Annotated in this window: 196 protein-coding genes, 19 tRNA genes, 6 pseudogenes and 1 riboswitch (1 of these 222 running past the window's edge); of the genes and pseudogenes, 133 read left to right on the top strand and 88 right to left on the bottom strand. The window is 45.1% G+C overall.

Annotation, left to right across the window (positions count from 1 at the left end; genetic code table 11):
• The first annotated feature begins 15 nt into the window (after window positions 1-15).
• The 3 genes from MJO46_RS18420 to cydX are packed head-to-tail and all read left to right on the top strand — an operon-like array spanning window position 16 to window position 2,887.
• On the top strand, window positions 16-1,578 hold the full coding sequence (locus MJO46_RS18420; protein ID WP_253990576.1) for a cytochrome ubiquinol oxidase subunit I: 1,563 nt from the start codon (window positions 16-18) through the stop codon (window positions 1,576-1,578).
• A gap of 23 nt (window positions 1,579-1,601) precedes the next feature.
• Complete coding sequence (cydB, locus tag MJO46_RS18425; protein WP_253990577.1) at window positions 1,602-2,741, top strand: cytochrome d ubiquinol oxidase subunit II; 1,140 nt, start codon at window positions 1,602-1,604, stop codon at window positions 2,739-2,741.
• Window positions 2,742-2,770: 29 nt separating this feature from the next.
• The gene (gene cydX / locus MJO46_RS18430) at window positions 2,771-2,887 is read left to right on the top strand and encodes a cytochrome bd-I oxidase subunit CydX (RefSeq protein ID WP_006082469.1); all 117 of its coding nucleotides are present in this window, start codon (window positions 2,771-2,773) and stop codon (window positions 2,885-2,887) included.
• Between the two features lie 89 nt (window positions 2,888-2,976).
• Here the strand turns inward: cydX and MJO46_RS18435 are convergent, their stop codons facing one another.
• Window positions 2,977-4,980 carry a methyl-accepting chemotaxis protein gene (locus MJO46_RS18435; protein WP_253990578.1) on the bottom strand — a complete coding sequence of 668 codons (2,004 nt, stop codon included), beginning with the start codon at window positions 4,978-4,980 and terminating at the stop codon, window positions 2,977-2,979.
• A gap of 235 nt (window positions 4,981-5,215) precedes the next feature.
• On the opposite strand from MJO46_RS18435, the gene MJO46_RS18440 reads away from it, so the two are divergent.
• On the top strand, window positions 5,216-5,461 hold the full coding sequence (locus MJO46_RS18440) for a YdcH family protein (protein WP_253990579.1): 246 nt from the start codon (window positions 5,216-5,218) through the stop codon (window positions 5,459-5,461).
• Here the strand turns inward: MJO46_RS18440 and MJO46_RS18445 are convergent.
• Together MJO46_RS18445 and MJO46_RS18450 are read right to left on the bottom strand one after the other, a co-directional pair.
• A complete protein-coding gene (locus MJO46_RS18445) occupies window positions 5,446-8,526 on the bottom strand; it encodes an efflux RND transporter permease subunit (protein ID WP_253990580.1) in 3,081 nt (1,026 codons plus the stop codon). The genes MJO46_RS18440 and MJO46_RS18445 overlap by 16 nt on opposite strands.
• A 2-nt stretch (window positions 8,527-8,528) precedes the next feature.
• Window positions 8,529-9,638, bottom strand: coding sequence for an efflux RND transporter periplasmic adaptor subunit (locus MJO46_RS18450; protein WP_253990581.1), 1,110 nt, complete (start codon window positions 9,636-9,638; stop codon window positions 8,529-8,531).
• A 138-nt stretch (window positions 9,639-9,776) separates the two neighbouring features.
• On the opposite strand from MJO46_RS18450, the gene MJO46_RS18455 reads away from it, so the two are divergent.
• The gene (locus MJO46_RS18455) at window positions 9,777-10,403 is read left to right on the top strand and encodes a TetR/AcrR family transcriptional regulator (RefSeq protein WP_253990582.1); all 627 of its coding nucleotides are present in this window, start codon (window positions 9,777-9,779) and stop codon (window positions 10,401-10,403) included.
• 136 nt (window positions 10,404-10,539) lie between these two features.
• Window positions 10,540-11,442 (top strand): DUF6268 family outer membrane beta-barrel protein, encoded by a 903-nt coding sequence (locus tag MJO46_RS18460; protein ID WP_253990583.1) that lies wholly within the window; start codon window positions 10,540-10,542, stop codon window positions 11,440-11,442.
• Window positions 11,443-11,454: 12 nt separating this feature from the next.
• Here the strand turns inward: MJO46_RS18460 and MJO46_RS18465 are convergent, their stop codons facing one another.
• The 17 genes from MJO46_RS18465 to MJO46_RS18545 form a co-directional block, all read right to left on the bottom strand.
• Window positions 11,455-12,015, bottom strand: coding sequence for a chalcone isomerase family protein (locus tag MJO46_RS18465; RefSeq protein ID WP_253990584.1), 561 nt, complete (start codon window positions 12,013-12,015; stop codon window positions 11,455-11,457).
• A 186-nt stretch (window positions 12,016-12,201) separates the two neighbouring features.
• Entirely contained in the window at window positions 12,202-12,681 is a 480-nt protein-coding gene (locus MJO46_RS18470) for a DUF2947 domain-containing protein (protein ID WP_253990585.1), read from the bottom strand.
• A gap of 145 nt (window positions 12,682-12,826) precedes the next feature.
• A complete protein-coding gene (locus tag MJO46_RS18475; protein ID WP_253990586.1) occupies window positions 12,827-15,250 on the bottom strand; it encodes a 6-hydroxymethylpterin diphosphokinase MptE-like protein in 2,424 nt (807 codons plus the stop codon).
• A gap of 193 nt (window positions 15,251-15,443) precedes the next feature.
• The gene (locus MJO46_RS18480) at window positions 15,444-15,983 is read right to left on the bottom strand and encodes a DapH/DapD/GlmU-related protein (protein WP_253990587.1); all 540 of its coding nucleotides are present in this window, start codon (window positions 15,981-15,983) and stop codon (window positions 15,444-15,446) included.
• Window positions 15,984-15,986: 3 nt separating this feature from the next.
• Window positions 15,987-16,745, bottom strand: a complete 759-nt coding sequence (locus MJO46_RS18485) for an oxidoreductase (RefSeq protein WP_253990588.1) — start codon at window positions 16,743-16,745, stop codon at window positions 15,987-15,989.
• The gene (locus tag MJO46_RS18490; RefSeq protein WP_253990589.1) at window positions 16,739-17,437 is read right to left on the bottom strand and encodes an acylneuraminate cytidylyltransferase family protein; all 699 of its coding nucleotides are present in this window, start codon (window positions 17,435-17,437) and stop codon (window positions 16,739-16,741) included. The genes MJO46_RS18485 and MJO46_RS18490 overlap by 7 nt, the downstream gene beginning before the upstream one ends.
• Window positions 17,434-18,414 carry a Gfo/Idh/MocA family protein gene (locus tag MJO46_RS18495; protein ID WP_253990590.1) on the bottom strand — a complete coding sequence of 327 codons (981 nt, stop codon included), beginning with the start codon at window positions 18,412-18,414 and terminating at the stop codon, window positions 17,434-17,436. The genes MJO46_RS18490 and MJO46_RS18495 overlap by 4 nt, the downstream gene beginning before the upstream one ends.
• Complete coding sequence (locus MJO46_RS18500; protein WP_253990591.1) at window positions 18,411-19,469, bottom strand: nucleotidyltransferase family protein; 1,059 nt, start codon at window positions 19,467-19,469, stop codon at window positions 18,411-18,413. Before MJO46_RS18500 ends, MJO46_RS18495 begins: the two co-directional genes overlap by 4 nt.
• A 1-nt stretch (window position 19,470) precedes the next feature.
• Window positions 19,471-20,109, bottom strand: a complete 639-nt coding sequence (locus tag MJO46_RS18505) for an acetyltransferase (RefSeq protein ID WP_253990592.1) — start codon at window positions 20,107-20,109, stop codon at window positions 19,471-19,473.
• Entirely contained in the window at window positions 20,102-21,175 is a 1,074-nt protein-coding gene (gene neuB / locus MJO46_RS18510) for an N-acetylneuraminate synthase (RefSeq protein ID WP_253990593.1), read from the bottom strand. The genes MJO46_RS18505 and neuB overlap by 8 nt, the downstream gene beginning before the upstream one ends.
• A 7-nt stretch (window positions 21,176-21,182) precedes the next feature.
• Entirely contained in the window at window positions 21,183-22,340 is a 1,158-nt protein-coding gene (gene neuC / locus MJO46_RS18515; protein WP_253990594.1) for a UDP-N-acetylglucosamine 2-epimerase, read from the bottom strand.
• Complete coding sequence (locus MJO46_RS18520) at window positions 22,333-23,490, bottom strand: LegC family aminotransferase (protein WP_253990595.1); 1,158 nt, start codon at window positions 23,488-23,490, stop codon at window positions 22,333-22,335. The genes neuC and MJO46_RS18520 overlap by 8 nt, the downstream gene beginning before the upstream one ends.
• Window positions 23,491-23,519: 29 nt before the next feature.
• Complete coding sequence (locus MJO46_RS18525; protein WP_253990596.1) at window positions 23,520-24,710, bottom strand: UDP-N-acetylglucosamine 4,6-dehydratase; 1,191 nt, start codon at window positions 24,708-24,710, stop codon at window positions 23,520-23,522.
• 173 nt (window positions 24,711-24,883) lie between these two features.
• Window positions 24,884-25,153, bottom strand: a complete 270-nt coding sequence (locus MJO46_RS18530; RefSeq protein ID WP_253990597.1) for a hypothetical protein — start codon at window positions 25,151-25,153, stop codon at window positions 24,884-24,886.
• Window positions 25,150-26,448, bottom strand: a complete 1,299-nt coding sequence (locus MJO46_RS18535) for a motility associated factor glycosyltransferase family protein (RefSeq protein WP_253990598.1) — start codon at window positions 26,446-26,448, stop codon at window positions 25,150-25,152. Before MJO46_RS18535 ends, MJO46_RS18530 begins: the two co-directional genes overlap by 4 nt.
• 50 nt (window positions 26,449-26,498) lie before the next feature.
• Window positions 26,499-26,574 (bottom strand) — tRNA-Arg (locus MJO46_RS18540).
• A gap of 55 nt (window positions 26,575-26,629) precedes the next feature.
• The gene (locus tag MJO46_RS18545; protein WP_253990599.1) at window positions 26,630-27,796 is read right to left on the bottom strand and encodes a flagellar assembly protein FlgT; all 1,167 of its coding nucleotides are present in this window, start codon (window positions 27,794-27,796) and stop codon (window positions 26,630-26,632) included.
• A 286-nt stretch (window positions 27,797-28,082) separates the two neighbouring features.
• Between MJO46_RS18545 and MJO46_RS18550 the strand changes: the two genes are divergently transcribed.
• Both MJO46_RS18550 and MJO46_RS18555 read left to right on the top strand, forming a co-directional pair.
• Entirely contained in the window at window positions 28,083-28,715 is a 633-nt protein-coding gene (locus tag MJO46_RS18550; RefSeq protein ID WP_253990751.1) for a FlgO family outer membrane protein, read from the top strand.
• A complete protein-coding gene (locus tag MJO46_RS18555) occupies window positions 28,712-29,161 on the top strand; it encodes an LPP20 family lipoprotein (RefSeq protein WP_253990600.1) in 450 nt (149 codons plus the stop codon). Before MJO46_RS18550 ends, MJO46_RS18555 begins: the two co-directional genes overlap by 4 nt.
• Before the next feature lie 154 nt (window positions 29,162-29,315).
• Here MJO46_RS18555 and MJO46_RS18560 read toward each other — a convergent pair whose 3' ends face one another.
• The 3 genes from MJO46_RS18560 to flgA form a co-directional block, all read right to left on the bottom strand.
• Window positions 29,316-29,741: a flagella synthesis protein FlgN gene (locus MJO46_RS18560; protein ID WP_198780543.1), complete on the bottom strand. Its 426-nt coding sequence runs from the start codon at window positions 29,739-29,741 to the stop codon at window positions 29,316-29,318.
• A 2-nt stretch (window positions 29,742-29,743) separates the two neighbouring features.
• The gene (gene flgM, locus MJO46_RS18565; protein WP_198780542.1) at window positions 29,744-30,067 is read right to left on the bottom strand and encodes a flagellar biosynthesis anti-sigma factor FlgM; all 324 of its coding nucleotides are present in this window, start codon (window positions 30,065-30,067) and stop codon (window positions 29,744-29,746) included.
• Between the two features lie 75 nt (window positions 30,068-30,142).
• Window positions 30,143-30,850, bottom strand: a complete 708-nt coding sequence (flgA, locus tag MJO46_RS18570; protein WP_253990601.1) for a flagellar basal body P-ring formation chaperone FlgA — start codon at window positions 30,848-30,850, stop codon at window positions 30,143-30,145.
• Window positions 30,851-31,055: 205 nt separating this feature from the next.
• On the opposite strand from flgA, the gene MJO46_RS18575 reads away from it, so the two are divergent.
• The 50 genes from MJO46_RS18575 to MJO46_RS18820 all read left to right on the top strand — a co-directional run bounded on the left by MJO46_RS18575 (window position 31,056) and on the right by MJO46_RS18820 (window position 79,805).
• The gene (locus MJO46_RS18575; protein WP_253990602.1) at window positions 31,056-31,976 is read left to right on the top strand and encodes a chemotaxis protein CheV; all 921 of its coding nucleotides are present in this window, start codon (window positions 31,056-31,058) and stop codon (window positions 31,974-31,976) included.
• 105 nt (window positions 31,977-32,081) lie between these two features.
• Window positions 32,082-32,921, top strand: coding sequence for a protein-glutamate O-methyltransferase CheR (locus MJO46_RS18580; RefSeq protein ID WP_253990603.1), 840 nt, complete (start codon window positions 32,082-32,084; stop codon window positions 32,919-32,921).
• Window positions 32,922-33,065: 144 nt separating this feature from the next.
• Window positions 33,066-33,470: a flagellar basal body rod protein FlgB gene (gene flgB / locus MJO46_RS18585; protein WP_253990604.1), complete on the top strand. Its 405-nt coding sequence runs from the start codon at window positions 33,066-33,068 to the stop codon at window positions 33,468-33,470.
• Window positions 33,471-33,472: 2 nt separating this feature from the next.
• Window positions 33,473-33,889 (top strand): flagellar basal body rod protein FlgC, encoded by a 417-nt coding sequence (flgC, locus tag MJO46_RS18590; protein WP_253990605.1) that lies wholly within the window; start codon window positions 33,473-33,475, stop codon window positions 33,887-33,889.
• A gap of 24 nt (window positions 33,890-33,913) precedes the next feature.
• Window positions 33,914-34,678, top strand: coding sequence for a flagellar hook assembly protein FlgD (gene flgD, locus MJO46_RS18595; RefSeq protein WP_198780537.1), 765 nt, complete (start codon window positions 33,914-33,916; stop codon window positions 34,676-34,678).
• 67 nt (window positions 34,679-34,745) lie between these two features.
• A complete protein-coding gene (gene flgE, locus MJO46_RS18600) occupies window positions 34,746-36,107 on the top strand; it encodes a flagellar hook protein FlgE (RefSeq protein ID WP_253990606.1) in 1,362 nt (453 codons plus the stop codon).
• A 171-nt stretch (window positions 36,108-36,278) separates the two neighbouring features.
• A complete protein-coding gene (gene flgF, locus MJO46_RS18605) occupies window positions 36,279-37,022 on the top strand; it encodes a flagellar basal-body rod protein FlgF (protein ID WP_253990607.1) in 744 nt (247 codons plus the stop codon).
• 10 nt (window positions 37,023-37,032) lie between these two features.
• Window positions 37,033-37,821 carry a flagellar basal-body rod protein FlgG gene (gene flgG / locus MJO46_RS18610; RefSeq protein WP_198780534.1) on the top strand — a complete coding sequence of 263 codons (789 nt, stop codon included), beginning with the start codon at window positions 37,033-37,035 and terminating at the stop codon, window positions 37,819-37,821.
• Between the two features lie 11 nt (window positions 37,822-37,832).
• On the top strand, window positions 37,833-38,507 hold the full coding sequence (gene flgH, locus MJO46_RS18615; protein WP_198780533.1) for a flagellar basal body L-ring protein FlgH: 675 nt from the start codon (window positions 37,833-37,835) through the stop codon (window positions 38,505-38,507).
• A gap of 11 nt (window positions 38,508-38,518) precedes the next feature.
• The gene (locus MJO46_RS18620; protein ID WP_253990608.1) at window positions 38,519-39,610 is read left to right on the top strand and encodes a flagellar basal body P-ring protein FlgI; all 1,092 of its coding nucleotides are present in this window, start codon (window positions 38,519-38,521) and stop codon (window positions 39,608-39,610) included.
• Between the two features lie 17 nt (window positions 39,611-39,627).
• Window positions 39,628-40,782 (top strand): flagellar assembly peptidoglycan hydrolase FlgJ, encoded by a 1,155-nt coding sequence (gene flgJ, locus MJO46_RS18625; protein WP_253990609.1) that lies wholly within the window; start codon window positions 39,628-39,630, stop codon window positions 40,780-40,782.
• Window positions 40,783-40,822: 40 nt separating this feature from the next.
• Complete coding sequence (gene flgK / locus MJO46_RS18630) at window positions 40,823-42,748, top strand: flagellar hook-associated protein FlgK (RefSeq protein ID WP_253990610.1); 1,926 nt, start codon at window positions 40,823-40,825, stop codon at window positions 42,746-42,748.
• An 11-nt stretch (window positions 42,749-42,759) separates the two neighbouring features.
• Window positions 42,760-43,971 (top strand): flagellar hook-associated protein FlgL, encoded by a 1,212-nt coding sequence (gene flgL, locus MJO46_RS18635; protein ID WP_253990611.1) that lies wholly within the window; start codon window positions 42,760-42,762, stop codon window positions 43,969-43,971.
• Between the two features lie 102 nt (window positions 43,972-44,073).
• The gene (locus tag MJO46_RS18640) at window positions 44,074-44,895 is read left to right on the top strand and encodes a flagellin (RefSeq protein ID WP_253990612.1); all 822 of its coding nucleotides are present in this window, start codon (window positions 44,074-44,076) and stop codon (window positions 44,893-44,895) included.
• Between the two features lie 257 nt (window positions 44,896-45,152).
• Window positions 45,153-45,971, top strand: coding sequence for a flagellin (locus tag MJO46_RS18645; RefSeq protein ID WP_253990613.1), 819 nt, complete (start codon window positions 45,153-45,155; stop codon window positions 45,969-45,971).
• Window positions 45,972-46,110: 139 nt separating this feature from the next.
• Complete coding sequence (locus MJO46_RS18650) at window positions 46,111-46,497, top strand: flagellar protein FlaG (protein WP_253990614.1); 387 nt, start codon at window positions 46,111-46,113, stop codon at window positions 46,495-46,497.
• Between the two features lie 42 nt (window positions 46,498-46,539).
• Complete coding sequence (fliD, locus tag MJO46_RS18655; RefSeq protein WP_253990615.1) at window positions 46,540-47,910, top strand: flagellar filament capping protein FliD; 1,371 nt, start codon at window positions 46,540-46,542, stop codon at window positions 47,908-47,910.
• A 29-nt stretch (window positions 47,911-47,939) separates the two neighbouring features.
• Complete coding sequence (locus MJO46_RS18660) at window positions 47,940-48,260, top strand: flagella biosynthesis chaperone for FliD, FliT (protein ID WP_253990616.1); 321 nt, start codon at window positions 47,940-47,942, stop codon at window positions 48,258-48,260.
• Window positions 48,261-48,266: 6 nt separating this feature from the next.
• Entirely contained in the window at window positions 48,267-48,677 is a 411-nt protein-coding gene (gene fliS, locus MJO46_RS18665) for a flagellar export chaperone FliS (RefSeq protein WP_198780523.1), read from the top strand.
• 286 nt (window positions 48,678-48,963) lie between these two features.
• On the top strand, window positions 48,964-50,397 hold the full coding sequence (locus MJO46_RS18670) for a sigma-54-dependent Fis family transcriptional regulator (protein ID WP_253990617.1): 1,434 nt from the start codon (window positions 48,964-48,966) through the stop codon (window positions 50,395-50,397).
• Between the two features lie 111 nt (window positions 50,398-50,508).
• On the top strand, window positions 50,509-51,591 hold the full coding sequence (locus MJO46_RS18675; RefSeq protein WP_253990618.1) for a PAS domain-containing sensor histidine kinase: 1,083 nt from the start codon (window positions 50,509-50,511) through the stop codon (window positions 51,589-51,591).
• Entirely contained in the window at window positions 51,584-52,924 is a 1,341-nt protein-coding gene (locus MJO46_RS18680) for a sigma-54 dependent transcriptional regulator (protein ID WP_253990619.1), read from the top strand. Before MJO46_RS18675 ends, MJO46_RS18680 begins: the two co-directional genes overlap by 8 nt.
• A 215-nt stretch (window positions 52,925-53,139) precedes the next feature.
• Window positions 53,140-53,475: a flagellar hook-basal body complex protein FliE gene (gene fliE, locus MJO46_RS18685; RefSeq protein WP_007649711.1), complete on the top strand. Its 336-nt coding sequence runs from the start codon at window positions 53,140-53,142 to the stop codon at window positions 53,473-53,475.
• A gap of 45 nt (window positions 53,476-53,520) precedes the next feature.
• A complete protein-coding gene (fliF, locus tag MJO46_RS18690) occupies window positions 53,521-55,212 on the top strand; it encodes a flagellar basal-body MS-ring/collar protein FliF (protein ID WP_253990752.1) in 1,692 nt (563 codons plus the stop codon).
• Window positions 55,205-56,251 carry a flagellar motor switch protein FliG gene (fliG, locus tag MJO46_RS18695; protein WP_253990620.1) on the top strand — a complete coding sequence of 349 codons (1,047 nt, stop codon included), beginning with the start codon at window positions 55,205-55,207 and terminating at the stop codon, window positions 56,249-56,251. The genes fliF and fliG overlap by 8 nt, the downstream gene beginning before the upstream one ends.
• Window positions 56,238-57,194, top strand: coding sequence for a flagellar assembly protein FliH (gene fliH / locus MJO46_RS18700; protein ID WP_253990621.1), 957 nt, complete (start codon window positions 56,238-56,240; stop codon window positions 57,192-57,194). Before fliG ends, fliH begins: the two co-directional genes overlap by 14 nt.
• Window positions 57,163-58,500: a flagellar protein export ATPase FliI gene (gene fliI, locus MJO46_RS18705; protein ID WP_253990622.1), complete on the top strand. Its 1,338-nt coding sequence runs from the start codon at window positions 57,163-57,165 to the stop codon at window positions 58,498-58,500. Before fliH ends, fliI begins: the two co-directional genes overlap by 32 nt.
• A gap of 11 nt (window positions 58,501-58,511) precedes the next feature.
• Complete coding sequence (gene fliJ, locus MJO46_RS18710) at window positions 58,512-58,961, top strand: flagellar export protein FliJ (protein ID WP_253990623.1); 450 nt, start codon at window positions 58,512-58,514, stop codon at window positions 58,959-58,961.
• 412 nt (window positions 58,962-59,373) lie between these two features.
• Complete coding sequence (locus MJO46_RS18715; RefSeq protein ID WP_253990624.1) at window positions 59,374-61,215, top strand: flagellar hook-length control protein FliK; 1,842 nt, start codon at window positions 59,374-59,376, stop codon at window positions 61,213-61,215.
• 87 nt (window positions 61,216-61,302) lie between these two features.
• Window positions 61,303-61,827, top strand: a complete 525-nt coding sequence (gene fliL / locus MJO46_RS18720; protein WP_253990625.1) for a flagellar basal body-associated protein FliL — start codon at window positions 61,303-61,305, stop codon at window positions 61,825-61,827.
• A gap of 39 nt (window positions 61,828-61,866) precedes the next feature.
• Window positions 61,867-62,898: a flagellar motor switch protein FliM gene (fliM, locus tag MJO46_RS18725; protein ID WP_253990626.1), complete on the top strand. Its 1,032-nt coding sequence runs from the start codon at window positions 61,867-61,869 to the stop codon at window positions 62,896-62,898.
• An 11-nt stretch (window positions 62,899-62,909) separates the two neighbouring features.
• The gene (gene fliN / locus MJO46_RS18730; RefSeq protein ID WP_007649682.1) at window positions 62,910-63,293 is read left to right on the top strand and encodes a flagellar motor switch protein FliN; all 384 of its coding nucleotides are present in this window, start codon (window positions 62,910-62,912) and stop codon (window positions 63,291-63,293) included.
• 27 nt (window positions 63,294-63,320) lie between these two features.
• Window positions 63,321-63,740 carry a flagellar biosynthetic protein FliO gene (gene fliO / locus MJO46_RS18735; protein WP_253990627.1) on the top strand — a complete coding sequence of 140 codons (420 nt, stop codon included), beginning with the start codon at window positions 63,321-63,323 and terminating at the stop codon, window positions 63,738-63,740.
• Entirely contained in the window at window positions 63,737-64,483 is a 747-nt protein-coding gene (gene fliP / locus MJO46_RS18740) for a flagellar type III secretion system pore protein FliP (RefSeq protein WP_198780511.1), read from the top strand. Before fliO ends, fliP begins: the two co-directional genes overlap by 4 nt.
• Window positions 64,484-64,501: 18 nt before the next feature.
• On the top strand, window positions 64,502-64,771 hold the full coding sequence (gene fliQ, locus MJO46_RS18745) for a flagellar biosynthesis protein FliQ (protein WP_198780510.1): 270 nt from the start codon (window positions 64,502-64,504) through the stop codon (window positions 64,769-64,771).
• 4 nt (window positions 64,772-64,775) lie between these two features.
• Window positions 64,776-65,573 (top strand): flagellar biosynthetic protein FliR, encoded by a 798-nt coding sequence (gene fliR / locus MJO46_RS18750; RefSeq protein ID WP_253990628.1) that lies wholly within the window; start codon window positions 64,776-64,778, stop codon window positions 65,571-65,573.
• A gap of 17 nt (window positions 65,574-65,590) precedes the next feature.
• Window positions 65,591-66,721 carry a flagellar biosynthesis protein FlhB gene (flhB, locus tag MJO46_RS18755; protein ID WP_253990629.1) on the top strand — a complete coding sequence of 377 codons (1,131 nt, stop codon included), beginning with the start codon at window positions 65,591-65,593 and terminating at the stop codon, window positions 66,719-66,721.
• Between the two features lie 77 nt (window positions 66,722-66,798).
• On the top strand, window positions 66,799-68,898 hold the full coding sequence (gene flhA, locus MJO46_RS18760) for a flagellar biosynthesis protein FlhA (RefSeq protein ID WP_253990630.1): 2,100 nt from the start codon (window positions 66,799-66,801) through the stop codon (window positions 68,896-68,898).
• Between the two features lie 11 nt (window positions 68,899-68,909).
• A complete protein-coding gene (flhF, locus tag MJO46_RS18765; RefSeq protein WP_253990631.1) occupies window positions 68,910-70,292 on the top strand; it encodes a flagellar biosynthesis protein FlhF in 1,383 nt (460 codons plus the stop codon).
• A gap of 4 nt (window positions 70,293-70,296) precedes the next feature.
• Window positions 70,297-71,178, top strand: a complete 882-nt coding sequence (locus MJO46_RS18770; protein WP_011919601.1) for a MinD/ParA family protein — start codon at window positions 70,297-70,299, stop codon at window positions 71,176-71,178.
• Window positions 71,171-71,884 carry an RNA polymerase sigma factor FliA gene (locus tag MJO46_RS18775; protein WP_253990632.1) on the top strand — a complete coding sequence of 238 codons (714 nt, stop codon included), beginning with the start codon at window positions 71,171-71,173 and terminating at the stop codon, window positions 71,882-71,884. Before MJO46_RS18770 ends, MJO46_RS18775 begins: the two co-directional genes overlap by 8 nt.
• A 47-nt stretch (window positions 71,885-71,931) precedes the next feature.
• Window positions 71,932-72,315: a chemotaxis response regulator CheY gene (gene cheY / locus MJO46_RS18780; protein WP_007649667.1), complete on the top strand. Its 384-nt coding sequence runs from the start codon at window positions 71,932-71,934 to the stop codon at window positions 72,313-72,315.
• A gap of 13 nt (window positions 72,316-72,328) precedes the next feature.
• On the top strand, window positions 72,329-73,066 hold the full coding sequence (locus MJO46_RS18785; protein ID WP_253990633.1) for a protein phosphatase CheZ: 738 nt from the start codon (window positions 72,329-72,331) through the stop codon (window positions 73,064-73,066).
• Window positions 73,067-73,081: 15 nt separating this feature from the next.
• Complete coding sequence (locus MJO46_RS18790; protein ID WP_253990634.1) at window positions 73,082-75,289, top strand: chemotaxis protein CheA; 2,208 nt, start codon at window positions 73,082-73,084, stop codon at window positions 75,287-75,289.
• A gap of 20 nt (window positions 75,290-75,309) precedes the next feature.
• Complete coding sequence (locus MJO46_RS18795; RefSeq protein ID WP_253990635.1) at window positions 75,310-76,437, top strand: chemotaxis response regulator protein-glutamate methylesterase; 1,128 nt, start codon at window positions 75,310-75,312, stop codon at window positions 76,435-76,437.
• 13 nt (window positions 76,438-76,450) lie between these two features.
• Window positions 76,451-76,936, top strand: coding sequence for a membrane anchored protein in chemotaxis locus (locus MJO46_RS18800; protein WP_253990753.1), 486 nt, complete (start codon window positions 76,451-76,453; stop codon window positions 76,934-76,936).
• Between the two features lie 61 nt (window positions 76,937-76,997).
• Window positions 76,998-77,789 carry a ParA family protein gene (locus MJO46_RS18805; RefSeq protein WP_253990636.1) on the top strand — a complete coding sequence of 264 codons (792 nt, stop codon included), beginning with the start codon at window positions 76,998-77,000 and terminating at the stop codon, window positions 77,787-77,789.
• A complete protein-coding gene (locus tag MJO46_RS18810) occupies window positions 77,773-78,744 on the top strand; it encodes a chemotaxis protein CheW (protein WP_253990637.1) in 972 nt (323 codons plus the stop codon). Before MJO46_RS18805 ends, MJO46_RS18810 begins: the two co-directional genes overlap by 17 nt.
• A 7-nt stretch (window positions 78,745-78,751) precedes the next feature.
• Window positions 78,752-79,246 carry a chemotaxis protein CheW gene (locus MJO46_RS18815; protein WP_198780501.1) on the top strand — a complete coding sequence of 165 codons (495 nt, stop codon included), beginning with the start codon at window positions 78,752-78,754 and terminating at the stop codon, window positions 79,244-79,246.
• Window positions 79,247-79,406: 160 nt separating this feature from the next.
• Entirely contained in the window at window positions 79,407-79,805 is a 399-nt protein-coding gene (locus tag MJO46_RS18820) for a DUF2802 domain-containing protein (protein WP_198780500.1), read from the top strand.
• Window positions 79,806-79,960: 155 nt separating this feature from the next.
• Here the strand turns inward: MJO46_RS18820 and MJO46_RS18825 are convergent, their stop codons facing one another.
• Together MJO46_RS18825 and MJO46_RS18830 are read right to left on the bottom strand one after the other, a co-directional pair.
• Entirely contained in the window at window positions 79,961-80,269 is a 309-nt protein-coding gene (locus MJO46_RS18825) for an EscU/YscU/HrcU family type III secretion system export apparatus switch protein (protein ID WP_253990638.1), read from the bottom strand.
• Window positions 80,270-80,308: 39 nt separating this feature from the next.
• Window positions 80,309-82,495 (bottom strand): flagellar hook-length control protein FliK, encoded by a 2,187-nt coding sequence (locus tag MJO46_RS18830; RefSeq protein ID WP_253990639.1) that lies wholly within the window; start codon window positions 82,493-82,495, stop codon window positions 80,309-80,311.
• Between the two features lie 222 nt (window positions 82,496-82,717).
• On the opposite strand from MJO46_RS18830, the gene MJO46_RS18835 reads away from it, so the two are divergent.
• A complete protein-coding gene (locus MJO46_RS18835) occupies window positions 82,718-83,500 on the top strand; it encodes a VacJ family lipoprotein (protein WP_253990640.1) in 783 nt (260 codons plus the stop codon).
• Window positions 83,501-83,621: 121 nt separating this feature from the next.
• Window positions 83,622-84,725: a response regulator gene (locus MJO46_RS18840; RefSeq protein WP_253990641.1), complete on the top strand. Its 1,104-nt coding sequence runs from the start codon at window positions 83,622-83,624 to the stop codon at window positions 84,723-84,725.
• Window positions 84,726-85,358: 633 nt separating this feature from the next.
• On the opposite strand, the gene MJO46_RS18845 is transcribed toward MJO46_RS18840, so the two are convergent.
• Window positions 85,359-86,828, bottom strand: a complete 1,470-nt coding sequence (locus tag MJO46_RS18845) for a peptide MFS transporter (RefSeq protein WP_253990642.1) — start codon at window positions 86,826-86,828, stop codon at window positions 85,359-85,361.
• A 472-nt stretch (window positions 86,829-87,300) separates the two neighbouring features.
• Between MJO46_RS18845 and rfaH the strand changes: the two genes are divergently transcribed.
• The 21 genes and pseudogenes from rfaH to MJO46_RS18950 all read left to right on the top strand — a co-directional run.
• A complete protein-coding gene (gene rfaH / locus MJO46_RS18850) occupies window positions 87,301-87,801 on the top strand; it encodes a transcription/translation regulatory transformer protein RfaH (protein WP_253990643.1) in 501 nt (166 codons plus the stop codon).
• A gap of 1,372 nt (window positions 87,802-89,173) precedes the next feature.
• A complete protein-coding gene (locus MJO46_RS18855) occupies window positions 89,174-91,933 on the top strand; it encodes an SLBB domain-containing protein (RefSeq protein ID WP_253990644.1) in 2,760 nt (919 codons plus the stop codon).
• Window positions 91,934-92,236: 303 nt separating this feature from the next.
• A complete protein-coding gene (locus MJO46_RS18860) occupies window positions 92,237-93,205 on the top strand; it encodes a Wzz/FepE/Etk N-terminal domain-containing protein (protein ID WP_253990645.1) in 969 nt (322 codons plus the stop codon).
• Window positions 93,206-93,463: 258 nt separating this feature from the next.
• Complete coding sequence (gene wecB, locus MJO46_RS18865) at window positions 93,464-94,588, top strand: non-hydrolyzing UDP-N-acetylglucosamine 2-epimerase (RefSeq protein WP_253990646.1); 1,125 nt, start codon at window positions 93,464-93,466, stop codon at window positions 94,586-94,588.
• A gap of 9 nt (window positions 94,589-94,597) precedes the next feature.
• Window positions 94,598-95,845 (top strand): O-antigen translocase, encoded by a 1,248-nt coding sequence (locus MJO46_RS18870; protein WP_301542047.1) that lies wholly within the window; start codon window positions 94,598-94,600, stop codon window positions 95,843-95,845.
• The gene (locus MJO46_RS18875; RefSeq protein WP_253990754.1) at window positions 95,842-96,972 is read left to right on the top strand and encodes a dTDP-glucose 4,6-dehydratase; all 1,131 of its coding nucleotides are present in this window, start codon (window positions 95,842-95,844) and stop codon (window positions 96,970-96,972) included. The genes MJO46_RS18870 and MJO46_RS18875 overlap by 4 nt, the downstream gene beginning before the upstream one ends.
• Before the next feature lie 73 nt (window positions 96,973-97,045).
• A complete protein-coding gene (locus MJO46_RS18880) occupies window positions 97,046-97,255 on the top strand; it encodes a four helix bundle protein (protein ID WP_253990648.1) in 210 nt (69 codons plus the stop codon).
• Window positions 97,256-97,414: 159 nt separating this feature from the next.
• The gene (rfbA, locus tag MJO46_RS18885) at window positions 97,415-98,332 is read left to right on the top strand and encodes a glucose-1-phosphate thymidylyltransferase RfbA (RefSeq protein ID WP_253990649.1); all 918 of its coding nucleotides are present in this window, start codon (window positions 97,415-97,417) and stop codon (window positions 98,330-98,332) included.
• 1 nt (window position 98,333) lies between these two features.
• On the top strand, window positions 98,334-98,747 hold the full coding sequence (locus MJO46_RS18890; RefSeq protein ID WP_253990650.1) for an FdtA/QdtA family cupin domain-containing protein: 414 nt from the start codon (window positions 98,334-98,336) through the stop codon (window positions 98,745-98,747).
• Window positions 98,734-99,663: a hypothetical protein gene (locus MJO46_RS18895; RefSeq protein WP_253990651.1), complete on the top strand. Its 930-nt coding sequence runs from the start codon at window positions 98,734-98,736 to the stop codon at window positions 99,661-99,663. The genes MJO46_RS18890 and MJO46_RS18895 overlap by 14 nt, the downstream gene beginning before the upstream one ends.
• Window positions 99,660-100,142 (top strand): DapH/DapD/GlmU-related protein, encoded by a 483-nt coding sequence (locus MJO46_RS18900; RefSeq protein WP_253990652.1) that lies wholly within the window; start codon window positions 99,660-99,662, stop codon window positions 100,140-100,142. Before MJO46_RS18895 ends, MJO46_RS18900 begins: the two co-directional genes overlap by 4 nt.
• Window positions 100,132-101,058: a hypothetical protein gene (locus MJO46_RS18905; protein WP_253990653.1), complete on the top strand. Its 927-nt coding sequence runs from the start codon at window positions 100,132-100,134 to the stop codon at window positions 101,056-101,058. Before MJO46_RS18900 ends, MJO46_RS18905 begins: the two co-directional genes overlap by 11 nt.
• Window positions 101,055-102,155: a DegT/DnrJ/EryC1/StrS aminotransferase family protein gene (locus tag MJO46_RS18910; RefSeq protein ID WP_253990654.1), complete on the top strand. Its 1,101-nt coding sequence runs from the start codon at window positions 101,055-101,057 to the stop codon at window positions 102,153-102,155. Before MJO46_RS18905 ends, MJO46_RS18910 begins: the two co-directional genes overlap by 4 nt.
• Window positions 102,148-103,392, top strand: a complete 1,245-nt coding sequence (locus MJO46_RS18915; protein WP_253990655.1) for a hypothetical protein — start codon at window positions 102,148-102,150, stop codon at window positions 103,390-103,392. The genes MJO46_RS18910 and MJO46_RS18915 overlap by 8 nt, the downstream gene beginning before the upstream one ends.
• Window positions 103,376-104,584 carry an O-antigen polymerase gene (locus tag MJO46_RS18920; protein WP_253990656.1) on the top strand — a complete coding sequence of 403 codons (1,209 nt, stop codon included), beginning with the start codon at window positions 103,376-103,378 and terminating at the stop codon, window positions 104,582-104,584. Before MJO46_RS18915 ends, MJO46_RS18920 begins: the two co-directional genes overlap by 17 nt.
• Window positions 104,577-105,443 carry a hypothetical protein gene (locus MJO46_RS18925; RefSeq protein ID WP_253990657.1) on the top strand — a complete coding sequence of 289 codons (867 nt, stop codon included), beginning with the start codon at window positions 104,577-104,579 and terminating at the stop codon, window positions 105,441-105,443. The genes MJO46_RS18920 and MJO46_RS18925 overlap by 8 nt, the downstream gene beginning before the upstream one ends.
• A 63-nt stretch (window positions 105,444-105,506) precedes the next feature.
• A complete protein-coding gene (tnpA, locus tag MJO46_RS18930) occupies window positions 105,507-105,944 on the top strand; it encodes an IS200/IS605 family transposase (protein WP_253990658.1) in 438 nt (145 codons plus the stop codon).
• 90 nt (window positions 105,945-106,034) lie between these two features.
• Window positions 106,035-107,987: a methyl-accepting chemotaxis protein gene (locus MJO46_RS20030; protein WP_253990659.1), complete on the top strand. Its 1,953-nt coding sequence runs from the start codon at window positions 106,035-106,037 to the stop codon at window positions 107,985-107,987.
• Between the two features lie 387 nt (window positions 107,988-108,374).
• Entirely contained in the window at window positions 108,375-109,037 is a 663-nt protein-coding gene (locus MJO46_RS18940; RefSeq protein ID WP_253990660.1) for a PAS domain S-box protein, read from the top strand.
• Between the two features lie 71 nt (window positions 109,038-109,108).
• The gene (tnpA, locus tag MJO46_RS18945; RefSeq protein WP_253990382.1) at window positions 109,109-109,546 is read left to right on the top strand and encodes an IS200/IS605 family transposase; all 438 of its coding nucleotides are present in this window, start codon (window positions 109,109-109,111) and stop codon (window positions 109,544-109,546) included.
• 62 nt (window positions 109,547-109,608) lie between these two features.
• Window positions 109,609-110,106, top strand: a pseudogene (locus MJO46_RS18950) (PAS domain-containing protein); the annotation flags it as partial.
• Window positions 110,107-110,146: 40 nt separating this feature from the next.
• Here the strand turns inward: MJO46_RS18950 and MJO46_RS18955 are convergent.
• Window positions 110,147-111,070, bottom strand: coding sequence for an IS5-like element ISSpu11 family transposase (locus MJO46_RS18955; RefSeq protein ID WP_069455305.1), 924 nt, complete (start codon window positions 111,068-111,070; stop codon window positions 110,147-110,149).
• Between the two features lie 5 nt (window positions 111,071-111,075).
• Between MJO46_RS18955 and MJO46_RS18960 the strand changes: the two genes are divergently transcribed.
• The 3 genes from MJO46_RS18960 (at window position 111,076) to MJO46_RS18970 (ending at window position 116,024) form a co-directional block, all read left to right on the top strand.
• On the top strand, window positions 111,076-113,076 hold the full coding sequence (locus MJO46_RS18960; RefSeq protein ID WP_253990662.1) for a GGDEF domain-containing phosphodiesterase: 2,001 nt from the start codon (window positions 111,076-111,078) through the stop codon (window positions 113,074-113,076).
• Window positions 113,077-113,419: 343 nt separating this feature from the next.
• Window positions 113,420-114,631, top strand: a complete 1,212-nt coding sequence (locus MJO46_RS18965; protein ID WP_253990663.1) for an NnrS family protein — start codon at window positions 113,420-113,422, stop codon at window positions 114,629-114,631.
• Entirely contained in the window at window positions 114,615-116,024 is a 1,410-nt protein-coding gene (locus tag MJO46_RS18970; protein ID WP_253990755.1) for an ammonia-forming cytochrome c nitrite reductase subunit c552, read from the top strand. The genes MJO46_RS18965 and MJO46_RS18970 overlap by 17 nt, the downstream gene beginning before the upstream one ends.
• A 159-nt stretch (window positions 116,025-116,183) precedes the next feature.
• Here MJO46_RS18970 and MJO46_RS18975 read toward each other — a convergent pair.
• Window positions 116,184-117,187, bottom strand: a pseudogene (locus MJO46_RS18975) (transposase).
• A gap of 24 nt (window positions 117,188-117,211) precedes the next feature.
• Between MJO46_RS18975 and MJO46_RS20035 the strand changes: the two are divergent.
• Window positions 117,212-117,475, top strand: a pseudogene (locus tag MJO46_RS20035) (NAD-dependent epimerase/dehydratase family protein); the annotation flags it as partial.
• 27 nt (window positions 117,476-117,502) lie between these two features.
• Window positions 117,503-117,724: a GIY-YIG nuclease family protein gene (locus MJO46_RS20040; protein ID WP_367880943.1), complete on the top strand. Its 222-nt coding sequence runs from the start codon at window positions 117,503-117,505 to the stop codon at window positions 117,722-117,724.
• Between the two features lie 296 nt (window positions 117,725-118,020).
• On the opposite strand, the gene MJO46_RS18985 is transcribed toward MJO46_RS20040, so the two are convergent.
• Entirely contained in the window at window positions 118,021-118,653 is a 633-nt protein-coding gene (locus tag MJO46_RS18985; RefSeq protein ID WP_253990664.1) for a HutD family protein, read from the bottom strand.
• A gap of 8 nt (window positions 118,654-118,661) precedes the next feature.
• Window positions 118,662-119,102 (bottom strand): copper resistance protein NlpE, encoded by a 441-nt coding sequence (locus MJO46_RS18990; protein ID WP_253990665.1) that lies wholly within the window; start codon window positions 119,100-119,102, stop codon window positions 118,662-118,664.
• 417 nt (window positions 119,103-119,519) lie between these two features.
• Between MJO46_RS18990 and MJO46_RS18995 the strand changes: the two genes are divergently transcribed.
• From MJO46_RS18995 to MJO46_RS19010, 4 genes and pseudogenes are all read left to right on the top strand, one after another.
• Complete coding sequence (locus MJO46_RS18995) at window positions 119,520-120,881, top strand: sensor histidine kinase (RefSeq protein ID WP_253990666.1); 1,362 nt, start codon at window positions 119,520-119,522, stop codon at window positions 120,879-120,881.
• A gap of 336 nt (window positions 120,882-121,217) precedes the next feature.
• Window positions 121,218-121,759 (top strand): annotated as a pseudogene (locus MJO46_RS19000) (sugar nucleotidyltransferase).
• Window positions 121,746-122,285 (top strand): dTDP-4-dehydrorhamnose 3,5-epimerase, encoded by a 540-nt coding sequence (gene rfbC, locus MJO46_RS19005; RefSeq protein ID WP_253990667.1) that lies wholly within the window; start codon window positions 121,746-121,748, stop codon window positions 122,283-122,285. The pseudogene MJO46_RS19000 and the gene rfbC overlap by 14 nt, the downstream one beginning before the upstream one ends.
• Before the next feature lie 33 nt (window positions 122,286-122,318).
• Window positions 122,319-123,413, top strand: coding sequence for an NADH:flavin oxidoreductase/NADH oxidase (locus tag MJO46_RS19010; RefSeq protein WP_253990668.1), 1,095 nt, complete (start codon window positions 122,319-122,321; stop codon window positions 123,411-123,413).
• Between the two features lie 118 nt (window positions 123,414-123,531).
• Here the strand turns inward: MJO46_RS19010 and MJO46_RS19015 are convergent, their stop codons facing one another.
• From MJO46_RS19015 to MJO46_RS19070, 12 genes are all read right to left on the bottom strand, one after another.
• On the bottom strand, window positions 123,532-125,901 hold the full coding sequence (locus tag MJO46_RS19015) for a YjbH domain-containing protein (RefSeq protein WP_253990669.1): 2,370 nt from the start codon (window positions 125,899-125,901) through the stop codon (window positions 123,532-123,534).
• The gene (locus MJO46_RS19020) at window positions 125,901-126,686 is read right to left on the bottom strand and encodes a capsule biosynthesis GfcC family protein (protein WP_253990670.1); all 786 of its coding nucleotides are present in this window, start codon (window positions 126,684-126,686) and stop codon (window positions 125,901-125,903) included. Before MJO46_RS19020 ends, MJO46_RS19015 begins: the two co-directional genes overlap by 1 nt.
• Window positions 126,687-126,696: 10 nt before the next feature.
• The gene (locus tag MJO46_RS19025; RefSeq protein ID WP_253990671.1) at window positions 126,697-127,407 is read right to left on the bottom strand and encodes a YjbF family lipoprotein; all 711 of its coding nucleotides are present in this window, start codon (window positions 127,405-127,407) and stop codon (window positions 126,697-126,699) included.
• A 148-nt stretch (window positions 127,408-127,555) separates the two neighbouring features.
• A complete protein-coding gene (locus MJO46_RS19030; RefSeq protein ID WP_253990672.1) occupies window positions 127,556-127,807 on the bottom strand; it encodes a hypothetical protein in 252 nt (83 codons plus the stop codon).
• A gap of 282 nt (window positions 127,808-128,089) precedes the next feature.
• Window positions 128,090-129,214, bottom strand: coding sequence for a patatin-like phospholipase family protein (locus MJO46_RS19035; protein WP_253990673.1), 1,125 nt, complete (start codon window positions 129,212-129,214; stop codon window positions 128,090-128,092).
• Between the two features lie 271 nt (window positions 129,215-129,485).
• On the bottom strand, window positions 129,486-131,201 hold the full coding sequence (locus MJO46_RS19040) for a proline--tRNA ligase (protein WP_253990674.1): 1,716 nt from the start codon (window positions 131,199-131,201) through the stop codon (window positions 129,486-129,488).
• Between the two features lie 248 nt (window positions 131,202-131,449).
• Window positions 131,450-132,091, bottom strand: a complete 642-nt coding sequence (locus tag MJO46_RS19045; RefSeq protein ID WP_253990675.1) for a DapH/DapD/GlmU-related protein — start codon at window positions 132,089-132,091, stop codon at window positions 131,450-131,452.
• Window positions 132,092-132,826, bottom strand: coding sequence for a tRNA (N6-threonylcarbamoyladenosine(37)-N6)-methyltransferase TrmO (gene tsaA / locus MJO46_RS19050; RefSeq protein ID WP_253990676.1), 735 nt, complete (start codon window positions 132,824-132,826; stop codon window positions 132,092-132,094). It abuts the gene before it with no gap.
• A gap of 116 nt (window positions 132,827-132,942) precedes the next feature.
• Window positions 132,943-133,323: an Rcs stress response system protein RcsF gene (gene rcsF / locus MJO46_RS19055; RefSeq protein WP_253990677.1), complete on the bottom strand. Its 381-nt coding sequence runs from the start codon at window positions 133,321-133,323 to the stop codon at window positions 132,943-132,945.
• A 77-nt stretch (window positions 133,324-133,400) separates the two neighbouring features.
• A complete protein-coding gene (locus MJO46_RS19060) occupies window positions 133,401-134,711 on the bottom strand; it encodes an amidohydrolase family protein (RefSeq protein ID WP_253990678.1) in 1,311 nt (436 codons plus the stop codon).
• Window positions 134,711-137,785, bottom strand: coding sequence for an amidohydrolase family protein (locus tag MJO46_RS19065; RefSeq protein WP_253990679.1), 3,075 nt, complete (start codon window positions 137,783-137,785; stop codon window positions 134,711-134,713). The genes MJO46_RS19060 and MJO46_RS19065 overlap by 1 nt, the downstream gene beginning before the upstream one ends.
• A gap of 218 nt (window positions 137,786-138,003) precedes the next feature.
• Window positions 138,004-138,396 (bottom strand): H-NS family nucleoid-associated regulatory protein, encoded by a 393-nt coding sequence (locus MJO46_RS19070; RefSeq protein WP_007649501.1) that lies wholly within the window; start codon window positions 138,394-138,396, stop codon window positions 138,004-138,006.
• A 311-nt stretch (window positions 138,397-138,707) separates the two neighbouring features.
• Here MJO46_RS19070 and MJO46_RS19075 point away from each other — a divergent pair, with 311 nt between their 5' ends.
• The 3 genes from MJO46_RS19075 to MJO46_RS19085 all read left to right on the top strand — a co-directional run bounded on the left by MJO46_RS19075 (window position 138,708) and on the right by MJO46_RS19085 (window position 142,326).
• On the top strand, window positions 138,708-139,457 hold the full coding sequence (locus MJO46_RS19075; RefSeq protein WP_253990680.1) for an electron transfer flavoprotein subunit beta/FixA family protein: 750 nt from the start codon (window positions 138,708-138,710) through the stop codon (window positions 139,455-139,457).
• The gene (locus MJO46_RS19080) at window positions 139,458-140,384 is read left to right on the top strand and encodes an electron transfer flavoprotein subunit alpha/FixB family protein (protein ID WP_253990681.1); all 927 of its coding nucleotides are present in this window, start codon (window positions 139,458-139,460) and stop codon (window positions 140,382-140,384) included.
• Window positions 140,385-140,479: 95 nt separating this feature from the next.
• A riboswitch (Lysine riboswitch) is annotated at window positions 140,480-140,676 on the top strand.
• An 81-nt stretch (window positions 140,677-140,757) separates the two neighbouring features.
• Window positions 140,758-142,326, top strand: a complete 1,569-nt coding sequence (locus tag MJO46_RS19085; protein WP_253990682.1) for a Na+/H+ antiporter NhaC family protein — start codon at window positions 140,758-140,760, stop codon at window positions 142,324-142,326.
• A gap of 77 nt (window positions 142,327-142,403) precedes the next feature.
• Here MJO46_RS19085 and MJO46_RS19090 read toward each other — a convergent pair whose 3' ends face one another.
• On the bottom strand, window positions 142,404-144,554 hold the full coding sequence (locus MJO46_RS19090) for a M3 family metallopeptidase (protein WP_253990683.1): 2,151 nt from the start codon (window positions 144,552-144,554) through the stop codon (window positions 142,404-142,406).
• A 222-nt stretch (window positions 144,555-144,776) separates the two neighbouring features.
• The gene (locus tag MJO46_RS19095; RefSeq protein ID WP_253990756.1) at window positions 144,777-146,876 is read right to left on the bottom strand and encodes a cytochrome C; all 2,100 of its coding nucleotides are present in this window, start codon (window positions 146,874-146,876) and stop codon (window positions 144,777-144,779) included.
• Between the two features lie 536 nt (window positions 146,877-147,412).
• Between MJO46_RS19095 and MJO46_RS19100 the strand changes: the two genes are divergently transcribed.
• Window positions 147,413-148,006 carry a thymidine kinase gene (locus MJO46_RS19100; RefSeq protein WP_253990684.1) on the top strand — a complete coding sequence of 198 codons (594 nt, stop codon included), beginning with the start codon at window positions 147,413-147,415 and terminating at the stop codon, window positions 148,004-148,006.
• Window positions 148,007-148,285: 279 nt separating this feature from the next.
• Window positions 148,286-151,369, top strand: coding sequence for a transglycosylase domain-containing protein (locus MJO46_RS19105; protein WP_253990685.1), 3,084 nt, complete (start codon window positions 148,286-148,288; stop codon window positions 151,367-151,369).
• Window positions 151,370-151,477: 108 nt separating this feature from the next.
• On the opposite strand, the gene MJO46_RS19110 is transcribed toward MJO46_RS19105, so the two are convergent.
• The 15 genes from MJO46_RS19110 to MJO46_RS19180 all read right to left on the bottom strand — a co-directional run bounded on the left by MJO46_RS19110 (window position 151,478) and on the right by MJO46_RS19180 (window position 159,681).
• Window positions 151,478-152,857, bottom strand: coding sequence for a sigma-54 dependent transcriptional regulator (locus MJO46_RS19110; protein ID WP_253990686.1), 1,380 nt, complete (start codon window positions 152,855-152,857; stop codon window positions 151,478-151,480).
• The gene (locus tag MJO46_RS19115; protein ID WP_253990687.1) at window positions 152,854-154,665 is read right to left on the bottom strand and encodes an ATP-binding protein; all 1,812 of its coding nucleotides are present in this window, start codon (window positions 154,663-154,665) and stop codon (window positions 152,854-152,856) included. The genes MJO46_RS19110 and MJO46_RS19115 overlap by 4 nt, the downstream gene beginning before the upstream one ends.
• 101 nt (window positions 154,666-154,766) lie before the next feature.
• Window positions 154,767-156,164, bottom strand: coding sequence for a TRAP transporter large permease (locus tag MJO46_RS19120; protein WP_253990688.1), 1,398 nt, complete (start codon window positions 156,162-156,164; stop codon window positions 154,767-154,769).
• On the bottom strand, window positions 156,164-156,820 hold the full coding sequence (locus MJO46_RS19125) for a TRAP transporter small permease (protein ID WP_253990689.1): 657 nt from the start codon (window positions 156,818-156,820) through the stop codon (window positions 156,164-156,166). The genes MJO46_RS19120 and MJO46_RS19125 overlap by 1 nt, the downstream gene beginning before the upstream one ends.
• 61 nt (window positions 156,821-156,881) lie before the next feature.
• Window positions 156,882-157,904 (bottom strand): TRAP transporter substrate-binding protein, encoded by a 1,023-nt coding sequence (locus MJO46_RS19130; RefSeq protein ID WP_253990690.1) that lies wholly within the window; start codon window positions 157,902-157,904, stop codon window positions 156,882-156,884.
• 437 nt (window positions 157,905-158,341) lie between these two features.
• Window positions 158,342-158,572, bottom strand: a complete 231-nt coding sequence (locus MJO46_RS19135; protein ID WP_198783566.1) for a hypothetical protein — start codon at window positions 158,570-158,572, stop codon at window positions 158,342-158,344.
• A gap of 169 nt (window positions 158,573-158,741) precedes the next feature.
• A tRNA-Val gene (locus MJO46_RS19140) sits at window positions 158,742-158,817 on the bottom strand.
• Window positions 158,818-158,843: 26 nt separating this feature from the next.
• Window positions 158,844-158,919: transfer RNA gene (locus MJO46_RS19145), tRNA-Val, on the bottom strand.
• A gap of 26 nt (window positions 158,920-158,945) precedes the next feature.
• Window positions 158,946-159,021 (bottom strand) — tRNA-Val (locus MJO46_RS19150).
• A 26-nt stretch (window positions 159,022-159,047) separates the two neighbouring features.
• Window positions 159,048-159,123, bottom strand: a tRNA-Val gene (locus tag MJO46_RS19155).
• A gap of 26 nt (window positions 159,124-159,149) precedes the next feature.
• Window positions 159,150-159,225 (bottom strand) — tRNA-Val (locus tag MJO46_RS19160).
• A gap of 26 nt (window positions 159,226-159,251) precedes the next feature.
• A tRNA-Val gene (locus MJO46_RS19165) sits at window positions 159,252-159,327 on the bottom strand.
• Window positions 159,328-159,374: 47 nt separating this feature from the next.
• A tRNA-Val gene (locus tag MJO46_RS19170) sits at window positions 159,375-159,450 on the bottom strand.
• Between the two features lie 31 nt (window positions 159,451-159,481).
• Window positions 159,482-159,557 (bottom strand) — tRNA-Val (locus MJO46_RS19175).
• 48 nt (window positions 159,558-159,605) lie between these two features.
• Window positions 159,606-159,681 (bottom strand) — tRNA-Val (locus tag MJO46_RS19180).
• 436 nt (window positions 159,682-160,117) lie between these two features.
• Here MJO46_RS19180 and gltX point away from each other — a divergent pair.
• The 10 genes from gltX (at window position 160,118) to MJO46_RS19230 (ending at window position 163,185) form a co-directional block, all read left to right on the top strand.
• The gene (gene gltX, locus MJO46_RS19185; RefSeq protein ID WP_253990691.1) at window positions 160,118-161,542 is read left to right on the top strand and encodes a glutamate--tRNA ligase; all 1,425 of its coding nucleotides are present in this window, start codon (window positions 160,118-160,120) and stop codon (window positions 161,540-161,542) included.
• Between the two features lie 104 nt (window positions 161,543-161,646).
• A tRNA-Ala gene (locus tag MJO46_RS19190) sits at window positions 161,647-161,722 on the top strand.
• A gap of 61 nt (window positions 161,723-161,783) precedes the next feature.
• Window positions 161,784-161,859: transfer RNA gene (locus MJO46_RS19195), tRNA-Glu, on the top strand.
• A 108-nt stretch (window positions 161,860-161,967) separates the two neighbouring features.
• Window positions 161,968-162,043, top strand: a tRNA-Ala gene (locus MJO46_RS19200).
• Between the two features lie 59 nt (window positions 162,044-162,102).
• Window positions 162,103-162,178 (top strand) — tRNA-Glu (locus tag MJO46_RS19205).
• A gap of 176 nt (window positions 162,179-162,354) precedes the next feature.
• A tRNA-Glu gene (locus tag MJO46_RS19210) sits at window positions 162,355-162,430 on the top strand.
• A 98-nt stretch (window positions 162,431-162,528) separates the two neighbouring features.
• Window positions 162,529-162,604, top strand: a tRNA-Glu gene (locus tag MJO46_RS19215).
• Window positions 162,605-162,781: 177 nt separating this feature from the next.
• Window positions 162,782-162,857: transfer RNA gene (locus tag MJO46_RS19220), tRNA-Glu, on the top strand.
• A 78-nt stretch (window positions 162,858-162,935) separates the two neighbouring features.
• Window positions 162,936-163,011, top strand: a tRNA-Glu gene (locus tag MJO46_RS19225).
• 98 nt (window positions 163,012-163,109) lie between these two features.
• A tRNA-Glu gene (locus MJO46_RS19230) sits at window positions 163,110-163,185 on the top strand.
• Between the two features lie 487 nt (window positions 163,186-163,672).
• Here MJO46_RS19230 and MJO46_RS19235 read toward each other — a convergent pair.
• On the bottom strand, window positions 163,673-165,502 hold the full coding sequence (locus MJO46_RS19235) for an ABC transporter ATP-binding protein (protein ID WP_253990692.1): 1,830 nt from the start codon (window positions 165,500-165,502) through the stop codon (window positions 163,673-163,675).
• A gap of 171 nt (window positions 165,503-165,673) precedes the next feature.
• Here MJO46_RS19235 and MJO46_RS19240 point away from each other — a divergent pair, with 171 nt between their 5' ends.
• The 7 genes from MJO46_RS19240 (at window position 165,674) to MJO46_RS19270 (ending at window position 172,867) form a co-directional block, all read left to right on the top strand.
• Window positions 165,674-167,350: a DNA-3-methyladenine glycosylase 2 family protein gene (locus MJO46_RS19240; RefSeq protein ID WP_253990693.1), complete on the top strand. Its 1,677-nt coding sequence runs from the start codon at window positions 165,674-165,676 to the stop codon at window positions 167,348-167,350.
• Between the two features lie 31 nt (window positions 167,351-167,381).
• Window positions 167,382-167,948, top strand: a complete 567-nt coding sequence (locus tag MJO46_RS19245; protein ID WP_253990694.1) for a methylated-DNA--[protein]-cysteine S-methyltransferase — start codon at window positions 167,382-167,384, stop codon at window positions 167,946-167,948.
• 37 nt (window positions 167,949-167,985) lie between these two features.
• Entirely contained in the window at window positions 167,986-169,269 is a 1,284-nt protein-coding gene (locus tag MJO46_RS19250; protein ID WP_253990695.1) for a DEAD/DEAH box helicase, read from the top strand.
• 66 nt (window positions 169,270-169,335) lie between these two features.
• On the top strand, window positions 169,336-169,806 hold the full coding sequence (locus MJO46_RS19255; RefSeq protein WP_253990696.1) for a dual specificity protein phosphatase family protein: 471 nt from the start codon (window positions 169,336-169,338) through the stop codon (window positions 169,804-169,806).
• Between the two features lie 165 nt (window positions 169,807-169,971).
• Window positions 169,972-170,871, top strand: a complete 900-nt coding sequence (locus MJO46_RS19260) for a chemotaxis protein CheV (protein WP_253990697.1) — start codon at window positions 169,972-169,974, stop codon at window positions 170,869-170,871.
• Between the two features lie 161 nt (window positions 170,872-171,032).
• Window positions 171,033-172,259, top strand: coding sequence for a serine/threonine transporter SstT (gene sstT, locus MJO46_RS19265; RefSeq protein ID WP_253990698.1), 1,227 nt, complete (start codon window positions 171,033-171,035; stop codon window positions 172,257-172,259).
• Window positions 172,260-172,336: 77 nt separating this feature from the next.
• Window positions 172,337-172,867 (top strand): CIA30 family protein, encoded by a 531-nt coding sequence (locus MJO46_RS19270; protein WP_253990699.1) that lies wholly within the window; start codon window positions 172,337-172,339, stop codon window positions 172,865-172,867.
• A 50-nt stretch (window positions 172,868-172,917) separates the two neighbouring features.
• Here the strand turns inward: MJO46_RS19270 and MJO46_RS19275 are convergent, their stop codons facing one another.
• A complete protein-coding gene (locus MJO46_RS19275; RefSeq protein ID WP_253990700.1) occupies window positions 172,918-174,297 on the bottom strand; it encodes a Gfo/Idh/MocA family oxidoreductase in 1,380 nt (459 codons plus the stop codon).
• A 315-nt stretch (window positions 174,298-174,612) separates the two neighbouring features.
• On the opposite strand from MJO46_RS19275, the gene MJO46_RS19280 reads away from it, so the two are divergent.
• Window positions 174,613-175,047 (top strand): hypothetical protein, encoded by a 435-nt coding sequence (locus MJO46_RS19280; protein WP_253990701.1) that lies wholly within the window; start codon window positions 174,613-174,615, stop codon window positions 175,045-175,047.
• A 56-nt stretch (window positions 175,048-175,103) separates the two neighbouring features.
• Here the strand turns inward: MJO46_RS19280 and MJO46_RS19285 are convergent, their stop codons facing one another.
• The 3 genes from MJO46_RS19285 to MJO46_RS19295 all read right to left on the bottom strand — a co-directional run bounded on the left by MJO46_RS19285 (window position 175,104) and on the right by MJO46_RS19295 (window position 177,182).
• Window positions 175,104-175,820 carry an RluA family pseudouridine synthase gene (locus tag MJO46_RS19285; RefSeq protein WP_367880940.1) on the bottom strand — a complete coding sequence of 239 codons (717 nt, stop codon included), beginning with the start codon at window positions 175,818-175,820 and terminating at the stop codon, window positions 175,104-175,106.
• 37 nt (window positions 175,821-175,857) lie between these two features.
• The gene (locus MJO46_RS19290; RefSeq protein WP_253990703.1) at window positions 175,858-176,412 is read right to left on the bottom strand and encodes a protein disulfide oxidoreductase; all 555 of its coding nucleotides are present in this window, start codon (window positions 176,410-176,412) and stop codon (window positions 175,858-175,860) included.
• 140 nt (window positions 176,413-176,552) lie between these two features.
• A complete protein-coding gene (locus MJO46_RS19295) occupies window positions 176,553-177,182 on the bottom strand; it encodes an acyl carrier protein phosphodiesterase (RefSeq protein ID WP_253990704.1) in 630 nt (209 codons plus the stop codon).
• A 199-nt stretch (window positions 177,183-177,381) separates the two neighbouring features.
• Between MJO46_RS19295 and MJO46_RS19300 the strand changes: the two genes are divergently transcribed.
• From MJO46_RS19300 to MJO46_RS19340, 9 genes are all read left to right on the top strand, one after another.
• Window positions 177,382-177,591, top strand: a complete 210-nt coding sequence (locus MJO46_RS19300; protein ID WP_253990705.1) for a hypothetical protein — start codon at window positions 177,382-177,384, stop codon at window positions 177,589-177,591.
• 64 nt (window positions 177,592-177,655) lie between these two features.
• Window positions 177,656-178,693 (top strand): tRNA preQ1(34) S-adenosylmethionine ribosyltransferase-isomerase QueA, encoded by a 1,038-nt coding sequence (gene queA, locus MJO46_RS19305; RefSeq protein ID WP_253990706.1) that lies wholly within the window; start codon window positions 177,656-177,658, stop codon window positions 178,691-178,693.
• Between the two features lie 160 nt (window positions 178,694-178,853).
• Window positions 178,854-179,978, top strand: a complete 1,125-nt coding sequence (gene tgt / locus MJO46_RS19310) for a tRNA guanosine(34) transglycosylase Tgt (RefSeq protein WP_253990707.1) — start codon at window positions 178,854-178,856, stop codon at window positions 179,976-179,978.
• Between the two features lie 26 nt (window positions 179,979-180,004).
• Window positions 180,005-180,337 (top strand): preprotein translocase subunit YajC, encoded by a 333-nt coding sequence (gene yajC / locus MJO46_RS19315; protein ID WP_007649452.1) that lies wholly within the window; start codon window positions 180,005-180,007, stop codon window positions 180,335-180,337.
• 17 nt (window positions 180,338-180,354) lie between these two features.
• Window positions 180,355-182,205, top strand: a complete 1,851-nt coding sequence (gene secD / locus MJO46_RS19320; protein ID WP_253990708.1) for a protein translocase subunit SecD — start codon at window positions 180,355-180,357, stop codon at window positions 182,203-182,205.
• Window positions 182,206-182,218: 13 nt separating this feature from the next.
• Entirely contained in the window at window positions 182,219-183,166 is a 948-nt protein-coding gene (secF, locus tag MJO46_RS19325) for a protein translocase subunit SecF (protein WP_253990709.1), read from the top strand.
• A 236-nt stretch (window positions 183,167-183,402) separates the two neighbouring features.
• Window positions 183,403-183,720, top strand: a complete 318-nt coding sequence (locus MJO46_RS19330) for a DUF2007 domain-containing protein (RefSeq protein WP_253990710.1) — start codon at window positions 183,403-183,405, stop codon at window positions 183,718-183,720.
• Between the two features lie 196 nt (window positions 183,721-183,916).
• Window positions 183,917-184,828: a bifunctional precorrin-2 dehydrogenase/sirohydrochlorin ferrochelatase gene (locus tag MJO46_RS19335; protein ID WP_253990711.1), complete on the top strand. Its 912-nt coding sequence runs from the start codon at window positions 183,917-183,919 to the stop codon at window positions 184,826-184,828.
• A gap of 104 nt (window positions 184,829-184,932) precedes the next feature.
• Window positions 184,933-185,478 (top strand): YaeQ family protein, encoded by a 546-nt coding sequence (locus MJO46_RS19340; RefSeq protein WP_198780426.1) that lies wholly within the window; start codon window positions 184,933-184,935, stop codon window positions 185,476-185,478.
• A 55-nt stretch (window positions 185,479-185,533) separates the two neighbouring features.
• Here the strand turns inward: MJO46_RS19340 and MJO46_RS19345 are convergent, their stop codons facing one another.
• The 17 genes from MJO46_RS19345 to MJO46_RS19425 all read right to left on the bottom strand — a co-directional run bounded on the left by MJO46_RS19345 (window position 185,534) and on the right by MJO46_RS19425 (window position 207,041).
• Window positions 185,534-187,978: a S8 family serine peptidase gene (locus MJO46_RS19345; RefSeq protein ID WP_253990712.1), complete on the bottom strand. Its 2,445-nt coding sequence runs from the start codon at window positions 187,976-187,978 to the stop codon at window positions 185,534-185,536.
• A 739-nt stretch (window positions 187,979-188,717) separates the two neighbouring features.
• Window positions 188,718-189,131 carry a rhodanese-like domain-containing protein gene (locus tag MJO46_RS19350; protein WP_253990713.1) on the bottom strand — a complete coding sequence of 138 codons (414 nt, stop codon included), beginning with the start codon at window positions 189,129-189,131 and terminating at the stop codon, window positions 188,718-188,720.
• Window positions 189,132-189,150: 19 nt separating this feature from the next.
• Complete coding sequence (locus tag MJO46_RS19355) at window positions 189,151-189,363, bottom strand: DUF2892 domain-containing protein (protein ID WP_007649432.1); 213 nt, start codon at window positions 189,361-189,363, stop codon at window positions 189,151-189,153.
• Window positions 189,364-189,405: 42 nt separating this feature from the next.
• Window positions 189,406-192,639 carry an efflux RND transporter permease subunit gene (locus MJO46_RS19360; RefSeq protein WP_253990714.1) on the bottom strand — a complete coding sequence of 1,078 codons (3,234 nt, stop codon included), beginning with the start codon at window positions 192,637-192,639 and terminating at the stop codon, window positions 189,406-189,408.
• Between the two features lie 36 nt (window positions 192,640-192,675).
• Window positions 192,676-193,689: an efflux RND transporter periplasmic adaptor subunit gene (locus MJO46_RS19365; RefSeq protein WP_253990715.1), complete on the bottom strand. Its 1,014-nt coding sequence runs from the start codon at window positions 193,687-193,689 to the stop codon at window positions 192,676-192,678.
• A gap of 164 nt (window positions 193,690-193,853) precedes the next feature.
• Window positions 193,854-194,570 (bottom strand): SIMPL domain-containing protein, encoded by a 717-nt coding sequence (locus tag MJO46_RS19370; RefSeq protein WP_113940700.1) that lies wholly within the window; start codon window positions 194,568-194,570, stop codon window positions 193,854-193,856.
• A 130-nt stretch (window positions 194,571-194,700) separates the two neighbouring features.
• The gene (locus MJO46_RS19375) at window positions 194,701-195,087 is read right to left on the bottom strand and encodes a VOC family protein (protein WP_253990716.1); all 387 of its coding nucleotides are present in this window, start codon (window positions 195,085-195,087) and stop codon (window positions 194,701-194,703) included.
• A gap of 101 nt (window positions 195,088-195,188) precedes the next feature.
• Window positions 195,189-196,484 carry an OmpP1/FadL family transporter gene (locus MJO46_RS19380; protein ID WP_253990717.1) on the bottom strand — a complete coding sequence of 432 codons (1,296 nt, stop codon included), beginning with the start codon at window positions 196,482-196,484 and terminating at the stop codon, window positions 195,189-195,191.
• 348 nt (window positions 196,485-196,832) lie between these two features.
• Window positions 196,833-198,284: a sodium/proline symporter PutP gene (gene putP / locus MJO46_RS19385; RefSeq protein WP_253990718.1), complete on the bottom strand. Its 1,452-nt coding sequence runs from the start codon at window positions 198,282-198,284 to the stop codon at window positions 196,833-196,835.
• A 157-nt stretch (window positions 198,285-198,441) separates the two neighbouring features.
• Window positions 198,442-199,146, bottom strand: coding sequence for a DUF3379 domain-containing protein (locus tag MJO46_RS19390; protein WP_253990719.1), 705 nt, complete (start codon window positions 199,144-199,146; stop codon window positions 198,442-198,444).
• Window positions 199,139-199,702, bottom strand: a complete 564-nt coding sequence (locus tag MJO46_RS19395; protein ID WP_253990720.1) for a sigma-70 family RNA polymerase sigma factor — start codon at window positions 199,700-199,702, stop codon at window positions 199,139-199,141. The genes MJO46_RS19390 and MJO46_RS19395 overlap by 8 nt, the downstream gene beginning before the upstream one ends.
• 72 nt (window positions 199,703-199,774) lie before the next feature.
• Entirely contained in the window at window positions 199,775-201,463 is a 1,689-nt protein-coding gene (locus tag MJO46_RS19400) for a BatD family protein (protein WP_253990721.1), read from the bottom strand.
• Window positions 201,457-203,499 (bottom strand): VWA domain-containing protein, encoded by a 2,043-nt coding sequence (locus MJO46_RS19405; RefSeq protein ID WP_253990722.1) that lies wholly within the window; start codon window positions 203,497-203,499, stop codon window positions 201,457-201,459. Before MJO46_RS19405 ends, MJO46_RS19400 begins: the two co-directional genes overlap by 7 nt.
• Entirely contained in the window at window positions 203,499-204,512 is a 1,014-nt protein-coding gene (locus MJO46_RS19410; RefSeq protein WP_253990723.1) for a VWA domain-containing protein, read from the bottom strand. Before MJO46_RS19410 ends, MJO46_RS19405 begins: the two co-directional genes overlap by 1 nt.
• Complete coding sequence (locus tag MJO46_RS19415) at window positions 204,506-205,117, bottom strand: DUF4381 domain-containing protein (protein ID WP_253990724.1); 612 nt, start codon at window positions 205,115-205,117, stop codon at window positions 204,506-204,508. Before MJO46_RS19415 ends, MJO46_RS19410 begins: the two co-directional genes overlap by 7 nt.
• 2 nt (window positions 205,118-205,119) lie before the next feature.
• Window positions 205,120-206,061, bottom strand: coding sequence for a DUF58 domain-containing protein (locus MJO46_RS19420; RefSeq protein WP_253990725.1), 942 nt, complete (start codon window positions 206,059-206,061; stop codon window positions 205,120-205,122).
• 23 nt (window positions 206,062-206,084) lie between these two features.
• On the bottom strand, window positions 206,085-207,041 hold the full coding sequence (locus MJO46_RS19425; RefSeq protein WP_253990726.1) for a MoxR family ATPase: 957 nt from the start codon (window positions 207,039-207,041) through the stop codon (window positions 206,085-206,087).
• A gap of 262 nt (window positions 207,042-207,303) precedes the next feature.
• Here MJO46_RS19425 and fadI point away from each other — a divergent pair, with 262 nt between their 5' ends.
• The 3 genes from fadI to MJO46_RS19440 all read left to right on the top strand — a co-directional run bounded on the left by fadI (window position 207,304) and on the right by MJO46_RS19440 (window position 211,284).
• On the top strand, window positions 207,304-208,614 hold the full coding sequence (fadI, locus tag MJO46_RS19430; RefSeq protein ID WP_253990727.1) for an acetyl-CoA C-acyltransferase FadI: 1,311 nt from the start codon (window positions 207,304-207,306) through the stop codon (window positions 208,612-208,614).
• A 5-nt stretch (window positions 208,615-208,619) separates the two neighbouring features.
• Window positions 208,620-210,740 (top strand): fatty acid oxidation complex subunit alpha FadJ, encoded by a 2,121-nt coding sequence (gene fadJ / locus MJO46_RS19435; RefSeq protein WP_253990728.1) that lies wholly within the window; start codon window positions 208,620-208,622, stop codon window positions 210,738-210,740.
• Between the two features lie 343 nt (window positions 210,741-211,083).
• On the top strand, window positions 211,084-211,284 hold the full coding sequence (locus tag MJO46_RS19440) for a hypothetical protein (RefSeq protein WP_233095514.1): 201 nt from the start codon (window positions 211,084-211,086) through the stop codon (window positions 211,282-211,284).
• A 292-nt stretch (window positions 211,285-211,576) separates the two neighbouring features.
• On the opposite strand, the gene MJO46_RS19445 is transcribed toward MJO46_RS19440, so the two are convergent.
• The 5 genes and pseudogenes from MJO46_RS19445 to MJO46_RS19465 form a co-directional block, all read right to left on the bottom strand.
• Window positions 211,577-212,041 (bottom strand): hypothetical protein, encoded by a 465-nt coding sequence (locus MJO46_RS19445; RefSeq protein WP_253990729.1) that lies wholly within the window; start codon window positions 212,039-212,041, stop codon window positions 211,577-211,579.
• Between the two features lie 108 nt (window positions 212,042-212,149).
• Window positions 212,150-216,409, bottom strand: coding sequence for an EAL domain-containing protein (locus MJO46_RS19450; RefSeq protein ID WP_253990730.1), 4,260 nt, complete (start codon window positions 216,407-216,409; stop codon window positions 212,150-212,152).
• Between the two features lie 282 nt (window positions 216,410-216,691).
• A pseudogene (locus tag MJO46_RS19455) lies at window positions 216,692-218,326 on the bottom strand (insulinase family protein); the annotation flags it as partial.
• Window positions 218,327-218,581: 255 nt separating this feature from the next.
• Window positions 218,582-219,616 carry an IS110 family transposase gene (locus tag MJO46_RS19460; RefSeq protein WP_253988375.1) on the bottom strand — a complete coding sequence of 345 codons (1,035 nt, stop codon included), beginning with the start codon at window positions 219,614-219,616 and terminating at the stop codon, window positions 218,582-218,584.
• A gap of 78 nt (window positions 219,617-219,694) precedes the next feature.
• Window positions 219,695-220,921 (bottom strand): annotated as a pseudogene (locus MJO46_RS19465) (insulinase family protein); the annotation flags it as partial.
• A gap of 169 nt (window positions 220,922-221,090) precedes the next feature.
• Here MJO46_RS19465 and sixA point away from each other — a divergent pair.
• Window positions 221,091-221,561, top strand: a complete 471-nt coding sequence (gene sixA, locus MJO46_RS19470; RefSeq protein ID WP_253990731.1) for a phosphohistidine phosphatase SixA — start codon at window positions 221,091-221,093, stop codon at window positions 221,559-221,561.
• Between the two features lie 128 nt (window positions 221,562-221,689).
• Here sixA and smrB read toward each other — a convergent pair whose 3' ends face one another.
• Window positions 221,690-222,220: an endonuclease SmrB gene (gene smrB / locus MJO46_RS19475; RefSeq protein WP_253990732.1), complete on the bottom strand. Its 531-nt coding sequence runs from the start codon at window positions 222,218-222,220 to the stop codon at window positions 221,690-221,692.
• Window positions 222,221-222,302: 82 nt separating this feature from the next.
• Here smrB and prmB point away from each other — a divergent pair, with 82 nt between their 5' ends.
• The 6 genes from prmB (at window position 222,303) to MJO46_RS19505 (ending at window position 227,874) form a co-directional block, all read left to right on the top strand.
• Window positions 222,303-223,247, top strand: coding sequence for a 50S ribosomal protein L3 N(5)-glutamine methyltransferase (gene prmB / locus MJO46_RS19480; RefSeq protein WP_253990733.1), 945 nt, complete (start codon window positions 222,303-222,305; stop codon window positions 223,245-223,247).
• Window positions 223,248-223,371: 124 nt separating this feature from the next.
• Window positions 223,372-224,466, top strand: a complete 1,095-nt coding sequence (gene aroC, locus MJO46_RS19485) for a chorismate synthase (protein WP_253990734.1) — start codon at window positions 223,372-223,374, stop codon at window positions 224,464-224,466.
• 66 nt (window positions 224,467-224,532) lie between these two features.
• Window positions 224,533-225,708 carry an MFS transporter gene (locus MJO46_RS19490; RefSeq protein WP_253990735.1) on the top strand — a complete coding sequence of 392 codons (1,176 nt, stop codon included), beginning with the start codon at window positions 224,533-224,535 and terminating at the stop codon, window positions 225,706-225,708.
• 92 nt (window positions 225,709-225,800) lie between these two features.
• On the top strand, window positions 225,801-226,967 hold the full coding sequence (locus MJO46_RS19495; RefSeq protein ID WP_253990736.1) for an ATP-NAD kinase family protein: 1,167 nt from the start codon (window positions 225,801-225,803) through the stop codon (window positions 226,965-226,967).
• Window positions 226,968-226,984: 17 nt separating this feature from the next.
• On the top strand, window positions 226,985-227,269 hold the full coding sequence (locus MJO46_RS19500) for a YfcL family protein (RefSeq protein WP_253990737.1): 285 nt from the start codon (window positions 226,985-226,987) through the stop codon (window positions 227,267-227,269).
• A 5-nt stretch (window positions 227,270-227,274) separates the two neighbouring features.
• Window positions 227,275-227,874, top strand: a complete 600-nt coding sequence (locus MJO46_RS19505) for an RNA methyltransferase (RefSeq protein ID WP_253990738.1) — start codon at window positions 227,275-227,277, stop codon at window positions 227,872-227,874.
• On the opposite strand, the gene mnmC is transcribed toward MJO46_RS19505, so the two are convergent.
• On the bottom strand, window positions 227,855-229,912 hold the full coding sequence (mnmC, locus tag MJO46_RS19510) for an FAD-dependent 5-carboxymethylaminomethyl-2-thiouridine(34) oxidoreductase MnmC (protein WP_253990739.1): 2,058 nt from the start codon (window positions 229,910-229,912) through the stop codon (window positions 227,855-227,857). The two genes, MJO46_RS19505 and mnmC, sit on opposite strands and share 20 nt — an antisense overlap.
• A 137-nt stretch (window positions 229,913-230,049) precedes the next feature.
• Here mnmC and fabB point away from each other — a divergent pair, with 137 nt between their 5' ends.
• A protein-coding gene (gene fabB, locus MJO46_RS19515) for a beta-ketoacyl-ACP synthase I (RefSeq protein ID WP_253990740.1) crosses the window boundary here: on the top strand, window positions 230,050-230,686 show its 5' portion. The gene runs 575 nt beyond the window's last position; 637 of the gene's 1,212 nt are visible here — the first part of the coding sequence; the start codon lies at window positions 230,050-230,052; its stop codon lies beyond the right edge, outside the window.

Below are 230,686 nucleotides of genomic sequence, written 5' to 3' on the forward strand. Positions count from 1 at the left end.
CGTAAGGAGTCACCGATGATTGTTGAAGAGGTTGTTGAGCTATCGCGGCTGCAGTTTGCGCTGACAGCCATGTATCACTTCCTGTTTGTTCCCTTGACATTGGGGTTGGCATTTTTGCTGGCTATCATGGAATCACTGTATGTGATGACAGATAAACAAATTTATAAAGATATGACTAAGTTCTGGGGTAAGTTATTTGGTATTAACTTCGCCTTAGGTGTTTCAACGGGTTTAGCGATGGAGTTCCAGTTTGGTACTAACTGGTCTTATTATTCGCATTATGTGGGTGACATTTTTGGTGCACCACTGGCCATTGAAGGTTTAATGGCATTCTTCTTGGAATCTACCTTTGTGGGTATGTTCTTCTTCGGTTGGGATCGTTTCACTAAGCGTCAACATTTAGCTGTGACCTGGTTAGTCGCCTTTGGTTCTAACTTCTCAGCCCTGTGGATCTTAGTGGCAAACGGTTGGATGCAAAACCCTGTGGGGTCAGTATTCAATTACGAAACCATGCGCATGGAAATGACCAGTTTCGCCGAAGTGGTATTTAACCCTGTGGCTCAGGTGAAGTTTGTTCACACTGTCGCGTCGGGTTATGTGGCGGGGGCTATGTTCGTGCTTGCCGTCAGTGCTTACTACATCCTTAAGAAGCGTGACTTACCCTTTGCCCGCCGTTCATTTGCGATTGCCGCCAGTTTTGGTATGGCATCAATCCTGTCGGTTATCGTCTTAGGTGACGAATCAGGCTATAAAGTGGGTGAAGCACAGCGTGTTAAGTTAGCGGCAATCGAAGCCGAGTGGCACACTGAGCCTGCGCCTGCAGCCTTTACTGCCGTGGGTTTCCCAAATCAAGAAACCATGCACACCGATTATGCGATCAAAATTCCTTATGCTATGGGCATAGTGGCAACACGCTCATTGGATGAAGAAGTAACCGGTATTCGTGACTTAATTACCGAGCACGAAGTGCGTATCCGTAACGGTATGAAAGCTTATGAGATGCTCGTCAAACTGCGTGCCGGTGAAGATACACCTGAACTGCGTGCAGCCTTTGAAGAGGCAAAAGTCGACCTCGGTTACGGGTTATTACTCAAGCGTTATACCGATAACATAGTCGATGCGACCGAAGAGCAAATTCAAGCCGCGGCTAAGGATTCTATCCCGAATGTGGCGCCCATTTTCTGGAGCTTCCGGATCATGGTGGGATTAGGTTTCTTCATGCTTCTGGTGTTTGCTGCAGCGTTCTGGCAAAGCACACGTCACCAAATCGAAGAGAAAAAATGGGTACTTAAGGCTGCGCTTTTCAGCTTGCCATTACCTTGGATTGCGATTGAGTGTGGTTGGTTTGTGGCCGAGTATGGTCGTCAACCTTGGACCATTTCTGAGGTATTGCCGACCTTTATGTCTGCATCGAGTTTAACGACCGGTGACTTATGGTTCAGTATTCTTTCTATCACCCTGTTCTACACAGTGCTGTTGGTGATTGAGATATTCTTGATGCTTAAGTTTGCCCGCCTTGGACCTAGCAGTTTAAAGACCGGCCGTTATCACTTCGAGACTAATGCTTCGCAAAATTAGAAGCCTAAGCAGAGGATTTCATTATGTTTGATTATGAAATATTGAGAGTTATCTGGTGGGCTCTGATCGGCGTGCTGTTCATCGGATTTGCGATTACTGACGGTTTTGACATGGGTGTCGGTGCGTTACTGCCCATCATAGGCAAAGACGATACCGAGCGCCGTATTATGGTCAACACCATCGCCCCCCATTGGGATGGTAACCAAGTGTGGTTAATTACGGCGGGTGGTGCGTTATTTGCCGCTTGGCCTATGGTGTATGCAGTGTCTTTCTCTGGCTTCTATGTGGCCATGATGATAGTGCTGTTTGCCTTGTATACCCGTCCTGTTGGGTTTGATTACCGCTCTAAGATTGAAAATCCAAAATGGCGTAAGTCATGGGATTGGGCCTTATTCTGTGGTGGTTTTGTGCCTCCGCTGATCATAGGCGTGGCCTTTGGTAACTTATTGCAAGGTGTTCCATTTAACTTTGATGAGTTCCTGCGGGCAACTTACCACGGTGGTTTGTTCGGACTGTTGAATCCATTCGGTTTACTGGCAGGTCTTGTCAGCGTAAGCATGTTTATGATGCAAGGTGCTGCTTGGTTACAAATGAAGACCGACAGTGAGCTGAGGGTGCGTGCGGCGAAAGCAACACAATTCTTCGCATTGCTAGTGGCGGTGTTATTTGCTGCGGCAGGTGTGTGGTTGGCTAATGGCATCGATGGTTATGTCGTGACGTCGACCTTGGATCACAGCGCCGTTTCTAACCCTACGATGAAGACTGTGGCCGTTGAAGCTGGCGCTTGGTTAGCTAACTATGACAAGTACCCTGTGACTATGCTGTTCCCTATTTTGGGGGTGGTATTGCCGCTGTTAGTGATCCTTGTGAGTCGCTTTAATCGCTCAGGTTTTGCGTTCCTATTCAGCTCACTGACTGTGGCTATGGTGATTTTGACCTGTGGCGCGGCTATGTTCCCATTCGTCATGCCATCATCACTGGACCCTAATGTGAGCTTGACCATGTGGGATGCGACTGCCAGTGAAATGACATTAACGGTAATGACTTGGGCGGCGATTATCTTCGTTCCAATCGTGTTAAGTTACACTGTATGGACTTACTTCAAGATGTTTGGTCGTTTAAACCGCAAACATATTGAAGATAACAAAGCCTCACTCTATTAATGTTTACGAAGAATTAAGGAGCACCTGCTATGTGGTATTTCACGTGGATATTAGGGGTTTTGTTGGCCTGTTCTTTCGGAATTATCAATGCCCTGTGGCTTGAGAATACGGAGAACATGGACAGATCGGCAGATGATGCCGAGTAACGCCTAAGCTTGATTAAAAAACCCCGCGGATGCGGGGTTTTTTATTGACCGTTTTCGAGAATCTAGATTCTAGCGTCTAACGCCTAGAACTAGGCTTTAAATTGGCTTATTTGTCGTTTTAACGCCACGGCTAAGGAGGATAACTCATCGGCCGACTGGACTGCCTGCACAGCGCGTTGCTCACCTTCGTTGGCTAATTCACTGATCTGATGCAGGTTATGGGTGATCTCCTCTGCCACACTGCTCTGTTGCTCGGTTGCCGAGGCAATATTACGTGAGCTGATGGCCAGTTCACCGATACGCTGGGTGATTTCCTTCAGTTGCTCGACCGTCGCTTCACCTTGGGTTGCCGATGCCATGCCTAGCTGATGACTTTGGGCCATTTGTTCTGTGGTGCTTTTCACTTGAGTTTGCAATTTATTGATAGTTTGTCCTATTTCTAGGATAGAAGCTTGGGTGCGCTGGGCTAAGGTTCTCACCTCATCGGCAACGACCGCAAAGCCTCTACCTTGATCGCCTGCCCGCGCCGCTTCAATCGCCGCGTTGAGTGCCAGTAAGTTTGTTTGCTCCGCAATACTGTTAATCACTTCGGTGACTTTACTGATGGCTTCACTTTCTTGGCTGACTTTCTCAACGGATTGGTGGCTGTTATTCAGTTGTTGGCTGAGTTTTAGCAGATCTTGCACTACTTTAGCCTGTTGGTTTTGGCCTGCTTTCGCGGCTAAGTCTACCTGTTGACTCTGATTGGCCCCATCCTGTGCATGGTTAGCAACGTCGCGGATTGAGGTCGACATTTCTTCGATGGCCGTGGCGATTTGATCGGTTTGTAACATTAAGGCCTGGGCTTCTTCGCCATTTTGTTTGGCGATGCTCTGTGCCTTGGCGGCCTGTTGCTCTAGGCTAGTTACAGAACCCTGCAATGCGATCATCAGTTGCCTTAACTCCGAAGACATGGTCGATACACTAGTGGTGATTTTATCGACTTCATTTTGACTCTGTGGTACCGATGGCGGCAACGGGCGGCTAAAATCCCCTCGTCCTAAGGTTTCCATATGCACTTGCAGGGCATGCAGAGGTTTGAGTGAACGCACTAACACTAGTGACAATAATACGGTTATCAGTGCTATGCCTGTGATGGCGACAATGGCGTTGATCGTGAGTAAGTGCAGGCTTTCTTCGTTGAGTTCTTTGGCTTTGACTTGGCCTACCATCATCCAATTCCAGCCTCTGACCATTTGGGTATAGGCAAACATGGGTTCATTTTTGCTGTTGCTATAACGCCAATCTGTATCAGCCTGCATGGCTTGGGTTAGGCTCAAGCCATCGAGCATAGATTCAGTGACGGGCTCATTGGCCGTAAACTGCGGGTGTGCGATAAGGACTTGGTCTACGTTGCGCATGAGCAGAAAGTTGCCACTCTCTTCTAAGGTGAGTTTGTTCACGGCTTGTTGCAATTGCAGCAGGGAGTTAGTGATCTCAAACCCAACGTACAAGATCCCAATGACTTGGCCCTGTGTGTCCTTCACGGGGCGATAGATTGTCATATAGTCTTTACCGAAGAGTTTGGCGTAACCTTCGTATTCATTACCGCCGAGAAGGACTTGATAGCCTGGATGGGTTTTACCTAGGTAAGTCCCTAGTGCGCGGCTACCATCGGCTTTTTTAACCGAGGTTGAAACCCGCATAAAATCATCGCCATCACGCACGAAGACGGTGGCATTGCCACCTGTCAGATTAGCAAAACGATCGACCTTACTTTTTGAGGAGTTAATGTGTTCTTGTTCGTGCATGAGGATAGGGGAATTCACCCCCATAATGCTGACGCTTTGGTCCGATTTACTGAACTGTCCAGGATACATTTCCTTAAAGACATCGGCGTTACGTCTTGCCAGTTGCAGAAGACTGTCATATTGCAGTTCTAACATATCGGATACGGCGTGCATTTCGGCCTTCATCGCACTGATGCCTTTATCTTCGAGTACATTCGAAGCCGCTTGGTAGGACAGGGTACTGAGTATGCTAAAAATGATCAGGGTAAGAAAAAAGGCAAGGGCACCAATCTGTTTTGCAATCGGCCAATTGTTATAGTTCATTATGCGCTCCTAAAATATACAGGTTAACGCTAATGTAATCTAAGTTGTACCTAATGGTCTTGATATGAGTCTAAGATTTCCTATCTTTATAACGAGTTCGGCGCCTTTTCGTGGAAAACACCAATATTAATGGCATGTTTGCGTGGCATACGAATTGGCATAGTCAGCCAAGGGTAGACTAAGCTGCTTAGGGATGTGCAATTTACTGAATTTTAACATTAACAGGAGTGTCACTATGCTGGGCGAGAATCACGCATTAATCTATGAGTTTCCTGATTTTTCCGATCAAATTAAGCATCTAAAAAGCAATAATGCCACCTTTGCGACTATGGCGGGTCGTTACCATGAATTAGACCATAAGATTCGGGCATTGGAACTCACCAAAGTGCCCACCGCCGATGAGCACTTTTTGGCATTAAAATTAGAGCGTTTAAACCTCAAAGATAAGCTGTATCAGTACCTAGTTCAGGATGCTATCTGAGATTGGAGCACCGAAGGGTGACACTTTTCTCGCTTCTTCATCAGTAGTAGATACATAGTCGGTACCCATACTAGAGATAACAGAGTCGTTAGTAGTGTGCCGCCAGCGATAGCAATCGCAAATGGCGGCCAAAACCCACCCCCCGCGATGATAAGCGGAATAAACCCGCCCACGGTTGTAATGGTTGTCGAGCTAATATGGCGGCCGCAACTGCTGACTGTGCTGATTATGGTTTCTTTGTCGCCGAGTCTGGCGCTGGGGATATCTTCAAGTTCGGCCAAGATCACTATGGCGGCATTGATAGCAAGTCCCATTAATCCTAGTAATCCAATGATCACAGGAAAGCCAAAGGGATAACCGAATACAAAGACCGCGAGTAAACCCAGTCCCGCAGACTGCAGCGCGCTGAATAAAATGATGGCGGTCAACCTAAAGGAGTTGAAGGACAGTACAACAGTCGCCAGCAGCAAGGTCACAACCAGCATGACGTTGGATAGCAAGTTACCGACAGCTTCGTTGCGCTTTGCACTTTCGCCTCCAATTTCAATTCGATAGCCGGAGGGCAGAGGTAACTGGCTCATGGCGTCTTTTACATCATTGAGTACTTGGGCGGGTAATACTCCACTGACGATATAGGCTTCTATGGTATTGACCCTTTGGCCGTTGCGCCGCGGAATAGCGCCACGACTGACTTGCACTTCACTGTGGGCGAGGGCAGAGAGTGCGACCGCTTCACCCGAAGGTGTCACTAATTGAATTTCTGAAAGTTTGCTCGCCTGCTCACGACTGCCATCCCCGAGCCTGACTCTAACGGGTAGGGATTCTGTTTGTTCCAACACGCTGCCGCCTATGACTCCTGTGGTCGACATTTGGATTTGCTTGGCAATATCGCTCAAGCTCAGGCCACTCATTAAACTCGCATCTTCATTAACCTGCAGCCACACCTTAGGGGCCCCTGCACTGAGGGTCGCACGGGTATGGATCACATCGGGCGTTGCGGCAAGGATATTGCGAACTTCATCCCCTAGGGAGCGCAATGTGTCGAGGTTAGGGCCGAAGATCATCAGTTCTACTGGAGCATTAAAAGGAGGGCCCTGCTCTAATTTGCGCACTAGGACCTGCGCTTCGGGGAATTGACTATCCAGTTGCCGTTGTAATTGGGGAATAAGCGCATTGGCGCGTTCAAAATCAGTCACTTTTACCATGGCTTGGGCGTAGTTTGTCGCGCCTTGCTGCCGCTGGGTTAGGTTGTAATAGAATGAGGGCGTGTTGCCACCGACGACCCAATCGACTTGTGTGATACCTTCCACCTTATGCAGCAGTTTATCCATTAAATCGACTTGATTTAAGGTGTTTTCTAGGCTGACATGGGGAGCGAGATACACTTCGACTTGGAACATGTCCCTGTCCGAGGGCGGAAAAAACTGTTCAGTCATTTTGCCCGAGGCATAGAACCCCAATGCCGGAATAATGCCTATTACGACCGCGCTCAATATGGGGCGTTTTAGTGCGGCCCTTAGGCTGGCTTGAAAGTAGCCACTGATAAAGGGAACATTGATCCCATGTTGATACCAAACATCGTTTTTGCCTTCATGGCTAAACCGTCCCGCCAGCCCTGCAATTAAGGTGTGGGAAATCAAGTACGAACCTAGTAGTGCAAACATCACCGACATGGCGATACCACCGACAAATTCCCCCGCGGCGCCGGGCATGAGCACTATAGGCGCAAAGGCCAAAATCGTCGTAATAGTGGAGCCCGCTAGCGGCAGCCACAGGTGATGTAGGGTCTCGCTCACTGCGGCTAATCGGCCCATACCCTGTTGGCGGCGCTGGGCGATGGCATCGACGATCACAATGGCATTATCCACCATGATCCCAAGGGCAACGACCAGACCTGTGACCGACATTTGATGTATCGGCAGTCCAATATATTTCATACAGGCCAAGGTAAATAACGCGGTCAAAGGCAAAGAGATGGCCACTATTACGGCATTCCTTAGGCCGAGGGTCAGCAGGAGCACCAATAAAATGATCACAAAACCTTGGATTAGATTCACGACTAATCCGCCGAGGCGCTCACTGGTATAGCTGTTTTGTTCGAACAACCATTGGATTTTGATATTGGCTGGGATATCACGATTGAGTTCTTCAACGACCTTGTTAACTTGTAACTGCCAGAGATCGACGCGGGTATTATTCAGCATACGGGCGGCAACAAATACGCCCTGTTCACCATCGACTAGGGCTAGGCTGTCCGCTGGGGTTTTAGGTTGACGGGAAATGCTGGCAATATCCCCAAGACGGATAATTTGCCCTTGGGTATCGACCTTTAATGGTACTTGGCGAATGCGGGTTTGTGAGTCTAGCTCACCCGAAACCTCGACTAAGGCTCGAAATGCTTGGTTGTTGATCTCACCCGCGGCAATTTTACTATCGGCGCCATTGAGTATTTGGGCGATAGCGGCAGGGGTGAGCTGTAATTGGCTCATTTTATTGCCATCGAGCTGAACTAAGATTTCCTCCGTTGGTGCGCCGTAGAGTTTAACAAAGTCTGTGCCGGATAGTAGCCTTAGGCGGCTCTGTAACTCCTTGGCATAGCGGTTAAGCATGTCCACTCGAACGGGCGTGTTGGCGTTCCACACTAGGCTTAAAATGGCAGTATAGGCATAGCCGATTTGATCATCTAAGGTTGGCGTTTGAGTGCCGTCTGGCAGTGCGTTTTTGGCATCGGCGAGTAAATCCCTCGCCCTCGACCATACGGGATCTGTCTCCATAACCGTGTCTTTTAGCTCCAATTGGATAACCGAGATACCGGGTCTGGATGTGGATTGGATCAGTTTGATTTCTTCTAGGCGGCGCAGTTGATTTTCTAAAACTTCAGTCACTAAGGCCTCAACCCTTTCGGCCGAAGCCCCGGGATAAGGTGTAATGACCGAGGCGAAGCGGTTGGTTATATGGGGGTCTTCGGTGCGGGGGAGGCTAGAAATAGCACCAAATCCAGCAACGAGCAGTAGGGCAATAACGAGGCTGACTAAACGGCCATTTTCAACGAAGGCTTTGATCATTATTACCTCGTCGATGCAATGGTAGTGGGGGTGACCACTTGGCCAACGACTAATTTATGCAGCCCCTGGCTGACATAATTCTCGTTCGCCTGTATGGCCCCTTGGATAAAAGCCCTATCTTGGGTGGTATAGAGGATCTCCACATCACGGCGTTCGATTTTCGCCTCATCTGAGTTTGTGGTGACAAGGTATAAATTCCACAGGCCGCGAATACCATCGGTGAGGGCGGAGATGGGCACCCAGTAACCCGCTTGTGCCACTGTTTGCTTTTGATGCAAATAGGCTATTTCACCATTAATGACCCGCGCATCCTTAGGTAGACTAATGCGTAGTTGCAGGGTGCGACTAATGGGATTCACCTCGGCACTTATTCCGGCAATCTGCGCGATAAATGTTTGATCTTGAACGCTGATATTCACATCTTGTCCCGGGGTAAATTGGTTGGCTATGGCCACGGGAACACCGATATAGGCTTCTGGATTAACATTGCCAACCAAGGTAAATACAGGGCTGCCAGCGGTAACGACTTCACCTAAGTTATGCTGACGTTGGCTGATAGTGCCATCAAAAGGTGCGAGTAATTTGGATTTATCGAGTTTGAGTTGATTGGCATGTTGCGAGGCCTGTAAACGCTGTTTAGCCGCTTCTAGACTCATTAATTGGCCGCGGTTCTCATCGAGCAATTGCTCGGACACATAACCCGATTTTTTGAGCTCGAGGTTACGTTTTAAGGTGCTGGTGGCAAGATCGACATCGGCTTGAGTTTGCAACAGACTCGCTTGTATTTCCTGATGTTCGGCATCCAGCAGTCGAGTGTCTAATCTTGCTAGCACTTGCCCCTGAACCACTTTAGTCCCGCTGTTGACTAAGAGCTCGCTCAATTTACCCGAGAGCTCGAATCCGACACCTGTGGTATTGCCGGCTCGGATCGTGCCTGTATAGGTTTGCTCACGCTCGTAGCTAGTCGATAACTGTAGCGGTGCAGTGACCACAGTTTGTAATGCAGCGGTATTAGCGTGTTCGGTCACTTCCTTTTGGCAGGCTGTTAAGGCCGATATAGCCAATAAGCAAGCGCTAATGGTACGCCAAGAACGTCGGGCTATGTGGTCCATTGCAATTCTTCCGTTGTGAGCTTTAGGTTAAATTTATGTAACTAGACTTGTTAGTCTAGTTGCGCAAAACTGGACTGTCTAGTCTATTTTGTGCTTAACTAATACCAATTTATTATGTCTATCTATTCGAGAGTTGATATGACACATTCCGCTGAAAGGCCATTACCCATGAGCCGTAGTGAGCAGAAAAGACAGCAAGTTCTTGTTGCTGCAATTGATTTATTTTGCCGTCAAGGTTTTCCCCATACCAGCATGGATGAAGTCGCAAGACTCGCTGGGGTTTCTAAGCAAACTGTGTATTCCCATTACGGCAGTAAAGATGAGCTCTTTGTGGCGGCGATTGAATCGAAATGTGTTGGCCACAATCTGAATGATGATTTGTTAAAGGATCCCGCTCAACCCGAGTCAACCCTCACACAATTTGCCCTACAGTTCGGCGACGTGATTGTCAGCCCTGAGGCTATCACCGTCTTTAAAGCCTGTGTCGCCCAGTCCGACAGCCATCCCGAAGTGTCGCGGTTATTTTTTGAGGCTGGCCCTAAACATATGGTCGCTATGTTGTCTGGCTATTTAGCTTCGGTAGAAGCTTTAGGTCAATATCGGTTTGGTAATGCCCATCACTGCGCCGTAAGGTTGTGTTTAATGCTCTTTGGTGAGTTGAAACTCAGGTTAGAACTCGGACTGGATGTTGAAGGGTTAATGCAAGAGCGCGAAACTTATATCCGCGGCTGCGCTGAGATGTTTTTAAAGGCTTATCGTGTTTAAGTGCATCATTTACATTTAAAGATTGAACCTTTCCCCTATTGTCAGCGTATTATCCACAACAATACATTTACTCTTTAAAGTACAAGGATCTGGCGTGATAAATCATCATTCTACACTCAGCAATATAAGTCCGCTTATGTTAAAAACTAGCCTATTGCTGGTGGTTGTTTTTAGTAGTGTAACTATCGCGGCTGAAAAACCAGCGACTGAAAATAAGCGTTTTAAGCTCAGTGTGTCGCAGATAAGCACGCAGAGCACCGCGGTTGCTAATGGCGATACTGAGCTCCAAAGGGACAGTTTGCTGTTAAATGCGGGGATGAATATCCCATTGAATCGACAATGGTCCCTTGGGTTACGGGGAGGCTATGACAGACTCGATTACGATTGGCGTCAAATTACCCTCAACGGTGCCAACAATGTGTCAAGCCTCTTCGGTGCGACAGGGCAAAGTTGGGATCATATTGACCGATATCGCGCCAGTGTTTCTTTAAACTATCGCATGGATAAACATTGGGCCTTCTTTTTAGCACCACAGATCCAATATGCCTATGCCGATACGGCTTCGGCCAGCAATGCCCAGAGTTACGGCGTCGTCGCTTCGGCTATGTATGCCTTTGATTCGGGCAATATGATTGGTTTTGGTGTCGCTTATCTTAATGATATTGATGAAGTTCGCACAGTTCCCTACCTTGCGATGCGCTGGCAGATAAATGAACATTGGACACTGGCCAACCCCTTCCAAGCCGGGTTTAGCGGTCCCGCAGGATTGGAGCTGAGTTACCAATTTAATCCTGATTGGAATATTGGCTTAGGTAGCGCACGGCGAACGGAGCGATTCCTGATAGAGGACGATGATACTGCAGTCGAAACCAATGAGTGGGTGGGCTATATTCGTGGTGGCTGGCTGGCAACACCTGCTCTATCGGTAAATCTTTACGCCGGATACTATTTCAATGGTGAGTTAGAAGTGACGCGCCAAGCTGCACTCGAGATGGATAACCAAGGCGCAGCGGCCTTGGATATCGAATTTAAATTCTAATTTTAATGTTAGTTATTTGCCCAGCATCGCCTCTTTAAGGCTTTTCTGGGCAGGTTTATCGCCTAGCCAAATCTTTAACAGCGCTTGACGGAACATCTCACCTTCGATGGTGGCTTGTTCTTGGCCATTCTTAAAAGCGGTCACACCGTGAGCCTTGCTGGTCGCGAGGGTGAACTGATCGCCTTGTTTAATTTCCTCATTAAACAGCGCCATAAAAGCATCAATTTGCGGTTGAATATCGGTGGTGTTATCTGCCGTCGCTTGCTCAAAACCTTCGGTGATCGCATCGCGCATTTTTTCAGCGGTGATCATGTCAGAGGTAATGTTAAGACGGATAGCGGCAACCGGAGCCTCTAAAACAGCAATAGTGCTGCTGAGCTGTGATGGTACATAGAGGCTGCCCACGTACAAATCCATAAAAAATTTACTGCGAACCCCAGCGCCATTTAGCTGTAAGGATTGGTTTTCAAGCATTATAGTGTCGGCGACTTCTATGCCAGAGATAGACTTTGCATAGGAAATATTAGGTAATAATAGCGCTGTAGCTAAGGTTAGTGTTGAGAGTAACTTCATAATACACCTCATATCATATTGTTTTAGTTATATTTGTGCGGTTCATTCCATTAGCAATCCGAGGATACAATGCTGTGAACGCGAACCTGATACTAATCGAAAGGAAGGGGGAGTGATAGCCTAATCAATGCTTAGTTACCACTCACTTTTGGCATTTAACGCTTAAAAACGCGATTTTATGCAGGATTAACCGCGAATACCTAACTTGTACTGACCATTCTGCTCAAACATAACAGCTTGTTTTTGTTTAGGAGAAATAAGAATTGGGCCATCGTCGAAAAATAAAAAGCACTTCCAGTTGCGGACAAACACATCCCAGCGTGTCTCGATAATTTGGTATTTCTCATAGCAAAAATACACTGGTGTTTCGTCTGGCCACTGGATAAATTCGGCCAACATTTCGGGTAGGTTGCTATCTTCGCTATCCCAAGCACTCTGCCAATGATCCATTTTTGTCCAAGCATTGGCTTTCGCTGCCCAATCCCCCTTCGTAAATTGCTCGGCACGACTACTCTTATTGCTGATCCATTGATTCCAGATTTCCATCGATGATTTCTCTGTCAGAGGTTTAATCGAGAGTTTATCTTCATCGGTTACAGGTAAATCTTTATGGTTAAAAATCCATTTACGTTTGTAATGTTCGAGAGAGACGTACGTAAGCAACAATCGAATTCTCCTGCTGGTGATATAATGGTGGAAGCTGATTTTCAGCAGTTGTTATGGACGCTGTATTATACTCAATAGGTTATTTTTGTGAATAAAAAGCCAGAGTAAATCTGGCTTTTTAGCAAAATGCTCTCTATTTCAATGCTTAAATATGAGATTGCAACCAGTTGATATACTCGTGTGCAACCCGATTGTCAGGATCGGCTTGTAACACTTGATTAAATGCGGTTTCAGCATTAGCGAATTGATTAATATCAATCATAAATAATCCGAACTTAATCCATGTGGAGATATCGTTAGGGTATTTTTCTAAATAATCTAAATATAAATTAATAGAATCTTGATGTTTCCCTTGCAGCTTTAATATGTGGGCATATTGAGGAATGTATTCATCAATATTTTCAGCTAATTTCGCTATCGCATACTCAGCAATATCTATTTTCCCTTGTCTTAATGCGAGTAGACTGATCTGTTTTAACTCAATTTCGGATTGTAATTTTTCATCTAATTCGAGTAAAACTAGCAGTGCTTCATTTTCTTTCTGCTCTAAAAGTAGCTGATGACTATATGCAAGATGATAAAGACGCTTAGCGGCTTCATCTTTTTTAGCTAATTCTCTTAGATTTAATGTCATCTTGACCAAGCCAGTATGATCATTGTCTCTAATAAGCACAATAATTTTTTCGAAGACATTATCCATCGAGGCCGACTCTTTGACGTTCTCTATGTATTCCTCAGGTATGACAGTGAGTTGTTCTTGGTATTCATCGCGAACTGATTGTATAAGATGGCGATATTCTTCTAATAATTGAGCATTCTGCTTAAATTTTTGATGCTCTTGCCAATTTGGATGATTTTCTAACCATATATTGATGCGACCATGTTGTTTTTCAGTACGCCAAAATTGTACTAGAGGTTTTAGATCAGCATCTTGAGATAATTCATTAATTCTATTAGTTAATCTTGTCTGACTATCATGAGCTAATTGTATTAATTTCTCTGCGATACTGATAAATGCTTTATAGTAGTTTTCGGTCATCTCTAACACATGTAAAGTATCCCATTCCTCGGTCTTTTTGGTTGTTAGAAAGGCGGAAAACTCTGAAAAACCATAGGTTTTGATTAATTTAACTATGCCAGAGTGACTTTTATTTATTTTTTTATCAATAAAATCAATCTTGTTGAATATTTTCTGTACTGCATTAGGTGATTTTGTTTGATCTTTAAGTTGTTGGCTTAAATCTAAAATATCCTTAGATAAAGTGACAATATTACTAAGTGTAGTGATTAGTCCGTTTATTTCTTTTTTAGAAATAAGATTATCTTGCTTTTTATCTTCCAAACTAAAATAAGGGACCCAGTCAAGTAACTCAAAGGGAGAGGGTTCTTCGGTCTGTAGGTTTATATGTTCTGTATTTATATATTTCATGCCTTTCACTTTAGCGGCATTCAGTGACAGATTGATAAACTCAATTTCAGGATTTATATTAGCTTCTACAGCTAAAGCTTCAATAGCCAATTTTAGTTGGGTAACAGTTTCAGCTTTTTCTCCTCCATAGGTATCTATCCATTCACCCATGATCCCCAAATTAGGTCCAAGGGCTGATTCAACAGAATCTTTGGTATGTGTAAAACCTGTGTTGGTAAAACATAAATCAACTCCCGTGAGTAAAATACTTGAAAAACCCATCTTAGTTGCCAGATGAACGGCAGCATTAGTTACTGTTGGTCCTATTGTTTCAATATTTTCTTTATCTTCCAGTTGCCAAGGATATTTATTATCCATGAAAAGGTTTTTCCCTTGCCATTGGCCTAGGAGCCTGGAATTCACATGAAAAGAGTTTACAAATAAACTGGAATTTGCAAGGGGCATCATATCTCTATTGACTTCAAAACTAAAATCATAGGGATCTACTGATACGATAATATGAGGCGTGATCCCAGCTTTATATAATTTACCTGCTATACGTGATACCGCAATGATAAAGAGATATTTAGAGTGAGATCGTATCCAGTCTATGTGATCATCTAATGAAGGACCACCTGCAACGATAAGACAAGTATGCCCGGTGAATCTATTTGCTAATAGGGATGCTGGGAGCACATTTTCAGAAATATTTTTAAATTGTTCTTCAAAGTATTTTTGTTGGGATGAATTTACTCTTTGCTCTAAGTAGCCAGCCTCTAAAATTTTGACAATTTGAGTATTAAGAATACTGTATTCTGGAAGGTGGCTTGATGTCGCGCCTAAGCTTCGATAATGCTTAAAGTGATTTTTAAGTATATAGACTCCATATGTATCAGAGGAGAAATTTTCTTGGAAGTCTTCATAATTATAAATAAATAATTGATTTTCTATTTCTTTGGGGATATCAATGTTGAGGAGATTGAGCACCTCATCTAATTCAACAAAAATAAAAATACTGCCCTTAGGTATGCCTTGTTCAAGAAGGTAGTTTACCAGCAAACCAGAGTCTAATCCGGTAACGACTTGTAACATATCTTCTTTGGCGAAGTCATTTTTGAATTTTTTATTGTATTGAGTTTTTGAATCAATCGATTCAAACATACTCCGATTCACACTTGGGAGATAATACTCATTAAATCGACTGATAGAGAAAGTGTTTTGTATATTGGATTTATGTAAACTCATCAGTTCCTCGTTAAAATCGATTTTTCTATGAAAATTAATATAGTGATAAAATAATATTCTATACTTTTTAGCGACTTAAACAGCCTAATTAATCACTACACTTAACTAATTACTTAATATTTTTAATTATTTTTGCTGGTTGCCCTGCAACAACGACATAGGGCGGCACGTCTTTGGTGACCACAGAGCCCGCTCCTACTACACTATTTGCACCGATTGTTACCCCAGGTAAAATAATAGCATTGGCCCCAATCCATGCACCTCGACAGATAAGTACGGGTTCTACAGGCTTATGTCCCTGAAAGAATATGGCTTGATTCGGATCGGCAAATTCATGGTTAGAGGTATAAATATGTACACCAGAACCAATCAGGACAAAATCTTCGATAGTGATGTTGACTGAGTTACCGCCGTGTTCGGAGCCAAAAAGCATAGTTCCTGGTCTAAGTACGACTTCATCGCCAATACTAATATGATCACAGCAGATAGCATAACTGCCTGGTCTCATTGCACTGTTATGGCCAAATTTTGCAAATTTATTTTGACACAACCATCTACCAAGGCGCTTAGAGTGTAAAAGCAAATGAGTCAGAGGTATATCTGGCCCAATGCGTTTTACTTTTAACCAATAGCAAAGTTTTTTTAGCATAATTTATAATGTGAACCCATCATCAATAGTGATGTTTTGCCCAGTAATATATTGAGATTGTTGTGACAGTAAAAATGTTATTGAACCAACAATATCACTCGGGGCTAGCATTCCATGGCCATTTGTTGAGTCTTGATATGCCTTTAGAAATGGAGCCGGTTGGTTATCAAAAATACCTCCAGGGCTGATACTGTTGATCCTAAAGCGACTATCCTTAATAAATGCCACTACGTATTTACTTAGGTGTAGTAGGGCAGATTTGATAGCGGCATATTCAACTGGCATAGTCATTGGGGTGCCTTCATATAACGAAAATTTTGGTGCTACAACACCATAAATTGATGAAATATTGACTACCGACATGGGGGATTGTTGCCTGACAAATAGGGCTGCACATTGTTGCATAAATAGAAATGAAGAACCTAAATGTAGTGATAGATTCTCATTAAAGCTATCTAGGCTGACCTCTAAAAATGATGTGCCATACTGTGTATTTCGAGGATAGGCACAATTAACCGCGCCAGAAAGTTCATTAAGGCCTGAAAAAAACTGTTTCACCGCGACTTCATCAGTAATGTCTAGTTCAACTAAGGTTAACGAATTATCATAATTCTGAATGAGATCTTGAAACTTATGTCTCATTGCTGAATTTGAACGATCAACCGCTATTACTTTTGCGCCTTGGGCGAGTATAGATGCCGTTACTTGGGAGCCGAGCAAACCTGCGGCACCTGTGATAAGTATTGTTTTTCCAGTTAGCATAACTGTCCTTTGCTGCTTAAAATGGCTTCAGCCAGCTTAAAATCATAAATATCATCGATATCTACTGCTCTCTCTTTAGGCACGATAATATGCGCGACATTACCTGCAAAAAGATTGTTGACTCTCTGAATGTAGCTTGGTTTTGCCACATAAACAACAGTAGTAATATCATAAACTTGTGGGGCATCTTGCCGCCGATATACTTCAGTTGAAGGCGCATTGACCAATTCCACATTACCGGATGCTGTTTCTTTTACCATATTAAAGTATGGGCTACGATTTGCCGGAGTGGTGGAGATACAAATATCAGCCTTACAACTATTAAGCTTATTCATCGCAGATTCGACATCTTCCACACTTCGTAATGGACTTGTTGCGGGTAAACTGATGAATTGCTCAAATTCGCCATATTTATGGTTTACCCAGTCGATTGCGTGCTGCCAAGAAAGCCATTCTGGTGACTTGTCTGTGGCTAAATGTGCCGGTCTGGGTATGATCTCCGCCCCTGCGGCTAAACCAATAGTCGCAATTTGCTCATTGTCGGTTGAGACAAAAACTTTATCAATTTTCGCTGTTTGCAGTGCGGTTTCAATGGAATAAACAATAAGGGGTTTACCGAGTAAGTCTTTAATGTTTTTTCCTGGAAGTCCTTTTGAGCCCCCGCGGGCGAAAATAAAGGCGTATCGTGTCATTGAGTGACTCCCCACTCTGCCTGTTGCTTAATTTTTGCGATTAGGCGAATTGTTTGATGTGCGTCTATTAGAGAAGTATTTGCATGTTGTTTATGCTGAATATGGGATACAAATTCTGTCACCATATTGAGGTACATTTGGTTTTTGTTCCATTCAGGTTGTGAATATAGAACCTGAGTACCGTCTGAACTGTAGTGGCGGATTGTATTGGCGACTAAATCCCAATGTAATCTGCCTTTAGATCCGATAAAAGTGCACTCTCGTTGAGCTTGTTTCTGAATGAAATCCATATGGATGTAGCAAACAGTGCCCTGCTGACTGGTTAAAATGAGATCTGCAATTTCTTCCACTTCCAATGTGAGCTCATTTGTCGTTCTTAGCTGTGCGTAGTTGAGTTTTAATGGACCTAATAACCAATGCAAATAATCCAACTCATGACTTAATTCTAATAGGGCACCGCCACCAAGGGATTTTTGGGCAGAGACTGACTCAGAATAATGTTTATTCGGGCGCCAGTCCGGCAAATATTGTCCTACAACTGCGGAGCAGTTATATACTTTGCCAATAATCTCTTCAAATAATAGTTGTTTGATAACGATTGCAGAACTGAGATATCGCAGACAATACCCCACCATAACTAGACTGTTGTGACTTTGAGCAAGGGTTAAAATACGCTCCGCACTTTCTGGTTCTGCGGCTAATGGCTTTTCTATCAATACGGGAATATTGTATGTCATTAACGTCGTGGCATGGATTTCATGCAACGAAGCCGGGGAGGCGACAATCACCAGTTCTGGTTTGTAGTCGATTAGCTCGTTTATATTAGAGAGTACAAGATCAGCAAATTCTATTGGCTGATTTGCGACTCTGCCACTTGCAGAAAGCGCAATAATATTCGCTTGTGGGTACAGTGTTTTTAGGTTTTGTCTATGACGTTTGGCTATGTTACCCAGTCCAATCACAGCGAGTGTATTCATTGTTCAAAACCGATAGCACAAATATCAATTTGGGCTTGTTTGAAGTCATCCATACGCCCTATATCGAGCCAATACTCATGGATAGGAAACATAAGAACTTGTCCACCATCTGCGATTTTTTGTTCTAGCAGTGTTGGCATATCAATATGAGTGTTAGCGGGGACGCTTTTTATAATATCTTGGTTTATAACATAAATGCCGGCATTAACAAAAAATCGTTGCACGGGTTTCTCAACCATTTCTGTAATACGATTTCCTGTGCCACTAATCACACCATAGGGGATTTGGTAGTCATATTCTCGAACACACATAGTTGCATCGGCATTATTGTCGTCATGAAATTTAAGTAAGTGTTGAAAATCGACTTTAGTTAAAATATCACCGTTCATTACAATGGTGGGTAATGGTGAAAGGTCTTTTGGAAGCAGGCCGACGGCTCCACCTGTGCCTAATGGTGTCGTTTCATGGACGTAGTTGATGTTTACATTCCACCGACTACCATCTCCAAAGTAGGATGCAATTTGTTCTGGCATATAGTGGGTAGAAATATAAAAATTAGTAAAACCAGCTTGAATAAAATTAAAGAGCGCAATCTCTAGCAAGGGGCGATTGCCAACCTTAAGCATAGGCTTGGGGCATTTATCAGTTAAGGGCTTTAGACGTGTTCCAAAGCCTCCCGCCATGATAAGCACTGGATTTTCATAATGCGCTTTTTGTTGTGCACTTTTTAAGGTCTCTAATCCTACAAGAATATGATCTTTAACGAGCGGAATAGATAGAACACTGTACTGTTGCATTAATTGCAGCAGTTTCTTTTTTGAGGTGCTAGGGGAAGCGGTCTTAGGATTGGTGTTCATCACTTCAGTCACAAGGGCGTCAAGTGATAGGTTATTGAGTAAACCTCTTCGAATATCACCGTCGGTGATGATGCCTAATAAACGTTCATTTTCATCAGTCACTAATGCAACTTGAAGCGCTTGTGAGTTAATCAGTTGTAAGGCATCACGAAGTGTTTTGTCAGGTGATATTGTCACTTTACTCAATATTGGGTTCATATTATGACCTTTCCTTTATATTACTGCGGTATCCATAAGTTATCGAATTATCGGGCATATCTTTAGTCACTGTGGCTCCTGCCGCGATAATGCAATTTTTACCTATTGAGATACCTTGTATCACATTGGCACCCGTAGCAATATGAGTGCGTTCGCCTATATGAACTCCGCCACAAATAATTGCACCTGGGGCGATATGGCAGTCATTGTCAATATCACAATCGTGTTCAATGATTGCGCCTGAATTAATTATTGTACCTCTGCCAATGCTTGCACCCGTTTGTATGATAGACCCAGTTAAAATTTGTGCGCCAGCGCCAATAGTGGCATATGACGATAACATCGCATGCTTAGATATTACGGATTCAAATTCATAATTAAGCTGAGTAAAGTGAGCAAATAGTTTATGGCGTAAATGTTGCCCTGGTAAGGAGCCTAAACCATTGACTAATCTAACCTTATCACAAGGGAATTGCAAAATATCATCATCAGAATCAAAGTGTTGTATATCGCTAAAGAGCGGACTACGGCCTTTGCTAGGGCTAATCACAGCTAACAAAGTGTAACCTTGTTGCAGTAAGATTTCTGTTAGTACACTGGCATGTCCGCCAGAGCCAAGCATTATGATAGGTTTAGTCATGGATCACCTCACCTGACTGGTAATCTCGCTCTGCACATGTGTTAAGTTTTTGCCAATATTTGTATGGGCTTGTGCCCGTTCCTGGGCGTTTGACCGCAAGATTGTTGACTGAAAATTGCTCGCCCTTTTTTATGTTTGTCGTAGTCACTAAGCTTTTTCTTGCAAGGGTTAGATTTGTCAGTTCGGCGGGCTGAGGCGTTTTTATACCATTACCCATTGCCCGCTCAACGGTGCGAATCGCAGTCACCATCTCCTTAAGCTCATGGGGTTCTAGTGAGGCCTTATGATCTGGACCTGGTAATTCCTTATCTAACGTAAAGTGTTTTTCAATAATGCACGCGCCCCGTGCTGCGGCCGCAATAGGAATAGTGATCCCTTGACTATGGTCTGAATACCCGACAGGTAAAGAGAAGGCCGAAGCTAAAGTGTCCATAGCCTTAAGATTGATTTGATCAAAGGGAGCCGGATACTCAGTTGTGCAATGCAGTAAGGTTAACTTTGCTTGTAATGCCTGCTGACCTTGGGGCGAGGCATAGGCGGCTTGGAAAGCTTGGAGATCCGGGGGCGTGTTGAGGGGGGATGTTAGGCCAAACGCAATGACCCCCAATGCCGCTTCAACTTCAGCTAAGGTTGACATGCCCGTGGATAAAATAAGATCACAGCCAGTACGGGCATGCTCAAGTAAAAAAGGGGCATTGGTGATTTCTCCCGATGCTATTTTGAGCGTCTTGAGTTGCAGAGTATCGACAAGAAATGCCAAGCTTTCAGAATCAAATGCGGTAGATAAAAACTGGATCCCCAGTTTTTGACAATAGCGGATCAAATGCTGATGAGTTTCAAAACTCAGCTCTAAGCGACTTAACATCGCAAGTTGCGGCTCTATTTTTTGGGTATTCGCGACCTGATAAGCGGCTTGTTGTGCGCTTTCGGTCACTAAGTTTTTAGCATTAAACGTTTGAAATTTTACTGCATCAGCCCCTGCTTTATGGGCAGCATCAATCAGCTCAATTGCTAATGCTTCGTTACCATTATGATTGACTCCCGCCTCAGCAATAATTAGCGTCATAATATTTTTATACCTTAAGATCATAAAAAGATTTGGTGGGTTTTAGGGGCGTAGTTGTCAATAGCTTAACAATGAATTGGCTCGCCTGGCCCTGTCCATATGGGTTAGCAACTGGGGTCAATTGCAGTTGTGGTAAGAGTAAAATAGCCTTATTTATCGCCGTTGTAATAGATAATGAGTCGGGTTGACAATGAATAACGCTTTGGGCTGCAAGGCGGCCTTGTTGTCTGGTACCAATATTGACGGTCGGGACATTAAATGAGGGGACCTCAATAATGCCGCTTGAAGAGTTTCCTATCACTGCGGTGGCATATTTCACACAGCTTAAATATCTGACTTGACCTAAAGACGCTATTGCTAACACTTTCCCCTTAGATTGCCGTGCATAGTCCTGAATCAAGCTGATTATCTCCCTGCTGCCATTGTCGGAATTGGGATAGGTGATAATCACATTATGCTGGGGAAACTGTTCTAGGCTCGTTAGTAGGGCATTGAATGTCTCAATAGCGGGTTCATCAGCCAGCGTAACTGGATGATAAGTGACTAAAAAATATGGATGGTTTAAATCAAAATTCAAATCGGATGATAATTGTTCAGGCGTCATTAATGTACTGCGACGAATGTGATCTAAGCCAATAGCGCCAACATTGTAGACACTGTTTGGCATTTCACCCATCTGGATAACGCGTTGCTTGTAGGTTTCTGTTGCCGTGCAGTGGATATGGCTGAGTTTGGTTATTGCATGTCGAAACGCATCATCATAGGCACCTTCTGTGATCTCGCCACCGTGTATGTGCAATAGGGGGATTTTTAGGATTGCTGCAGTTTGGGCGATGGCAAGCGCTTCAGATCTGTCACCTAGTATCACCAACACATCGGGTTTGAGCCTATCGAGAGCCTCGGCGTAGCCAATAATTCCAAGTCCTACACTTTTGGCTATGCCCACCGCTGAATTGGATGACAACAACATTTCGACTTTTTCATCAATGGAAAATCCATCTCTTTCAATTTGCTCAAAGGTATTGCCAAATTCTGGCGATAAGTGGCTACCAGAGACGATTAGTTGTAGAGTCAGCGTTGGATTATCTTGGATATCTTTAAGTAGCCAATATAGGAGTCCGTAATCTGCTCTGGTTCCGGTGAACACCGCAATTTTTTTATGCATGATGAGACCCTAACGCAATTGGAGTACTTGGAAGATTAATGAGACGGGATTCAAGCATTTCAGCATTGTCCATTGGGCCACGCATTGCATCTTTAAACATCGGCAGTTTATGCATTAATTTCCATACTGGTCGGGTCATCACACCCGCATCATTAGTCGCCTTTAATATTTCATCACGACGGCGTAAATCTGGGCAAATAATTGCGTTAAGCCAATAATTAGACTTGGCATAATCGGGTTCATTCACAAATTGCCATTCGGTGTTGCTAAAGAAATCTTGGTAGTGTTGTGCCAGTGCTCGTTTTTGCTCAATAAAGAGAGGTAAGCTTTCCATTTGGGCGCAGCCAAGGGCCGCATTTAGATTGGGCATTCGATAATTGAACCCCGCCTCATCATGGTAAAACTCATATGGGTGGGGCACCTTCGCGGTTGTTGTAATGTGTTTTGCTCGCTCGCCACTGATTTTATTGCGGGCTAATAACATACCTCCGCCGCCAGTGGTGATGATTTTATTGCCATTAAAACTCAGGGCGCCAAAATCCCCCATAGTACCTGTGTGTGTTCCCTTATAGTAAGAGCCTAAACTTTCTGCCGCATCTTCAATTAAGACCAGATTCCACTGTTGGCAAATCTGAAGTAATTCATCCAGTTGTGCTGGATGGCCAAAAGTATGCATCGGCAATAGCGCTTTTATTGTTTGGCCAGTTTTTTTATGGATGCATTTTCCGTGTTCATCGATAATGCCATTTTCGGCTAAATAAACGGCGACAGCTTGAGGGCATAGACTGAGACTCGTTGTTGAAATATCGATAAAAATGGGTTCAGCACCTAGATGGTATAAGGTATTACAGGTCGCCACAAAAGTGAGCGCTTGTGTGATAACGAGATCGCCGCGCTTCACATTAGCCATGTACAGGGCCGTATGCAAAGCACTCGTACCACTAGAGGTCGCAACCGCTTTAGGTGATTTGGTAAAGGTTTCGATTTTGCGCTCGAAATCGTTTACGAATCGGCCAACGCTAGACACAAAAGTGCTAGTAATAGTCTCTGCCACATAAGCTTGCTCATTCCCTGGAAAAGTTGGCGCATGTAAGGGAATAAACTCATTGGTTTGATAAGTGTCGCGAATAAACTCAATCAATGACCACATTAGGTTGCTACCTTTAGAATCTAGCGAATTTACATTTTTTCATCGAGAGACTTTCCCGTTTCCCTATGGGCGAAATCGGGTAACATTAACAAAAAAAGATCCAATAACTGTTTTTTAGTCCATGATTTTTCTAAAAGCATAGCTTGAATACGCTGCTCGAAAAACGCGATTAACTTGGCATCGTACTGGAGCTCATTTTTGATAATGCCCAATTCAGCAAAGCTATCCATGTCCAGAGTCTCTTTTTCAGTGAAAAACTCCTCAAAATCCTTTTCACCTGAGGTATCAGTAACACTGAAATAGCACGGCCATAAGCCTTTGGCTGGTAAAGTAAATGAGAGTTCTCTTGCCTCATCTTCACTGTTACAAATATAGGCTTTATAACCACGAGTTAACAGGTAGCGGGTTGCGATATCGGCAAAGGAGATAAGGTGTTGTGACTCATCGAGCTTGGGAAAGTAAATGTCTCTATTTTCACCGAAAATACATGACATCAAACAAAGCTCCCCAGACTCCTGAGGCGTCAAAAAATAGCGTTTTACATCTGTTGGCGCAACTATGGGTTGTTGTTTCAACATTCGTTGGTTAAAGCTATGCAGTAAAGAACCATCGGAAAAGGCAACATTGGCAAACCGTGCAGTAGAAATAGCCAACTGTTCACTGCCGCGCATCAAAAACATTTCCATGATACGTTTTGATGCCCCCATCATATTCACAGGGTTCGCCGCTTTATCGGTAGAAACACAAAAATATTTTTTAACACCATTGGCAATCGATTGCTTAATCGTTTTGTCAGTATTAAGAATATTGACGTTAATCATGCGCATCAAGGTGAAGGGGTCTTTCTCGCTTCTCACATGCTTAAGTGCAGAGAGATTAAGGACATAATCATACTGGCCATCGCTAGCGATGAAAGCTTCGTATTCAATGGAGTCGACATCAAGGGCAAACGTTTGAAAGTCACCCGCAATATAGCCAAAGGAGCTACGTATATCCCTGACCAGCTCGGCTAAGTTATTCTCACTGAGATCGACAACATGCAACTTGAGCGGAGAGCGTTTAAAGATTTCTTTAACAACCGCTTGACCAATAGAGCCAGCGCCACCGATAACGAGAAAACGTGAGCGATTGACCTCTTGATTTAACAAGGGATTATGATGGCTGATGTCTGATACGAAAAGTGCGCTCTCCCTTCCTATCAATTTCAAAATGTCCGTCATTGGGGATCCTATTGGTGTTGGATATGCTTATGCCACATTGAGCCAGAAAATCTAAGTTACTATACAAAGAACTAAATTTTATCTTATTTTTGTATTCAGATGATGAATCTAGTTCGACTTACGGCATAAAATAAATGCAAAAAATGGACCAGATTACTATAAGTGCGGTGTGATTATTGTTTAAAAGACGCTTTTAAAAGCAGAGGTAAGTCATATTCAAGACTGTCAGCCAAAGCAAGCCAGTCGTGGCGTTCTTGTTCTGCAAGCATCTCACGAAATAATTGTGCAACAGCCACTGCATTTGTTAGTTCCGGCAGCAGGGGGGTAAGCTGGTCTATACAATGAGCAAAATCATGTGAACCATCGGCTTCATAGCCTAATCGAAACTTACTAGCAGTAGATATTAATTTCATGGTGAGTATGTCAATTGGTTTATTATTCATGACTTACACTCCTGATATGGAGCGCCATTAATGGTGGCGCCATCTAAGCTTGCATTATAAAATTTCACATGTGGTTTAGAATAAATATAATTTTCTAATGCTAGTAAATATCCACGAAAACTAAGATCAGTTGCAACTTTTTCCCCATAACCATTCATTACCCAGTGTTTTTTTGCATGGGCTATAGATATGCCCAACTCACCGTCTTGCCAGAAGGCGTGAGTCTTATTATGCGGATAACTAAAATCGCAACCGAATAAGATAATAGTTTGACTTTTTAGGTGTACCGCTAAATCTATGGCAGGGTGAATTACGCTGCCATTAGTAAATAAGCGTAATTTAGGAGCTAGTTGGTATAACTCATCATAGACTTGACTCAGCGAATAGGCGGCAAAACGTTGTCCAGGCCACCATTGCAATACATCCTGTCGTGACTTGGGGAAATAGACTAGTTTCACACTGGTGGGGATGTTGTCTGGTAATAGCTGTCGTGATATATGTTGATCTAGACTAACAACAATATCAGGGATAATATTTTCATTGAGTAACGCTTTTAATGCGGTGTCAACACTAATCATTAGTGGCCTAGTCGACTCTGGTAACGCCCGTTGCACCCTCAGATAAGTGTAATGTTGCTCTAATGTTGGGCCTGTAGCTATAACTAAGGTCTTATTAGGCTGGTAGTAGGAACTTAAATCGGCAGCATCACTGTCTTTTTTTATTGTAGCAAGATTTTCTATCATCCGTTGCTTAAGCTTAGCATCAACATTGTTATGCTTTTTATTGGCATAGGTAATGTTATTATTAAATGCGAGTAAGTCACGCAGCCTAGCATTTTCATCACTGCTCAGTAATAATTCAGGTGTAATCGCGATATAGTGTTGCGGTAATCGGTTTTGTTGAGGCTGATATTCCAGTTCTAGGCGTTGATCGCTTAACCATTCTCTTTGATCGGTGTAAGTCAATAATAGGGCAAACAGATTCACGTTAAGCAGACATATGTTAATGCGTTTTATAGTAGAGTTTTGTACGAGAATTGTGGGTACATCACCCATACCGACGCCATAAACCGTGGCCCTGCTATAATTTCTTGGCAATTGACCAATTAAAAGCTGTGCTTCTGCAATACGGTTATGACGACTACTTAACTGGATACCATTAACGCTAATGGTTTGCTCACGACCTTGCACTAAATGGGCATTTAAATCTGAGACTGAAGCAGTTTTGAGTATCTGACTTAGTAATGGCCAACGTCTGTGTATAACTTCTAAATTGTCATCAAAAAGTACAGTCATTAACGGTATCCTTGAAAGTATTTTTAAATTATCAAGAGAAGCCTGCGAACTGGTCTCTCCACAGGGACTCGAACCCCGATCGGCCGCTTAGGAGGCGGCTGCTCTATCCTGTTGAGCTATGAAGAGACGATAGTGATTATACTGGTTTTATCTCTGATTAAAAGGCTTATGATTTAATTGGTTAAATCTTAAGCGCGATGTCGTTTATCTGTACATTATAAGCCGCATTTTGGTCTACGAGTACGGCGGTGGCGCTTTCTTCGCTCACTTGTTCAATTTTTACTGTAGCGCGGCTTTTTGTTGCTATGGCGCGCATTTCATTGAGCCTGTCGGGTAAATTTTGCTGTAAAACGATCTGGAACTTATCCCCGACACGAATACCGTGTTTGCGGCCTAAGTTTATGATGATCCTATCGGCTTGGTGGCTGACAACTTGACCGAGTAGCGGTCGGCAATTGAGTGTGTTGTCTAGATCTCGAGTTGTCTCTTGCATTAACTGGTTGATATTCCTACCATAGGCCGAGCGCCAGAATTTATCGCTGTTAGGGGAGACTATGGCTTGCTCTTCAAATTCCCAGGGGGCCGAAGTGCTATAGGTTTTGCTCCAGACAGTTTCTCCACTGATCCCGTGGTAGAGGGCGAGTTTAAATTGGAACTGCCTCTGCGGGACTTCATCCCACCATCCCATAAAGGTCGATTTTACTGACTCTGTTGAAATATCAATAACTTGTGGCAATAAAATATATTGGCTGTCGGTGATCTCACTCAACCAGCTTGGTAGTCGATAACCGCGGACGTCGGTTAATTCTTGGTCGATATCGAGTCTTTCTGTGGCATGCAAGTGGGTAAAACTGGTGGAGGAATAGCCATCGATGCTATTGGCGAGTTTTTCGGAGATAGCTTCTTCAAATCCTGACAGTTGCCCATATCTTAGCTGTGCTCGATCTTTCATTTGCGCCTGCGGGATGAGGATTGCCGCCTTGAGTTGCCCTGCCGGGCATTGCTGAGACGGATCATCATTTAAATCGAGCCTGAGTGAGACATAGATTTTGTTGCCTTGGATGCGTTCGCTCACTAGCTGAATACTGATGGCCTGTGCATTGCGGTTTATTGCGAAGTTATTCTGTGTCAGGTTACCGTTCGAGGTTTGCTGCTGACTGGAAATTTGAATACCCGTGCTGAGGGTGGCATAGCTTATCGCTTGGTTAATGGCTTCTTCCCTTGCTTGGGCGATATTGCTATTGGTGATTAAGGCTTCGCCACTGGCTTCAACCCATTCTGCTTTTGCAGGCATAGCGAGCAATGCAAGGCTCCACATAATGTACGAAGCGGATCTTAATATGTGCATCGATGAGTCCTTAACGCTGTGTTGCTGTCAATTTTTAGGAAGTCGGTTTACTGACATTTCCTCTTATCTACCGCTAAAAGCAAATTCTGTGCCTTATTCGATGGGAACTTTAGATAAAGTTTTCGCTGTTTTTGTCGATAAAGTGCGTATACATCGACTATTTCAGTGCAATGTTTAGCTTAATGTTCAGATCAACTCTTAGCTTTGGTCTGAAATTTGCAGTTTTTTATGGCATAAACCTGTGAGTCATACCATTGTCGGTATTTTTATAAATGAGGTAGACCCAATGCTAAAGCAAGTGATCATTCCCCTGACATTATTGATGTTAGGTGGATGCGTAACTCAGCCCGTTGCGCCACCGAAACCTAGCTTAGTGGATGGCAATGGTTTACCGCCAACGGCGATGATCAATCATTTATCCCAACGAATAGTTACTGAATTGGTTAAGCAAAATGATGCATTGCGTTCGGATCAGCCCATAGTCGTCGCGACTCCCGTGTTAGTGGGGGATATGAGCAGCACTAATGCTCTGGCGCAGCAGCTACAACAGGGGCTGATGACATCCTTACATCAGTTTCAATTCAATGTGGTGGATTTGAATTTAGGTGATGGACTGCGGGTGACTGCGGATGGGGACTTTATTTTGACGCGGGACTGGCAAAAACTGTCGTCAAATCTTCCCGTGGAGCATCTTCTGGTGTCTACCATGAGCCTCACAACGAATGGCATGGCAATTAATGCGCGTATTGTGAATGTGAGTAATAACCGTGTGGTTTCAACTTCACAGACTTTTGTGACACAAAAAGAACTTGGCAATTATATGCAGCTATCGGAGCAAGTGATCTCGCAGGATGGCATCTTATATCGTCAGGCGAGCCCTGGTATGAATGAAGTGCGTGTGTTAGGAGATGGAAAATGAAACGCTACCTATTACTGGTGATGGTGCTGTTAATCGGCGGCTGTGCAACCCAAGATAAATATGTACAGTGGGAAGATGTTCCGCCGCCCAGTTTCCCTAAGTTGACTGCTATTGGTTATGCGCCATTAGCGACCCAACCTGCGAAGGAACAGTCACAAAAAGTGCTGATGGCGATGCAAGCCTCTAAAATTGTCGCTTATCGTGAATTAGCCGAACAAGTCTACGGTCAAAACATTACTGCCAACAGCAGTGTGAGTGATTGGATGTTGACTGACGATAATGTTAAAGCGTCGGTTTCTGGGCTGATCCGTGGTGCGCGAGTCGTAAAGAGCTATCCGGCAGGTGAGCATTATGTTACTGAATTAGAACTTGATTTTGCTAAGGTATGGCAGTTGTATCAACAACAGAGCCGTCCACAGCGGATTAAAGAAGTGACTTACTTTTAGCAAAACGGTAACGACAGGACGTTAACACTAGCAGGACGTTAACACTAGTACGGTAAATCGAATTCGATAACCAAAGAAAAGCCGCACATCTGTGCGGCTTTTCTTTGGCATTGCCATGGGAATATTTCAAAAAAGCTGGAAAGAAGGGGGCTTATCACGCCTTTAAGTCATTGCCTAAACTCGAAATGGTCGAGGTTTTGCCTTTATCGTTATAGGTGAGGCTAGTGGCATTTCGGCTGGCTTGTAGCGCTTGGGCGAAACGATTTAGGCTCGCTAAATTCATTTCTATCAGACTGGCATTCTGGGCGTTTAATTCTTTGCATTCAGCTAAGGCTTCTTTAATCGCCGCCATTTTATGGGTCAGTTCCCTCTGCTGAGTCAGCAGGGGTTTATCGCTATGTTGGGCGATAAGGTTATCGTTTGCTTGAAGGTCTTTAAGGCAGTTGGATTTTTCAGTGGCAAGCGACAATAGCAAATCGGCGTTTTGGTCAACCAAAGCGCCTTTTTCCTTGAGTATTATTTGCTTAAGAACAGCCAAATGGGCTTGTTGTAAATCAACCAGTTTAGCTATTTCAGTCATAGTTACTCTTTATTAAGGTCATTTAACTCAGCTTCAAAGCTGGCGATATTAGCGGCTAATTTTTCGGGATCGATTTTATAGCGGCCCTCGGCAATGGCTTGTTTAATTTCGGCCACTTTCTTTTGGTCGACTTCAGGTAAGCTTGCCATTTTAGTTTGAGCTCCTTGTAATTGCTGAGCTTGAGCTGTAATGACAACTGAGTCGCTTCTTTGTGGTGGCGAAGATTTAGCTGCCACCTGCGCAGACTGTTCGCTGCTTGTCTTTGTTGTACCTGAACGTACTTGCGAAGTGGTTCCGGTGTTGAGTTTGCTAATATCAATTGCCATGTTAGGCTCCAGCGTCGGGTATACGGGATTTCTTAACTGGGGTATCGGCAGCTTACAGAAAAGCTTTAGCGTATTTTACATTCTAACTTCAACTTCGCCAATGCCTATGACTATAGCATCTAATTCTTTGTTTGAACTGCTATTTTTAACTCTTATTTGGTCACCTTTATTGCCATCCTGCAGGGCTTCGCCCATTGTTTTTAATACTAAAGAACTAGAGCGTGCATAAATAGAGACGGCATCATTCTTACAGACAAAGCAAAGATTATTGGCAAAGATAGGAGAGTTTTTGGCAACTCGGCGCTTAACGCGCACTCCAGAAAGTTGGCTAGGATCATCAAATTGCATTCCACGTAAACTATTTTGATCTACATATTGCACTTCAATTTGACTTGGGTTGATAAGCTCCCCTGGTGCCAAGGTTTGTGTTGCAACGACGACTGGAAATAAAATATCCACGCGAACCGAGATAAATATTTGCCAAGGATAGGCAAGATCCGGCGTATCACAACTGACTTTGACTGTGTTGTTCCGGTTGATTTCACGTTCCGTCGCCATTTCGACTTTAATGGGGGTGTTGCAGACTGACGGCAACATTCGTTCATCAATCGCTTGGGGGGCGATATTCACTTTTGCATTGTCGGGTGGCGATATTTTTTCACGAATAAGGACTTTAGCTAATTCGGATATCGCCGATATGGTAGGCACAGTGGGCTCTGCCGAAGCGGTTATTGGCATTAACGTGGCGATAAGACTCAAAAAACAGACTAAATTTACTTTCATAATGAAGAGACTAGCTTGTAACGCCAGAATGCACCTATACTTTTACCAAGTTCGAAGCTGATGATACCTGTTTAACCTAGGGATCGGTGTCAGAAGTTTGACTCAGGTTCGACCGTATTTATCGATAATAAGATGTAAGCAATTAATATGCCTATACTCAAACGAGTCTTAGGGACGTACATAAACAGAGCAACAAGGCAGAGTTATGTCGAGTATTCTTGATTCAGTCAATAAACGAACCCAGCTCGTTGGTCAAAACCGTTTAGAACTTTTGTTATTTAAGTTGAATGGCCGTCAACGGTTCGGAATTAACGTGTTTAAGGTGAAAGAAGTCTTGCAGTGCCCGCCACTGACCGCTTTGCCTAAACTTAACCCCTATGTTAAAGGCGTCGCTCACATCCGTGGAACCACCATTTCAGTGATCGATTTGAGTGCTGCCACCGGTGGCCGTCCACTCGCCAATACGGAAAATTGTTTTATTATTATTTCGGAATATAACCGCAGTGTTCAGGGTTTTTTGGTCAGTTCGGTTGAGCGCATCATCAACATGAACTGGGAGGCCATCATGCCGCCGCCCCAAGGTGCGGGTCGTTACTCTTATCTAACCGCAGTGACTGAGATAGAGGGCGAACTTGTTGAAATCCTTGATGTAGAAAAGATATTAGATGAAATTTCGCCAGTCAAAACGGCGATCAGTGAGGAATTGAACGAGCAGTTAACCTTAGATAGAACACAACACTATCACATTATGGTTATCGATGATTCGGCTGTTGCCCGTAAGCAAATTATCCGTTCGCTGGAGTCATTGAATCTACAAATCGATACGGCAAAAGATGGCCGCGAAGCTTTGGACAAGTTAAAAGCCATCGCCAGTGAAATGAATAATGTGGCGGATGAGATCCCGCTGATTATTTCAGATATTGAAATGCCCGAAATGGACGGTTACACCTTAACCGCCGAAATTCGAGACGATCCTAAGCTCAAAAATATTAAAGTGGTGCTACATACCTCTTTAAGTGGGGTGTTCAACCAAGCAATGGTGCAGAAAGTGGGTGCCAATGACTTTATTGCAAAATTTAACCCCGATGAGTTAGCTGCGGCAGTGAACAAACACCTAAGTTTGTAAGTGATTGAGTATGGGTTAGTGTGTAGTTGAGCTTTACGCTATAATCTAGCCCTTATAACATGATGGTTTTGCACTGATTTTGGTGCTTGCTATAGGATCTAGGACGTGAATGTGCCAAATAAATCACTCGCTGAGGCTGAATATAATCAATTTAGGTTGTTCCTAGAACAACACAGCGGCATTGTACTGGGTGAAAATAAGCAATACCTAGTGCGCAGTCGTCTTGCTCCTTTGATGGGAAAATATAATCTTCCCTCTTTGTCTGATGTGGTGAAGCATTCAATGAAGCCAACGGAGCGCGCATTGAGGGCTGAGGTCATAGATGCAATGACAACCAACGAAACCCTATGGTTTCGTGACCGTTATCCTTTCGAATTGCTCAATAATGTGTTGTTGCCCGAATACAGTCGTTTAGGTCGCCCGCTAAAAATCTGGTCCGCAGCTTGCTCATCTGGACAAGAACCTTATTCGTTGGCTATGACGATTTTGGAATACCAGCAAAAAAAACCAGGGGCACTTGCCGGCGGCGCTACAATTCAAGCAACCGATTTATCTCCTTCTATGCTCGAGCGTTGTAAGAATGCGGAATATGATAGTCTCGCCTTAGCCCGTGGATTATCAGAGGAACGTAAGCGGCAGTTTTTTGATCCCTTGCCCTCTGGCAATATGAAGCTCAAAGACAATGTTAAGCGTTTAGTTAATTTCAGGGCCCATAACTTACTTGAAAGCTATACCTTACTGGGCAAGTTTGACATTATTTTTTGCCGCAATGTGCTGATCTACTTTGCGCCAGAGGCAAAAGCAAAAATTTTGCGGCAATTTGCTGCCGCTTTAAACCCTAAAGGGATCCTCTTCTTGGGGGCTTCGGAGTCGATTGCTGGATTAACGGACGAATTTGATATGGTCCGCTGTAATCCGGGAATTTATTATCAGAAGAAAACCTAACCTATCAATTTAATTAAAAAATTACCGACATTTGTCGGTAATTTTTTATGCCGCAGTTCACCATTATCACCATTCCCCTTGATTTTTGTTCTTTTGGCACATGAATTGCTTTGTTTCCATGAGTGACACGATGGAGGCAATTTTATGGCGATCAACTTTGACAAGGCACTGGGTGTGCATCAATTCACTTTAGGTATACGTGCAGAACGTGCCGAAGTGATTTCAAGTAATATCGCAAATGCTGATACGCCACATTATAAAGCCCGCGATGTCGATTTTTCTGCGGCAATGCAAGTCGCCCGTAGCCAACAGCAGCAGCGAAATAGCCTAGAAATTACACCGAGCGAGCAGCACTTTGGCCTCGCTGAATTGACCGGGCAGTATGTTAAGTTTCGTGTTCCTAATCAACCCGATACCGGTGATGGCAATACTGTGGATATTCAGCAAGAGCAGTCGGCATTTATGCAAAATGCCCTCGAATATCAAATGTCATTGGGTTTTCTAGACAGCAAATTTAGCGGCATGAAAAAGGCGCTGAGAGGGGATTAATCATGAGTTTATTTAGCATTTTTGATGTCGCAGGCTCTGGTATGTCGGCACAATCGGTCCGACTGAATACCACGGCGAGTAATATCGCGAACGCCGATGCCGTCTCGAGCAGCGTCGATAAAACCTACCGTTCCCGTCATCCCATTTTTGAAGCGGAAATGGCCAAAGCGCAAAGCCAACAACAATCCTCCCAAGGTGTTGCGGTAAAAGGCATTGTTGAGAGTGATAAACCCCTATTAAAAGAGTATTCGCCGGATCACCCAATGGCGGATGCCGATGGCTTTATTTATAAGCCGAATGTGAATGTCATGGAAGAAATGGCAGATATGATATCTGCTTCGCGCTCATATCAAATGAATGTTCAAGTCGCTGAAGCAGCAAAATCCATGCTGCAACAAACACTTGGGATGGGTAAATAATATGCGTTTTTTAGGAGGTAAGCTGTGAGCCTCATTAACCAACTTAACCAAGCGCCGACGACTCAAACTAAGAGTCAGTCGAATACTGTGACGCCAAATACGACGACCAGTTCAACGGGTAATCCATTTTTGGATGGCATTCGTTTACCTAAAGAATCGATTGTCCCAGAGGCGAAAAGCCAGCAATTAAGCCAAGATGATTTCTTCTCGTTACTCAGTCAGCAATTGTCTATGCAGGATCCTTTCAAGCCCGTAGACAATGACCAGATGATTGCGCAAATGGCCTCTTTCTCCACTGTGGACGGTATTTCGAAATTAAATGATGAAATTGTCAATTTAAACAGTGTGATGACATCTAGCCAAGCTTTGCAGGCCTCAGGACTTGTGGGACGTAAAGTACTGATCCCAACGGATACTGGCAATATTTCAGCTGAGAGCCCAACGTTGAAAGGTGTGATCAGTACTCCCGATAAAATTCCGGTGATCAACGTCCGCGTTGAGGATGAAAAAGGGCAGGTTGTTAGCACCTTTACTGTGGATGGCAGTGAAGGCGGTAACGTGGCGGTGAATTGGGATGGATTAGATAAAAATGGTCAGCCTGTCGCGGCGGGGAATTACTCGATTAAAGCCAGTGGCTTAGTCGACGGAGAATCACAGGATTTAGCGGTTTCGACATACGCCCATGTGACCAGTGTTTCCCTTGGTACCGCTAGCACAGGGGCGATTTTAAACCTGAGGGGCGGTATGGGGATCAAGTTGTCTGATGTGTTAGCCGTGTCTGAAACTTAAAATCGTCAGAATTTGAATTGGGCGTTAGTCGTCCGCAATTGAATTGAGTCAAATGTAGAGGTGAATTATGTCGTTTAACATTGCATTGAGTGGCATTTCCGCCGCGCAGAAAGATTTAAACACTACGGCGAACAACATTGCCAACGCGAATACCATTGGCTTTAAGGAGTCACGCGCTGAATTTGCGGATGTTTACGCTAATTCGATTTTTTCCAACTCAAAGACGGCTGTCGGTGGCGGTGTGGCGACGAGCCAAGTCGCGCAGCAATTCCATCAAGGTAGTCTGCAGTTGACCAATAACTCCTTAGATTTGGCGATCAAAGGAGGCGGTTTTTTCGTGACAGCGTCTGAGATCGGTACATTGGATCACCAGTTTACTCGTGCCGGTGCTTTCAAAGTCGATAAAAATAATTATATGGTTGATTCAGCAGGTAATTTTTTGCAGACGTTCCCTGTTGATAAAGAGGGTAACTCAACCTCTGTCAGCTTAACCACGGCTAAACCGGTACAGATCCCTGATACTGCGGGTAGTCCTGTAAAGACTGAAAACGTCAGCTTGCAGATGAATTTGAATGCCAAAGAAAGTGCGCTCGACCCCGCCGCATTTGATCCACTCGATCCCAAAACCTACAACAACGTTACCTCGATGACGATTTATGACTCACTCGGTGAGCCGCATGTCATGACGACCTACTTTGTTAAGCCTACTAATGGTTCATATAACGGTGAAAGTAACTGGGTTGCCTACTATGCCGTTGATGGTAAACAAGTGGACCTCGCGGGACCTGCCGGAACTTATCAAACGGATACTACGGGTGATGGTAACCCAGATGCAACGAGTTCGGCTCAAACTGCGGGTGGTTGGAAAGGCTCAGTCTTAAAGTTCAACTCAGTGGGGGTGTACACAGGTAGCGATCCCGCTGCGATCACCACAGAAACCTTAGGCATTGGTGGTGCAGGTGTGCTGGGAGCGGGAGCCGATGGCACTCAAACCTTAACGGTTAAGTTTAATGCACCGACTCAATACGCAGCTCCCTTTGCCGCAACTGAGCTGACTCAGGATGGTACCACAGTGGGGCGTTTAACGAATGTTGAGATTGGTGAAGATGGTCTTATCACCGCCAGTTATTCTAACGGATCTACAGTGCCTTTAGCTCGAGTGGCATTAGTGCGCTTTGCTAACGAGCAAGGTTTGACCCAAGTGGGTAATACTTCGTGGAAGGCGAGTTTAGAGTCGGGCCCAGCATTAGCGGGTCAGGCCAATAGCGGTACATTCGGTAGCATTAGTTCGTCGGCATTGGAACAATCGAATATCGATTTAACCACTGAGCTGGTGGATCTTATCTCCGCGCAGCGTAACTTCCAAGCGAACTCTCGAACGCTAGAAGTCAATAACACCCTGCAACAGACAGTTCTGCAAATCCGTTAATTCTATCTTGGTTGTACTAAGTGTTGCCGCAGGCGGCAACACTTAGCCTCTTTTGGGCTTCCCCTGGTTTTTCCTTTCTATTTATCTAATTTATCAATCGATTAGCTGCTGATTTTGTTGGCATGATGCTTGCTTTGTTATGGTCAGGTAGAAAATTTGACGGAGCAGTCTGTGGACAAATTCCTGTATATATCCATGAGTGGTGCTAAGCAAAATATGAATGAGTTGGCGCTGCGTGCCAACAACTTAGCTAACGCAAATACCGATGGATTTAAAGCGGATATGGCTCAAGCTAGAACGATGCAAGCCTTTGGTGAAGGGTTGCCATCCCGGGTGTTTGCCATGGTCGAAACACCGTCGGCTAATTTTCGTTCTGGCCCGATTAAAACCACAGGACGGGATCTTGACGTTGCCATTAAGGGCGATGGTTGGTTTGCGGTGCAGGCCCAAGATGGCGGTGAGGCCTATACCCGTTCCGGTAGCTTAAGTTTTGATTCAACAGGTTTATTGCATAACGACAGGGGAAACCCTGTGATGGGAGATGCGGGGCCAATTGTGTTGCCGCTGCCGATTGACAAAGTGTCAATCTCCCAAGATGGCATTATTTCCGTTCGTCCCCAAGGTGCCACTGCGGATGTGGTGGAGGAAGTGGGCAGATTAAAACTCGTCAATCCTGGTAATGCGCAAATGATGCGTGGCGAAGACGGGTTATTCCGCCTTGTATCGGGTGACGATGCCCCAGCCGATCCCAGTGTCTATGTTGAGAGCGGTGCGGTGGAGGGGAGTAACGTTAATCCGGTAGATGAAATGGTGTCTTTGATTGACCTACAGCGCCAGTTTGAATTGCAAGTCAAGATGATGAAAACCGCGGAAGAAAACGATCGCGCTTCATCTTCATTAATGCGTATTAGTTAGGAGATAGATTATGCATCCGGCGTTATGGATTAGTAAAACTGGCTTAGACGCACAGCAAACTGACATTGCGGTGATTTCAAACAACGTCGCCAACGCCAGCACCGTGGGCTACAAAAAGAGCCGCGCGGTATTTGAAGATTTGTTATATCAAACCGTTAACCAAGCGGGGGGCATCAGTGCCTCTAACACTAAGCTCCCCAATGGATTAAATATCGGTGCGGGTACTAAGGTGGTTGCCACTCAAAAAATGTTTACCCAAGGCAATATGCTGACAACGGACAATTCACTCGATCTGATGATTGAAGGCCCTGGCTTTTTTGAAGTGCAATTACCCGATGGTACTACTGCATATACCCGCAATGGCCAATTTACCTTAGACGATACCGGGCAGATAGTTACGCCAGGTTCTGGTTTTGTGCTGCAGCCTGCGATCACTATTCCAGAGGATGCTACCAGTATTACGGTTTCTGCCGAAGGTGAAGTGTCGGTAAAAACACCGGGCGCCGCAGAAAATCAGGTGGTAGGTCAGCTCAGTATGTCGGATTTCATTAATCCATCGGGTCTCGATCCTATGGGACAAAACCTCTACACCGAGACTGGGGCTAGCGGCACACCGATTCAAGGCACGGCTTCGCTCGATGGAATGGGGGCTATTCGTCAAGGCGCGTTAGAAACCTCTAACGTCAATGTGACCGAAGAGCTTGTGAATTTAATTGAAAGTCAGCGTATCTACGAGATGAACTCTAAAGTGATTTCCGCGGTAGATCAGATGCTGGCTTATGTGAATCAGAACCTATAGAGGCACATATCATGGCTAGATATTTCATATTGGCCGCGGCTCTCTTGCTTAGCGCTTGTAGCTCGACGCAGAAAAAACCGATTGCAGACGATCCATTTTATGCACCGATTTATCCCGAAGCCCCGCCGACAAAAATAGCGGCAACGGGGTCTATTTATCAGGATAGTCAGGCTGCGAGCTTATATTCGGATATTCGCGCTCACAAGGTCGGTGACATCATTACTATCGTGTTGAAGGAAGCGACCCAGGCGAAGAAAAGCGCGAATAATGAGATCAAGAAGGGCTCTGATATGACCCTAGATCCTATCTATGCGGGTGGCGGTAATGTGACTATCAGCGGCGTGCCAATCGATTTACGCTACAAAGACAGCATGAACACTAAGCGTGAAGCCGATGCAGATCAAAGCAATAGCCTCGATGGCAGTATTTCCGCCAACGTGATGCAAGTGCTGAACAACGGTAATCTTGTGGTGCGTGGTGAAAAGTGGATTTCAATCAACAATGGTGATGAGTTTATCCGCGTGACAGGCATTGTTCGCTCGCAGGACATAAAACCCGATAACACTATCGATTCAACGCGTATGGCGAATGCCCGTATTCAATACAGTGGCACAGGTACATTCGCGGATGCTCAAAAAGTTGGCTGGTTGAGTCAGTTCTTTATGAGCGACTGGTGGCCCTTCTAAGGAGTCGTATCATGAAATATAAACTGATCTTAACCCTTGCCATGCTCGTGTTTACTCACCCAAGCCAAGCTGAACGCATTAAGGATATTGCCAATGTGCAGGGTGTGCGCAGTAATCAGTTAATTGGTTATGGCCTAGTGGTGGGCTTACCAGGCACGGGCGAGAAAACGAATTACACTGAGCAAACCTTTACGACTATGCTAAAAAATTTCGGCATCAATTTGCCTGAAAATTTTAGGCCTAAAATCAAGAACGTTGCCGTAGTTGCCGTGCATGCGGATATGCCTGCGTTTATCAAACCCGGTCAAGATATAGATGTGACCGTATCAAGTCTCGGTGAAGCCAAAAGTCTACGTGGTGGCACGTTATTACAAACCTTCCTTAAAGGGGTTGACGGTAATGTGTATGCGATTGCCCAGGGCAGCTTAGTGGTCAGCGGTTTTAGTGCCGATGGCTTAGACGGCTCAAAGGTCATTCAAAATACCCCAACGGTAGGACGCATTCCTAACGGCGCCATTGTTGAGCGCAGTGTCGCGAGCCCTTTTTCAAGTGGCGATTATTTGACGTTTAACCTACGCCGCTCCGACTTTTCTACCGCCCAGCGCATGGCCGATGCCATTAATGAGCTGCTCGGCCCCGATATGGCTCGCCCATTGGATGCAACCTCAGTACAAGTGAGCGCCCCAAGGGATGTATCACAGCGAGTTTCTTTCCTCGCGACCTTAGAAAATATTGATGTAGAACCCGCAGATGAGTCAGCTAAAGTCATTGTTAACTCACGGACAGGCACCATAGTGGTGGGGAAAAACGTCAAGTTATTGCCAGCGGCGGTGACCCATGGTGGACTCACTGTCACTATTGCCGAAGCGACTCAGGTGTCTCAACCTAATGCCTTAGCCAATGGCGAGACTGTTGTGACCTCTAACTCCACTATCGGGGTGGAAGAAAGCGACCGCCGGATGTTTATGTTTAATCCTGGCACGACCTTAGATGAATTAGTTAGAGCGGTAAACTTAGTGGGCGCCGCGCCCTCAGATGTGCTTGCTATCCTCGAAGCGTTAAAAGTGGCAGGTGCTTTGCATGGTGAGCTTATCATCATCTAATTTCTGTCGGGAAAATCATGGAAAAGCTTTCAAGTTCATCACATTTTCTTGATCTGGGCGGGCTCGATTCCCTGCGCGCCCAGGCTCAGAAAGATGAGCAGGGCGCCTTGAAGAAAGTCGCCCAACAATTTGAAGGCATTTTTGTGCAGATGCTGATGAAAAGTATGCGGGATGCCAATGCCGTGTTCGAGTCAGACAGCCCGCTCAATAGTCAATACACTAAGTTCTATGAGCAGATGCGTGACCAGCAGTTATCTGTCGATTTATCGGATAAAGGCGTACTCGGCCTTGCGGATATGATGGTGCAGCAGTTATCGCCAGAATCGAGCCAATTTACCCCAGCTTCAGTGCTGCGTAATGATGGTGGTTCTAAACTACAACATGATGATAAATCTCTTAATATTCCAACACAGAGCGTTTCAGCACCGGATGCCTTGGGCGAGAATATTAAGACCGACGTATTGGCAGGCGTACCTGCAGCCATTGCAAGGCCCAGTTTTGAAACCGACAATGCCGATGGTGTGACATCCTCGCTAGACATAGATAGACCCGAGCGGTTACTGGCCATCGATGCGCCTAAACCTACATGGTCTGAACAGCCGTTGTCACCCATTGAACCTGTGATAAGCGGCCAAATCTTGCCGACTGCGGCATTTAGGGAAACCCAAAAAACACTTAAGTTCGGCAGCCGCGAAGAATTTTTGGCGACCTTATATCCCCATGCAGAAAAAGCGGCAAGGGCCCTCGGGACAAAACCCGAAGTCCTACTGGCACAATCGGCATTAGAAACGGGGTGGGGACAAAAGATTGTCCGTGGCAATAATGGGGCTCCTAGCCATAACCTATTCAATATTAAAGCCGATCGCCGCTGGCAAGGTGATAAAGCTAACGTGAGTACCTTAGAGTTTGAACAGGGTATTGCCGTGAGACAAAAAGCCGATTTTCGGGTTTATACCGATTTTGAGCACAGTTTTAATGATTTTGTCTCCTTTATTGCCGATGGTGATCGTTATCAAGATGCGAAAAAAGTGGCCGCTTCACCGAGCCAATTTATCCGTGCATTGCAGGATGCGGGTTATGCCACCGATCCTAAATATGCTGAAAAAGTGATTAAAGTGATGCAGTCCATCAGTGAAGAGCTGAAGTCGATACTGCCAGGAGAAGACAAATGATCATTCTTCATAGGATGTTAGTGTTGAGGAGTATCGGCTAATGGCTATTGATCTGTTAACTATTGCCCGTACCGGTGTGCTGGCTTCCCAATCTCAATTGGGTGTGACCAGTAACAACATCGCCAATGCCAACACTGCGGGCTATCACCGACAAGTGGCGACTCAGACCACCTTGGAGTCCCAGCGTTTTGGCAATAGCTTTTACGGAACAGGTACTTATGTTTCTGATGTAAAACGTATTTACAATGATTATGCAGCAAGAGAATTGCGCATAGGCCAAACCACATTAAGTGGTGCAGAAGCGAGCTATGGCAAGCTGAGTGAACTGGACCAATTGTTTTCTCAAATTGGCAAAATTGTGCCACAGGGTTTAAATGGGCTGTTTTCTGGCCTAAACAGCCTGGCGGACTTGCCTGCAGACTTAGGCATTCGTAGTTCAACCTTGAATGATGCCAAACTATTGGCGAGCAGTTTGAATCAGATGCAGTCTCATTTGAACGGTCAACTTAGTCAAACCAATGATCAAATCACAGGCATGACCAAGCGCATCAATGAGATCAGTACTGAGCTTGCCAATTTAAACCTCGAGTTGATGAAGTCGCCAAATCAGGATGCCATGTTGCTCGATAAGCAAGATGCCCTAGTCCAAGAGCTGAGCCAATATGCACAGGTGAATGTGATCCCCCTAGAAAATGGCGCTAAAAGCATCATGTTAGGTGGGTCTGTGATGCTGGTTTCCGGTGAAATTGCGATGACGATGGACACTAAAACAGGCGATCCATTCCCCAATGAGTTGCAGCTGATGTCAAGCATCGGCTCGCAAAGCGTGCCTGCCGATCCCAGTAAATTGGGTGGACAGTTAGGCGCGTTGTTTGAATACCGTGAGCAAACCTTAATTCCTGCAGGCCTTGAGCTTGACCAGCTCGCCCTTGGCGTAGCCGATAGCTTTAATAAGTTACAAGCGCAGGGATTCGATCTTAATGGCCAAGTGGGCGCGGATATCTTTAAAGATATTAACGATCCCTTGATGTCATTAGGCCGAGCTGGCGGGTATTCAGATAACACGGGTAACGCCACTTTAGGTGTGACTATCGATGACACTAATTTGTTGACGGGCGGTGCCTACGAATTGTCGTTTACCGCACCTGCGACCTATGAGCTGAGGGACACACAATCGGGGGCAATCACCCCATTGACCTTAAACGGGTCTAAGTTAGAAGGCGGCGCCGGATTTTCTATCGATATTAAAGCGGGTGCCATGGCATCGGGGGACAGGTTTGCAATCCGCCCAACGGCGGGGGCTGCTAATGGGATTGAAGTTGTGATGACAGATCCTAAGGGCATTGCGGCGGCTGCACCTAACATCACCGCCGATGCGGCGAACTCGGGTAATACTCAAGTCAAACTAACCCAGATCAGTAATCGCAGCGACGCAAATTTCCCTGTGACTGGCAGCGAGTTGACCATTCAACTCGATACCACAGTGATCCCTCCAACCTATGAGGCATTCGATGCCACAGGGGCATCACTCGGTGCCGCTGCACCTTATACGCCCCCGAGTATCAGTGCCTTTGGTTTTACCTTTGAGGTTGACAGCAGTGCCGCGGCTGCGGGTGACAAGTTTACTTTCGATCTATCCTTTGCCGAGGGAGATAACTCCAACGCTGTGGCTATGGCGAAGCTGAGTGAAACCAAAGTGATGAACGGCGGTAAGTCGACCTTAGCGGACGTGTTCGAGAATACTAAGCTCGACATTGGCAGCAAGACAAAAGCCGCCGAGGTACGAGTGGGCAGCGCCGAAGCCGTGTATCAACAAGCCTATGCGAGAGTCGAAAGTGAATCTGGGGTTAACTTAGATGAAGAAGCTGCCAATTTAATGCGTTTCCAACAAGCTTATCAAGCCTCTGCGCGGATCATGACGACCGCCCAGGAAATTTTTGACACCCTATTGACCTCAGTGCGTTAGGAGAATTAACCATGAGATTATCATCCGCGCAGATCTTTAATCAAAGCATTACCAGTGTGCTGCAAAAGCAAACGGCGACGAGCAAAATCCTCGATCAATTAAGCACAGGTAAGAAAGTGAATACCGCTGGCGATGATCCTGTGGCGGCATTGGGGATCGATAATCTGAACCAGAAAAATGCGCTCGTCGATCAATTTATGAAAAATATTGACTACGCAACTAATCGCCTCGGCGTGGCAGAGAGCAAGTTAGGCAGTGCTGAAGATTTGGCTGGCTCGATGCGTGAGCAAGTCATGCGTGCGATAAACGGCACTCTATCTGAAACTGAGCGGCAAATGATTGCCGATGAAATGAAAGGAAGTCTAGATGAGTTGCTTTCTATCGCCAATAGCAAGGATGAATCGGGAAATTACCTGTTTTCTGGATTCAGTACAGATAAAGAACCCTTTGCCTTTGATAACTCAACACCGCCCAAAATTGTCTATAGCGGTGATTCAGGTACCCGAAACAGCTTAGTTCAAACAGGCGTTGCCCTTGGTACGAACGTTCCCGGTGATACGGCATTTATGAAGGCCCCGAACGGACTTGGTGATTATAGCGTCAATTATTTGGCCAGCCAGCAGGGAGAATTTAATGTTGACACAGCAAAAATCGCAAATCAAGCAACATATGTGGCTGATACGTATACATTTAATTTTTCTGACAATGGTGCCGGTGGAGTCAATTTGCAGGTGCTAGATTCGGCGAATAATCCGGTAGCAAACGTCGCTAATTTTGATGCAAGCACTCCGGTCAGTTTTAATGGTATTGAAGTCAAAATCGACGGTAAACCTAGTGCTGGCGATAGTTTCAGCATGGAACCCCAAGCTGAAGTGAGTATTTTTGACTCGATAAGCAATGCCATCGCCCTGATTGAGGATCCTAATTCTGCCAACACACCGCAAGGTCGGGCGCAGTTGGCACAGATATTGAATAATATCGATAGTGGCGTCAATCAGATGAGTTCCGCCAGAAGTGTGGCGGGGAATAATCTGAAGGCCGTCGAAAATTACTCAGAGACTCACACAGAGGAGAAAGTGGTGAATACATCCGCACTCTCTTTATTGGAAGATCTCGATTATGCGTCAGCGATTACGGAATTTGAAAAGCAACAGCTTGCATTGAACGCAGTCTCTAGCGTGTTTAGTAAAGTGGGTTCTGTTTCCCTGTTTGATTATATTTAAGCGTGATATTTGGGGATAACAACCTAAATACACAGGTAGTTTCAAGATTGGAAATGGCCAAGCTTCGAAGTCTTGGCAAGATACTTAGAAGAGGAAAAAAATATGGCTATTACCGTTAACACCAACGTGACTTCGATGAAGGCACAGAAAAATTTAAATACCTCCAGCAGTGGTTTAGCGACATCTATGGAGCGTCTGTCTAGTGGTATGCGCATTAACAGCGCCAAAGATGACGCTGCAGGTTTAGCAATTTCTAACCGTTTAAACAGTCAAGTTCGCGGTTTAGAGGTCGGTATGCGAAATGCTAACGATGCGATTTCTATTGCGCAGATTGCTGAAGGTGCGATGCAAGAACAGACAAACATGCTACAGCGTATGCGTGACTTGACTATTCAAGCTGAAAACGGTGCAAACAGTGCTGATGATATTGCAGCATTGAAGGCTGAGATGGATCAGTTAGTCACTGAAATTGATAACATTGGTACAAGTACAGCCTTTGGTAATACCAAGTTGTTACAAGGCGGCTTCTCTACTGGAAAAGTATTCCAAGTTGGCCACCAGGAAGGTGAGGATGTTATCGTTAAAGTGAAAAAAACGGATAAAACATCCTTATCGGTGACAGGCTTAAACTTAGCAACATCGGCAAATCGTGCGTCCTCACTTGCCGCAATTGATAAAGCCATTAAAACGATCGATACACAACGCGCCGATTTAGGTGCGGTACAAAACCGTTTAGCCCACAACATTAGTAACAGTGCTAATACCCAAGCAAACGTTGCTGATGCGAAGAGCCGTATTGTGGATGTCGATTTTGCTAAAGAAACGTCGGTAATGACGAAAAATCAAGTGTTACAACAAACGGGTTCGGCGATGCTTGCTCAAGCTAACCAATTACCGCAAGTGGCGTTATCACTCTTAGGCTAATCTTAGCCACTCGAGCGTATGGAAGTGCTTTTTGCCTACTTTTTCTAGGTTTCTAGAAAGGTAGGCAAAGTTTTTTATTGGGTAAAATAGTTATCATCATGAAAAATAGATTATTTTTAAAAAGTAAAATTTTTTTAAAAATAATCCTAAAGATAAAAAAGGTGCTGCCGTTAAATATACTGTAACCACTAAGACCCGCCTGGCTTAAGTAGACAGGCAAATTTAGCTAACAAGCCAGGTATAAAGAGGAAACGATCATGGCCATTACAGTAAACACTAACGTCACATCTTTAAAAGCACAGAAAAACTTAAATACATCTGCTGGTGGTTTGGCCACATCAATGGAACGTTTATCCAGTGGTATGCGTATTAACAGCGCGAAAGATGACGCTGCTGGTTTAGCAATTTCTAACCGCTTAAATAGCCAAGTACGCGGCCTAGAAGTTGGTATGCGTAACGCCAACGATGCTATCTCAATTGCGCAGATCGCTGAAGGTGCAATGCAAGAACAGACTAACATGTTACAGCGTATGCGTGATTTGACTGTTCAAGCCGAAAACGGTGCAAACAGTACAGACGACATCGCAGCATTGAAAGCTGAAATAGATCAATTGGTTACTGAAATTGACAACATTGGTAAAACAACTGCTTTCGGTAGTACAAAATTAATGCAAGGTGGCTTCTCTACTGGAAAAGTGTTCCAAGTGGGTCACCAAGAAGGCGAAGATGTTACTGTAAAAGTGAAGAAAACAGATAAAACATCTCTGTCAATTAGTGGATTGGTGCTTGCGACTTCTGCAAACCGTGCATCATCACTCGCCGCAATTGATAAAGCCATTAAAACGATCGATACACAACGTGCTGATTTAGGTGCGGTACAAAACCGTTTAGCTCACAACATTAGCAACAGTGCTAATACTCAAGCTAACGTTGCCGATGCGAAGAGCCGTATTGTGGATGTTGACTTTGCTAAAGAAACATCACAAATGACTAAGAACCAAGTGTTACAACAAACGGGTTCTGCGATGTTGGCCCAAGCTAACCAATTACCTCAAGTAGCCTTATCACTGTTGTAATAACATACTGAAGTGAAATGGTTTTAAGGGAGGTTCGGCGACGGATCTCCCTTTGCTACATAAAATGGTGATTAAACTTTATGATGTATTTGTTTGAACAATTGATGAAAACAAATGCTCAATATAGTGAGGAATGGCTATGGATATCCATATAGCAAATTCATCTGCTCTGGTCCAAAATAGAGTTGAGCTAGCTCAATTACCGCCCAAAACATCGGTTGCAGATGCAGAATTGAAACGTGATGCTAACGTATCGGCGATCGAGCAACCAATGGAAGCTGATGCTGCGGATAATGAACAGGAACCAGGTAAGTTAACTCAAGTTGCCGCCGAACTTTCTGATATGATGTCTATGATGCGTAAAGGTCTCGCATTTAAGGTTGATGAAAACTCAGGTCAAGCAGTTGTTACTGTCTTAGATAGAGACACTGGCGATGTCATAAGACAAATGCCGAGTGAAGAAGCGTTGAAATTAGCTGAAAAACTGTCTGAAGTGACAGGGCTTTTGATGAAAACAGAGGCATAAGACTCACTCGAATGTAGTGAGTATTGATGAGTAGAGGTTGATATGGCATTAACAGCGACAGGTATCGGTTCAGGTTTGGACATCGCTAACATTGTAAAAGTGTTAGTTGATGCTGAAAAAGCGCCGAAAGAGGCGATGTTTAATAAAACCGAAGACAGTATTAAAGCCAAAGTTTCTGCCATGGGAAGCTTAAAAAGTGCGCTGTCTACTTTTCAAGATGCTATCAAAAAATTACAAACAGGCGATGCGCTAAATCAGCGAAAAATTTCTGTAAGTAATGAAACTTACCTGAAGGCGACTGCAGATAAAACCGCTCAAGCAGGAAGCTATGGCATTAAGGTTGAACAACTAGCTGTCAGCCATAAGGTCGCTGGAAAAAGTGTGGCCGATGCCACTTTGCCTGTCGGTGAAGGAAGTTTAGATTTCGGAGTCAATGGTAAGAATTTCTCAGTCGATATTGCCGCAACTGACTCTTTGGCTGCCATTGCTAAAAAAGTCAATGAGGCTTCTGATAATGTAGGTGTTACAGCAACTGTCATTACCACTGATGCGGGCAGCCAATTAGTGTTTAGTTCCGATGAAACGGGCGAAGATAATCAAATTAGTATTACTGCCAATGATACTTCAGGTACAGGCATTAGTGATATGTTTGGCGCGGGAAATATTTCCACCCTTCAAGATGCGAAAAATGCAGTTATTTATATTGATAATCAAAAAGTAACCTCACAATCAAATGAAATCAAAAATGCCATAGATGGTGTTACTTTTAATTTAACCGATGCGGATGTTGCTAAAACGACAACGGTTAAAATTGAACAAGATAACGATGCTGTAAAGACCAATATCCAAGCTTTTGTCGATGCCTATAATAGCCTAGCAACAGCTGTTGATAAGATGTCGGCATACGATAAAGATAAAAAGACAGCTGCGGCATTACAGGGCGATTCTATGATCCGCTCTATTGAGTCCCAGTTACGTAGTATTTCAAGTGAGCGAGTCACAACTGAAGCTGGTGGCTCGATCGCACTGTATGATATAGGTATTAAAACGGATCGATACGGCAAAATGTCTATTGATGACACTAAGCTGACTAAAGCGCTTTCTGAAGATATGCCTAACATAGAAGCATTGTTTTCAAAACCAGAACAAGGGCTTGCAAACCGATTTAATGATCTTGCGGATAGCTATGTTAAATCCCGCGGTTTGATTGCCGATCGTCAAACAAGTTATACCAACCAACAGAACCGCCTTGCTGACCAAAGGGAAGCGTTTACCCTTAAAATGGATCAGTTGACGGCGCGTTTAACTAAACAATTTAATGCGATGGATTTAGTTGTTGGACAATTAAATCAACAAAGTAGTGGATTAGTCGATCGCTTAAACTCGCTTCCTGGCGCGGTCAAAAAGAGTTAGTCCTATTGGATCAGTAAGGGGATAAGCTCGTGAAACAACTTGATGAACTGAATATTGCATTGAGTGAACTTCTTAGCCAATTGACACGAATTCCTGCCGAAGATTTACAAACCGACGACTTGGTCTCTAATTTGCATATTATGGTTGGAGAGCGTCAACTTTTACTCAATGTATTAGTTACTGATGCCGATATGACGGATGCTAACTATCTTCAGCGTCAGCTTGAGCTTACTCAAGACTTTACAAGTAAGGCAAGCATTATCATGGCTGACAGGCAAGCCTTATTACATGCAGGTAGTAAGAATAAGCGCAAGATTAGTGTTTACGAGACTATAGATTCAAATAGGTAGGTGTTTATGAGAGGTTCACTGCAATCATATCGTAAGGTTTCATTAGAAAGTGAAATTACCGTGGCTTCACCGCATCGAATCATCCAGCTTATGTTTGCTGGTGCGCTTCAACGTTTGGCACAGAGTCGTTATGCGATTGAGCAAAATGATCTAGTCAATAAAGGTATATATATCAATAAAGCTATCGGTATTATTACTGGATTAAGTAATAGTTTGAATATGGATGCCGGTGGGCAGATTGCGAGAAATTTAAGCGATCTTTATGACTTTATGCTACGAAAAATATCCGAAGCCAATCTCAATAATGATGTGAAAGCCATTGATGATGTATGCGATATTTTACGCACGATCAAAGAAGGTTGGGATGCTATCCCAGCGGATAAGCATAATGTGTCTTCCCATACTGAAGCGAGTTAATTGGGTTATAGATCAACAGGAAGAAGGCGCACTGAGTGCGTCTTTTTTTTGGCTGATGTCAATTTATTGACTGTTTTAACTAGAATCATGGCATAAATGAACTAAAATGAATTCAGTTTGGCATAATCCGCATCCGAAGCTTGCTTCTCGACTGCTGATAATACAATATTCATCACAGTAGTGATGGTGGCACAGATTGTTACATTGAATTTGTTAAGCTTTTACAGCAACTAATCATAAATAATTAATGCGAATTAATACCTATTAGCGCTTTACGGCCTACTGAATGATGCAAACAGATCAACGAATTTTACTTGTCGGAACCCCATCAGAGCGCTTAAGTCGCCTGTGTTGCATTTTTGAATTTTTGGGTGAGCAAATTGAAGTAATTGCCATCGAAAAACTAAGCACTTGCCTCCAAGAGACCCGTTATCGTGCTTTGGTTATTTGTACCGAAAATACAACCATAGATGCAATAAAAGCACTCGCTGGTCAGTACCAGTGGCAACCTATATTGCTACTCGGTGATATTGGTGATCTTCAAGCATCGAATGTACTTGGGCAAATTGAAGAGCCACTTAGCTACCCTCAGTTAACCGAATTGCTGCATTTTTGCCAAGTTTACGGCCAAGTAAAGCGCCCTCAAGTACCCACAAGTGCCAATCAAACTAAGCTATTTAGGAGCTTAGTCGGGCGCAGTGAAGGTATTGCCAATGTGAGACACTTGATTAATCAAGTGGCAACCTCAGATGCAACAGTTTTAGTCCTAGGACAATCTGGGACTGGTAAAGAGGTGGTGGCCCGTAATATCCATTACCTTTCTGAGCGCCGTGATGGTCCTTTTATTCCCGTGAACTGTGGCGCTATTCCTCCGGAATTGCTTGAGAGTGAGCTTTTTGGGCATGAAAAGGGATCCTTTACCGGTGCGATCAGCTCCCGCAAGGGACGCTTTGAGCTTGCTGAAGGTGGCACCTTATTCCTCGATGAAATCGGTGATATGCCGTTGCAAATGCAAGTAAAATTACTTCGCGTATTGCAGGAGCGGGTTTTTGAGCGTGTGGGCGGCACTAAAACGATTAATGCCGATGTGCGAGTGGTCGCTGCAACCCATAGGGATTTAGAAAGCATGATCTCGGGCAATGAGTTTCGAGAGGATCTTTACTATCGGCTCAATGTTTTTCCCATTGAAATGCCGGCGTTGAGTGAGCGTAGGGACGATGTACCTTTATTGCTGCAGGAGTTGGTTAGCCGAGTCTACAATGAAGGCCGTGGTAAAGTGCGTTTTACCCAGCGGGCCATCGAGTCCTTAAAAGAGCATGCTTGGTCGGGTAACGTTAGAGAGTTATCAAATCTCGTTGAACGCCTAACCATTTTATATCCTGGCGGTTTGGTCGATGTGAATGATCTGCCTATTAAATATCGCCATATAGATGTCCCTGAATACTGTGTTGAAATGAGCGAAGAACAACAGGAGCGTGATGCCTTAGCGTCTATCTTCACCAGTGAAGAGCCCGTTGAAATTCCTGAAACTCGTTTCCCGAGTGAATTGCCGCCGGAGGGAGTCAATCTGAAGGATTTATTGGCAGAACTCGAAATTGACATGATCCGTCAAGCATTAGAGCAACAGGATAATGTGGTTGCCCGTGCCGCAGAGATGCTCGGTATACGTCGAACCACCCTAGTGGAAAAAATGCGTAAGTACGGGATGACAAAAGATTAGTCGCATCAGTTTTTTGTTATTCAATTGATTTTACTTCAAAAATTCATCTTTTAATTTGGCATAGAACCTGCAATCACTCCGTCATAAGCAATTTTTTGACGGAGTGAGACTATGTCAGCCCACCCACTAGCGCAAATTGAGACATTCAAGCACACTAGCAAGCAATGGAACCAACTGCGTGAGGCCGCAAATATGTCCAATAGAATGGAACATATTTTACAGGCTATGCCTTCTGGCGTGGTGATTTTAAATGGTGATGGTATTGTCATCGACGCTAATCCTGTCGCGGTAGAATTGCTTGAACACTCGCTACGTGGTGCCCGTTGGATTGACGTTATCCACTCAGCATTTGCCCCCCAAGAGGATGATGGGCATGAAGTTTCTTTGCGTAATGGTCGCCGCGTTAAGTTGGCGATTACGCCACTCACCCCCGAGCCAGGGCAATTAATTGTCTTGACCGATCTCACTGAAACGCGTCTGTTACAAAAAAACCTTTCACACCTCCAACGATTATCTGCGCTGGGGAAAATGGTGGCAACTTTGGCACATCAGGTGCGCACTCCGCTATCTGCCGCTTTGCTGTACGCCTCTAATCTCGCCAGCCCTAAGTTATCCGAATCGGCGAAAATCAAATTTCAACAGAAATTGGTCGATAGGCTTAATGAGCTTGAACGACAAGTCAATGATATGTTGTTAATGGCAAAAGGGCGTCAAGATGAATTAGGTGAATTGATTGCCCTTGAGGATGTGATAGCCAATGTTATGGCCAATTGCGAGCCCATAGTGGCTAAGCAGAATTGTGTGCTGTCCTTTACCGATACCTCATGCAGCTTAATGCTGGCTAATGCCAATGCGCTTAGCTCCGCGATTAATAATCTCGTGATGAATAGCTTAGAGGCGGGGGCAAGCGAAATTCGTATCGTCGCGACTGAGTCTGCCGATCAGTTATTACTTGAGGTGGTTGATAATGGCAAAGGCCTAGATGCAAATATGCAGCAAAAAGTATTGGAGCCATTTTTCACGACCAAAGCGCAGGGAACGGGTCTGGGGTTAGCCGTGGTGCAATCGGTTGTGCGTAATCACGGTGGTCAAATACACTTAAGTTGTTTGCCCAACCGAGGTTGCACTGTTTCATTAGCTTTCCCTAGGGCTAAATCGGCGACCGTATTGCCTTTGGAGAAGCCCCATGTCTGAAGCTAAATTGCTGTTAGTTGAAGATGATGCCTCACTACGTGAGGCACTGCTCGATACCTTAATGCTAGCGCAATACGACTGTATCGATGTCGCATCGGGTGAAGAGGCCATACTCGCTTTAAAGCAACATCAATTCGATTTAGTGATAAGCGATGTGCAGATGCAAGGTATTGGCGGTTTAGGTTTACTGCATTATCTCCAGCAACATCACCCTAAGCTGCCAGTATTATTAATGACTGCCTATGCCACTATTGGCAGTGCGGTTAGCGCGATTAAATTAGGCGCCGTTGATTATTTGGCAAAACCCTTTGCACCTGAAGTACTGCTAAATCAAGTGTCCCGTTATTTGCCCTTGAAACAAAACAGCGATCAACCCGTTGTTGCCGATGATAAGAGCTTGGCGTTACTTGCACTCGCGCAGCGTGTTGCTGCATCCGATGCATCCGTGATGATCATGGGGCCAAGTGGTTCGGGCAAAGAAGTGTTATCACGCTATATACATCAACACAGTAGCCGTGCAGCACAAGCTTTTGTTGCCATTAACTGCGCCGCCATTCCTGAAAATATGCTCGAAGCCACGCTCTTTGGTTATGAAAAGGGCGCCTTTACCGGTGCTTATCAGGCATGTCCTGGGAAGTTTGAGCAGGCCCAGGGCGGTACCTTATTGCTAGACGAAATATCCGAAATGGACTTAGGTCTACAGGCGAAGTTGTTAAGGGTACTGCAGGAGCGTGAAGTTGAGCGTTTAGGCGGTCGTAAAACGATCAAGCTTGATGTGCGGGTATTAGCAACGTCTAACCGCGACTTAAAAGCGGTCGTTGCGGCAGGGGGATTTAGGGAAGATCTCTACTATCGTATTAACGTTTTTCCGCTAACATGGCCTGCATTAAATCAAAGACCCGCGGATATTCTTCCGCTTGCTTGCCATTTACTTGCTAAGCATGCCAAAGCGCTCAATGTTGCTGAAGTGCCAGAATTGGATGAGCATGCCCGTCGTCGTCTGTTAAGCCACCGCTGGCCAGGCAATGTGCGTGAGTTAGATAATGTGATCCAAAGAGCTTTGATCCTGCGTTCTGGCGCAGTGATTACAGCCAATGACATTATTATCGATGCTCAAGATGTACCGTTAAGTGCGGATGATATGGAGTTTGCCGCTGAGCCGGATGGGCTGGGTGAAGAGCTAAAAGCACAGGAACATGTGATCATTTTAGAAACCTTAGCCCAGTGCCAAGGCAGCCGAAAACTGGTTGCTGAAAAGCTGGGGATCAGCGCGAGAACCCTAAGGTATAAAATGGCTCGAATGCGCGATATGGGTATTCAATTACCCAGTTAGCAATTGCCAAGATAAGTTTTGATTAAAAATTTCCGCTATATAGAGGCCTTAGCCGCAGCTAAGGCCTATTTTATGTGTCAGTTTTTGGCTAGCTAGTCATTCCTTTCAATGGATTTATCCTCATCAGCGGACCTCATTTAAACTTGGCCGCTATTTTGCATTATCCCTGTTATAGATATTTTGATCGTCAAGAACTCGACGACTGGGAGCTCAGCATGCAAATAGGCGCCAATTCATTACTGCAGGAAATGCAGTCACTTAAAGGTGAAATTACCCCGTCTTTTGGTATTTCCCCCAATATCATGCAGCAAGTGAATAATACCAGCGGTGCCGATTTTGGACAGTTGCTCTCCCAAGCGGTTGGTAATGTCAGTGGCCTGCAGTCGACGTCGTCAAACTTAGCCACACGCTTGGAGATGGGGGACACAACGGTTAGCCTGTCCGATACTGTTATTGCCCGTGAAAAAGCCAGCGTTGCCTTTGAAGCTACTGTGCAAGTGCGTAATAAACTTGTTGAAGCTTATAAAGAAATAATGAGTATGCCTGTTTAGGCCAGTGAATAACCCAATCAGCAGGTACGAATCGTGAGCACAGAAATGATTGTCGGGTCGAATTCCGGCTTAGCGGACCAAGGTGTCCAGCAAGAACATAAATCAGGCATGATGGGGAGCCTTGGCGGTGTCGACATGATGCGCCAGATCACTATGATCCTAGCATTGGCCATTTGTTTAGCATTAGCCGTGTTTGTCATGATATGGGCCCAAGAACCTGAGTATCGTCCATTGGGTAAAATGGAAACCCAGGAAATGGTGCAAGTGCTCGATGTGCTTGATAAAAATAAGGTCAAGTACCAGATCGAAGTCGATGTGATCAAGGTACCTGAAGATAAATATCAAGAAGTCAAAATGATGTTAAGTCGCGCGGGTATCGATGGCGCCACCTCAAGCAAAGATTTTTTAACCCAAGACAGTGGTTTTGGCGTCAGTCAAAGAATGGAGCAGGCGCGTCTTAAACACAGCCAAGAAGAAAATTTAGCCCGCGCAATCGAGCAGTTACAGAGTGTCAGCCGCGCTAAGGTTATCCTCGCCTTGCCTAAGGAAAACGTCTTTGCCCGTAATACCTCTCAACCGAGTGCAACCGTTGTTATCAATACGCGCCGTGGTGGTTTAGGCCAAGGCGAAGTCGATGCGATTGTCGATATCGTTGCCTCTGCCGTACAAGGCCTAGAACCCTCCCGCGTGACTGTGACCGATTCAAATGGCCGCTTACTCAATTCTGGCAGTCAAGATGGTGTCTCTGCTAGGGCTCGCCGTGAACTCGAATTAGTGCAACAAAAAGAAGCCGAGTACCGTACTAAGATAGAATCGATTTTGGTGCCGATCCTAGGCCCTGAGAATTTTACTTCCCAGGTCGATGTCAGCATGGATTTTACTGCAGTAGAGCAAACGGCAAAACGCTTTAACCCAGACTTGCCCTCACTTCGCAGCGAAATGACGGTTGAAAATAATACCACTGGCGGGTCAAGTGGCGGCATTCCTGGCGCCCTATCGAATCAGCCGCCAATGGAGTCAAATATTCCGCAGGATGCAACCGCAGACGCAGGGACGACAGAAAGCGTCACAGCGGGTAATTCCCACCGTGAAGCGACTCGAAACTTTGAACTTGATACTACTATCAGCCACACCCGTCAGCAAATTGGCGTCGTGCGTCGCATCAGTGTGTCGGTTGCGGTCGATTTTAAACCCGGGGCCGCGGGTGAGAATGGCCAAGTGGCACGGGTGGCTCGTACCGAACAAGAACTGACAAATATCCGCCGTTTATTAGAAGGTGCTGTTGGTTTCAGTACTCAACGTGGTGATGTGCTAGAGGTTGTGACTGTGCCCTTTATGGATCAACTGGTTGAGGATGTACCTGCCCCAGAATTATGGGAACAGCCTTGGTTCTGGCGCGCGGTTAAATTGGGTGTGGGTGCTTTGGTTATCCTAGTGTTGATTTTGGCTGTGGTTCGTCCAATGCTAAAACGCTTAATCTACCCCGATAGCGTGAACATGCCAGAGGACTCAAGATTAGGTAACGAACTGGCGGAGATCGAAGACCAATACGCCGCCGATACCTTAGGTATGCTCAATACTAAAGATGCTGAATACAGTTATGCCGATGATGGTTCAATTCTTATCCCTAATCTTCATAAAGATGATGATATGATTAAAGCTATCCGTGCGCTTGTGGCGAATGAGCCCGAGCTTTCCACTCAAGTCGTGAAAAACTGGTTACAAGACAATGGCTGAGAATAAAACAAAAGAAGTCGCCGAGGTCCCAAGCTTTAATGTGAAGGACATGAGCGGTATCGAAAAAACGGCAATCTTACTCTTAAGTCTGAGCGAAGCCGATGCCGCCTCTATCCTCAAGCACTTAGAACCTAAGCAAGTGCAGAAGGTGGGTATGGCCATGGCGGCAATGGAAGACTTTGGGCAAGACAAAGTCATCGGCGTGCATAAGCTGTTTCTTGATGATATTCAAAAGTATTCCTCCATTGGTTTTAATAGCGAAGAGTTCGTTCGTAAGGCATTGACCGCAGCTTTAGGTGAAGACAAAGCCGGTAATTTGATTGAACAGATTATTATGGGCAGCGGTGCTAAGGGCCTCGATTCACTCAAATGGATGGATGCGCGCCAAGTCGCCACTATTATCCAAAATGAACATCCGCAGATCCAAACCATTGTTTTATCTTATTTAGAGCCGGACCAGGCCGCGGAGATTTTTGGCCAATTCCCCGAGAATACCCGTTTAGACTTAATGATGCGTATTGCGAATCTTGAAGAAGTGCAGCCCGCAGCATTACAGGAATTGAACGATATCATGGAAAAACAGTTTGCCGGTCAAGGTGGTGCGCAGGCGGCTAAGATGGGTGGTTTAAAAGCCGCTGCTAACATTATGAACTACTTAGATACGGGTATCGAAAGCCAGTTAATGGAAACCATGCGCGAATCCGATGAGGAAATGGCGCAACAGATCCAAGATCTTATGTTCGTATTCGAGAACCTTATCGATGTGGACGACCGTGGCATTCAGACCTTGCTGCGTGAAGTGCAGCAAGATGTGTTGATGAAGGCTCTCAAGGGCACCGACGATCAGTTGAAGGAAAAAATTCTGGGCAATATGTCTAAACGTGCCGCGGAGTTACTGCGTGACGATCTCGAGGCGATGGGCCCAATCCGTATCAGCGAAGTGGAAATTGCCCAAAAAGAAATTCTGTCGATTGCCCGTCGTTTGAGCGATAGTGGTGAAATCATGTTAGGCGGTGGTGCTGGTGATGAGTTCCTCTAATCCGAGTGACAATAAATTGTCGAATAAGGTCGTCAGTGACACTGAAATCGAGTTTAGTCACTGGAACTTACCCGATGTCACCGAAGTTGAAGATGCTAGCGTCTCCAACTTATTTGGCTACTCGGGGCATCAGCATACTAAGCCTGAGACGGTTGAAATGGTTGCGCCGCCGACCATGGCTGAAATTGAAGACATTCGGGCTCAGGCTGAAGCCGAAGGATTTAATGAGGGTAAAACCCAAGGTTTTACCCAAGGGCTGGAGCAAGGAAGGCTTGAAGGATTAGAGCAGGGCCATAGTGAAGGATTTTCGCAGGGTCATGAACAGGGACTAGAAGCCGGGCTTGCCGAAGCCAAACATTTAATCAGTCGATTCGAAGGCCTATTAAGCCAGTTTGAAAAACCGCTACAACTGCTTGATGGGGATATTGAATTGTCCCTAATGACACTCACTATGGCACTGGCTAAATCTGTGATCGGTCACGAATTAAAGACCCACCCAGAGCAAATTCTGTCGGCCCTGCGATTAGGGGTCGAATCCTTACCGATTAAAGAGCAGAGCGTGACTATTCGTCTGCATCCGGATGATGTTACCTTAGTCGAGCAGCTATACTCCAATACTCAACTGGCGCGCAATCAATGGCAACTTGAAGTCGATCCAGCGCTAAATGCGGGTGATTGTATTATCAGTAGTCAACGTTCGCTGGTGGATCTCAGCCTTTCATCTCGAATTGATGCCGTGTTTGAATCCCTTCGCAATCAACAGGCCCATGTTACTCACCAGCAGCAACAGCGACAAGAAGCGCTTGAGCTGGAAGATGCTGCTAAGGTGCTCCATGGCAGTGAGTCTGGTGCTTCCGGCGAAGCATTAAGTGATCTTGAAACCGAAACGCTCCAAGGCCATGGAGAGCAAGATGCAAAATCGCCGTCATCAACTGCTGAATAAATTCCATCACTATATAGATAAAGTGCCGCCGTTTCGTTCTGTGGCAAGTGGCCAATTGGTTCGAGTGGTGGGCTTAACCCTAGAGGCGAGTGGTTGCCGTGCCCCAGTGGGTAGTCTGTGCTCTATCGAAACTATGGCTGGAGATCTGATTGCCGAAGTCGTTGGATTCGATGATGAATTACTCTATTTAATGCCTATCGAAGAATTACGCGGTGTTTTGCCTGGCGCACGGGTTGTGCCGCTGGGTGAGCAGACGGGACTCAATGTTGGGCTGTCGCTATTAGGCCGCGTGCTTGATGGAAATGGCGTTCCCCTCGACGGACTCGGGGCTTTGCAAACCGATCAGCAGGCATCTAGGCACAGTATATCGATTAACCCTTTATCGCGCCGCGCGATTACCGAGCCCCTCGACGTGGGTGTGCGAGCCATCAATGCCATGCTGACTGTTGGCAAAGGCCAGCGTATGGGGCTGTTTGCGGGCTCTGGTGTGGGTAAGAGCGTGCTTTTAGGCATGATGACCCGAGGCACAACCGCTGACATTATTGTGGTTGGGTTAGTTGGCGAGCGGGGCCGTGAAGTCAAAGAATTTATCGAAGAAATCTTGGGTGAAAAGGGCCGAGCCCGCTCCGTTGTGGTGGCCGCACCCGCAGATACTTCGCCATTAATGCGGCTTCGAGCCTGTGAAACCTCAACGCGTATCGCCGAATATTTTCGTGATCTTGGATATAACGTATTGTTATTAATGGATAGTTTGACTCGCTATGCACAGGCGCAACGGGAAATTGCTTTAGCGGTAGGCGAGCCTCCTGCCACTAAAGGTTATCCGCCATCGGTGTTTGCTAAATTGCCGCGCCTGGTTGAACGGGCGGGGAATGGCGGTCCGGGGCAAGGTTCAATCACGGCATTTTATACCGTGTTAACCGAAGGTGATGACCAACAGGATCCGATTGCCGATGCATCACGGGCGATCCTCGATGGGCATATTGTCCTGTCGAGGGCGCTTGCCGATTCGGGACATTATCCTGCGATTGATATTGAGGCCTCCATCAGCCGGGTTGCCCCTATGGTTATCTCCAATGAACATCTCGAAGCAATGCGGCGTGTCAAACAAACCTATTCACTCTATCAGCAGAATCGGGATTTGATTTCTATCGGGGCCTATGCCCAGGGAAGCGATCCTCGGATCGATAATGCGGTACGTCTGCAACCGGCGATGAATGCCTTCCTAAGGCAAACTATGCGTGATGCCTTTAGTTTTGCAGATAGCCAAGCCATGCTGGGGCAACTTGCCGCTCAATGTAAATAATCGAGGCCAAAATGGCGAACGCTGATCCCTTACTACTCGTCTTAAAATTGGCCAAGGATGCCGAAGAGCAAGCTGCATTATTGCTCAAAGCGGCACAATTGGAATGTCAAAAACGTCAGAATCAATTGGCGGCTCTAAACAACTATCGCTTAGATTATATGAAGCAGATGCAGTCCCAGCAGGGGCAAGCCATCAGTGCCAGCCATTATCATCAATTTCATCGTTTTATTCGCCAGATTGATGAGGCCATCGCGCAGCAGAATCGCGTTGTCGCCGATGGCGAAAAGCAAAAAAACTTTCGTCAGCAGCATTGGCTAGAGAAGCAAAAAAAGCGTAAGGCGGTGGAGTTGCTGCTAGATAATAAAGAGAAGAAGCGCCAAGTACTTGAACTGAAAAAAGAACAAAAAATGACCGACGAATTTGCCTCCCAACAGTTTTATCGCCGCAAACAGCAGCAATAGAAATGTTGAACCCTAAATAACGGATCCTAATTATGCTACATCGCAGGATATCGCTCGCAGGCACGCCATGAACTCTTCTCTGAGGGTTCCACCACGCCATCCACCGCGCAGAGGGCCAGCTTACCGATACCCTGCTCGCCCTATAATGTGATCTACAATTGGAATCGACTATTTAGTTCTGTTCCATTGCAGGTATCACAGACACGCCAGCGCACTACAATTCGAAATAGCCAGTGAGTGAACTGGTGTTATAGCAGACTCATCTTAAGGTGATACCCATCCTCTTTGTTTATAACCACTTAATTGGCACCCTATTTGCTTACTTGTCATTAATCTCACTGTAACCGCAGCATAAATTGACGTATTACCCTGGCATTTCTATTTTCCTAGGGGGTGATATTGGAGAGCGAATATGCAACAAATGACGAATATTTTATTAGCAAAGCCTGGGCTAAATGGCGCGGGTTCGAGCAAGACATTAACTCAAGATGCTAATAGTGAAGACTTTTCTGCAGCATTAGCCTCCGTTAGTTCGACGTCTTCCAAAGCGGTTAAGTCTTCCACATCATCGGAAATGGGGGCTGCATCCACCAAAGTGGAGACGGCAAATGATGCACAGCCAGATGATGACAAGGATATTAATTTAATTTTTGCCCAGATTGACATGGCAAGTGAAATGAAAAAAGCGGCAGCTCAGGGCGATAACTTGCCGCTTGCTGTGGCTGGCGAGCAAAATATTGACGCCGAAGTTATAGAGGCGGCTTGCTATGTGACTATGGTGGGTTTCCTTGGGGACAACTTAAATCCATCCGATGCTGACTCAGATGCTGGCTCAGGTATTGACGCTGATATGAGTGCTGCGAGTGGCGATGGTGAAAGTGATTTAGTTAAAGGCGACTTAGCAAAAACAGACTTTTCCGCTGAATTACTCAAGTTATCCGAGGCCGCTCCTGCGACTCAGGATGGTGCAGATGTGAGTGACAAATCCCTCTTAAATGCTGGCGCCTCAGCGGTGGCAATGTCGACAGATGAAATCGCTGTCGCAGGACAATCTGCCCAGCTGGGTAAAGCGTCTGAGTTTGGCGCTGCGGCGTTAAACGCTGTAGAACAAAGTCGCACACCCCAAGGCGCGGCTGATATGGCTGAAGAGGCTAGCGCGGGTCTGACTAACCAAGGCAATTTGCAAGTTCAAAAGCCTCAGAGTGTGAATGCTTTACCGACTCAAGGTGAAAATTCCAGCGCTAATAGAGGGCTGGGGATCATAAATCAAGATGCTGGCTTAGATGAAGCAAAACTAAAAAACAAAGGGTTAGATGGAAAGGGTTTTCGTATCTTACCCATAGAGGACGACAGATTTAATGTGACGTCAGTTGAAGCAAAACTGAATAGTTCGACGGGCGCACAAGTTAGTGGCGATCTTGCTTCATCTTCTCAGTTTATTGTGAATGCGAGTGCTGCCGCGGATAATCGTGTAAGCAATGTTAACCAAGACATCGGCATAAAACCACTGACGGCAGAGGTATCAACTCCGCCGCTAAATATTTTAGGAACAGAACCGAGTAATGGAGAGCAGGCCGAAGATGTAACCGCAAATGCTGACGTTAAGGCAGGGCTGATACTCAAAGATGCTAAGTTGGCGGTCACACTTGATACGCGTCAAGAGACTACATTATTAAATAGGGCTGAAGAGGATACGGCATCCACAATAGAGCTTAAGCCTACTGAGTTTAAATCGTTGTCGACACTCGCTTCAACTGCAGGGCAGGTGCAGATTAACCGTCAAGATCCGCAGCAAGTACAGCTTTCTTTGCGTCAGGGTGTTGAGACTCAAAATCAGATGCAGGAGATGATCCAACGTTTCTCCCCCGTGATGAAGCAGCAATTAGTGACTATGGTGAGTCAAGGTATTCAACATGCCGAAATTCGTCTAGATCCACCCGAGTTAGGCCATATGCTAGTGAAAATCCAAGTGCATGGCGATCAGACTCAAGTTCAGTTCCATGTGACCCAGTCTCAAACCCGTGATGTGATCGAACAGGCCATCCCTCGTTTACGGGAATTACTACAGGAACAGGGAATGCAACTTGCCGATAGTCATGTATCCCAAGGAGATCAGGGCCAGCGCCGTGAGGGCAGTTTTGGTGAAGGTGGCGGCTCCGGGGGCGCGAATGTGGATGATTTCTCGGCAGAAGAATTAGATTTAGGGTTAAATCAAGCAACTAGTTTAAATTCAGGTATAGATTATTACGCTTAAGCAGGTAACCTATAGCGTTAGAGATGGTTGTGACATTTTTGTCACTCGATATAGACAATGCTTAAGCCTAACCTAAAGAGTACTGTAATGGCTAAGGAAGAATCGTTAGAACTTGAAAACACCGACGCCCCTAAAAGTAAGAGAAAACTTTTTATTTTCATTGGCGCAGGTGTGTTTGCCGCCCTGTTAATTGGCGGTGCATTATGGTTTTTTATGGGCAGCAGTGGGGATGAAACTCCAAGTGCTCCGGCAGAAGGCGCGCAGACAGAGACGCCTGCGGTAACGGGTGAGGCTGCAATGGCATCCTATGTACCTATGCCCCGTCCATTTTTATTCAATTTACCGGGACCGGATCGTTCTCGCCTCGTTGAAATTAAAGTTCAACTGATGGTGAGGGGAGCTGATGATGTGTTGACGCAAAAACACATTCCATTAATTGAAGATGCACTGCTGACAACCTTCAGTGGTGCCGATGTGCAAAAGTTAAGTACGCAGGCGGGTAAGGATGAACTGCGTCAGTTAGCACTCCTTAGCGTTCAAAATACCCTGCAATCGGTCACTGGGCGTAAGGTCGTTGAAAAAGTGCTATTTACAGGTTTTGTGATGCAATAATTTTTTATCTTCAGCACCTAAAGAGGCGAAGGCAATACAGTGAGTGATTTATTAAGCCAAGACGAAATTGATGCGCTACTGCACGGGGTCGATGACGTCGATGAGGATGATGAGCTTGATGCCGCTGGGCAGGATGCTCGCTCCTACGACTTTTCCTCCCAAGACCGTATCGTCCGTGGGCGAATGCCTACGCTGGAGATAGTGAACGAGCGCTTTGCACGTCACCTACGTATTAGCATGTTCAATATGATGCGCCGAGCGGCAGAAGTGTCGATTAACGGCGTGCAAATGCTTAAGTTTGGTGAGTACGTACATACGTTATTTGTGCCAACCAGTTTAAACATGGTGCGCTTTAGCCCCCTCAAAGGGACGGCACTTATTACCATGGAAGCCCGGCTGGTCTTTATCCTAGTGGATAACTTTTTTGGTGGCGATGGCCGTTTTCATGCCAAGATTGAAGGGCGGGAATTTACCCCGACCGAGCGGCGTATTGTGCAGTTGCTTTTAAAAATTATCTTTGAAGATTATAAAGATGCCTGGGCACCAGTGATGGACGTCGAGTTTGATTATTTAGACTCTGAAGTTAACCCTGCCATGGCAAACATCGTCAGTCCAACCGAAGTGGTGGTCATTAACTCCTTCCATATTGAGGTGGATGGCGGCGGCGGTGACTTCCATATCACTATGCCTTATTCGATGATTGAACCCATTCGCGAGTTACTCGATGCCGGTGTGCAAAGCGATAAGCAAGATACCGATATGCGTTGGTCACAGGCACTGCATGATGAGATCATGGATGTGAAAGTGGGCTTCGATGCGAGCATTGTTGAGCATGAGTTGACGCTCAAAGAAGTGATGAACTTTAAAGCGGGTGATATTATTCCGATAGAATTACCGGAATATATTATGATGAAAATCGAAGACTTACCTACTTATCGCTGTAAAATGGGCCGCTCACGGGATAATCTAGCACTCAAAATCTGTGAAAAGATCCCTCGTCCAGAAACGGTGAAATCCGAACTCCAATTAGTGACGCGTAAAGGCAAAGCTAGAGATATATCAGAATTATAAGGTGAAGTGAGATGAGTACAGAAGATACGGGTGATGATTGGGCAGCAGCTATGGCTGAGCAAGCGCTAGAGGAAGCCAATGCGATTGCGCTCGATGAGTTGGTCGATGATTCTCAACCTATTAGTAAGGCCGAGGCGGCTAAGCTAGACACTATCTTAGACATTCCTGTAACGATTTCAATGGAGGTAGGGCGTAGCTTCATCAGTATTCGTAATCTGTTACAGCTCAACCAAGGTTCGGTGGTCGAACTGGACCGTGTCGCGGGTGAGCCTTTGGATGTGATGGTCAATGGTACACTTATCGCCCATGGTGAAGTCGTCGTAGTGAACGATAAATTTGGTATTCGTTTAACGGATGTCATCAGCCAAACCGAGCGTATTAAAAAGCTTAAATAATAGCCGCTAGACGAGTTGGAACGAGAGATGAGCACATCGGTAATACTGAGTTTAGTGTCAGCTACTCAGGCGGGGGTGACCGCCGTCGCCAATCAAGGTGCAGAGGCAACCGTTGCAGCCGCGGCCAAGGTTTCTGAGCCATCGCAACTCGCCTCAGCTGCCAGTATGCTCGGTGGTTTGATCCTCGTTCTGCTGCTTATCTTCGCCTTGGCCTATTTGCTAAGGCGATTTAATTTAGTCCCTACACATAATAATGTGCTTAAAACCCTTGCAGTGACCTCCCTTGGGCAAAAAGAGCGGTTGGTGCTGGTGCAGGTTGGTGAGCAGCAGTATTTGTTGGGCGTCAGTGCACAACAAGTGAATTTAATTGATAAATTAGCAGAACCTATTCAAATTGAGTCGGCATCCTTTGCGGACAAGCTACGGCAGGCGAAATTAAAACAATGATGAAGTTCATCCTCAGCTTAATCGGACTTAGTACACTTTTATTTGCCGTATCGGCGGGTGCGGCCGATGGTGTTCTGCCTGCGGTTACAGTCAAAACGGCGGCCGATGGTTCGACCGAATACTCAGTGACTATGCAGATCCTGCTGTTAATGACCTCGCTGAGTTTTTTACCGGCTATGGTCATTATGCTGACGTCCTTTACCCGCATTATCGTTGTACTGTCAATTTTGCGCCAAGCGATAGGGCTGCAGCAGACACCTTCTAATCAAGTGCTGATTGGGATGAGTTTGTTTATGACCTTTTTTATCATGGCGCCCGTGTTTGACAAAATTTATGACCAAGGTGTTAAACCCTATATTGATGAGCAACTTACGCTGCAACAAGCCTTTGATAAGGGTAAGGAGCCACTGCGGGCTTTCATGTTGGGCCAAGTACGGACAACGGATTTAAAAACCTTTATTGAAATTTCAGGTTATCAGAATATTAACTCCCCTGAAGAAGCGCCCATGAGTGTGCTAGTGCCCGCTTTCATCACCAGCGAGCTTAAAACCGCTTTTCAAATTGGCTTTATGCTCTTTGTGCCTTTTTTGGTATTAGATCTTGTCGTTGCCAGCATCTTGATGGCCATGGGGATGATGATGCTATCGCCTATGATAGTGTCATTGCCCTTTAAAATTATGTTGTTTGTGCTCGTCGATGGTTGGGGACTCGTCATGGGAACCCTAGCCAACAGTTTCGGTTAGACGAGTGGGGAAGCCACTATGACTCCAGAAGCACTAGTTGATATCTTCCGTGAAGCCTTGGCCGTCATTGTATTGATGGTCTCCGCCATTGTGTTACCGGGGTTGGGGATTGGCTTAATTGTTGCCGTGTTTCAAGCGGCAACCTCGATTAACGAACAAACCTTAAGTTTTCTGCCTCGTTTGTTGGTGACCCTATTTGCGCTGATGTTTTTAGGACACTGGTTAGTGCAAACGCTAGTAGATTTTTTTCTTGAGATGGTTAACCGCATTCCCCAAGTGATAGGTTGAGCCGATGGAGCTGCTGCTCGATACCTTAATGCAGACTATCGCCTCTTATATGTGGCCGTTATTTCGGGTCGCAAGCATGCTAATGGTGATGGTGGTATTTGGGGCGGCAACCACGCCGGCTCGTGTGCGTCTACTGCTTGCAATGGCAATTACCTTTGCGATAGCACCCGTTTTACCTCCGGTTGAAAATGCCAACTTGTTTTCCTTAAGTGCAGTGTTTATTACTGCGCAGCAGATCATTATTGGTGTCGCCATGGGGTTTGTGACACAAATGTTGATGCAAACCTTTGTGCTAACTGGGCAAATTATTGGTATGCAAACTAGCTTAGGTTTTGCCTCTATGGTCGATCCTGGTTCAGGGCAACAGACTCCAGTAATAGGCAACTTTTTCCTGCTACTTTCCACCTTGATTTTCCTCGCCGTCGATGGCCATTTGCTGATGATCCGTATGCTGGTGGCCAGTTTTGATACCTTGCCGATTTCGAACCAAGGGTTAACGCTCACTAGCTACCGAGCCTTAGCCGATTGGGGTTCCTATATGTTTGGCGCCGCGTTGACTATGTCAATTTCGGCGATCATTGCTTTGCTCCTCGTTAACTTGTCTTTCGGGGTGATGACGCGGGCGGCACCACAGTTGAATATTTTTTCTATTGGTTTTCCAATCACTATGATTGGGGGGCTACTGATCCTCTGGTTAACCCTGACGCCCGTTATGGCGCATTTCGATGAAGTGTGGATAGCGGCACAGCTTTTGCTTTGTGATGTTTTGGGGCTTCAGTGTCAAGTCGATGGCTTGCACTAGCATAATGGGAGTACTCAATGGCAGAAGAAAGTAGCGGCGAACGCAGCGAGGAACCCACTGGGAGGCGCCTCGAACAGGCGCGGGAAAAAGGACAGATTGCTCGCTCTAAGGAGCTCGGCACTGCCACTGTGTTACTGTCGGCTGCAACGGGGTTTTATATGTTAGGGCCCGGAATTGCTACTGCACTTGCCCGCGTGTTTGAGCGGGTGTTTACCATGGACCGTGCTCAGATTTACGATACAAACCATATGTTTAATGTCTGGGGCGTTGTTGCCGGGGAAATTGCCTGGCCCATGCTTCAAATTATGTTGCTGATTGTGGTTGTGGCCTTTATAGGTAATGTTTCCCTCGGTGGGATGAATTTCTCAACCCAAGCTATGATGCCCAAAGCCAGCAAAATGAGTCCTATCGCCGGCTTTAAACGTATGTTTGGGGTACAGGCTTTGGTTGAACTGACCAAAGGGATCGCCAAATTTTCTGTGGTGGCTATCGCCGCCTATTTACTCTTAAGCCATTACTTTAATGACATTTTACTGTTGTCCAGCGATCATCTTCCAGGGAATGTGTATCATGCGCTAGATCTATTGGTGTGGATGTTTATCTTGCTCTGCTCCTCAGTGTTACTGATAGTAGCCATCGATGTGCCATTTCAAATTTGGAATCATAACAAACAGTTAAAGATGACCAAACAGGAAGTGAAGGACGAATATAAAGACACTGAAGGTAAGCCTGAGGTCAAAGGCCGGGTGCGTCAAATGCAGCGTGAATTAGCCCAGCGCCGTATGATGGCTGAAGTGCCTAATGCCGATGTCATAGTCGTCAACCCCGAGCATTATGCCGTGGCGGTAAAGTACGATGTAACTCGTTCCGCCGCGCCCTTTGTGATTGCAAAGGGCGTGGACGATGTGGCCTTTAAAATTCGTGAAATTGCCCGGGCACACAACATTGCAATTGTGTCAGCGCCGCCGCTGGCGAGGGCCATTTACCATACCACTAAGTTAGATCAACAAATCCCCGAAGGCCTGTTTACCGCTGTGGCGCAGGTATTAGCCTATGTGTTCCAGTTACGGCAATATCAAAAAGGCCGAGGCCGTAAACCTATCCCCATCCCATTGAATCAGCCCATACCCGATGAGCTGAAATATTGACCCTTCAAACTATGCTTGCCTTATTGGCGTGATTTTTGCTTTTGTGCTGTTATACGTCAAAGTTTAGGTAACAGTGAATGGATGTTAAAGCGACCCTAGGTCAAGTTAAGCAGATGAAGCTCAGCTCTTTCAAAGGCATAGGTACACCTATGTTAGTGCTTGCAGCATTAGCTATGATTGTATTGCCTATCCCGCCATTCTTACTCGACGTGTTATTTTCCTTTAACATTGCGCTCGCATTGATTGTCTTGCTAGTGGCCATTTATACCGATAGACCCTTAGATTTCGCTGCTTTTCCAACCGTACTCTTAGTGGCCACCCTGTTACGTCTCGCCCTTAACGTGGCTTCTACCCGTGTGGTGTTGCTCGAAGGCCATAATGGGGGAGATGCTGCGGGTAAAGTGATTGAGGCCTTCGGTTCCGTAGTGATTGGTGGTAACTACGCCGTCGGTTTAGTTGTATTTATCATTTTGATTGTTATCAACTTTGCGGTAGTCACTAAGGGTGCTGGTCGTATTGCTGAAGTGAGTGCCCGCTTCACTTTAGATGCTATGCCCGGTAAGCAAATGGCCATTGATGCCGATCTCAATGCGGGAACATTAAACCAAGAACAAGCCAGATTGCGCCGCGCGGAAGTCACCCGAGAAGCCGACTTTTATGGCGCTATGGATGGTGCCTCAAAATTTGTTAAGGGGGATGCGATAGCCGGGATTATGATCCTCGTGATTAACATTCTCGGTGGTTTCATCATTGGTATCGTTCAGCATGGTTTAAGTTTTTCACAGGCCGTTGAAATTTATACCCTACTCACCATAGGTGATGGCCTAGTCGCACAGATCCCTGGTCTGTTACTCTCCATTGCCGCCGCCCTAATGGTGACCCGTCAAAATGAATCCGGCGATATGGGTCAAATGCTGATGAGTCAGATGTTTGACAGTCATAAGTCATTAGGTATCGCAGCGGGTGTGTTATTTGTGATGGGGATAGTGCCTGGCATGCCCCATATGGCATTTTTAAGCTTTGCGGCAATCACCGCCGGTGCGGCCTATTTTGTGTTTAAGCGCAATGAAACCAAACGCCTAAAAGCGTTAGAGCAAGTTAAGTCCGGTCCAATTGAAAGACACGACAAGGAGCCAAAAGAGCTCAGCTGGGATGATGTTCGCCATGTGGACACTATCGGCTTAGAGGTGGGGTATCGGTTAATTCCATTGGTAGATAAAGGCCAAGGTGGTGAATTACTGAGCCGTATCAAAGGTGTACGTAAAAAATTGTCGCAGGAGCTGGGTTTTCTCGTCCCTGCGGTACATATTCGCGATAACTTAGATTTATCACCTAATGCCTACCGTATCTCCCTGATGGGCGTGGTGGTTGGCGAGGCCGAAATTCGCCATGACTGCGAGTTAGCTATCAACCCAGGTCAGGTCTATGGCAAGCTCGATGGCATTGAAACCCGCGATCCCGCCTTTGGACTCGAAGCGGTATGGATTGCGCCAGAACTGCGTGAACATGCGCAAACCTTAGGTTACACAGTGGTGGATGCTGCGACTGTGGTTGCGACCCATATCAGCCAGTTACTGACGAATAATGCGGCAAAACTGCTCGGTTACGAAGAAGTGCAACAACTGATGGATATGCTAGCCAAACATTCGCCTAAGTTAGTGGATGGCTTTATTCCCGATGTTATGCCGCTGGGTAGTGTCGTAAAAGTGATGCAAAACCTATTAAATGAAGGAGTTTCGGTCAGAGACTTGCGTACCATAGTGCAAACTTTGTTAGAATACGGCACTAAGAGTAATGATACCGAGGTATTAACCGCGGCAGTTCGTATTGCATTGAAGCGCATGATAGTCCAAGAGATCTCGGGTCCTGAACTCGAAATCCCCGTCATAACTTTGGCGCCAGAGTTGGAACAGATGTTGCATCAGTCAATGCAAGCAACCGGTGGTGATGGTCCAAATATTGAACCCGGTCTTGCCGAGCGTATGCAGCAGTCCTTAGCCGATGCAGCTCAAAGGCAAGAAATGGTCGGACAGCCCGCCATATTGCTAACGTCTGGTATGTTACGCGCAACCTTATCGCGCTTTGTTAAACATACTATTCCTAATCTCAGAGTGATTTCTTACCAAGAAATCCCCGATGAAAAGCAAATACGCATCGTATCTGCCGTCGGCCAGTAGAGGACGCATAAGTGAAGATTAAACGATTTTTTGCCAAAGACATGCGTGCCGCACTGGCCCAAGTGAAAGAAACACTCGGCTCAGATGCCGTGATCATGTCAAATAAAAAAGTGAATGGGGGCATAGAGATTGTCGCCGCCGTTGACTACGATGAGCCTAAGGCAAAAGCCCCCGCAACCGCGCCAGCACCGACCTTTATGGATGTGAGTGACGATCTTGTCTCCCTTGGTGGGAAGCAGCCCGTTCGCGCCGAGACTCGTGCTAAGCCTGCGGCGCCCGCTGATTCGTTGCAAGCTTTGCTTGAAAAGCAACAAAGCCGTTTAAATCAACAATTATCGCATCAGCAAGTTGATACGGAATTACCCGCATGGGCAAAAGGTTTACAGGCTCCGGCAGCGCCGAAAACTGAACGTCGAGAAGCGCCAGCCACCTTTGATAAGAAGCCACAGACATCCCAGAAGCAAAATGCCGATATCGAAGCTATGCGGGATGAGTTAGCCTCATTGCGTAATTTATTGACACACCAAGTGTCCTCTTTGATGACTGAGCATAAAAAACGTATCGACCCCGTTGGAGCTATGCTCGAGTCTAAATTACTTGAAGCCGAGTTTTCCCCTGCGGTTGCCGCAAAACTGGCGGCATTAAGCCAGCACTATACCCCCGCCGAATTAGTCAGAGCTTTGCCTCAAAGTTTAGCTAATATGCTGGATAATCAAGGTGATGATATTGTTCGTCAAGGTGGCGTGGTTGCCTTGGTAGGGCCCACTGGTGTGGGGAAAACGACCTCCTTGGCAAAGTTAGCCGCTCGTTTTGCCGCTCACCACGGTCCTGAGCAAGTCGCGTTAATTACCACGGATCATTATCGCATTGGTGCCTATGAGCAATTGGCGACCTATGGCAAAATAATGGGCTGCCCCGTAAAACAAGCCCATGATCTCCATGAGCTAGAGCAAATTCTTTATCAGTTCAGAAATCGCAAGCTAGTATTGATAGATACCGCGGGTATGGGACAAAGGGATATGCGGCTCTACCAGCAACTTGATAATTTAACTGCAAATAGCAGAATACCAATTCGCAGTTATCTGGTACTGTCTGCCACAGGGCAGCGCCGAGTGCTGCAAGATGCAGTTAATCATTTTAAACGTATTCCTTTATCTGGTGCAGTACTCACAAAACTTGATGAATCTGTTTCTTTAGCAGGTGCACTAAGTGTGTTGATCCAAAGTGGGTTACCATTAAGCTATGTGACTGATGGTCAACGCGTTCCTGAAGATATGAAAGTCGCGGATACCTTAATGTTAGCGCAGCAGGCGCTGGCGGCATTAGATAGTACAGAACAACAATCATTACAAGACACAGCGTGGTCAGATAATATGGCCTGTGCATTTGAGTAGAGTTATGACCCTGGATCAAGCAAGTGGTTTACGTATGATGAATCAACCCTATAACGAAAAAGTGAAAGTAATTGCGGTCACGGGCGGTAAAGGCGGCGTGGGTAAAACCAGTGTCTCTATTAATACCGCGGTGGCATTAGCCGAGAAGGGCAAGCGAGTCTTAGTGCTCGATGCTGACCTTGGCTTAGCCAATGTTGACGTCATGTTGGGGATCCGTGCCGAGCGTAACCTCTCCCATGTATTATCGGGTGATGCGGAGCTTGACGATATTATTGTCCGCGGTCCTAAGGGCATAGGCATAGTTCCGGCTACCTCGGGTACTCAAGGGATGGTCGAACTTAGCCCTGCGCAACATGCTGGCTTGATTCGCGCTTTCAGTGAGATGCGCACTCAGTTTGATATTCTAGTGGTGGATACCGCTGCGGGGATCTCAGATATGGTGCTCAGTTTTTCCCGCGCCTCGCAGGACGTTTTAGTCGTGGTGTGTGATGAACCTACCTCTATAACCGACGCCTATGCGTTGATCAAAATCCTCAGCCGTGAACACGGCGTTTTCCGCTTTAAAATTGTTGCAAACATGGTGCGTAGTTTACGCGAAGGTATGGAATTATTTGCTAAACTCAGTAAAGTGACCGACAGATTTTTAGATGTCGCACTCGAGCTTGTTGCGACAATTCCATTTGATGAAAATCTGCGTAAATCAGTGCGTAAGCAAAAGTTAGTGGTAGAGGCTTATCCTAAGTCTCCGGCTGCAATTGCGTACCAAGGGTTGGCAAATAAAATCATGAGCTGGCCCGTTCCGCAGCAACCTGGTGGGCATTTGGAGTTTTTCGTTGAACGTTTAGTGCAACGACCAGATTTTCAAGAGGAAAAAACGAGTGAGTAAAGCCGCAGCGTATACTTGTTTAGACAATAAATCATCTATCGTTGAACAGTATGCTCCGTTGGTTAAAAGAATTGCACATCATTTGCTCGCCAGATTACCAGCCTCTGTACAGCTTGATGACCTACTGCAAGCTGGGATGATGGGATTACTCGAAGCATCATCCAAGTTTGATGGTGGCAAAGGTGCAAAATTTGAAACCTTCGCCGGTATACGGATCCGCGGTGCCATGCTGGATGAGATCCGCCGTGGCGATTGGGTTCCTCGTTCCGTTCATCGTAACAACCGTAGGGTCGCGCAAGCTATTGATGAGTTAGAGCAAGTTTTGGGTCGTGATGCGCGCGACACAGAAATTGCAGAAAAACTTGATATGACGCTCGATGAGTACCATCATATCCTTAACGATGTTTCTGTCGGAAAAATCATAGGGATAGAAGACTTAGGCGTATCGCAGGATATACTAACTCCGAGCGATAGGTCTGACGATGGTACGTTTGAGGCATTAGCCGAGACCCAATTTCATTCTGCGCTAGTTGAGGCAATAAAATTATTGCCAGAAAGAGATGCGTTAGTGTTATCGCTGTACTACGATGAAGCATTGAATTTAAAAGAGATTGGCGCCATTCTTGAAGTAAGCGAATCGCGAGTTAGCCAGATATTAAGTCAGGCAATGTTGCGACTCAAAGGCAAGCTCAAGCACTGGACATAAGTATAATTATTAATCGAGCACAGAATGTCAGCTCACCGGAGGAAACCTTGGACAAGAATATGAAGATTCTTATTGTTGACGACTTTTCAACAATGAGACGTATCATCAAGAACTTGTTGCGAGACTTGGGGTTTAATAACACCCAAGAAGCAGACGACGGCTCAACCGCCCTGCCCATGTTGCAAAAGGGGGATTTTGATTTCGTTGTTACAGATTGGAATATGCCCGGCATGCAGGGAATTGACCTGTTAAAGGCTATTCGCGCAGACGATTCGCTAAAGCATTTACCCGTATTAATGGTCACGGCTGAAGCAAAGCGTGAACAAATTATTGCTGCCGCGCAGGCGGGAGTTAATGGCTATGTGGTTAAACCTTTTACCGCAGCTACGTTGAAAGAGAAGTTAGATAAAATATTCGAACGACTCGCTTGAGCAAGGATGAGCTATGAAGTCATATACATCAGGGCTCATCACGCTCGAGCAAGCTCGGCATTTAGTTGAATTATTAAGTGCGGGTGAGCAATCTCAGGCTGATGATTTATTTCGGGAACTCGCAGCTCCGCTACAGAGAGAACTCTTTGATGAAGTCGGTAAACTAACCCGACAACTTCACAGTGCGTTAATGGACTTCCAAGTCGATAATCGATTAGTGGAATTAGCCAATACTGCAATACCTGACGCCAAACAACGATTAAGTTACGTCATCGATATGACGGAGCAAGCGGCAAATAAAACCATGGATGCGGTCGAAGAATGCTTGCCATTGGCCAATGCATTAACCGCTAATATTGAAAGGGTTATGCCATCTTGGGAAAAGTTAATGCGCCGGGATATCGCATTAGCGGATTTTAAAGTGCTTTGCCACGATGTGCAGCATTTGATGTCGCGTAGTGAACAGGACTCGAATCGGTTACGTGAGTTACTTAATCAAATACTGATGGCGCAGGATTTTCAGGATCTCACGGGGCAAATGATCCGCCGCGTGATCGATCTGGTGATGGAAGTTGAAAGTAATCTGGTGTCTATGCTGACGGTATTTGGTGAGCAGCCGGTAATTGAGAGTCAGATTACTCAGAAAAATAATATTGAAGCAGAAGGCCCGATAATGAATGCTGAGCTTCGTCAAGATGTGGTAACGGGTCAAGACGAAGTGGACGATCTTCTATCGAGTCTGGGTTTCTAACTGGGAGTCAATTTGATGGCCTTTGATGTAGATGAAGAGATACTCCAGGACTTTTTAATCGAAGCAGGCGAGATTTTAGAACTGCTGCAGGAGCAACTTGTTGCCCTTGAAAATAATCCTGATGATACTGACTTGCTGAATGCCATTTTCAGGGGATTTCATACCGTTAAAGGCGGCGCAGGCTTTCTCAGTTTGACCCCTATGGTCGATGTTTGCCATGAAGCGGAGAACACGTTTGACCTGTTACGTACAGGGAAAAGAAGCGTCAATGCCGAGCTGATGGATATTATTTTGCAGGCTGTGGATGCCATCAATACCATGTTTGCGCAAACCCAGCAGGGCGAGCAGCAAGATCCAGCCGATCCAGCCTTATTAGCTAAGCTCAAAATGCTCAGTTCAGGGGCGCCACTGCCATCAGAATTAGGTCAAGTTGCGGCTGAACCAGAACCAGAACCTATAGTTGAAGCTGAAGTTGCTATCGTTGTTGACGAAATGCCCGTTGAAGTGACAAAAAATGGCGATTCAAGCATAGATGAAATTGACGAAGCGGAATTTGAAGCCTTACTCGATGCCTTACATGGCTCTGGTAAAGGTCCTGCTTCTGCGAATGTTGCAATTGACGCTCCAGCTAAAGCTAAACCAGCAACACCCGTGAGTTCAGCGCCCGCCAGCGATGATATTACCGACGATGAATTTGAAGCGCTATTAGATGAACTCCATGGCTCTGGCAAATTTAAAGTGGAAGTCGAAGCGCCCGCCAAGCCTAAAGCCGCCACAGTCACGCCGCCTTCTGCGCCAGTCGATGCGGATGAAATCACCGATGATGAGTTTGAGCGTTTACTCGATGAGTTGCATGGTAAAGGTGGCGCGCCAGCTAAAGTCGCCGTAAAGGCTGAAACTAGCCCAGTTACACCAACGCCTACAGCTCCCACACCTGCTCCTAAGGTTGCTCCAGCCCCTATCGCGGTGGTAAAACCTAAGGCCGAAATCGTTGTTGCTGAGAAAGCCCCCGCGAAAGCGGCGGCTTCTGCAAACGTGCCACAAGGTGAAACAACCGTTCGGGTTGATACTGCAAGACTCGATCAAATCATGAATATGGTGGGTGAGTTAGTATTGGTTCGTAATCGGTTGGTGAGTTTAGGCGTGAGTCGTGATGACGAAGAAATGTCTAAAGCATTAGCTAACTTAGATTTAGTTACCGCAGATTTACAAGGTGCGGTGATGAAGACTCGGATGCAACCGATCAAGAAAGTCTTCGGTCGTTTCCCTCGGGTTGTTCGAGACTTAGCACGTACACTCAATAAAGAAATTGATTTAGTCATGGTCGGTGAAGAAACCGATCTCGATAAAAACTTGGTAGAAGCGCTCGCGGACCCTTTGGTCCACTTAGTGCGTAACTCTGTCGATCATGGCATTGAAATGCCTGATGATCGTGAGGCTAGCGGCAAGCCTAGAACCGGTACTATTACTTTATCCGCCAGCCAAGAGGGCGACCATATACTGCTGAAAATCGAAGACGATGGCGCGGGTATGGATCCTGAAAAGCTCAAGCAAATTGCTATCAAGCGTGGGGTGCTCGATGAAGATGCAGCAGCACGTATGACGGACAGCGAAGCTTATAATCTGATTTTTGCTCCTGGTTTTTCAACTAAGGTTGAGATTTCGGATATTTCTGGCCGCGGTGTGGGTATGGATGTGGTTAAAACCCGCATTACCCAACTCAATGGTACAGTGCATATCGATTCGATGAAGGGCAAGGGCACCATACTCGAAATTAAGGTTCCCTTAACGCTGGCGATTATGCCAACCTTGATGGTCGATGTGGCTAAACAAGTGTTTGCTTTACCACTCTCAAGCGTGAATGAGATTTTCCACCTCGATCTCACTAAAACCAATATTGTCGATGGTCAGCTTACCGTCATAGTACGTAATAAAGCCGTGCCATTATTCTATCTAGAACACTGGTTGCATCGTAATAAAACGACCTTTAAGCATGGCGATAAGAAGCATGGTCATGTGGTTATTGTGCAGCTAGGCATGATGCAAATTGGTTTTGTGGTTGATGCGTTAATTGGCCAAGAAGAGGTCGTGATTAAGCCACTTGGCGCTATGTTGCATGGCACGCCTGGTATGGCAGGTGCGACAATCACCTCCGATGGCGGGATTGCACTGATTTTAGATGTGCCAGGACTATTAAAGCACTATGCAAAAAATAAAAGTTAGTTTCCAAGCTAAGGAATGGAATGGCCATTAAAGTATTAGTCGTTGATGACTCAAGTTTTTTCAGACGACGTGTTAGTGAAATAGTCAATCAAGATCCTGAACTGGAAGTTATCGCCACGGCCTCAAATGGGGCCGAAGCGGTAAAGTTGGCTGCTGAGCTTAATCCTCAAGTCATTACCATGGATATTGAAATGCCAGTGATGGACGGTATTACCGCCGTCCGTGAAATTATGGCAAAGTGTCCCGCTCCCATTTTAATGTTTTCCTCATTAACCCATGACGGCGCTAAAGCAACTTTAGATGCGCTTGATGCGGGAGCATTGGATTTTTTACCTAAGCGTTTTGAAGATATTGCGACCAATAAAGACGATGCCATTCTTTTGCTTCAGCAAAGGGTTAAAGCCCTTGGCCGCCGCAGAATATTTCGTCCGATAGCGCGCCCAGCGGTTACCACACCAGCGCCACGCCCGAGTGTGAGCACAGGACTGGGTTCATCCTCCCTCGCACACACTCAAGCAACACCTGCGCCAGCGCGGACACCTACGACATCTTCGATTCGTGCCAGTGGAAAACAATATAAGTTATTGTTGATTGGAACATCGACCGGTGGACCTGTAGCGCTGCAAAAAATTCTGACCCAGTTTCCGGCTAATTACCCACACCCTATTTTGCTTATTCAGCATATGCCCGCCGCATTTACGCCGGCATTTGCTAATCGCTTAAATGGTTTGTGTAAAATAGAAGTCAAAGAAGCGGTTAATGGCGATTTATTGCGTCCAGGCTGTGCATATCTTGCACCCGGTGGGATGCAGATGATGATAGAACGCTCGGGTTCGAGTGGGCGCATTAAAGTGCTCGCTGGCAGTGCTGAAATGAATTACAAGCCCTGTGTCGATATTACATTTGCATCAGCCTCAAAGGCCTATGGTGGTGATGTGCTTGCCGTTGTTTTAACGGGTATGGGCGCCGATGGGCGGGAAGGCGCGCGTATGCTTAAATCTGCGGGTGCGACGATTTGGGCGCAGGATGAAGCCAGTTGCGTGGTTTATGGTATGCCGCAGGCGGTTGCCAGTGCGGGGATCGCGACCCAGTCTATTTCATTAGACAATATGGCTGAATCCATTTTAAAAGAGTCAGCGCGTGGCTAAGGTAACGACTCCCGTGAGCACTAATGTTGTGCTCATTATGGTACTAATGGGGATTGCTATTGTTTGCCTTGGGGCGTTGAGCCTTGATTATAATAGAAAAATTAACCTGCTACGTGATGAAGTCAAACGCTTAGAGTCTACGCAGGTGCTGCTCATGGTACCAGATGAACAAGCCGAGGCGATTGCGACTTGGCTTGCTTCCCATCCGGATCAAACAAAAGCCATGTTAAAACTGGCTTCTCCGGGGGAGCAAAAAGCGGTCACCTTAGGTCCTGAGACGTTAACAGCACCTGAAGATAATATTCCTCCGCTATTAGATAAATCGTTGGATAAGTCGTCTGAGCAAAATCAAACCCAGACACCGCTTATGCCCGAGCAATCTAATACGATTAACAGCACTGGTACAGTACCTGTGATTATCTCGGAGAATGCTGATGGTGTAAAAATTATCAGCTTACCTAATGGCGGTATAAGAGTGACAACGCGGGAAGGCGACTAGCCAATCCCATCCTGACAGCGTCAATGCTGGCGAATAACTCGATTAACTAAGGGCTCACTTCTTGAAAGTATGGACGATAGCGAATCAAAAAGGCGGTGTGGGTAAAACCACGTCGGTAGCCAGCTTAGCGGGCGTGCTCACTAAGCGGGGGAAGCGTGTGCTGATGATTGACACCGATCCCCATGCCTCGCTTGGTTATTACTTAGGAATAGATTCTGAAGAAGTTCCTGGTTCACTCTTCGATGTTTTTCTTGCCCATCGCGATTTAACCAAAGAACTTGTTCTATCCCATGTTGTTCCCACCTTAGTCGATGGACTCGATCTGCTGCCTGCGACTATGGCATTAGCGACCTTAGACCGTGCCCTAGGGCATCAAGAGGGGATGGGATTGGTGCTTCGTAATTTACTTGCGCTGGTTACCGATGAATACGATGTGGCGATAGTCGATTGTCCGCCCGTTTTAGGGGTGTTAATGGTGAATGCTTTGGCGGCGAGTCAGCATATTGTCATTCCCGTCCAAACCGAGTTTTTAGCCATTAAAGGGTTAGAACGTATGGTTAAAACCATGGAGATTATGGGACGCTCTAAAAAAACGAGGTACAGCTACACCGTTGTGCCAACCATGTACGACAAGCGAACTAAAGCGTCTCCCGCGGCGCTGCAAGTTCTCAGTGAACAATATGGTGATAGTCTTTGGCGGGATGTGATCCCTGTTGATACTAAGTTTAGAGATGCCAGTTTGGCACATTTACCCGCTTCGCATTATGCAAGTGGTAGCCGTGGTGTAAAAGCCTACGAAAGATTGTTAGATTTTTTATTAGCTGGGGAGTTTGGCCATGTCAAAATCGGTTGATGAGACTGTTTTTGATTTTTTTGAATTATTGCTACATGAAGATGATGTCTCTCCTGCTATTTCTCACGCGGAGAAACCTCATTCACTTAAGAGTATTAAAGACAATGAGGCTGAATTACTCGATAAGGCCATCTTAGCTGAGCATAACCGCAGCAAGCCTCAGGCAAGCGTGACTATTGCGGCCGAGGTGCAAGTTGCTAAGAGCAAAGAGCATCACTTTAGCACGCCTTTAAGTGAACTATCGCCTCAGGTAAATAAAGAAGCCTTAGAGAAATTACTTGCACCAGTATTTAAGAGCAACCCTCTTAGTGAACCTCCAATCGTTGAGGTGCCAGAAGTTGCTACGCTGGAGGAGAGTTCTGCTCATTTAGCTCAAGATACCATTCCATTGGCATCGACAGCTGCGCAGCATCAGCCTCCTATTGCCGATACGATAACGGCGCCAGAAACTCAAGTGGGTATCGCACCGCCCAGTATTACGAAAGATTTACAGGAAGTGCTCGATGATGAGTTTCAAGTACTATTCTTTAAAGTGGCGGGCCTCACCTTAGCCGTGCCGCTGGTGAGTCTGGGTGGCATAGTGAAAGTGGAGCGGATCAATCATATTATTGGTCGTCCATCATGGTTTTTAGGAGTGCAAACCCACAGGGAAGAGCAGCTAAATATTGTTGATACCTGCGCCTGGGTTATGCCAGAAAAATACACGGATACACTGGCGCAATCGGTAAATTATCAATATCTTGTATTGTTAGAAGGCAGTAACTGGGGATTAACTTGTGAGTCCTTAGTCAATGCTGTAAAAATTAATAAATCGCAAGTAAACTGGCGTAGCAAAGCGGGTAAACGACCTTGGTTAGCTGGTGTCGTAAAAGAACAAATGTGTGGCATTTTGCACGTACAAGCCTTAGTTGAAATGCTTGATGCGGGTTTAGGTTGTCAGGACTCAATTGGTTGAGGTAAACATGAAAGATACAAGAAATGTCGCAGCCGTAGCTGCAAGTAAAGATGATGCGGTATTACAATGGGTTACCTTTAAGCTAGACAATGAAACCTACGGTATAAATGTGATGCAAGTGCAGGAAGTTCTGCGCTATACCGAAATCGCTCCTGTACCAGGGGCTCCGCATTATGTTTTGGGTATCATTAACTTACGCGGTAATGTCGTGACGGTTATCGACACACGTTCACGTTTTGGGCTGCAGTCAGCTGAGGTCGATGATTCGACCCGTATCGTGATTATTGAAGCGGAAAAGCAAGTCATCGGCATTTTAGTCGATAGTGTTGCTGAAGTGGTTTATTTACGCCGCTCTGAAATTGATAACGCACCAAATGTCGGCACTGAAGAAAGTGCGAAGTTTATTCAAGGTGTGAGTAACCGAGATAATGAGCTACTGATTTTAGTTGACCTCGATAAGTTGCTGTCCGATGAAGAATGGGCCGAGCTAACACAGATATAAAGTGTCGGTTGGCGCTGTGCCACACTGCAAATACCAATATTTTCAGTATTTGCGGTGTACCTATGGAAAAGTGGGATTTGTTTTGCATTCTACCCACACGGTTGTGAACCACTTTTCCATGATGGATCTTGACAATCATAGAGATGCATAAGGATTTTTGATGGGCGATGAATTTATAATCGCAGCGTTAGTCTATGTTATTGCGTGCTTAGGATTAGTTCTCTATTTGCAGAAACAGTTGAGTAAATTACGCAATAAAGCCGAGGCGTTAACCGTCTTAGTCAAAGAAGGGGACCGCCAGCGTGAATCTTTTAAACGGGAATTACAGGAATTACGCAGTGGCACCATAGGCGTTGGCCGACGCGTGATTGAACTTGAGAAGCGGCTACAGCAACAGTCTGAGCGGATTGAGGAATCGTCGCAGCAGGACCCTCAGGCGAAACTCTATACTCGAGCGATGAAAATGGTGGCCCTGGGGGCAGGGGTCGATGAGTTGATTAAAGAGTGTGAGTTACCTAAGGCGGAAGCTGAGTTATTGATCCGTCTACACCGTAAATAGTCATTCTAGGGCGGCCTTCTGCGGCTAGAAAGCAGCAAAAAGCGTTGCACTAGGACGCCACTTCGTGGCTCTAGGATGCGCGCAAGCTCGCTCTAGAATCTAGATCCTAGAAGCGCAGCGTCCTAGCGGGCCCGAGTCTGCTCCGCTTTTCCCTCCTAAGCTTCTTCTACAATCTTTTGATGCATATTATTCCACTGTTCGGGAAATTTACCATCAAGCATATAGACGAAAGCGATGAGCTCGGCGATAAGCAAATACAGTTCTTTTGGGATCTCTTCGCCCAGCTCCAACAAGCTAAGGAATTGGCTCAGATGGGGATCTTGGTGAATATAGACGCCAGATGCCTTGGCAAGGGTGATAATCTCTTCGGCGATAAGCCCCTCTCCAGTGGCAACAATTTTGGGGGCATTTTTGCCATCGTAACTTAAGGCGACAGCCTGCCGGGTTTTATTGTCTTCATTCATATCAAAGTGTCCGGATTGTTATTGCAACGATTCACCCAACTATGCCTTTGTTTTAACAAGAAAGTGGTCGCCTGGGAGTAAGGTCGCTGGCACTTGGGCTATTTGAGTCGAGAGTTCTCCTGGGGTAAATCCAATTTGTGAAAGCTTTTGTCCTAAGGGCAGGAGAAAGTTATCAACCCTGTTTAATAACTGTTGATTATTCCCTTTAAATTGAATGTCTAACGTCTGCAGATGACAGCGAGCACTGATAAGTAACGGCCCCTGTGTCAGATTAAACTTGAGCTGTAAATGCCAGCCTTGCTGTTTTTGTTGTTTATCCTGATCCGCATCTTGCTCAAACTTTCCTTCGAGCTGTTCATGGCGCTGATTTATTCCATAGGGCAGTGCAAAATACCATACGAGATTACCGTTAGTTTCACTGCTCGCTTGTTGGTAAAGGTGCAAACTCGAGGCGAGTTGCCCCATGGTTTCGAGGCCGCCAGCCTTACTGAGCTGGTTGAGTAGATTGGTCGAAAGCCCTATTTTAGCTTGCAGTTGTTCGAGGTAATTAGCCAGCTTCTGGCTGACAACATTATTCGTGCTATTTGCCCTAACGCCAAGTAGCAATTGGAATAATGAGCTAATGGCACTCGCATTCATAAAAAGTGCCGCTTGATTAAGCTGTGGCGTTGCAAGATTAAGTGTAGCGAGCCCGAGAAGATCAGCTTTAAGTGCCTCGGGAATGCTCAATTGACTTAAGGGCTGGGGGCTTAATTGTGGCAAACGTTTGAGCAGCTCAGCCGCTAAATTGAGATGATTGCGTAGGGTGAGCTGATCAAGGGGTAAAGCCCCCGTTTTACTAAAGGCCTTTTGCAAAACCTCATTAACAGATATCCCCGCTTCAGCTGACTTATTTCTCTTCTGCTCACTAACTTGTCCTTCTAAAGGAGTTAAGAATTGCAATGGGGAAAGTTGTGCCGCTGGGTCACTCGACTTGGGAGTCAGGCCATTTGCCATTTGTGGCACTAAGGATTGCACTGACGCTGAATTAACTGAGGTTGCAGGATTTGCTGAGTGAGCTCCAGATGCTTGAGCTATTGGCTGAAGTTGAGCTTTATCGGGTGCGCTGCTTCCTATCTCTTGATGGGGAGTGTTTTGAAATAATCCCGCCTGAAGTGATGCCGCGGTAGCCGGGTTCTGCGTTAAGTTAGGCGCGGCACTCTTGGCTAAAACAGAATTGGTTGTAAGAGTATGGTTTGATACGGCATCGGCTGGCGTCACGGCTTTCCCATCGATACTGTGGGTTGTTAGTTTGAGTTCTGTGCCCGCAGATAATAGTCCTAGTGTTGATTTAGCCAGGCCCGCTTGCCCTGCATCTATACTTATTTGCCCTAGATTTAGGCTACCCTTGGCAGTGGCTGATGTCGAGTCTAGATTTGGTCCGGAAAGGTTTGTCGCTATTGATTGCGCTACCGCAGCACCAGAAGATAATGCACCTGCGGTTGTCGTTTTCGCTATGACGCCAGTTGTGGAAGCACCTTCTGTTTGGGGAACAAGGCCTTCCAGTTTTCGAAGGAAGGTCGCAATGATTTGGGCAGGCTCAGTTTTAGCAATAACAACATTGGCAGATTGTTTATCAATTATGGGAACCTGAGTTTCATTTATTGGGGCGCCAATAAGAATTTCGAGTTTGCTCAGTATTGGGGTCAGTACTAAAATGGGCCGTCCCTGGGATAGGGCTATTTTCGCTTGATACTCCCCCGCACTAAGTTGAGTCTTCGGATCCTGTTGAATGACAGTCCCATTTGCAAATTGAAATTCTTTATTGATAACAACAACATTGGGAAGGGGGTAGCCTTGGGGACGTCCCGCAAGCGCATAGAGTTGCTCTAAGGTTATCCCATTTTGCTGCGCTAACTGTGTTATCGCTTCGGGCAGCTTTAATGTCAGGGATGTGCCTAAGGCAAGCAGTTGAGCCGTTCGATTGGCGTGTGTTGTTGCTGCCTGAGTTGCAGTTGTAGCCGTTTGAGTGACTAAAAAATGGCTAGCGGTGATCAAAGCTTGCCTTTGCTGCGTATTTACGAGCTTTAAATTATATTCTGTACCGTTTAGAATAATACTATCGCCATCTGCTGAAACAAGCACTTCAGCAGGGATTGGGCGTGAGGATACATTAGAGGCATCCACCTGTGTCACCGAAGTGGCCCGCGGCGCATTGACTGTATTGATAAGTGGAATTGACTCCATACAAAGACCTTTACTAGTTTATCCTTTGGCATATTATTTTGAAAAATTAACAATTGACCAAAATATTTTGCCAAGTATGCTTATGCGCTTTGTGAAAACGATGACAATTTCTCTGTCATGCTAGAGTATGCCACTAAGTGAATGATCTCTATATCGTCACTTATCCATAGTCACTTTAGCGAAAACTCGATATCGAAGCAGTACATTTATTAAGAGAGCAATATGAAGTTGAGATGGATAGGGTTACTTTTAGGATTAATGCTATTGCCCAATGTTTATGGGGCAGAAGTTTCTACGCCCGATACGACCACAGAGACCCCCTCGGCTGTAAAAATTACCTACAATGACCCACAGGATCCCTTTGAGGGGTTTAACCGCGTAATGTGGGACTTCAACTATTTATATTTGGATAGATACATTTACCGCCCGATTGCCCATGGTTACAACGACTATATCCCTATGCCAGCCAAGACCGGGGTAAATAACTTTATCCAAAATCTGGAGGAGCCAAGCAGCTTAGTCAATAACGCTTTGCAAGGTAAGTGGGGCTGGGCCGCTAATGCGGGTGGCCGTTTTACGATCAATACCACGGTCGGGCTGTTAGGGGTCATTGATGTCGCAGATATGATGGGACTGCCGCGCAAGCAGGACGATTTTAACGAAGTCTTAGGTTACTATGGCGTACCTAATGGCCCGTATTTTATGGCGCCTTTTGCGGGCCCCTACGTTGTTCGAGAACTCGCGTCAGATTGGGTGGATGGTCTATACTTTCCACTATCAGAGCTAACAGTATGGCAAGCCGTCGTAAAATGGGGGCTAAAAAGTCTTCACGCTAGAGCAACCGCAATTGATCAGGAAAGGCTTGTCGATAATGCGCTTGATCCCTATACCTTTGTGAAAGATGCGTACATACAGCATATGGACTATAAGGTCTATGATGGTGATGTTCCACAAAAACAAGATGATGATGAGTTGCTCGATCAATACATGCAGGAACTTGAGTAAACCTATGCGCTGTACTTGGCTGCCAGCATTTTTAGCAGTCAAGATCTTGCCGTATTGAATGATTCTTCCGATGTCATGATTGAGTTATTGCCGCCGCAATGAATTTTATTCGGGAATCTTTATGGCGTTAAATGGTGTGTCAATTCTTTGGGTCGAGGATGATCCTGTGTTTCGGCAAATTGTCGCCACGTTTCTCAGTGGGCGAGGTGCCGAAGTTGTACAAGCCTGTGATGGTGAGCAGGGGCTGAGCATTTTTAAGCAACAACGTTTCGATATTGTTTTAGCCGATTTAAGCATGCCCAAACTGGGCGGGCTCGATATGCTTAAGGAAATGGTTAAGCTTGAGCCTTTGGTCCATGCCATTGTGATATCGGGCAATAATGTTATGGCGGATGTCGTTGAGGCATTACGCATTGGCGCATGTGATTACTTGGTTAAACCCGTCCCCGATTTGTTTATTATTGAGCAATCCATTCGTCAAGGTTTACAACGTACCCACAACGATGATCCCATGTGGGTGGATTTTGATGCCTTGTCCCACCAAGAGCTAAACGATAACTTAGCGCTATTAGAACAAAGTGTCGAAGCCGCGAAGCAAGTTCAGCAACAGCTATTTCCCGCATCCAATATCAGTTATCCAACGGCTAAGGTGGATTACAGTCTATTTAAAAATAGCGATATCAGTAGCTATTTTATTGACTCCACTATGGTGGGCAGCGAGCACTTGATCATGTATATGGCGCATCTTTATCCTGAGGATAATCGCGCCGCCTTTGCTTGTGTATTATTAAGAAGTTTTGTTAATCAAAAGCTTAAAAACTACCGTAGTGGCCAAAGTCAAACCATTATTGAGCCATTTAATATGTTGAGTTACCTCAATGAGCGACTGGTGAAGTCAGGACTCGATATCACAGTCGATATCATCTATGTCTCCATCGAATTGACTAAGTATCGCGCCGCCATTGCCCAAGCCGGTAAGGGGCTGCGATGCTATTTACGCAATGATGAAGGTTTAAGTCCTTTAGCCCTTTCGGATAGCTTACAACTGGGGATGCTCGATTGGGGTAAACCCAGTATGCAATTCCGCACTATCTTGCCACAAGAACAACTCTGTATTGCCACCAGTGACGTGCAGCATAAACAGTATCTATTGGAGAATAAATTTAAGGGTTTGGTTTATGATCCCACTATCCCCGCAGGCGGATTTATGCAGTTAAGTTTATAGAAAGCTAAAGCGAGGACGGTCTCTTCGGCCTGCTAGGACACTGCAAGAAGAATCTAGGGCGTTGCTTCGCAACTGCTAGGGCGCTGCAAAAAGCGCTGCTAACGCTCGTAAGCTCGCTCTAGAACGCCACTAGGTGGCTCTAGGCTCTAGTAGTGAGGCGCTCTAGCTTCTGAGCGTGCCGCTTTGCGGCTATGGAACGTCACTGCGTGACTCACCGATAACGGAACGGGCTTCGTTCCGATGGGGAAGAGTGTTTGCGATTCCAATTCCTTTTGTTATTCCTGCGTGCGTGAGTATGACAGTGTAAGAGCTGAATTCTTCGTCTTTTCTGTAAGCGCAGCGTTTCGTCAACCGTAAACTAAGTGTTCTGTCATCTATGGCGAAGCTGTGCATTTGCGAGGATGATGGGTAATAAGCATGAAGGGCAGAGCACTAGGACAAAACAAAAAACGCTGCATTTATGGCAGCGTTTTGTGATCGCAATCTTAGATTATTAGCAGTGTAGAATCTGGGCGCTACTACGTGGCTCTAGAATCTAGAAGGAGAGAAGCGACGCTCTACTTTTATCTAGCAGGGCGAAGCCCCCTCTAGCAGCGCAGCGTCCTAGACTCTAGAACCTAGTGACGCTCTACTTTATCTCTTAATTGCTTCGTGCTCGCCAGTGACGGCAATTTCATCTTCTAACGCTTCAGCTTCAGAGTGATGTTTAGTTTCTGCACCGTGCATCCAATCAACCAGTTTATCCGCCATAAAGTACAGAATAACGCCAGACAGTGCGGCAGTAATCGCAATACCTGAGAAAATCGCCATCGCATTAGCCAGCTGTTCCTCTACCTCGCCACCATGGCCGATAAATGAACCAACAACGCCACCGATCTTGTTAGCGGCGGCAACGAATAGGAACCAAGCGCCCATCATTAACGATGCAATACGCAGCGGTGCGAGTTTGGTCACCATAGATAAACCAATAGGTGATAAACACAGCTCGCCCATAGTATGGAAGAAATAAGCGCCAACTAACCACCACATGCTTGATTTAGCTGATGCATCGCCGCCCATTTCGACAACGGCACCAATCATAAATAAGAAGCCAACAGCCAGTAAGACTAAACCTAAGGCAAACTTCACGGGGGAGTTTGGTTCATTCTTACCTAAGCGAACCCAAATAGACGCGACAACTGGGGCAAAAATCACGATAAACATTGCGTTTAAAGATTGGAACCAAGTGGTAGGCACTTCCCAGTCACCAATCATTCGATCGGTAAAATTGTTGGTGAATAGGTTCATCAGGCCGCCAGCTTGTTCAAAGCCTGCCCAGAAAATGATAGTGAATAAACCCATTACCATAATGACCTTGATACGGTCACGTTCCACTTTTGTCAGAGGTTCTTTACGAACTTCGCCTTTTTCAGCCGCCTTTTCGCGCTCCAGTCTTGCAGCTGGAACTCGGCCGATATTGCCAAGTAATTTCTGGGCAAATACAAGCTGGATAATGAGTGACAGGATCATACCAATACCAGCACAGATAAAGCCGGCCTGGAAATTGCCATCATAGGCAGCAACTACTGAACCGACGATAATGCCAGAAAGGAAAGCACCAACGTTAATACCCATATAGAAAATGGTGAATGCACCGTCACGGCGATGGTCGCCTTCTTCGTAAAGATCGCCAACCATGGTAGAAATATTTGGCTTAAACAAGCCGTTACCAAGGATTAAAATACCTAGGCCAACATAAAATACTTCAGTGGACATGCCCGCAACCCACGTATGGGGTGTGCCTAAAATAAATTGTCCTGCGGCCATTAAGGTACCGCCAATCATAATGGCACGGCGCTGGCCCAAAAAGGTATCAGCCAACCAACCACCTAACAGCGGCGTAAGATACACAAGACCAGTAAATGTACCATATAAAGAAATAGCATCGGCCTCAGACCATCCAAGGCCATGGCCGCCTTCACTTTGTACTTTATCGACTAAATACAGCACCAAAATGGCGCGCATTGCATAATAACTAAAACGTTCCCATAGCTCTGTTGTAAATAGCAGGAACAATCCTTTGGGATGCCCAAGCATTGTCCCTTGTGGTTTTGCTACGTTCATGAAGTTTCCACCTTAAGCTCGTGATTGCCTGTGGGCCCCTGAAACAGGATGATGTCGCCACAGAAAAATGGTTGTTGCTTATCCCATATTCGCCCTGAGTAACAAGGTTTATCCTAAACGAGAAAATCAGGATAAAATTGTTGTATTACTGCAGGTTACGTATGAGTTATTGTTACGTTTTTATAATAAAAGTAATATTTTAGGCGTTAATTTGAATATTTTCGCTAAAATCCCACCTTATATACCCCTTAAAAGTAGCTAAAGTCAATTTTGGCTTGCCAACTGGCGACATTATCAGCGATTAGTTGCGAGTACCGATTAGTGCTGATTTTGCTAATATATCTGGCAGTTGCTTGCATACCGTTCAGCAAAGCCGAAGAAGCAAAAAACTGCTTCCATCCATCTTAACAACTTTGCTATGATTGCGACCCGTGAATGGACGTCACCTAACATAGGGTAGTGAGAGCAGTAGATGAAGGCATGGTACCTTTTGTATTGTAAACCTCGTAGTGAAGCGAGGGCACAACAGAACTTAGCACTTCAAAATTTAGAAACCTATTTACCCATGGTCTCTGAAGAGAAATCTCAACGTGGTCAGAAACGGATCTGTCGCGTACCACTATTCCCAAATTATCTGTTCATCAATTTTGACCCAAGCCAGACAAGCGTCAAGCAGGTCCATTCTACCCGTGGTGTGAATCGTATCGTCAATTGCCAAGAAAAAATGACCCCCATTGACGACCGCATTATTCACGCCATTCGCATGAAAGAATTAACGCCCTCCCAAACTGTTTTAGCCGATGAACCAGAGCTAAAAACGGGGGAAAAAATTCGTTTTAAAGATGGCCCATTTGTTGATTTAGAAGGTATTTTTCAAGAAAAATGCCCAAATAAACGTTGCCATGTTTTATTCAATATCATGGGACAGGTCAATACCTTAACTGTTCCAGAGCAATCTGTTGAACGAATTTAAGTTTATGTTGTAGTTCAAGCGTTTTAGTAAGAATAATGCTTAGTAGCTTGTAAGACATTGACTATAGCAGTATAAAAAGTGTTTGTTTTTTGAAAATCAATCATTAGATTAAGTTTTTGATTTTCAATGAATTATATGTTTTATTTTTGATAAATATTTTTTGTTACTTTTATTTGGTTGGAATTTGAACTATGTGGCTTGTGTTAGCGCACAAATCAATCAGCCGATGTAAGTCGTTTACAGTAGAATCCCGCAAATTGATTTTTTGCGGCTAAAATCTCTTTGTGCAACTAAAGTTTTACTGTGATGCAGCAGTAAGGGATGTAAGCAAGGGATTTAAGATAGGTTGCCAATATTAGCCAATACGATAGTGTTGCCATAGCCACTTGGCGTTTAAATGGTCACTTAAAGCTGATAAAAGCTGAAGGTGTGCGGTATGAAATATGGTCAGCTTTAGCGCAGACCTACCGCCGTAAGCAAGTTTAGAAACACAATGTAGATACACAAGATAAATAGGATACTAGGACTCTTAACAAATTAAGGTACTAGATTTAATTTTTTATATCACATTGAATAATATGGATTTTCGCGTTGCGAAGGGCAATTTAGAGGCCGCAATCTATGGGCGGTAGCGTGTCTGAAAGGTAAAAGACAGAAAAGTTTCTGTCTTTTAGCGGACGCCGAAGGGCGTCTCGCCCGCCACGCGGATCGGTAGCGTGTCTGAAACCTAAGAAAGGACGCCTTCGGCCTGCTAGAACGCCACTGCGTGGCTCTAGGACACTGCAAAAAGCGCAGCTGCTAGAATCTAGGGCGAAGCCGCTTTTCTCCTTCTTGTCCTAAATTTCTTTGCTATTCCCGGCAACGACTGCATGGTCAATTTTGTTCCATATAAAATATGACATTTCCACCCTCCATCGTGGTCAGATGCAGGAGGTTGAACTCTTTGATTAGAAAGAGTGCAGGAGCAGTTATCGACGCGGGAATCCATAGTAATGTCTTTTGCTGGTTTAAAGCGTAGTGACTTAAAGCCCAAGAGTTGGATCCCCGCGTTCGCGAGCGCGAGGATGACGGCTTAAAAGCGAGGATGACAACGTTAAAGTGAAAGCGCTCAACTTTTTTGGTAAGCGCAGCATTCTGTCATCTAGAACATTACTGCGCAACTGCGATTATGCTTCGCTGCTAGAACCTAGAACCTAGAACCTAGAACCTAGAACCTAGAACCTAGAACCTAGAACCTAGAACCTAGAACCTAGAACCTAGAACCTAGAACCTAGAACCTAGAACCTAGAACCTAGAACCTAGAACCTAGAAGTCGCGTAGTGACGCTCTGCTTTCAACAATTTTACATTTTCAATCCAATCGGAGATATCTGGTGTTACAACAAGTCAAAAAATACATCAAAGCGGTTCCAAGAGCCGTAATATTAGTTGGCATGAGTGCCACTATATTGATGGGCGCTCAGGCGCAAGCCGTTACGCCCTCTCCGCAGATGATCGAGCAATTTAAGCAGTTACCTAAGGCTGAGCAACAGCGGTTAGCAAGGCAATATGGGATTGACCCTAGTATTATTTCGGGTAGCCAAACTCAGCAACAAGTTGTTAATCCTGAAGTGGTTACATCCCGTGATGTCACGCCGATAAATGCATCGACAGAACAAAAAGAAAAAGCAGAGCTTGATTTTTCTGCTGATTCATCAAATTCAAAATTACGTCGCTTTGGCTACGAAATGTTTGCTGGCGAACCGAGCACTTTTGCACCCGTGTCGGATGTCCCCGTGCCTGGAGAATACTTAGTTGGCCCAGGTGATAACATCAAAGTTCAGCTCTACGGTAAAGAAAACAAAGAATACGATTTAGTGATCAATCGTGAAGGTGTGATCCAATTTCCTGAGCTAGGCCCGATCCCAGTGATGGGGTTGAGTTTCTCAGAACTTAGAGACACGCTTTCGCAACGCATCCAACAACAGATGATCGGTATTGAGTCCAATATCACCATGGGTGAATTACGCTCAATCCGCATTTTTGTTGCTGGTGATGCCTATAAACCCGGCTCTTATACTGTTTCTAGTTTATCGACCATTACCCAAGCTCTATTTGTGGCCGGTGGTGTCAATGAAATTGGCTCACTGCGAAATGTGCAGTTAAAACGCAACGGTAACTTAGTTGGTACGCTCGATCTCTATGACTTATTGCTAAAAGGCGATGCATCGGGTGACCTACGCCTACACTCTGGCGACGTTGTCTTTATCCCCTCTATTGGTGGTTTGGTCAGCGTATCGGGTGAGGTAAGACGCCCAGCTATCTACGAATTGAAGAAAAATGAAACCATGGCGGATGTCATCGCTATGGCAGCAGGATTAAATCCAGGCGCCTACCCAAAAAGCAGTTCAGTCGAGCGTTATAATAGTAAGTCATTAAAAACTATCGTGAATGTGGATCTCACCTCTGAACAGGGCAAAATGACGCCCGCTAAGGCTGGTGATGTTATTCGCGTAAAAAGTGCATCAGAGCAGTATGAAAGTGCAGTTACCGTTGTTGGTGCCGTTGTTCGCCCAGGTAAATATCAGTGGGTTGGAGGCCAAAAGATCAGTGATATTTTGCCTTCATTATGGGGTGATTTAGCCATATCCGCTGACTTGGACTACGGTCTGTTAGTGCGAGAAGTAAATCAATACGGCGATATTGAGGTCTATCAATTCGCACCAGGTAAGGCGATTGGCACTAAGGATAGTAAACAAAACTTAGCCTTAAACCCGCGTGACAAAATTATCATTTTTAATTACTCAGATGATGAGCAAAACCGTTACGAACTAAATAAATTGGTACAGCAGCGAGTGGCTAAAGTCACTTCGCTCAATAGCGAAAGTCTATCGGGTTCTGACTTATTCAATACTGGCTTTGTCCAGCTTGAAAATGTCAAACTTAGCAAACGCGCTCAAATTGCCGGTGTCGTGGTGAATGACGCTCCTAAAAATGAGCAAGCCACAGTTGTTAAAGGGGTGGTCAGCAAAATGCTGGCAAATCTCTTTGAAGATAACGAGCTAATTAAATTAAGCGACCAGATGCGTCGCCAAGAGTTGCTCTATCCTGTGATGGTTAAACTCAATAACCAAGGCCGCGCAGGCAAAGGCACCCAAATTGTGGCCATCGATGGTCAAGTGAAATTACCCGGTGCTTATCCTTTGTCTGTCGGTGGGAGAGTATCCGATTTAGTTACCGCTGCAGGGGGCTTAAAAGAAGGCGCTTATACTGTTAGGGCGGAATTAACCTCAACAGTGACAGATAATGAGGGCTCAAAAGTTGAGCACCGTAATCTTGATCTGGAGTTAGCACTGCAAGGGGATGAAACGGCTAATGCGCGTTTAGTGGGTAGAGATATACTCACAGTGATGACAACGCCAGATTGGCAAGAAAGTAAAGTCGTTGAAATCCGTGGTGAAGTGAAATTCCCTGGTCGCTATAGTATTCGTCGAGGTGAAACACTAAGCGATTTAATTACCCGTGTCGGCGGCTTCACTGACTATGCATCTTTGCCGTCAGCGGTATTTGTGCGTGAGTCTGTGCGTCAGCAGGAACAGATTGAAATTAAAAAGCTTGCCGATCAACTGCGTCGTGATATTGCCACCCGTGGTATATCCAAAGATGGCACTGTGGTGAATTACTCCGATGCCCAGTTAATGTTGGCAGATCTAGAAAATATCAAAGCCGTTGGGCGTTTAGTGGTCGATTTACCCGCAATATCACTCGGAATTAAACAGGCCGATCTCCAGCTTGAAGATGCTGATATTTTATATGTGCCTTCCACTAAGCAAACCATCGCGGTAATGGGCGAAGTGCAACATCCGGCCACGCACAGATATAAGGAAGGCTTGACACTCGATCAGTATCTAGCCATGTCGGGTGGAGCAAGGGAGCGAGCTGATGCAGATCGTACCTATGTGATCCAAGCTAATGGTTCAGTGTCAATGCTGAGTAATTCGAGCTGGTTTAGCAGTGGAGATCAATTGCAACCGGGTGATACAGTGATTGTTCCGTTAGATACCGAATACACAGATAATCTAACCCTTTGGTCGCAAGTCACTGGCATTATCTATAATACCGCAGTCGCAATCTCAGCCATCGCGGGCCTATAAAACGAAGAATCTAAGGCGTTTTCGCAACTGCTAGGACGCTCGCAAGCTCACTCTAAAATCTAGACTTTAGAATGAGCGAACGACTGCATGGTCAATTTTGTTCCATACAAAATATGACATTTCCACCCTCCATGGTGGTCAGATGCAGAAGGTAGAATGCTTTAATTAGCAAGAGTGCAGGAGCAGTTATCGAGCGACGCTCTTTTCTTAGCTTTTAGCTTTACCTTTATAGAAGCGTTCTAGCCGCGAAGCATCCTAGAAGCAAAGCGCTCTCAGCACTCAATCAAATCAAAAGATAAAGTAATGAATAACCAAAACATGCCACAAGAGTTTAAGGATATAAGATTCTCTCAAACTACAAGCGAAGATGAGATTGATTTGAGAGAGCTTTTTGCTGTTATCTGGCGCGGTAAATGGAGCATTTTGGCAATTACGCTCCTATTTACAGTTGGTGCAGTGGTATTTGCCATCAAACAGCCCAATATCTACAAATCTGAGGCCCTGCTAGCACCAGCATCCGAGGAACAAGGTGGTGGCTTGAGTGCTTTGGCATCTCAATTTGGTGGTTTAGCTAGCCTTGCGGGAGTTAATCTTGGTGGCAAAGGCGGCACAGATAAAACCGAATTGGCAATTGAGGTATTAAAGTCGCGCCAGTTTACTAGCGAGTTTATTCAAAAGCACACTATCCTTGCTGATTTAATGGCGGCAGAGAAATGGGACAGGGATGCAGATAAAATTATCTATGATCCTGAGCTTTACAACGAGCAAACCAATACCTGGATGCGTGAAGTTAAAGCGCCATTTAAACCTGAGCCGTCGATGCAAGAGGCCTATAAAGTCTTTAGTAAAATGATCGTTGTTAATAAAGCGAAAGATACTGGTATGGTAACCTTATCGGTAGAGCATTTATCCCCAACAGTCGCGCAGCAATGGGTTACCTGGTTAATTCAAGATATTAATAAAGTGATGAAGGATCGCGATGTTGCTGAAGCGCACCGCAGTACTGAGTTTTTAAATAAACAAATAGCTCTAACTAATGTTGCCGATATTAAAACAGTACTTTACAAACTGATTGAAGAACAAGCTAAAACTATTATGTTTGCCGAAGTTCGCGATGAATACGTATTTAAAACCATCGATCCCGCATTAGCGCCTGAAGAAAAGGCTAAACCCAAACGTGCATTAATTTGTGTATTAGGTACTATGCTTGGCGGCATGCTCGGCGTGATGATAGTTTTAGTAAGACATTTTATGAGAAAAGAGCAAAACTAGAATCTAGGTCCTAGAACCTTCTGCAATCCGTTATCCTCGCGAACGCGAGGATCCAGTTCTCAGGAATTTGGTTCTAGGGTTGGCCTATTGGGACAGTTTGAAGAAAAGCAGTAAAACCTTGATTTTACAAGGGATAGCGAAGATGTAGCTGTCTCAAAATAGATAAAAAGTGTCTCAGTTTGGTTTGGAAGTCTGAGATGAAAATGTGTAATACTTCAATTTCTTTTTTAGAAATTGTTCTAAATTAGGTCTTAAGTAATGACGAAAAAGAAAGTGCTTACAGTTTTTGGTACACGACCAGAAGCGATTAAAATGGCGCCATTGGTACACGCATTAGCCTCGGATGATCGCTTTGAAGCTAAGGTCTGCGTAACTGCTCAGCATCGTGAAATGTTAGATCAAGTGTTATCGTTATTTGAAATCACTCCTGATTATGATTTGAATCTAATGAAAGCTGGTCAAACGCTTAACGATATTACCTCGCGTATTCTGCTTGAGTTAAAACCGGTTCTGCAAGAATTTAAACCTGATGTTGTCCTAGTTCATGGTGATACCGCCACAACTTTTGCTTCAAGTCTCGCCGCCTATTACGAACAAATAGCAGTCGGCCATGTTGAAGCTGGTTTACGTACGGGTAATATTTATTCTCCTTGGCCAGAAGAAGCAAATAGAAAATTAACGGGCGCTTTAGCAACATATCATTTTGCCCCGACAAAAACTTCTAAAGATAACTTGTTAAAAGAAAACTATGCTGAAGCAAATGTAGTCGTTACAGGTAATACTGTAATAGACGCATTATTAATGGTTAAAGCTAAAATTGAGCAAGATAATGATCTTAAGGATAGTCTTGCAGCACAGTTTCCTTTTTTGGAAGAGAATAAAAAACTTATTTTAGTAACTGGTCATCGCCGTGAAAGCTTTGGCGGCGGTTTTGAGCGAATTTGTGAAGCCTTAGCAATTACAGCAAAAGCAAATCCTAATGTACAAATTCTTTATCCAATGCACTTAAACCCTAATGTGCGTGAACCGGTTAACCGCATTTTAGGTTGTATCGAAAACATTATTTTGATTGAGCCACAGGAATATTTACCCTTTATTTATTTAATGATGCGAAGCTTTATTATTTTAACTGATTCTGGTGGCATCCAAGAAGAAGCACCGTCACTGGGTAAGCCTGTGTTGGTGATGCGAGACACCACAGAACGACCTGAGGCTGTTGAGGCTGGAACAGTAAAGTTAGTTGGGACAGATGTTGCTATTATTGTGGATAGTATTAATATATTGTTAACTGATGAAGAGTCTTACAAAAAAATGAGTTTTGCTCATAACCCATATGGAGATGGGTTGGCTTGTAATAATATTATGAATGCATTGAGAAAATAAATTTTGAATTTGGTTAAAACTTCAATACTTAGTTTTATTGCTACGGCGATAAAAATGCTTGTAAATTTGATTATAAATAAGTTTGTAGCTTTATTTATTGGGCCTACAGGTTTGGCAGTGATTGGTCAATTTCAAAATGCAACGTTATTAGCTAATAGTTTTTCTAGTGCAGGAATTAACAATGGTGTGATTAAGTATACTTCAGAATATGGAGAAGATTTAGATAGCAAAAAAAAATTGTGGGGCACATCTTTAAGATTAACTTTAATTTGTTCTTCTGTTACAAGTGTTTTTTTGTTATTTTTTTCTGAGAATATATCATCATACTTATTCTCTTCTCTTGATTATAGCTATGTCTTTATCGTTTTTGGATTGACTTTAGTGTTTTTTTCAGTAAATCAATTGTTATTATCTATAATTAATGGTTTGAAAGAAATAAGCTTATTCATCCAAATAAATATAATGCAAAGTTTAAGTAGTCTGCTGTTTACTGGGACACTTATTTTGTTTTTTGGTATAGATGGTGCGTTGATTTCTTTAGTAACTAACCAAGCTATAGTCTTTGTAATTATTTTGTTTAAGTTGAAAGGTCACAAAGAAATTATAATAAGTAATTTTTCAGAAAGATTTAATCGTAATGTTTCAAAAAAATTATTGAGCTATTCTTTTATGGCCTTAGTTTCTGCTCTTTGTTATCCAATATCATCGACCATTATTAGAAATTATATTGGAAGCCATTTATCCTGGGATTACGCTGGTTATTGGCAAGCTATGGTATATATATCTTCGATGTACTTGATGGTAATAACAACTATGCTCTCAACGTATTTTTTACCGAGAATCTCAGAGTTAAAGGATAAGGATGACATTAAATTAGAGCTTTTGAGAGGGGGGCGGTTAATTTTGCCGCTAGTTTTATTTTTGGCGGTGACTATTTTCTATTCAAAGCATCTGATCGTTAATATTCTATTCTCTGCTGAATTTGAGCCAATGTTAGAATTATTTAAATGGCAATTGGTAGGTGATGTGGTTAAAATATTTACTTGGCTTTTAGTTTATGTATTGTTAGCAAAAGCTATGACTAAGTTATTTGTTTTGTCAGAAGTTATTTTTTCAGTTACATCTGTACTGTTTTCTATGTTTTTTATAACACATTCCGGGTTTGTTGGACTAAGCTACGCTTTTGCTCTTAACTATTTTTTATCATTTATTTTTATGTTACTTATTGTTTTAAGGTACTTGTTTTGGGAAAAATAATTCTTGTTACTGGCGGTGCCGGTTTTATTGGTTCAGCAGTTGTTCGACATATTATCAGAAATACTGAAGATAGTGTAATTAACCTTGATAAACTGACTTATGCAGGTAATTTAGAATCTCTGGTAAGCGTAGAGGCAAGTGAGCGATATATTTTCGAACAAGTGGATATTTGCGATCGTGCTGAGTTAGATAGAGTCTTTTCACAACACCAACCCCATGTGGTAATGCATTTGGCGGCCGAGTCCCATGTTGACCGTTCAATTGCTGGCCCGGCTGATTTTATTCAAACCAATATTGTTGGCACGTACATGTTACTTGAAGCAGCCCGCAATTATTGGATGCAACTTGATGCTGAAGGTAAAGCGGCATTTCGTTTCCATCATATTTCAACTGATGAAGTGTATGGTGATTTGCCACATCCAGATGAAATTAGTGTTGGATGCTCAATGGAGAATGATGAGTTAAACAACTCTGAACACTCAACATTGCCGTTGTTTACCGAGGTAACGCCTTATGCGCCTAGCAGCCCTTATTCTGCCTCTAAAGCATCAAGCGATCATTTAGTACGTGCATGGCTACGTACTTACGGTTTACCTACGATTGTGACCAACTGTTCCAATAATTATGGTCCATACCACTTTCCAGAAAAGTTGATCCCATTGGTCATTCTGAATGCACTCGAAGGCAAGCCATTACCAATTTATGGTAAAGGCGAACAGATCCGCGATTGGCTATATGTCGAAGACCATGCTCGCGCACTATACAAAGTGGTTACTGAGGGCAAAATTGGCGAAACCTACAATATTGGTGGTCATAACGAAAAACAGAATATTGAAGTTGTCAAAACCATCTGTTCAATTTTGGATGAACTCGCGCCAATGCACGAGCGTGGTTACCCACTTAACACTCAGCATTCATCATTAATCACTGAAGTTGCCGATAGACCAGGCCATGATCGCCGTTATGCCATCGACGCAAGCAAAATGAGTACAGAGCTTGATTGGCAGCCACAAGAGACGTTCGAGACTGGTCTACGTAAAACAGTCGAGTGGTATTTAGCTAACCAAGATTGGTGTAAGCATGTACAGGATGGGACTTATCAGCGTGAGCGCTTAGGCGCACTTTAGTGGTGAGTTGTGAATGTATCACTAAGCATTAATCACTCAGCATTTAATATTGCTTACTAATTAGGCGCGAAAAATGAGTGAAAATAATATTCTCGACAAAGCTTTTCAGTCCGCCATTTGCATTTTTAAATTACAGCAGTATTTAGTAAACACGTATAGGGAATATGTGCTTTCTAAGCAATTGTTGCGAAGTGGTACATCAATTGGCGCTAATATCAATGAAGCTCAAGCTGCACAAAGCCACGCCGATTTTATTGCAAAAATGGCTATTGCTAGTAAATAGTCAAGGGAAACTTACTATTGGTTGCGTCTTCTATGTGCAGTGGACTCTCTAAACTCACAAGATGAACACACTAAAGTTCTATTAGCTCAGAGTGAAGAACTAATTCAAATTCTTACAATCATTGTGAAAATTGCACAGCAGAATCAAAAGAAGTAAAAAATGGAATTAAACACTCAAAACTCAACACTTAAAACTCACAATACCAAAGGTATTATCCTCGCTGGTGGCTCTGGTACGCGTTTGTATCCCATTACTAAAGGCGTATCTAAGCAATTATTACCAGTCTACGATAAGCCAATGATTTACTACCCCATTTCAGTGCTTATGTTGGCGGGGATCCGTGATATTTTGATTATTACAACACCCGAAGATCAATCTTCGTTTCAACGTCTTCTTGGAGATGGTTGTGATTTTGGTATCAATTTGCAATATGCAGTTCAAGCAACGCCTGATGGCCTAGCGCAAGCATTTATTATTGGTGAAGACTTTATCGGTAATGACAATGTGTGTTTAGCGCTTGGGGATAACATCTTTTGGGGCCAAGGTTTTTCATCGATACTCAAAAAAGCGACCGGAAGGTTAGCAGGTGCATCAGTATTTGGATATCAAGTCAACGACCCTGAACGTTTCGGAGTGGTTGAATTCGATCAAGACCAAAGAGTTATTTCGATTGAAGAAAAACCCCTAAAACCGAAATCTAATTTTGCTGTTACAGGCCTTTATTTTTACGATAATAGGGTTGTAAAAATAGCTCAAAATGTCAAACCTTCTGCTCGTGGGGAATTAGAAATTACCAGCATTAATCAAGCTTACCTCGAAATGGGTGAATTAGATGTAGAGTTACTTGGGCGTGGTTTTGCTTGGTTAGATACCGGTACTTATGGAAGTCTATTAGAAGCCGCTTCATTTGTTGAAACGATTGAAAAAAGACAAGGTTATAAAATTGCCTGCTTAGAAGAAATAGCATGGCGCAATAATTGGTTGACGGATAAACAAATATTCGCAACAGCTACTCAGATGGCAAAAAATAGTTATGGCCAATATTTGTTTGATTTATTAGGTAAACAAAAGGGATAGCATGAGCCTGATTACTATAATTGATTTTCCAGTACTAGGTGATGGACGCGGCGCTCTAGTCGCACTGGAAGCACACTGCCAGATCCCATTTGATATTAAGCGGGTTTATTATATTTATGGCACTGCACAAGATGTCGCTAGAGGTTTTCATGCTCATAAAGCACTAAAGCAAATAGCCATTTGTCTTAAAGGATCTTGCCGCTTTGTGATGGATGATGGGAAAGATAAGCAGGAGGTGATTTTGTCAACCCCAGATAAAGGTTTATTAATCGATGCGATGCAATGGCATGAAATGTATGATTTTTCAGAAGATTGTGTTCTAATGGTATTAGCTGATGATTATTATAATGAAAATGATTATATTAGGGACTATAATATCTTTATTGAGCTGAGTAAAACGCATGAAAGATTTTAGTGAAATGTATTTTATTGATGCGGATTTCTTTATGGTCCCAAGTTATAGAGTCAGCCCATTTAGAACAGAATATCTTAGTAAAAATCAAGCTATATCTTCATGTAACGGCGATTTAGCTAGTGTATTAAAAACAAAATATAATAACGTTAGCGAAATATCAATTACTTCAGGTGGTAGGGAAGCTATAGATTTAGCTTTAAGGGATTTATCCTTAGACAAAAATTCAATCGTTACAATTTTAACACCATCAAATAATAAGTATGTAAGTAGTTGCGTGACAACAATAATAGAGAAATACTGTAAATGGAATAGAGAGGTAACTGATGCAACTTCTGTCTTATTCGTTATACATGAATTCGGCAAAATTTATTCAGATATGGATATGCTATCAAAACTAAATCTCCCCATTATAGAAGATTATGCTCATGCTTTTTTATCTACTCCAAAACATTCTATTCAATCTGATTATTTGATAATAAGTTTTCCTAAGTCATTTCCCATTCAGTACGGGGGAGCCTTGCTTACAAAAAAAAGAATTAGAAATGATTTATCTACATCCCTAAATAATAAACAGATTAATTATATACAAAATGTTATTTCTTTTTATTTAGAAAACATTTCATCATTAGTTGAAAAACAAAAGTTAAATTATTTGCAATTAGAAAGTATGTTCAATAAAAAATCAATTAGCGCTAGGTTTGATTATGAAAAAAACGAAGTACCAAGCGTTTTTATGTTTAATTTACCTATGATTTATAAAGAAAATTTAAAAGAAAAATTGCAGAAAAATGGAGTTGAGTGCAGTTTTTTTTATGGAGAAAATGCTTTTTTTATTCCAGTAAATTATAATATGAGTGAATTAGATTTAATTTATTTATATAATTTGGTTTTTAAATTCATGAGTGACGAGATATGATATGTAGTAATATATTGCTTGGCAATAACGTTTACATTGATCCATCTTCCTCCATTAATAATGTAAGATTTGGAAACAGATGTAAAGTTGCTAAAAATTGCTCAATTTATGGTTCGAGTCAATACGTGTTATCAATTGGCGATGATTGCTATATAGGTATGAATTCGATAATAAATGGATTTAGCCAACAAATCACTATAGGTAATAATGTTAGTATAGCTCAGAATGTTAATTTAATGGCTGATTCAGGACCAAATATGAGCACTGTTCTACAGAAATTATTTCCAATTGAGAAGTTTCCAATAATAATAGGTAATGATTGTTGGATCGGAGCTGGTGCAGTGCTGCTTCCTGGGACGATTTTATCAGACAGGTGTATAGTAGGTGCAAATAGTGTGGTCAGAGGAGAGTTCGTTAAAGGAAGCATTATTGTAGGTGCGATGGCGAAAGCTATAAGGATTGAAAATTATGATATTTGATAATTCACAGGTAGCGCGTTCTGCAATCAATGAAACTCAAAATTCACCTAATGATTTAGTTTTTTCTTCTTCAAGATTTAATTATTTTAATAAAGATAAGTGTGAGTTTATATATACTCATTATGATAATAAGATGTCGATGATTTTCGGAGTTAAAAATTCCTGTTTGTTAGCCCCGTTTAGTGCGCCATTTTCATTTATTAGATATAGTTCAAAATATATTAAATATTCACATGTACATGATTTTTTTAAATCGTTGAAAGAAAATTTTTTCGCGTCTAATTTAGATAGTTTGAAAATATCTTTGCCACCATATTTTTATGATGAATCTTTGATTTCTAAAATATCCCATAGCTTCAACGATTTAGGATTTCAGTTAAGTTATAGAGATGTAAATTCCCATATTAATCTTGATGATATTAAGTTAGATTTAATGCCGTCAGTAACTAAAAAGGCAATTAGAACCGCTGCTAAGTATAATAATGAGATGGTTCTTTGTAACAGTGAAGAGGAAAAATTAAGGGCTTATAAAATAATAAAAGAAAACAGAGACATGAACGGTTATCCATTACGAATGTCCTGGGAGGAAATCTTCCTTACAACTTCGAACGTAGCAAAAGCTTTTTACTTCTATACCACTATTGATGGTCATGATGCCGCTGCCGCTATAGTGTTTGAAGTTAATCGAGAAGTTGTTCAAGTTATTTATTGGGGGGCAAACGAGATAGGGGAGAAATCAAATTCTATGTATTTTTTACCTTTTGAACTAGTGAAATTTTTCAAAGATAAAGGTTATAAACACATGGATATAGGCCCGAGCAGTGAAAATGGTAAATTGTCCATTGGTTTGAATGACTATAAGCAAATGATTGGTTGCTCTAATTCATTAAAGGAAACATGGGTATTAAATAAATGATTAAATTTCTTGATTTGAAAATGGTTAATAATAATTATAAACGTGAATTATCTGATGCATGTAACCGTGTTATTGACTCTGGTTGGTATATTTTAGGTCAGGAATTAGAAACTTTCGAACAGGAATTTGCTGATTTCTGCAATGTTAAATATGCAGTGGGTGTTGCAAATGGTTTAGATGCACTGGCTTTAGTTATTCGAGCTTGGAAGGAGATGGGAAAATTAAAACCTGGTGATGAGATAATTGTTCCAGCAAATACTTACATAGCATCGATTCTAGCTATATCGGAAAATGATTTAGTCCCAGTATTGGTAGAGCCTGATCCTAAAACTTACAATTTATGTCCAAAAAATACTGAAAAAGCTATAACAATTAAAACTAAAGCAATTTTGTCAGTCCATCTATATGGATTGCTTTCTCCTATGCCTGAATTAATGGCAATTGCTAAAGAAAATAATTTACTCGTTTTAGAGGATTGTGCTCAAGCACATGGTGCTGAAATTAATGGTAAACGAGCAGGTAATTGGGGAGATGCTGGAGCATTTAGTTTTTATCCAGGAAAGAATTTGGGAGCTTTAGGTGATGCTGGAGCTATTACTACTAATGACAAGGAACTTGCTTCAGTACTAAAAGCTTTGCGTAACTATGGGTCTCATAAAAAATATGAAAATTTATATAAAGGAGTTAATTCAAGGTTAGATGAAATTCAAGCAGCGATGTTAAGAGTAAAATTGCGGTACTTAGAAGATGAAACCAATAATAGACGAAATATTGCAAAAAGATATATCGGTGAGATTATCAATCCTTTAGTTTCCTTACCTACTTGGGGCGGAGATTCTGATCACGTTTTTCATCTATTTGTTATTGAAACTGAACACAGAGACAATCTACATGAGTTTTTATTAAGCAAGGGAATCGAAACAATGATTCATTATCCCAAAGCACCTCATAAGCAACAAGCATATACCGAGTATAAAGATTTTGTTCTCCCTATTACAGAAGGTATTCACAAGCGAGTTTTAAGTTTGCCTATTGGACCATTTATGGAAGAAACAGAAGTAAATCAAATTATTAATGCAGTTAATTTATATGAGTAAGATAAGAAGTATAGCATTTTACTACCCAAGCTATACACTAGGTGGTGCTGAATTACTTTTTTGTCGAATGTCGTTGGCTTTAAGTAAGCTATACTCCGTTTATCTCATTGATTATAAAGATGGATTATTATCTAACTTTGCAATGAATAACGGAATTAATTTTATTCAATATAAAGAAGATGATATATTAAATGTTGACTTATTAGTTTTACCTCCTAATTTAATGATGGATCTGTATGATAACTACTTTTTTTCTGATAATTTAAAAGTTTTATTTTGGTCTATTCATCCTCTTAATATTGAATCTGTTTTTCCTTTACATTCACTTGTTGTAAATAAAAGTTATAAGTCAAGAAGGCTTTTTTATAAATGTTTATTGCCTTATTCATATGATAAATTTAGAAAAGTTGTAAAGATTATAGATGAGTGTGGGGCATATATACATATGGACTACACAAATTATTCATCAGCTGTAAATTTATTTAATTTGGAGCTTTGTAAGAAATACTTACCAATACCTGTAATTGGCTTAGATAATTCAATTCATAAAGTCAGAGTTAATACAAAGCGGCGATTTTGTTTTGCATGGTTAGGTAGAGTTGCTGATCTAAAAGTTAATAGCATACTCCATATATATAATGACTTAGTTAATTTGTCTAAAGCTTTGAACATTGATTTACATTATGTAATAGTTGGAAACGGTCCTCAGTTAAAAGATGTTATATCAAAATGTACTTCAACAGATCGTTTGTTAGTAGAATTTATAGGTGAAGTCGCTGCAGCTGATCTAGATAATTTTTTAACAGAGAATGTAGATGTACTGATTGCAATGGGGACTTCAGTTTTAGAAGGTGGTAAGCTCAGTATTCCAACTTTAATTGTTGATGTTTTTTTCGATATTGTTCCTTCTAATTATAGATATACATGGCTCTATCAAACCATTGATTACTCATTGGGTACTTACGTTTACGAAAATTTTATAAGCAGAGATGGAGTAACCTTGAGGGAGGTATTTGAAGAAGCTGATTTGACTTTAGAGGGTATTAAGTGCAAAGAATATACACTTAATAGTCATGATATAGATTTGATTTCTAAAAGGTTAATAGATTACAGTGAATTAAGTAATTTATATGGTATACACTTAAGGAATTTAATTGATAGAAACTTCACTATTTTATTTTTGATGGTGAGAAAAGTTAAACTACTATTAAAAAAAATGTATGAAAAAAAACATTAAAATATATTCTGTTGTGAACGAGTTTAGTATATTTTTGTTTAGCTTATTAGTTTTTTTGTTTATTTTCCCTTTCACAATTGTTAGCATGTCTACTCAATTTTTGGTGCTATCTGTATCACTTTTAAGTATTTTTAGAAAAGTTGAAAAATGGATTGTTATTTATTTTGTTTCTTTTTTAATTTATATTTTTTCTGTCTTTATATATTTTGGTGAGGTAAGCTATTTACTTGTATTGTTCTTAAAGGTTTTAACTTCATATTTTTTTGCAAAATTGCTAATTTTTTACATTCCAGATATAAGATTGGTATTAAGGATAATTATTTATGCATGTCTTATTCATGCTTTTATTATTCTTTTTCAAGTGTTACTTCCGGAATTCAAAAGTTTATGGTTTTCTTTTGTTGTTGACCAATCTAAAGAATTATTTACAATAGAAGAAAGATTGTTCTCGCCATTCCGCAATTTTGGCGTTTCAGGTTTTTTATTTGCTGATCAGTCGGTGATCTTTTCATTCGCTTTTTGTTTACTCATTCTCTCTAGAGAAAAATTTAACGGAATATGCTATTTTTCCTTTCTGACTTTACTTATTGCTTGTGCTATGATGTCTGGGAGAAGTGGATTATTTCTAATTTTTTCTTTTCTGATATTTATATTTTTTCTGTCAAATTTTTTTAGTAAAATAAAAATACTTATATCCACTTCGCTACTAGTGTTTACAGCATCAGCGATTCTTTTGACGTTGAACCCTGAAATGTTTGATTGGGCATTCGAGCCCTTTATTAATTTATTTCATGGTAAAGATTTATCTGAGTCTAGTTCTGATACATTTAGTAGGCATTTTTATTGGTTAAACACATTTAATGAAAATATTTTGGGGAAGGGAGTTTTTACATTAAATAGGCAAGAGTATCTTGATATTGGATATCATCCTAGTGACTCTATATATATGAGATTTCTAGTCTCCGGAGGATTGGTTCAACTCGCTTTTTTTATTTTAATTTATTTTTATTTCACGTTTAAGTCAATCGTAAATTTGCAATTCTTAGAGTCTAAATATCTATATTTTTTAATTTTGTTTTATGTTTTTGTATTGTTTTTTTCACTTAAATCGTTTTTTATTTTTTCTAATTTTGTATGGTTTGTTATTTTTGTTGGCTGTTTTGTAAAAAAGGAGTCTTTAACTCGTGAATGATGTTTATGTATTTAGAGCAGTCCCTTACCAGCAAGATTCAAGAACGGTAAGATATAAAAATTTATTAAAAGGTAATGTTATTTTTAATTGTTGGGAGGACTATTATTCTAATAGTTCTGGATTAGAAATTATCAAGCTTGGAAAAAAAAGATTTTCTAAATTTCTCGTATATCCTTTATATTTGATTTATTTGCTAATGTATTCACTATTTAAAGTGAAAAAAGGAAGTATTTCAATTTGCATGGATCTTGATACGTTTATTCCTGTTTATTTGGGTTCTAAACTTGTTGGGAATAAGGTTGTTTTAGACATTGTTGACCCGATATCTCAAACACGTTTCTCAAAGTTTAAATTCAATAAGATTTTTGATTTTATTGAAATTTTTATTATTAAATATAGAGGAGATGTTATACTTCCTCTTGAAAATCGAGTTCAATTTTATTTAGATAGACTTAATCTTAAGTGGAACATACCTAGTGATAATTATATAGTTTTGGAAAATGTACCTGAAATTTCTATTAATTCTACAGGTGTCTTCGTCGGTAGTAAGATTGAAAATAGAAGTGAAGATGTAAAGAGAATAGGTTATTTTGGTACTCTTGACTCATCTAGAGGATTGCTGGAGTTGATTGAGTTTGTAAAAAAATTTCCATCTTATGAATTATATTTGTCTGGAAGGGGGAGTTTTGTAGATGTGATTGTAAGTGAGTCGGAAAATTTCAAGAATATTAAATTTTTAGGTCCATACCATCCAAATGATATAAGTGAGTTGTATAATAAAGTAGATTTTGTTTGGGCATTTTATTGTCATCCCAAAACCACCGCCTCTGGCGGTGGTGATTGTTCCTTGAGGCTATAGCCTGAATTACGCCCATGCTAAAAGAGACTTCTTATTCACCACAAGTAAGAGGAAACGAAAAGCATGGGCGATTATAGAAGTTCATCACATGTTTATTGGCGTTGCAAATATCATATTGTTTGGACTCCGAAGTACCGTTTTAAAATTTTAAAAGGAAACCTTGGTAAGGAGTTATACAGGTCAATTTATATCCTTTGCAATATGAAGGGTTGTGAGGTTTTAGAATTAAACGTTCAGATAGACCACGTTCACTTGGTTGTCATAATCCCGCCGAAGCTGTCAGTATCAACGCTGATGGGAGTATTGAAAGGAAGAAGTGCGATAAGGCTATTCAATAAATTCCCTCATGTACGTAAAAAGCTATGGGGCAATAGCTTTTGGGCCAGAGGTTATTTTGTAGATACAGTAGGGGTTAATGAAGAAATCATTAGACGATATGTGCGCCATCAAGATAAACAAGATCAGGCACATGAGGCTCAATTGTCGTTGCAGATGATGTAGGTTCTTGGAATAGCCCCTTCCAGGGGCATGTCAAAGCCGCCTTCTAAGAAGGCGGATTCTTTACTATTTTAATGGATAAGTATTTGGCGGGTGTATGTTCAGAAATTTACGATTAGGATTAAAAATTGGTTTAAGCTTTTTTTCGTGTTAGCTATCCTTTCAATTGTTCTCGTTATAGGTGTTTTTGCACTTAAAAAAGCTAATGACGGAATCACGACATACGAAGCCCTAGCCAATGAAACTAATCTCTCTGGGCGTTTGCAGGCAAATATGTTAATGGTTAGAATTAATGTGTTGGGTTATCTAAATACTCAAAGTGATAATAATCTTACTCAATATAAAGACTACTTTGATAAAATTAATGCCTTATTAGTTCAGAGCAAAAAGGAAATTCAACAACCAGAACGTGCACAAATTATTGACAGTCTCGATTCAGCTATCACCGAATATAACAATACTTTTTCTATCGTGGTGTCTTTAACGCAGCAACAAAACAGTGTCCTCAATGAACAGCTTATCCCTCAGGGAGATATAATGGGTAAAGCTATCGCTTCAATTATTAAATCGGCTTACATTGAAGATGATAATCAAGCTATCTATCACGCTTCCCATGTCCAAGAGCGATTATTGTTTGGACGCTTATTTGTGTCAAAGTTCCTTAATTCTCATAGTCAGCAAGATTATGCAGTAGCTATCAATGCGATAGACACCAAATTGAGAAATGAGGCAGCAGAGCTCAAGCAATACTTGTCAAATCCAGTTCATCAGTCATTATTATCAGAATTCTTGACGGCACATCAGAATTATATGAATAGCTTCAATGATATTCATCAACTTATTAAAAGAAAAAATCAGTTATTTGATAATACATTGAGTATCATTGGTCCACAGGTAGCGCAAAGTGTAGAAGATTTAAAACTGTCTGTTATGGCAGAACAAGATTTATTAGGCTCAGACGTTAAAGTGAATACAAAAAACAGTATCAATCTCACTCTTCTTCTATCTTTTATTGCCATCATAATGGGAGCCATTGCAGCCTATTTGTTGACTACCTCCATTACTCGTCCAATCCGCCTAGCAGTAGAAGCCGCTAACCAATTGGCCAAGGGAGACTTGACCATTGAATTCAGTCATTCTAGTCAAGATGAAACGGGGCAGTTGATTGCATCTATTCAAGGTACCGCAACTAACCTGAGAAATATTATTGCTACGATATCAGGTGCCAGCATTGAGCTTGCTTCTGCTTCACAAGAGTTGGCTGTGGTCACTGAGCAATCAAGTCAGGGGGTAGCGAACCAGCGTATTGAAACGGATTTGGTCGCAACGGCGATGAATGAAATGGCAACGACCGTTAATGATGTTGCCAGTAATGCAGCTAATGCAGCCATGGCTGCTAATACAGCTGACAAAGATGCACAGTTGGGTAGTCAGGTGGTTCAAAGAACGATTTTAGCAATTAATTCGCTTGCTGATAGTGTAAATGAATCTTCGGAGAAGCTCGAAGAGGTTGAATTGGCGACTATCAATATCGTCAAAATTTTGGATGTAATCCGAGGCATTGCCGACCAAACTAATTTACTGGCACTTAATGCTGCGATTGAAGCCGCTCGAGCAGGCGAACAGGGGCGTGGCTTTGCTGTTGTCGCCGATGAAGTTCGCTCGCTGGCTCTGCGAACGCAGGGGTCTACTCAAGAAATTCAACATATGATTGAGCAGCTTCAAGCAGGAACACAAAGCACGGTAATAGTGATGGCGCATGGGAGAAATCAAGCTGCAGAGTGCGTAGAACAAGCAAATGACACAGGGCGAACATTACAGGCAATTACTCAAGCTATTAGTGTCATCAATGACATGAATATTCAGATAGCAAGTGCATCCGAGCAACAAAGCTCTGTTGCAGAGAGCATTAATGAGAATGTAATTAATGTAAAAAATATAGCTGAAGAAAATGCGATTGCTGCAAACCAAACAAGAGCATCAACGAGTGAAATAGCACATTTATCAGAACAGCTAAAAGAACTAGTTGATCAATTTAAGGTTTAACTTTTTATGACTAATATTCGGCATATCTCTAGGGTATGCTTTTCTATTGTTAATTGTTAATTGTTGATTGTTAATTGTTAATTGTTAATTGTTAATTGTTATGCGTGGGGGCGTCTAACAATGATTGAGTGAGAGGATGCAGAAATTTTTGAACTTATTGCACCAATATCATACTGGATATTAACTATCTTATGGTTAGTTATTGTCGGTATTTATCTGTTAAAACTGAAACAATTAAAGAAAATTAAAGGCGCAATTGATAGAAGCATTGCCATTCTCTTTATTGTTCTAAGTATTGATGCTGCTAGAACCATTATAGACAGTGTTTATTATGGTTTATATTTAAACTCTCTATATGGGTTGACACCTAAAACGATAAACGACTTATTGTCATCCCCATCTTGGTTAATTATCTTCAAATTAATTAATATTATAGCAGGTTTACTGGTTATCTGGCTTCTTATAAAGCATTGGTTACCTAGAGAGCTTTATGAACGCGAAGAAACACAGCGCGCTTTGGATGGAGCTAAAATAGCAGCTGTTAATACCCAAATGTTGTTCACCTCAATCTATAATTGCTCCACGGATGGATTCATTTTTGTTAACCAACATAGAATTATCCTCTCAGTAAATCAATCTTTTACTGATATTCTTGGGTACTTTGAAGATGAACTAGTAGGAAAGAAAGCATCGATAATTTATGAGAGTGATGCGGAATACGAACGACATGGTCGGATGTATTTTAATCTTAGCGCTGGTGAGAAAGTCAAACCGTATGAAGTAAACTATCTGCACAAGAATGGCAATATCGTTATCGGTGAAACCGTTAGAATAGTGATAAAAGATGCTGATGACCAAATTCAGGGTTACATGGGTTTTATTCGCGATGTAACTGAACGCCACACAACTGCGATGAAATTACAGGTTAGTGAAGCAATGTTGTCTCACCATGTACAAAATACACCGCTCGGATATATTTCATGGGATCAAAATGTAAATTTTATTGTCATCCCAAAACCACCGCCTCTGGCGGTGGTGATTGTTCCTTGAGGCTATAGCCTGAATTACGCCCATGCTAAAAGAGACTTCTTATTCACCACAAGTAAGAGGAAACGAAAAGCATGGGCGATTATAGAAGTTCATCACATGTTTATTGGCGTTGCAAATATCATATTGTTTGGACTCCGAAGTACCGTTTTAAAATTTTAAAAGGAAACCTTGGTAAGGAGTTATACAGGTCAATTTATATCCTTTGCAATATGAAGGGTTGTGAGGTTTTAGAATTAAACGTTCAGATAGACCACGTTCACTTGGTTGTCATAATCCCGCCGAAGCTGTCAGTATCAACGCTGATGGGAGTATTGAAAGGAAGAAGTGCGATAAGGCTGTTTAATAAATTCCCTCATGTACGTAAAAAGCTATGGGGCAATAGCTTTTGGGCCAGAGGTTATTTTGTAGATACAGTAGGGATTAATGAAGAAATCATTAGACGATATGTGCGCCATCAAGATAAACAAGATCAGGCACATGAGGCTCAATTGTCGTTGCAGATGATGTAGGTTCTTGGAATAGCCCCTTCCAGGGGCAAGTCAAAGCCGCCTTCTAAGAAGGCGGATTCTTTACTGAAATGAATAGATCCGCAGAAGCGATATTCGGGTACTCTGCCGATGAAGTTCGAGGACATGATTTACTAGAGTTATTAGTACCAGAAGAAAGTAGACATGAGATTAAAAATGTCTGTAAAGCTATGTTTAAAAGCAATAAAAAATCAATCAGCATTAATCTCAATGAGAATATAACAAAAGATGGTAGAACCATTATCTGTGAATGGCATAATACGCCAATCGTTAATAATAACGGTGGCATTATTGGTGTGACGTCATTGATCCTAGATGTTACCGAAAAAATACGTACCCAAATGGCTTTAGAGGAGACTGAAAAGAAATTTCGTGAGCAAAGTCAGCGCTATGCAGAAGTAATCTGGGCGGCTAATATCGGTACATGGGAATGGAATGTACAAACCGGTGATATTATATTCAATCAGCGAGTCGCAGAGATCTTAGGTTACAGTGAACAACAGCTTAGATCTATTGACATTGATATCGGCTTTGTTTCCTAAATCGATTCAGCGAACAAAGCCCCTCATAATCGTCTAAATATCAAACTACACGGTAAGTTTCAGGCATGCCTAGCCCTGTAAGCTTGTTCAAAGCCTTTATCATCGCGTAAGTTTCTCCCACCTGACCGTTATAATTTCGCAGGCTCAATCTACCACCAAGTAATTGCTTTACCCTGTACATGGCAGTTTCTGAGATTGACCGCCGATGATAACCATACCGTTTTTTCCACTGCTTATTTGAACCATAAAGCTGTTGCCAACTGACCGCTAAGTTACGCGGATGTCCGTGTTCCCAGAGTGCAGCACCGTCCCTCGGTGGAATGAGTACTAAAGCGCGTTTTCTACGAACCGCATCGTGACAGGCTCTTGTGTCGTAAGCACCATCACCTGAAATATTTCGGATTTTTCGATGGGTTTGCTTGAGCAAATTCGGCATAACTTCAGCATCAGTGACGCCGGATAAACTCAGTTCTGCTGCAATAATTTCATGGCTATGGGTATCGACGGCGATATGCAGCTTACGCCACACGCGGCGCTTGCCATCTGTGCCATGTTTCTTCACTTTCCACTCACCTTCGCCATAAACCTTCAAGCCTGTCGAATCGATAGCCAAGTGCTCAATGGTGCCACGCGTCTTGGTTTTAAAAGCAATCTTGACGGCTTTCGCTCGTTTGCTGATACAAGTGTAATGTGGGCACGAAAGCGGAATATCAGCCAGTTTAAACACCGAGTTGATAAAGCCTTGTAACGCTCGCAGTGGCATAGAGAAAACACGTTTAACCATTAGTGCGGTGGTAATGGCTAAGTCGCTAAATACGTGTGGGCGACCTTTCCTTGGTTGCTCAGCCTTAGCTTTCCACTGGGCGATAGCGTCCTCATCAATCCAGAAGGTAAGTGAGCCACGATTAATTAAGGCTTGATTGTATTGCTTCCAGTTAGTTGTTTTATAGCGAGGTTTTGACACGATTGATGGGTGAGTTGATAGGCTATGCCGATCAGATCACCAGCTATGGTTTTAGTTCAACTGATTTAGGAAACAAAGCCATTGATATCTGGCAGACATTAATGCATCCAGACGACGTCAATTATATTAAACATCTGGTTAATAAATGTCTCAAGAGTCAGATCGATAATTTGGAGTCCGAATTTCGGGTTAAGCACAAGAACGGCTCTTGGATCTGGATACTCGATCGTGGCAGGGTGGTTGAATGGACAGCTGATGAAAAGCCTATGCGCATGTCAGGTACGTATCAAGATATTACTAAAGCAAAGCAAGCAGATGATGTACGTAAGCTTGCAGCCAGTGTATTCACTTATGCCAGAGAGGGGATCACTATCACCGATACAGCGGGTATGATTATAGAGGTTAATGCAGCATTTACGTCCATTACTGGCTATACCCGTGATGAAGTGATAGGGAAAAACCCACGGCTCCTTAAATCAGGAAATCACTTGCCTGAGTTTTATGCTGATATGTGGACCGCTCTACAACAAAAAGGCCATTGGAGCGGGGAGATTTGGAATAAACGTAAGAATGGTGAAGTATTTCCTGAGATCCTTACCATAAGCACCGTGCTCGATGATAATGGCGTAGTGCAAAACTACGTTGCCCTATTTAACGATATCACAGCGATTAAAACACATCAGAAACAACTAGAGCGGATTGCTCACTATGATATGTTAACGAACTTACCTAATCGAACATTATTAGCTGACCGCTTATCGCAATCAATGATTCGAGGCCAACGCCAACACTCATTAGTCGCAGTTGCCTTTTTGGATTTGGATAGATTCAAAAAAGTTAATGATTGCTACGGGCATATTATTGGTGATGAGTTATTAATAGAGGTTTCAACCCGTCTAAAAGAAGCACTGCGTGATAAAGGTACGGTGGCGCGTATCGGCGGCGATGAGTTTGTGGCTGTGATCGAAAATATAGCTACGGTATCGGATTGTGAACCTATTTTAGAGCGGATGCTGTTGGCGGCATCGGCGCCGATTGATATTAATGGGATCAGATTAGATATTTCGGCCAGTATTGGTGTGGCCATTTATCCTGAAGACGGTGTAGATGCAGACCAACTTATGCGTAATGCAGATCAAGCCATGTATGTCGCTAAACAACAGGGTAAGAATCGTTACCATTTATTTGATTCAGCACATAATACTGCGATGGTTATCCAACATAAAAAGTTGGATAGCATTCGCAATGCATTGAAAAATTCGGAGTTTTTACTTTATTACCAACCTAAGGTAAATATGAGAACGGGAGCAGTGATAGGTGTTGAAGCATTGATCCGTTGGCAATCTCCCGAGCTTGGTTTAGTTAGCCCGAATGAGTTTTTACCCATTATTGAGAATAATGTTCTCGTTATAGAGGTCGGCGAATGGGTCATTAGCACTGCATTGAGCCAAATTGAAGCATGGAAAACTCTCGGGCTAGATATTCCTATTAGTGTTAATATTAGTGCACTTCAATTACAGAGTGAGGATTTTGTCACTCGCTTAGCAGGATTATTAGCCGCCTATCCAGAGATTAATCCTAGTGCTTTAGAATTAGAAGTGCTCGAAACCAGTGCTATAGGTGATTTGTTACAAGTATCAAAAACCATGCACGAGTGTATTGCGCTTGGCGTTAATTTTGCGTTAGATGACTTTGGAACTGGTTATTCTTCACTCAGTTACCTTAGGCGTTTACCTGCAAGTTTTATAAAAATAGATCAGACCTTTGTATATGACATGTTGGTTGATCCTGATGACTTGGCAATTGTCGAAAGTGTTGTGATATTGGCTAAGTCATTTGATCGTAAAGTCATTGCTGAGGGGGTAGAGACGATTGCACATGGTGTTGCTCTATTGCAATTAGGCTGTGAATTTGCGCAAGGATACGCGATTGCTAGGCCAATGATGGGCAAGGGCATTCCAGATTGGGTTGCAAATTGGCAGCCAGATAATACATGGCGAGAGTGACTAACAACCTAACAAATAATAAGTGGAGCTGATGGTTCACTCGTTAAGGTAGGGATCCCTCTGGTGAACTGCAGCTAGTCTAGTGGATTACTGGGTAACAAGTGCTTTAGGCTTATATGTACTAGCTCAGATCTAGTCTGAACTAATACAATTTAGCGTCGGGATCATTGGACTTCTTCAGTAAGGTCTCTGCGTTTTTCAAGCTAGTTGTCATCATTGACCGATTTAAGCAGCCTGTTTTTCTACTTTTTTTTAGATTGGTTTGAATTGAAGGTCATAACAGCTCAATATAAGGCGTATGATTAATGCGTCTTATCTGTCGTCTGCAACTAGGCTGAAAACTATGCTAAATATTGATGATCCTACACAAACCGAACGAACTCATGCGTTATGGCGACTAGGCTTTAGACCTTTTTTTCTTGGGGGAGCAATATTAGCTGCGTTATATATCCCTTTGTGGTTACTAACTTGGTTTACTCCTCAATATAGTTTTTTTCCTTCATCTTTTTGGAGTAAAGTATTGCCCCTATGGTGGCATCCACATGAAATGTTGTTCGGTTTTGCAATCGCAATTGTCTGTGGTTTTTTACTTACTGCTGTTCAAAATTGGACAAATCAACCCACATTAAAGGGATGGCCACTTGCGTTGACCTTTAGTTGCTGGTTGCTGGCACGATTATTACTGTTACTCCCTATTCAAGTTCCACTAATTTTGCCGGCATTATTTGATTCATTGTTCCTTGGTATGGCAAGCCTTACCCTATGTCGCTGCATTTATAAGGTGAAGCAATGGCGCAATATTGGTTTTCCGATTATGTTGTTTGCCGCACTCGTGATTAACAATGTCAGCTATTACGCTTTATTTGAACGCGACTTCATCCTTGCCAATCAAATTTGGCAGGCCATGTTATGGTGGTTAGCCTTACTTATCACCATAGTCGGTGGGCGTGTCATTCCATTCTTTACCGCGATGCGCATTAAGGCCACTAAAGCAGATCCCTTAACTTGGGTTGAATACCCGCTGATCCTGACGATGATCTTGCTCGTCATTCAATCACTCATCCACCTTATACCTCAGGAAGTCGAGCGAGGCTTACTACTCATTACAGGGCTCTTGCATCTAGTCCGATTTGTACGCTGGTTACCCCATAAAACACTGACGGAACCTATGCTGTGGTCCTTGCATCTTGCCTATTTAATGTTGCCACTTAGCCTGTTAGCCATGAGTTGGTATCTCGATAATGAATATGCCTATCGCAGCCTGCTTCACCTATTTGCTATTGGTTGTATGGCTACCCTGTGTCTTTCGATGATCTCCAGAGTGTCACTCGGGCACACAAGTCGAAATATTTATGAAGGCCCGAAAATGATCTTAGCATTTATCTGCCTACCATTAGCGGCACTGCTCAGGGCATTGATGCCCATCTGGTTTCCGGCCCACTCCCAAGTATGGTTATGGTTGGCTGGCACTTGCTGGTTTATCGCATTTGCACTGTTTGTATGGCACTATTTGCCAATACTCTCTCGCCCTCGTATTGATGGGCGCCCAGGTTAATATTGATGTTAGGACAAAAGGTTACAAAGTGAAAACTTATTTTAAAACAGTTACATTGCTAAAATTGATTTGCTTGTTCGTCATCACTACATGTACATCTGTAGCGGCTTCCGATACTAGCCATCAACAAAAATATCCTAACCAATATCAATCTTGGCAAGCCACCTCTGAACAAGTTGAACGCGAGGATATGCTCGCCAATTATCCCGCCAGCATCATACTCTGGGCAGGATCTTCCTATGCCAAAGAGTACCATAGCCCACGTGGACACCATTTTGCCGTTGCCGATGTGACGCATACTTTACGTACGGGTACGCCACCTAAAGCAGGAGAGAATGGGTTATCCGCCAGTTGTTGGACCTGCAAGACACCGGATGCCCCTAGATTGATTGAACAACTGGGATTTGAAGGATACTCCGCTAAAAACTTTACCGATCTGGGCAAAGAGATCCAAAGCGTAGTGTATTGCAGTGACTGCCATGAATCTGGCACTCATAAATTAGCCTTACCTCGCCCTCATGCGCAAGATGCGATGGCTAAAATTCATCTGCCATTCGATAAACAAGATATTAATATGCAAGGTGCGCAGGTTTGTGGTCAATGTCATGTCACTTACTATTTCCGTCCGGAAAAAAGTAATGTTGTCAACATTCCCTGGATATTTGGCAATACCGCTGATGATATTGAAAAATACTATGACACTCGCCGCTTCTTCGAATGGATCCATCCTCTTTCGAAAACGCCCATACTCAAAGCACGTCATCCTGAGTTTGAACACTGGAGTCGCAGTAAACATGCCGAAGTCGGTGTCACTTGCATTACCTGCCATATGCCTACCCAGCAGGATGCAAAAGGTGTTGAATTTACGAGCCATAAAGTTGATAAGGCCTTACCGCACTTTGATAGTAGCTGCAGCGGCTGCCATAGCAGCAAAACCAAAATCGAAACTAAACTCGCGGCGAATAAGTTAACTATTGAAACAAAAGCCCGCGAAGTGGAAGCTTTACTCGTCAAGGCTCATTACGAAGCCAAAGCAGCATGGGATGCCGGTGCTAAATGGGAGAATATGAATGAGCCCATTATGGCGATACGACACAGTCAGTGGCGCTGGGACTTTGCCATGTCTTCACATGGTTTGTATGCACATAATCCACAAGAAGGTAAGCAGCTTTTAGATAAAGCCATTGAACAAGCGAACGAAGCACGTCATCTGCTCGCTGGAATATTGAAGCAACTTAACGTTACTCAAGTTAGCTATCCAGATATCAGTACTAAGGAAAAGGCCCATCAAGCAATAGGGTTAGTTGAGACTGATTTAATTAAAGAAAAACAAAAGTTTATTCAGAATGATGTTAAGAAACACTGGCAACCAGTTAGTCAATATGGTTATTAGTGAGATTTAGTATTGCTAGTAGGGCGTTCGGAATTCAGCATCAGGCTAAAATTAAATGTCTAAGCATGCTGTCTAAACGCCCTTTAATGTATTAGTTCAGACTAGATCTGACACATCGTCTTCAAAATATGAGAGTTAGAGACTATAAAAGGCTATTTATTATAACGACACACGGTTGCTGTACATGAGCATAAACTGCCTCATGGCAGGCTTCCAATCTCGTAGTGGCATTGTCCACTTTTTAGCAATCTGGTGTAAAGCCAGATACAGCAACTTCAGCACCGCGTCATCACTCGGAAACGACCGCCTGGTCTTGGTCACCTGACGTAGGCTGGCATTGAGTGATTCGATGGTGTTGGTGGTGTAAATCACCTTGCGGATTTCCGGGGGATAGTCGAAGAAAACGCTAAGCCTTGTCCAGTTTTCGCGCCAAGATTTGCTGATACTTGGTTGCTGCTTATCCTACGTATCGGCAAATTGCTTCAGAGATAGTTCGGCTTGCTGCAACGGCTTTACGCTCTTTCCAACTGACAAAGCGCAGGCTGTTGCGGATTTGATGCACGATGCACAGCTCTACCTGCGTTTTAGGGTAAACCGCTTATATCGCATCCGGGAAGCCCTTAAGGCCATCAACGCAGGCGATCAAGATATCTTCTACACCGCGGTTTTTAACGAACAGCGCGAAATTCTCCGACCATAGCTTATGAGCCAAAGCGAATAAGTACGGCATTAGTTACTTGTGAGATAAAGGTCGGCGAGACTTCAACACCATAGGTTTCTTCAAAGTGGGCTTGGATATCACGGGTAGACATGCCTCTGGCGTAAAGCGAGACGATGCGCTCATCAAACCCGCCGAGCTGTTTCTCGCCTTTCTTGATGAGCTTAGGCTCAAAGCTGCCATTTCGGTCTCGCAGGGTTTCAAGCTCAATGTCGCCGTGAATAGTGCGTACTGATTTACGGCTTTTACTGTTAAGGGAGTTGCCAGTATTTTTACCGACCGCATCATGTTTGGCATAACCAAGATGCTGCTCCATCTCGGCTTCAAAAGCACGCTCAGCAAGCTTTTTAGTCAACTGCTTAAGGATACCTTGCTCACCAAGCAGGTCTTGAGGGGATTTGTAATCAGCTAATAACTGATCGATAAGCTGGTCTGATACTGGCATTCTTTTTTCCTTTCAAATACATGGATAGAATGCCACTTACACAGATCTTTTTATACTCTCACTTTTATTAATGCTTATATAGCTAATCGTGGGGCTATGGCTCAGTTATTTGAAACTGAGCAATTCGATCGTGTGATCCATCTTGCTGCACAGGCAGGTGTGCGTTATTCGATAGAAAACCCTCACGTTTATGCGGATGCAAACCTTGTTGGTCACCTAAAAATTCTTGAGGGATGTCATCAAACCAAAGTCAAACATTTAGTTTATGCATATTCTAGTTCAGTCTATGCCGTAACGAGTCATCTAGAGTAGCGGATATGGCAGCATAAAAACGCCATTATTGATGGATTTACCCATAAATATAAAGTTGATCAGTTAGTGTACTTTGAGTCTCATCAATCTATGTATGAGGCTATCACTAGAGAAAAACAGCTGAAAAAATGGCGTCGTGAATGGAACGTTGAGCTGATTAATTCACAAAATCCAACGTGGCAAGATTTATGGTATACGGTAATAGCTAGATCCCCGCGTCGATAACTGCTCTTGCACTCTTTCTCATTAAAGCATTCTACCTCCTGCATCTGACCACCATGGAGGGTGGAAATGTCATATTTTGTATGGAACAAAATTAACCATGCAGTCGTCCGCGAGGATGACTGTGTAAAGGGCGAGGATGACTGTGTAAAGGGGGAGGATGACAGCCTAAGAGTGGCTAGGATGACAGCGTAAGAGCAAAACGTTCGGCTTTTTCCGTAATCCGTCCTCCGTCAGCGCAGCGTTCAGTCAACTGTGAACTACGCGTTCTGTTATCTAGGAAGGTGACTTTGCAATTTTTAGGACGTCCCTTTGTCCCTACTAAGGCTAATGCAGAGCCATTTGGTTGGGTTATCACTTTTGAAATTGAGCGGTTCGCCAGGGGGGCAGAGCAATAAATCGTAGCGTTCAAGCTCAGTTAAATGACCATTCTGGTCCCATATAACGGGTTCTAAACATAAGAGTAATTGCAGTGGCATGCAAACGTTTTGCTCCTGTGTTGTGTCGAGTGTGTTTCCGCTTGAATCAAAGATAAAAGTGTCGTTAATGCAGATTTTTTCGATATTGGAGCTGTATTTGCCCCGTTTGGTCATAACATTGAAATCGAGAACTGAGTCATCCAATAATTGGCTCTGAATTTGAGTTTCACCCTTAAAATTAAACGGGGCATCATTGGGGGTTAATAGGGTGCCGCTATCGAGATTATCCCCTTGAATGTGCAGTTTTAGTCCTTCGCCTTCGAGCAAGCATAGTTGCCTATCGATGCCGATAAATTGTGAGAAAGGGCCGCTGCTCGAAACGCTGGCTATGCTTATCCGATAATCAAAATCAGATAAATCCGCATGGCTTGGGGAAATCAGTAACTGTTTGGTACTGCCGCCGCCATTTTTCCATGGTGTTGATGGGCATTCCCGATAACGGATAAGTAGCATGTTTTTTATCAACCTTTCTTCTTCAATACATAATGCTCGGCAAGTTCACCGGTAATGCGTTTGCCTTCAGTGTCTAGCATGATGAGTTGGTTTTCACCGACTAAATATTGGCTACCATCCGCTAGGGTGATGTTGCGCCCTTGAGCATCCCAAACTGCGGTGCCTGTTACTTTGAAAATCCGCTCATCTTTGCCTAAATAAACAGTCTTTAGCTCGAAGCTGTTATCTGCCCGCAGGCTGATATGGGTTTGGATCCCCTCACAGCTTGCACAGGGAACGACGCCTTCATATTCACCGGGCCAGTCGAGTGAATTTTGGCTGGTATCGCCAAGGGGAATGCTGGCCGTTGCCTCGGTTTGTGCCGCCGTATTTGCACTTGGTTGTGCGGGCTCTGAGCAGGCGGTGGTGAACAGGGCTAAAAAGGTGATTGTTAAGAGTGATTTGTTCATACTCGATCCCATTTGTTGAGTAAAATTTAGCATGTCAGTTGTTATCATACTCGGCAAGGTGTATTGAGCAAAATTTCTCTTATTATCATGTTATAACAATGTGTTATTTGCATCTTGATTGTTTATTTAGCTGATGGAACTTGCCCTTGGTGAAGATAAATTGTTGAAGTGATTGCATGCTCTCGCTCTGATTTTTCACTCTAGCGACTCATCATTTGAGTTGAATAATGGCACTTCACCCCTCGTTTCGTGTTTATGAATTGGCAATCGAGAACAAAATTTAATCTCGAAATGTCAACATGGCCTCGTCACTTCCTAGTTTGAATCTATACTAAAATCTATCTCTTAGCGCTTGAGAGGTGCGCTTGTGGCGTTATCGAAAAACAATACAGAATCTTTAGGTGGATCAATATCATTATGACGCGCATGTTAGACAGAATTCTATTCGATGTGAGTAAGTCCCAGGTGATCGATCAAGGGGATTTAACACAGGCATCGCAGTTGATTGTGTCATCCGTCTGCAAGGGACTTAATATTTCCCGCGCCGGGATCTGGCTGTGGAGTGAAGATCACCAAAGTATTCAGTGTTTTTTCCTGCTCGATAATGCGCGCGTGCAGGAGCCATTAGTCATAACCCGCAGCCAATATCCTCATTATTTCAGCTTGCTAGATAACGAACGCACTATCGTTGCTAATAACGCGCAAACGGATCTTGCTACCCATGAGTTTTTGGCTGGGTATTTGCAGCCAAATCACATCACCTCAATGCTCGATAGCCCAATACGACGCAGTGGCAAGATGGTTGGGATTATTTGCTCTGAACATCGAGGCACACCCCGTGAGTGGACTCGGGATGAAAAAGCATTTGCGTCCGCGCTAGCCGATTTATTTGCGCGTGCAATGAGTGCGAAGGAAATTTTTGATTATCAACAACAATTAAAGGCCATCAATGCGGATCTTGAAAGCCAAGTTGAGCATAGAACAAAAGAATTAGAGGCGGCATTAGCTAACCTGAGTGCGACCCAAAACCACCTCGTCGAGAATGAAAAAATGGCGGCACTGGGAAGCTTAGTCGCTGGGGTCGCCCATGAGGTCAATACACCATTGGGGATAGCGGTAACGTCGGTAACCCATTGTTTAGATGAACTGGCGTTATTGAAGGGATTTTTTGAGCGTAATGAACTGGATGAAGACAAGTTTTTAAGTTTTATCAATACTATGCAAGATGGCTTAGGGTTAATTGAACGCAATCTTTCACGGGCGGCTGAGTTAGTGCATAACTTTAAACGTACGGCGGCCGATCAGTCCGTTCTGGAGCGTGAACGCTTTAATCTAAAGACCTATATATTCCAAATTTTTAGCTCGTTAAGACCTTTAATGCGTAAGAAAAATATCACCTTAACCGTTGAGTTAGATGACAATATTTTTATCGACTCTTATCCCGGTGCAATTGCGCAAATATTTACTAACTTAGTGGCTAATAGTTTTCGCCATGGTTTTCCTGATGATTTTACTGGAGATAAAGCAATCACTATTCGGGTTGACAAGCTCAATGAACAAATTCGAATGATGTATCAGGATAACGGTGTGGGTATGTCCGATGAGGTTAAGGCGAAGGCGTTTGAGCCCTTTTTTACTACCGCGCGTAAGGAAGGCGGCACTGGGCTTGGTATGTCGATTATTTATAATCTGGTGACGCAGAAATTAAATGGCAGTATTTTGCTGACTTCCTCTCCCAATCAAGGCGTAAAAGTCGAAATTCAGATCCCCGAGCGGTAAAGAGGACGCTCGTAGGCTCGCTCTAGAACACCGCTGTGTGGCTATAGACTCTAGCAGCGAAGCGCTCTAGTTTCTACGAACGCCGCTTTGCGGCTACGGAACGTCACTGCGTGACTTACGGTTTACAGAACGGGCTTCGCCCTGACGGTGAGTGAGCTTGTGAGCGTTCGGTAATCTGTCAACCGTAAACGAAGTGTTCTGTCATCTAGGGCGTTGCTTCGCAACTTCTAGAACCTAGAGCCTAGAACCTCGCAGGCCTTTGGCCGGTCTGCTTTCCTTGCGTTTGTATGCTACAATCTTTGCACTTTAGTTGATTCACTAATCCTAGATATATCAATGAGAAAAGGCATTTTACTGGCGGGAGGCACAGGCTCTCGGCTCTATCCTATGACGCAGGTGGTGTGTAAGCAACTGCTGCCAATCTATGATAAACCTATGATTTATTATCCCCTTGTCACCCTAATGCAGGCTGGCATTCGGGAGATACTGATCATTTGTACTCCCCATGATTTACCTCTTTTCAGTGTCCTGCTAGGGGATGGCACCCGTTGGGGGATTCGGCGCGGGGAGAGTTAGAGATTGTCGATGTGATCAGCCTATATTTAAGTTTAGGTGAACTACAGGTTGAGATTATGGGTCGAGGAACCGCCTGGCTTGATACTGGGACGCCCGACGCTATGGCTGAGGCAACACAATTTATTGCCGCGATTGAAAAACGCCAAGGGCTCAAAATCAATTGCCCTGAAGAAACAGCATTTTATCTAGGCTGGATTGATGCTGTACAGCTACAAACCTTGGCGCAACCTTTATTGAAAAGTGGTTATGGTGAGTATTTGTTAGGACTGCTTAATAAACAGGTATTTAATGAAGTGTATTGAAACTGAGCTAGCAGAGGTGCTGCTATTTGAGCCCCAGGTATTTGGCGATGAACGCGGCTTTTTTATGGAAACCTTTAGGCAATCTTATTTTGACGATTGCCTTGCCAATCGAGGGCTCCCTGCCGCTGTTTTTGTACAGGAGAATCACAGCCGCTCGCAGCAAAATGTTCTACGGGGATTACATTATCAATTGCTGCAACCCCAAGGAAAACTTGTGCGAGTGTGTGCCGGAAGTATTTTCGATGTTGCCGTGGATATTCGTGAAAATTCATCGGCCTATGGGAAATGGGTCGGTCGAATATTATCGGCCGATAATCACTTACAGATGTGGATCCCACCTGGTTTTGCCCACGGTTTTTACGTGCTGAGTGATTATGCCGATGTGATTTACCGTTGCACCGATTATTACTCGCCGCAGGATGAATATGTGCTTGCTTGGGACCATGCCGACTTTGCCATCGATTGGCCCTTGCTAGATGCACCGATTTTATCGACGCGGGATAGCTACGCCAGCGCCGCATCATAAAACCAATCAGGCTTTGTATTAGAAGGAATGACAATGAGCTTATTATTTTCTCCTTTGACCTTAGGTCAACTTGAGTTAGCAAACCGGATTATTATTGCGCCTATGTGCCAGTATTCGGCGGAAAATGGCCAAGCAACCGATTGGCATACGATTCATTTAGGCAGCATGGCGTTATCGGGAGCAGGAATGCTCATTTTAGAGGCGACTGCTGTTTTGCCCAATGGCCGGATCTCCTATGCAGATTTAGGCCTGTGGGATGACAAAACGGAAGCGGCCTTAGATAAAACCCTCAAATCTATCCGCAAGTATTCAAATATGCCGATGGTGATACAACTTGCCCATGCGGGACGTAAAGCATCAACTCGAAAACCTTGGGAAGGTGGCGGCACTATTGCACCCGATGAACTTAATGGTTGGCAAACGATAGCCCCTTCAGCACAGGCATTTTATCAAGACGCCGTGTTACCCCGGGCGATGACATTCGATGACATTGATGAGCTTATCGCGGCATTTGTTAGTTCTGCACAAAGAGCCGAGCGATTAGGGCTTGATGGAATTGAAATTCATGCTGCCCATGGTTATTTGCTGCATCAGTTTTTATCACCATTATCGAACCAACGTACCGATAAATATGGTGGTAGCTTAGAGAATCGCCTGCGCTTATTGTTAGCCGTGTTTGATGCCATTAAGGCCGTTATATCGCCTAAAATGGTGCTCGGTGTGCGGATTTCGGCAACCGATTGGGTCGATGGCGGTTGGGATTTAGCCCAAAGCCTAGTCTTGGCAAAGGCATTAGAGGCCCGAGGCTGTGATTTTATCCATGTGAGTACCGGCGGGTTAAGTCCAGTGCAGCAAATCCCTGTGGCAGAACACTTTCAAGTGCCTTTTGCCGATGCCATTAAAGCTGAGGTCAATATGCCAGTGATTGCCGTGGGGTTAATCACGGATGCTAATAAAGCGGAAATGATTCTGGCACAGGGGCAAGCTGATGCTATCGCGCTCGCTCGCACTATGCTCTATGACCCACATTGGCCTTGGCATGCGGCGGCAACATTAGGTGCAACGGTCAAAGCGCCGCCACAGTATTTACGCTCATCGCCCCATGGGATTAAATCACCAATAGAGTAGAGCGCTTAACTTGTTATTCATCGCTGGCATTGGGTTTGTGATTTTTAATCTCTGTTAGGGGCAAAAACAAAACGGGCAAGATAATTCTTGCCCGTTTTTCATTTTAGCTAGTTACTCGCTATTTTGCTGGTTCAACACTCGGTCTGGTATACCAGGGCGCGCGAGCGTCAGTGACATCAAATAAGTTGTACTTACGGCCGAGCATTTGACCACCGTCGCGGGTCAGCGGCATCCATGATAGGAAGGCGCGGCTGTGGGTCGACTTGATGGTCATCAGATCGAATGGCACCGAAATATAGAAGCCCTTAGTAAAGCTGCCTTCGCCATATTCTTCCGCCGACAGGTCAGTCTTAGTCGCAAATGCACCGACAATCACACCGCTATCAAACTGTTTCGAGAAATCGACAGTCACACCTTTATCTTCGGCGAGATATTGGCCAGCGCTCACCTTTAACAAGGTAGTTGGGAACCACTCGGGTTGGTAATAGGCTGTTACATGTCCCGTAACAACACCCGTTTGTACGCGATATGCTCGTCCAGTGATCGGATCAAATTGATGCTCATCTTCGAAGAAGCCAAGCATACTATCGGGATCACGTTGTTTTGCATAGTTAACATCAAATCCGAAGGCCCATTGGCTATTGAGTGGGCGATACATAAACTCAGTTCCCACACCGCCATACATCATTTCTAAATATCCACCATAGGCTTGGTAGGAGATATTTTCGCTAAGATTATCCATCCAAGTCATTTGCAGGTTATTGATTCGCATTGGATTGTCATGAACATATTGGCGGATCAAGGTGCGAACGCGTTTTAAATCATTACTGTCGGGTGGCACGTCATAGAGAAACTTATCGTAGTTATCGTAGAGGTTAAGGTAAATTGAGCCCGCAAACTCAAAATTATCGGTAAATCGATAACTTGCTGTGCCTGTTACCCCAATATTAAACATGTAGAAGCCTTCGGAGCCGCCAAAGGATTGCACCATAGTCGGAGAGATATCAAAACCTAAGTTATCTAACCAATCTTTATCTGTGCTGGTCATCAGTTGCCCTTGCGGCAAGCTTGGGACACTCACTTCGCTCACATCCGTCATTTTGGCATTGAGATAACCATAGCTTGCGACGCTGGCAAATTTTTGTGCATCGATGCGTGTTTCGGTCATCGGCTGGTTATAGTGGGTTTCGATTAAACGATATTCTTTAATGCGAGTGATATCGGTATTGTTTGCTATGATAGTCGCGGCCCTATGATGGGCTTCATTTCTATCTCTAAATCGCGTCTGCTCACCAATTACGGTAATACTGTCGGTATCGAGATAAATTTTGGCATTGTAGTAACCTGCAATCTCTCCCAGTTGCTGCGCCACTTTTGTCCAATCTACTGTGTTTGCGACGATTTGAGGCTGTATTGAGACCTCTGCAGTGACAACTTCCGTAGTAACTTCAGTGGCAATTTCAGCTGTGGGTTCTACTTTCGTGCTCGTCACTGCACTGGCCGAAGAAGGCGTAGCGCTAATAGGCTCTGGTTCGGTTGAGACTTGTGTTAAAGGCGCTGCAGGCAGAGGCTGATACTTAGCCGCCGCAGGGTCGCGTTTAATTTGCGACAAGGTATTAAAATTGGTTTGCAGACTAAAGCCTAAGGTCCAAGTATTACCGCGCTCATAGCTTAAGTGCAAATCCCCCCAATCACCAAAGCGGTATAACATACCATAGTTAACTTTGCTGTCCTGTGGCATTGGAATACCGCCTTGGACGAGAGGGAAGTCGGATTGATAGTCGTTGCCGTCGTATTCCACTTTTAACCGTAGTGGGTCCCAGGGGGTTTGGTATTCAACGCCACCAAAGAGTGCCGCGCAGCCCTTAAACCAGCGCTGGTAATCGACCGTGCCACCTTTGCCACCAAAGGAAGTGTCCCTGTCGCAGTTATAGTTGAGATCTTTTTTATCCTGGGTGAGATTGCCGCTATTACCTATATAGCCCCAACCTATGCCTAAGGTAAAATCTAATGGGCCGACTCTTTTTGTCGCGGCAATAAATTCGCCATCGAATAATCCTGTGCCACCAAAGTCGCGTACACCTATGGAGGTTTCGGGTAGCCAATTGGTTTCTTCAAGTAGACGAATTTTAAAGTCGATACCTTTATCTGTGTATTTAGTGTTGCCACTGAAACTAGGATCATCGCTGTATAACAGATCTTGCACTTGGGTGTATCGCACTGTGGTTTCAAACCAGGGGAATAACTGTACCGATGCACTAAAGTGTTGATATTCATCGTTATAGCTAGTTGCAAAATTAAACTCACCCTCGGGGGCCATACGTCCCGTGGGCATTTGCATTAGACCCACACCACCAAAGTCAGATTGTGATGGTAACAGTTGAGGGGATGAAAATTCATCGGCGGCCGCATTGAATAGCGGTAAGAGCGCCAGTGACAGTGCGGATAAACGGCCTAAGCGATGGATGGTAGGGGAAGACTTTTTCATTACAGAGCCCGATTCCTGAGTAATTCAATTATGTTTGCATTTAGATCAGAGTGGCCATCAAAAAGGCTTGAAAACTCAACAAAAAGTGTTGCACCAGGAGCAATATCCTGAACTTGATGATTCCAATAGGCGATAGGTTGTTTAATCGCTTTGCCATCGGGTTGAATTACCCAGACGAAACTCGTCTCGGCATTATCCAATAAGCCCGCTTGCTTAAGATATTCTTGGCTGTCCATCTGGCTTTGCCATGCCATATCACCTGTTTGAGCGACAGCGCCAACGACTGTCACTGTGGTTGGGCGGGGGGGCAACACCAGTAAAAAACGACCATCGAGGAGTGAATTATAGGCATCAGTGATCCGGACAAGATCCACATCTAAAGGCTGGATAACGCGTTGGCCAAGTTTCATTTGGCGCAAAAATTGCGCTAATTGTGCCAGTTTTGCAATATAGCCGCTGTTATCTGCTTTTTGTCCCATTTCAGCTAATTGACTAAGCACTTGCTGACGCTTAGTTTCTAGGGCTGCGGTATTTTGAATATCGAGCAGGGCTGCACCTAACCAGTAGATCGGCACTATCTCATTTTGAGTCGTTTTATTATAGAGAGGCAGCTGTGCTAAGCCGTCCTGCAGCGCTTGTCCGATGCGAATTGCGCTGGGATAGGTGATTTGTACTTGGGCTTCTTTACTCGAAGAGGTCGCGACAAATAGCTGAGTTTCTGCTTGAACTGTCGATAAAAAGAACGTGCTAGCGAGCAGTGCCAGAGGGGGGAAATAGGATCTCATAATGGCTCCACTAAGAGGCGAATGGCTTAAGTAAGGTGATATCGATAAAGGGCAGATTAGGCGCTATCTTTTGGCGACTCTTAATCACTTGGCCATTATTCGGTTTTATCCAAAATTCATTTTGATAGTGGATATCAAGCGCGGCTATTGAAACCACTTCGCTGAAGTGCAGCGCCTGTGTTGGCGTATCATTGATAAGAATATTTTCTTCGGCAATAAAATTAAACTGTGAACTCGCGGTATAGCCAAAGTGATAATCCGGTTGCCAGTCAAGGGTGCGCGTCCACGTTTTAGGTGTGCTACTTAAATGCAGCCCTAATAGAATCGGGTCGGGTTGTGTGCTTGCTATTGCGACTAAGTTGCCCGCGAGTAGGTTATGGGTTTTCACTAAACGACCATTTCTTGTCACTAACATCCCTTTATCCGCCGACAACCATTTAAGCTCGAGTGTATCTGGGGTTGGTCTTACTGAAGATAGAGTAATTTGGGGTTCGGCAAAGGCTAAAGCGATAAATGCCCTAGGTGTGTCGTCAAGCTTGGCATAAATGCTGGCGTAAGGATTGGCTTTTACTTGTTCTGTGGTGAGTTTTACGTCGTCATCCCCAATAAAAGCGAGCTTTATCGTATCGTTTAAGGCGCTAATTCGTTGGCTACAGCCAGAAATGCCCACTAATACGGCCGAGAGGGCGACTAGCGGCAATAGTTTTTTATTTATACGCATCCGAATTGCTTATTCTCAATAGTAATAAATGTCAAATGTAAAGAGATGTGAGACTGATTTCAAGCGATAACCAGAGCTTGATTTTCTCTCAATGGGCTTAAAAAAAACAACCGCCAATAGGCGGTTGTTTAGAAAATGTTTTAACTGATTAGTTACCAGTACCAGTAGTAGTACCAGTACCAGTACCAGTGTTGGTGACTGGGTTACCATCAGAGCTGTTTGCAGCAACTAATACGCCAGTCAAAGCTGCACCAGCAGCAATACTACCACCAACAATAACACCAGTTGAACCGCCAAGAGTTGTACCACCAGTAGTTGTACCAGCGCCATCAACTGCTTGAGCAGCCACTGAACCTAACATTGAAATAGCAGCAATAAGTGCTAATGAAGATTTTTTCATCGTGATTCCCTTTTAGAAAAAATTAACCTAATTTTTAGCTAATCTAGTACAGCATGATAGGTGATTCAACTTAAATGATCAATGCCAAATCTATCTGTGTATTCAGACTTTAGACTGATTTGCTGTTTAGCTGCTATAGAATATTCCTTAGTTTAGAATGAGTTTAACCATTCCAGCTAAGTATTTATGCCCAAGATGGACACCTTGATCTTATACCATTTTCGCCTTAGCAATTCAAAACCATTCCTTAGGCTAGTTAACTAAACATGGATGCATGCACGATTAAGTTAAGTTGAAGAAGGTTTTTATTTCGCTGAGTTGTTCCATGGCATCCTTATAACCTAAATCGATTAACGCACTGGTATAGGATTTCTCGAATAGTAAGTAGGACACGATACTCGAGTCCGATTGCCTATCTATACCAATAAAACCCAGTAAGGTTTTAATGGCCCAGGGCATATCGTCGTAAAAACGTGCCGCTATTTTGCTTAAATCTTCGCTTGGTTTGATCACTAAGGTCTTTATGGGTTGCAAGGTCAGTTGAGTTCGACTCTCTTCAGGGATAAGACTCAGGGTGTGATTAATACGTTGCAACCGTTCAAGATCGCTATTTAAGGTGTCTGAAAAGATAGTGTCGAGTAGATGACCCGCAATCGTGGCTGTTTTCGGATGATATTCTAGTTCCATCGGGTAATGTTTGTGGGGGCTATCCAAATTGATGACTAGTAGCCGACTGGCTCCTAAGTGAATGGGGCTCGACAGCGGTGCAAGCTGGTGGACCGAACCATCGCCATAATAGGCTTGGTTAAGTTTAATTGATGGGAACACCATAGGAATCGCGGAGCTGGCGAGTAAATGCTCTGTGTTGAGCATCATGCGTTCGCCGCTACGCCTCGCTCTGGTCCAATTTTCTATGTCCCTTGAGGCTTGAAAAAAGGTGACTGAGCGGGAGTTGTTATAACAGGAGGCATCCACACTGAGTGCTGTGAGGGCTCCGCTGCGGATATTGCGATCGATGCGTTTAAAGTCGATAAGCTCATTCAGTAGAGTTCGCAGTGGGTCGTTATCCAGCAAGCTGCCCGCATCGGTATTGACCTTATCATCCTGCATCCCCTTGAGTGCCATTTTAGCTAAATGACTTAACACCCCCGCAATGGAGGCACGATACACTTTTCGGGTTTCAAAATGCCGCCATACCCATTCGAGTTTTTTTACGCCAAGGTGAAAGCAAGAGGCGTGGGTCGCAATCGATGTGCCATTTATCGCGCCAGCAGAAGTACCACAGATGATTTTAAAGGGGATGCCGTGATTGCGGGGATATAGCTGGACCAGTGCTTTTAACACGCCGACTTGATAGGCGGCCCTGGCACCACCTCCACCTAAGACTAATGCAGTTGATGTTGGCAATCTCAAGACTCAATTTATTGTTTTAATGATTTTATTAAAGCAATGACTGTGCTTAAAAAGCAAGTCTGAGCAGTGGATTTGTTTTTAGGGGAAAGTCGATATTGGGTTCAGGGCAAGAGTGCCAAAGAAGTTGAGGACATTGGCTCAATCGTTTCATCAATCCATTTTTACCTTGATGATGGAAAGGCTATTTGTGTGACAAGTGCATAAAAAAACGCACTTAAGTACAACCTAAGTGCGTTTAATTTGTTTATTCGACTAGAGCTAAAGCTTAGGCTTTAATCTGGCTTTTAAGGAAATCGACCAGCTGATCAAATGGAATATCTTGCTTTTCACCGGTGCGGCGGTTTTTGTATTCATATACGCCGGCATCGATATTACGATCGCCAATCACCACAGTGTGTGGGAGTCCAATCAGTTCCATATCGGCGAACATCACGCCTGGGCGCTCTTTACGATCATCCAGTAATACGTCGATACCCGCTGCGGTTAAGTCCTTGTACAACTGCTCGGCGATATCGGTTACGCGGTGTGACTTGTGCATATTCATTGGCAGAATGCCTACACTGAAAGGCGCAATAGCTTCTGGCCAAATGATGCCGCGATCATCGAAGTTTTGCTCGATGGCTGCCGCCACGATACGGCTCACGCCAACACCGTAACAACCCATCAGTAGCACCTGTGACTTGCCGTTTTCGTCAAGTACAGTTGCATTCATCGATTTAGAATAGTTAGTACCGAGTTGGAAGATATGGCCGACTTCGATACCTCGGGCCATAGCATAAGTGCCTAAACCATCGGGTGTTGGCTCGCCTTCAACCACGTTACGGATATCGGCAGCTTGTGCTGTCGGCAGATCCCGCTCCCAGTTGATGCCAAAGTAATGTTTATCATCGACGTTAGCACCGGCGGCAAAATCGCTCATCACGCTAACGCTGTGATCGATAATAATTGGCATAGTTAAGCCGACAGGACCGAGTGAGCCAGGACCTGCGCCAATGGCGTCACGAATAAGGGCTTCTGGTGCAAATTCTAAGGGTGATGCCACTAAATCTAACTTATCAGCCTTGATTTCGTTCAGTTCATGGTCGCCACGAACAATTAATGCCACTAGCGGAGCGGCTTCGGTTGCACCTTTAACAATTAAGGTTTTAACGGTTTTGGTGATATCTAAACCAAACTGCTCAACTAATTCGGCAATCGTTTTAGCATTGGGGGTATCGACTAAACGCAACTCTTCAGTGGCGGTGCCGCGAGCCTCGGTTGGCATAGGTGATTCGGCTTTCTCGATATTGGCCGCATAATCACTGCCGGTCGAGTAAGCAATTAAATCTTCACCGCTTTGTGCCAGTACATGGAACTCGTGTGACATGCTGCCACCGATAGAACCTGTGTCAGCTAATACGGGGCGGAAGGCTAAGCCCATGCGCGACAGAATGTTGCTATAGGCTTGATACATAGCCTCATAGGTGGCATTCATGGTATCCACGTCGAGGTGGAAAGAGTAGGCGTCTTTCATCAAGAATTCACGTGAACGCATTACGCCAAAACGGGGGCGCACTTCATCGCGGAATTTGGTTTGAATTTGGTAAAGGTTCAGCGGTAGTTGCTTATATGAGCTGACTTCTTTGCGAATGAGATCGGTGATCACTTCTTCATGGGTTGGGCCCAGTACGAAGTCACGGTTATGGCGATCCTTAAAGCGTAGCAATTCTGGACCAAATTTATCCCAACGACCCGTTTCTACCCACAAATCAGCCGGTTGTACCATAGGCATTAATATTTCAATCGCGCCTGCTTTGTTCATTTCTTCACGAACAATAGCTTCGACTTTACGCAGTACACGCAAGCCCGTGGGCAGGTAGCTATAGAGGCCCGACGCATTACGGCGGATCATACCAGCACGTAGCATTAATTGATGGCTGATGACTTCTGCATTCGCAGGTGTTTCTTTTTGAGTAGAAAGTAGGTATTTGCTAACGCGCATTACCGATGTCCAAATTTGAGTTGAATGGGCGCCATTTTATCACCTGCTTCGATGATGTCACCTAGGGATTTAGGTTAAATTCAGTTAGCTGGGATATAAATGGCATTTTTTAATGTGGATAACGGATAACGGATAACGGATAACGGATAACGGATAACGGATAACGGATAACGGATAACGGAAGGAAGAGCGCTACGCTGCTAGAGCGTGACTTCGTCACTGCTGATATCTAGATTTTCGTTTCTTGCTTACTTATCTCGCCGATCACCAATCACCCGTGCAGGACTACCGGCGACTATGGCCCAGTCGGGTACGTCTTTTGTGACTATGCAGCCCATGCCGACCACGGCGTGATCGCCAATGGTGACACCATCGACTATGCCAGCCTGGGCGCCAATCCACACATCTTTGCCTATAACAATGCCTTTGGAGTTGGCAGCTTGTTGATATATCGGTGTATCTGGCGCCATGCCATGGTTAAAGGCATAGATAGTCACATTATTAGCGATGCGAGTTTGATTACCTATCTTGATACCCACTCTACCGCCATCAAAGGAGCAACCATGATTAATCGCCACTTCATCCCCCATCGTAATCGGGCCATGCAAAAAACAGTCGGCGGCGATCAAGCAGCGGTTGCCGATGCGAATATCCCGATTGGGTTCGGCAAATAGCTGGGCTTCGGGGGCGATAAAACACTGCTCGCCTATTTGCACTGTTTCGAGGGCACAAAGTGTGGCTTGGATTTCATCCTGCCAGGGTTTTGCCCAGACTAAATGTTTCTCTTTTAAAGAAAAATACAGCCAAGGCATCCAAGATAGACGCTTTTTATGTTGGCTTTGATAGTCAGGCAAAGATACCTGCTCTGATCTAGGCGTTGGCGCAGACATTTAGCCACATTTCCCCGGTTTGAGTTCTAATACTAAGATGTATTCTTGCTCATTATCATCGACCGCCATCTGCCAAAACACATCTAAATCATAGAGAGCGACTTGATAAAGCTTTGGGTCATCTTTGGCTTTTTTGTAGGCAGGCCGAGGATCTTGACCGAGTACGCCGCGAATGAGCAGGGCTAAATCTGTGTAGTTTTCCTGCTCGGCATAATGTTCAATTTGGGTGCTGGCATGGGTAGAAAATACCACCGAAATTAAATGGGGCGCTTCCTGGGCGATACCGCCTATTGCATCGGCAATGGAATCCGAGAAGGGAATGTAGGGCTTAATATCGATAATCGGTGTGCCATCGAGGAGATCCATACCGGAAATCTCAAGGCAAACTTTGCCCTTACGCTGCACTACGCCGTGGAGTTTAACGACCGACTGACCAATGCCATTGGGCCTAAACGTGGATCGAGTGGCAAATACGCCGAGTTTTTCATTGCCGCCTAATCTGGGTGGCCTCACTGTGGTTTTCCAACCTTGGGCAAGATTCTCATGGAAGCAAAATAGTAACCAGAGATGGGAATATTGCTCGATACCACGCACCGCATCGATATGATTCACATGGGGTTCGAGTTCGACATAGCCACGGGCTTCAACCAGTCCGGGTTGCCTTGGTATGCCAAACTTTTGTTTATAGGGAGTGCGGCATGTTGCCACTGCGATAATTTGGTTGGTAAATGTCATGCAAAAAATTACCTAAAAGGCTAAATATAACAACCGCATAAGCTCATTGTTAAGCGGTTGATATGGGCAATCTCAGATCATCGAATCGGCAGCAGTACGCTTGCTATGCGTGAAGCTTACTCTGGGGTAGCCGTTTTGATGGCCTGGCCGACGCATAGGGCGCGACTGATACAACCTTGGGCCGCTTCTTCAAACATCACACATTGCTTAATGATAATGCCGTTGGCGCCTTTATCCGCGGCGGAGCGGCGAGCTTCAGTTCTGGCATCCGCGAGTGACGCGGGTACGGCATTCACATCGGCTTGGCAAGATTCGCCTTGAACTAACCCCTTTAATTCGTAGTGCCCTTTAGGCAGGGTATCACCTTCATAGAGGGTAACATCGGAGGCCTTGAAATAGTCATCGATTGCCTCACCGTTCAAATTACTGTTAAAACTATAGTCGCTGGCACAGGCACTGAGCAGTAGCACTAATGCACTTGAGAGGATCATCTTCATGGTTTGACCTGAGTTTGAGGGGAAAACTGCGCAGCCTTAAAGACTGCGCCGATGCGATATTATTATCTGAGCAAATTCTACCGCTTAAGGTACTTTTGATAAAGCTGCTGATGGCGATTATTCAGATCTATCTGCCGGCCTTCAATCCAGATAGCCACAATCTTATTGGTCATAGGGTCGAGAATGTCCCCCTCGGACAGCACGACACTGCCTTGGTATCCCACCGCTATCGCCCCTAAATCCTCCACCCCTAACAGGGTTGCCGCATCTAAGGTGACAGATTTGAGTGCTTGCTCCGGTGTTAAACCATAGGCGGCGCTGTAACCTGCGGCATAGGGAAGGTTGCGGCTATTCCAATCCGATGAGAAACCCAGGGCAAAGGGGATACCCGCATTGGCGAGCAATGCTGGGATCTTAAAGGGCAAATCCACGGGTTCATCTTTACGTTTAGGCAGGCTCAATGTATGGGGATAAATAACGCTGGCATTGACTTCCCTCAGGCTTGAGGCCAAGCGCCATGCGTCATAGCCGCCGACAATTACCAGTTTGAATTGGTATTTTTTCGCTAGGGCAATCACTTGCTCAATTTGTCCAACCGTATCGGCATGGGCGAATAGGGTCGCTTTACCTTGGTACAATGGCAACATGGTCTGCCAACGCAGATTTTTACTGCTGGACTGATTGCCTTCATCCTCGCTTTTATGTTGATCACTTAAAAAGTAACGGTAGCCATCCTCAAAGGCGGCGTTGAGTTTATCGATAGCCTGTTGATTTTTCTCGATTGCCTTGGCTTTCTCTTTTTCATCCTCAGGCATGCGCTTGATTTGCGGCCAGTAGACATGGAATTGGCCTTCGCTTGGTTGTAGGGCGTCCTCGATCGTCCACGCATCGAGATTGACCAGCACCGATTGCCCCGCTAACCCCTCGCCGCTGGGGACGATTTGGGCGTGGGTAATTCCGTTATAGCGTATGGTGGGGATAAGTTCTGAATCCGGATTATAGGCGCTTGCTGTGCTAATTTGTGGATTAAAATCACCGACCTCGGCGTTATCGACGGTAGGACGGCTCATCTCAATTTCGACTAAACCTAAGCTAGTATCGAGGGCAATGAGCCCCGGATATAAATGTTTACCGCTCGCATCGACGATATGTATGTCAGTTCCCCCGGCGGCGGGTGTATTAACTGGGCTCCCCACAGCGGCAATTTTGCCATTCTCAATTAACACATCGGTATTATTGAGCACACCTTGGCTAACAGTGTGGACTGTGGCGTTTTTAATCAGCACAGTGTGGCTTTGCTTTGGTGCTGGCACTATATCGTTGGCGCTCGCTGTGGAGATGGCTCCCAGTAATGCCGCAAACAAGAGCGTTGTCGGTAAAAGTTGCATTATTTGGCTCCCTGATGAGTGTGGCCCCATGCCTGATAGTGAGTATCGCAGTGCCATTGTGGCTCGTTAAGTGGCGTGACTTTCTCACCCGCCTTGGCGTTATCATCACTGCTGAGAATTTTTTGGATAAGTTTGGCGCGCTCGTTGACTATGGCTTTTTGGGCAAGTTGGTCTTGGTCTCGATCGAAATAGCGTTTGCCTTCGACCCAAGCCTGGGTCACTTTGGCGTAAATCGATAGCGGCTCGGCGTTCCAAAGCACGATATCGGCCATTTTTCCAGGAGTGAGTGAGCCCACGTATTCATCGACTCTTAACTGCTTCGCTGGGTTGATAGTCACCATATTCCAAGCATCTTCCTTTGACATATTGCAATACATCATAGACTTAGCCGCTTCTTGGTTGAGCCTACGCTGCATTTCGTAGTCGTCTGAGTTAATGCTGGTGGTCACGCCTTTGTTTTGCATCAGGCAAGCGTTTTGCGGAATAGCGTCATATACCTCAAACTTATAGGCCCACCAATCGGCAAAGGTCGATGCGCCGGCACCATGGGCGGCGAGCTCGCTGGCGACTTTGTAACCTTCGAGCACATGGGTAAAGGTTTGCACTTTAAAGCGATAGGCTTCGGCTAAACGCAGGAACATTAAGATCTCTGACTGCACATAGGAGTGGATATGCACATCGCGCTGTTGATTTAATACCTCGGCGACGGCCTGCAGGCGATAGCTTGGGCGCGGTGCGATGGTTTTCTTTTTCTCACTGCTGCGTAGCTCATCATAGGCCTTAAGTGCATGTTCATAGGCGATGGCGGCGTCGAAGGTTTCAGCAAATAAGGCTTTAACCCCCATGCGAGTCTGCGGGTAGCGCTGCACAAACTTCTCGCCCCAGTTGCTCTGTTTTACGTTTTCACCAAGGGCAAATTTGATACTCGTCGGCGCGTTAGCAAATTTAAGTTGCTCGGCGCTTTCTCCCCATTTCATCTTGATCAGTTGCGATTGGCCACCGATAGGATTCGCGCTGCCGTGGAGTAATTGTGCGCTGGTGACTCCGCCCGCTAAGGCGCGGTAGATTGAAATGTCTTCGGGATTGAGCACATCCCCAATACGCACCTCAGAGGTGACGGCATCAGTGCCTTCATTCGTGCCACCATTGATGGCGATATGGGAATGTTCATCGATAATGCCCGCAGTTAGGTGTTTGCCCGTTGCATCGAGCACTTGATAACCTGAAGGCGTACTGAGTTGTTGACCAATTTTCTCGATGCGGCCATTGGCCATTAACAGATCCGCATGTTCCAAGATACCCTGTTTATCAGAAGTCCACAGGGTGGCATTTTTAATATGGAGTTTCTCGGCTTTTGGGGCTTCGTTCAGACCATAGGCAACATTAGGGTAGGTGAGTTGACTCACTAGAGCCGTGTTTGCCGTTATTTTGGAGTCTTGCGGTTTTATTTGCCCATCGTTTGCTGTGATGGCCACACCGGCAACATGGGTGCTGCGGCTTTGGGCATCGATCATTCGCCCCTGAACACCATCCTTAGCCAGCCATAGGGTAAAACGGCTGATGCCTTGGATACCGGCGGCGGTAAGATTGGCATTAAAACTGACTCTACCGTCATCCTCTAGTGTGAGGTTGGTGAGCGAGATACTTTGTTCACCGCTACTCAAGTTACCCTGAAACTTAGGTTTATCGTCTTTGCTGATATCTTGCAGCGATAAATCCAGCGTGAGGTTATTGAAACTTAATTGGTAATCACCCAGTAATTTAGCTTGCGAAAGTGAGCGAATACTCTGCTCTTGGCCCTGTAACCAAACGCTATAGATCTGGCCATCTTTAAAGATATTCCCCTTAGTGACCACAAAATCAGCCATATAGCCTGGGGCGAGTTTGCCGGTAAAATCCGCCGTCCCCGCCATTTCGGCGGCTTGAATGGTAAGTGCCGCTAAGGCTTGTTCTTCGGTTAACCCTTGGGCAACGGCTTGGCGTAAACGTGGCCAAAAAGCATCGCTCTTAATGCCGTATTGAGTTAAGGCAAAGGGAATTGCGGCTTTGGCGACTGCGGCAGGATTTGTTGGCGCACGCTCCCATTGTCTTAAGTCTGCCAGTGATACATCACGATCAGCATCATCGGTACCGACGTCTGGAGCTTGTGGGTAGTTGAGCGGTAGGATCAAGGGATAGTTCAAGGCTTTTAGCTCGTTAATGCGAGCGTATTCTTGACCGCTTCCTAAAAGATTGGCGGGCTGTTGATGTTCTTTGAGTAGGTGAGCCGCGCGTAATAAATCATTGAGATTTTTCGTTTCAAACACAATTGGCTTCTCGGCCAAATGATCTAATTTTTCAAAGGCGATATTAAACTCAAACGGGGTGTTTATTGTGCTATTGGCGGATTTATGCTTATTTTGGTTATACCAGTTGGCATCGGCAAAGGTTTGTCTGATCAGTGCAATACTTCCCATTAATGAATTGGGGTAATCCTGTTCGGATGTGCCTTTATCAAATGCCATAAAAGCTTGAGTTCGCGCCCGATAAATCACTTCATTAGCGGTTTTATCGGCTAAGGATAAACTCACACCTGTGCCGCGAAAAATGCCATCGAGCTTACTACTTTGCACACTGGTAAAGCCGTTATTGATCCAATCTTTTGCGCGTTCTCTATTGGGATAAACGTAATTAAACCATTCTTTTTCTGCATGAATTGCCCCATTTTCGGCATTGCCACCTATACGTTTAATATCATATACAGGACGGGTTAAGCCGAGTTTGGGATATTCAAACTCAATTCCATAATCAGTGAAGGGGTCGATAAAGCCTGGGTAGATAGTGTAACCCGTGAGGTCGATTTGTAATGCTGAAGCGGGTATATCTCCGTGCTCAATAATGGCTTTAATTCTATTATTTTCAACCAATAGAGTGGCATCGGTTAGTCGTTTCCCCGGTGCGACAATTAATTCGGCATGGGTAAAGGCGGTTAACTTACTAACGGGTTGTACTGGGTTTCCTTGGGCAAAAATACTGAGGGGAACAAAGCTAGTTATTATGCCGCAGCTTATTATTATCTTATTGTTTATCTGCATGTTTTTATTCTAATGGGGGAGGGTGGATAAAGAGTAACTGAAAGTCGCTGGAAATACTAAGGCTGAATTGTAACGCAATTTTAGCATTGACTGTAATTCGGAACGCCAGTCTGTTTTGAACGAATGAGGCATAAAAAAACTCGCCCAATGGCGAGTTTTTTTATGTTACCTAACTGTAATGCGTCATCGCTATTACGGTGCGGTACTTTTAAATTGGATTAGATTAAGAAATCATCCATAGAACGACCTTTGTTGATCTCGTTCTTAAATACGGTTGGCATACGGCCTTGGCCTGTCCACTGAACCATTTCACCGTCAACTTCAATTTGATATTTTGCTGGACGAGGAGCACGCTTTTTGCTGGCCGCTTTAACCGCTACACCACCTAAGTCATCGATGGATAAACCAACAGCTTCCATTTGTTGACGGATTTCTTCAATCTTAGCGTTACGAGCAGCGATGGCTTGCTGTTCTTCTTCTTCCATTGATTCACGTTCAACTAGAATTTTATCTAGTTTAGCGGCTAAATCACGCAGTTCTTCTACGCTGAGATCTTTTACCGCAGCTTTAAAACGACGACCGTGAGTTAATATTTCTAAAAATTCGCTCATATCTATTTTCGTCCCACTCTATTTTTAATACAGGATAATGGTGAACAACCCCTAAATGATAGAAACTAATATAGCTCGAATCAAATAAAATTACGCAATATTGAGAAATTAAATATTATTTAAATTTTGAACTTTTTTATATATGGCAAATAAGTGTTCAAAAATGTGGCCAACAGCCCTGTATTAAAAAATGCAAACAGGCGTTTGACTTTAGTTGACGTTAACGTTAACAGGACGTAAAGTTGCTCTATCCTGCATTGGTAACGACCAATGTTTTGTCCATGTACATGAAAGTGTAGGAAGGAAACCCTATGAAAGTATTGGTGCCTGTTAAGCGTGTTGTTGATGCCAATGTGAAGGTCAGGGTCAAAGCTGACAACACAAGCGTTGATACCGCAAACCTCAAAATGGCGTTGAACCCTTTTTGTGAAATCGCAGTAGAAGAAGCGGTTCGTTTGAAAGAAGCGGGCAGTGCTACTGAAGTGGTGGTCGTTAGTATCGGTAATAAAGCCGTTCAAGAACAATTACGTACTGCGCTGGCACTCGGTGCAGACCGTGCAATCCACATCGATACCGAAGACGAGCTAGTGCCTTTATCTATCGCCAAACTCCTTAAGGCTGTACAGGAAAAAGAGCAGGCCGAATTGGTGATTTTTGGTAAGCAGTCTATCGATGGTGACAATAACCAAACTGGGCAAATGTTTGCGGCATTAACGGATATGCCGCAAGCGACGTTTGCCTCCGAAATTAAAGTCGAAGGTCAGTCGGTGCAAGTCTCCCGTGAAATCGATGGTGGTATGCAAACCCTGAGTCTGCCATTACCGGCTGTAGTGACGGCCGATTTACGTTTGAATGAACCCCGTTACGCTTCATTACCAAACATTATGAAGGCAAAACGTAAGCCTTTGGATGTCATGACGATTGCCGATTTGGGTGTGACCTTGAAAAACCATCAAACCCTCGTGAAAGTGACGCCACCTGCAGAGCGTAAAGCAGGTATTATGGTAGCGTCGGTAGCTGAGCTAGTCGAAAAGTTAAAAAATGAAGCGAAGGTGATCTAAATGGCCATTTTAGTATTAGCTGAACATGATAATGCGGCTCTGAAACTCGATACCGCCAAGGTTGTCACTGCGGCGCGTGCCATCGGTGAGGATGTGCATGTATTAGTTGTCGGTCATCAATGCAGTGCCGTTGCCCAATCTGCGCAAACATTACAAGGTGTTAGCCAAGTTTTGCTTGCCGATGCCAGTGTCTATGAAGCGCACCTTGCGGAAAATGTCTCAAAATTGCTGGTGGATTTAGCGCCTAATTACAGCCATATACTTGCTGCCGCATCGAGCTTTGGCAAAGATGCTATGCCAAGGGTAGCGGCATTATTAGACGTGGCACAACTCTCAGAGGTGATTGCCATTGTTAATGCCGACACTTTTGTGCGCCCTATTTATGCGGGTAATGCCCTAGCGACAGTACAAAGCCACGATGCGATAAAAGTCATGACTGTGCGTGCCAGTGCATTTGATGCCACGGCCGAGGGTAACAATGCAGCCGTGACGATAGTCGATAAAGTGTTTGAGGCGAAAACGCAGTTTGTTTCTCAATCCTTAACGGTTTCTGCACGTCCTGAATTAGGTAATGCTGGGATTATCGTTTCCGGTGGTCGCGGTATGGGCAGTGGTGAAAACTTCGGTATGTTAGAACAGCTGGCTGATAAGCTTGGTGCCGCAGTTGGTGCATCACGGGCCGCGGTTGACGCTGGCTTTGTACCTAACGATTTACAAGTGGGTCAAACCGGAAAAATCGTTGCGCCAAACCTGTATATTGCCGTCGGTATTTCCGGTGCGATCCAGCATTTAGCGGGCATGAAAGACGCGAAAGTCATCGTTGCTATCAATAAAGATCCCGAAGCACCCATTTTCCAAGTGGCCGATTATGGCCTCGAAGCCGACCTGTTTGATGCTGTTCCTGAGTTGATTGCGAGTCTCGGTTGATTTTATCTGTGATCTAGGTCACAGTAAGCGGCTTTGCGGTAGCATCTGCTTAGCCGCTTATGTTTTTATGTGCCTCACGCCCGCGCATGGGCGTTCTTAGAAGTAGAGGCGCGCCAAATATCAGTAGTGATCAGTAGGGTGATTCCGTTGATCGATTGCGAAAGGATTTGGTGCCGAAGTGGTTCGATTTATCACGATCAACTGCTGGGGTTGTACTTAATAGGTGCAGCACTGCCATAGTATTTTCTGATATGGATATTAGAAATAGTTACTATGGAGCGCTACTGATAGGACAGGTGACCTTGGGTATCTATTGCCTTTTCCCCACCAGTTCAGTCGCCCTCCATTCGTATTTTTGACGAAGAAATAATCAATGACTGTTATGAGTTATGCCGATTCGGCGCTTTCTTTGCTGCCGCCAGTGGTAGCTATTGTATTGGCGATTTTAACTCGCCGTGTACTCCTCTCCTTAGGTTTAGGCATCGTGATTGGGGTTTTATTGCTCAATCAATTTTCGCCTCTTGCCAGTGGTGAGTTTTTATTTAATAGCATTAAGGGACTTTTTTGGGCCGATGGTGCTGTTAATTCTTGGAACTTATATATTCTCGGTTTCTTAATCGTACTGGGTATGATCACCGCACTGATTACTGTCAGTGGGAGTGCCCGGGCATTCGCCGATTGGGCGCGTTTACATATTCGCAATAAACGTGATGCAAAATTACTGACCATGTTCTTAGGCTGTGTTGTCTTTATTGACGACTATTTCAATAGCTTAGTCGTTGGTTCCGTCGCTAGACCCGTTACCGACCGCTATTATGTTTCCCGCGCTAAGTTGGCGTATTTATTGGATTCAACGGCGGCGCCTGTGTGCGTTATTTCCCCCGTTTCGAGCTGGGGAGCTTATATTATTGCGTTAATAGGCGGGATTTTAACGGCGCACGGTTTTGCTGACACGGGCCATTTGAGTGTATTTATTCAAATGATCCCAATGAATTTCTACGCAATTTTCTCGCTGTTGTTATTACTCTGTGTTGCTTTTATGGGGCTAGATATTGGCCCTATGCGCGAGCATGAACTCAATGCCCTGCGCGGTAATTTATATGATGAGACCAAAGGATTGCCCCCTGGTGCCAATGCCGATCTCCCGGAAGCGGAAAGCGGTAAAATCTTAGGCCTATTTCTGCCGATCACTGTGTTGGTATTTGCGACCCTGTATTTTATGATCAACAGTGGCGCTCAGGTTTTGGCAAAAGAAGGTATTGAATTTAATATTATTTCAGCCTTTGAGAAGACAGATGTTAGCTCGTCATTATTCTTCGGTTCTTTAGCAGGTTTAGTGGTTGCCTTAGTGGTTAACCTTGCGCAAGGGGTTGAGAAAGCGATGGTGGTTAAAGGCGTTGTGCAGGGTGCTCGCTCTATGTTGCCGGCAATTTATATTCTGCTATTCGCTTGGACAATCGCTGGGGTTATTGGCCAACTCGAAACCGGTAAGTTTATGGCGAGTTTAGCAACAGGAAATATTCCCTTCGCGTTTCTCCCCGCTTTAATGTTTGTGTTAGCGGGATTAACGGCATTTTCTACCGGAACGAGCTGGGGCACTTTCGGTATTATGCTGCCGATTGCCGCCGATATGGCGATGGGAAGCCACACTAGCATGATGTTACCTATGCTGGCCTCTGTCCTCGCGGGGGCGGTATTTGGCGATCATTGCTCGCCGATTTCTGATACCACTATTTTGTCGTCCACGGGTGCGAGTTGTCACCATATCGACCATGTGGTCACCCAGTTACCCTACGCCTTGATTGTTGCCTTTATCAGCATGGTGGGTTATGTGGTGCTCGGTTTTACAGAGTCGGTCAATGCGGGCTTAGCAACCTGTAGCTTATTGTTTGTTATCTGCATTATTTGGTTGCGAATACAGTCTAATCGTGTGGCAAAGTAGTGATTTAGCTTGAGGTTTCAGTTAAAAATCAGCCAGCATATTGCTGGCTGATTTTTTTATGGCTTAAGAAGTTATGACTATAGGGTTTTCTTTAAACCGCGACGGTTTAATAGGCCCTCTGTGGTCGGCTCTTGTCCGCGGAAGTTTTTGTAGGCTTCCATTGGCGCTATGCTATTACCCACTTCACGGATAGTTTTGCGGTATTTCATACCGATGTCACGATTGAGCCCGCCTTGGGTTTGTACATAGGCAAAGGCATCTGCCGCTAAAATCTCACTCCACATATAGGCGTAATAACTTGCCGAGTAACCGCCGGGGAAGGCGTGGGCAAAGTAGGTCGACTTATAGCGTGGCGGCACTGCGCTGATGTTTAAGCCGTGCTTCTTCAGGGCATTGGCCTCAAAGGTGGCCACATCTTGCAGCGGTGCATCTGGGCTTAATGAATGCCACTCCATATCCACTAATGCGGCGGCCATATATTCCAAGGTGTCAAACCCTTGGTTAAAACTGCCGGATTTCAGTAGTTTTTGCAGCAGTTCATCGGGGATGGGTTGGCCGGTTTCATAGTGTTTAGCGTAATTTGCTAAGACTTTAGGATGGGCGGCCCAATCTTCTTCAAAGGTCGATGGAAATTCGACAAAGTCCCGTGAAACCGAGGTGCCCGCCAGGCTTGGATATGTCACTTTAGAGAACATGCCGTGGGTGCCATGGCCCATTTCATGGAACATTGTAGTGACTTCGTTATAGCTGACGAAAGTGGGTTGACCTTCGGGTGCTTTCTTGATGTTCATTACGTTAACCACCACAGGTTTTGTCCCTTCGAGGTGGGATTGACCAACGAATGAGCTCATCCAAGCTCCGCCGCGTTTACCTTCGCGGGCAAAGTAGTCGGCGTAGAAAATCGCCATGCTTGAGCCATCGGCATCAAACATTTCGTAGGCTTTTACATCTGGGTGGTAAACTGGTAAATCTGGGCGGGGTTTTAGGGTAACACCATAGAGTTCTTTAAGGGTGTAGAACACGCCGTCTTCTAATACGCGGTTAAACTCGAAGTAAGGGCGAATACTATTGGCATCGAGGGCGTATTTTTCTTGGCGGACTTTTTCGACGTAGAACTCCCAGTCCCAGGGGGCGAGTTCAAACTTGCCACCAGTCTTGTCGATCATCGCTTGGATATCGGCCGCTTCTTTCTCTGTGTTGGCAACTACTGCAGGCACCATAGAGCCAAACATGCTGTATACCGCTTCCGGTGTTTTTGCCATTTGCGGTGCTAAGCGATAAGTTGCCCAGTTTTCATACCCTAGCAGTGCTGCTCGCTCGGCACGTAGCTGTGCTAAACGCGATACCAGTGAAGCGGTTTCGTTTTCACCGCTTAAGCCACGGTTCGCTGACGCTTCCCAAATCCGCTGGCGCAGCTCACGGCTTTCCAGTGAGGCCAATACGGGCTGGCGAGTGGTGTTGGTGATGTTAATCAGGTACTTGCCATCGTGGCCAGCGGCTTTTGCATCGTTTGCTGCCGCGGTGATGTCGCTTTCTGTTAATCCTGCAAGCTCACTTTTTGAATCCACTACCACGGCGATTTCTTTGGTCAAACGCAGCAAGCGTTGGGAAAACTCGTTAGTGAGCGTAGATTGTTCTTCATTTAAGGCGCGAATTTTGACTTTTTGCTCATCGGTAAGCTTAGCGCCCGCCATGATAAAGCGTTGATGGTAAACCTCAATTAAACGCACAGCTTCAGGGGTTAAACCTAGGTTAGCGCGATCGTTATAAATAGCTTCTATGCGGGCAAAGAGTGCGGGGTTTAAGTTGATATTGTCTGAGTGGGCCGCCATTTTGGGGGCCATCTCACCTTGGATTTTACGCAGTTCGGGATTGCTGTTTGAACCCGCTAAATTATAAAACACACTCGATGCGCGGGTGAGCAGGGCACCACTTTTTTCCATTGCGACAATGGTGTTATCAAAGGTGGGGGCGGCTGGATTGTTCGCAATCGTGAGAATTTCTTGATACTGCTCCGCCATACCTTGCTCAAGCGCGGGCTTAAAATGCTCATCTTTAATCACACTAAAATCAGGTGTTTGATATTGGAGAGTGCTGGCTTGTAGCAGTGGATTATCAGTTTGAATTGCAATGACATTTTGCACTTTTGTATCGCTAGTGCTGCAGCCTGCCAATGTTCCCGTAACGAGTGTAGCGCCGATGGCGATGGCAATAAAACTTTTATGCATAATTAAGTGACTTCCTTAGAATTGTTGTTTTTTAGAACTCTAACCTTAATAACTTAAATAGGTCTGAAAGAACTTAAACAGATCTTAAAGCGATTTGTAACAGTTTGTGATTCGAACTAAAAAGGAGCCTCGCATGGGCGAGGCTCCTTTGCTATTTCCTTGCAGGGAAAATAGGTACCGCTTTTTACTTACTACTTAATCATGCGATGATGAAATGATTAATTAGCGAGTAAACTTGTGGTATTTATCAATACCAGTACTTCTTCCTGTGTCGTGACATACAGCGCAAGATTCAGAGGTCGGTTGTTTAAACCAATCAGCAACTTTTGGTACGCTGATTTCACCACCGTTGCTTGCCATGTGTGCCTTAGCTGAATCGCTATTATGACAAGCGAAGCAGTTTGCAGTAACAGGGCTAGTCATTTTGCTACCTGGCTCAGCGATGTATTGATTTGGTATTTTGCTTAAATCAATAGCCGTTTCGTGACAGGCAACACAGCTAGTAGAAGCTTCAATTGCGCCTGCGCCGTTAGCGGTTTTCGCTTGTGTTCCATCGGCTTTAACCTCACCGACTTTAGCACCTTCACCCCAGTGCCAGCTGTGTACCATAGGACCAAAACCAGCGCCTATCGCGGCTGATGTACGTTCCATGCCGTTGTCATGGCAAGCCACACAGGCTCTACCACCTTCGTCGAAGGCGCCATTTTTATGGAACGCAGTGGCATCATTGTGGCAGGTTGTACAGCTGTTATCACTGATGACGGTACGACGTTCAAAGGCTGAGACTTTGGTAGTGGTCACAGGGTCAACAACATCAGAATAAGCGGTAAAGGAAACGCCCATAGAGCCGTCATAGCCATTAGCTCTTAGACTGCCATTGCTTTGGTAACGTTGATTGCCATCGTATTCCATCCAACCTGGGGTACTGAACGTCACGCGGGCAGAATAAACATAGTTAGCATTTACTGGGGTGATATCCGTCAGTAAGTGACAGATATTTTTAGTGCCGTCAGTGTTGTAACCATAGTAGTAGTTAGTGCGGTTGCCTGGGCGACCCACTAAGCTGCCATTTTCATAGGAATGTAAATAAGCGCCCGCATAAACTACGGGTTTCTTAGCGTCATATACCAGCGGGCTAGAATAGTTAAAGTTGTCTTTAATGCTAAAGACGTTACCATCGGTATCTTTCACTGTCAGCGTGGTACACCAGCCTGGGGCGACCACTGCGGCTGCAGCACCTGTTGGGGCATAGTGGTCAGTTTTAGTTGAAATATCATCCACTTTGACAGGTGTTGATAATTCCAGTTTATATTTAGCACGCAGTGCTTGACGCTCTGTAATGCCTGTTTTGCTTTCGTGCATAATGCGCAAATCTGCACCATTACTTGGAATGATAGCGCCTGGTACACCACCGCTGTTATGGCAGTCAATACAACCAGGTCCAGCGACGTTGATATTGTTAGGCGCTTCAACGTGGCAGGAAGTACAGTTCATCACGCTGAAATCTTTGGTAAATTTCTGGTGATTAACATGGCCAATTTTTGATAGTGTATTGGTAGCATATCCACCAATAGAGAAACCTTCGGCGTTTTTCGCGCCGCGGCTGACTGAACCGTGACAAGCTAAACAACCTTCAACAAAGGTGACTTCGCTGTCCATACCGCTAGCAACATAACTCGCATGACGACGTGGGCTGGTTGAGTAGTCAATATGGCAAGAGTAGCAACTGTCCGTTGTTGTAGAATGGGTGCCCTCAGGTTTGTTAACCACTAATGGTTGAGAAGTCGCAATACCATCGTTACCACCGACACGTAACCAAACGATACCTTCAGTGCTTGGGTTAACACCTTTCATTGGTGCTTTAAATTGGTATTTGCCATCGTCAATGGCGGTGAGCGTGGCCCCTTCAGTTGCTTCGGTTGCCGCTCCACCTATATGCACATTATCTGCAACCCCATTAATATCGCTTTCGGTGCGGTTGTTGATAAAACCCTTATCGGTTAAGGCTGCTACTTTAGCTTGAGCATTTAACAATCCATTGATTGGGCTGCCATTTTCATCGGTAATCTCGAATTCATAAGTGATACTACCTTCATCGAAGTTGTAGCTTAGCACTTTGACATTGGTTGCCGTCGAACTGGTGACTACAGGTGGTGTCCATGGCTCGCCAGGTGTTCCTGGTGTGCCAGGCGTCCCTGGAATGCCGGGCGTTCCTGGTGCGCCATCGGCACCATCTTTGCCATCATCGCCACAACCAACAAGGGCACCTGTTAGTGCTAAGGCAACGAAATATGCCAGTTTTTTAGAGGTGAAAATTCTCATCATAATCTCCAATTGATCCAATATGCATATAAAGGACGGATTGCAGCACTAAAGTTTGCAGGGGAGATTAGTGCCTTGAACCGCGAGTTTTAATTTGCAAGCTATCGAATACTTTATTTTTTTAATTGAGCACAAATTGGCTCAAAGTGGATATTAGAGTTAATTGGTTGTTGAATTTTTGAACTTTACCGCATTTATACCTATTACTTTGGAGGTAGATCTCATTTTTAACATTTAGTATCCATTACTTTTCCCTTATAAAACAATATTTAAGGTTCGGTTAAGGTTAATTTAACAACTGACCGTATTTACGTTGATTTAACAAATACTGTTATTCGTGGCAATGGTTCAAATCAGTTAGCTGCGGTGTTGGTGGATTTTTAGGCATGCAAACGGGGGATTTATGGCGCCATTGCTGAATTTCCCCTTAAAGCTTGGGGCTAGCTAGTATTCTGATAGGGTGCCTGATGGTAGACTATTGCCCAATTTAGCGCTGGCGACAGACGTGATAAATAACGTTTCTAAGGGTATTGGTTTTGGCACAACTTTATTTTTACTACTCAGCAATGAATGCGGGTAAATCGACTTCCTTATTACAATCGTCCTATAACTACCGCGAGCGCGGGATGAATACCTTAGTGATGACGGCCTCGATCGACGACAGATACGGTAAAGGCAAAGTGGCTTCCCGCATCGGAATTGAGACTGAAGCACAGGTTTTTAGCAGCAAAGATAACCTTGTCGAGATGATCCAAACAGTACATCAGGCAATGCCACTGAGTTGCGTTTTGGTGGATGAATGTCAGTTTTTAAGTAAAGAACAGGTTAAGCAATTAACCTATATTGTTGATAATATAGATATTCCTGTGCTGTGTTACGGTTTGCGTACAGACTTTCAAGGGGAGCTGTTTAGCGGTAGTCATTATTTGCTCGCTTGGGCCGATAAATTAGTCGAGTTGAAGACTATCTGTCATTGTGGCCGCAAAGCTAACATGGTGGTGCGCCTCGATGGTGATGGCAAGGTGATGCGCGAAGGTGAGCAAGTGGCGATTGGTGGTAACGAAAGTTATGAATCGGTTTGCCGTAAGCATTTTCGTGAGTTTATTTGGGATGAGCCCATTAGCGCCTGAGGCAATCATTTCAAAAGAGAAGTGGTGAATATTTTTAGGTAAACCACTTTGAGATGAAGAGTTAACTCATCAAAATAGCGAAAAATCTGACGACAAATTGGATTACACCCAAGGAAGTCATCGTTGATGTATAGGAAAAGGAAATCCTCCGATGGGTGAAACCAGCACTGTCTGAGGGTTGAGTGGCCAAGCACTTGGTCGTCAACCTCTGTTGCTAGCATGAGTGGGCTATCAGATCCCCACGTAAAAAAGTGATTTTAGTGATTTTTTGGAGCAGTTTTGCCTAATTCTACGCAAGAGATGAAGTTCGAAAATTATCGTCCTCGTCCGCCGCAACCCGAACCTAAGGCCAAGCCTGAGCGTAAGGCGAGATCTAAGGGACGTGCATGGTTTCTATTTTTTATTTTGATACTCTGTTTAACCATTTTAATTGGTCAAGAGATTAAGACTTCTTTTTATCAGGCAAAATACATTAACCAATATGCCCAAAAACTCACCTATGAGTTGAGAAGCGAACCAACATCATCGGTTATCTACCCAAGTTATGGTCCATTCGATGAGCGCCATGGTTACAGCAAATTGCCCCAGTATATCGACAGATTATTGCAGCGTAATTTTCAGATCACTCAGCAAGTGGCATTTTCGCCAGCATTGCAGGAATACGCACAATTAGGATTTTTCCCGCCTTACCATGAGAAAGCGCAATCGGGACTCACTTTACTCGACTGCCGTAACACCGATCTATACGAGTTTACCTACCCTAAACGTGTCTATCAGGATGACGATAAGATCCCTAACGAGATCATCAATACCTTACTGTTTATCGAAAACCGTGAGTTATGGACAACCGAAGAAAAACTTAACCCAGTGATCGATTGGCCACGATTTGTAGTGGCGGGAATGAGTCAAATTGCTGAAATGCTAGGGATGAATGTCTCCACCGCGGGTGGTAGTACACTGGCGACCCAGATTGAGAAGTTTCGCCATTCTTCCCAAGGTTTAACCTTGAGCATTAAAGATAAATTATTGCAGATTGGTTCTGCCACTGTGCGTGTGTACCAGCAGGGTGAAAAAACGGAACCCGCCCGTAAACGTATAGTGCAAGATTATTTAAATACTGTGCCTTTATCCTCCGCGCCCAATCACGGCGAAGTGCATGGGATTGGTGATGGACTTTGGGCATGGTTTGGTACCGACTTCGATACGGCAAATCAGTTATTAGCCTCACCCCAAATTAAAGCGAATGCGGCTAAGCGTGGGCAAGTGTTCCGCCAAGTGGTTGCCCTGATGATTGCCCAGCGTCGACCTTCCTATTATTTGTTACAAGGCCATGAAGATCTTGAAAATTTAGTCGATAGCCATATTCGATTGCTCGGTCAATACTACCTGATAGACCGTGGCCTAAGGGATGCAGCATTAGCACAAAGATTGCAATTTAAGGTAGCTAAACCCCAACGTAATACCCAGTCATCGGGGGCCGATAAGGGCGTTAACACTATCCGTATCCGCACCGCAGGGATGTTAAATGTCGGCTTATATGATTTAGACCGATTAGATCTTACGGTCAATAGCAGCCTGCACAGTGAATTGCAGCAACAGGTCAGCCATTACTTGCGCAGCCTTGGAAAAGTGTCAACTGCGGAGCAGGTCGGCCTGTTGGGCGAGCGTTTACTGGAACCCAGCCAACTGCAAAATGTGCTCTATAGTTTTACCTTATACGAGCGTACTGATACGGCTAACCGCGTTCGGGTGCAGACCGACAGTACCGACCAACCCTTTGATATCAATGAAGGAAGTAAGTTAGAACTCGGCTCGACCGCAAAACTACGTGTATTAGCGACCTATCTGGAAATCATTGCTGAGATCCACGATAAGTATTCGAAAAAGCACGGGATTGAATTAGAGTCGATCATTATAGAACCACGGGATCACCTAACGCGCTGGGCTATCGATTATCTAATTGCCAATCCAGATAGACGCCTCGACCGCATGTTAGATGCTGCCCTACAACGGGAATATTCCGCGTCGCCAAATGAGCAGTTCTTCACTGGCGGTGGATTACATGTGTTTAATAACTTTAAAAAGACGGAGGATCTTAAAACTCCGACCATGTACCAGGCGCTGCAAGACTCGATTAACTTGCCCTTTGTGCGCTTGATGCGTGACATAGTGAACTACAGCAGCAGTATGCAAAACGAAGGCAATATGGCCCAGCTGCTGCGTAATGATAAAGATCCCCGCCGTGAGGAATATTTACGGATATTTGCCGACCGTGAAGGCAATACCTTTGTGACTAAGTTTTACCGTAAATATAAGAAAGTGGCGCCTAACGAACGCTTAGAGCTGTTCTTTGATGGCCAAACCCAAGCGGAGCAACAGCTCACTGCGGCCTATCGGTATTTGCAGCCCAATGAGTCTATCGCCTCCTTTAAGGCCTTTTTACAGCAGCGCTTGCCACAAAATAGCTACAGCGATAAGCGCATTAAAGAGCTGTATAACAAGTACGGCCCAGAGAAATATAACTTGCCCGATCAAGGCTATATCGCGCGGGTTCATCCCTTAGAACTATGGGTACTCGATTATTTAAACCAACATCCAGAGGCTAACTTAAACGATGTGAAAGAGGCCAGTAAGGATGAGCGTCAGGAAGTGTACCGTTGGCTCTTTAGAACTCGGCATAAGAACGCCCGTGATGTGCGAGTACGGGTGATGCTAGAAGTCGAGGCCTTCCTCGATATTCACCAACGTTGGGCGCGTTTAGGCTATCCCTTTGAATCTATGGTGCCTTCTTTAGGTTCGGCGCTGGGCAGCTCGGGCGACAGGCCCGCTGCGCTGGCCGAACTGATGGGGATAATTCAGAACGATGGCGTCAGATTAGCCACAGTGCGTATTAATCAATTGCATTTTGCGGCGGATACTCCCTACGAGGTTCGGCTGCAAAATCAACATACCCAAGGTGAGCGCGTGATGCGCCATGAGGTGGCTCAAGCCCTCAAGGCAGCATTGGGTAACGTAGTGCAAAATGGCACAGCAAGGCGTTTAAAAGGCATTTTCACCGATGAGAATGGGGCCATGTTGGCCATAGGCGGCAAAACGGGCACGGGGGACAACCGCATTGTGACCCAAATGCAGCAGGGCCGAAAAGTCGCCACGACGGCGATGAATCGCACTGCCACCTTTGTGTTTTATTTAGGGGATAACTATTTTGGTACCCTAACGGCCTTTGTGCCGGGCAGTAAGTCCGATGATTTTAGCTTTACCTCGGCGCTGCCACTGCAGGTGATGAAGGGCATGATGCCGATACTTGCGCCCTATGTGAAAAATCAAAAGGGAATGTGTGTCGTCGAATCGGCGATGGAATAGTTGTCGAGATGGGAATAGTTGCCAACTATTTTTGATATTGGGCTTCGTTAAGATAACTATTTATTTTACCAAGAGAAACCCCGCGTAAATTACGCGGGGTTTTGTTTATTACTCTTCTAAATTCACATACTGTTTTCGGTCTAAATCATATTTACGCATTTTGTCGTATAAGGTTTTACGGGGCAGTTCGAGTTGCTCCATCGTCAGTTTAATGCTGCCCTTATTATGACTTAAGGCTTCTTCAATCAGCACCCGCTCAAAAAATTCGACCCGTTGCAGCAATGACATGCTGGAGTGCAGGCTAGGGGTATTTCCTAGACTACCTGCAAAGGCGGCTTCTCCCCCGAGGAGCACGTAACGCTCGGCGAGATTCCTGAGCTCGCGCACATTACCCGGCCAGTCGTGTGAGGTGATAATGGCATTTTGCTCGGCATTGAGGGGGATAAGCGCCTTGTGGTATCGCGCCGAAGCGACTCGAGCAAAGTGTAAAAATAACAGGGGGATATCTTCGCGGCGATCCCTCAGCGGCGGGATTGGCACTGTGACTAAGTTTAAGCGGTAGAGTAAGTCTTGGCGAAATTCCCCCGTGTCGCACAGGCTCTTTAAATCCACCTTAGTGGCAGCAATCACCCGAATATCTAAATTGATACTCTTGTTTGAACCTAAGCGTTCAACCTTACGATCCTCAAGTACCCGCAGCAGTTTGACTTGCAGCGATAGCGGCGTACTTTCAATCTCATCTAAAAATAACGTGCCGCCATTAGCGTATTCAAATTTACCTATACGCATTTTATCTACGCCGGTAAAGGCGCCAGCTTCGGCACCAAATAGCTCGCTTTCAATAAGATTTTCAGGGATGGCGCCACAGTTAATGGCAACGAAATTGGCTTGGTTGCGGCTGCTATGGTCATGTAAATAACGGGCAACGAGCTCTTTGCCTGTGCCAGTTTCGCCTTCAATTAACACATCGGCGGGGGTATCTATCACTTGATCTATGATATGGCGCATACGGTTAATGCCAGCACTGTGACCTAAAATCCGCGGCCCCGGAATACTTTGACTTTCTAACTCTTTCTTTAATTTACGGTTTTCTAAGGTTAAGCTACGTTTGTCAAGGGCGCGTTTCACCACATCGAGCATATGTTCGTTGTTGAAGGGTTTTTCGAGGAAATCATAGGCGCCTTGCTTTAATGCGCAGACCGCCATGGCAATATCACCAAAACCTGTGAGTAGCACTACGGGGAGATCGGGGTCCTGTTGGCGAATTTGCTGCATCAGGCTGATGCCATCGAGTTGTGGCATATTGACGTCGGAGATCACGACCCCAGCCCAGTCTCTGTCGAGTAATTTGGCTATCCCTTTAGGATCGGTAGTGGCGAATGCTTTAATGCCTTCGAGTTCAAATAGCTGTACTAAGACAGTGCCTATATGAGGCTCATCATCGATGATAAGCACCGAATAGTCTTGGATTGATGTGGGCAAACTCATATTGACGGGCGTTCCTCGAGCAAATAAATCGGTAAAATAATGTGAAAAATAGCGCCGCCGTCTTCGGCATTGGCGACATTGATCTGACCCTGCATAGATTCAATAATACGTTGTGAGATAGATAATCCTAGCCCAAGGCCATGGCGTTCGTTAGTGGTGAAATAGGGCTCGAAGATTTTTTCCATTTGGCTTTCCCTGACCCCGGGGCCGGAATCTTGGATGCTGATACAGAATTTATCTTCACTGGTGACGCGAATAATTAAACGCCGTTTAACCGAGAGTTGCATGGCGACAATGGCGTTACTCATAATATTGACAAACACTTGCTGTAATCTCACCTTATCGCCCCAGACTTGGTATTGTCCTTCGGGCAATTGTACATCTAATTCAACCCCTTGCTTGTCAATTTCGGGTTGTACTATCGTCAATGCCTGCCTAATACAGCGGTTAATATCGGTGGCGCTGTCGGTGCCCTGGCTCTTGCGGGTAAAACTTTTAAATTGGCCGACAATATCGGCGAGCCTATCTGTGAGTTCGATAATAATCTTAAGATTATCCAATGCCTTATCCTGCATATTCCGTGCAAGAAAAGTTTGAGTATTCTGCGCATAGCTGCGTAGGGCGGCTAAGGGCTGGTTGAGTTCATGGTTAATACTGGCGGACAGACTGCCTATCACGGTTAATTTTGCCGCTTGGATCAACTCATCTTGGGTATCTTTTAGGCGATTGTTTGCCTGTAGCAGATCTTGAGTTCGCTCTTCAACCCGTTGTTCAAGCAGGTTTTGCGCCAGCTGCATGCGTTGCAGGTTGCGACGTCGCTCACTGCTAAAGAGGATGCCCAGTGCCAGTAACAGATAAATGGAGGCCGACAATAACATCATTGCAGGCATAGACTCGAGCAGTGGCTTCATCGGAGAGAGAATATGCACGCGCCAACCTGCCTTGGTCATCAAATGATGGGTGTCCATATACTGGGCTAGGTCATTGCCCGTGCGTATTTGATAAATATGATCGCCGTTGTTACCCTTTTCTTGGTATTGGGGTTTCATTAACAATTCCCCTATGGGGCGTTCGGCGTAGCGTTTTGAGGCGTTCAGTGCGTACTGTTTTGCTTGCGTTAGCGGCGTGAGAGATCTTAGGCGCCATTCGTCGACGCTGGAAATAAACACTATGTCGTCGGGATCGCTGATCAAAAACTGATATTGGCCCGCCATCGCTATGCTAGTGCTTTGCTGTTCTATATCGGCAATATCCACTTTGACGATAATGGCACCGAGTATGCCTTTGCCTCCCCGTTGATAAATGGGATATGAAAAGTAAAAACCGCGTTTATCTGAGCTGGTTCCCACCGCATAGTAACGGCCTAAATTTCCCGAGATGGCATCGGTGTAATAGGGTCTGAAGGAATAGTCTTTACCGATAAAAGAGAAGATCTGTTGCCAGTTACTGGCGGCAATGGCAATCCCTAATGCATCGATAAGATAAATATCTGATGCTTCTGTAACATGCTGTATTTCCTCTAAATAGAGGTTTAATTCTTGGATTTTGTTCGGGTTTCGCTGATCGTTAAGCACATTTGCCAGCATAGGATTTGTTGAGAGCACATGGGGAATGCTTTCGTAGCGGGAGAGGGCGCCATCTAAAAAGCTAACGAGTTCCTTTAACTGTTTTTCCGATTGCTGTTGGATCTCCACTTTACCCTGATGCAGATGTACCCAATAGGTTAATTTCAAAATGGCAAATAGGCCCGCGAGTAGCGCTATGGTCAGCAGAAGACGTTTCTTGGCTTTGGGCGTCATGGGTAGCATTGCGGGTAATCCTGATTATCACTTAAGGCAAAACAAAGCGAGCCTGAGTAGGCTCGCTTAAAAACTAACTAGAATCAAGGGATAATCTTTATCCCTTGAGATTAATATCCGCTCAGCTTATCGAGCAGTTCGGGTAAAAATAGTGATATTTGTGGTACATAGGTGATAAGGATGAGGAAAGCCAACATCACGGCCAACCATGGGATCACGGATTGAATAACCCAACCAATACTGCGGCCTGTGATCCCCGTCGTCACAAAGAGGTTGAGTCCCACCGGCGGTGTTAGCATCCCAATCTCCATATTCACCACCATGATGATGCCTAAATGGATAGGATCAATCCCCAATTGAGTTGCTATAGGGAAAAGGATTGGCGCCATAATCAGCACAATGGCCGAAGGCTCCATAAAGTTACCCGCAGCCAGTAGCAGTAAGTTAACGATGATCAGGAAGCCCCAAGCGGGTAAGCCCATACTTACTATATATTCGGCAATAATGTGTGGAATGCGCTCTGTGGTTAACACATGGGCAAACAGCATAGCGTTAGCGATGATAAACAGCAGCATAATGCTAACTTTGGCACCATCATGCACTACATGGCGGATCTCTTTATCGATAGGTGTTTTAATCAGCCCAAGCACCATATGGCCTAAGTTACGAGCGATAGCGCTTGAAATGGCTTCATTCGGGTTGCGCCATGGGACATTTTTCAATGGACCAATATCACGGTAGCCAAATACCGCAATAAAGTACGCATATATACAAGCCACAGCGGAGGCTTCGGTCGGGCTGGCTACACCACCGTAGATTGACCCTAATACAATGAAAATTAGTGCTAAACCGCCAATTGCTTTTGCACTGGAAATCCCCAATTTTTTAAAGCCAGGGAAGGGGCGAGAAGGCAGATTTTTAATTCTTGCGACAATGTAGATCACTATCATGATTAAAAATCCCAGCAGTAAACCTGGAATTAAGCCTGCCATAAATATTCTGGCCGCTGACACTTCCGTTGCCGCCGCATAAACCAGCATTACAATTGAAGGTGGGATCAAAATGCCCAGCGTACCCGAAGTGGTAATCACGCCTGCAGCGAATTTTTCGGGGTAACCCGCTTTCACCATTCCCACGATAACGATAGAGCCAATCGCCGCAACGGTCGCAGGGGATGAACCTGAAACTGCGGCAAATAGCATACAGGCCATCACGGATGCCATGGCTAAACCACCACGAATATGGCCAATACTGTCCATCGCAAAATCGATAATCCGTCTAGCAACACCGCCGGTGGAGAGGAAGGCTGAAGACAGAATAAAGAAAGGAATAGCCAACAACGTATAATGCTCAGATGAAGACTCATAGAGTTTTAGTGCAATTGAGGCTAGAGAGTCATTGGAGAAAAATAAAATCGTCAGCATGCTAGAAAAACCCAACGCAATTGCGATTGGCATGCCTAAAAACATACAGACGAGCAGGGCGGTAAATAGAGTTGCAATAGCCATTATTTAGCCTCCTTGTTATCAGTATCCGATGTCAGAGCGGTATGTGCCTGTTGAGCACTTTCATCAATTAAATGCATACTTTCCTTCGCTTCATCGGCAAATTGGAGGCCAGAAACTTGGTTGCGTAAAATGGCAATAAAGAGCTCCAGAAAACGCCAGGTGAGCATACTAAAGCCAATCAGCAGAATACTTTGAGATAACCATATGGGCACTGCACCATCTTCAACATCGATTTTCAGGGTATTCCATGCAAAGTCAGGGTCTAAATTGCTTAGCAGGATACTCGGGAAGTGGATATCTTCCATTGGCACACCGACTTGGTACATTTGCGATAGGTAAGACCAACTACCTTTTAGAAAGAGTCCACAGTAGGTTAAGCAAATTAAGGCTGTAATTAAGGATGTGATCTTCTTAGCCTTAGGTGGCAGGTTTTTCACAAAGGCATCTACACCAATGTGCGCACCGACTTTTACGCCATAGGACATGCCAAATAACACAAACCAACCACAGAGGGTTAATGTGAGTTCTTGGATCCATAAAAAACCGGAATTGAAGAAAAATCGGGCTACGACCTCGGTAAAAACGAGTAGTGTCATTAAGGTGATCAATAGATTGAGCACACCTTCTTCAAAGTAACCAAAAATTCGCGATATCACAGCTGTACCCCTCGCTCAAATACCGCTTAACCCCGGAATAGAGTTAAGCGGCTTATTGTCATTATTGTTTATTTGCTGCAACAGCGGCTTCAATCACATCTTTACCGACTTGATCTTCAAACTTAGCCCAAACTGGCTTCATTACATCGACCCATTGTTGGCGTTCAGCAGGTGTTAAAGTCACTAGGGCAGAGCGTTTAGAATCAAGGATTAACTTCTTATCTTCGTTGTCTTTCTCGGCCGCGATTTTATTACCCAAGGCAATGGATTCATCTAATGCTTCTTTGATGATCTTACGTTTGTCAGCGGGTAAGCCTTTCCAGAACGCATCAGAAGTCACGACCATGTAATCTAAGACACCATGGTTACTTTCAGTAATATGGCTTTGAACTTCATAGAATTTTTGTGAGTAAGTGTTAGACCAAGTATTTTCTTGACCATCGATGGCGCGGGTTTGTAGCAGGGTGAACACTTCAGAGAAAGGTTTTTTCACTGGGATGGCACCGACGGCATCAAACTGAGCCGCTAAAACGTCAGAGGCCATAACACGGAACTTAAGACCCTTAGCATCGGTAGGTTGCTTCAGCGGGGTATTGGCAGAGAATTGTTTCATACCATTGTGCAGATAGCCTAAACCGACAATTCCCTTGCGGCTCATAGAGTTCAGCAGCGTTTGGCCTGCTTCACCTTGTTGGAAACGGTTTACAGCGTCCATATCATTAAATAAAAATGGTAAATCAAATACTTGTAGACGTTTAGTGTAACGCTCAAATTTAGAGAGTGAAGGGGCCACAAATTGCACATCGTTTAACAAAAGTGCTGCTAACTCATTGTTATCCCCAAATAACTGTGAGTTAGGGAATACGCTGACAGTGTATTCACCCGGTAAGCGTTGCTCGACTAGTTCTTTAAATTTAAGTGCCATTTGGCCCTTTGGGGTATTTTCCGCAACAACGTGGGAAAATTTGATTTCAACTGGGGCGGCGAACAGGTTAAAGCTAGTTGCGAACACCGAGGCGAGGGCGAGCATTTTTGCAACGGTTTTCAATGGGCGGGTGATTCCAATCTGTTGATTTAATGTCATTTTGAGTTCCTTTTTCTGTTGTTAGGATTTGTCCCCAGTCTTGGTTAGTTTGTTACCAAGTGTGAGTAGGAATACAGCCTTGATTTCCCTGAGGTCTGTCTTACTAAAGGCAAATACCACGCCAACTTACGCAGCTTTCTGTAAGTGTTTGGTTACTAAAGTGTAGTTGATTTGATGTTTGTCACACTTTTAGTTTAATGGGTGAGATCTCGCTCACGATTATTTTGGCTTTGGGTGGAAATCCACCCAAATGGTTATTTCAGCTTTGCTGATGAGTATTCTGTCATTGCTGATTAAGTAAGCGTAATTAGTTATTTTTAGATCAAAATGAGTTTAAAAAATGACTGAGTTTAAAAGGTTGATGCCCTGGTTTAAGCGAGGAGAAAGCCGTATTGAAGGAAATAATATCTAGCTCTGAGTTATAGAGCGTTGAAAAATCAGTCGTCGTCAGCGCCTATGCGTTTAAGAATTGCATCGCTCGGAAGCAGTTCTAAGTGGCCGCGTTCATCGAAATACCAACCTGTGATATAGCCTTTTTGGCGCATGCTCACCAGATTCTGCATGACTTCCCGCGCTTCCTTTAGGGCGGTTTGCTCATCGCAGGCGTGGGTGTGTTTTAGGTAAGCCGCAATATGGGTTAAGGAGGCGGATTGGCTGACACTGGCCATAGTGTTGATCTCCAAGTATGCCAAAGGCAGAGTGTGATCAGGCAAGGGTTGCAATCGTATTTGGTATTTAACGGGAGTATTAAACGTGAAATAACCAATTAAATACGCGCTGATCTAGATCAAGCATAGTTGAGTCGGGCTGAGGGTAAAGTTTATGGGGGAAAAAGTATGGTGGTCGCTACTGGGCTCGAACCAGTGACCCCCTCCTTGTAAGGGAGGTGCTCTCCCAGCTGAGCTAAGCGACCTGGGATAAATTGAGTATTGCAGAATATGGTGGTCGCTACTGGGCTCGAACCAGTGACCCCCTCCTTGTAAGGGAGGTGCTCTCCCAGCTGAGCTAAGCGACCTGGGATAAATTGAGTATTGCAGAATATGGTGGTCGCTACTGGGCTCGAACCAGTGACCCCCTCCTTGTAAGGGAGGTGCTCTCCCAGCTGAGCTAAGCGACCTGGGATAAATTGAGTATTGCAGAATATGGTGGTCGCTACTGGGCTCGAACCAGTGACCCCCTCCTTGTAAGGGAGGTGCTCTCCCAGCTGAGCTAAGCGACCTGGGATAAATTGAGTATTGCAGAATATGGTGGTCGCTACTGGGCTCGAACCAGTGACCCCCTCCTTGTAAGGGAGGTGCTCTCCCAGCTGAGCTAAGCGACCTGGGATAAATTGAGTATTGCAGAATATGGTGGTCGCTACTGGGCTCGAACCAGTGACCCCCTCCTTGTAAGGGAGGTGCTCTCCCAGCTGAGCTAAGCGACCTGGGAATTCTTACATACACAAGGCTAAGTCATTATTCATATGATGAATGGTGGTCGCTACTGGGGTCGAACCAGTGACCCCCTCCTTGTAAGGGAGGTGCTCTCCCAGCTGAGCTAAGCGACCTGGGAATGACTTATACAGTTAAAGCGTTATATGGTGGTCGCTACTGGGCTCGAACCAGTGACCCCCTCCTTGTAAGGGAGGTGCTCTCCCAGCTGAGCTAAGCGACCTGGGATATAACGGCTTGTAAACCATAACATTATTATTTAATAAAGCTATGGTGGTCGATACTGGGCTCGAACCAGTGACCCCCTCCTTGTAAGGGAGGTGCTCTCCCAGCTGAGCTAATCGACCTCGCTGTGTGGAGCCGTATTATAGGGAGGTTCGATCTAGTGTCAACGCTTTTTAATGAAAAAAGCATTGGTCGCGCTATTTTTGTTCGCATTGGCTTATTGTTAATCACGCCATCAATCAAAGTGTTACTTTATTAAGCCGTTAAGATATTGAATAGCTTTCCGTTACTTGTTGGGTCGCCAGCTTAATAAGTGAATTGGTGATTGATTAGTATTGTATTGCCCAGACTTTTGGACTGATTTTCAGTGAATAGGATGATGGCCTATATAAAGGTTGCTTATATAAAGGAGGCGTGACTTGGTAGGGGGATTTTATGAGATATATGCTGCTGGCCTGTATGGCCCATTTGCAGCGCAGACTTTGACTGTTAGAATAAGCGCACTTTTTACTGTGATTGTCTTTATCTAGACGACTTTATATAGGTTAGTGTCCCATTATGACAACTAAGACGCGTTTTGCCCCTAGCCCAACAGGCTTTTTGCACGTGGGCGGTGCCCGTACTGCACTTTATTCTTGGTTACAAGCCCGCGCCAATAATGGTGAGTTTGTATTACGTATCGAAGATACGGATATTGAACGTTCGACTCAAGCAGCTTGCGATGCCATTTTAGAAGGCATGAATTGGTTAGGTTTGACTTGGGACGAGGGCCCGTACTATCAAACTAAGCGTTTTGATCGTTATAACGAAATCATCGCGCAAATGTTAGAGCAGGGCACGGCATATAAATGTTATTGCTCGCGCGAACGCATCGATGCCTTAAGAGAGTCACAAGCAGCAAATGGTGAAGCGCAAAAATACGATGGCTGCTGCCGTGATTTGCCAGCGCGTGTTCTGTCAGCGGGTGAGAGTGACGAGCCATTTGTGGTGCGTTTTAAAAACCCTATCGGCGGTTCAGTGGTATTTGATGACCATGTCCGTGGCCGCATTGAATTCTCAAACGATGCATTAGATGACCTGATCATCGCCCGTACCGATGGCGTGCCGACCTATAACTTCTGTGTCGTCGTAGACGATTGGGATATGGGGATCACTTGTGTGGTACGTGGGGAAGATCATATTAATAACACCCCGCGCCAAATCAACATCCTTAAAGCGCTTGGTGCACCTATTCCTGAATATGCCCATGTATCGATGATTTTGGGTGATGACGGCGCTAAGTTATCTAAGCGTCATGGTGCGGTGAGCGTCATGCAATACCGTGATGATGGCTATCTACCCGAAGCACTGCTCAACTATTTAGTGCGTTTAGGCTGGTCACACGGCGATCAAGAAGTTTTCTCTCTCGAGGAAATGAAGCAATACTTTAAGTTAGACGATATTAACAAGGCGCCTTCTGCTTTTAATACTGAAAAATTAGTTTGGTTGAACCAACACTATATTAAGACGCTCGATCCTGACTATGTAGCTTCTCACTTACAGTGGCATATGGACGACCAAAAGATTGATACTTCAAATGGTCCTGCCTTATCTGCCGTTGTCACTGCATTAGCTGAACGCGCTAAGACCTTAAAAGAGTTGGCCGCCTCTAGTCGCTATTTTTATGAAGACTTCGCAGAGTTCGATGCTGAGCAGGCGAAAAAGCATTTACGTGGTGTAGCACTTGAGCCATTACAATTAGTACAGCAAAAGTTAGCCGCATTACCTGAGTGGACTGCTGAGGCGATTCATCAGGCGATTGAAGATACTGCGACTGAATTAGAAGTCGGTATGGGCAAAGTGGGTATGCCATTACGCGTTGCTGTCACTGGAGCAGGGCAGTCACCGGGCCTTGATATTACGTTATTTTTAATTGGAAGAAGCCGTTCTGAGCAAAGAATATCCAAAGCGATTGAATTTGTAGCAGATAGAATAAATTCCTAAAAAACGAGTTGACACTTTTAGGTGTGCTGCATAGAATGCGCCACGCAGTTGAGACACAGGCGAGCAAATGCTTGCAGTGCACTTAAATGTAGTTTGATAAGTTTGGGGCTATAGCTCAGCTGGGAGAGCGCTTGCATGGCATGCAAGAGGTCGACGGTTCGATCCCGTCTAGCTCCACCAAACTTACCGCCATATTAAGCGGGAATTCCTTTAAAAGAGGTTCAAATTAATATGTCCTTGTGTCCCCTTCGTCTAGAGGCCTAGGACACCGCCCTTTCACGGCGGTAACAGGGGTTCGAATCCCCTAGGGGATACCACTTATGTTTTAGAACATAGGGTTTCTAGCAAATAACTAACGGGTTGTTTGGTAAGAACAAATCTAAAATTATCCGATAGACTGAATATCAGTCACATCGAAAGGTTTTGGGGCTATAGCTCAGCTGGGAGAGCGCTTGCATGGCATGCAAGAGGTCGACGGTTCGATCCCGTCTAGCTCCACCAAATTCGCCATATTAAGCGAGAGCTTCTTTTAAAAGAGGTTCAAATTAATATGTCCTTGTGTCCCCTTCGTCTAGAGGCCTAGGACACCGCCCTTTCACGGCGGTAACAGGGGTTCGAATCCCCTAGGGGATACCACTTTCATCCCAAATAACTAACGAGTTGTTTGAGATAAATAGCAAGACCTCAGTTATGAGGAAAAACATAAGTCCTTGTGTCCCCTTCGTTTCTTAGAAGAGTGTGCCTAGGACACCGTAGATGTTAAGCGGGAATTTTTTGATATTAAAGAAAAGTTCAAATTAATATGTCCTTGTGTCCCCTTCGTCTAGAGGCCTAGGACACCGCCCTTTCACGGCGGTAACAGGGGTTCGAATCCCCTAGGGGATACCACTCTATCCCTAAAAGATAGAGTGCTTCACAAATAGCTAACGAGTTATTTGTGGGGTAAAAGTAATACCTCGGTGATGAGGTTAAATATCAGTCCTTGTGTCCCCTTCGTCTAGAGGCCTAGGACACCGCCCTTTCACGGCGGTAACAGGGGTTCGAATCCCCTAGGGGATACCACTTTCATCCCAAATGACTAACGAGTTGTTTGAGATAAAAAGCAAGACCTCAGTTATGAGGAAAAACATAAGTCCTTGTGTCTCCCTTCGTTCCTTAGAAGAGTGCGCCTAGGACACCGTAGATGTTAAACGGGAATTTTTTGATATTAAAGAAAAGTTCAAATTAATATGTCCTTGTGTCCCCTTCGTCTAGAGGCCTAGGACACCGCCCTTTCACGGCGGTAACAGGGGTTCGAATCCCCTAGGGGATACCACTTTCATCCCAAATGACTAACGAGTTATTTGAGGTAAATAGCAAGACCTCAGTGATGAGATTAAACATCAGTCCTTGTGTCCCCTTCGTCTAGAGGCCTAGGACACCGCCCTTTCACGGCGGTAACAGGGGTTCGAATCCCCTAGGGGATACCACTCTATCCCTAAAAGATAGAGTGCTTCACAAATAGCTAACGAGTTATTTGTGGGGTAAAAGTAATACCTCCGTGATGAGGTTAAACATCAGTCCTTGTGTCCCCTTCGTCTAGAGGCCTAGGACACCGCCCTTTCACGGCGGTAACAGGGGTTCGAATCCCCTAGGGGATACCACCTCAACTAAGGTTAATCGCTAGCGTTAGTTGAACACAATAAACCACCTAAAGGTGGTTTTTTTGTCTCTAAAATTCCTTATATTTGCACAAGCCACAAGCCACAAGCCACAAGCCACAAGCCACAAGCCACAAGCCACAAGCCACAAGCCACAAGCCACAAGCCACAAGCCACTACTCGTTGCTCATTCTACTTGCCCTTATGATCGACTTTCTCAGCTTTTATTGGGTGTATTAACTTGCTGGAGTCATATTGGATACCGTACTTGTCTTATGCCTGCTCATAGGTTAGCTCGCCTTTCGACTTGGTTGGCAACCGACAATTTAAAAGAGAGGGGATAATCACTCTGAGTTCGTTTAATGGTTGAAGTCATTACACTCTCCAAAATGAGTTTGAAAAGTGTCAACGCTTTTTAGGACGGGTCATAGGTAAATAAAAGGCGACTCAATGTCGCCTTTAAAATCAAAGTGCTAAGTAAAACTCAACACTATTCCACCCCTAAGAAACCACCAGTTTGGTGAGCCCATAGCTGCGCATAGATACCGCCTGCGGCAATCAGCTCTTGATGGGTGCCTTGCTCAACGATACGACCCTGATCCAGCACTATCAGTCTATCCATGGCGGCAATGGTCGAAAGTCGATGGGCTATAGCTATAACGGTTTTGCCTTGCATTAACTCATACAAACTTTCTTGAATGGCGGCTTCGACTTCAGAATCTAGTGCAGAAGTTGCTTCATCAAGCAATAAAATCGGCGCATTTTTTAACAACACCCGCGCGATCGCAATACGTTGCCTTTGCCCACCGGAGAGTTTTACTCCGCGTTCACCGACCTGTGCATCTAAGCCATGATTACCGTTGGGATCGGTGAGTTCATTAATAAAATCATGGGCCTGGGCCTGTTTAATTGCACAATTTAGCTGTTCATCGGTGGCATTAGGGTTGCCATAGAGAATATTTTCACGGATGGTGCGGTGCAAGAGTGAAGTGTCTTGGGTCACCATGCCGATTTGTGAGCGCAGAGAATCTTGCTTAACCGTTTTTATGTCTTGATCATCAATACTAATTTGACCATTTTCAACATCATAAAAACGCATTAATAGGTTAACTAGGGTCGATTTTCCTGCACCAGAGCGACCTACGAGTCCCACTTTCTCTCCGGCTTTAATCGTCAGATTAAGCTGATCAATTACCCCTGTTTGTTCACCGTAATGGAAGTCCACTTGGTTAAAATCAATTTTACCTTGGGTGACAGTGAGCTCTTTGGCATCGGGAGCGTCTTGAATAATCGTCGTTTTCGATAGGGTATTCATCCCATCGGTAACAGTGCCGATATTTTCAAATAACGAACTGATTTCCCACATGATCCACTGTGACATACCGTTTAAGCGTAGCGCTAAACTCACGGCAATGGCGATGGCTCCAACTGTAATGGCGCTATCAACCCATAGGGCAATTGAAACCGCTGCAATACTGAATGCCAGCAGGTAGTTGATCACTTGCACGCTAACACTTATTCCCGTCACTAAGCGCATTTGGCGATAAACCGTATCTAAAAAGCTATACATGCTTTCCTTTGCATAGTCGGCTTCTTTATCTGTATGGGCAAAGAGTTTCACAGTAGTGATATTGGTATAGCTATCGACAATACGCCCCGTCATGGTTGAGCGTGCATCCGCTTGTTCAGTGGAAACCGTTTTCAATCTAGGGACAAAATACCATTGCAGGCCAATGTAGAGCGCTAACCAGGCTAACATTGGCAGCACTAAACGCACATCCGCGCTGGCAATCATCACTAACATAGACGTGAAATACACTAAAATGTACACCAATACATCGAGCAGTTTCATCACAGTTTCACGCACGGCCAAAGACGTTTGCATCACTTTAGTGGCAATTCGGCCCGCGAAATCATTCTGATAGAAAGACACGCTCTGCTTAAGTAAATAACGATGGGCAAGCCAACGAATGGACATGGGATAATTGCCAAGCAAGGTTTGGTGCATGATGAGTGCGTGGAGTAATACCAACAATGGCATAACTATCATCACCATAACGCCCATCAATAGCAGGGTTGTGCCTTCATCTTGGAATAGGGTTTGGGGATTTTTATTCACTAACCAATCAACTAGTTGACCCATAAAGCCAAACAGCGAGACCTCAAGCATGGCCAGTAGTGCAGTAAGCACTGACATTAAGATCAATGGCAGCTCGTAGCCTTTAGTGTAATGGCGACAAAAAGCATAAATGCCCGTTGGGGGTTTAGTGGGCTCAACATCGGGTAGGGCTTCAACCCAAGATTCGAATCGTTTAAACATGAATTGGCTCTATGATTTAGGATAAAAAAGTAGACGTGCCTAGCATATAGGATATCGATCGTACGTGCCTTAATGATTCAGTTCCGTTTTCCGCTAGTCCAATAGGGTAGATTTACGTAAAGTATCCGACAAGCGATTAATTGTGAGCGAATATTGTCGAGCATACTGGGAATGAAGATAACAGATCAGCTAGAGTGCAATGCGGATAGTGGCGATGTGCAGTTAAAGGCGCATTCGGCACCTATTCACAGTGGACTCTCGTCTGCCATTTGTCGTGAGGCACGGCTGAGTCGTGACCCTCGTTTTGACGGAAAATTTTTTGTGGGTGTGTTAACCACGGGAATTTATTGTAGAAATGTGTGTCCGGCCGTAGCACCAAAGGAAGAAAATGTGCGCTATTTTGAGTCCCAGGTTAACGCGGCGCAGGCGGGATTACGCCCCTGTTTACGTTGTCGGCCCGACAGTGCGCCAGGTTCCAATCCATGGAAGGGGACAGGCACAACGCTCGATCGGGCGCTAGGGTTGATCGATGCCGGTCTGCTCTGCGGTGAGCAAGCATTAACGGTCGATGAGCTTGCCGACAAATTGGGGATCAGTAGTCGTTACCTCAATAAGCTTTTCAGCGAAGGTTTTGGCACTTCACCTAAACAATACGCGCTGTATCGCCAGTTGTTGTTTGCCAAACAACTCTTGCATCAAACCCAATTACCTATCACTCAGGTGGCGCTTGCGGCGGGATTTAACAGTATTCGCCGCTTTAATGAGGCGTTTCAACAAAGGTTGCAACTGACACCTACTCAGTTAAGAAAAGCATCACTGAAAAAAGTCTCTAAAATGAATGATATTGAAATTACTAATAAAAATAACAGCTTAAGTGCAACAGAGCCCTCCCATGGGCTCACTTTGTACCAATATTATCGCCCGCCCCTCGATTGGTCGGCGCAACTGGCTTTTTTCAAGCTGCGCGCCGTGGCTGGAATGGAATGGTTTACACCTCTGGACAAGTTAAATGATGGCACTGGGTTAGCGTCAGATGCTGCCTGCGAGGGTGAGGAAACTTCCCTTGAATATGGTCGCTGTATTGCCATTGGGAAAATGCGCGCTGTCGTGCAAATTGCCCACGAACCGTCATTACACAGATTCAAGCTGACCGTGATGTTGACCGCAGATTCCCCCTTAGAGATGTTACAAAAACTCATTATTGAAGTGCGGCGCATACTCGATCTCGACGCTGATATGCAGTTGATTGAGCAGAATTTACAGGCCCTGCCTCAGCTTAATTTAGTACCGTTTAGCGGACTGCGTATTCCGGGGGCAGGGTCCTTATTTGAGGCGGTTTGCCGGGCAATTTTAGGCCAGCAAGTGACAGTGGTTCAGGCGACTAAGCTACTTAATCAATTGGTTGAAGCCTATGGAGAGCGTTTTGAGTTAAATGGCCGTGAATATCGATTGTTTCCAACGCCTGAAACGATCCGTGGGGCGAGCTTGAGTGAACTCAAAATGCCGGGGGCGCGTAAACTGGCATTAACTGCATTAGCGGCTTTTATTTGTGATAACGCCGATGCAAGCATCGACGATTGGTTAAGTGTTAAAGGTATTGGTCCCTGGACAATTGCCTACGCTAAACTTCGAGGTCTAGGCGATCCCAATATCTTTTTGCATTCGGATCTTATCGTTAAAAAGCGGTTATTGGCGCACTATTTAGGCCTCTATAGCAAAGAGAGGCTTAATGCTTTAGGGAAAAATGCTTTAAAAACCCTTGATTATCCTCAATTATGTCAGCAGTTAGGGCGAGATATTGCCCCCTGGGGCAGTTATTTAACCTTCCAGTTATGGCATCAATCGTGACCCAATACCGTTTAACATTAAGAGGTTATCTATGTCTTATTTAACACATCAATTAAATGTCGCCCCGAGCAGGGCTGCATATTTCCCCTGCGTAGCACAGCAATTAGTGACGCCAGTCGGCGTTTTACAGCTTAATGCCAATCCCTATGGGATCAGTCATTTAACACTTGTTGGTTCGTCCCGAACCGACATTCCTTTAGCCAAGAGCACTGCTGATGAGCTCAATCGAGCTAAAGCCCATATTAACGAAGCTGTGGAGCAGCTTGAACAATATTTTGCGGGTAAGCGCCTTGGGTTTGAATTAGCCCTTGCCCCTAAGGGGACGGATTTTCAGCGCCAGGTTTGGCAAGCGTTGCTGGATGTTAATTATGGTCAGAGTTGCAGTTATTCCGACATTGCCGAGCAGATTGGCAGGCCAAAGGCCGTGCGTGCCGTCGGCGCGGCGAATGGGGCAAATCCCATCGCCATTATCGTGCCATGCCATAGGGTGATAGGGAAAAATGGCAAGTTAACCGGCTATGCCTATGGGCTGGAGATGAAACAACAGTTGTTAATGCTGGAATCGGCGAGCAAGCGCGCGAGTTTTACGCTAGAATAGCCGCCATATTTGTTATTGATGAGCTATTACCTTTTTTATGACCCAAGCTTCTTCCCCTGTGGCAAGCTTTGCCCAACTCGGTATTATTGCACCGCTCCATAATCGACTCACTGAGTTAGCTTATGTTTCCCCAACGCCAGTTCAAATGGCAACCATTCCTGCCGTGCTGGCGGGGCGCGATATCTTAGCGGGCGCGAATACGGGATCGGGTAAAACGGCGGCCTTTGCCGTACCTCTGCTACAGCAATTGGTTGAAGCTAAAACACTGGATAAATCTGGGTCTTACGTCCGTTGTTTAGTGCTGGTGCCCACGCGGGAACTTGCCCAGCAGGTTGCCGACAGTTTTTTATCCTATGCCTCCCATTTAAATGGCCAACTTAAGATAGTTGCCGCTTTTGGTGGCGTCTCTGTTAATGCGCAGATGCAAAGTTTACGTTCGGGGGCTGACGTATTAGTGGCGACACCGGGCCGATTGTTAGATCTGCTATCGAGCAATGCAATCAAGTTAAGCCGGGTGAGTGCCCTAGTGCTCGACGAAGCTGACCGCATGTTAAGCCTTGGTTTTACTGAAGAATTAACCCAAGTGCTCGACGCTTTACCGCCTAAGAAACAAACCTTGCTTTTCTCGGCGACATTCCCCGAAGAAGTGCGTGAGTTAACAGCAAAACTGCTTAACGATCCGCTTGAATACCAATTGCAAAGCGAGCAAGAAAGCACCATTGAACAGCGCGTTATCACAGTCAACCGTGAACAAAAAACGGCACTGTTGGCACATTTGATTAAACAGCACCAATGGTCACAGGCGCTAATTTTTGTCAGCGCTAAAAATACCTGTAATCACCTCGCACAAAAGCTGTCTAAACGGGGGATTAGTGCCGAGGTGTTCCATGGTGATAAAGCCCAAGGTGCGCGTACTCGTGTGCTCGATGGTTTTAAAAACGGTGAGATCAGCGTGTTAATTGCGACCGATATCGCAGCGCGCGGGATTGATATAGATAAACTCCCTGTCGTGATTAACTTCGATCTGCCAAGGAGTCCTGCTGACTATATGCATCGTATCGGCCGCAGCGGACGTGCTGGTGAAGCGGGTTTGGCGGTAACCTTGATTTCCCATGAGGATTATCACCATTTTGGCGTGATAGAGAAAAAGAACAAGCTCAAGTTAGCCCGTGAGCAGATAGCCGGTTTTGAAGCCGATGATGAGATGCCTGCAGCATTGTTAGAGCAAGGCACACCTGTCGCTAAGCCCGAAGGTACTGGTAAAAAAAAACGTAAACAGTTACCGACTGCCAATGTTGAATTTTGGGGCAAAAAATCTTAAGTCGTTGGGCGCGAGCTATGCTTAGCTTATCCTTATGCCCCTAGTCATCTTACTGGTGGAAGCAATATGCAGCATTTATTTTGGTTAATTGAAGGTAAGATCGCTGGCCGCAGCGGCCCAAATAAAGATCCTTGGGATTTGGCCGAGTTGAAGTCGGCAGGTATTGGTGCGGTACTGTCGGTTAATGGTGGGGAAGGGTGTGAGCCCGGTACGTTTAAGCACCATGGCCTAAGGTATGAATGTATCCCTTTCTCCCGAAATGTACCGCCACAGGAGGGCGATGTGACTATCTGTGTCGCTCAACTTCCTAAGGCATTGAGTTTTATTCGCCAGTGTGAGGAAGAGAATATTCCGGTCGTTATCCATTGCCGCTCGGGTAAGGATCGCACTGGACTCATTATGGCTTATTACCTGATGGCGAATGGCGCCGCGCCACTGCATGCGGTGAGCCAAGTACGCAGCATCCGCGATATCGCTTTTACGGCTGAAGGTTGGGATCAATTTGCCTTCGATGTGTTGTACGCATTACAAGATTGAGGCGCGGCATACTCGCCATAGACAAAGCTATTAATATGCAATAATTCAAACTATTAAATAATTCAAATATTAATAGTTTGATTCGTTTGACCTTAGTCATCAAATTTTTACTGTGTTAAGGTTATGCTATCCGTAGGTTGGTTTTAGTGAGTTATCTATTTAATTATGAAGAGTAAAGCCAGTCAGTCGCAGGGACTATTATTATTTCGGTTATCGCAGACACAGGTCTTCGCCTTAGGCACGCTTAAGGTGCGTGAATTAGTGCCCTATACACCGCTGAGTAAAATCCCCCAATCCCATCCGACCATTCTTGGGGCGGCGACGATCCGTGGCCATACCATTCCGGTTATCGATATGGCGGCGGCCATTGGCTATCGTCCGATAACGGATGAAGAGCGTAAGCATTGCTATATCATCATTACCGATTGCCAGCGCATGATTATCGGCTTTCTCGTGCGTGGTATAGATAAGATCATTGAGTGTAACTGGCGTGATATTGAGGCACCTTCTGCGAATTTAGGCAAAAATGCCTTCTTAACCGGGGTGACACGTTTTGAGGATCAGTTGGTGCAACTACTCGACGTGGAGTTATTGCTATCGAAAATCTTCCCCGATAATCCACAGGCCAATCGCGCGATCCTGACCGATGTGCAACGTGAAAAATTAAAACCGATGAATATTCTGCTGGTGGATGATTCTAAGGTTGCCCGTAAGCAGTTATCCGACGCTTTAGACACCATTAATATTCCTTACTTTGTCACCTCCGATGGTAAAGAGGCTCTGGCCATGATGGAGCAGGCTGCGGCCGAACATCATCCCATTGATATTTTAGTGAGTGACATCGAAATGCCTGGACTCGATGGTTATGAGTTGGCATTTGAGGTGCGCGATAATCCGCAAACGGCGAATGCTTATATTATCCTGCATACCTCTCTTTCCAGTGAGATCAGCGTCAGCCAGGCCCATCAAGTGGGTGCTAATGAAGCGCTGACTAAGTTTGATGCCCATGAGCTTATCGATGCCATGTTGCGTGGTGCCGATCTGGCGGCAAAAAAGCCTAAGTAGATTATTTTGTCTGTTTTTTGTTGGATAAGGGGATAAAGTTTGCTTATTTTCCTGCAAAACTAGACAAGTTCAACCACATCCTATAAAAACCTTATTGGCCTCAGATCCGAAGGCGTGGGTTGGGAACACTCGACCGAAATATAATAACGATAGGTTAAGTAATGAAACAAGAATCATCATTTCTAGCTAAGTTGGCTAATGGCAGTTTAGTGTTGCAAATTCTCGTGGGGATAGTGGCAGGTATTATCTTAGCCAGCTTTTCACAGGACTGGGCTAAGCAAGTTGCATTTTTAGGCAGTTTATTTGTGGGTGCGTTAAAGGCGATAGCACCTATTCTCGTGTTCATCCTAGTGGCATCCTCCATTGCCAATCAAAAGAAAAATACGCAAACCAATATGCGTCCCATCGTCGTGCTCTATTTATTTGGGACTTTTGCCGCCGCACTCATCGCCGTTATTCTTAGTAGCATTTTCCCCACCAATTTAGTCTTAGTGGCCGGAGTTGAAGGCACCAGTCCACCACAGGGAATTGGTGAGGTGATCAATACCTTGCTTTTTAAGCTGGTGGATAATCCTGTGAATGCGTTAATGACGGGCAACTATATTGGTATTTTGGCTTGGGGCGTGGGTTTAGGTCTGGCACTGCACCATGCGAATGATTCGACCAAGCAAGTATTTGCCGATATGAGCCATGGTATTTCACAAATGGTGCGCTTTATCATCCGTTTAGCACCAATCGGTATTTTTGGTTTAGTTGCGGCAACATTTGCCGAAACCGGTTTTGCTGCTATTGCGGGTTATGCGCAGCTACTGGCGGTATTATTGGGCGCTATGGCGATTATAGCTTTCATAGTTAATCCACTGATTGTGTATGTCAAAATTAAACGTAACCCTTATCCATTAGTACTACGTTGTCTGCGAGAAAGCGGAGTAACGGCCTTTTTTACCCGTTCGAGTGCGGCCAATATCCCGGTGAATATGGCGCTGTGTGAGAAGTTAAATCTGCATGAAGACACCTACTCAGTCTCCATCCCCTTAGGTGCCACCATCAATATGGCTGGCGCGGCGATCACTATTACCGTATTGACCCTTGCGGCAGCTCATACCTTAGGTATTCAAGTCGACTTGCTGACGGCATTACTATTAAGCGTGGTAGCCGCTATTTCAGCCTGTGGTGCGTCCGGCGTTGCGGGTGGGTCGTTACTGCTTATTCCTCTGGCCTGTAGCTTGTTTGGCATTTCTAACGATGTTGCCATGCAAGTGGTCGCGGTGGGCTTTATTATTGGTGTTGTCCAAGATGCCGCCGAAACGGCATTGAACAGCTCTACCGATGTGATTTTTACGGCTGCCGCTTGTGAAGCTGCTGAAAACAAAGCTAAACTTGGATAAAGTGTGCTGTTGTTAGTGTAAACAGAAAGCATCATAGAAGCAGTCACTTAGGTGGCTGCTTTTTTATGGGAGTAATTATGATCCTTTTTGATTTTAAAGCGTTAGATGCGGCAAAGCCTTGGTATGGTGTCAACGACACTGTGATGGGCGGTTTATCCCGCAGTAAGCTCACCATTTCCCCCTTAGGTTATGGTGTTTTTAGTGGCCATGTGTCCTTGGCGAATGGCGGTGGGTTTGCCTCGGTGCGCGCTGAGTTTAACGCTGTGGATGTGAGCGCGTTCACCGGGATTTACCTTGAACTCGATGGTGACCGAACTAAAAACTATAAAGTGAACTTAAAGGATGTGGATACTCCACAGAGCACAGTTTATCAGGCTCCTATGCAAGCACCGAGTCACCAAGCTTTTGGGATTAATGGCACAAGTGCGTTGCACTGGCAGCGTATTGAAATTCCCTTCAGTGACTTTTTGCCCCAATGCCGAGGCAAACCCATTGCCCGTGTGGCAATCGATTTGACGAGGCTATCGAGTTTAGGGTTAGTCATCGGGGCACAGCAAAGCGGTGATTTTGCTTTAAAAATTGAATCGATAGGCTGTTATGAGGGATAAGTAGCTACTTATCCCTTTGTGGAATTTGTGGTATCAGGACTGAGTGCTGACTATGCGCCGACTATGCCTAAGGGAGTGGCATATTGCCAAGCACCGCGGGTAAAGTCAGGGAAGTTGACTGAGTTACTGCGGTTATTCAGTGATTGCTCGCTTAGGATATTCACCACGGACCAAGATGCGCCATCGTACACATCCTGATCTAACGCTTCGCCGTTGCGCAGGCAATAAATCATCCGCCATAGCATCACAAAGTCCATGCCGCCGTGGCCGCCGTTGATTTCTGCTTCTTTCCCTATGCGCTGCCATAGTGGGTGATCGTATTTGTCATACCACTTTTGCATATCCATATCCCACTCGTGGTAACTCTTACCAAAACCGCCATGTTCGACGGCAATTCGATTCGGGAAACCTGCAAACACGCCATTGGTGCCTTGGATTAAATTGTGGCGACTGTAAGGTCTTGGAGTCGTAGTGTCATGTTGCACCATGATGGTCCGACCCTTAACGGTTTTAATTAGGCTAGTGCTCATATCGCCATTAATATATTTGAGCTGATTACGTTCATGATCGGCGGGGAATTCACTTTTAGCATAGAGTGCACGGCCAAGGGCAGGGGAACTCATCGAGGTTAAATAATCGAATCTGTCGCCGCGGTTGATATTCATATACTGGGACACAGGCCCTAAACCGTGGGTGGGATATAAATTACCGTTGCGTTTAGTATGCCAGTAGGTCCGCCATGAGCCGGTTTTATGGTCGATTTCCTTCATTTGCCAGCGCAGTTCGTGGATATAGGCGGCTTCGCCGTGGAGCAATTCACCAAACACGCCTTGGCGCACCATGTTGAGCACCATGAGTTCTTCGCGGCCGTAGTTGACGTTCTCCATCATCATGCAGTTTTTCTGGGTGCGTTCGGCGGTATCGACAATTTGCCAGCATTCCTCAACCGTGAGCGCCAGCGGTACTTCAACAAAGGCGTGTTTACCGCTCTCCATCGTCTCTATCGCCATAGGCGCATGCCATTCCCAGGGGGTAGAAATAATCACAATATCAATATCATCACGGCTTAACAGCTCGCGATAGCTCAGGCCATTACCCGTATAAACAGCGGGTTTTGGGCGATTTTGTTTAACGATATGATCTACAGCTCTATCAATAACCGCTTGGTGAGTATCGCAAATCGCTTTGAGTTCCACGCCCTCTAAATGGCAAAACTGTTCGACATGGCTAAAGCCCCGCTCGCCGACCCCGATAAAGCCAACTCGTACCACCTCCATCTTGGGCGCTATGAGACCGATAACCGATTTACCCGCTTGAGGTTTAGGGGCAACACTACTGGCGTTGGTATTGAGGGCAATATTGGCGGTGACGAGCCCTGCGGTGACGGCACCCGCGGCTTTAAGGAAATTGCGACGGTGAATATTATGCATAGGCTTCCTGCTTTATTTTTTGTTATTTGTAGGGATATTGATTGGTTATATCAGAAATAGGGTGGGAATTGGCAAGAAAAGATGTAACAAGCTCATTCATCCGAGCGGATAAGTCTTTTAGCTGCCTTTACTTTAGCGATAAGTAAATAGTGATAAAGATCGCGTTTTTATTTTCCGATTGAGCTACACTGCCGATTAATTGGTCTAGGGGATTTATCTTTTATATTTTAAATATTTAGCAAATTTTAATTAACTAAAAAATTACATTTGAGGTTGATTGGAGGGAATTTGCTGCTCTGGGGAGTAAAGCGTTAAATGGGTTCTATGCTTAATGTACTACCACAACTGACATTCACTTTAGGTGATTGGGTATTGCATAAGGATATCAGGATGTCTGGGATTGAAAAACGCCGTCGCCTTCATTGGCGGGAGACAGATATGCAAAATCGTGAAATTATAGGTCGTTGGTTAGATGAGCGTCCTCTATTAGGGGATAAGATCACTTTATATAAAGAAGACGAAAAGTATTTCTTAGAAACCTGGTTTAGCGATGGTTGCCATAGTTTAGATGAAGTCCGTATGACTGATCTGCCCGAAGGTCGCAAAGTCGAAGATGTGGGCGGCAATTTCTTTGGCGAATACTTTCTGGTGACACCTTCGTTGCAGCTACAATTTTGCAATGAACAGGGCTGTTACTTCCAAGTCGATAAATTAATGGCTGATATCGATTTTAATCAGCGCGTTGCTTAAAGCCGCTGCTTGCTAAGGGGCCGTATTAACTAGGCCCCTTAGGTTTGTACTATGGCTTATTCACTAAAAGGGGGTTTGCTGTAAAAACACATGGCCTTGCCAGAGTAGGGATGGCTAAAACATAAACTTTGGGCGTGTAGGCATAACCGCGGCCTAGCGCTGATAACCTCCGTATTGCCGTAAAACTCATCCCCTAAAATAGGATGCCCAAGGGCAAGCATATGCACACGTAACTGATGGGTGCGGCCTGTTTCCGGCGAAAGCTCGACTAAGGTGCTGTTTTCTCTGTGCTCTAATACTCGGTAATGGGTGAGGGCGCTCTTGCCGCCCGTTTCTCCCGTCTGCAGCACTTTCTGATAGGGCGGATGCTCAGTGTCCGGCGCAATGGGCAGATCGATCACTCCCTGTTGCTGCTGCACGTGTCCCATTACTTCGGCAATATAGATTTTCTGACTCTGTCTGTCTTGGAACTGAGTCTTTAAATGGGATTCGGCTTTTTTATTGCGGGCGAACACCATAATACCCGAGGTTGCGCAGTCGAGCCGGTGTACTAGAATCGTTTCAGGATAAAGGCTTTGTAAGCGGGTTAGCGCACAATCGAAGGTGTGGGCCGCTATCCCCGGATTAGACAATAAACCTGAGGGTTTATTGATGATTATCAAGTCTCTATCTTTATAGCGGATGTCTAGCCAAGGCACTGCTGGGGGCTGGTAATCAAATATCTGCATCTTGTCCTCTTCTTTGCGCGCCAATACTAGCAAAATATCAGTCACTAAGCAGTAGATTCTCTCTAGTGATACTGCGGCGGTATTAAAACTGTGCCAACCACAATCTGAATTTCATGCCCCAGGAAGACGTGGCTCCAGAGGTAACATAACGAATGTTACCTTGAGTATCGATAATATAAATGGCGGGAAACGCTATTGCACCCCAGTTGGCACTTTGTTCGCCGCTGTCATCGTTAAACACCGGGAAGTGATATTGATGTTCGTTCATATAGGTCTGAATATCGCTATCGCTGCCAGAAGCGGCTGCGACTGAAATCACCCGATGATCTTGAGCAACGGTTTCAACCATTGGTGAGGTGACTCGGCACACTGGGCACCAGGTTCCCCAAAAATACACTAACGTGGGCTCAGTCTTGGCGGCATTAAGCGCAAGCTGGCTACCATCAATGGTGATACCACTTAATGCTGGTGCTTGGCCTGTGATCATATCCCGTTGCAAATAGAGGCTAACGCCATAGAGTACCAGCGCCATGATGGCGAGATCCCTACACTGTTTGAGCCAAAATTGCGGACTGCGCAGCTTTTGGCGCCAACCTTGGGGATGAGATGGCTTGGCCGTTGGGTTTGTAGGCGTCACGGGAGTATTATCCTAGGTTTGTATACGTTATCGCAAAGCGGTGAGTTTAAGCTCCTAAGCTTAAAAAAGGATTGATAACTGAGTTAAGTCATTTGGTTAGAGCATTGTGCTAAATTATTACAGTCAATCAGTCGGGTAATTTATTCCGCTAACTCATTTGGTAAATAGTTAATCGGAGTTTTGCGGCTCCAAATACGGGTATAGGCCATCAATTGCGGATAAAAGGTGCGAAATGCGGTTTCTGTCTCAATCTGCATCTTGGCTAAAGTCTTTTCCGTCCCTTTAAACAAGGCGCTTTGTGGGTGATTCTTTGCCCTTTGTGTTAATGCCTGTTGTATGCCTTTAGGCGTAGCATAGCTGTTTAACCAATCCTCGCGGCGCATGTCGGCAACTAGGCTTAGGAGTGGCTGTGGATGGTAGGCATCGCTGGCCTGTGATGCAAAAATATCCAGCTCGTTGTAGGCTTTTAAACTAAAATTCTGTAGCGTCTCGGGATGGTATTCTTCCCAGTAGTAGGCTAAATAATGATCGAAGCTTACAAACATGAGATCCGCTGCTATGATTTTTAACTGCGCAGGAAATAACTCAAGTAATTCTTGGGTGAGTTCATGACTGGCACAAAGGGCATTTATTTCCTGACTTAGCCATAAGCCCTGGCGCAATGGTGCGGGTGCGTCGGCAATAGGTGCAGTAATATAGTTGCCGGCGAGATTTGCGGCGAGATGGGTTTTGCTAATATCGGCGAGATGTAAGTGCGTAAGAAGGTTCATTTTTTGTGCTTGGTTAATCGCGTCTACCCACGGTATCATGTGCGGGCGCGCTTAGGAAAGCGCAATAGGCAAAAATGCGGTGCTTTTTTATATTTAGTGAGCAAATTATTTAGCCAGATAGCTTAGCATTCCAATGTGGACACTGGAATTGCGTGGCTTGTTAATCTGGTATCAAACCAACAACCTTTTAGGATCATGGATGATGTGGAACTGGTTCATCAAAATGCTCGGTAAAGACGAGCGTTCCAAGCGCAAGAAAGTGCTTGTCGATATTCCCTATGAACAACACCGTTTTAGTCTGGATAATTTTGCTCGTCATCGAACTAAGTTCGACAACGACGATGCATTAGAATTGACGGGCTTAGATGATCAGAACTCAGCGCAAGAAGTGCATCTGGATAACAAGTAATCTTGATATTCTTGGCCTCTAACCATAGACTAGCCGCCGTTCTAAGCTATGTAGAGGCCAATCCATGCGTGTTGCAGACTTTTCCTTCGATCTTCCCGATGAGCTGATCGCTCGTTATCCTATGGCGCAGCGTAATGCGTCACGTCTGTTAACCTTAGATGGCAACACCGGTGCGCTCGCTGATAAACAGTTTACCGATCTGCTGGGAATGATAAATCCCGGCGATTTAATGGTGTTCAATAATACCCGAGTCATCCCTGCGCGCCTGTTCGGCCAAAAAGCCAGCGGCGGCAAATTAGAGATTTTAGTTGAGCGTATGCTCGATGATAAGCGCATCCTCGCCCATGTCCGCAGCTCTAAATCCCCTAAAGTGGATTCGTTAATTCTGCTCGATGGCGGTTATCAAATGAAGATGCTCGCCCGTCACGATACCTTGTTTGAACTTGAGTTGTTATCCGAGTTGACCATTCTAGAAGTGCTCGAAGCGGTCGGGCATATGCCTCTACCGCCTTATATTGATAGACCCGATGAAGATGCCGATAAAGAGCGTTATCAAACGGTATATAACCAAAACCCGGGGGCGGTCGCCGCGCCAACGGCAGGATTACACTTTGACGATGCCATGCTCGAGGCGTTAAAAGCCAAGGGGGTGAATATTGCCTTTGTGACCTTGCATGTGGGTGCTGGTACTTTCCAACCCGTGCGCGTCGATACCATTCTTGAACACAAGATGCATTCAGAGTGGGCCAATGTGCCGCAGGATGTGGTGGATTTAATTGCTAAAACCAAAGCGGTGGGTAAACGTGTGGTTGCCGTTGGTACGACGTCGGTGCGCTCCTTAGAGAGTGCGGCGCGCGCCAGCCAGGGTGAGCTTAAAGCCTTTAGTGGCGATACCGATATCTTTATTTATCCTGGTTATCAATTCCAAGTGGTCGATGCCATGGTGACAAACTTTCATCTACCTGAATCGACGCTGATCATGCTAGTCAGTGCCTTTGCGGGTTTTGACCATGTGATGACGGCTTATCGCCATGCCATCACGGAAAAATATCGCTTTTTTAGCTATGGCGATGCCATGTTTGTGACGAAAAAAGCCCACTAGAGCAAGATTTTGTTTTAAAATGGCCGCCCAAATTGCGTTGTGCGGCATTTTTTTACCCTTAAAGGTTGAACCTTTTAGGGCGGTCCCCATCTCTATTGTTAATCAAAATGGCATTAGCCATTAAAAATGTAGTCAGACTGTTTATCTGGCGAGGTGAATTATGAAATTTGAATTAGATACTACCGACGGCCGTGCGCGCCGTGGTCGGTTGATTTTTGACCGTGGCACAGTAGAAACCCCCGCATTTATGCCTGTAGGTACTTACGGCACGGTAAAGGGGATGACGCCAGAAGAAGTGCGTGCCACTGGCGCCGATATTCTGCTCGGTAACACTTTCCATTTATGGTTGCGTCCAGGCGAAGAAATCATGCGTAAGCACGGTGACTTACATGATTTTATGAACTGGCAGCGCCCCATTTTAACTGACTCGGGCGGTTTCCAAGTCTTTAGTCTTGGTGATATTCGTAAAATTACCGAAGAAGGTGTGCATTTCCGCTCGCCCATCAATGGTGAGAAAATCTTCTTAGATCCTGAAAAATCAATGCAAATTCAAGATGCATTGGGCAGTGATGTGGTGATGATTTTTGACGAATGTACCCCGTATCCTGCGACTGAAGATGAAGCGCGCAAGTCCATGCAGATGTCACTGCGCTGGGCTAAACGTTCCCGTGACGAATTTGACCGTCTGGAAAACCCCAATTCTTTATTTGGCATTATCCAGGGTGGTGTGTATGAAGATTTACGCGACGAAAGCTTAAAAGGCTTAGTCGATATAGGTTTCGACGGTTACGCCGTCGGTGGTTTGGCCGTAGGAGAGCCAAAGGAAGATATGCACCGCATTCTTGAGCATATCTGCCCGCAAATTCCTGCGGATAAACCTCGCTATCTGATGGGGGTCGGTAAACCAGAGGATTTAGTTGAAGGTGTGCGCCGCGGTATCGATATGTTTGATTGTGTGATGCCAACCCGTAACGCCCGCAACGGTCATCTGTTTACCAGTGAAGGCGTGATTAAGATCCGCAATGCGCGGCATCGTGATGACACTTCACCGCTCGATCCTAAGTGTGATTGTTATACCTGTAAAAACTATTCACGGGCATACCTTTACCACTTAGATCGTTGTAATGAGATTCTGGGTGCGCGTTTAAACACCATTCACAACTTGAGATACTATCAAATGTTAATGGAAGGTTTGCGTGGTGCGATTGAGACAGGTACATTAGACGCCTTTGTGAAGGACTTCTATACCAGTCAAGGTCGTGAAGTACCAGAGTTAGTTGATTGATTTTTTGCTAATAAGAAGAGAAAACTATGTTTATTTCAAATGCATATGCAAGCGCAGCTGGTGCACCACAGGGTGGCGGTACTATGGAACTGATTTTCATGCTGGCGATTTTCGGCTTGATTTTCTATTTCATGATTTTCCGTCCGCAATCAAAACGCGTTAAAGAGCACAAAAATCTAATGTCATCATTAGGTAAAGGTGATGAAGTGCTGACCAGCGGCGGAATTTTAGGCAAGATTGCAAAAATCAGTGATGAAAGTGATTACGTGTTACTGAGCTTAAACGACACGACCCAAATCACGATCAAAAAAGACTATATTGCAGCTGTATTGCCTAAGGGCTCTATCCAGTCGTTGTAAGCCAAGAGGGCTCAGGCGTGTTAAATAAATACCCAATGTGGAAAAACATTATGGTGATGCTCGTCATCTCCATAGGTTGTTTCTATGCCGTACCTAACCTGTTTGGTGAGGATCATGCGGTGCAAGTGGTGGCGACTCGAGGTGCTGAAGTCACAGCATCTACCCAAGCCAGTGTGAACGAACTGTTAGTCAGTAAGGGCATTGCGGTAAAGCGCTCTGAGCTTGAAAAAGGTCAGTTGTTGATCCGTTTGCAAAACGCGGGTCAACAGCTACTGGCTAAAGAAGTGATTGCCGAAAGTTTAGGTGACAAGTTTACCGTGGCACTTAACTTAGCTCCTGCAACGCCTAAATGGCTCGAATCCATGGGCGGCACCCCAATGAAACTCGGTCTTGACCTTCGCGGCGGTGTGCATTTCCTGATGGAAGTGGACATGGGCGAAGCCATCCGCAAGATGGAAGAAGCCAAGGTTGCTGATTTCCGTTCACAGCTTCGTGAAGAAAAAATTCGCTATGCTGGTATCCGTGTTAATGCCACTGGGATTGAAATTAAATTCCGTGATGCTGAAAGTGTAGCCAGTGCCGAACGTTTCTTAAAATCTCGCAGTAACGATATGGTGTTCAGTGATGTGAGCAAAGGTGAAGATTTCGCCCTGCAAGCGGTGATGAGCGAAGCCTATCTCAAGCAGGTTAAAGAAGAAGCACTGCAACAAAACATTACTACCATTCGCAATCGGGTAAATGAGCTAGGGGTATCTGAGCCTGTGGTACAACGCCAAGGTGCCGAGCGCATTATCGTTGAGTTGCCAGGGGTGCAAGATACGGCTCGCGCTAAGGAAATCTTAGGGGCTACCGCATCGATTGAATTCCACATGGTGGATGACAAGGCCGATCCGAATGCGGCACAGTCAGGACGCCTATCTGCGGGGTCTGAGGTGTATCAGCGCCGCGAAGGTGGCACTGTGATATTGAAGAAAGAGGTGATGCTGACCGGGGACCATATTACCGGCGCGCAACCTAGCTTTGACCAATACAGCCGTCCGCAGGTGAGCATTAACTTAGATGCTAAAGGTGGCACCATTTTCTCTGACGTGACCAAAGACAATATAGGCAAGCCTATGGCGACTTTGTTCATCGAATATAAAGACAGTGGTGAGCGCAATGCCGATGGCAGCGTGAAGATGCTGAAAATCGAAGAAGTGATTTCGGTGGCGACCATTCAAGCACGTTTAGGTCGTAACTTTGTGATCACTGGCTTAAGCCATGGTGAAGCGCAAAATCTTGCACTTTTACTTCGTGCTGGTGCACTTATCGCACCTGTGACTATTGTTGAAGAAAGGACTATTGGCCCAAGCCTTGGGGCTGAAAATATCAATAGCGGTATCAAAGCCATGCTCTGGAGTATGGGAGCTGTCGTGCTCTTTATGGTGATTTACTACCGTGCTTTTGGTTTAATTGCCAATATAGCCTTGACCATGAACCTTGTGATGATTGTAGGGGTGATGTCAATGATCCCTGGCGCGGTTCTTACCTTGCCAGGTATTGCTGGTATGGTATTAACGATTGGTATGGCTGTTGATGGTAACGTGTTGATCTATGAGCGTATCCGTGAAGAACTTCGAGCCGGACGCAGTGTGCAGCAGGCGATTCAAGAAGGTTATGGTAATGCCTTTTCATCTATTGCTGATTCTAACATCACTACCTTTATCACCGCGCTAATCCTTTTTGCAGTCGGTACTGGTGCGGTTAAAGGTTTTGCTGTGACCCTGATGATAGGTATTGCGACTTCCATGTTTACCGCAATTGTTGGAACCCGAGCGATAGTGAATGCGGTTTGGGGTGGCAAGCGCGTTCAGAATCTGTCGATATAAGGAAGCTTTAATCATGTTAGAGATCTTATCTTTAAAACGAACGGTAAACTTCCTTAAGCATGCATTACCGGTCAGTATCATGTCAGCCGTGTTAGTGCTTTGCTCCATCGTTCTACTGGCGACTAAAGGTCTGAATTGGGGCTTAGATTTTACTGGTGGTACTGTGGTGGAAATGTCATTTTCTACCCCAGTTGACTTAAATAAATTTCGTTCCCAGTTAATAACACCTGAAACCAGTAGTGCTGTGGTGCAAAATTATGGTTCGAGCCGTGATGTGTTAGTGCGCCTTCCTGTGAAAGAAGGGATTGGCAGTGATGTTCAAGTTGCTGATGTCATTAATTTTGCCAAGCTATTAGATCCTAATGTTGTGCAAAAACGAGTTGAGTTTGTTGGGCCACAAGTAGGTAAAGAACTGGCAGAACAAGGCGGTTTAGCAGTTTTAGTCGCGTTAATATGCATCATGATCTACATCGCATTCCGCTTTGAGTGGCGTTTTGCCACCGGAGCCGTCGCAGCGTTAGCCCATGATGTAATTGTGACTTTAGGTGTGTTTTCACTCTTGCAAATGGAGTTTGATTTAACTGTGTTAGCCGGGGTATTAACCGTGGTTGGTTATTCGTTAAACGATACTATTGTAGTGTTTGACCGAGTACGTGAAAACTTTCTGAAAATGAGAAAAAGTGAGCCTGAAGAGGTTGTCAACGTCTCTATTACCCAAACAATGAGCCGTACCATTATTACTATGGGGACTACTTTAGTTGTGGTGGTCGCGCTGTTCTTAAGTGGTGGTTCAATGATCCATGGTTTTGCGGCGGCACTATTACTGGGTATTAGTGTGGGTACTTATTCTTCGGTTTATGTTGCAACTTATCTTGCCATTAAACTGGGTATCAAGCGTGAACACATGATGCCAGTTGAAATTGAGAAAGAAGGTGCTGACCAACCTTCTATGATGCCTTAACTGTGATATTAACGTTAAAAAGCCACCGACAAGGTGGCTTTTTTTTTGCTTCAATTTTGAGCCGCATCCAACATTCTGCTAGCAAACTCACAAAGTTATAGTCACTAATGCTGTAAAAGGTAAATGTTAACTAGATTAACAACTGGTGTAAAAAACAGCGCTCGACAGGCTCAAGTATTTAGCAGTAGGATGTCGGCAACCCCATATTCTAGAGAGTTGTAGCCGTAGGATGTCGCATGGTAGAACGTAAGAATTTAGTCGCTGGTGGTAATTTATTGCAGGCCCACACATGGAAAGGGTTGTTAGAGGCCTGTGGTATTCATGTCGAGTTACGTGGTGAGGCATTATTAGGTGGTGTGGGGGAATTACCCGCTGATCTGCACAATGTGGAACTATGGGTCGCTGAGTCACAATTGGCCAAAGCACAGGCGCAGCTAAGTGCCTTGGATGTGGTCAGCCCCCAGTGGCAATGTGTACAATGCCATGAGCTTAACGAAGGCAATTTTGAGTTATGCTGGCAATGCAGCTCTGAGCGTAGCGAGAGCCATAATTAACCCCAGTTATTTATCGAGTCGATGAACCTGTGGTGGTTATCTATATGCGGGAAGAGCGGCTTGCTGATCATTTGTCTGGGGCTAAGCATATGAATCGCGGTATGATTAACTTGAACATAGAGGAGAGTCGGTATCCCGATTAAAATATGCCTCGGTTGTTTAAGATTAAGATCATGACGGATTTAGGATCCCATTAATGCAATATTTCCCCTTGTTTATCGATACCGTTAATCTCAATGTGTTGCTCGTTGGGGCGGGAGATGTCGCCAGTCGTAAGCTGGCACTATTGACGCGAACCGAGGCGAATATCCATGTGATCGCGCCGCAAGTGAATACCGAAGTACGGCATTATGCCGATGCGGGCCGCATTTTGTTATCCGTACGGGAAGTGGTTCATGCCGATATTCAAAATTACGATCTAGTGTATCTTGCCACCGCAAACGATGACCTTAATGCCGAGTTGGCGACCCTCGCCACCGCGCGGGGAATTTGGGTGAATGCGGTTGATAATCCTGCCTTTTGCCGCTTTATCACACCTTCTATTGTCGATCGTGGCCGCTTAGTGGTGGCGATCAGTACCGCGGGTGCAGCGCCAGTATTTGCTCGCACGATTCGCTCTCGTCTAGAGGCTAGCCTGCCGCAATCCCTTAAACCTTTGTTTGACTTTGTCGCCGATAGACGCGTTGAAGTGCAAGATAAACTCGATTCTACCTCTAAGCGTCGCTTATTTTGGGAGCGTTTTTTCGATACCAATGGCGACCGTTTCGATAACCGTACCTTAGAGCATTACCAGAATGCCTTTGATAGCCTAGTGAGTCGCGGCGAGATCCTGTTGCTCGACGATTCGACCCAAGTGGATTTATTACCACTTGCGGCTATGCCCTTATTGCAGCGTCTCGATTGCATTTATAGTCAGGATAAATTGAGTACAGAACTCACTGAGATGGTGCGCCGGGATGCCAACCGCGCTGAATTGCCCGCCCTTAGCGAAGTGAGCAAAGCGTATGATCAGGGGATGCGTTTGTTACTGGTAGCCGATACGCCCAAAATTAATCAGTTAAAAGCCCATTTTCCGATGGCTAAGCATTTACGCCCCGGCGCGATTTAAATTCTATTTCATTGGGCATAGCCTATTGTTCGTTTGAGCTGAGGGCGAGTCTGGGGTAGACTCGCAGCCTTATTTCAGGCATACCTCTGCATTCAGGATTTACTATGGCCCTCAAAGCGACCGTATTTAAGGTCAACCTTCAGATCGCCGATATGGACCGTGGTTATTACCAGGATCACCAATTGACACTGGCCCAGCATCCATCTGAAACCGATGGCCGCATGATGGTGCGTTTACTCGCTTTTATTATCAATGCCAGTGCCACCTTAGCGTTCAGTAAAGGTCTGTGTGTCGATGATGAGCCCGAACTTTGGGACAAGGCCTTATCCGGTGAAATTGATCTTTGGGTTGAGTTTGGCCAAGCCGATGAAAAATGGCTCAGAAAAGCCAGTGGCCGCGCCAAAGCGGTACAACTCTTCGCCTATGGCGGCCGTAGTGTGCCCATTTGGTGGAAGCAGAATCAGCAAGCATTAGAGCGCTATCAAAATCTTAAGGTGTGGAATATTGCCGAAGAGTCGGTGTCCGCAATGGAGGCGCTGGTTAGCCGCACTATGGCGCTGCAGGTGTCTATCAGTGAAGGGCAAATCTGGCTTTCGGATAATAACAACAGCGTGTTGGTTGAACCCGAAATTCTCAAAGATATTCAATAATACATCCTATAAAAAAGAGCCTGCAATTGCAGGCTCTGGTCTTTTCATTGAAAGATTATTGGAATTTCAGTTCCCAGCTATCGATATAGCCAATGTCACTACGGCCGCTATCTACGGCTTTCAACATCCATACACCGCTTGACTCAACACCCGTCATATCAACGGTATAGCTCTTATTGATATTGTCAGCACTGCCACCACTATTGCTGTGCAGTGTGGCGATTTGACCCGTTGGACTGACTAACTGCACTTTTAAGTCACCGATATAAGGGTGAACTATGTTCACTACCGCAGTCACAGTGCCAGAATTACCTGTGCGAGTGACGGTAATTGGGCTAGTGATCCCTGTTGTTTTATTATCAGGGATATTGTAATTGTCAGCGTTGATATAGTCGGTTGGTGTCGTTGGAGGTGTGCTACCGCCAGTTGATGCAGTGTAACTTGCCGTTAATGACACACCACTAAAGGTTGAATAACCTTTCACCATTGCGTAGTAAGTACCTGATTGTACGTTGGTTATAGGGCAAGACTCGCTATTGCCACTTTTATATGGACGGCAATCGTAGTTCGAGGTTGTTGGTGCTGCGCCATATTGCACATACAGGTCTGCATCGCCTGTGCCGCCGTTCATCACAAAACCTAAGTTTGTCGCACCTTGTGGCACGTCAAAGGAGAAGTGCAGTTCTTCACTCGCTGCGCCAGTTAAGCCCGTTTTAGCGACACCGTTAACCAACACACCGTCGGTAGGTGTTGGGTCGACAGGATCGGTTGGACCATCACAAGACGCATCTAAGAAGGTTTTCGCGGCAACGGCATTGACTAAACCGTAACCATAGTAATTGTCACGACCCGCAGTACCGAGATCTTCTGCCGTCATTTTCAATGCGTTACGGACTTGCGCCGCACTACACTCTGGGTGATAGCTCCACACTAAGGTGGCAACACCCGACACATGTGGCGTCGCCATCGAAGTGCCGTTGTAGTACTCGTAATCTTTATTGCCTTGATTACTCACTGTGACACTGGCACCAATTTGATTACGCAGTGCTAAACCTGTTGCGCGATCCACTGATACCGACACTAAATTGGCTTCATTGTTGGCATCAACAAGGAAGGGGTTTTGTAAACCAGGTAATGCCACGTTACTGTAAACAATCACCGCACTGGCGCCCGCATTTTTACAGGCCTTCACAGCGTTAATTTCAGGGTAGCTAGTGCCTTGATTACCCACACGTTCTACTAAACAGACTTTGTTGGTCATGCTGCCGCAATTGAAGCTAGTGCCGCTAACGGTACATTCCGCCAGTGTAGCTGTGGTCGTACCGTTGAATGGTGCGGGCACATAGTTGCCGCCCGATGAAATAAGGCGATTATGCGGTACAACACCTGAATCAAAGTAAGACTGACCACCGATAGTGATATCGGCTAAACGGCCTTCGCCACGGGTGACTGTGGATAGGATGGCTTCACCTGGACCAGATATTTCCACTTGGTTGGTGTATTGGGAGAACGCTGAATGGTCTTTATGGTTATCCACTGAGGCAACAGACATCACGCCATCGTAGGATGCTGGATAGCTGTGAGTGCTATCACCTGCGTTACCCGCAGCGGCAATCAAGAGCACGCCATTATTATAGTGGGCAGCCAGAGCATTACGCTCGGTGGTGCTTGAACCCGAACCGCCTAAACTCATAGTGACAACATTGGCGCCGTTGGCAACGCAAGTGTCTACCGCGGCGACTAAGGATGAAGAATAACCCCAGCCCGCTTCGTTAAACACTTTCACCACATGAATATTGGCATTTTGATTTGGCATGACGCCGATCACGCCATCATCATTGGCAATCGCCGCAATCGTGCCCGCAACGTGGGTTCCGTGGGCGTTGTTATTGCCAGGCTCAAACCAGTTACCTGTGCCTGAGTTATTGGTGCCTGTGACATTGTTGCCACTCAACTCGCTGTGGCCACGGTCGTAGCCCGAATCGATAATACAGATAGTACGGTTACCCGCTTGGCTATCGCTTAACTGAGTCGCACCGACAAAGGTTTGACCCCAAGGCGTGCTTTCACTGAGTAAGCGGCGTGGCATGTCTTCTTCAACATATTCCACATCGGCACGGGACTTTAACGCTTTAATGCCCTTGGCATCGAGTTTGACCGAGTAGCTGTTACTGCGGCCAATACGCTTCATTTCTTTTGCTTGAACTTTATTGAGTACACTATGCTGCGCACTGACTTCTGCCGCCTGTGGTTGATCATTCATCGAGGTGGAGAGTGCATTTGCTTGCGTGTCATCGGTTGCTTGCAGATTGTCAGTAGACATTACTGCCGCATCGGCATTTTTAAATTTAACTATGTAGCGTTTTGGCAGGGGAGAGGTCTGTGCCTGCATCGCTGCAGCAAAGCCGGGCGCTTGGGGCGCAGCTTGTACTCCGGCTGAAATTGCAATAGCTAAGCTTGATAGGCTTAACGCTATTTTTGCGGTTCTGTTGATTGTCATGTATTTCTTCCATGGTCAATTTAGTGTTAATCATTATTATTTTGTGTTTTTAAAGAATAACTACGACTTAGACGTTACTCGGTTAGTGAATTTATCTTCGGATGTGGGTGTTGTAAATTAATTGTTAACAGTATAGTGGTTGGTAAATTTTTTTGATTTTTAAGCGGTAAAATTGAATAAAGATTCAATATGTAACAAACTGTAACGAATTTGATGCTAAAATGATGTTTTTTTATGTGGAAAAAATGAATAAATTAAAGCGAATTTATCCAAATTCTTAATACCAAAGGTTGTGGTTGTCTTGTTTATCTTTTTGAAATTCATGTATATATTTTTTTGGAATTAAAAATATTAATTTATAATGTTTAATCTTAAGTATTCGAGTGAATTTTTCTCAAGTGATTGATTATGCGAAATTGTTGCAAAGCGCTGTCAATGGGGTGGCAGTTGCCAATTCGTTGACGATCTTTAGCCGCTGATGATAAGCCTCTGGCACAAATTGCTGAGATGTCCCTTGACGTGGGTATTTAAGGCAGTGAATAAGGTGAGGCGTGACTGATAAGGAGGATGCAGAGTGCTATCCGGCGTTTTGCTTCATTTAGGCAATAAAAAAGCGCCATTGGGCGCTTTTTGCGGGTAAAGCTTGAATTATTCTGGCAGGGTGAAAGTGCGAAGCGATTTATAGCGTTTCTTTATGCCCCACATCCCACTTTAAACCAGAATTTATTCGGTGGCCTTCTTACTTAGTGGGTGTTTTTTGCGCCTCGATTAAGCTTTGATAGCCGCCAGCATTATGGGTTTGAGTATACCCGGCGGCGACTAGAGCCTCTATTGCTATGCTGCTTCGGCGACCACTGCGGCAATACAAGACGACTGGCGCATCTTTGGCTATACCACGCTTGGCAAATTCCTCTGCTACTTGCTCGAAGGGAATATTCACCGCATTGGTTAAATGACCTTCGGCGAATTCTTCGGGTGTTCTGACATCGACGACCATAGCACCAGCGGCAATTTTATCCCAAGCGATTGCTGCATCTTGCTCGGCGGCATTTGCCATCGTTGGCACTAGCAGTGGCATGAGTACCAGTGATAGCAGGCAAAACAGAGCAAGGCGCAGCATACTTTCACCGCGTAACAGTACATTGTGAATCACTTTATCTCTCCTTGAAGGATTAACTTTGTTTTGCAATCTCAGCTTCTGATTTTATTCCCAATTTACGTAAAACCATGGCGGCGGGACAGAAGCCTGTGAATGCGCTCTGGAATAGGTTAGCGCCAACAAAGGCCGTTAACCAGACAAAGTTATGATGTACTAAGGCGGTTAACACCAAAGACAGTAACACCATAAATCCTGCAAAAGCCATAATACTGCGTTCTAAAGACATACCTTGCTCCTTGAGGCAGCGCTATGGCTGCCAATTGTGTGATTAATTGGATGCTTGAGTTAAGTTTATGCGGTTTTTCATGGCCGCGTAATACAGCACTGGGATCACGACTAAAGTCAGCAGCGTCGAGATAAAAATCCCGAAAATCAAACTGATCGCAAGTCCATTGAAAATCGGATCATCCAAAATAAATAGGGCTCCTATCATGGCCGCTAAAGCGGTAAGCATAATGGGTTTTGCCCGCACGGCACCCGAGTGGATCACCGCCCGCTCAAAGGGCACGCCGGATGCGGTTTCTTGATTGATAAAATCCACTAATAATATCGAGTTACGCACAATGATCCCCGCTAACGCTATCATGCCTATCATAGACGTCGCAGTGAACTGGGCTCCGAGCAGGGCATGGCCTGGCATCACACCAATCACTGTCAGTGGAATAGGCGCCATGATAATAAGCGGCACCAGATAGGATCTAAACTGAGCTACCACCAGTAAATAAATCGCTATCATGCCAACGGCATAGGCGATGCCCATATCCCTAAAGGTTTCGTAGGTGATCTTCCATTCGCCATCCCAGAGCACGGCGACTGAGTCGAGTCCTGTGGGTTGATGGATATAATGTTGATCAAAACCTAAACCATCGGCACCATCGATTTTGCCCGCCATATCGAACATGCCGTAGAGTGGGCTGTCCAGTGGCCCTGACATGTCGGCGACGACCATCACCATAGGGATCATGTTTTTATGGATAATAGGGGCATCTATCTTGCCGCGCTTAATCGTCACTAGCTCAGAGACTGGCACTGATTGCCCGGTTTGGCTTTGCAGCTTCAGGTTTAGTACTTGTTCTAAATCGGCCTTAGCGCCTTCTTTAAGTTGTAAGCGAATGGGCACAGGTTGCTTCTGTTGGACTTGATGTAAATAGCTCACATCTTTGCCACCAACCGAGGTCGCGATCAAATCGACAATATTGCTGTAGGGCACAGCCATCAGGCTGGCTTTACTGCGGTCGATCATCACTTGCCATTTCTGTTGTGCTGCGGGCAGGAAGATATCGATATCGACCACATCTTTGGTCTCGTGAAATAGCGCCTGCATGTCATAGGCCGCCTGCTCACGGATAGCCGGGCTTGGACCATAGACTTCAGCGACTATGGGTGACCAAACGGGTGGGCCTGGGGGCACTTCAACTACTTTAATATTGGCTCTATATTGGGCGCCAATATGTTGTAGATCTTCCCTTACAGACAGGGCAATGCTGTGGCTATCACGGTCCCTATGTTTTTTATCCACCAGATTGACCTGAATATCACCTAGTTCCTGACTGTTACGCAGGAAGTAATGGCGCACTAAGCCATTAAAGTTCATCGGTGCATTGGTGCCCGCATAGAGTTGTAGGTGCTCGACCTCGGGTACTGTCGCCAGATAACGGCTTAAATCCTGTAGCACTCTTTGTGTCTGTTCGACGGGGGTGCCCTCAGGCATATCCACCATCACTTGAAATTCCGACTTGTTATCGAAGGGCAGCATTTTAAGCACCACAAGCTGGCCTACGGGCAGGGCAACGGCGATACCTATTAGTACAAATATCCCAGCGGCCAAACCGACTCTGGCCTTACGGGCATTCTTACCCAGTAGAAACGGGCCGATTAAACGGTTAAAGAGGCGCACCATCTTGCTTTCTGCCTCATCGGTTTGCACCGTATGAGTGTCATTATGGGGCTCATGCTTCAACAGTTTGCGACTCAGCCATGGCGTAACGATAAAAGCGACGGCGAGGGAAATGAGCATACCCATACTGGCATTAATGGGAATTGGGCTCATGTAGGGCCCCATTAAGCCGGATACGAAAGCCATAGGTAGTAAAGCCGCGATAACGGTAAAGGTGGCTAGAATGGTGGGGCCACCCACTTCATCGACGGCCACGGGGATAAGCTCGCTGAAGGATTTTTTGCCAAGGGCCATATGTCTGTGGATGTTTTCTACCACGACTATGGCATCGTCGACCAAGATACCGATGGAGAAAATCAGGGCGAAAAGTGACACGCGGTTTAAGGTGAATCCCCAGGCCCAAGAGGCAAAGAGGGTGATCGCTAGTGTGATAATAATGGCCACGCCAACGACTAAGGATTCCCGGGCTCCCATGGTGAGGAAGACCAGCACTACAACGGCAGTCGTGGCAAAAATTAACTTTAACATCAATGTATTGGATTTATCTGCCGCAGTTTCACCGTAATTGCGCGATACAGTGACTTCCACATTATCAGGAATGAGCACATTGTCGACCTGTGCCATACGCTCGCGCACGGCATCGGCAATATCGACGGCGTTTTGCCCTGGCTGTTTACCTATAGCGATAGTGACTGCGGGATAAATATCGGTTTTATCGGCGTGCCAGACACTCTTCTTGGGGATATCACTCTTTAAACTGATATCGGCAATATCCGCTAAATAAACTGGAATCGTGTTACCGCTTTTATCCTGTGAAATACTGACAACCAGTTGCTTGATATCATCGATAGACTGCAGAAATTGCCCGGCTTGGACTTTAATTTCCTGATTGCCCTGCACTAGGGATGCGGGCATTGAAATATGGTTATTGTCGTTTAGGCTTTGTTTTAGCTTGTCATAGGTTAGATTGAAACTGTTCATTTTGGCGGGATCGATCCGCACATTCGCTACCATCTCATGTTGGCCAAGGGTGTAGATCTCGCGCGAGCCGGGGATACGCTTCAGTTCGGTCTCTAAACCTAGTGCAACGTGGGTAAGCTGCTCGGCCGAAACCTTCTGGTCCTTTGACCATAGGGTTAAGCTAACAATCGGGACATCATCTATGCCGCGGGGCTTAATCAAGGGTTCGCCAACCCCAGCTCCTAGGGGCAGTTTATCCATATTGGAATAAATCTGATTATACAGGCTGACAATGGCATCGTTTCGAGCGACACCCACCTCGAAGATGACGATAATCAGTGCACCATCGGGTTGGGAAAACGAATAAAGTGTATCTATCCCTTTGATTTCGGAGATCACTTGCTCCGCAGGTAGAGTCACTAAATTTTCCACCTCTGCGGGAGTTGCGCCGGGAAAGGGGATAAACACGTCGGCGAAGGTGACGTCAATCTGCGGTTCTTCTTCCTTTGGCGTCACGAGAATGGCAAATAGTCCCAGTAGCAACCCGAGTAGAGCGAGCAGCGGGGTGATGGCGCTATTTTGGAAGGCCGCGGCAATTCGGCCCGAAATCCCAAGTGTGTTCTGTGGTACAGGATCATGTTTCATAAAACAACCTCGACAAAGCTTGCGTCGCTTAGGAATTTATTGCTTTTTATTGAGCAACACTTGATAAGCATCCATGGCGACAGTGTCACCGGACTTCAGTCCCGCAAGCACTTCTACTTCCCCATTTAAGGGTTCACCGACGCGCACTTGAGTCAACACAAAGGCTTCACCCTGTTTCAGGTAAACACCGCTGAGTTCATTCATAGTGATCAACGCCGACACGGGAAGTTGAATTTTTTCCCGTTCGCCATTTTTAAAGGAGGCTTTTGCCCATGTGCCGGGTTGTAGGTTGGCTTCATTCTCTGGCAGATTAATCCGCACTTGATAACTGTGGCTGACGGGATCGGCGAAGCTAAAAATGGTGAGATCCCTTGAGGTTAGCTCACGGCCGTCACTTAAACGGACAATAAATTCTGGGGCATTCTTGAGTTGATTAATGTAGCGCTGCGGCACTTGGGTGATTGCGCGCATTTGATTGGCTGAAAATCCCGAGAGCAAAGGTTGCCCTGGGCTGACAGTTTCACCTAACTGCACAAATCGCTCTGTGACTATGCCACTAAAGGGGGCGGATACCACAGTGTACTTTAAGGATTCCGTCGCCTTGATAACCCGGGCCTGTGCTGCGCTGACGGCTTGCTCAGTCGCCTTGGCATTCGCGGTCGCTTCATCCATAGCGCCCTTAGAAATCGCGCCTTGGGGGAAAAGCTCTTTATAGCGCTTGTACTGGGCTTGAGATTCGACATTCAGTGCTCTGGCTTTGGCCAGATCGGCCTCAAAACTTGCCAACTCGGCGCCTTGCTCTTTACTGGTGATTTCCAGTAGCGCGGCGCCCTCGGGGACGACATCGTTAACATCGTAGTTGAGTTTGATAATGCGACCAGAGGTTTGCGCCGATACAGTCGCCGCTTTTACCGCCTCAATAGTGGCATCTAACGTCACCCAGTTTGCATAGGGCTTGCTCATTACTTCCATCGTTTCCAGTGAAGTTGCTTGTACTTGCACACCAGAAAACGCGAGTAAAACCAAAAGAACACGGGGTATTGTAGCCATATTAAATCATCCCAAATACAATTTATGAGAAAATTCTAATGGAGTTGTTTTCAATAGGCAATGAATATTTATTAGAAAAAATTAATGCAATCGATTCCACTAATATAGGAATAGGGCAGACCAATACCTTATTCTTATCGTTTCAGTGGGTTCCGATTAAGCCTTTAGTCGTTTAAATAATAGGTGAGCGTGGAAACAATGCGAATTTGTTTAATGTAGGGCGTGCTGCTATCGCGGTCGGAAATCGTAAATTGGCCTTGGCTGGCGCTTTTGATCTTACCTAGGCGCGAGTCTGAATCCTTGGCAAATTTTTCAGCAACTTCCCGGGCATTTTGCGTCGCTTCTTGTACCATCACAGGTTTGACACTGTTAAGGTCAGTAAACAAAAACTCAGTGCGATTATCATAGTCTTGGCTGGCGATGGCGATACCTTCTTTCACAAGATTAATCATTTGCTTACGGGTGTTCAGCATGAGATCAATCTGTGGGGTATAAACCGATAGGTTCACTTTTGCCGAGTAACGGTATCTGACGTTGGGATCGACATAACCTTGGGCTTGGCGATCTTCAATTGAAGGCAAAGAGACAGTAATTTCGCTGTCGCTAAAGCCTTGTTCTTTTAGAAAAGCAACGACTCTATCGGTTTTTTGCTGAACCGTTTCATAGAGCTTTGGCAGATTATTATCCACCTCAGTAAAGTTAATCGGCCAAATCGCCACATTAGCTTTGACTTCTTTTTCAGCTAGCCCTTTTACCGTGACAGTCCGTTCCATGGCTTTCATTTGCAATAGTGCTGAGCTTGCTGTCTGGCCTACATAAACAAGCCCCGCGCAAAGGAAACCCCCTAATAGCAGGGCAGGAAGGATATTACTTTTTTCCATAAAAAGAATCTCTTGATTAGATGAACTCGGTCTACGATACCGAATAAACCTTAAGCATGCACTGGGTTTATTCGGAACAGATGCCGCTTAAGGCAGAGGAGATTATGTTGATATATCGGTTTAAAGGATTTTATTTTTCAGTAGGGATGACGCTTGGCTGCCATAACTCGACTTTATTGCCATCGGGGTCGATAAACCAGCCAAAGCGACCAAATTCAGAGTCTTCGATGGTGCCGATAAGCTGGCCGCCACCTTGGCTAACCTGGGCGAGTGCTTGTGCTAGATCATCAACAACAAAGTTGAACATAAACCCTTTATCTGAGGGGGCGAAATAGTCCGTGCTGTGGGCGAAGGGGGTCCAAACATGGTAGCCAAGAGTTGATTTATCTGTGTGATAAAACGCGGCGCCGCCCCAGTTTTCAATGGGGACTTGAAGATGAGTTTTATACCAAGTTGCCAAGGCAACGGGATCGACACTTTTAAAGAAAATTCCACCGAGTCCAATGACTTTAGCCATAGCCGTAGCTGCGTTTACAGGAGTGTGGATTAACTTTAGGCAATAAATGCTTAAGATACAAAAAAGCCGCAATAATGCGGCTTTTTTGGTGGGTGAACGGCTTAGAACTGGTAGCTGTATTGCATTGAATAGTACATGCCGCTTGATTCAGTAATTGCATTAACAGGGCCTGTGATAGCGCTGTTTTCGATCAAGTGAACTTCTTCACCTTTAATATACGCAATACCAAAGTCAACGGTGTTTTGTGGGTTGATGTGGTAGCTCATACCCGCTGTGTACCAGTTACGGTCAGAGTCTGGGAATGAAATTGAGCTGATTTCGTCGACAACGCCTTGGTCATGCATATAACCGGCACGGACAGTGAATTGCTCGTTGATAGTGTAAGTACCACCTAGGCTGAATAACCATGAATCTTTCCATTGGTATTCTTTCAGTGCAACATCACCTACGGCTTGAGTCACTCCGACAGCTGCAATCGTGGCTGTACCATCTTTAGCCGTGATTTGATCGAAGTTGCCCCACTGGGTGTGCTGCGCTGTATAGTGCAGAGCAAACTTAGGGGTGATTTGATGGAAACCTGCAACTTGGAAGATATCCGCTAGCGGTACATCTAAACTGTCAAAATTGGTCGCAACCGGAACAGTACCCACACCAGGAATGGTTGTCATCGAGACAGTATTAATATCACCTTCAACATTCACTGTTGGGCTGAAACGGTAGCTGATACCGAAACGGTTATCTTTATCTAGCTCAATAGTGGCACCCACTATACCACCGAAGGCCCAGCCGTCAGCATCCACATCAACAAGTGGAACTGTGCCCATATTACGGGTTAAACGGCCTTCACCGTAGACTGCATCAACACCCGCACCAATACTGAACATATCGTTAATGCGGTATGACACGCTAGCGTTAAAGTTGACTGTGGTCACTTCGGTTTCGCCAAGCAGATCATAGGGTGCTGGTGAACCTGCGGGTAAATTCTTAGAGAGTGAGCTTGCGTCTGTTCCCGTGCCGAAGTTAGAGAATGCCGCAAAACCCACGGCGAATTTATCGTCGATTGGGTGGATGTAGAAAATATTAGGGATAATTTTAGACGAACCTGCATCGTCTATGCTGCCTAAGTCAACCGCGCCACCGCCAAAGTTCACGTCTTTAACGTCAACGGTAATATCGGCATAGGTTAAGCCGAAGGAGATCGCATCTTTATCGAATAATGCCATAGCTGCTGGGTTACGGGATAACACGGAAGCGTTATCGGCGATAACTGCATCACCAGCAAATGCGCGGCCCATACCTGTGGCTGATTGGCTGTTTAATTGGAAGCCTGAAGCGAATGTTTGTGTACTCGCCAGTGCCACGGAAACGGCAATAAGTGTCTTGTTGAATGTTTTCATTATTATTCTCTCTATTTATAAGTATCGGATTTTGTCTGGCCCTAGTGCCCAGAAATGCTAAAACCCTTTTATAGTCTCGGCAATCTTAGGGATTGGGTGTAACGCCAACAAGTCCGACCAGATGTAAATAATGTTAAATTTCAGTTAATTAAAGTCGAGTTAAACAGGTGTTATACATTAGTGTGATTGAATGGTCTGGCCAGATGCTTGGTGCCAAAGGTTTTTAATGGTCGGAGGAGTTTTAATTTTGGTTAACAGTTTGTGACTGATGGTTTGCGAATAAAAAGATACAAAATGTAAAAAGCGTACAGGTGTACGCTTTTTACGGCCTTAATTAAAAGGTGTGGCTTATAACGCGGATTTGAACTGCTCAAATTCTGCAGTGATTTTGGCATCGGGGGCAGAGAATTTACTGACGATTACCCCTGCGAGGATCGCAAACATAAAGCCTGGCAGTATTTCGTATAAGTCGAAAATCCCCCCAGTGAATTGCTTCCAAATCACGACGGTTAATGCGCCGACAATGATAGTGGCGATGGCGCCATTACGACTGTATTGCTTCCAAAATAGGGATAGCAGAACCACTGGACCAAAGGCGGCGCCAAAACCTGCCCAAGCATAGCTCACTAGGCTGAGCACGCTGCTTTCGGGATTAAGGGCGATCACGCCAGCAATGACCGCAATGGCAAGTACGCCCAAGCGGCCCACCATCATTAATTCACGATCGTCGGCCTTTGGGCGTAACCATTTGCGGTAAAAATCTTCAGTAATCACGCTTGAGCAAACTAACAGTTGTGAATCGATGGTACTCATAATCGCCGATAAAATGGCGGCGATTAAAAGACCTGCAACCCATGGGTTGAATGCAGTTAACGCTAAATGGATAAATACGGTTTCTGAATTGGCCAATGGCTCTTTAGCAAAATAGATTGAGCCTGCAATACCTGTGGCTAACGCGCCCATCAGAGATAACACCATCCAGCTCATAGCGATACGGCGTGATAAAGGCAGGGCATCGGCGCTGCCGATGGCCATAAAGCGCGACAAAATATGTGGCTGGCCAAAATAACCTAGGCCCCATGCGAGCAGGGATAACATACCTATCACTGTGGTTTTGTCACTGATTAACGCCAACATGGCAGGATCGATAGCCTCAATTCCTGCCTGGCTGTCAGGGAGAGATAAAATAGTGACAGGGACAATTAACAGGGCGATAAGCATCAAACAGCCTTGGAAAAAATCCGTCCAGCACACTGCAAAAAAACCACCGATAAAGGTATAACCGACAATGATGGCCGAGCCAATCACTAGGGCAGAGGTGTAATCGAGCCCAAAGACTTTCTCAAACAGAATCGCGCCACCGACCATGCCGGAGGATGCATAGAAAGTGAAGAAAACTAAAATAGTCACGGCGGAAACCAGCTTCAAATAACCTTGGTTATCGTGGAACCGTTTCTCAAAAAAATCGGGTAGGGTAAGAGCATTGTCTGCTAATTGGGTATAAATACGTAGTCGTTTGGCAACAAATAGCCAGTTAAGCCAAGCACCCAAAATTAGCCCTATGCCAATCCAAGCTTCCCCTAAACCGCCTAAATAGACGGCGCCGGGTAAACCCAGTAATAACCAGCCGGACATATCGGATGCACCTACGCTGAGTGCGGTCACTGCGGGGCCCATTTTGCGGCCACCTAAAATATAGTCATCTACAGTATCTGTGGCGCGGTAAGCCCAAAAACCTATGGCCATCATCAGAACTAAATAACCAACAAATGTGATTAAAATCGGGGTTTCAATCGTCATCTTGCCTTTTCCCATCTTTTTATTATTAAAAGTGGCAAGCATGCTACCAGATGTTTGAGTAAGAGCCCATTAGCGGATAAAAATGTGATCAAAATCTGACCTGCGATAGTGTGTAAATATCGAAGGCCGATTTAAAAATCATTTAGATAATATAAGGTTAAATAAAGGTATTCTGGATTTCTTCTTTTACAAAGCGAAGATCGGCTTGATCCTCTGCCACCAGTAAAATAAAGGCATCAGCGGTTTCAAACCCCATGCCTTGATATTTAGTATCGGCAAAGGTTTGGTTTAGCACCATACGTTTCTCGAGAGGCACAATAAAAAGCGTCACTTTGCCTTGCTCGCCTTGCAGCACTAAATGCAGGCTTTTAACCCCTTGAAAATCACAGTAGGAGGTGAAATACACTTTGCCCGGCTGCTCGATAAACTTGGCATGGCCGACATTTTTCAGAGAGGTGAGCTGGGCATTGACCTGACTAAAACTGACGTTTTGGTCAAGATGTAAGGCCATATCTTCATGGTAGACATGGGCCAGCGCATGCTCGGCTAAATCGACTGGGCCTAAACGCAGTAGGCTAAAACTCACGCCGATCACAAAGGCAATTGAGGCCGCCATTGCAACTAAAAAGCCCGTTTGGCGGCGCTGTTTATGGTGCTGTTGTAACTGCTGGCGCAAAATCAGCTTATCGGCGAGGTCCTCAGGTATATCGACTTTAAGTGCGCTCGTCAGCTTAGCATCTAAGTTTTTGAGTTCACTCACCAATGCCTGATATTCACTCTTCTCCTGTATTTGCTGGAGAAACTCGAGATCTTGATTATGAGGATCTTCATAGGCTTGACGTCTAAATTTAAGCTCATCCATTGGATTGACCTCTCACCTCATTTTTTTCAAGTAATTCTTTCAATTGGCTCCTCGCCCGAAATAAACGCGTCATAACGGTATTGCGATTGAGTTCCATCAGTTCTGCTATTTCATCGCCACTAAAGCCACCAATCAGCTGGAGCAAGAGCGGCTCGCGGTATTCAATATCGAGCTTGGCGATTTGCCTGCGGATCAGATATTGCTCGGTCTGCTCTTCACTGCTATTGGAGATATTGTCTTCCAAGGTATCTTGCTCAACGTCGGAATAATCGAACTGTTTACGTTCGAACCGCCGGGCATTTTCACGCCTAAGAATGGTGATAAGCCATGCCTTCGCCGCTTTATCATCCTTGAGGGAATCCAAAGAGCGCCACGCCCGCAAGAAGGTTTCTTGGGTAATGTCTTCAGCCACGTGTTTATCGCCGCATAACCAATAGGCGTAGCGGAAGATATCGGCATGCAGCGCCTTAACTAGGCTGTTGTATCGTCGTTGTTTGCTCAGCATGTCAGAAGAGACCGCAGGCTCGACGGATTTATTACGCCAGTGAGCAAACATTTTTATACTTTTGGCATTTTAGCTTGATATTCAACATCTTTTAGCTCGCTTATTCTTAGTTTACCCGGCTAACTATCTCGGATTGAGTGGACTTAAGGGCAAATGTGTATTGCTTGATGGCCGCTTGTCATAGGCTTTGACGGCGGCAAGTAAAGCACTGATAGCCACTTTTAAATCTGTCGATTGGTTTACTTCGGCCTGAGCACTTTTAGCATGAGCACTTTTAGCTTGAGCGCCATAGGCGGATTGCTGCAACTGGCTAATGGCCTGTGATAGTGCCGGTGAAAGTGATGCAATTTTATCTAAGGTCATGGCGCAGCCGTGCATTTGGCTAAAGTATTGCTGTAACTGCTGCAAAATATCGCTGGCTTGACCTTGGGCGCAGGCCTGCTCCAATCCCCTTAACCCAGAGACGCTGGCAATCTCCGGTTGGTCATGGTGAATAAGCGCTTGAGGGTTGCGGGCGCGGCGCCAGGCAATCAATGTGATCACCCAAAGGATCAACGTCACCAGCCAGAGTGCCGCAAAAACCTTGGTTAACCAAGTTCCACCGCTATCGGCCGCTGAGTTCGCTTGCCATGCTGGTGCTGGTGGCACATCGGTGCTTACACCCCCTTTGACTATGATAGTGCGAGCAGGCAAGGTTGCCGTTTCTTGGCGCTTGAGGCGCGGATTCCACCAAGGTACTTTGACTTCGGGCAAGGTAAAAGTACCTGCCTTGCTGGCCACTATCGCCGAAGTGATACTGTACTGGGAGATCACTTGGGCATCGCGTACAAAGGTTTGCCGTTGGGGTTTTTCAGGGTAAGACTTAAGCTCACTGGGCAATGCTGGGACTATATCCGGTAAACTGTTTTCATCGGCATTGGAGGCCAAGAGCGTAATAGTGCGAGTGATAGGACTACCGACGGTAAACTCGTTAATCTCTTCAGGAAAATTCTCCTTTAAGGCGACTAAATCTGCGACTAACCACTGGCCTTGGAAGCTTTCCGGTGGTGGATTAATCTGCACCGTTAAGGAGGGTGCCCCCGCTTGCATTGGGCGGCTTTCGTTAAAACCAAACATACCGCCGCGGCGTTGGGATTCGACTAGAACATCACCTGAGAAGGTGGCGCCTTTAATATTCACTTGGCCGGGTAAGTCGGGAATGATGCCATAGGTGCGTTCGATTACACGGTAGCGGCGGCCATCGACAATCTCTGAACCATCTTTATCCTCGCCAATTTGTTTAATTTGTGCACCTTCAACCACGGGCGCATTCAATACGCCCCGTTGTAACTCTACCGCTAAATAGAGTTTTACTTTGTAGGTGATTAGCTGCCCGACATAGGCCTCATCGGTCGAAACTTTAGCATCGATAAACAAGTTATTGGCTTGCATTGGCTGGCTGCCACTTTCAACCACTTTTAGCGGAATTTCGGCGGAACTGACCCCATCGATACTAAAGGAGGGAATTGTCAGTTGTCCCTTTTGTTTTGGGGCGAGCAACACTTGCCAGCGGGTTTCTTTAACCGCATCGAAATTCATGATCTGGGTGCTGCGACTGACACTGGTGCGTCCCACTATGAAATCTTTGAGCAGAATCGAGGTATCCAGTTTTCCCGTATCCAGTTCATCGTCTGCGCTGATATTCAGTACAAAGTATTCCCCTTCCATCACAGGGTTGCGATCGACCGATGCCTCTAATTTTGTGAGGGCATAGGCAGGACTCAAAGCTCCGATTGCGAGGAGTAGGAGGATAAAAAAATGTTTTTTTACCACTGTTCGTTATCCCTTGATATTTGGCCATTTTGACGGCGTTTTTGATATTCGAGTTGCATTTTATTGCGCAGTAACACTTGGGGATCCTCACTTACGCCCCGTAGCGCCCGCTGCATTTGTGCGGGAAGCAGTGAGCTTTCGGGCGGTGGCGCTTCGATGGATTCACTCATCGCCGCCTCTTGTTTATCTTGCGCATTTTGTGCTTGTGCTTCCTTGGCGCCAGCGCTTTGCTTTTCCTCCTCTGCTGACTGTGGCTCCTTCGCATCGGCTTTAGCCTGCGCTTGCATTTTAGCGTCATTATCTACAGGAGAATCGTCTAGGGACTCATTTCCCGTCGCATCCGGCTGACTCTGAGCATTGCTATCCTGCTGATTTTGTTCAGACTGCTGCTCTTGATCCGTTTGCTGCTCTGGGCTTTGCTCTGCATTGGTATTCTCCCCTTGCGCATTAGACTCTTGTCCTGCCCCATTTGGCTGTGACTTATCTTGGTCAGATGAGGGATTATCCTGCGACGCTTGTTTGTCGGACTGTGGTTCACTTGATTGTGGTTCACTGGATTGTGGTTCACTGGATTGTGAATCATCGGACTGTGAGTCACCGGATTGCTGCTCCCCTTGTTCGCCTTGGTTTTTACTCTGCTGATTTTTATCGCCCTGTTGATTTTGCTGTTCTTTTTGCTGCTGTAACAGTTTTTCGGCGAGCTCAAGGTTAGCCTTGGCCTCGGGGAAGTGGGGCTGTTTTTCAAGTGCCGCTTGATAGCGCTCCTTGGCTTCATCGGGTTTACCGAGTTGCATCAAAGCATTGCCTTGATTGTAGAGGCCTTGGGCCGAGCTATCTTGCTCGAAGGTTTTTAGCGCTTGCGCAAAATCCCCGGCTTTATATTGGGCGCTGCCTCGCCACTGGGGCGACTCAAACTGCTTAGCGGCGTTAGCATAATCTTGGGATTGATAGGCTTGCATTCCTTGTTGATCCGCTGTGTTCCATAAGTCCTGCCACACACTGGCTTGGGCAGGCTGAGGCGCAGCCGCGAGCAGTATGCCGCCCGCGAGAGTAGCAAATCCAATGCTTGCAACTATTCCTTGCCTAAAACTGAAAAGGGCGGGGAGCAGTAATAACAGGGCGAGATAAGGGCCGAGGTCTTGCCAGGTTTCACCGTCAAGATCTGTGGCTTTGGCATCAGATGTATCACTAAGCCACTGCTGGAGTTGGCTGAGATCCTCTCCATAGGTACTATATTGAATTAACACACCTTTGTTGTTTTCTGCCAGTTTATTCAAAAGGCCGAAGTCCGTTTTAGCCACCACAACCTCGTTACTGCTATCCCGTTGCAATTGACCGTCGGGTAACCGAATAGGCGCGCCCTCGTGGGTGCCAAAGCCAATAACCGCGAGGCGATATTCTGTCCCATTGAGCACTGAGTTGGCGGCGTCAAATTGTGCCGGCGAGATCCCATCTGTCATTAGGATAATATCACCGCGAATATGGCCACCTTGGGCAAGCAGACTTTTTGCTTGGGTGAGCGCGGCGGCGAGATTTGAGCCTAATACGGGCATAATCTCTGGGCTTAAGGTCGGCAATAAATTGAGCAATGTGCCTGTATCGCGGGTTAATGGGCTGATAGTAAAAGCATCCCCCGCAAAGGCGATAAGGCCGGTTTCACCTTCTTTGAGCGCTCGCAGCAGATCCGTCGCCCTAAATTTGGCTTGGGTTAAGCGGTTAGGGGTAACGTCGGTGGCAAACATAGATACCGACATATCCATCACCAGTACGCGGCCTTGTTCGGTGGCAAATACGGGCAAAGATTGCTTATTCAGCGCAGGGCCCGCTAGGGCTAAAGTGGCAATCAGCCAGCTAAATGCCAATAAATGCAAAGGACGGCGGGATTTTTTAGCGCCTTGGGTCACTAACATCTTGGCTAAGTGCGGCGCAATATAACGATTCCATGCGCTATGGCTTTGATGCTGACGAGCCAGTAGCCACAGGACTACAGCAAGTGGCACTAAGGCTAATAGCCATTCTGGACGGATAAAATGCATTAATTCTCCCTCCGTGATCTCGTTAAATTAGGTCGTTTACCCCAGGATGCAAAGAGGGGGAATTGGCCAAGTGCAATCCAAAGGCTAGTTAATAATGCGAGCGCGAGTGGCCAATAGAACAAATCCACCTGGGGACGATAGCTTAACTGGTCGCGACTTACAGGCTCGAGCTTATCGATTTCTTGGTAAATCTGGTCTAGCTCCTGGCTATTGCGGGCGCGAAAATAGCGACCATGGGTAACATCGGCGATATGTGTTAGCTGTTTTTCATCCAGATCCATTGAAGGATTAACCCGCTCACGGCCAAAGAGTGTACGGCGCTCCATCACATCGGCCCCGACACCCACAGTGTAAATGGTGACTTTGCGATTAGCGGCAATCTCGGCCGCTTGCTCGGGTTCGATATTGCCCGCGTTGTTAGAACCATCGGTCAATAAAATTAACACTCTATTACTTTCATCCATTTTATCGAAACGTTTTACCGCCAGTGCTATGGCTTCACCTATGGCGGTTTGCTTACCGACTAAGCCAATTTGTGCTTCCTTTAAAAATTGCGCCACCGAACGTCTATCTTGGGTGAGCGGCGCCTGCAAATAGGCGTGATCGGCGAAGAGAATTAAACCGATACGATCGCCCTTGCGGCGCTCGATAAAGTCACTGACAACGTGTTGAATTAAAGTGAAACGGTCGACGGTTTTGCCGTTTATCACCATATCTTCAATTTGCATACTGCCGGATAAATCTACCGCCATCATCAAATCGCGGCCTTGGCTTGGTAGTTCGATAGGCTCCCCAAGCCACTGCGGACGGGCGATGGCGAGCACTAACAGGCTCCACATCAACCAGTAGCGTTTGCGGCTCTGGCGCGTGTTGGCCGCTAAGCTTTGCTTGCCCGTTTGGCTTATTCCGGGTAATTGCAGCCGGCCACCGTCCACTTGTACTGTGTGTTGGCGCCAAAAAATTAAAGGTAAAGGCAATAATATCAATAGCCAAGGCCAGGCAATGGTTAACATTGTGCCTCCGGTTGTTGGGTATCCGTTGGCAGGATTGGCGCATGAGTTTGAGCCGTTTGAGCAAGAGCCGGCTTAGGCGCACTCATTTTTGCTTTCGATGCCAACCAAGCCTGTGTGAGTTGATGCAATTCATTGGCTTCAGCTAAGGTCAATGGCGTTGCCTGATGGCGTTTGGCTAATAAGGGGCCGAGACGTTGGCGTTTGGGCTCGGGTAAATAGCTGTCCAACCAAGTCGCCCAAGCCTCGCCATCTAAGGAGGCTATCGTTTCTCTGCTGAGGTAGCTCATGGCGGTACGTTTTAATAGGCTGTTGACGTCAGAGGCATAGGACGGCGCTTGCCTATCAAGTTGACGGAGTAACTGTTTTGCGGCTTTTTTAGGCGCTAAATAACGGGTGCGTTTTCTTAGCCAGATAACTAAGAGTGTGATGAGGGCAATCAAAAGTGCTAAAACCAGCCAATAACCGATTGCCCAAGGCCAAGCGCCGATCGGTTCGGGATTAATAATATCCTGCAGCTGTGCAAGGGCCGGGTTTGGCGCCGTAGAGGGCATAGGGACCGTTGCCTGTGGATTTGCTATTTCTGAATTCACTGTTGCTGGATCCATAGTTAACGCAATAATTCCAATTGATGGGCGAGGGGAGCACCCGCATCGATAAGCTGAGTGCGCACGCGCAGTTGCTGCATCATAGTGATAAAGTCACTTTGCTGACGCTGCTGAATGTCGAGCCAAGCCTGATAACTGTGGCGGGTAAGCACTAAGTCTTCATCCCCATCCCGTACCGGTAAACTAAAGTTGTGCGGTAACGGCAGCGTGCCTTGTCGCAGGGGATCGGTAACAAGATAGGCACCCATATCGCAATGGCGCTTAAGCTCGGTGAGCGGCGCGATACATTGGCGGCTAAAATTACTGCCATCGGTAATGATCCAAATTAAGGAGCCGGGTTTAGCGATGCGTTGTAATCGCTGGCAGGCCCGCAGGATATGATCAGGATCGCGCTGGCCGCTGCCAACATGATTGAGCTGATTTTCGTGAATGCGCCGAAGTCCTGAGATCAATTGCAATATGCCCTGACGGCGACTGCGGGGTTTGAGCTCTAAATGCTCAGATTCGCTTGCGATCAAGGCGCCGAGCCGATCGCCATGGTTAATCGCATTCCATCCTAAGGTGGTGGCAAGGTGCCCCGCTTGCACGGATTGCAGCAATAAACTCGAACCAAAATACAGGCTTTGGCTTAGGTCGAGCAGCAATAGAATAGGGCGTTCACGTTCTTCCACAAAGAGTTTGGTATGGGTTTGCCCCGTTCGAGCGGTAACACGCCAATCAATAGTGCGCACATCGTCGCCCTGTTGATAGTGGCGTACTTCGGCAAACTCCATGCCACGGCCTTTGATTAAACTACTGCGATGGCCAGCGAGATTTGCCCGGGCTCGGCTATTACGTTCGGGCATCGCCTTCGCAATATTCTGACAAGCCAGCAGCTCTTTTTCCGTTAAATGTAAGCCATCGGCAAAAAGCGGCATAGGTGCTTGGCGCGCGGTGTCAATCATGTCATTTCACCTTTAGTCTAGCGTTAAGGTACAGCAACTTGACTCAAAATGTGGTCTATGACCTGATCGCGGCTGACGCCTTCTGCCTGTGCTTGGTAGCTGAGTAATAATCTGTGTCTTAACACATTTGGCGCGACAGCTTGAATATCTTCCGGTGAAACAAAGTCTCGCTCATGCAGCCAAGCGCGGGCGCGGGCGCAGCGTTCTAACGAAATGGTTGCACGCGGGCTGACGCCGTATTCGAGCCATTTTGCGAGTTCATCACTGTAGCGTGTGGGCTCACGGGTCGCCATCACGATTTCGACTATGTACTTTTCGAGCGGTTCGGCGAGGTAGATTTCCATGGCTTCGTCACGGGCGGCAAAAATATCCGCTTGTGCAATCGGCTCAGTGGTCGGCAATTCGTGGGTGAGCGCTTCTTTACGGGATTGACGCAGAATTTCGAGCTCAGTCTCGCCGCTTGGGTAGTCTAGATTTAAGTGCATCAGAAAACGGTCAAGCTGCGCTTCGGGCAGCGGATAAGTGCCTTCGTTCTCTAATGGATTTTGGGTGGCCATGACTAAAAACAGCGGCGGTAGCTTATAGCTGTGCTTACCAACGGTGACTTGACCTTCGGCCATCGCTTCTAGCAGTGCAGATTGTACCTTGGCGGGTGCGCGGTTAATTTCGTCCGCCAAGATTAAATTGTGGAAAATCGGCCCCGCTTCAAATTCGAAGGTGCCGGTCTGCGAGCGATAGATATCAGTGCCGGTCAAGTCGGCGGGCAGCAGATCAGGGGTAAATTGAATGCGGTGGAAATCCCCCTCAACTCCGTCACATAAGGCTTTTACTGCACGGGTCTTGGCGAGTCCAGGTGGGCCTTCAACTAATAAGTGACCATTGGCAATTAGTGCAATGAGCAGATTTTCGGTCAGTACTGGCTGCCCTAAAACAACCTTATTTAGGTAAGTGCGTAGTGCGTGGAAGCGACTCAAAGGCATGATGCTACTCGTTTTCTTCTGTTGAAAATTCGTGTGTGGGGTATAGACAACCACTATGGTAAAGAATTCCCTTAGGGTTTGGCTAGTGTTAAAAAAACAAACAGGTGTTTAAAACTTGCTGACAAGAAGTTAGAATCAGATCACACTTTAATGGTCAGACCTGTTATTGGGCGTTTTTCGCCGTAAAACAATGGGTCAAACACGGAAATAGCTAGCGCCGCCTGAAATCTCTCAGCGATTGCGCACATAAAGAGGGTGACAAATGAGTGATAGACAACAGGTAACCAATGCCAAGGGCGAGCGTATCGCGATAGTTGCGGGTTTAAGAACGCCATTTGCAAAGCAAGCCACGGCATTCCACGGGGTATCGGCGCTCGATATGGGCAAAATGGTGGTCAATGAATTATTGGCGCGCTCTGAACTCGATCCTAAGCTGATTGAGCAATTAGTCTATGGACAAGTGGTTCAAATGCCAGCTGCACCGAATATAGCCCGTGAAATCGTACTCGGTACTGGCATGAATGTGTCAACCGATGCCTATAGTGTCACTCGCGCCTGTGCGACTAGCTTTCAATCCACTGTCAACGTGGCCGAATCTATCATGACGGGTAATATCGAAATCGGTATTGCGGGCGGCGCCGACTCTTCCTCTGTATTGCCTATCGGTGTGTCGAAAAAATTAGCTCACGCGTTAGTCGATTTAAATAAAGCCCGCACGTTTGGGCAAAAATTACAAATTTTCCGTCGTTTAGGTATTAAAGACTTATTGCCTGTACCGCCTGCGGTCGCTGAGTACTCGACGGGCTTGTCTATGGGACAAACCGCTGAGCAGATGGCAAAAACCTACAATATTAGCCGCGCCGATCAAGATGCTTTAGCACACCGCTCACACACCTTAGCAAGTGAAACTTGGGCTTCGGGCCATTTGCGTGACGAAGTGATGGTTGCCCATGTGCCACCGTATAAGCAGTTTATCGATCGCGATAACAATATCCGCGAAAACTCGGTACTGGAGTCATATGCTAAGTTGCGTCCTGCATTCGACAAACAACATGGTACTGTGACGGCGGCCAATAGTACGCCACTGACGGACGGTGCGTCTGCGATTATCCTGATGAGTGAAGGTCGAGCCAAAGCCTTAGGTTATCAACCTATTGGTTATATTAAGAGCTACGCCTTTAGCGCCATTGATGTGTGGCAAGATATGCTGATGGGGCCATCCTACGCGACGCCACTGGCGTTAAAACGCGCTGGAATGGAATTAGAAGATCTTACCCTGATTGAAATGCATGAAGCCTTTGCGGCGCAGACATTAGCGAACATGCAGATGTTTGCTTCGAAAAAATTTGCCGAAGAAAAACTCGGCCGCAACCGCGCGATTGGCGAAATCGATATGAGCAAGTTTAACGTGCTCGGTGGCTCGCTCGCTTATGGTCATCCTTTTGCGGCAACGGGAACCCGTTTAATCACCCAAGTGTGCCGTGAGCTTAAGCGCCGTGGTGGTGGAACTGGCCTAACAACAGCCTGTGCGGCCGGTGGTTTGGGCGTGGCAATGATAGTGGAAGTGGAGTAATCGGCATGGAAAAGACCTTTAATTTAACCCGCCGCGACGACGGCATTGCCATTTTGACTATGGATGTTCCTGGCGAAACCATGAACACCCTAAAAGCACAGTTTGGTCCTGAAATCAGTGAGATCCTGGCTGAGTTTAAGAGCGATCCTCATATTCGTGGACTCGTGCTGATCTCGGGCAAAAAAGATTCTTTCGTTGCTGGCGCGGATATTTCTATGCTCGATGCCTGTAAAACGGCGGGCGATGCCAAAGCCTTATCCCAGCAAGGGCATGTGGTTTTTAATGAGTTAGAAGCCTTAAAAATTCCTGTGGTTGCCGCAATCCATGGGGCCTGTTTAGGCGGTGGTTTAGAACTAGCCTTAGCCTGTCATCAAAGGGTATGCAGCGACGATGGTAAAACCATGCTCGGCGTACCTGAAGTCCAACTTGGGCTATTGCCTGGTGGCGGTGGGACTCAACGTTTGCCACGTTTAGTCGGTATTACCACTGCCTTAGATATGATGCTCACCGGTAAACAAATTCGTCCTAAACAAGCCTTGAAAATGGGCTTAGTGAATGATGTTGTACCACAAACCATTTTGCTGCAAACCGCAGTTGAGATGGCGCTTGCGGGTAAACGTGCACCGAAACCTGTTAAAAAGTCACTCGTTAATCGAGTGCTTGAAGGCACGAGCTTTGGCCGTAACATTATTTTCGATCAAGCGACTAAACAGGTCGAAAAGAAAACCCAAGGTAATTATCCGGCACCGGCCAAGATCATTGACTGCGTGCGTCAAGGTATTGAGAAGGGGATGCAAAAAGGGCTAGAAGTCGAAGCCAGTCACTTTGCCGAATTAGTGGTATCGAAAGAATCTGAAGCGCTGCGCAGTATTTTCTTCGCGACCACAGAAATGAAGAAAGAAACCGGCGCTGGGGGTGCGAGCCCGCGCAAAGTCAAAAAAGCGGTGATCTTAGGCGGTGGTCTGATGGGCGGCGGTATCGCCTCTGTGACGACCACTAAGGCTAAAATCCCTGTTCGCGTAAAAGACATCAGCGAAAAGGGCTTAAGCAATGCCTTATCTTATGCCTATAAGTTGTTGGATAAAGGGGTAAAGCGCCGCCATATGACGCCCGCTGCCCGTGACAATTTAATGGCACTGATGACTACAACCACTGAGTATAAAGGCGTTAAAGATGCCGACATCGTTGTGGAAGCGGTATTTGAGGACTTAGCGCTTAAGCATCAAATGGTGAAAGACATTGAGCGTGAGTGTGGTGAGCACACGATTTTTGCGTCAAACACCTCATCTTTGCCTATTAGCCAAATCGCCGAGGCGGCGACACGTCCTGAAAATGTGATTGGTCTGCATTATTTCTCGCCAGTGGAAAAAATGCCGTTGGTGGAGGTGATTGCTCACGCTAAAACGTCGCCAGAAACCATTGCGACTACTGTCGCATTTGCCCGTAAGCAAGGTAAAACACCGATAGTGGTGCAGGATGGCGCAGGTTTCTACGTGAACCGTATTCTGGCGCTGTATATGAATGAGGCCGCGCAATTGCTACTCGAAGGCCAAAGTGTTGAGCACTTGGATAAAGCCTTAGTGAAATTTGGCTTCCCTGTGGGACCTATAACTTTACTCGACGAAGTGGGTATCGATGTGGGCGCTAAGATTTCACCAATCCTTGAGAAAGAACTGGGTGAACGTTTTAAAGCGCCAGCCGCATTTGACAAGCTTTTGGGTGACGATCGTAAAGGCCGCAAAAATGGTAAAGGTTTCTATCAATACGGCGCATCGAGCAAGAAAGCGAAAGTCGTCGATGAGACTGTGTATGGCGTATTAGGCATTAAGCCTAGCACCAATAAAGACGCCAAGGCGGTTGCCGAGCGTTGTGTCGTGCAAATGCTTAACGAAGCCGTGCGTTGCTTGGATGAGGGCATTATCACATCGCCAAGAGATGGCGATATTGGCGCTATTTTCGGCATTGGCTTTCCGCCATTCCTCGGTGGCCCATTCCATTATATTGACACTTTAGGCGCCGCGAACTTAGTGCGAATTCTTGAAGGTTATCAAAGTCAATTTGGTGACAGATTTGAGCCCTGTGAGCGCTTAAAAGCGATGGCGCAAGAGAATAAGCGTTTTTTCTAAGCCATTTGTTTTTAGTCCTTCCTCATAAAGTTGAACAAAAAAACGGCAGTTGATTGCCGTTTTTTTATTGCCATAAGGCATATTTTTGCCTAAAAAGTGGTCACAATAGGGGCGGGTATCTTGTATCATCCGAGCCCTCGAATGGAAACTGCTGACGCTAACTGTTTTGTTCTTAGTGAGGAATTTTTACTGAGGAACGTTACTGAGTTCTGTGCACATAACTTATTTAACCATTTGAGTGGATTACAAAAAAGGGCTAAGGAAAGTGAGTGCGTGAGCACTTTTTGATAAGGGAAGATATTTCCTAACGATATGATTTTATTTGTTTCTAAAGGGGTTATTTGTGGTCTTGCTGATCGTTTTACTTGCATTTATCTCGGCTTGGTATTTTGGCTTGGCAGCATTTACCGCAGGTCTTTCTGTTAAGTATTGGGCGATAGTGGGTTTTATATTAGGCCCTTTGGCTTTTCCGCTCTTTACTGCCCATAGTCATTTGGCACTGAGGAAGATACGTTGCCAGAAAGAGTGGATGTTAGCGTTCTGATTTATAAGTATTTATAGATTTTTGTAACTTTATCTAGTCATCTAGGTATTTAAAAACTAAAGGGAGCTATGCTCCCTTTATTGTTTTCTAAGCTGCGCTAGCTTAATTTCAGTTAGCAGTATCAGCTAACTAATTGTCACTGTCGGAAATTTAGTTCCACCAACCCTTTGCAGAAATCACTTCGAGGTGATTTAGGCCTTCAGGCAATTTAACTTTTTTACGCGCAGGCTTAGATAAACCGAGTGCTTTTTTTATTGAATTTAACATAGTCACTCTCCTAACCTAATTAATGTTATGCAAGTTCAGAGTTAATGAATTTAACGTAAGGATGTCCTGCAATTTCAATGGGTTTGAACTTGACGTATGGATGTCCGGCAATTTCAAAGGGCTTGAATTTGACGTATGGATGTCCGGCAATTTCAAAGGGCTTGAATTTGACGTATGGATGTCCAGCAATTTCAAAGGGCTTGAATTTGACGTATGGATGTCCAGCAATTTCAAAGGGCTTGAATTTGACGTATGGATGTCCAGCAATTTCAAAGGGCTTGAATTTGACGTATGGATGTCCAGCAATTTCGAAGGGTCTGAATTTAACGTAAGGATGGCCTGCAAGTTCAAGAGGAGTTAACTCCGTAGCTGGTTTTGCATTAACTGCCAGAGTCTTTAATTCTAAATTTGTATTATGTTCAAGTGCTAAGCTATTCGCTACAAAACCAATAGAAGACAGTAATGCAGCAGCTAATATTCCTTTAATCATGTCCATTCTCTCTCAGGTAGTTGATATTGATTTATTATTGACACTGAGATAACTAATGCATCTGTTGTGCCAATGTTTCAAATCGCAATCAAATTGAGATGGATATGATTAAATTATGTTGATTTTAGTGTTTGATTTTGCCATGTCCTGTTGAAGTAACAGGGTAAACTCAGTCTCTTTTATCGCTTTGCTAAAAATGTAGCCTTGAATTTCTTCACAGTTGAGTGCACGTAAAATATTTAACTGTGCGGTTTGTTCTACGCCTTCTCCTACCACAGAAAGTCCCATATTGTGGGCAATGGTAATGATAGAGTCGACCATCTTTAAATCGCGGTCCGACTTATCTATATCATCAACAAAGGCTTTATCTATCTTAAGGGTATGAATAGGAAAACGTTTTAAATAGGATAGCGATGAGTAACCCGTTCCAAAATCATCTAAAGCTAGGCTCACCCCCATTTTGGTAAGTTGTTGCATAACGATAATGGCTGTTTCTGGCTGTTTAATAACAGTACCTTCGGTTATTTCTAATTCAAGGTGGCATGCAGGTAACTGAGTCAGTCTTAAAATTGACTCTATTCGTTGCTGAATATCGGGTAGGGCAAACTGACGTGACGATAAATTGACGGCGACTCTACCGTTGAACAGACCTTGCTCCCGCCATTTCTGGGCGGCGAAACAAGCTTTGCGTAACACAATCTCACCAATTTCTACAATTAATCCATTTTCTTCCGCGAGAGGAATAAAATCATTAGGCGGAATTAAACCGTGAGTTGGATGATTTAATCTTACAAGTGCTTCCATGCCTGCAACACGGCCGCGCTTCAGATCAACCTTAGGTTGATAGTAAACTTCAAATAGGTCTTCTTTTAATCCTTCTCGTATCAGATTTTCAATTTCTAGTTGTCGAATCGCATGCTGATTTAATGATTCAGAATAAAATTGATAGCAATTGCCGCCAGCGGATTTTGCATGGTACATGGCAATATCTGCTTTTCTGAGCAATGCTTGCTCATTTTGCTCATCCTCAGGGTAAAGCACGATACCTATGCTGAGTCCTAAGACTAATTGTTCATGATTAATATCAAAAGCGGTCTTAAAAGCTTCTATGACTCTTCCGGCCATTACCGCACTGGCGCTAATATCTGAATCTTTATCTAGTACTATGGCAAATTCATCTCCCCCAAGGCGGTAAATACTGGTGTTTCTTGGGAGTGATGATTTGATTCTTACCGACACTAATTTGAGTAATTGATCTCCAATTTGATGTCCTAAGGAGTCATTAATACGTTTGAAATTATCTAAATCTAACACCATTAAGGTGTGGGATATTTCTTTATTCACCAAGTTACTTAGGGTGACTTGTAAGTTTGAGCGGTTAGGTAGCCCAGTAAGAAGGTCATTGTTGGTTAATTTTCTGAGCTCTTCTTCCTGCTGCTTACGTCGAGATATATCAGAAAAAACACCTACGTAGTGTGAAAGTTCACCAAGCTCATCATAAATAGCATCTATGGTGAGTTCCATATGAAAATGACTCTTGTCTCCTCTGGCAGCTTCGACTTCGTTAGCCCAGCGGCCTTGTTGCTTAAGCATTGTTCGAATTTGAACCGAAAATGACTCTGGATACAAATCAAATGTTAATAAATTGCCAATAAACTCGGAGCGGTTTCGTAATGAAATTTTACAACAGGCTTCATTGACTTCGACAAAACGATATTCGCTGTCGAGAATAAACATGCCTTCTGAAATGTTTTCAATTGCTTTTTCGAATAATTTTAGCTGTTCTTCTTTTTGCTTAAATTGGCTAATATTTTTAATGGTTCCTGTCATTCGCAGGGCGTTATCTTTGTCATCACGCTCCACAATTTTAGCGCGGTCTAAAATCCACACCCAATTATCATCTTTACCCTTTACCCTATATGCCGCTTCAAAATGGTCTGTTTCACCGTAAAAATGTTTATTGAGAGCCTCTCGTACACGCTCTTGATCCATTGGATGGATATTACTCTCTTCATCCGATTTGCCCGAACGGTGGCCATCGCGTGGGAATTCTAATGCTCCCCAGATATTGGAACGAAAAATATTGCCTGTTTCTATATCCCAGTCCCACATCTCATCGCCGCTTCCCCATAGGGAAAGTTTTAACCTCTCCTCACTAAGTGCTATTTGCCTTTGAGTTTCTCTACGGCGTAAAATAGCTTTTACAATGATGAATAAAATAAATATTGAAATTACTATATATATGATTCTTGCTTGAAATGATGACCACCAAGGAGGTGTTATAATTATATCTAATTCTTTTGTTACTGCTTTCTCACCTGAAAGGGAATTAACTGCATATACTTGAAAAGTGTACTTTCCTGGTGATAGGTTTGTATATGTAGCCGAGTTTGTCCCGTTTGCAGGTATCCATGTGTCTGAAAGACCAAACATTCTATAGTAGTAATTGGTTGAAGCATCATCTGACATCGGTGATGTAAAGTTAAAAGAAAATGGATAGTCAGAATATTTTAGCGATATTTGAGTTGAGGCTGAAATTGATTGTTTTAAATATTTGCTATCTTGATTCTGAACTATATTGAATACTAGAAAGTCAGATATTTCGGTTTTATTTTTATTATTTCTTTTTATGTAATTAATTACATCTTCAGGAGATACCAAACTAATCCCATTAAGGCCTGCGAGTAGTATATGCCCATTTACATCAATTCCATTTGGTGAGTTATACTCGTATTGGCTACCATTTGATGTTCCTAAGGTGTAAAAAGCTTTAGTTTTTTTATCAAAAATAATGACTTCGCTTAATGAAGATGCCGTTATGTAATTGTCACTGTTAACAATGGAATAGATCTCTTTGTTATTGGATAGTATCTCTGAAATACTATTGTCTTGTTTATTATACGACATTAATGATGTCGATGTTCCGAAATAGATTCCGTTGTCGTTTTTTTCGATGCTATAGGTTATTTCGTTACTTAAATTTTTTAGATGTCCACTTTCATACTTTGCCAATCCACCTTGACCTGCTATATATAGTAATTCACTTGATTCTAATTCTATATCAAAAATAGGGTCGTTATTTTTAGTGTCAATAAGGTTGGTAATTTCTCCATTGTTAATGATTAAGATTTCTCCATTTGGTGTTCCTGCAGCTATTGTAACGCCTCGAGGATCAATAGATAATGATGATATAGTTTTTTTGCTAATTAGTTTTACGGAATCGCTTGATTTTAAGTATAACCCATCACTTGTTCCAAAATAGAGTCCGTCATCATTTAGTACTGAGTATTTATATCCTTTTACTTTAGTGTCGAAACGTTCGATTAAATTAAAGCTGTTGTCAAAAAGGTTTATTTTTTCAGATTCTGATGAAACTAAAAAGCCTCTGGGATTTTTGGTAAGGTGCCATGTGTTCTCTGTTGCTAAATTAGTTTGTTGGACTAGGTTGTTTACTTTTTTTATAACGCTAAAACCATTATCAATGCTGCCTAATATAAAGATATCTTCTGTTGCTATAAATGTAGATATATTATCGGTGCGAGCGGGGGATGTATTCCCGATAATAATATTACTGGAAATGTTGATTATACTTTCACCAGTAAAGCCATAAATATTATTTTTATACTTTAAAAGTTGAGAGAAAACGCGATGATCAATTTTTTTAATTTTATCGTTGTTATATTCATATAGCCCATCACTTAATGATATAAGCAGGGAGTTATCATTATTTTCCTCAAAATCAATTGTTTTGCGTGTGATTTCTTTTAACTCAGTGTTGGTGAGTTTAAATAATGTACCAGCGTAGTCTTTTATGTAGTAGTTATCGCCTACTTTAATTGTTTTTTTTATTTCACTTAACCCTTTTTGTGAAAGTTCGTAGACCTGTTCTTTGCTATTTATATCTATGATCGCTTTGTTTGTTCCTGCTATTATACTGTTTTTATTAGAGTTGAGACTCCATATAGGTGATTTTTGTACCGAAACACCATAAGGAGTAAATGATTCTTGGAGTTTATTATATATGACTAAGCCATTATCAGTTCCTATATATAAAACACCTTTGTCATCAATTAATAAACTTCTAATAAAAGAGCTAGGTAGACTATTTTTGGCATCATTAGCATAAAAATGTTTAAAACTTTTTCCATCAAACCGGTTTAGCCCGTTGAATGTCCCTATCCAAATATAGCCATCGTGATCTTGAACTATAGATGTCACAGTGCTCTGAGAGAGTCCTTGCGGAACACCAAAAGATTGTGATTGTAGAATAATTGGAGATTTATCTGAAAAGGGGGACGCGCTTACATTCTCGAATGCACTAATGCATAAAACGATGAGTAAGACGATTTTCAAGAGTGCTTTAGGCATAGTGTTTGTTCTTGTTATCCGATGATGCCATGAAACAATTGTGTTACACCACTTTTCCAGAAAGTGACGGATTTGTCAAAACTGAGATTGTAAACAATCCTTTTAATAGCATGTAGATGGTGCAAAGTTGTGCTGTCCCGATGCAAGAATAGAGCATCTAAGCGTGTTTTGCATCGCGTTTACGACTCAGAGTGAAAGATACTGCTGTATAATCACTCTGGGGTAGGGATTTTGGTTGTTCATTGTAAATTGCGTTTTAGCGCATTTATTTATATTCAACGCTTAAAAATTAAACTTGTCTGCATTTTGTTTGAACGATTTGAGATCAGTGATCATTTTATCTGAGGCTAGTGCTGTCTGTGTCCGATGTTGTTCACCCGTGCTAAATAGTACTAAGCGGTCACTGTGTTTTGTGCGCATTTTACGCATCATAAATTTGATTAAATCCGGGCGAGTGAGCTTAGTGATTTCTGCTACGACTAATTCTCTTTGGTTAAATTGATAATCCCGATTACCCACGCTGACCCAATATCGTTGGCTACGAGTCTTTAAGTTGGCGTCGTGTTCCATTACTTGGTTTATCAGGCCGAGTTTTGTACTTTCCCATTCCTCATTGGTAATTTGCATTACGGCGTAGTTAAAGTCGGCAATAAACTCGTCGATGGCCTCTAATAAATGCAGTGGCCCAGTTGTGGGTGACTGAATATAGAAAATAAGTCCAGGATGGCGGTTGAGTGGCAAATAGCCTGTGCCGACCATGTAACCTAATTGCTTTTCTGTACGCAGCTCATGGAAGAAAGTAGAGGACATAGTGTGATTAAGTAAGCTAAACAGTGCCATTTTTTCTGGCGTTGCAGTAGCCGATTGGTAATACACGATAATTGCGCTGTCTTGGTGATCTATCGCAAGCTCTCTAAGCAGGGTTCCTTGACCCGTTAAATTGACTAATTCTCTGGTAGATTCGGCACTCGGTGTCGAGACCAGGGATAAAATATGCTCTAGCCGTTTGCCGAGTGCTTGGGCTTCGGAGACTAACCAGTCCCCATAGACTAATCCTTCAAGATAGATTTTCTCGTAGAAAGCACGCACGTGGTTATGCAAATCTTCTAGGGTGATGTTTTCTAACTCTTGTGCCATGCGCGCAGGTTCATAACTGCGCTTTTGCAGCGTCACCGTTAGGCTGGTGAATAATTGTGAAATGGGTTTAGCCTGCGCTAGGTTCTGCCAACTGCGAAGTAATTGGGATTTTATTAAGGCAAAGCGCTCTTCGGTAAAGTTACGTTCCCTTGCTTTTTGGATAAGCAAGGCTAATAGGGTTTCTTGATTACCCGTAAAGCCCGATAAATGCAGGGTTATCCCGCCTTGGTGTGGGTAAATATTGTAGCTTAACCCCGCAACCTCGGCTTGATAAGTGGGTTCTGTTAAATAGTCGAGCAACATTTCAACATATAAGCGGGTCAGGGCAGCATGTCTTGGGGTTTTACTCGCCTGTTCCGAATCCAACGATAAATACATATGGCCTTTGGGCACATTAAATTCATCATCTTTCTTATGCCAAATTCGGTATCCCGCTGATTCTGCCACTATTACAGGTACGTCAACATCGCTTTTATCGGGGCGAGCAATTGAGTCGGCGACGATAAAGGGGTTGGGTGTCGGTAATTGTAACTCGGGGCGAATATGCTTAACTTGCCATCGTTCGAGGGATTCTGGTGTAATCGGCCGGATTTTGTAAGGAGTGTGATACCAGCTGGCGATATGATCCGTTGTCACCGATTGGGCAATAAGCTGCAGACGCATGTTTTGGGGCGTCATTAATTCGAGTAGTTCAATAGTTTCAGGGACATATATGGTCACCTCGGTGTTAGCAAGGCCAATGTCCCATTTTATTCAAACTACATTTACGTTAATCGATAATTTACCTTTCACAACGGGGTATCGGTCGTTAATGATTAGCGGTCTTGCGACATATATCCGGCGTCTGTTGCGCCCTAATGAGATCCAAATTGACGTCTTACCCTCCTTGGCATCCACATGACCTCGAAGGCCACTGTCCCGATCAGGTTTTGGGTAAGACAAACCGTTTAACTCATTAATACCATTACCGCTGTTGTGCTTTGATGGACATTTATCTATTTACATTTTGAGTCTATTTACGCAAAAAACGCTGTATTACGCCGCAACTTTACATGCCTTATCCATATCAAATGCTTGCCCGCGGCTCATCACCACAAACACCATCCGCGCCATCTTATTCGCCAAGGCGACCGCCACTTTGCAAACGTGTTGGCGTTGTTTAAGTCGTTGTAGCCACAGGCTTAGTGAGTCGTCTTTCTTATCGCACCAGTTCACCACGGTTCTTGCGCCATGGATAAGTAACCGCCTGAGCGTTTGATTGCCGCGCTTGGTTATCTTGCCGAGCCGATTTGTCGTACCGCTACTGTACTGTGAAGGGGTTAGCCCTAGCCATGCTGCTAATTGCCGGCCATTTTTAAAATCATTCACTTCATTAATGCTGGCTAATAGGGTTGATGCCACGATAGGACCGACACCGGGGATGGTTAGCAGTAGGGAGTACAGCGGCATCGCTTGGGCAAGGGCTAATATTTCCTGTGCAATCTGGTCGATTTGTTCATTTAAATACAACTGAAACTCATAGAGTCGTTGAATAAACCCTCTGGCAACCGTGGATAACTCGTTGTCAGCATCTTCAAGAATGAGCGGAATGGCTAACATCAACTGGCGGCGAGTCTTTGCGATAATCAGGCCGTATTCCGCAAGGAAACCACGCAGTTGATTGCAGTTAGCGGTACGATTCTCCACCAAGCGCTCACGAATGCGCAGCAAAGATTGAATGTCCTGCTGCTCGACCGTTTTTGGACGAAGTAGACTCACTTTAGGACGGCCAGCGGTTTCTCCGATGGCAACCGCATCATTGGCGTCATTTTTATTACCGACTAGCATGGCTTTTACCATTCTGGCGGGGATAAGCTTGACGGTATGGCCGAGCTTTTCGATAGCCCGCCCCCAGTAATTAGCACTGTAACAGGCTTCCATCACCACTAATGTCGGTTCACATTGCCTAAGGGTATTGAGCAATGCAGAACGGTTGATTTTACGATTAAAAGCAATGGTATTGTCATGATTGAAGGCAGCCACTTGGAAGACAGTTTTTGCCAAATCAATGCTGATGAGTTTATAGTTCATATCGGTCACCTCGCGTCAGATTTTGTGCACCTAAATCATGGCACATTGCGATGCCGAGACCGAGGTGACCATCCCAGCATCTAACCCATCCATACGATAATCGCCGAAGACTAAGTCCTCGACTTCATAGTGATGCATATTGATGCTGAGATGGCTGGCTAAATCGAGGGATTTAACTTGCTCTTGGTAACGAAATGCCATTTTGAGCAGGTTAGCGCGCTCTAAATAACGCCACTCATCTAAACCTTGGGTTTTGATGAGTTCAATATATTCGAAACAACTGTAAATAATATCATCGAGATTAGCCAGGCCCTTGTCGGTTAGCTGCAAGCCAATACTGTAATCCTTGAAGTTGTAGCCGTTAACACCGCCCCCCGCAGACAAGTTATTCACTAGTCCCTGATCTTTAAGATAGGAAAGTAAACTGCCTTTGCTCTCATTACCTAAAATATGGCTGATATAAGTCAACGGCTTACGTTTATAGTAGTGGTCAATTCCCGGGAAATTAAAGCTGATGTTTAAACGCTTTTGTTCTTTTAGTGGAACTATATCGACTTGTTTGAGCAGTTCTTTTTCTGAAAAAAGCGGCACTTGGGGATAGTTTTTTACTAAGTTTAAGTTGCGGATCCCGCTAAAGTAATGACTTGCTAAGTCCTGTAATTCATCTAGGGAAAGTGGCGCGACTAAACACAGTGTCATTAAGTTGGCGCTGTAATGACTTTGGTAGAAGTCGAGTAGTTCGCTGCGAACCTGTGCCTGTTCTCCACCTAAGGTCTCTAAGTTACCGACTGAAAATTTTGAGAAAGGATGCAGTGGATTAACTGTCTCTTTCAGTACTTGATAGGTGCGGCGTATATCATCCTTCAGCTTTAAACTAAATTCCGATTCAATGGCTTGCCGCTCCCTATCGACTAACTCTAAGTCAAACTTAGGCGCGATAAAAAATTGACTAAACCTGTCTAAAGAATCGGCAAACACGTCCGAATTGATCGTAAAAAAGAAGTTAGTGTGTTCAGTGCCCGTCCAAGCGTTATTGCTGCCGCCATGTTGGTTAATAAAAGCGTGATACTCGCCAGAATCGGGGAATTTCTCGGTACCAAGGAAGAGCATATGCTCTAAAAAATGTGCCATTCCAGGTCTATCCACGGGATCATCGAAATGACCCACACCGACAGCCATAGATGCAGCCGCTTGACTTGCATCTTGATCTTCAACCAATAACACTCTTAGTGCGTTATCTAATACAAGATAACGGTACTGGCGGTGATCGTTTGGACTTTTATAAATGGACTGAGAGGCTTGCAATGAGACACTCCGATAACGATAGCTTGTTATATATTGATAGTCTTAATGGTTTTTAGCAAATATCTCTTGTGTTTATCGACTAAAGATTAAGTCTTACATGGTTTGTTGAAATGAATTTTAGGGCTACAATTGGGATAAAACAAAAACAAGTGTGAGTAGCGAGAGAAGTATGCAGCTATTTTTGATGCGACACGGTGACGCTGGATTTAATGCTCAGTCCGATAGGGACAGAACTCTCACCGATTTAGGAAGACACCATACTGTATTTATGAGTAATTGGCTGGCTCGCAGCATCAGTGATTTTGACCTTGTCTTGGTGAGCCCTTACTTACGTGCGCAGCAAACGTGGCAGGAATTGAGCCAGCATTTCCCTGAGCCGCGTAAGTGGTTAGTGTTGGACGATCTTGTGCCCTCTGGAGATCCCGCCAATGTCGCCGCATTAGTGGTTGCCTACGCTGAATTGTATAAAGCGGATACAGTGCTGATTATTTCCCATATGCCACTGCTCGGCTATTTAGTGAGTGAGTTAGTTGCAGGTGTCGAGCCACCGTTATTTGCCACCTCGGGCATTACGCTTATCGATAAGCATGCCGAGCAAGCTTCAATTGTGTGGCAGCATGCTCCCCATAGCATCAGTTAATAGTATTTAGGTTTTCACGACCCCAAACGGCCCATTTGAAGTGGGCCGTTTCTTTTTGCTAAAGCGCTAATTCACTAAATCTCTAAATTAGAAACGCTAATGTGCTAATGTTTAAAACCGATAGTGGGTTAGCGTCTATGGGGTTGTTCGCCAATATCAATCAAGACTAACAGCGCGGCATCGCCACCCCATTCTTTAGGTGCCTGATGGAAGGCTTTCACCATAGGATGCTGCACTAGCCACATGGGGACCTGTTGCTTCAAAATTCCGCTGCCGTAGCCGTGCATAACACAACAACACAGACTCTGTTGCTTAACACAGGCTTGGATCAGCGCTGCTAATTCAAGTTTGGCTTCCGATTGGCGATAGCCATGTAAATCCAGCAGCAAATCTGGCTGATAATCGCCGCGTCTTAGGCGTTTTAACTCTAGGCTATTTACGCCATCATCTAACCAACGCATCGGCCCTTGCACTGGCAGTAGTGGTTGATAAGTATCTGAAAAATAACTGTTAGCATGCAGTTGCTGCTCTTTCAGTGCTATTTCTTGTTTGGTTTTTAAGGGCGTGCGAAAGTGCCGCTTATCTTGAGTGATGGGTTTTATCCCATCGATAAGCGCTGAGAACATCGCTAAGCCTTCTTGGTCATCGTCTTTATTCATGGGCGGGTATTCTATTGAATCCTATGGTTTCTGAATAGAGTTCAGTTACAATGTTTGCCGAACAAACTAGCGGGAGCACGTTTTGGATAAGATCTTTGTAGATGAAGCTGTGACAGAATTACGCACTATTGGCGATATGTTACGTTGGGCTGTAAGCCGTTTTAACGACGCTAATCTGTACTATGGTCATGGGACTGACAATGCGTGGGATGAAGCTATTGCCTTAGTTTTCCATGCCTTACACTTACCCGAAGAAATCGGCCAGCAGGTGATCCTCAGTAATTTAACCAGTAGCGAAAAACATAAAATCGTTGAACTGATTATTCGCCGTGTCAGGGAGCGCTTACCCGTGCCTTACCTGACCAACAAAGCCCGTTTCGCTGGGCTTGAGTTTTATGTCGATGAGCGCGTATTAGTACCGCGTTCGCCGATTGCTGAAATGATCGCCAATCGTTTTAGCCCTTGGTTATATAACAAACCCGTGACGCGAATTTTAGATTTATGCACGGGCAGCGGTTGTATCGCCATTGCCTGCGCCTACGAATTTGAAGATGCCGAAGTGGACGCGCTGGATATCAGCGAAGATGCCTTAGATGTGGCACAGATCAACATTGAAACCTTAGGGGTTATGGACCGCGTATTTCCGATGCAATCGGATCTATTCTCGGCCATTCCAGAAGGCCCACAGTACGATTTGATTGTCTCAAATCCACCCTATGTGGATGCCGAAGATATTGGTGACATGCCGGATGAATATCACCATGAACCCGCCATTGGCTTAGCCTCTGGGCCCGATGGTTTAGATTTGACTAAACGTATTCTCGCCAATGCTGCCCAGTACTTAACACCGACAGGCATTTTAGTGGTTGAGGTGGGGAACTCTATGGTGCATTTGGTGGAGCAATTCTCCGAAGTGCCATTTACTTGGGTGAACTTCGAAAATGGGGGTGATGGGGTGTTTGTATTGACCCGTGACCAACTGCTCGAACATCAGTCGATCTTCGCTATTTATCGCGACGCGCAATAGCCTAAGAGAGCAAATTAGGTTGAGTCTTTTCCCGCTGCCAGTTAGGCTTGCAGCGGGAAAATAAATTGTCCAGCACTCGCTGGACACGGAGCGATGAACTAATAACCTAAGGTGTATAAAGCGGATGTCTGGAAACAGTATTGGTCAAAATTTTGTAGTGACGACGTTTGGTGAGAGTCACGGTGTTGCACTCGGTTGCATTATTGATGGTTGCCCACCTGGGCTTGAATTGACTGAAGCCGATATGCAGCACGATTTAGACCGCCGCCGGCCAGGGACATCCCGCTATACTACGGCCCGCCGTGAGAGCGACGAAGTGCGGATTTTATCCGGCGTTTTCGAAGGTAAGACCACGGGCACCTCGATTGGACTCTTGATCGAAAATACCGATCAACGCAGTCAAGATTACTCCAATATCAAAGACTTATTTCGCCCAGGGCACGCAGATTATACTTACCAACAAAAGTACGGTATGCGCGATTACCGCGGTGGTGGCCGCTCATCCGCCCGTGAAACCGCGATGCGAGTGGCGGCGGGTGCAGTGGCGAAAAAGTATTTAAAGCAGGTCCATGGGATTGAGATTTATGGGTATATGTCCCAGCTCGGGCCCATTTGCGCCGAAAGCATCGATCTTAGTCAGATAGAGCAAAATGCCTTTTTCTTCCCCGATGCCAGCAAGCTTGAAGCGCTTGATGAGTATATGCGTGAGCTGAAAAAGTCCGGTGATTCCATTGGCGCTAAAATCTCCGTTGTGGCCACTGGCGTTCCCGTCGGTTTAGGTGAGCCAGTATTTGACAGACTCGATGCCGATATCGCCCATGCGCTGATGGGTATTAATGCCGTCAAAGGTGTAGAAATTGGCGATGGTTTTGGCGTAGTTACGCAAAAGGGCTCCGAAGGTCGTGACTTAATGTCGCCGCAAGGCTTTGAATCTAATCATGCGGGCGGTGTGCTCGGTGGGATTTCATCGGGTCAGCCGATTATTGCCCATATTGCGCTAAAACCCACCTCCAGCATCAGTGTGCCGGGGCAAAGTATGACAGCGCAGGGTGCAATGGCCGAAGTCGTCACTAAGGGGCGCCACGATCCCTGTGTTGGGATCCGCGCGGTGCCGATTGCCGAAGCTATGCTGGCCATTGTGCTGATGGACCACTTGCTAAGACACAGAGCGCAAAATCAAGGTGTTTGTAGCCACACGCCTGTGCTTGGCATGCGATAAGGGCATAAGATAGGCGGCATACAATCATGAATTCGATGTGTGGCATGAGATAAATGGAATGCGTTAATGTCAACTTCCTCTAGCACAAGCCAGCAATTGCGCTGGCTTTGTGCCTGTTATTTTTTCTTCTTTTCGATTCTCGGCACTATGATCCCCTATCTTGGGGTCTTCTTCGAGAATCGCGGTTTTAATCCCCAAGAGATTGGTTTTTTACTCGCTATTCTGATGGCAACCCGCATCGTTGCACCGAATGTGTGGGCCAAGGTGGCTGATCGCACCGGCATGCGCGCCGAATTGGTTAAGATGGGGGCATTCGCCGCAGCACTGGCCTATTTAAGTTTCTTTTACCATGGTGGTTTTGTGTATATGGCCCTGAGCTTGGCCTTATACACTTTCTTTTGGAATGCGATCCTCGCCCAGCTTGAGGTGATCACCTTAGAAACCTTAGGCGAAAATGCCAGTCGTTATGGTCAAATTCGCAGTTTCGGCAGCATAGGTTATATCTGCCTTGTTGTTGGCGCGGGATTTGCAATTGGGCAGTGGGGCACCGAAGTTTTACCTTATATCGGTTTGGCGTTATTTACCGGAATGCTGCTTAGCGCTTTGCCGCTGCCCGCCAATCGGGCGGTGCGTCCCGCAGGGCAGGAGCGGTTGCCGCTGAAATGGACTAAACCAATCGTGTGGTTCATGATTTCCGCCATGTTGCTACAGATGAGCGCAGGGCCTTTCTACGGCTTCTTCGTCTTATATTTAAAGCAAGCGGGTTACTCGGAATCCTCGGCGGGGATATTTGTTGCCCTTGGTGCTATGGCCGAAATCGTGATGTTTATGTTTGCGCCGCGTTTGCTGGGACGATATGGCGTTAATACTCTACTCATTGTCAGTATTGCTATGACGGTGGTGCGTTGGTTATTAGTGGCCTTTGGCGTCGATAGCTTATTGTTATTGGGCTTAAGTCAGGTATTACATGCCTTTACCTTTGGTCTGACCCACGCGGCATCGATTCAATTTGTGCACCGGCATTTTGATGCGAGCCATAGAAGCCAAGGCCAAGCCCTGTATGCCAGCTTAAGTTTTGGCGTCGGCGGCGCGCTCGGTACTTGGATTTGCGGTTATATTTGGGGCGATGGTAGCGGGGCAGTTTGGTCTTGGGTGTTCGCCGCCGTGTGTGCATTTGCGGCTATGTTGGCGGTATTTTTTATTCCTAGGGATAAACCAGATGCCAATCTTCAAGCTGCCTGATTTCTAGTCATGCCTAGAACGCAGCGGTATAACAAATATGTGTAAAACAATAGTGTATAACAACAATCCGGTTGAGCTTAGAGAGGTAGAGGGTGATTCGGTTTCGTTTAGGATTAGTGATTAACCCATTGGCAGGCTTAGGCGGCAGTGTCGGTCTTAAGGGCAGCGATGGCGTTGCACAAGAGGCGCTTGCCTTAGGCGCTGAACCCAAAGCCCCTTTGCGTATGATGCAGGCCCTTGAAGTCATTAAAGATTATGCCGATGAGATTGAAGTGATCACCGCCTCGGGAGTGATGGGTGAGGATGTCGCTAAAACGCTCGGTTTTACTACGCGAGTGGTGTATCAAACCCCTGATAAAACCCAGGCGCTGGATACGCAGGCTGTGGTGCGCGCGCTACTGGATGAGCCGCTGGATTTACTGCTTTTTGCTGGGGGGGATGGTACGGCCCGCGATGTTTATTCCGTGTTCGAGCAAGCCACTATCGACGATAAACTCCCCGTACTCGGTGTGCCTGCTGGGGTGAAAATTCATTCCGGCGTTTACGGCATTACCCCCCATGCCTCTGGCATGGTGGTCAAGATGTTGCTCGATGGCGAATTGGTGAGTTTAATGTCCGCCGATGTGATGGATATCGACGAAGTGGCTTTTCGCCAAGGTACAGTGCGCGCCAAGCGCTTTGGCGAGCTCTTAGTGCCCGCCGAGCCGCGTTATGTGCAAGCGGTGAAGATGGGCGGCAAGGAAGTCGATGAACTTGTGCTGGCCGATATCGCCGCCGATGTGATCAGCCAAATGGACGATGAACTGTACATCATGGGCTCTGGCAGTACGGTTGCCTTTGTTATGGAAGAGTTAGGTCTGGATAATACGCTATTAGGTGTTGATCTTATTCAAGATAAAAATCTTGTTGGCAGTGACTTAACCGCGGCTCAATTACTCGAACTGACCCAAGATAAGCCAACTAAGTTGGTGATTACCTTAATTGGTGGCCAAGGCCATATCTTAGGGCGCGGCAATCAACAGTTGTCGCCTGAGCTCATTCGGCGCATCGGAAAAGACAATATTATTATCCTTGCCACAAAAACTAAGTTAAAAGCACTTGATGGACGACCACTAATTGTGGATAGTGGCGACCCTAAATTAGATAGCGAGCTTGGCGGCTATTGCAAAGTGACGACGGGCTACCATGATTACGTCATGTATCAGGTGGCCAATCCAGATTTATTGGTCGCAGCAGATGTGTCGACCAATCCAGTATGAATGGAGAGTTAGACCCCATGTTAGAGCATTACGAAGACGCATTAGAACAGTGGATCGCCAGTGTAGTCAGCCATGGTGATGACGATGCTTTGTTTGCCTGTGGCTATTTACAGGGCCATGTCGCCGTGGTGTTATCGCAACTTGAAGCGCAGGGTGAAACCGATCTTGATGCCTTAATGCTAAAAATGACCGACTGTTTAGCACTCGCGCGCCAAGAATTAAACGATGCGGATTATGCTCTGGTTGAACAGGCATGGGCACAGTTGCACGCCAAAATAGTCAGTCAGTTGGCGACTGCTTAAATCCAATGCCAACTTCAGCATTTTCCCCGCAGGTAGGGGATGATTCGTTGCAGAATAGCAGCGCGGTTTACATTGGCTTAGTGAATCCCAAGACCCCTATCAATGTGGGCGGCATTATGCGCGCGTCCGGTTGTTATGGTGTCGATGGCGTATTTTATACTGGCAGACGTTATGAATTAGCGGCTCGCTCGGGGCCACTGCAATATAATGCCGATACTAAAAATGCCGGCGAGCGTATTCCGCTCACCGGTGTTGACTCATTGTTGGCGTCCATTCCTGCGGATACTCAGCTTATCTGTGTCGATTTAGTGGTGGGTGCAACACCGCTGCCGGATTTTGTCCATCCAGCGAAAGCCTTTTATGTGTTTGGTCCCGAAGATGGCACCATTGGCCAAGAGATTATCGATAAAGCCGATGCGGTAGTGTATGTGCCTACGGTCGGTTGCATGAATCTGGCCGCCTCAGTCAATGTGCTGTTATACGATAGATTGGCCAAATCCCACCGCGGGGCGTCCAATTCACAAGCCCGTGAGAGTGGCGATGCCCTCATACGCCAAAGCCGCGATAACAATAATCGCACTCGGGTTAAAGCGCCTTCCCTTTAAGTAACTTGCGTAACCACATGCGATTCGGATTGAGTTTGCACAGGGTTTGCCAATCCAATGGGATTGGTTCACCGCACAGCTGAGCGGCAAGGCATTCGGCGGCAAGCGGCCCAGAACTTAATCCCCGCGACCCTAATCCGCCAAGAATAAACAGTCCCTCAAGCACAGGCGCTGGCGTGGTTTGCCAATAGCGGCCGCTGTCTTTTGTGAGCTGATGCTGCTGATAATTCTTAAGGATTTTAGATACATCGGGCGCGCAGCCTAGCATAGGGAAATGATCCCGCGTCACCATTCGCACGCCAACCCGGGCACTGTTGCCACTCATATCGATATCTTCAAGCCAGCCTTGGTGAGGATAACTTTCGTGCATTTTGGCGAGGTTTTCTTGCTGTTCCTGCGGGCAAAAATCTAAATGCTTGGGATCTTTTATGTAACTCGCGCCAAGGCAATGGAGTCCTTGGTGACTCGGCGTGAGATAACCATTCGCGCACAGCACAGTCGCAAGCTGACTCAGTTGAAACTGGGCGGGCACATGGCTCACTTGGCCGCGAAAGGGGCTGATCTGCAATCTATGGCTGGCATCGAACTGGGTGAGCTCTGCGCCATTGGCGAGCACAAGCTGGCTAAAAGGGCCAAACCGATGTTTCGCGGTGATTAAATACCACCCCTCACTTTGATGCTCAATTTCAAGGATCTCAGTCTCCAAATGGAGTTTGCCATCGGTAAGCTGCTGCGCCTTTTGTAGCGCGGCTTTGGCATATTCGAAGGGACAAACCCAGCCGCCCAGTGGATAGAAAAAACCTGATTTATCAATGCCAATGTTGGCGATACGATTGGCTTCATTGGCATCTACGCTATAGGCTATTTCCCTTGGCCATGCTTGGCTGTGGATTATTTTATCGAGCCTTTGTTGGCTGCGATCATCATGCCCTGTCTGCAGTACTCCGCAAAAATCATGGGAAATAGGTGTTTGATTTTCGCAGGGGGAGTTTGTGAGCGATTGCACACGACGGCGACTAAATAAAAAAGCCTGTTGGAAGAAACGGCTTAACTCATCATTTTCTGGAGTGAGTAGTGGATAAATCGCCCCTTGACGATTGCCAGAAGCGCCTTGCCCTAGCTCGCTGTCTTTGCAAAACAGCTCATAGGTTTGTCCTCGCTCGGCGAATGAGAGGGCTAAGTGAGCCGAGGCGAGCCCACCACCAATAATGGCGATGGGAGACGCTGGTTTTGCAATCGACTTATGCAAGGACTTAGATAAGGGATTAAAAGCATAGGCCTTATCCATCTTCTGGCGCAGAACGTGACGTTCATGCAGTAGCACTTCATCCCTAGAGGCAGGCGGGATAAATGGCTTTGCGACACAAGCCGATGGCGTTTGCGTTAAATTTTGTAGCCCAAAACCGCAGGCGGTGATGGCCTGCTGAGTTTGCTCATTTAACTCAACACCTAAAATGTTGGCATTGTCTGCGCTCAAGCGCGCCATTTGCCAAAGGTGAGCCTTAACTAACTCTGGTTGGATATGGGGCAAGACCAGCCAGTGCTCGATAGGATGTGATAAGCAATGGGGCAGGTTACTGAGTTGGTCTGTTATATCGCCAAAATGCAGATCTAAGGTTATTTGAGCGTCATCAAAGATTAATCTCTGGCAGCCTACAATGCGTGCTGGCTGGGCATGGATGATCGCTTCGGCAATAGGGATCAAATGCGGCCGTGTAATTAAGCTTTGCGATTGATCCCAAAGTGATTTAAGTTCGTACGCATTAATGGGATGAGGTTCAAACACTTTGATAAGCAGGCGGCGGTGATGTTTTTCTCGCCACCCATGGATGACAGAAAGCAGTTCGAGTCCATTGCCAAGGCCAATTTGTCCTAATACGAGCAATTTTTGCTGGGATTGGCTGACACACCAATCCTGAAGTTGATGGTTCAACTTGCTTAGATAGTGCTCATTGGCGGGGGCTGCTGCGGGATAAAGGTTGATTAATTGCGGGTAATCGCGCTTAATTTGGCTAGATTTATCGGGCTGCACGGTCAAAGAAATATACTCTCGGTCTCATAATGGGCATTATTTTACCTGCCTTTATGGAAAGCTGACCACTTAATTGAGCCAAAACAGATACTATTGGCGCAGCAAAAGTAGGTACTGACATGTACACAATGGATAGCAATAAAATGAAAAGAGTCGTGATCACCGGAATGGGTGTTGTTTCAAGTATCGGTAATAACAAGCAAGAAGTGACCGAGTCACTTAAAGCGGGCCGCAGTGGTATTACGCATTCCGCTCAATTTGAAGAAATGCAACTTCGCAGTCATGTGTGGGGCGATATCAAGTTAAACCCAGCTGAGCATATCGATCGTAAGGCTTTGCGTTTTATGGGCGATGCGGCTGCCTATGCTTACATTGCGATGCAGGAAGCCATTAACGATGCTCACTTGACTGAAGAGCAGTATTCCGATCCCCGTGTTGGTTTGATTGTCGGTACAGGCGGTGCATCATCGTCTAACCAAGTGCAATCTGCCGACACACTACGTGAAAAAGGCGTTAAACGTGTTGGTCCTTATATTGTGCCGCGCATCATGTCGAGCACTGCCAGCGCTTGTTTAGCCACGCCATTTAAAATTAAAGGCATGAACTACTCTATCAGTTCAGCCTGTGCAACCAGCGCCCACTGTATTGGTCACGCCGTTGAACTTATCCAAATGGGTAAGCAAGATATGGTGTTTGCCGGTGGTGCTGAAGAAGTGGATTGGACGCTGACCATGGGCTTTGATGCTATGGGCGCACTGTCAACTAAGTACAATGCTACGC

Source organism: Shewanella sp. KJ2020, from assembly GCF_024197625.1.
In the GTDB taxonomy this organism is placed as follows: Bacteria; Pseudomonadota; Gammaproteobacteria; order Enterobacterales; family Shewanellaceae; genus Shewanella.

What these genes read in the sequence shown, in the direction of transcription:
- MJO46_RS18420 (WP_253990576.1), top strand. Translation starts at nt 16, where the DNA reads ATGATTGTTGAAGAGGTTGTTGAGCTATCGCGGCTGCAGTTTGCGCTG.
- cydB (WP_253990577.1), top strand. Translation starts at nt 1,602, where the DNA reads ATGTTTGATTATGAAATATTGAGAGTTATCTGGTGGGCTCTGATCGGC.
- cydX (WP_006082469.1), top strand. Translation starts at nt 2,771, where the DNA reads ATGTGGTATTTCACGTGGATATTAGGGGTTTTGTTGGCCTGTTCTTTC.
- MJO46_RS18435 (WP_253990578.1), bottom strand. Translation starts at nt 4,980, where the DNA reads ATGAACTATAACAATTGGCCGATTGCAAAACAGATTGGTGCCCTTGCC.
- MJO46_RS18440 (WP_253990579.1), top strand. Translation starts at nt 5,216, where the DNA reads ATGCTGGGCGAGAATCACGCATTAATCTATGAGTTTCCTGATTTTTCC.
- MJO46_RS18445 (WP_253990580.1), bottom strand. Translation starts at nt 8,526, where the DNA reads ATGATCAAAGCCTTCGTTGAAAATGGCCGTTTAGTCAGCCTCGTTATT.
- MJO46_RS18450 (WP_253990581.1), bottom strand. Translation starts at nt 9,638, where the DNA reads ATGGACCACATAGCCCGACGTTCTTGGCGTACCATTAGCGCTTGCTTA.
- MJO46_RS18455 (WP_253990582.1), top strand. Translation starts at nt 9,777, where the DNA reads ATGACACATTCCGCTGAAAGGCCATTACCCATGAGCCGTAGTGAGCAG.
- MJO46_RS18460 (WP_253990583.1), top strand. Translation starts at nt 10,540, where the DNA reads ATGTTAAAAACTAGCCTATTGCTGGTGGTTGTTTTTAGTAGTGTAACT.
- MJO46_RS18465 (WP_253990584.1), bottom strand. Translation starts at nt 12,015, where the DNA reads ATGAAGTTACTCTCAACACTAACCTTAGCTACAGCGCTATTATTACCT.
- MJO46_RS18475 (WP_253990586.1), bottom strand. Translation starts at nt 15,250, where the DNA reads ATGTTTGAATCGATTGATTCAAAAACTCAATACAATAAAAAATTCAAA.
- MJO46_RS18480 (WP_253990587.1), bottom strand. Translation starts at nt 15,983, where the DNA reads ATGCTAAAAAAACTTTGCTATTGGTTAAAAGTAAAACGCATTGGGCCA.
- MJO46_RS18485 (WP_253990588.1), bottom strand. Translation starts at nt 16,745, where the DNA reads ATGCTAACTGGAAAAACAATACTTATCACAGGTGCCGCAGGTTTGCTC.
- MJO46_RS18490 (WP_253990589.1), bottom strand. Translation starts at nt 17,437, where the DNA reads ATGACACGATACGCCTTTATTTTCGCCCGCGGGGGCTCAAAAGGACTT.
- MJO46_RS18495 (WP_253990590.1), bottom strand. Translation starts at nt 18,414, where the DNA reads ATGAATACACTCGCTGTGATTGGACTGGGTAACATAGCCAAACGTCAT.
- MJO46_RS18500 (WP_253990591.1), bottom strand. Translation starts at nt 19,469, where the DNA reads ATGAACCCAATATTGAGTAAAGTGACAATATCACCTGACAAAACACTT.
- MJO46_RS18505 (WP_253990592.1), bottom strand. Translation starts at nt 20,109, where the DNA reads ATGACTAAACCTATCATAATGCTTGGCTCTGGCGGACATGCCAGTGTA.
- neuB (WP_253990593.1), bottom strand. Translation starts at nt 21,175, where the DNA reads ATGACGCTAATTATTGCTGAGGCGGGAGTCAATCATAATGGTAACGAA.
- neuC (WP_253990594.1), bottom strand. Translation starts at nt 22,340, where the DNA reads ATGCATAAAAAAATTGCGGTGTTCACCGGAACCAGAGCAGATTACGGA.
- MJO46_RS18520 (WP_253990595.1), bottom strand. Translation starts at nt 23,490, where the DNA reads ATGTGGTCATTGATTGAGTTTATTCGCGACACTTATCAAACCAATGAG.
- MJO46_RS18525 (WP_253990596.1), bottom strand. Translation starts at nt 24,710, where the DNA reads ATGACGGACATTTTGAAATTGATAGGAAGGGAGAGCGCACTTTTCGTA.
- MJO46_RS18530 (WP_253990597.1), bottom strand. Translation starts at nt 25,153, where the DNA reads ATGAATAATAAACCAATTGACATACTCACCATGAAATTAATATCTACT.
- MJO46_RS18535 (WP_253990598.1), bottom strand. Translation starts at nt 26,448, where the DNA reads ATGACTGTACTTTTTGATGACAATTTAGAAGTTATACACAGACGTTGG.
- MJO46_RS18545 (WP_253990599.1), bottom strand. Translation starts at nt 27,796, where the DNA reads ATGCACATATTAAGATCCGCTTCGTACATTATGTGGAGCCTTGCATTG.
- MJO46_RS18550 (WP_253990751.1), top strand. Translation starts at nt 28,083, where the DNA reads ATGCTAAAGCAAGTGATCATTCCCCTGACATTATTGATGTTAGGTGGA.
- MJO46_RS18555 (WP_253990600.1), top strand. Translation starts at nt 28,712, where the DNA reads ATGAAACGCTACCTATTACTGGTGATGGTGCTGTTAATCGGCGGCTGT.
- MJO46_RS18560 (WP_198780543.1), bottom strand. Translation starts at nt 29,741, where the DNA reads ATGACTGAAATAGCTAAACTGGTTGATTTACAACAAGCCCATTTGGCT.
- flgM (WP_198780542.1), bottom strand. Translation starts at nt 30,067, where the DNA reads ATGGCAATTGATATTAGCAAACTCAACACCGGAACCACTTCGCAAGTA.
- flgA (WP_253990601.1), bottom strand. Translation starts at nt 30,850, where the DNA reads ATGAAAGTAAATTTAGTCTGTTTTTTGAGTCTTATCGCCACGTTAATG.
- MJO46_RS18575 (WP_253990602.1), top strand. Translation starts at nt 31,056, where the DNA reads ATGTCGAGTATTCTTGATTCAGTCAATAAACGAACCCAGCTCGTTGGT.
- flgB (WP_253990604.1), top strand. Translation starts at nt 33,066, where the DNA reads ATGGCGATCAACTTTGACAAGGCACTGGGTGTGCATCAATTCACTTTA.
- flgC (WP_253990605.1), top strand. Translation starts at nt 33,473, where the DNA reads ATGAGTTTATTTAGCATTTTTGATGTCGCAGGCTCTGGTATGTCGGCA.
- flgE (WP_253990606.1), top strand. Translation starts at nt 34,746, where the DNA reads ATGTCGTTTAACATTGCATTGAGTGGCATTTCCGCCGCGCAGAAAGAT.
- flgG (WP_198780534.1), top strand. Translation starts at nt 37,033, where the DNA reads ATGCATCCGGCGTTATGGATTAGTAAAACTGGCTTAGACGCACAGCAA.
- flgH (WP_198780533.1), top strand. Translation starts at nt 37,833, where the DNA reads ATGGCTAGATATTTCATATTGGCCGCGGCTCTCTTGCTTAGCGCTTGT.
- MJO46_RS18620 (WP_253990608.1), top strand. Translation starts at nt 38,519, where the DNA reads ATGAAATATAAACTGATCTTAACCCTTGCCATGCTCGTGTTTACTCAC.
- flgJ (WP_253990609.1), top strand. Translation starts at nt 39,628, where the DNA reads ATGGAAAAGCTTTCAAGTTCATCACATTTTCTTGATCTGGGCGGGCTC.
- flgK (WP_253990610.1), top strand. Translation starts at nt 40,823, where the DNA reads ATGGCTATTGATCTGTTAACTATTGCCCGTACCGGTGTGCTGGCTTCC.
- flgL (WP_253990611.1), top strand. Translation starts at nt 42,760, where the DNA reads ATGAGATTATCATCCGCGCAGATCTTTAATCAAAGCATTACCAGTGTG.
- MJO46_RS18640 (WP_253990612.1), top strand. Translation starts at nt 44,074, where the DNA reads ATGGCTATTACCGTTAACACCAACGTGACTTCGATGAAGGCACAGAAA.
- MJO46_RS18645 (WP_253990613.1), top strand. Translation starts at nt 45,153, where the DNA reads ATGGCCATTACAGTAAACACTAACGTCACATCTTTAAAAGCACAGAAA.
- MJO46_RS18650 (WP_253990614.1), top strand. Translation starts at nt 46,111, where the DNA reads ATGGATATCCATATAGCAAATTCATCTGCTCTGGTCCAAAATAGAGTT.
- fliD (WP_253990615.1), top strand. Translation starts at nt 46,540, where the DNA reads ATGGCATTAACAGCGACAGGTATCGGTTCAGGTTTGGACATCGCTAAC.
- fliS (WP_198780523.1), top strand. Translation starts at nt 48,267, where the DNA reads ATGAGAGGTTCACTGCAATCATATCGTAAGGTTTCATTAGAAAGTGAA.
- MJO46_RS18670 (WP_253990617.1), top strand. Translation starts at nt 48,964, where the DNA reads ATGATGCAAACAGATCAACGAATTTTACTTGTCGGAACCCCATCAGAG.
- MJO46_RS18675 (WP_253990618.1), top strand. Translation starts at nt 50,509, where the DNA reads ATGTCAGCCCACCCACTAGCGCAAATTGAGACATTCAAGCACACTAGC.
- MJO46_RS18680 (WP_253990619.1), top strand. Translation starts at nt 51,584, where the DNA reads ATGTCTGAAGCTAAATTGCTGTTAGTTGAAGATGATGCCTCACTACGT.
- fliE (WP_007649711.1), top strand. Translation starts at nt 53,140, where the DNA reads ATGCAAATAGGCGCCAATTCATTACTGCAGGAAATGCAGTCACTTAAA.
- fliF (WP_253990752.1), top strand. Translation starts at nt 53,521, where the DNA reads ATGATTGTCGGGTCGAATTCCGGCTTAGCGGACCAAGGTGTCCAGCAA.
- fliG (WP_253990620.1), top strand. Translation starts at nt 55,205, where the DNA reads ATGGCTGAGAATAAAACAAAAGAAGTCGCCGAGGTCCCAAGCTTTAAT.
- fliH (WP_253990621.1), top strand. Translation starts at nt 56,238, where the DNA reads ATGAGTTCCTCTAATCCGAGTGACAATAAATTGTCGAATAAGGTCGTC.
- fliI (WP_253990622.1), top strand. Translation starts at nt 57,163, where the DNA reads ATGCAAAATCGCCGTCATCAACTGCTGAATAAATTCCATCACTATATA.
- fliJ (WP_253990623.1), top strand. Translation starts at nt 58,512, where the DNA reads ATGGCGAACGCTGATCCCTTACTACTCGTCTTAAAATTGGCCAAGGAT.
- MJO46_RS18715 (WP_253990624.1), top strand. Translation starts at nt 59,374, where the DNA reads ATGCAACAAATGACGAATATTTTATTAGCAAAGCCTGGGCTAAATGGC.
- fliL (WP_253990625.1), top strand. Translation starts at nt 61,303, where the DNA reads ATGGCTAAGGAAGAATCGTTAGAACTTGAAAACACCGACGCCCCTAAA.
- fliN (WP_007649682.1), top strand. Translation starts at nt 62,910, where the DNA reads ATGAGTACAGAAGATACGGGTGATGATTGGGCAGCAGCTATGGCTGAG.
- fliO (WP_253990627.1), top strand. Translation starts at nt 63,321, where the DNA reads ATGAGCACATCGGTAATACTGAGTTTAGTGTCAGCTACTCAGGCGGGG.
- fliP (WP_198780511.1), top strand. Translation starts at nt 63,737, where the DNA reads ATGATGAAGTTCATCCTCAGCTTAATCGGACTTAGTACACTTTTATTT.
- fliQ (WP_198780510.1), top strand. Translation starts at nt 64,502, where the DNA reads ATGACTCCAGAAGCACTAGTTGATATCTTCCGTGAAGCCTTGGCCGTC.
- fliR (WP_253990628.1), top strand. Translation starts at nt 64,776, where the DNA reads ATGGAGCTGCTGCTCGATACCTTAATGCAGACTATCGCCTCTTATATG.
- flhB (WP_253990629.1), top strand. Translation starts at nt 65,591, where the DNA reads ATGGCAGAAGAAAGTAGCGGCGAACGCAGCGAGGAACCCACTGGGAGG.
- flhA (WP_253990630.1), top strand. Translation starts at nt 66,799, where the DNA reads ATGGATGTTAAAGCGACCCTAGGTCAAGTTAAGCAGATGAAGCTCAGC.
- MJO46_RS18770 (WP_011919601.1), top strand. Translation starts at nt 70,297, where the DNA reads ATGACCCTGGATCAAGCAAGTGGTTTACGTATGATGAATCAACCCTAT.
- MJO46_RS18785 (WP_253990633.1), top strand. Translation starts at nt 72,329, where the DNA reads ATGAAGTCATATACATCAGGGCTCATCACGCTCGAGCAAGCTCGGCAT.
- MJO46_RS18790 (WP_253990634.1), top strand. Translation starts at nt 73,082, where the DNA reads ATGGCCTTTGATGTAGATGAAGAGATACTCCAGGACTTTTTAATCGAA.
- MJO46_RS18795 (WP_253990635.1), top strand. Translation starts at nt 75,310, where the DNA reads ATGGCCATTAAAGTATTAGTCGTTGATGACTCAAGTTTTTTCAGACGA.
- MJO46_RS18810 (WP_253990637.1), top strand. Translation starts at nt 77,773, where the DNA reads ATGTCAAAATCGGTTGATGAGACTGTTTTTGATTTTTTTGAATTATTG.
- MJO46_RS18815 (WP_198780501.1), top strand. Translation starts at nt 78,752, where the DNA reads ATGAAAGATACAAGAAATGTCGCAGCCGTAGCTGCAAGTAAAGATGAT.
- MJO46_RS18820 (WP_198780500.1), top strand. Translation starts at nt 79,407, where the DNA reads ATGGGCGATGAATTTATAATCGCAGCGTTAGTCTATGTTATTGCGTGC.
- MJO46_RS18825 (WP_253990638.1), bottom strand. Translation starts at nt 80,269, where the DNA reads ATGAATGAAGACAATAAAACCCGGCAGGCTGTCGCCTTAAGTTACGAT.
- MJO46_RS18830 (WP_253990639.1), bottom strand. Translation starts at nt 82,495, where the DNA reads ATGGAGTCAATTCCACTTATCAATACAGTCAATGCGCCGCGGGCCACT.
- MJO46_RS18835 (WP_253990640.1), top strand. Translation starts at nt 82,718, where the DNA reads ATGAAGTTGAGATGGATAGGGTTACTTTTAGGATTAATGCTATTGCCC.
- MJO46_RS18840 (WP_253990641.1), top strand. Translation starts at nt 83,622, where the DNA reads ATGGCGTTAAATGGTGTGTCAATTCTTTGGGTCGAGGATGATCCTGTG.
- MJO46_RS18845 (WP_253990642.1), bottom strand. Translation starts at nt 86,828, where the DNA reads ATGAACGTAGCAAAACCACAAGGGACAATGCTTGGGCATCCCAAAGGA.
- rfaH (WP_253990643.1), top strand. Translation starts at nt 87,301, where the DNA reads ATGAAGGCATGGTACCTTTTGTATTGTAAACCTCGTAGTGAAGCGAGG.
- MJO46_RS18860 (WP_253990645.1), top strand. Translation starts at nt 92,237, where the DNA reads ATGAATAACCAAAACATGCCACAAGAGTTTAAGGATATAAGATTCTCT.
- wecB (WP_253990646.1), top strand. Translation starts at nt 93,464, where the DNA reads ATGACGAAAAAGAAAGTGCTTACAGTTTTTGGTACACGACCAGAAGCG.
- MJO46_RS18880 (WP_253990648.1), top strand. Translation starts at nt 97,046, where the DNA reads ATGAGTGAAAATAATATTCTCGACAAAGCTTTTCAGTCCGCCATTTGC.
- rfbA (WP_253990649.1), top strand. Translation starts at nt 97,415, where the DNA reads ATGGAATTAAACACTCAAAACTCAACACTTAAAACTCACAATACCAAA.
- MJO46_RS18890 (WP_253990650.1), top strand. Translation starts at nt 98,334, where the DNA reads ATGAGCCTGATTACTATAATTGATTTTCCAGTACTAGGTGATGGACGC.
- MJO46_RS18895 (WP_253990651.1), top strand. Translation starts at nt 98,734, where the DNA reads ATGAAAGATTTTAGTGAAATGTATTTTATTGATGCGGATTTCTTTATG.
- MJO46_RS18900 (WP_253990652.1), top strand. Translation starts at nt 99,660, where the DNA reads ATGATATGTAGTAATATATTGCTTGGCAATAACGTTTACATTGATCCA.
- MJO46_RS18905 (WP_253990653.1), top strand. Translation starts at nt 100,132, where the DNA reads ATGATATTTGATAATTCACAGGTAGCGCGTTCTGCAATCAATGAAACT.
- MJO46_RS18910 (WP_253990654.1), top strand. Translation starts at nt 101,055, where the DNA reads ATGATTAAATTTCTTGATTTGAAAATGGTTAATAATAATTATAAACGT.
- MJO46_RS18915 (WP_253990655.1), top strand. Translation starts at nt 102,148, where the DNA reads ATGAGTAAGATAAGAAGTATAGCATTTTACTACCCAAGCTATACACTA.
- MJO46_RS18920 (WP_253990656.1), top strand. Translation starts at nt 103,376, where the DNA reads ATGAAAAAAAACATTAAAATATATTCTGTTGTGAACGAGTTTAGTATA.
- tnpA (WP_253990658.1), top strand. Translation starts at nt 105,507, where the DNA reads ATGGGCGATTATAGAAGTTCATCACATGTTTATTGGCGTTGCAAATAT.
- tnpA (WP_253990382.1), top strand. Translation starts at nt 109,109, where the DNA reads ATGGGCGATTATAGAAGTTCATCACATGTTTATTGGCGTTGCAAATAT.
- MJO46_RS18960 (WP_253990662.1), top strand. Translation starts at nt 111,076, where the DNA reads ATGGGTGAGTTGATAGGCTATGCCGATCAGATCACCAGCTATGGTTTT.
- MJO46_RS18965 (WP_253990663.1), top strand. Translation starts at nt 113,420, where the DNA reads ATGCTAAATATTGATGATCCTACACAAACCGAACGAACTCATGCGTTA.
- MJO46_RS18970 (WP_253990755.1), top strand. Translation starts at nt 114,615, where the DNA reads ATGGGCGCCCAGGTTAATATTGATGTTAGGACAAAAGGTTACAAAGTG.
- MJO46_RS18985 (WP_253990664.1), bottom strand. Translation starts at nt 118,653, where the DNA reads ATGCTACTTATCCGTTATCGGGAATGCCCATCAACACCATGGAAAAAT.
- MJO46_RS18990 (WP_253990665.1), bottom strand. Translation starts at nt 119,102, where the DNA reads ATGAACAAATCACTCTTAACAATCACCTTTTTAGCCCTGTTCACCACC.
- MJO46_RS18995 (WP_253990666.1), top strand. Translation starts at nt 119,520, where the DNA reads ATGACGCGCATGTTAGACAGAATTCTATTCGATGTGAGTAAGTCCCAG.
- rfbC (WP_253990667.1), top strand. Translation starts at nt 121,746, where the DNA reads ATGAAGTGTATTGAAACTGAGCTAGCAGAGGTGCTGCTATTTGAGCCC.
- MJO46_RS19010 (WP_253990668.1), top strand. Translation starts at nt 122,319, where the DNA reads ATGAGCTTATTATTTTCTCCTTTGACCTTAGGTCAACTTGAGTTAGCA.
- MJO46_RS19015 (WP_253990669.1), bottom strand. Translation starts at nt 125,901, where the DNA reads ATGAAAAAGTCTTCCCCTACCATCCATCGCTTAGGCCGTTTATCCGCA.
- MJO46_RS19020 (WP_253990670.1), bottom strand. Translation starts at nt 126,686, where the DNA reads ATGAGATCCTATTTCCCCCCTCTGGCACTGCTCGCTAGCACGTTCTTT.
- MJO46_RS19025 (WP_253990671.1), bottom strand. Translation starts at nt 127,407, where the DNA reads ATGCGTATAAATAAAAAACTATTGCCGCTAGTCGCCCTCTCGGCCGTA.
- MJO46_RS19030 (WP_253990672.1), bottom strand. Translation starts at nt 127,807, where the DNA reads ATGAAAAAATCTTCATTAGCACTTATTGCTGCTATTTCAATGTTAGGT.
- MJO46_RS19040 (WP_253990674.1), bottom strand. Translation starts at nt 131,201, where the DNA reads ATGCGCGTTAGCAAATACCTACTTTCTACTCAAAAAGAAACACCTGCG.
- MJO46_RS19045 (WP_253990675.1), bottom strand. Translation starts at nt 132,091, where the DNA reads ATGTCTGCGCCAACGCCTAGATCAGAGCAGGTATCTTTGCCTGACTAT.
- tsaA (WP_253990676.1), bottom strand. Translation starts at nt 132,826, where the DNA reads ATGACATTTACCAACCAAATTATCGCAGTGGCAACATGCCGCACTCCC.
- rcsF (WP_253990677.1), bottom strand. Translation starts at nt 133,323, where the DNA reads ATGAAGATGATCCTCTCAAGTGCATTAGTGCTACTGCTCAGTGCCTGT.
- MJO46_RS19060 (WP_253990678.1), bottom strand. Translation starts at nt 134,711, where the DNA reads ATGCAACTTTTACCGACAACGCTCTTGTTTGCGGCATTACTGGGAGCC.
- MJO46_RS19065 (WP_253990679.1), bottom strand. Translation starts at nt 137,785, where the DNA reads ATGCAGATAAACAATAAGATAATAATAAGCTGCGGCATAATAACTAGC.
- MJO46_RS19070 (WP_007649501.1), bottom strand. Translation starts at nt 138,396, where the DNA reads ATGAGCGAATTTTTAGAAATATTAACTCACGGTCGTCGTTTTAAAGCT.
- MJO46_RS19075 (WP_253990680.1), top strand. Translation starts at nt 138,708, where the DNA reads ATGAAAGTATTGGTGCCTGTTAAGCGTGTTGTTGATGCCAATGTGAAG.
- MJO46_RS19080 (WP_253990681.1), top strand. Translation starts at nt 139,458, where the DNA reads ATGGCCATTTTAGTATTAGCTGAACATGATAATGCGGCTCTGAAACTC.
- MJO46_RS19085 (WP_253990682.1), top strand. Translation starts at nt 140,758, where the DNA reads ATGACTGTTATGAGTTATGCCGATTCGGCGCTTTCTTTGCTGCCGCCA.
- MJO46_RS19090 (WP_253990683.1), bottom strand. Translation starts at nt 144,554, where the DNA reads ATGCATAAAAGTTTTATTGCCATCGCCATCGGCGCTACACTCGTTACG.
- MJO46_RS19095 (WP_253990756.1), bottom strand. Translation starts at nt 146,876, where the DNA reads ATGAGAATTTTCACCTCTAAAAAACTGGCATATTTCGTTGCCTTAGCA.
- MJO46_RS19110 (WP_253990686.1), bottom strand. Translation starts at nt 152,857, where the DNA reads ATGAGTTTGCCCACATCAATCCAAGACTATTCGGTGCTTATCATCGAT.
- MJO46_RS19115 (WP_253990687.1), bottom strand. Translation starts at nt 154,665, where the DNA reads ATGCTACCCATGACGCCCAAAGCCAAGAAACGTCTTCTGCTGACCATA.
- MJO46_RS19120 (WP_253990688.1), bottom strand. Translation starts at nt 156,164, where the DNA reads ATGGCTATTGCAACTCTATTTACCGCCCTGCTCGTCTGTATGTTTTTA.
- MJO46_RS19130 (WP_253990690.1), bottom strand. Translation starts at nt 157,904, where the DNA reads ATGACATTAAATCAACAGATTGGAATCACCCGCCCATTGAAAACCGTT.
- MJO46_RS19135 (WP_198783566.1), bottom strand. Translation starts at nt 158,572, where the DNA reads ATGGCCAGTGTCAGCCAATCCGCCTCCTTAACCCATATTGCGGCTTAC.
- gltX (WP_253990691.1), top strand. Translation starts at nt 160,118, where the DNA reads ATGACAACTAAGACGCGTTTTGCCCCTAGCCCAACAGGCTTTTTGCAC.
- MJO46_RS19235 (WP_253990692.1), bottom strand. Translation starts at nt 165,502, where the DNA reads ATGTTTAAACGATTCGAATCTTGGGTTGAAGCCCTACCCGATGTTGAG.
- MJO46_RS19240 (WP_253990693.1), top strand. Translation starts at nt 165,674, where the DNA reads ATGAAGATAACAGATCAGCTAGAGTGCAATGCGGATAGTGGCGATGTG.
- MJO46_RS19245 (WP_253990694.1), top strand. Translation starts at nt 167,382, where the DNA reads ATGTCTTATTTAACACATCAATTAAATGTCGCCCCGAGCAGGGCTGCA.
- MJO46_RS19250 (WP_253990695.1), top strand. Translation starts at nt 167,986, where the DNA reads ATGACCCAAGCTTCTTCCCCTGTGGCAAGCTTTGCCCAACTCGGTATT.
- MJO46_RS19255 (WP_253990696.1), top strand. Translation starts at nt 169,336, where the DNA reads ATGCAGCATTTATTTTGGTTAATTGAAGGTAAGATCGCTGGCCGCAGC.
- MJO46_RS19260 (WP_253990697.1), top strand. Translation starts at nt 169,972, where the DNA reads ATGAAGAGTAAAGCCAGTCAGTCGCAGGGACTATTATTATTTCGGTTA.
- sstT (WP_253990698.1), top strand. Translation starts at nt 171,033, where the DNA reads ATGAAACAAGAATCATCATTTCTAGCTAAGTTGGCTAATGGCAGTTTA.
- MJO46_RS19270 (WP_253990699.1), top strand. Translation starts at nt 172,337, where the DNA reads ATGATCCTTTTTGATTTTAAAGCGTTAGATGCGGCAAAGCCTTGGTAT.
- MJO46_RS19275 (WP_253990700.1), bottom strand. Translation starts at nt 174,297, where the DNA reads ATGCATAATATTCACCGTCGCAATTTCCTTAAAGCCGCGGGTGCCGTC.
- MJO46_RS19280 (WP_253990701.1), top strand. Translation starts at nt 174,613, where the DNA reads ATGGGTTCTATGCTTAATGTACTACCACAACTGACATTCACTTTAGGT.
- MJO46_RS19295 (WP_253990704.1), bottom strand. Translation starts at nt 177,182, where the DNA reads ATGAACCTTCTTACGCACTTACATCTCGCCGATATTAGCAAAACCCAT.
- MJO46_RS19300 (WP_253990705.1), top strand. Translation starts at nt 177,382, where the DNA reads ATGATGTGGAACTGGTTCATCAAAATGCTCGGTAAAGACGAGCGTTCC.
- queA (WP_253990706.1), top strand. Translation starts at nt 177,656, where the DNA reads ATGCGTGTTGCAGACTTTTCCTTCGATCTTCCCGATGAGCTGATCGCT.
- tgt (WP_253990707.1), top strand. Translation starts at nt 178,854, where the DNA reads ATGAAATTTGAATTAGATACTACCGACGGCCGTGCGCGCCGTGGTCGG.
- yajC (WP_007649452.1), top strand. Translation starts at nt 180,005, where the DNA reads ATGTTTATTTCAAATGCATATGCAAGCGCAGCTGGTGCACCACAGGGT.
- secF (WP_253990709.1), top strand. Translation starts at nt 182,219, where the DNA reads ATGTTAGAGATCTTATCTTTAAAACGAACGGTAAACTTCCTTAAGCAT.
- MJO46_RS19330 (WP_253990710.1), top strand. Translation starts at nt 183,403, where the DNA reads ATGGTAGAACGTAAGAATTTAGTCGCTGGTGGTAATTTATTGCAGGCC.
- MJO46_RS19335 (WP_253990711.1), top strand. Translation starts at nt 183,917, where the DNA reads ATGCAATATTTCCCCTTGTTTATCGATACCGTTAATCTCAATGTGTTG.
- MJO46_RS19340 (WP_198780426.1), top strand. Translation starts at nt 184,933, where the DNA reads ATGGCCCTCAAAGCGACCGTATTTAAGGTCAACCTTCAGATCGCCGAT.
- MJO46_RS19345 (WP_253990712.1), bottom strand. Translation starts at nt 187,978, where the DNA reads ATGACAATCAACAGAACCGCAAAAATAGCGTTAAGCCTATCAAGCTTA.
- MJO46_RS19355 (WP_007649432.1), bottom strand. Translation starts at nt 189,363, where the DNA reads ATGTCTTTAGAACGCAGTATTATGGCTTTTGCAGGATTTATGGTGTTA.
- MJO46_RS19360 (WP_253990714.1), bottom strand. Translation starts at nt 192,639, where the DNA reads ATGAAACATGATCCTGTACCACAGAACACACTTGGGATTTCGGGCCGA.
- MJO46_RS19365 (WP_253990715.1), bottom strand. Translation starts at nt 193,689, where the DNA reads ATGGCTACAATACCCCGTGTTCTTTTGGTTTTACTCGCGTTTTCTGGT.
- MJO46_RS19370 (WP_113940700.1), bottom strand. Translation starts at nt 194,570, where the DNA reads ATGGAAAAAAGTAATATCCTTCCTGCCCTGCTATTAGGGGGTTTCCTT.
- MJO46_RS19375 (WP_253990716.1), bottom strand. Translation starts at nt 195,087, where the DNA reads ATGGCTAAAGTCATTGGACTCGGTGGAATTTTCTTTAAAAGTGTCGAT.
- MJO46_RS19380 (WP_253990717.1), bottom strand. Translation starts at nt 196,484, where the DNA reads ATGAAAACATTCAACAAGACACTTATTGCCGTTTCCGTGGCACTGGCG.
- putP (WP_253990718.1), bottom strand. Translation starts at nt 198,284, where the DNA reads ATGACGATTGAAACCCCGATTTTAATCACATTTGTTGGTTATTTAGTT.
- MJO46_RS19390 (WP_253990719.1), bottom strand. Translation starts at nt 199,146, where the DNA reads ATGGATGAGCTTAAATTTAGACGTCAAGCCTATGAAGATCCTCATAAT.
- MJO46_RS19395 (WP_253990720.1), bottom strand. Translation starts at nt 199,702, where the DNA reads ATGTTTGCTCACTGGCGTAATAAATCCGTCGAGCCTGCGGTCTCTTCT.
- MJO46_RS19405 (WP_253990722.1), bottom strand. Translation starts at nt 203,499, where the DNA reads ATGCATTTTATCCGTCCAGAATGGCTATTAGCCTTAGTGCCACTTGCT.
- MJO46_RS19410 (WP_253990723.1), bottom strand. Translation starts at nt 204,512, where the DNA reads ATGTTAACCATTGCCTGGCCTTGGCTATTGATATTATTGCCTTTACCT.
- MJO46_RS19415 (WP_253990724.1), bottom strand. Translation starts at nt 205,117, where the DNA reads ATGGATCCAGCAACAGTGAATTCAGAAATAGCAAATCCACAGGCAACG.
- MJO46_RS19420 (WP_253990725.1), bottom strand. Translation starts at nt 206,061, where the DNA reads ATGATTGACACCGCGCGCCAAGCACCTATGCCGCTTTTTGCCGATGGC.
- MJO46_RS19425 (WP_253990726.1), bottom strand. Translation starts at nt 207,041, where the DNA reads ATGCCTTTGAGTCGCTTCCACGCACTACGCACTTACCTAAATAAGGTT.
- fadI (WP_253990727.1), top strand. Translation starts at nt 207,304, where the DNA reads ATGAGTGATAGACAACAGGTAACCAATGCCAAGGGCGAGCGTATCGCG.
- fadJ (WP_253990728.1), top strand. Translation starts at nt 208,620, where the DNA reads ATGGAAAAGACCTTTAATTTAACCCGCCGCGACGACGGCATTGCCATT.
- MJO46_RS19445 (WP_253990729.1), bottom strand. Translation starts at nt 212,041, where the DNA reads ATGATTAAAGGAATATTAGCTGCTGCATTACTGTCTTCTATTGGTTTT.
- MJO46_RS19450 (WP_253990730.1), bottom strand. Translation starts at nt 216,409, where the DNA reads ATGCCTAAAGCACTCTTGAAAATCGTCTTACTCATCGTTTTATGCATT.
- MJO46_RS19460 (WP_253988375.1), bottom strand. Translation starts at nt 219,616, where the DNA reads ATGAACTATAAACTCATCAGCATTGATTTGGCAAAAACTGTCTTCCAA.
- sixA (WP_253990731.1), top strand. Translation starts at nt 221,091, where the DNA reads ATGCAGCTATTTTTGATGCGACACGGTGACGCTGGATTTAATGCTCAG.
- smrB (WP_253990732.1), bottom strand. Translation starts at nt 222,220, where the DNA reads ATGAATAAAGACGATGACCAAGAAGGCTTAGCGATGTTCTCAGCGCTT.
- aroC (WP_253990734.1), top strand. Translation starts at nt 223,372, where the DNA reads ATGTCTGGAAACAGTATTGGTCAAAATTTTGTAGTGACGACGTTTGGT.
- MJO46_RS19490 (WP_253990735.1), top strand. Translation starts at nt 224,533, where the DNA reads ATGTCAACTTCCTCTAGCACAAGCCAGCAATTGCGCTGGCTTTGTGCC.
- MJO46_RS19500 (WP_253990737.1), top strand. Translation starts at nt 226,985, where the DNA reads ATGTTAGAGCATTACGAAGACGCATTAGAACAGTGGATCGCCAGTGTA.
- MJO46_RS19505 (WP_253990738.1), top strand. Translation starts at nt 227,275, where the DNA reads ATGCCAACTTCAGCATTTTCCCCGCAGGTAGGGGATGATTCGTTGCAG.